Annotated in this window: 210 protein-coding genes, 4 tRNA genes, 3 pseudogenes and 1 riboswitch (2 of these 218 only partly in view); of the genes and pseudogenes, 101 read left to right on the forward strand and 116 right to left on the reverse strand. The window is 71.6% G+C overall.

Going from position 1 to position 224883, the window contains the following annotated elements:
* The 3 genes from ACFVT2_RS00760 to ACFVT2_RS00770 form a co-directional block, all read right to left on the reverse strand.
* Nucleotides 1–1489, reverse strand: the 5' portion of a protein-coding gene (locus ACFVT2_RS00760) for a germacradienol/geosmin synthase (RefSeq protein WP_390011194.1). 767 nt of this gene lie to the left of the window's left edge; only the first 1489 of its 2256 coding nucleotides appear in the window; its start codon is at nt 1487–1489; the stop codon falls past the left edge of the window.
* A gap of 346 nt (nt 1490–1835) precedes the next feature.
* Nucleotides 1836–2675, reverse strand: coding sequence for a RimK family alpha-L-glutamate ligase (locus ACFVT2_RS00765; protein WP_390010553.1), 840 nt, complete (start codon nt 2673–2675; stop codon nt 1836–1838).
* An 8-nt stretch (nt 2676–2683) separates the two neighbouring features.
* Nucleotides 2684–3628: a RimK family alpha-L-glutamate ligase gene (locus tag ACFVT2_RS00770; RefSeq protein ID WP_390010555.1), complete on the reverse strand. Its 945-nt coding sequence runs from the start codon at nt 3626–3628 to the stop codon at nt 2684–2686.
* Nucleotides 3629–4322: 694 nt separating this feature from the next.
* Between ACFVT2_RS00770 and ACFVT2_RS00775 the strand changes: the two genes are divergently transcribed.
* Complete coding sequence (locus tag ACFVT2_RS00775; protein ID WP_390010557.1) at nt 4323–5798, forward strand: amidohydrolase family protein; 1476 nt, start codon at nt 4323–4325, stop codon at nt 5796–5798.
* A gap of 71 nt (nt 5799–5869) precedes the next feature.
* Here ACFVT2_RS00775 and ACFVT2_RS00780 read toward each other — a convergent pair whose 3' ends face one another.
* Complete coding sequence (locus ACFVT2_RS00780; RefSeq protein ID WP_390010559.1) at nt 5870–6388, reverse strand: hypothetical protein; 519 nt, start codon at nt 6386–6388, stop codon at nt 5870–5872.
* A 34-nt stretch (nt 6389–6422) separates the two neighbouring features.
* Between ACFVT2_RS00780 and ACFVT2_RS00785 the strand changes: the two genes are divergently transcribed.
* Complete coding sequence (locus tag ACFVT2_RS00785; protein WP_390010561.1) at nt 6423–6557, forward strand: hypothetical protein; 135 nt, start codon at nt 6423–6425, stop codon at nt 6555–6557.
* Between the two features lies 1 nt (nt 6558).
* Here ACFVT2_RS00785 and ACFVT2_RS00790 read toward each other — a convergent pair whose 3' ends face one another.
* Together ACFVT2_RS00790 and ACFVT2_RS00795 are read right to left on the reverse strand one after the other, a co-directional pair.
* Nucleotides 6559–8058 carry an MFS transporter gene (locus ACFVT2_RS00790; RefSeq protein WP_390010563.1) on the reverse strand — a complete coding sequence of 500 codons (1500 nt, stop codon included), beginning with the start codon at nt 8056–8058 and terminating at the stop codon, nt 6559–6561.
* An 11-nt stretch (nt 8059–8069) separates the two neighbouring features.
* Nucleotides 8070–8921 (reverse strand): GntR family transcriptional regulator, encoded by an 852-nt coding sequence (locus tag ACFVT2_RS00795; RefSeq protein WP_390010566.1) that lies wholly within the window; start codon nt 8919–8921, stop codon nt 8070–8072.
* 246 nt (nt 8922–9167) lie between these two features.
* Here ACFVT2_RS00795 and ACFVT2_RS00800 point away from each other — a divergent pair, with 246 nt between their 5' ends.
* From ACFVT2_RS00800 to rocD, 3 genes are all read left to right on the forward strand, one after another.
* Nucleotides 9168–9698, forward strand: coding sequence for an Lrp/AsnC family transcriptional regulator (locus ACFVT2_RS00800; protein WP_390010568.1), 531 nt, complete (start codon nt 9168–9170; stop codon nt 9696–9698).
* A gap of 160 nt (nt 9699–9858) precedes the next feature.
* Entirely contained in the window at nt 9859–10737 is an 879-nt protein-coding gene (ddaH, locus tag ACFVT2_RS00805) for a dimethylargininase (RefSeq protein ID WP_390010570.1), read from the forward strand.
* On the forward strand, nt 10734–11957 hold the full coding sequence (rocD, locus tag ACFVT2_RS00810; RefSeq protein ID WP_390010572.1) for an ornithine--oxo-acid transaminase: 1224 nt from the start codon (nt 10734–10736) through the stop codon (nt 11955–11957). The genes ddaH and rocD overlap by 4 nt, the downstream gene beginning before the upstream one ends.
* Here the strand turns inward: rocD and ACFVT2_RS00815 are convergent.
* Both ACFVT2_RS00815 and ACFVT2_RS00820 read right to left on the reverse strand, forming a co-directional pair.
* Nucleotides 11954–12178: a DUF397 domain-containing protein gene (locus tag ACFVT2_RS00815; protein WP_390010574.1), complete on the reverse strand. Its 225-nt coding sequence runs from the start codon at nt 12176–12178 to the stop codon at nt 11954–11956. The two genes, rocD and ACFVT2_RS00815, sit on opposite strands and share 4 nt — an antisense overlap.
* Nucleotides 12171–12965, reverse strand: a complete 795-nt coding sequence (locus ACFVT2_RS00820; protein ID WP_390010576.1) for a helix-turn-helix domain-containing protein — start codon at nt 12963–12965, stop codon at nt 12171–12173. The genes ACFVT2_RS00815 and ACFVT2_RS00820 overlap by 8 nt, the downstream gene beginning before the upstream one ends.
* Nucleotides 12966–13098: 133 nt before the next feature.
* Here ACFVT2_RS00820 and ACFVT2_RS00825 point away from each other — a divergent pair, with 133 nt between their 5' ends.
* Nucleotides 13099–13479, forward strand: coding sequence for a hypothetical protein (locus tag ACFVT2_RS00825; RefSeq protein WP_390010578.1), 381 nt, complete (start codon nt 13099–13101; stop codon nt 13477–13479).
* 52 nt (nt 13480–13531) lie between these two features.
* On the opposite strand, the gene ACFVT2_RS00830 is transcribed toward ACFVT2_RS00825, so the two are convergent.
* From ACFVT2_RS00830 to ACFVT2_RS00855, 6 genes are all read right to left on the reverse strand, one after another.
* A complete protein-coding gene (locus tag ACFVT2_RS00830) occupies nt 13532–13876 on the reverse strand; it encodes a hypothetical protein (protein WP_390010580.1) in 345 nt (114 codons plus the stop codon).
* A gap of 148 nt (nt 13877–14024) precedes the next feature.
* On the reverse strand, nt 14025–14477 hold the full coding sequence (locus ACFVT2_RS00835; RefSeq protein ID WP_390010582.1) for a hypothetical protein: 453 nt from the start codon (nt 14475–14477) through the stop codon (nt 14025–14027).
* 15 nt (nt 14478–14492) lie between these two features.
* Nucleotides 14493–19241, reverse strand: a complete 4749-nt coding sequence (locus ACFVT2_RS00840; RefSeq protein ID WP_390010584.1) for a putative T7SS-secreted protein — start codon at nt 19239–19241, stop codon at nt 14493–14495.
* Nucleotides 19238–19852 (reverse strand): hypothetical protein, encoded by a 615-nt coding sequence (locus ACFVT2_RS00845; protein WP_390010586.1) that lies wholly within the window; start codon nt 19850–19852, stop codon nt 19238–19240. Before ACFVT2_RS00845 ends, ACFVT2_RS00840 begins: the two co-directional genes overlap by 4 nt.
* Before the next feature lie 13 nt (nt 19853–19865).
* On the reverse strand, nt 19866–20294 hold the full coding sequence (locus tag ACFVT2_RS00850) for an SseB family protein (protein ID WP_390010588.1): 429 nt from the start codon (nt 20292–20294) through the stop codon (nt 19866–19868).
* 124 nt (nt 20295–20418) lie between these two features.
* Entirely contained in the window at nt 20419–21000 is a 582-nt protein-coding gene (locus tag ACFVT2_RS00855; RefSeq protein WP_390010590.1) for a TetR/AcrR family transcriptional regulator, read from the reverse strand.
* A gap of 123 nt (nt 21001–21123) precedes the next feature.
* Here ACFVT2_RS00855 and ACFVT2_RS00860 point away from each other — a divergent pair, with 123 nt between their 5' ends.
* Nucleotides 21124–21612 carry a nuclear transport factor 2 family protein gene (locus ACFVT2_RS00860; RefSeq protein WP_390010592.1) on the forward strand — a complete coding sequence of 163 codons (489 nt, stop codon included), beginning with the start codon at nt 21124–21126 and terminating at the stop codon, nt 21610–21612.
* 28 nt (nt 21613–21640) lie between these two features.
* Here the strand turns inward: ACFVT2_RS00860 and ACFVT2_RS00865 are convergent, their stop codons facing one another.
* Nucleotides 21641–23248, reverse strand: a complete 1608-nt coding sequence (locus tag ACFVT2_RS00865) for a PLP-dependent aminotransferase family protein (protein WP_390010594.1) — start codon at nt 23246–23248, stop codon at nt 21641–21643.
* On the opposite strand from ACFVT2_RS00865, the gene ACFVT2_RS00870 reads away from it, so the two are divergent.
* Nucleotides 23247–24248: a methyltransferase domain-containing protein gene (locus ACFVT2_RS00870; protein WP_390010596.1), complete on the forward strand. Its 1002-nt coding sequence runs from the start codon at nt 23247–23249 to the stop codon at nt 24246–24248. The genes ACFVT2_RS00865 and ACFVT2_RS00870 overlap by 2 nt on opposite strands.
* Here the strand turns inward: ACFVT2_RS00870 and ACFVT2_RS00875 are convergent.
* Nucleotides 24178–24999, reverse strand: coding sequence for a helix-turn-helix transcriptional regulator (locus ACFVT2_RS00875; protein ID WP_390010598.1), 822 nt, complete (start codon nt 24997–24999; stop codon nt 24178–24180). The genes ACFVT2_RS00870 and ACFVT2_RS00875 overlap by 71 nt on opposite strands.
* A 133-nt stretch (nt 25000–25132) precedes the next feature.
* Here ACFVT2_RS00875 and ACFVT2_RS00880 point away from each other — a divergent pair, with 133 nt between their 5' ends.
* From ACFVT2_RS00880 to ACFVT2_RS00890, 3 genes are all read left to right on the forward strand, one after another.
* Nucleotides 25133–26602, forward strand: coding sequence for an MFS transporter (locus ACFVT2_RS00880; RefSeq protein ID WP_390010600.1), 1470 nt, complete (start codon nt 25133–25135; stop codon nt 26600–26602).
* A gap of 165 nt (nt 26603–26767) precedes the next feature.
* Nucleotides 26768–27031 (forward strand): hypothetical protein, encoded by a 264-nt coding sequence (locus ACFVT2_RS00885; RefSeq protein WP_390010601.1) that lies wholly within the window; start codon nt 26768–26770, stop codon nt 27029–27031.
* Entirely contained in the window at nt 27031–28191 is a 1161-nt protein-coding gene (locus ACFVT2_RS00890) for an SPFH domain-containing protein (protein ID WP_390010603.1), read from the forward strand. The genes ACFVT2_RS00885 and ACFVT2_RS00890 overlap by 1 nt, the downstream gene beginning before the upstream one ends.
* A gap of 125 nt (nt 28192–28316) precedes the next feature.
* Here the strand turns inward: ACFVT2_RS00890 and ACFVT2_RS00895 are convergent, their stop codons facing one another.
* A complete protein-coding gene (locus ACFVT2_RS00895) occupies nt 28317–28814 on the reverse strand; it encodes a MarR family winged helix-turn-helix transcriptional regulator (protein ID WP_390010605.1) in 498 nt (165 codons plus the stop codon).
* Between the two features lie 347 nt (nt 28815–29161).
* Between ACFVT2_RS00895 and ACFVT2_RS00900 the strand changes: the two genes are divergently transcribed.
* The gene (locus ACFVT2_RS00900) at nt 29162–30373 is read left to right on the forward strand and encodes a cytochrome P450 (protein ID WP_390010606.1); all 1212 of its coding nucleotides are present in this window, start codon (nt 29162–29164) and stop codon (nt 30371–30373) included.
* 56 nt (nt 30374–30429) lie between these two features.
* Nucleotides 30430–30624, forward strand: coding sequence for a ferredoxin (locus ACFVT2_RS00905; RefSeq protein WP_390011196.1), 195 nt, complete (start codon nt 30430–30432; stop codon nt 30622–30624).
* A gap of 89 nt (nt 30625–30713) precedes the next feature.
* On the opposite strand, the gene ACFVT2_RS00910 is transcribed toward ACFVT2_RS00905, so the two are convergent.
* Complete coding sequence (locus ACFVT2_RS00910; RefSeq protein WP_390011198.1) at nt 30714–31556, reverse strand: helix-turn-helix transcriptional regulator; 843 nt, start codon at nt 31554–31556, stop codon at nt 30714–30716.
* A 148-nt stretch (nt 31557–31704) separates the two neighbouring features.
* Between ACFVT2_RS00910 and ACFVT2_RS00915 the strand changes: the two genes are divergently transcribed.
* The 9 genes from ACFVT2_RS00915 to ACFVT2_RS00955 all read left to right on the forward strand — a co-directional run bounded on the left by ACFVT2_RS00915 (nt 31705) and on the right by ACFVT2_RS00955 (nt 38422).
* A complete protein-coding gene (locus ACFVT2_RS00915; protein WP_390010607.1) occupies nt 31705–32760 on the forward strand; it encodes an NAD(P)-dependent alcohol dehydrogenase in 1056 nt (351 codons plus the stop codon).
* Between the two features lie 298 nt (nt 32761–33058).
* The gene (gene rpmF, locus ACFVT2_RS00920; protein WP_390010609.1) at nt 33059–33229 is read left to right on the forward strand and encodes a 50S ribosomal protein L32; all 171 of its coding nucleotides are present in this window, start codon (nt 33059–33061) and stop codon (nt 33227–33229) included.
* Nucleotides 33230–33235: 6 nt separating this feature from the next.
* Nucleotides 33236–34477, forward strand: coding sequence for a GTP-binding protein (locus ACFVT2_RS00925; protein ID WP_390010611.1), 1242 nt, complete (start codon nt 33236–33238; stop codon nt 34475–34477).
* A gap of 200 nt (nt 34478–34677) precedes the next feature.
* Nucleotides 34678–35199: an LPXTG cell wall anchor domain-containing protein gene (locus ACFVT2_RS00930; RefSeq protein ID WP_390010612.1), complete on the forward strand. Its 522-nt coding sequence runs from the start codon at nt 34678–34680 to the stop codon at nt 35197–35199.
* A 27-nt stretch (nt 35200–35226) separates the two neighbouring features.
* Nucleotides 35227–35907 carry an RNA polymerase sigma factor gene (locus ACFVT2_RS00935; RefSeq protein WP_390010614.1) on the forward strand — a complete coding sequence of 227 codons (681 nt, stop codon included), beginning with the start codon at nt 35227–35229 and terminating at the stop codon, nt 35905–35907.
* Nucleotides 35904–36479 carry a hypothetical protein gene (locus ACFVT2_RS00940; RefSeq protein WP_390010616.1) on the forward strand — a complete coding sequence of 192 codons (576 nt, stop codon included), beginning with the start codon at nt 35904–35906 and terminating at the stop codon, nt 36477–36479. Before ACFVT2_RS00935 ends, ACFVT2_RS00940 begins: the two co-directional genes overlap by 4 nt.
* 45 nt (nt 36480–36524) lie before the next feature.
* Nucleotides 36525–37172, forward strand: a complete 648-nt coding sequence (locus ACFVT2_RS00945) for a DUF4232 domain-containing protein (RefSeq protein WP_390010618.1) — start codon at nt 36525–36527, stop codon at nt 37170–37172.
* A gap of 178 nt (nt 37173–37350) precedes the next feature.
* On the forward strand, nt 37351–37650 hold the full coding sequence (locus ACFVT2_RS00950) for a type II toxin-antitoxin system VapB family antitoxin (RefSeq protein ID WP_016572550.1): 300 nt from the start codon (nt 37351–37353) through the stop codon (nt 37648–37650).
* 127 nt (nt 37651–37777) lie between these two features.
* Nucleotides 37778–38422: a LytR C-terminal domain-containing protein gene (locus tag ACFVT2_RS00955; RefSeq protein ID WP_390010620.1), complete on the forward strand. Its 645-nt coding sequence runs from the start codon at nt 37778–37780 to the stop codon at nt 38420–38422.
* 87 nt (nt 38423–38509) lie between these two features.
* Here ACFVT2_RS00955 and upp read toward each other — a convergent pair whose 3' ends face one another.
* Nucleotides 38510–39145, reverse strand: coding sequence for a uracil phosphoribosyltransferase (gene upp / locus ACFVT2_RS00960; protein WP_390010622.1), 636 nt, complete (start codon nt 39143–39145; stop codon nt 38510–38512).
* 218 nt (nt 39146–39363) lie between these two features.
* Between upp and ACFVT2_RS00965 the strand changes: the two genes are divergently transcribed.
* The 3 genes from ACFVT2_RS00965 to ACFVT2_RS00975 all read left to right on the forward strand — a co-directional run bounded on the left by ACFVT2_RS00965 (nt 39364) and on the right by ACFVT2_RS00975 (nt 40602).
* A complete protein-coding gene (locus ACFVT2_RS00965; RefSeq protein ID WP_390011200.1) occupies nt 39364–39891 on the forward strand; it encodes a hypothetical protein in 528 nt (175 codons plus the stop codon).
* Between the two features lie 65 nt (nt 39892–39956).
* Nucleotides 39957–40457, forward strand: coding sequence for a tRNA adenosine(34) deaminase TadA (gene tadA / locus ACFVT2_RS00970; protein ID WP_390010624.1), 501 nt, complete (start codon nt 39957–39959; stop codon nt 40455–40457).
* Nucleotides 40458–40517: 60 nt separating this feature from the next.
* Nucleotides 40518–40602, forward strand: a tRNA-Ser gene (locus tag ACFVT2_RS00975).
* A gap of 65 nt (nt 40603–40667) precedes the next feature.
* Here the strand turns inward: ACFVT2_RS00975 and ACFVT2_RS00980 are convergent.
* The 17 genes from ACFVT2_RS00980 to ACFVT2_RS01060 form a co-directional block, all read right to left on the reverse strand.
* A complete protein-coding gene (locus ACFVT2_RS00980) occupies nt 40668–41945 on the reverse strand; it encodes a tyrosine-type recombinase/integrase (RefSeq protein ID WP_390010626.1) in 1278 nt (425 codons plus the stop codon).
* 80 nt (nt 41946–42025) lie between these two features.
* On the reverse strand, nt 42026–42244 hold the full coding sequence (locus ACFVT2_RS00985; protein WP_390010627.1) for a helix-turn-helix domain-containing protein: 219 nt from the start codon (nt 42242–42244) through the stop codon (nt 42026–42028).
* A gap of 199 nt (nt 42245–42443) precedes the next feature.
* Nucleotides 42444–43592 carry a DUF3631 domain-containing protein gene (locus ACFVT2_RS00990; protein WP_390010629.1) on the reverse strand — a complete coding sequence of 383 codons (1149 nt, stop codon included), beginning with the start codon at nt 43590–43592 and terminating at the stop codon, nt 42444–42446.
* 340 nt (nt 43593–43932) lie between these two features.
* Entirely contained in the window at nt 43933–44880 is a 948-nt protein-coding gene (locus tag ACFVT2_RS00995; RefSeq protein WP_390010631.1) for a bifunctional DNA primase/polymerase, read from the reverse strand.
* An 84-nt stretch (nt 44881–44964) separates the two neighbouring features.
* Nucleotides 44965–45219 (reverse strand): hypothetical protein, encoded by a 255-nt coding sequence (locus ACFVT2_RS01000; RefSeq protein ID WP_390011202.1) that lies wholly within the window; start codon nt 45217–45219, stop codon nt 44965–44967.
* Between the two features lie 23 nt (nt 45220–45242).
* Nucleotides 45243–45377 carry a hypothetical protein gene (locus ACFVT2_RS01005; protein WP_390010633.1) on the reverse strand — a complete coding sequence of 45 codons (135 nt, stop codon included), beginning with the start codon at nt 45375–45377 and terminating at the stop codon, nt 45243–45245.
* Nucleotides 45378–45685: 308 nt separating this feature from the next.
* The gene (locus ACFVT2_RS01010) at nt 45686–47929 is read right to left on the reverse strand and encodes an ATP-binding protein (RefSeq protein ID WP_390010635.1); all 2244 of its coding nucleotides are present in this window, start codon (nt 47927–47929) and stop codon (nt 45686–45688) included.
* 87 nt (nt 47930–48016) lie between these two features.
* The gene (locus ACFVT2_RS01015; RefSeq protein ID WP_390010637.1) at nt 48017–48199 is read right to left on the reverse strand and encodes a DUF6257 family protein; all 183 of its coding nucleotides are present in this window, start codon (nt 48197–48199) and stop codon (nt 48017–48019) included.
* A 74-nt stretch (nt 48200–48273) separates the two neighbouring features.
* Complete coding sequence (locus tag ACFVT2_RS01020; protein ID WP_390010639.1) at nt 48274–48678, reverse strand: DUF6251 family protein; 405 nt, start codon at nt 48676–48678, stop codon at nt 48274–48276.
* Complete coding sequence (locus ACFVT2_RS01025) at nt 48678–48875, reverse strand: hypothetical protein (RefSeq protein WP_390010641.1); 198 nt, start codon at nt 48873–48875, stop codon at nt 48678–48680. Before ACFVT2_RS01025 ends, ACFVT2_RS01020 begins: the two co-directional genes overlap by 1 nt.
* Nucleotides 48876–48912: 37 nt before the next feature.
* The gene (locus tag ACFVT2_RS01030) at nt 48913–49134 is read right to left on the reverse strand and encodes a hypothetical protein (RefSeq protein ID WP_390010643.1); all 222 of its coding nucleotides are present in this window, start codon (nt 49132–49134) and stop codon (nt 48913–48915) included.
* Nucleotides 49135–49162: 28 nt separating this feature from the next.
* Nucleotides 49163–49504, reverse strand: a complete 342-nt coding sequence (locus tag ACFVT2_RS01035; protein WP_390011204.1) for an RRQRL motif-containing zinc-binding protein — start codon at nt 49502–49504, stop codon at nt 49163–49165.
* Nucleotides 49504–50364 (reverse strand): protein spdB, encoded by an 861-nt coding sequence (locus ACFVT2_RS01040; protein WP_390010645.1) that lies wholly within the window; start codon nt 50362–50364, stop codon nt 49504–49506. The genes ACFVT2_RS01035 and ACFVT2_RS01040 overlap by 1 nt, the downstream gene beginning before the upstream one ends.
* The gene (locus ACFVT2_RS01045) at nt 50361–50645 is read right to left on the reverse strand and encodes a hypothetical protein (RefSeq protein WP_390010647.1); all 285 of its coding nucleotides are present in this window, start codon (nt 50643–50645) and stop codon (nt 50361–50363) included. Before ACFVT2_RS01045 ends, ACFVT2_RS01040 begins: the two co-directional genes overlap by 4 nt.
* Nucleotides 50642–51100 carry a Pycsar system effector family protein gene (locus ACFVT2_RS01050; RefSeq protein WP_390010649.1) on the reverse strand — a complete coding sequence of 153 codons (459 nt, stop codon included), beginning with the start codon at nt 51098–51100 and terminating at the stop codon, nt 50642–50644. Before ACFVT2_RS01050 ends, ACFVT2_RS01045 begins: the two co-directional genes overlap by 4 nt.
* Nucleotides 51097–51366: a DUF6284 family protein gene (locus ACFVT2_RS01055; protein ID WP_390010651.1), complete on the reverse strand. Its 270-nt coding sequence runs from the start codon at nt 51364–51366 to the stop codon at nt 51097–51099. Before ACFVT2_RS01055 ends, ACFVT2_RS01050 begins: the two co-directional genes overlap by 4 nt.
* A 103-nt stretch (nt 51367–51469) precedes the next feature.
* Nucleotides 51470–51625, reverse strand: a complete 156-nt coding sequence (locus tag ACFVT2_RS01060; protein WP_390010653.1) for a hypothetical protein — start codon at nt 51623–51625, stop codon at nt 51470–51472.
* Between the two features lie 677 nt (nt 51626–52302).
* On the opposite strand from ACFVT2_RS01060, the gene ACFVT2_RS01065 reads away from it, so the two are divergent.
* The 3 genes from ACFVT2_RS01065 to ACFVT2_RS01075 all read left to right on the forward strand — a co-directional run bounded on the left by ACFVT2_RS01065 (nt 52303) and on the right by ACFVT2_RS01075 (nt 55537).
* Complete coding sequence (locus tag ACFVT2_RS01065; protein ID WP_390010655.1) at nt 52303–53148, forward strand: sigma factor-like helix-turn-helix DNA-binding protein; 846 nt, start codon at nt 52303–52305, stop codon at nt 53146–53148.
* Between the two features lie 2 nt (nt 53149–53150).
* Complete coding sequence (locus tag ACFVT2_RS01070) at nt 53151–53957, forward strand: hypothetical protein (RefSeq protein WP_390010657.1); 807 nt, start codon at nt 53151–53153, stop codon at nt 53955–53957.
* Nucleotides 53958–54628: 671 nt separating this feature from the next.
* Nucleotides 54629–55537: a LysR family transcriptional regulator gene (locus ACFVT2_RS01075; protein ID WP_390010659.1), complete on the forward strand. Its 909-nt coding sequence runs from the start codon at nt 54629–54631 to the stop codon at nt 55535–55537.
* 94 nt (nt 55538–55631) lie between these two features.
* Here the strand turns inward: ACFVT2_RS01075 and ACFVT2_RS01080 are convergent, their stop codons facing one another.
* The 4 genes from ACFVT2_RS01080 to ACFVT2_RS01095 all read right to left on the reverse strand — a co-directional run bounded on the left by ACFVT2_RS01080 (nt 55632) and on the right by ACFVT2_RS01095 (nt 59221).
* A complete protein-coding gene (locus ACFVT2_RS01080) occupies nt 55632–56387 on the reverse strand; it encodes an SDR family oxidoreductase (RefSeq protein WP_390010661.1) in 756 nt (251 codons plus the stop codon).
* Between the two features lie 116 nt (nt 56388–56503).
* On the reverse strand, nt 56504–57280 hold the full coding sequence (locus tag ACFVT2_RS01085; RefSeq protein WP_390010663.1) for an SDR family oxidoreductase: 777 nt from the start codon (nt 57278–57280) through the stop codon (nt 56504–56506).
* Between the two features lie 190 nt (nt 57281–57470).
* The gene (locus ACFVT2_RS01090; RefSeq protein WP_390010664.1) at nt 57471–58250 is read right to left on the reverse strand and encodes an SDR family NAD(P)-dependent oxidoreductase; all 780 of its coding nucleotides are present in this window, start codon (nt 58248–58250) and stop codon (nt 57471–57473) included.
* 218 nt (nt 58251–58468) lie between these two features.
* On the reverse strand, nt 58469–59221 hold the full coding sequence (locus ACFVT2_RS01095) for a MarR family transcriptional regulator (protein WP_390010665.1): 753 nt from the start codon (nt 59219–59221) through the stop codon (nt 58469–58471).
* 259 nt (nt 59222–59480) lie between these two features.
* Here ACFVT2_RS01095 and ACFVT2_RS01100 point away from each other — a divergent pair, with 259 nt between their 5' ends.
* Complete coding sequence (locus ACFVT2_RS01100) at nt 59481–60551, forward strand: serine hydrolase domain-containing protein (RefSeq protein ID WP_390010666.1); 1071 nt, start codon at nt 59481–59483, stop codon at nt 60549–60551.
* 162 nt (nt 60552–60713) lie between these two features.
* Here the strand turns inward: ACFVT2_RS01100 and ACFVT2_RS01105 are convergent, their stop codons facing one another.
* Both ACFVT2_RS01105 and ACFVT2_RS01110 read right to left on the reverse strand, forming a co-directional pair.
* On the reverse strand, nt 60714–61205 hold the full coding sequence (locus ACFVT2_RS01105; RefSeq protein ID WP_390010667.1) for a hypothetical protein: 492 nt from the start codon (nt 61203–61205) through the stop codon (nt 60714–60716).
* A gap of 28 nt (nt 61206–61233) precedes the next feature.
* Complete coding sequence (locus ACFVT2_RS01110) at nt 61234–62013, reverse strand: DUF2127 domain-containing protein (protein ID WP_390010668.1); 780 nt, start codon at nt 62011–62013, stop codon at nt 61234–61236.
* A gap of 639 nt (nt 62014–62652) precedes the next feature.
* Here ACFVT2_RS01110 and ACFVT2_RS01115 point away from each other — a divergent pair.
* The 5 genes from ACFVT2_RS01115 (at nt 62653) to ACFVT2_RS01135 (ending at nt 66328) form a co-directional block, all read left to right on the forward strand.
* Nucleotides 62653–62817: a hypothetical protein gene (locus tag ACFVT2_RS01115; protein ID WP_390010669.1), complete on the forward strand. Its 165-nt coding sequence runs from the start codon at nt 62653–62655 to the stop codon at nt 62815–62817.
* 55 nt (nt 62818–62872) lie between these two features.
* The gene (locus ACFVT2_RS01120; RefSeq protein WP_390010670.1) at nt 62873–63166 is read left to right on the forward strand and encodes a Dabb family protein; all 294 of its coding nucleotides are present in this window, start codon (nt 62873–62875) and stop codon (nt 63164–63166) included.
* Nucleotides 63167–63420: 254 nt separating this feature from the next.
* On the forward strand, nt 63421–64230 hold the full coding sequence (locus tag ACFVT2_RS01125; protein ID WP_390010671.1) for an RNA polymerase sigma factor SigF: 810 nt from the start codon (nt 63421–63423) through the stop codon (nt 64228–64230).
* 190 nt (nt 64231–64420) lie between these two features.
* Nucleotides 64421–65260: an RNA polymerase sigma factor SigF gene (locus ACFVT2_RS01130; protein WP_073444286.1), complete on the forward strand. Its 840-nt coding sequence runs from the start codon at nt 64421–64423 to the stop codon at nt 65258–65260.
* Between the two features lie 282 nt (nt 65261–65542).
* The gene (locus ACFVT2_RS01135; RefSeq protein ID WP_390010672.1) at nt 65543–66328 is read left to right on the forward strand and encodes a hypothetical protein; all 786 of its coding nucleotides are present in this window, start codon (nt 65543–65545) and stop codon (nt 66326–66328) included.
* Nucleotides 66329–66370: 42 nt separating this feature from the next.
* On the opposite strand, the pseudogene ACFVT2_RS01140 reads toward ACFVT2_RS01135, so the two are convergent.
* Nucleotides 66371–66792, reverse strand: a pseudogene (locus ACFVT2_RS01140) (UTRA domain-containing protein).
* A gap of 74 nt (nt 66793–66866) precedes the next feature.
* The gene (locus ACFVT2_RS01145) at nt 66867–68003 is read right to left on the reverse strand and encodes a methyltransferase domain-containing protein (RefSeq protein WP_390010673.1); all 1137 of its coding nucleotides are present in this window, start codon (nt 68001–68003) and stop codon (nt 66867–66869) included.
* A gap of 452 nt (nt 68004–68455) precedes the next feature.
* Between ACFVT2_RS01145 and ACFVT2_RS01150 the strand changes: the two genes are divergently transcribed.
* On the forward strand, nt 68456–68932 hold the full coding sequence (locus tag ACFVT2_RS01150; RefSeq protein ID WP_390010674.1) for a VOC family protein: 477 nt from the start codon (nt 68456–68458) through the stop codon (nt 68930–68932).
* 99 nt (nt 68933–69031) lie between these two features.
* On the opposite strand, the gene ACFVT2_RS01155 is transcribed toward ACFVT2_RS01150, so the two are convergent.
* A complete protein-coding gene (locus ACFVT2_RS01155) occupies nt 69032–69226 on the reverse strand; it encodes a DUF397 domain-containing protein (protein ID WP_390011206.1) in 195 nt (64 codons plus the stop codon).
* A gap of 14 nt (nt 69227–69240) precedes the next feature.
* On the reverse strand, nt 69241–70062 hold the full coding sequence (locus tag ACFVT2_RS01160) for a Scr1 family TA system antitoxin-like transcriptional regulator (RefSeq protein ID WP_390010675.1): 822 nt from the start codon (nt 70060–70062) through the stop codon (nt 69241–69243).
* Between the two features lie 441 nt (nt 70063–70503).
* Here ACFVT2_RS01160 and ACFVT2_RS01165 point away from each other — a divergent pair, with 441 nt between their 5' ends.
* The gene (locus ACFVT2_RS01165) at nt 70504–70893 is read left to right on the forward strand and encodes a hypothetical protein (RefSeq protein ID WP_390011208.1); all 390 of its coding nucleotides are present in this window, start codon (nt 70504–70506) and stop codon (nt 70891–70893) included.
* Nucleotides 70894–71001: 108 nt separating this feature from the next.
* Nucleotides 71002–71394, forward strand: a complete 393-nt coding sequence (locus ACFVT2_RS01170; protein ID WP_390010676.1) for a VOC family protein — start codon at nt 71002–71004, stop codon at nt 71392–71394.
* 361 nt (nt 71395–71755) lie between these two features.
* Here the strand turns inward: ACFVT2_RS01170 and ACFVT2_RS01175 are convergent, their stop codons facing one another.
* Entirely contained in the window at nt 71756–71989 is a 234-nt protein-coding gene (locus tag ACFVT2_RS01175) for a hypothetical protein (RefSeq protein ID WP_390010677.1), read from the reverse strand.
* A 444-nt stretch (nt 71990–72433) separates the two neighbouring features.
* On the opposite strand from ACFVT2_RS01175, the gene ACFVT2_RS01180 reads away from it, so the two are divergent.
* The 3 genes from ACFVT2_RS01180 (at nt 72434) to ACFVT2_RS01190 (ending at nt 76726) form a co-directional block, all read left to right on the forward strand.
* The gene (locus tag ACFVT2_RS01180; RefSeq protein WP_390010678.1) at nt 72434–72916 is read left to right on the forward strand and encodes a MarR family winged helix-turn-helix transcriptional regulator; all 483 of its coding nucleotides are present in this window, start codon (nt 72434–72436) and stop codon (nt 72914–72916) included.
* 20 nt (nt 72917–72936) lie between these two features.
* Entirely contained in the window at nt 72937–75558 is a 2622-nt protein-coding gene (locus tag ACFVT2_RS01185; protein WP_390010679.1) for an MFS transporter, read from the forward strand.
* Between the two features lie 325 nt (nt 75559–75883).
* A complete protein-coding gene (locus tag ACFVT2_RS01190; RefSeq protein ID WP_390010680.1) occupies nt 75884–76726 on the forward strand; it encodes a YceI family protein in 843 nt (280 codons plus the stop codon).
* A gap of 82 nt (nt 76727–76808) precedes the next feature.
* On the opposite strand, the gene ACFVT2_RS01195 is transcribed toward ACFVT2_RS01190, so the two are convergent.
* Complete coding sequence (locus ACFVT2_RS01195) at nt 76809–77636, reverse strand: TrmB family transcriptional regulator (RefSeq protein WP_390010681.1); 828 nt, start codon at nt 77634–77636, stop codon at nt 76809–76811.
* Between the two features lie 455 nt (nt 77637–78091).
* Between ACFVT2_RS01195 and ACFVT2_RS01200 the strand changes: the two genes are divergently transcribed.
* The 4 genes from ACFVT2_RS01200 to ACFVT2_RS01215 all read left to right on the forward strand — a co-directional run bounded on the left by ACFVT2_RS01200 (nt 78092) and on the right by ACFVT2_RS01215 (nt 81788).
* On the forward strand, nt 78092–79393 hold the full coding sequence (locus tag ACFVT2_RS01200) for a peptidase S8 (protein ID WP_390010683.1): 1302 nt from the start codon (nt 78092–78094) through the stop codon (nt 79391–79393).
* Nucleotides 79394–79582: 189 nt separating this feature from the next.
* A complete protein-coding gene (locus ACFVT2_RS01205) occupies nt 79583–79741 on the forward strand; it encodes a hypothetical protein (RefSeq protein WP_390010684.1) in 159 nt (52 codons plus the stop codon).
* Nucleotides 79742–80018: 277 nt separating this feature from the next.
* Nucleotides 80019–81092 (forward strand): cytochrome D1 domain-containing protein, encoded by a 1074-nt coding sequence (locus ACFVT2_RS01210; RefSeq protein ID WP_390010686.1) that lies wholly within the window; start codon nt 80019–80021, stop codon nt 81090–81092.
* A 324-nt stretch (nt 81093–81416) separates the two neighbouring features.
* Nucleotides 81417–81788, forward strand: a complete 372-nt coding sequence (locus ACFVT2_RS01215; protein ID WP_390010688.1) for a peptidase inhibitor family I36 protein — start codon at nt 81417–81419, stop codon at nt 81786–81788.
* 49 nt (nt 81789–81837) lie between these two features.
* Here ACFVT2_RS01215 and ACFVT2_RS01220 read toward each other — a convergent pair whose 3' ends face one another.
* From ACFVT2_RS01220 to ACFVT2_RS01245, 6 genes are all read right to left on the reverse strand, one after another.
* Nucleotides 81838–82629, reverse strand: a complete 792-nt coding sequence (locus tag ACFVT2_RS01220; RefSeq protein WP_390010690.1) for a TetR/AcrR family transcriptional regulator — start codon at nt 82627–82629, stop codon at nt 81838–81840.
* Between the two features lie 99 nt (nt 82630–82728).
* The gene (locus tag ACFVT2_RS01225; RefSeq protein ID WP_390010692.1) at nt 82729–84312 is read right to left on the reverse strand and encodes an MFS transporter; all 1584 of its coding nucleotides are present in this window, start codon (nt 84310–84312) and stop codon (nt 82729–82731) included.
* A gap of 97 nt (nt 84313–84409) precedes the next feature.
* On the reverse strand, nt 84410–86755 hold the full coding sequence (locus ACFVT2_RS01230) for an ArnT family glycosyltransferase (protein WP_390010694.1): 2346 nt from the start codon (nt 86753–86755) through the stop codon (nt 84410–84412).
* Nucleotides 86752–88119, reverse strand: a complete 1368-nt coding sequence (locus ACFVT2_RS01235) for a glycosyltransferase (protein WP_390010696.1) — start codon at nt 88117–88119, stop codon at nt 86752–86754. The genes ACFVT2_RS01230 and ACFVT2_RS01235 overlap by 4 nt, the downstream gene beginning before the upstream one ends.
* Before the next feature lie 78 nt (nt 88120–88197).
* Nucleotides 88198–89760 (reverse strand): sensor histidine kinase, encoded by a 1563-nt coding sequence (locus ACFVT2_RS01240; protein WP_390010698.1) that lies wholly within the window; start codon nt 89758–89760, stop codon nt 88198–88200.
* A gap of 207 nt (nt 89761–89967) precedes the next feature.
* Entirely contained in the window at nt 89968–90669 is a 702-nt protein-coding gene (locus tag ACFVT2_RS01245) for a response regulator transcription factor (protein WP_390011209.1), read from the reverse strand.
* A 285-nt stretch (nt 90670–90954) separates the two neighbouring features.
* On the opposite strand from ACFVT2_RS01245, the gene ACFVT2_RS01250 reads away from it, so the two are divergent.
* Nucleotides 90955–91554: an NADPH-dependent FMN reductase gene (locus tag ACFVT2_RS01250; protein WP_390010700.1), complete on the forward strand. Its 600-nt coding sequence runs from the start codon at nt 90955–90957 to the stop codon at nt 91552–91554.
* A gap of 119 nt (nt 91555–91673) precedes the next feature.
* Here the strand turns inward: ACFVT2_RS01250 and ACFVT2_RS01255 are convergent, their stop codons facing one another.
* The 3 genes from ACFVT2_RS01255 to ACFVT2_RS01265 form a co-directional block, all read right to left on the reverse strand.
* Nucleotides 91674–92567, reverse strand: a complete 894-nt coding sequence (locus tag ACFVT2_RS01255) for an amidohydrolase family protein (RefSeq protein ID WP_390010702.1) — start codon at nt 92565–92567, stop codon at nt 91674–91676.
* A 78-nt stretch (nt 92568–92645) separates the two neighbouring features.
* Nucleotides 92646–93506, reverse strand: coding sequence for a DUF2797 domain-containing protein (locus ACFVT2_RS01260; protein WP_390011211.1), 861 nt, complete (start codon nt 93504–93506; stop codon nt 92646–92648).
* A gap of 227 nt (nt 93507–93733) precedes the next feature.
* Nucleotides 93734–94792, reverse strand: a complete 1059-nt coding sequence (locus ACFVT2_RS01265; protein WP_390010704.1) for a GlxA family transcriptional regulator — start codon at nt 94790–94792, stop codon at nt 93734–93736.
* Nucleotides 94793–95031: 239 nt separating this feature from the next.
* Here ACFVT2_RS01265 and ACFVT2_RS01270 point away from each other — a divergent pair, with 239 nt between their 5' ends.
* The gene (locus tag ACFVT2_RS01270) at nt 95032–95433 is read left to right on the forward strand and encodes a hypothetical protein (RefSeq protein ID WP_390011213.1); all 402 of its coding nucleotides are present in this window, start codon (nt 95032–95034) and stop codon (nt 95431–95433) included.
* 167 nt (nt 95434–95600) lie between these two features.
* On the opposite strand, the gene ACFVT2_RS01275 is transcribed toward ACFVT2_RS01270, so the two are convergent.
* From ACFVT2_RS01275 to ACFVT2_RS01305, 7 genes are all read right to left on the reverse strand, one after another.
* Nucleotides 95601–96827 (reverse strand): cytochrome P450, encoded by a 1227-nt coding sequence (locus tag ACFVT2_RS01275; RefSeq protein WP_390010706.1) that lies wholly within the window; start codon nt 96825–96827, stop codon nt 95601–95603.
* Nucleotides 96828–97009: 182 nt separating this feature from the next.
* On the reverse strand, nt 97010–97855 hold the full coding sequence (locus ACFVT2_RS01280; protein ID WP_390010707.1) for a DUF4097 domain-containing protein: 846 nt from the start codon (nt 97853–97855) through the stop codon (nt 97010–97012).
* A gap of 111 nt (nt 97856–97966) precedes the next feature.
* The gene (locus ACFVT2_RS01285; protein ID WP_390010708.1) at nt 97967–98485 is read right to left on the reverse strand and encodes a hypothetical protein; all 519 of its coding nucleotides are present in this window, start codon (nt 98483–98485) and stop codon (nt 97967–97969) included.
* A 1238-nt stretch (nt 98486–99723) separates the two neighbouring features.
* Nucleotides 99724–99796: transfer RNA gene (locus ACFVT2_RS01290), tRNA-Arg, on the reverse strand.
* A gap of 133 nt (nt 99797–99929) precedes the next feature.
* Entirely contained in the window at nt 99930–100607 is a 678-nt protein-coding gene (locus ACFVT2_RS01295; protein WP_390010710.1) for an HD domain-containing protein, read from the reverse strand.
* Nucleotides 100608–100701: 94 nt separating this feature from the next.
* Nucleotides 100702–101718 carry a GlxA family transcriptional regulator gene (locus ACFVT2_RS01300; protein WP_390010712.1) on the reverse strand — a complete coding sequence of 339 codons (1017 nt, stop codon included), beginning with the start codon at nt 101716–101718 and terminating at the stop codon, nt 100702–100704.
* A 120-nt stretch (nt 101719–101838) separates the two neighbouring features.
* A tRNA-Ser gene (locus tag ACFVT2_RS01305) sits at nt 101839–101929 on the reverse strand.
* A 282-nt stretch (nt 101930–102211) separates the two neighbouring features.
* On the opposite strand from ACFVT2_RS01305, the gene ACFVT2_RS01310 reads away from it, so the two are divergent.
* Nucleotides 102212–102751, forward strand: a complete 540-nt coding sequence (locus tag ACFVT2_RS01310) for an SSI family serine proteinase inhibitor (RefSeq protein WP_390010714.1) — start codon at nt 102212–102214, stop codon at nt 102749–102751.
* A gap of 192 nt (nt 102752–102943) precedes the next feature.
* A complete protein-coding gene (locus ACFVT2_RS01315) occupies nt 102944–107026 on the forward strand; it encodes a PAS domain-containing protein (protein WP_390010716.1) in 4083 nt (1360 codons plus the stop codon).
* Between the two features lie 68 nt (nt 107027–107094).
* Here ACFVT2_RS01315 and ACFVT2_RS01320 read toward each other — a convergent pair whose 3' ends face one another.
* The 3 genes from ACFVT2_RS01320 to ACFVT2_RS01330 form a co-directional block, all read right to left on the reverse strand.
* Nucleotides 107095–108747, reverse strand: coding sequence for a long-chain fatty acid--CoA ligase (locus ACFVT2_RS01320; RefSeq protein WP_390010718.1), 1653 nt, complete (start codon nt 108745–108747; stop codon nt 107095–107097).
* Between the two features lie 344 nt (nt 108748–109091).
* Nucleotides 109092–109580, reverse strand: a complete 489-nt coding sequence (locus ACFVT2_RS01325; protein WP_390010719.1) for a carboxymuconolactone decarboxylase family protein — start codon at nt 109578–109580, stop codon at nt 109092–109094.
* Between the two features lie 175 nt (nt 109581–109755).
* Nucleotides 109756–110253 (reverse strand): ATP-binding protein, encoded by a 498-nt coding sequence (locus ACFVT2_RS01330; protein ID WP_390010721.1) that lies wholly within the window; start codon nt 110251–110253, stop codon nt 109756–109758.
* 243 nt (nt 110254–110496) lie between these two features.
* Here ACFVT2_RS01330 and ACFVT2_RS01335 point away from each other — a divergent pair, with 243 nt between their 5' ends.
* The 3 genes and pseudogenes from ACFVT2_RS01335 to ACFVT2_RS01345 all read left to right on the forward strand — a co-directional run.
* Complete coding sequence (locus ACFVT2_RS01335) at nt 110497–111351, forward strand: helix-turn-helix domain-containing protein (RefSeq protein ID WP_390010723.1); 855 nt, start codon at nt 110497–110499, stop codon at nt 111349–111351.
* A gap of 8 nt (nt 111352–111359) precedes the next feature.
* Nucleotides 111360–111557 (forward strand): DUF397 domain-containing protein, encoded by a 198-nt coding sequence (locus tag ACFVT2_RS01340; protein WP_390010725.1) that lies wholly within the window; start codon nt 111360–111362, stop codon nt 111555–111557.
* A 301-nt stretch (nt 111558–111858) separates the two neighbouring features.
* Nucleotides 111859–112128 (forward strand): annotated as a pseudogene (locus ACFVT2_RS01345) (DUF6624 domain-containing protein); the annotation flags it as partial.
* Nucleotides 112129–112281: 153 nt separating this feature from the next.
* On the opposite strand, the gene ACFVT2_RS01350 reads toward ACFVT2_RS01345, so the two are convergent.
* Nucleotides 112282–114201, reverse strand: coding sequence for a SpoIIE family protein phosphatase (locus tag ACFVT2_RS01350; protein WP_390010727.1), 1920 nt, complete (start codon nt 114199–114201; stop codon nt 112282–112284).
* A gap of 224 nt (nt 114202–114425) precedes the next feature.
* Here ACFVT2_RS01350 and ACFVT2_RS01355 point away from each other — a divergent pair, with 224 nt between their 5' ends.
* The 4 genes and pseudogenes from ACFVT2_RS01355 to ACFVT2_RS01370 all read left to right on the forward strand — a co-directional run bounded on the left by ACFVT2_RS01355 (nt 114426) and on the right by ACFVT2_RS01370 (nt 120445).
* Nucleotides 114426–118877 carry a HAMP domain-containing protein gene (locus ACFVT2_RS01355; RefSeq protein WP_390010729.1) on the forward strand — a complete coding sequence of 1484 codons (4452 nt, stop codon included), beginning with the start codon at nt 114426–114428 and terminating at the stop codon, nt 118875–118877.
* Nucleotides 118874–119584, forward strand: a complete 711-nt coding sequence (locus ACFVT2_RS01360) for a two-component system response regulator (RefSeq protein ID WP_390010731.1) — start codon at nt 118874–118876, stop codon at nt 119582–119584. The genes ACFVT2_RS01355 and ACFVT2_RS01360 overlap by 4 nt, the downstream gene beginning before the upstream one ends.
* 397 nt (nt 119585–119981) lie before the next feature.
* A pseudogene (locus tag ACFVT2_RS01365) lies at nt 119982–120242 on the forward strand (Scr1 family TA system antitoxin-like transcriptional regulator); the annotation flags it as partial.
* Nucleotides 120239–120445 (forward strand): DUF397 domain-containing protein, encoded by a 207-nt coding sequence (locus ACFVT2_RS01370; protein WP_390010733.1) that lies wholly within the window; start codon nt 120239–120241, stop codon nt 120443–120445. The pseudogene ACFVT2_RS01365 and the gene ACFVT2_RS01370, both read left to right, overlap by 4 nt.
* Nucleotides 120446–120455: 10 nt before the next feature.
* On the opposite strand, the gene ACFVT2_RS01375 is transcribed toward ACFVT2_RS01370, so the two are convergent.
* From ACFVT2_RS01375 to ACFVT2_RS01405, 7 genes are all read right to left on the reverse strand, one after another.
* Nucleotides 120456–121007, reverse strand: coding sequence for a SigE family RNA polymerase sigma factor (locus tag ACFVT2_RS01375; RefSeq protein WP_390010735.1), 552 nt, complete (start codon nt 121005–121007; stop codon nt 120456–120458).
* 159 nt (nt 121008–121166) lie between these two features.
* On the reverse strand, nt 121167–122333 hold the full coding sequence (locus ACFVT2_RS01380) for a lipid-transfer protein (protein WP_390010737.1): 1167 nt from the start codon (nt 122331–122333) through the stop codon (nt 121167–121169).
* A complete protein-coding gene (locus ACFVT2_RS01385; protein WP_390010739.1) occupies nt 122330–122764 on the reverse strand; it encodes a MaoC family dehydratase in 435 nt (144 codons plus the stop codon). Before ACFVT2_RS01385 ends, ACFVT2_RS01380 begins: the two co-directional genes overlap by 4 nt.
* Complete coding sequence (locus ACFVT2_RS01390) at nt 122761–123864, reverse strand: acyl-CoA dehydrogenase family protein (protein WP_390010741.1); 1104 nt, start codon at nt 123862–123864, stop codon at nt 122761–122763. Before ACFVT2_RS01390 ends, ACFVT2_RS01385 begins: the two co-directional genes overlap by 4 nt.
* Before the next feature lies 1 nt (nt 123865).
* Nucleotides 123866–124909, reverse strand: coding sequence for a bifunctional MaoC family dehydratase N-terminal/OB-fold nucleic acid binding domain-containing protein (locus ACFVT2_RS01395; protein WP_390010742.1), 1044 nt, complete (start codon nt 124907–124909; stop codon nt 123866–123868).
* Nucleotides 124906–126174: an acyl-CoA dehydrogenase family protein gene (locus ACFVT2_RS01400; protein ID WP_390010744.1), complete on the reverse strand. Its 1269-nt coding sequence runs from the start codon at nt 126172–126174 to the stop codon at nt 124906–124908. Before ACFVT2_RS01400 ends, ACFVT2_RS01395 begins: the two co-directional genes overlap by 4 nt.
* Nucleotides 126175–126356: 182 nt before the next feature.
* Entirely contained in the window at nt 126357–126662 is a 306-nt protein-coding gene (locus ACFVT2_RS01405; RefSeq protein ID WP_390010746.1) for a hypothetical protein, read from the reverse strand.
* Nucleotides 126663–127136: 474 nt separating this feature from the next.
* Here ACFVT2_RS01405 and ACFVT2_RS01410 point away from each other — a divergent pair, with 474 nt between their 5' ends.
* A complete protein-coding gene (locus ACFVT2_RS01410) occupies nt 127137–128201 on the forward strand; it encodes a bifunctional DNA primase/polymerase (protein WP_390010748.1) in 1065 nt (354 codons plus the stop codon).
* Nucleotides 128202–128238: 37 nt separating this feature from the next.
* Here ACFVT2_RS01410 and ACFVT2_RS01415 read toward each other — a convergent pair whose 3' ends face one another.
* Both ACFVT2_RS01415 and ACFVT2_RS01420 read right to left on the reverse strand, forming a co-directional pair.
* A complete protein-coding gene (locus ACFVT2_RS01415; protein ID WP_390010750.1) occupies nt 128239–129003 on the reverse strand; it encodes a methyltransferase domain-containing protein in 765 nt (254 codons plus the stop codon).
* Nucleotides 129004–129039: 36 nt separating this feature from the next.
* On the reverse strand, nt 129040–129969 hold the full coding sequence (locus ACFVT2_RS01420; protein ID WP_390010752.1) for a DMT family transporter: 930 nt from the start codon (nt 129967–129969) through the stop codon (nt 129040–129042).
* A gap of 41 nt (nt 129970–130010) precedes the next feature.
* On the opposite strand from ACFVT2_RS01420, the gene ACFVT2_RS01425 reads away from it, so the two are divergent.
* Together ACFVT2_RS01425 and ACFVT2_RS01430 are read left to right on the forward strand one after the other, a co-directional pair.
* Nucleotides 130011–130544 (forward strand): MarR family winged helix-turn-helix transcriptional regulator, encoded by a 534-nt coding sequence (locus tag ACFVT2_RS01425; RefSeq protein ID WP_390010754.1) that lies wholly within the window; start codon nt 130011–130013, stop codon nt 130542–130544.
* Between the two features lie 84 nt (nt 130545–130628).
* Nucleotides 130629–131003, forward strand: coding sequence for a hypothetical protein (locus tag ACFVT2_RS01430; protein WP_390010755.1), 375 nt, complete (start codon nt 130629–130631; stop codon nt 131001–131003).
* A 134-nt stretch (nt 131004–131137) separates the two neighbouring features.
* On the opposite strand, the gene ACFVT2_RS01435 is transcribed toward ACFVT2_RS01430, so the two are convergent.
* Nucleotides 131138–131224: transfer RNA gene (locus ACFVT2_RS01435), tRNA-Ser, on the reverse strand.
* 44 nt (nt 131225–131268) lie between these two features.
* Nucleotides 131269–132756, reverse strand: coding sequence for a S1C family serine protease (locus ACFVT2_RS01440; protein WP_390010757.1), 1488 nt, complete (start codon nt 132754–132756; stop codon nt 131269–131271).
* 492 nt (nt 132757–133248) lie between these two features.
* Here ACFVT2_RS01440 and ACFVT2_RS01445 point away from each other — a divergent pair, with 492 nt between their 5' ends.
* From ACFVT2_RS01445 to ACFVT2_RS01455, 3 genes are all read left to right on the forward strand, one after another.
* Entirely contained in the window at nt 133249–134145 is an 897-nt protein-coding gene (locus tag ACFVT2_RS01445) for a glycerophosphodiester phosphodiesterase family protein (RefSeq protein WP_390010759.1), read from the forward strand.
* Between the two features lie 53 nt (nt 134146–134198).
* Entirely contained in the window at nt 134199–135020 is an 822-nt protein-coding gene (locus ACFVT2_RS01450) for an ATP-binding protein (RefSeq protein WP_390010761.1), read from the forward strand.
* A 180-nt stretch (nt 135021–135200) separates the two neighbouring features.
* Nucleotides 135201–136169 carry a DUF5926 family protein gene (locus tag ACFVT2_RS01455; RefSeq protein WP_390010763.1) on the forward strand — a complete coding sequence of 323 codons (969 nt, stop codon included), beginning with the start codon at nt 135201–135203 and terminating at the stop codon, nt 136167–136169.
* A 237-nt stretch (nt 136170–136406) separates the two neighbouring features.
* Here the strand turns inward: ACFVT2_RS01455 and ACFVT2_RS01460 are convergent, their stop codons facing one another.
* Both ACFVT2_RS01460 and ACFVT2_RS01465 read right to left on the reverse strand, forming a co-directional pair.
* Entirely contained in the window at nt 136407–136967 is a 561-nt protein-coding gene (locus tag ACFVT2_RS01460) for a hypothetical protein (RefSeq protein ID WP_390010765.1), read from the reverse strand.
* 207 nt (nt 136968–137174) lie between these two features.
* Complete coding sequence (locus ACFVT2_RS01465; protein ID WP_390010766.1) at nt 137175–137885, reverse strand: bifunctional DNA primase/polymerase; 711 nt, start codon at nt 137883–137885, stop codon at nt 137175–137177.
* 737 nt (nt 137886–138622) lie between these two features.
* Between ACFVT2_RS01465 and ACFVT2_RS01470 the strand changes: the two genes are divergently transcribed.
* A complete protein-coding gene (locus ACFVT2_RS01470) occupies nt 138623–140182 on the forward strand; it encodes a PP2C family protein-serine/threonine phosphatase (protein WP_390010768.1) in 1560 nt (519 codons plus the stop codon).
* A 154-nt stretch (nt 140183–140336) separates the two neighbouring features.
* A complete protein-coding gene (locus tag ACFVT2_RS01475) occupies nt 140337–141803 on the forward strand; it encodes an aminopeptidase P family protein (RefSeq protein ID WP_390011215.1) in 1467 nt (488 codons plus the stop codon).
* A gap of 39 nt (nt 141804–141842) precedes the next feature.
* On the opposite strand, the gene ACFVT2_RS01480 is transcribed toward ACFVT2_RS01475, so the two are convergent.
* From ACFVT2_RS01480 to ACFVT2_RS01490, 3 genes are all read right to left on the reverse strand, one after another.
* Nucleotides 141843–142568: a TetR/AcrR family transcriptional regulator gene (locus ACFVT2_RS01480; RefSeq protein ID WP_390010770.1), complete on the reverse strand. Its 726-nt coding sequence runs from the start codon at nt 142566–142568 to the stop codon at nt 141843–141845.
* Between the two features lie 295 nt (nt 142569–142863).
* Nucleotides 142864–143661: an SDR family oxidoreductase gene (locus ACFVT2_RS01485; protein WP_390010772.1), complete on the reverse strand. Its 798-nt coding sequence runs from the start codon at nt 143659–143661 to the stop codon at nt 142864–142866.
* Nucleotides 143658–145319 carry an FAD-binding dehydrogenase gene (locus tag ACFVT2_RS01490; RefSeq protein ID WP_390010773.1) on the reverse strand — a complete coding sequence of 554 codons (1662 nt, stop codon included), beginning with the start codon at nt 145317–145319 and terminating at the stop codon, nt 143658–143660. The genes ACFVT2_RS01485 and ACFVT2_RS01490 overlap by 4 nt, the downstream gene beginning before the upstream one ends.
* 417 nt (nt 145320–145736) lie before the next feature.
* Between ACFVT2_RS01490 and ACFVT2_RS01495 the strand changes: the two genes are divergently transcribed.
* Entirely contained in the window at nt 145737–146888 is a 1152-nt protein-coding gene (locus ACFVT2_RS01495) for an SPFH domain-containing protein (RefSeq protein ID WP_390010774.1), read from the forward strand.
* Nucleotides 146889–146913: 25 nt separating this feature from the next.
* Nucleotides 146914–148146: a hypothetical protein gene (locus ACFVT2_RS01500; RefSeq protein ID WP_390010776.1), complete on the forward strand. Its 1233-nt coding sequence runs from the start codon at nt 146914–146916 to the stop codon at nt 148144–148146.
* 52 nt (nt 148147–148198) lie between these two features.
* On the opposite strand, the gene ACFVT2_RS01505 is transcribed toward ACFVT2_RS01500, so the two are convergent.
* Nucleotides 148199–148681, reverse strand: coding sequence for an ATP-binding protein (locus ACFVT2_RS01505; protein ID WP_390010778.1), 483 nt, complete (start codon nt 148679–148681; stop codon nt 148199–148201).
* A 269-nt stretch (nt 148682–148950) separates the two neighbouring features.
* Between ACFVT2_RS01505 and ACFVT2_RS01510 the strand changes: the two genes are divergently transcribed.
* From ACFVT2_RS01510 to ACFVT2_RS01550, 9 genes are all read left to right on the forward strand, one after another.
* Nucleotides 148951–149781, forward strand: a complete 831-nt coding sequence (locus ACFVT2_RS01510; RefSeq protein ID WP_390010780.1) for a hypothetical protein — start codon at nt 148951–148953, stop codon at nt 149779–149781.
* A gap of 150 nt (nt 149782–149931) precedes the next feature.
* Nucleotides 149932–150702, forward strand: a complete 771-nt coding sequence (locus ACFVT2_RS01515) for a YcnI family protein (RefSeq protein WP_390010782.1) — start codon at nt 149932–149934, stop codon at nt 150700–150702.
* Nucleotides 150703–150843: 141 nt separating this feature from the next.
* Nucleotides 150844–151500, forward strand: coding sequence for an SCO family protein (locus ACFVT2_RS01520; RefSeq protein WP_390010784.1), 657 nt, complete (start codon nt 150844–150846; stop codon nt 151498–151500).
* On the forward strand, nt 151497–151985 hold the full coding sequence (locus ACFVT2_RS01525) for a copper chaperone PCu(A)C (RefSeq protein ID WP_390010786.1): 489 nt from the start codon (nt 151497–151499) through the stop codon (nt 151983–151985). Before ACFVT2_RS01520 ends, ACFVT2_RS01525 begins: the two co-directional genes overlap by 4 nt.
* A 100-nt stretch (nt 151986–152085) precedes the next feature.
* Nucleotides 152086–154143 carry a copper resistance protein CopC gene (locus ACFVT2_RS01530; RefSeq protein WP_390011217.1) on the forward strand — a complete coding sequence of 686 codons (2058 nt, stop codon included), beginning with the start codon at nt 152086–152088 and terminating at the stop codon, nt 154141–154143.
* Entirely contained in the window at nt 154143–155459 is a 1317-nt protein-coding gene (efeB, locus tag ACFVT2_RS01535; protein ID WP_390010788.1) for an iron uptake transporter deferrochelatase/peroxidase subunit, read from the forward strand. The genes ACFVT2_RS01530 and efeB overlap by 1 nt, the downstream gene beginning before the upstream one ends.
* A 128-nt stretch (nt 155460–155587) precedes the next feature.
* Nucleotides 155588–156514 (forward strand): prephenate dehydratase, encoded by a 927-nt coding sequence (pheA, locus tag ACFVT2_RS01540; RefSeq protein WP_390010790.1) that lies wholly within the window; start codon nt 155588–155590, stop codon nt 156512–156514.
* 669 nt (nt 156515–157183) lie between these two features.
* On the forward strand, nt 157184–158473 hold the full coding sequence (gene serS / locus ACFVT2_RS01545) for a serine--tRNA ligase (RefSeq protein WP_390010792.1): 1290 nt from the start codon (nt 157184–157186) through the stop codon (nt 158471–158473).
* The gene (locus ACFVT2_RS01550) at nt 158470–159294 is read left to right on the forward strand and encodes an HAD family hydrolase (RefSeq protein ID WP_390010794.1); all 825 of its coding nucleotides are present in this window, start codon (nt 158470–158472) and stop codon (nt 159292–159294) included. Before serS ends, ACFVT2_RS01550 begins: the two co-directional genes overlap by 4 nt.
* Here the strand turns inward: ACFVT2_RS01550 and ACFVT2_RS01555 are convergent.
* Both ACFVT2_RS01555 and ACFVT2_RS01560 read right to left on the reverse strand, forming a co-directional pair.
* The gene (locus ACFVT2_RS01555) at nt 159285–160031 is read right to left on the reverse strand and encodes a rhomboid-like protein (RefSeq protein ID WP_390010795.1); all 747 of its coding nucleotides are present in this window, start codon (nt 160029–160031) and stop codon (nt 159285–159287) included. The genes ACFVT2_RS01550 and ACFVT2_RS01555 overlap by 10 nt on opposite strands.
* Nucleotides 160028–161113, reverse strand: coding sequence for an Lrp/AsnC family transcriptional regulator (locus tag ACFVT2_RS01560; RefSeq protein ID WP_390010797.1), 1086 nt, complete (start codon nt 161111–161113; stop codon nt 160028–160030). The genes ACFVT2_RS01555 and ACFVT2_RS01560 overlap by 4 nt, the downstream gene beginning before the upstream one ends.
* Nucleotides 161114–161256: 143 nt before the next feature.
* Here ACFVT2_RS01560 and ACFVT2_RS01565 point away from each other — a divergent pair, with 143 nt between their 5' ends.
* The 7 genes from ACFVT2_RS01565 (at nt 161257) to mltG (ending at nt 170187) form a co-directional block, all read left to right on the forward strand.
* Nucleotides 161257–162846 carry an MFS transporter gene (locus tag ACFVT2_RS01565; RefSeq protein ID WP_390010799.1) on the forward strand — a complete coding sequence of 530 codons (1590 nt, stop codon included), beginning with the start codon at nt 161257–161259 and terminating at the stop codon, nt 162844–162846.
* A 267-nt stretch (nt 162847–163113) separates the two neighbouring features.
* Nucleotides 163114–164160 (forward strand): LysR family transcriptional regulator, encoded by a 1047-nt coding sequence (locus tag ACFVT2_RS01570; RefSeq protein ID WP_390010800.1) that lies wholly within the window; start codon nt 163114–163116, stop codon nt 164158–164160.
* 297 nt (nt 164161–164457) lie between these two features.
* Complete coding sequence (locus ACFVT2_RS01575; RefSeq protein ID WP_390010802.1) at nt 164458–164910, forward strand: SAV_915 family protein; 453 nt, start codon at nt 164458–164460, stop codon at nt 164908–164910.
* A gap of 17 nt (nt 164911–164927) precedes the next feature.
* Nucleotides 164928–166361: a diaminopimelate decarboxylase gene (lysA, locus tag ACFVT2_RS01580; protein WP_390010804.1), complete on the forward strand. Its 1434-nt coding sequence runs from the start codon at nt 164928–164930 to the stop codon at nt 166359–166361.
* 554 nt (nt 166362–166915) lie between these two features.
* Nucleotides 166916–167626, forward strand: a complete 711-nt coding sequence (locus tag ACFVT2_RS01585; RefSeq protein ID WP_390010806.1) for a FadR/GntR family transcriptional regulator — start codon at nt 166916–166918, stop codon at nt 167624–167626.
* Nucleotides 167627–167721: 95 nt separating this feature from the next.
* Nucleotides 167722–169014, forward strand: a complete 1293-nt coding sequence (locus ACFVT2_RS01590) for a CynX/NimT family MFS transporter (RefSeq protein WP_390010808.1) — start codon at nt 167722–167724, stop codon at nt 169012–169014.
* A gap of 348 nt (nt 169015–169362) precedes the next feature.
* Nucleotides 169363–170187, forward strand: a complete 825-nt coding sequence (mltG, locus tag ACFVT2_RS01595; RefSeq protein ID WP_390010809.1) for an endolytic transglycosylase MltG — start codon at nt 169363–169365, stop codon at nt 170185–170187.
* A gap of 96 nt (nt 170188–170283) precedes the next feature.
* On the opposite strand, the gene ACFVT2_RS01600 is transcribed toward mltG, so the two are convergent.
* The 4 genes from ACFVT2_RS01600 to ACFVT2_RS01615 form a co-directional block, all read right to left on the reverse strand.
* Nucleotides 170284–171060 (reverse strand): ABC transporter permease subunit, encoded by a 777-nt coding sequence (locus ACFVT2_RS01600; RefSeq protein WP_390010811.1) that lies wholly within the window; start codon nt 171058–171060, stop codon nt 170284–170286.
* Nucleotides 171061–171085: 25 nt separating this feature from the next.
* A complete protein-coding gene (locus ACFVT2_RS01605) occupies nt 171086–171997 on the reverse strand; it encodes an ABC transporter ATP-binding protein (RefSeq protein WP_390010813.1) in 912 nt (303 codons plus the stop codon).
* Between the two features lie 79 nt (nt 171998–172076).
* Nucleotides 172077–172970: an ABC transporter permease gene (locus ACFVT2_RS01610; RefSeq protein WP_390010814.1), complete on the reverse strand. Its 894-nt coding sequence runs from the start codon at nt 172968–172970 to the stop codon at nt 172077–172079.
* Nucleotides 172967–174085: an ABC transporter ATP-binding protein gene (locus tag ACFVT2_RS01615; protein ID WP_390010816.1), complete on the reverse strand. Its 1119-nt coding sequence runs from the start codon at nt 174083–174085 to the stop codon at nt 172967–172969. Before ACFVT2_RS01615 ends, ACFVT2_RS01610 begins: the two co-directional genes overlap by 4 nt.
* Nucleotides 174086–174304: 219 nt before the next feature.
* On the opposite strand from ACFVT2_RS01615, the gene ACFVT2_RS01620 reads away from it, so the two are divergent.
* The 4 genes from ACFVT2_RS01620 (at nt 174305) to ACFVT2_RS01635 (ending at nt 179713) form a co-directional block, all read left to right on the forward strand.
* On the forward strand, nt 174305–175171 hold the full coding sequence (locus tag ACFVT2_RS01620; protein ID WP_390010818.1) for a M24 family metallopeptidase: 867 nt from the start codon (nt 174305–174307) through the stop codon (nt 175169–175171).
* A 98-nt stretch (nt 175172–175269) separates the two neighbouring features.
* Entirely contained in the window at nt 175270–177000 is a 1731-nt protein-coding gene (locus tag ACFVT2_RS01625) for an SDR family oxidoreductase (RefSeq protein WP_390011218.1), read from the forward strand.
* Between the two features lie 113 nt (nt 177001–177113).
* Nucleotides 177114–178031: a metal-dependent hydrolase gene (locus tag ACFVT2_RS01630; RefSeq protein WP_390010820.1), complete on the forward strand. Its 918-nt coding sequence runs from the start codon at nt 177114–177116 to the stop codon at nt 178029–178031.
* Between the two features lie 449 nt (nt 178032–178480).
* The gene (locus tag ACFVT2_RS01635; protein WP_390010822.1) at nt 178481–179713 is read left to right on the forward strand and encodes a MerR family transcriptional regulator; all 1233 of its coding nucleotides are present in this window, start codon (nt 178481–178483) and stop codon (nt 179711–179713) included.
* 166 nt (nt 179714–179879) lie between these two features.
* Here ACFVT2_RS01635 and ACFVT2_RS01640 read toward each other — a convergent pair whose 3' ends face one another.
* Complete coding sequence (locus ACFVT2_RS01640; protein WP_390010824.1) at nt 179880–181229, reverse strand: carotenoid oxygenase family protein; 1350 nt, start codon at nt 181227–181229, stop codon at nt 179880–179882.
* Entirely contained in the window at nt 181226–181816 is a 591-nt protein-coding gene (locus ACFVT2_RS01645; protein ID WP_390010826.1) for a hypothetical protein, read from the reverse strand. The genes ACFVT2_RS01640 and ACFVT2_RS01645 overlap by 4 nt, the downstream gene beginning before the upstream one ends.
* A 187-nt stretch (nt 181817–182003) precedes the next feature.
* Here ACFVT2_RS01645 and ACFVT2_RS01650 point away from each other — a divergent pair, with 187 nt between their 5' ends.
* Nucleotides 182004–182618, forward strand: a complete 615-nt coding sequence (locus ACFVT2_RS01650; RefSeq protein ID WP_390010827.1) for a PadR family transcriptional regulator — start codon at nt 182004–182006, stop codon at nt 182616–182618.
* A 106-nt stretch (nt 182619–182724) separates the two neighbouring features.
* The gene (locus tag ACFVT2_RS01655) at nt 182725–183267 is read left to right on the forward strand and encodes an RNA 2'-phosphotransferase (RefSeq protein WP_390010829.1); all 543 of its coding nucleotides are present in this window, start codon (nt 182725–182727) and stop codon (nt 183265–183267) included.
* Nucleotides 183268–183321: 54 nt separating this feature from the next.
* On the opposite strand, the gene ACFVT2_RS01660 is transcribed toward ACFVT2_RS01655, so the two are convergent.
* The 3 genes from ACFVT2_RS01660 to ACFVT2_RS01670 form a co-directional block, all read right to left on the reverse strand.
* Entirely contained in the window at nt 183322–183885 is a 564-nt protein-coding gene (locus ACFVT2_RS01660; RefSeq protein ID WP_390010830.1) for a hypothetical protein, read from the reverse strand.
* Nucleotides 183886–183987: 102 nt separating this feature from the next.
* Nucleotides 183988–184887: a zinc metalloprotease HtpX gene (gene htpX, locus ACFVT2_RS01665; RefSeq protein ID WP_016570627.1), complete on the reverse strand. Its 900-nt coding sequence runs from the start codon at nt 184885–184887 to the stop codon at nt 183988–183990.
* A gap of 190 nt (nt 184888–185077) precedes the next feature.
* The gene (locus ACFVT2_RS01670) at nt 185078–185974 is read right to left on the reverse strand and encodes an LLM class flavin-dependent oxidoreductase (protein ID WP_390010832.1); all 897 of its coding nucleotides are present in this window, start codon (nt 185972–185974) and stop codon (nt 185078–185080) included.
* A gap of 111 nt (nt 185975–186085) precedes the next feature.
* On the opposite strand from ACFVT2_RS01670, the gene ACFVT2_RS01675 reads away from it, so the two are divergent.
* Nucleotides 186086–187045 (forward strand): HAD family hydrolase, encoded by a 960-nt coding sequence (locus ACFVT2_RS01675; RefSeq protein ID WP_390010834.1) that lies wholly within the window; start codon nt 186086–186088, stop codon nt 187043–187045.
* Nucleotides 187046–187318: 273 nt separating this feature from the next.
* Here ACFVT2_RS01675 and ACFVT2_RS01680 read toward each other — a convergent pair whose 3' ends face one another.
* The 4 genes from ACFVT2_RS01680 to ACFVT2_RS01695 all read right to left on the reverse strand — a co-directional run bounded on the left by ACFVT2_RS01680 (nt 187319) and on the right by ACFVT2_RS01695 (nt 195444).
* Nucleotides 187319–188995, reverse strand: a complete 1677-nt coding sequence (locus ACFVT2_RS01680) for a GAF domain-containing protein (RefSeq protein WP_390011220.1) — start codon at nt 188993–188995, stop codon at nt 187319–187321.
* A gap of 213 nt (nt 188996–189208) precedes the next feature.
* Nucleotides 189209–192865 carry a thiol reductant ABC exporter subunit CydD gene (gene cydD, locus ACFVT2_RS01685; protein ID WP_390010836.1) on the reverse strand — a complete coding sequence of 1219 codons (3657 nt, stop codon included), beginning with the start codon at nt 192863–192865 and terminating at the stop codon, nt 189209–189211.
* A 59-nt stretch (nt 192866–192924) separates the two neighbouring features.
* Nucleotides 192925–193926, reverse strand: a complete 1002-nt coding sequence (gene cydB, locus ACFVT2_RS01690; RefSeq protein WP_390010838.1) for a cytochrome d ubiquinol oxidase subunit II — start codon at nt 193924–193926, stop codon at nt 192925–192927.
* 9 nt (nt 193927–193935) lie between these two features.
* A complete protein-coding gene (locus tag ACFVT2_RS01695; RefSeq protein ID WP_390010840.1) occupies nt 193936–195444 on the reverse strand; it encodes a cytochrome ubiquinol oxidase subunit I in 1509 nt (502 codons plus the stop codon).
* Nucleotides 195445–195701: 257 nt separating this feature from the next.
* Here ACFVT2_RS01695 and ACFVT2_RS01700 point away from each other — a divergent pair, with 257 nt between their 5' ends.
* Nucleotides 195702–196070 carry a cyclophilin-like fold protein gene (locus ACFVT2_RS01700; protein WP_390010841.1) on the forward strand — a complete coding sequence of 123 codons (369 nt, stop codon included), beginning with the start codon at nt 195702–195704 and terminating at the stop codon, nt 196068–196070.
* Nucleotides 196071–196168: 98 nt separating this feature from the next.
* Here the strand turns inward: ACFVT2_RS01700 and hisC are convergent, their stop codons facing one another.
* Nucleotides 196169–197248 (reverse strand): histidinol-phosphate transaminase, encoded by a 1080-nt coding sequence (hisC, locus tag ACFVT2_RS01705; protein ID WP_390010843.1) that lies wholly within the window; start codon nt 197246–197248, stop codon nt 196169–196171.
* Between the two features lie 396 nt (nt 197249–197644).
* Here hisC and ACFVT2_RS01710 point away from each other — a divergent pair, with 396 nt between their 5' ends.
* The 3 genes from ACFVT2_RS01710 (at nt 197645) to ACFVT2_RS01720 (ending at nt 201149) form a co-directional block, all read left to right on the forward strand.
* The gene (locus ACFVT2_RS01710) at nt 197645–198745 is read left to right on the forward strand and encodes a LacI family DNA-binding transcriptional regulator (protein WP_390010845.1); all 1101 of its coding nucleotides are present in this window, start codon (nt 197645–197647) and stop codon (nt 198743–198745) included.
* Between the two features lie 269 nt (nt 198746–199014).
* A complete protein-coding gene (locus tag ACFVT2_RS01715; protein WP_390011223.1) occupies nt 199015–200058 on the forward strand; it encodes a metallophosphoesterase in 1044 nt (347 codons plus the stop codon).
* A 209-nt stretch (nt 200059–200267) separates the two neighbouring features.
* Nucleotides 200268–201149, forward strand: a complete 882-nt coding sequence (locus ACFVT2_RS01720; protein ID WP_390010846.1) for a hypothetical protein — start codon at nt 200268–200270, stop codon at nt 201147–201149.
* A 154-nt stretch (nt 201150–201303) separates the two neighbouring features.
* On the opposite strand, the gene thiC is transcribed toward ACFVT2_RS01720, so the two are convergent.
* Nucleotides 201304–203082, reverse strand: coding sequence for a phosphomethylpyrimidine synthase ThiC (gene thiC, locus ACFVT2_RS01725; protein WP_390010848.1), 1779 nt, complete (start codon nt 203080–203082; stop codon nt 201304–201306).
* Nucleotides 203077–203233, reverse strand: a riboswitch (TPP riboswitch). Its footprint overlaps the gene before it by 6 nt.
* Nucleotides 203234–203303: 70 nt before the next feature.
* Here thiC and ACFVT2_RS01730 point away from each other — a divergent pair.
* Nucleotides 203304–204641, forward strand: a complete 1338-nt coding sequence (locus ACFVT2_RS01730; RefSeq protein WP_390010849.1) for a YibE/F family protein — start codon at nt 203304–203306, stop codon at nt 204639–204641.
* Between the two features lie 138 nt (nt 204642–204779).
* Here ACFVT2_RS01730 and ACFVT2_RS01735 read toward each other — a convergent pair whose 3' ends face one another.
* The 4 genes from ACFVT2_RS01735 to ACFVT2_RS01750 all read right to left on the reverse strand — a co-directional run bounded on the left by ACFVT2_RS01735 (nt 204780) and on the right by ACFVT2_RS01750 (nt 207278).
* The gene (locus ACFVT2_RS01735; RefSeq protein ID WP_390010850.1) at nt 204780–205202 is read right to left on the reverse strand and encodes an SsgA family sporulation/cell division regulator; all 423 of its coding nucleotides are present in this window, start codon (nt 205200–205202) and stop codon (nt 204780–204782) included.
* Between the two features lie 104 nt (nt 205203–205306).
* On the reverse strand, nt 205307–206083 hold the full coding sequence (locus ACFVT2_RS01740) for an IclR family transcriptional regulator (RefSeq protein WP_390010851.1): 777 nt from the start codon (nt 206081–206083) through the stop codon (nt 205307–205309).
* A gap of 449 nt (nt 206084–206532) precedes the next feature.
* Nucleotides 206533–206760, reverse strand: a complete 228-nt coding sequence (locus ACFVT2_RS01745; protein ID WP_146022046.1) for a DUF5326 family protein — start codon at nt 206758–206760, stop codon at nt 206533–206535.
* A gap of 200 nt (nt 206761–206960) precedes the next feature.
* Entirely contained in the window at nt 206961–207278 is a 318-nt protein-coding gene (locus ACFVT2_RS01750; RefSeq protein WP_390010853.1) for a cupin domain-containing protein, read from the reverse strand.
* Nucleotides 207279–207326: 48 nt separating this feature from the next.
* On the opposite strand from ACFVT2_RS01750, the gene ACFVT2_RS01755 reads away from it, so the two are divergent.
* The 5 genes from ACFVT2_RS01755 to ACFVT2_RS01775 all read left to right on the forward strand — a co-directional run bounded on the left by ACFVT2_RS01755 (nt 207327) and on the right by ACFVT2_RS01775 (nt 211177).
* Nucleotides 207327–207704: a phage holin family protein gene (locus ACFVT2_RS01755; RefSeq protein ID WP_390010855.1), complete on the forward strand. Its 378-nt coding sequence runs from the start codon at nt 207327–207329 to the stop codon at nt 207702–207704.
* A 3-nt stretch (nt 207705–207707) separates the two neighbouring features.
* Nucleotides 207708–208274 carry a low molecular weight protein-tyrosine-phosphatase gene (locus tag ACFVT2_RS01760; RefSeq protein WP_390010857.1) on the forward strand — a complete coding sequence of 189 codons (567 nt, stop codon included), beginning with the start codon at nt 207708–207710 and terminating at the stop codon, nt 208272–208274.
* Nucleotides 208271–209446 (forward strand): cystathionine gamma-lyase, encoded by a 1176-nt coding sequence (locus tag ACFVT2_RS01765; RefSeq protein WP_390010858.1) that lies wholly within the window; start codon nt 208271–208273, stop codon nt 209444–209446. The genes ACFVT2_RS01760 and ACFVT2_RS01765 overlap by 4 nt, the downstream gene beginning before the upstream one ends.
* 297 nt (nt 209447–209743) lie before the next feature.
* Complete coding sequence (locus ACFVT2_RS01770) at nt 209744–210640, forward strand: LysR family transcriptional regulator (protein WP_390010860.1); 897 nt, start codon at nt 209744–209746, stop codon at nt 210638–210640.
* Between the two features lie 57 nt (nt 210641–210697).
* Nucleotides 210698–211177 (forward strand): NUDIX domain-containing protein, encoded by a 480-nt coding sequence (locus ACFVT2_RS01775; protein WP_390010862.1) that lies wholly within the window; start codon nt 210698–210700, stop codon nt 211175–211177.
* A gap of 74 nt (nt 211178–211251) precedes the next feature.
* On the opposite strand, the gene ACFVT2_RS01780 is transcribed toward ACFVT2_RS01775, so the two are convergent.
* From ACFVT2_RS01780 to ACFVT2_RS01790, 3 genes are all read right to left on the reverse strand, one after another.
* Complete coding sequence (locus ACFVT2_RS01780) at nt 211252–212082, reverse strand: pyridoxamine 5'-phosphate oxidase family protein (protein ID WP_390010864.1); 831 nt, start codon at nt 212080–212082, stop codon at nt 211252–211254.
* Between the two features lie 94 nt (nt 212083–212176).
* A complete protein-coding gene (locus ACFVT2_RS01785) occupies nt 212177–214039 on the reverse strand; it encodes a globin domain-containing protein (protein ID WP_390010865.1) in 1863 nt (620 codons plus the stop codon).
* A gap of 459 nt (nt 214040–214498) precedes the next feature.
* Nucleotides 214499–215134, reverse strand: a complete 636-nt coding sequence (locus ACFVT2_RS01790) for an HAD family hydrolase (RefSeq protein ID WP_390010867.1) — start codon at nt 215132–215134, stop codon at nt 214499–214501.
* Nucleotides 215135–215264: 130 nt separating this feature from the next.
* On the opposite strand from ACFVT2_RS01790, the gene ACFVT2_RS01795 reads away from it, so the two are divergent.
* Nucleotides 215265–215795, forward strand: coding sequence for a DUF2269 domain-containing protein (locus tag ACFVT2_RS01795; protein WP_390010868.1), 531 nt, complete (start codon nt 215265–215267; stop codon nt 215793–215795).
* A gap of 106 nt (nt 215796–215901) precedes the next feature.
* Here the strand turns inward: ACFVT2_RS01795 and ACFVT2_RS01800 are convergent, their stop codons facing one another.
* Nucleotides 215902–217119 (reverse strand): MFS transporter, encoded by a 1218-nt coding sequence (locus ACFVT2_RS01800; RefSeq protein WP_390010870.1) that lies wholly within the window; start codon nt 217117–217119, stop codon nt 215902–215904.
* 136 nt (nt 217120–217255) lie between these two features.
* On the opposite strand from ACFVT2_RS01800, the gene ACFVT2_RS01805 reads away from it, so the two are divergent.
* Together ACFVT2_RS01805 and ACFVT2_RS01810 are read left to right on the forward strand one after the other, a co-directional pair.
* Complete coding sequence (locus tag ACFVT2_RS01805) at nt 217256–217738, forward strand: MarR family winged helix-turn-helix transcriptional regulator (protein WP_390010872.1); 483 nt, start codon at nt 217256–217258, stop codon at nt 217736–217738.
* A 90-nt stretch (nt 217739–217828) separates the two neighbouring features.
* Nucleotides 217829–218281, forward strand: a complete 453-nt coding sequence (locus tag ACFVT2_RS01810; protein WP_390010874.1) for a GNAT family N-acetyltransferase — start codon at nt 217829–217831, stop codon at nt 218279–218281.
* Between the two features lie 15 nt (nt 218282–218296).
* Here ACFVT2_RS01810 and ACFVT2_RS01815 read toward each other — a convergent pair whose 3' ends face one another.
* The 6 genes from ACFVT2_RS01815 to ACFVT2_RS01840 form a co-directional block, all read right to left on the reverse strand.
* A complete protein-coding gene (locus ACFVT2_RS01815) occupies nt 218297–219082 on the reverse strand; it encodes a TetR/AcrR family transcriptional regulator (RefSeq protein WP_390010875.1) in 786 nt (261 codons plus the stop codon).
* 490 nt (nt 219083–219572) lie between these two features.
* Nucleotides 219573–220712, reverse strand: coding sequence for a pyridoxal-phosphate-dependent aminotransferase family protein (locus tag ACFVT2_RS01820; RefSeq protein WP_390010877.1), 1140 nt, complete (start codon nt 220710–220712; stop codon nt 219573–219575).
* 176 nt (nt 220713–220888) lie between these two features.
* Entirely contained in the window at nt 220889–222247 is a 1359-nt protein-coding gene (locus ACFVT2_RS01825; RefSeq protein WP_390011226.1) for a serine hydrolase domain-containing protein, read from the reverse strand.
* Nucleotides 222248–222686: 439 nt separating this feature from the next.
* Complete coding sequence (locus ACFVT2_RS01830; protein ID WP_390010879.1) at nt 222687–223379, reverse strand: hypothetical protein; 693 nt, start codon at nt 223377–223379, stop codon at nt 222687–222689.
* Between the two features lie 108 nt (nt 223380–223487).
* Complete coding sequence (locus ACFVT2_RS01835; RefSeq protein WP_390010880.1) at nt 223488–224633, reverse strand: MerR family transcriptional regulator; 1146 nt, start codon at nt 224631–224633, stop codon at nt 223488–223490.
* A gap of 90 nt (nt 224634–224723) precedes the next feature.
* Nucleotides 224724–224883: the 3' end of an oxidoreductase gene (locus tag ACFVT2_RS01840; RefSeq protein ID WP_390010882.1), read on the reverse strand. 623 nt of this gene lie beyond the right edge of the window; 160 of the gene's 783 nt are visible here — the last part of the coding sequence; the start codon falls outside the window, past its right edge; the stop codon is at nt 224724–224726.

Genomic DNA, 224883 nt, shown 5'->3' on the forward strand with positions numbered 1-224883 from the left:
AGAGGCGTTTGGTGGTGGCCATGGCGCCGGCGACGTCGCGGGTCCGGCCGAAGACCGCGGGGTAGTAGTCGTCGGCGTAGGTGCCCCAGGTCAGCCATTGGGTGCCGAGGTCGAGTTCGTCGAGGGTCGCGTCGGGGTGCAGGCCGGCCGCGCAGAGGGCGAAGTCGAAGCGGACCAGGGCGTCCTCGTCCCAGATGTCGGAGAACGGTACGCCGGGCTGCGGCTGGAGCAGGCCCATCCGGTGTGACCAGGTGACGACGTTGCGCCGGGCCGCCTCCAGGTGGGGGCTGAGGGTGGTGGTGAACGGCATGGAGAAGTCGGGGAGTTTGGAGGGGCCGACCGGCTGGTGGGGGGTGTGGGTGCGGCGGCGGAGCCGCTGGGTGCCGGCGGTGCGGAGGGCGGTCGGCAGGTCCGCGGCGGAGGTGCCCAGGCCGAGCGCGCCGGTGGCCAGGGCGCCCAGCCCCTGGGTGCCCAGACCGCCGAAGACCAGCGGCGACCAGGGGGCCGCGGCGGCACCGGGTTCGCCCGCCCCGCCGCCGTTCATGTAGCGGCTGGACCGCATGTGCCACTCGTGGCCGCCGGACTGCCAGTCCTGGAGGCCCTTGGCGTACGCGAGCACGGCGGCGCAGCCGGCCGGGTCCAGGCCCTGGTCGACGAAGAGCGTCGGCAGTTCGGTGAAGACGGTGTCCTCGAACTGCTGGAGTCGGGAGGTGATCAGGTCGTTGACCGCGTCCGCGGCCTCCTGGGTGGTGCAGTCCAGGAACGTCTCCAGCACCAGGACGCCGTTGCTCAGCTCCCCCTCGTCCTCGATCTCGCGCTGGTACGAGAAGAGGTCGTTGCGGAGGTGGACGGCGTCGGAGAAGGCGTCCTTGAGGACGCGCAGGGGGCGGGATTCGGCCACCACCGCCGGCACCTCGGCGCCGGTCGCGTACTCCACCAGCCCCGCCGACCAGGGGGCGCCGCCCACCTTCCGCCGCATCTCGATGTATTCGACGGGGTTGGAGATCCGGTTGATGTTGATGTTGGAGAGTTCCCAGAGGGATTCGTTCAGCAGGTTCTCCGTGCTTTCGGCGAATCGGCGGCGCCAGTCCAGCGACATCGCGGGCACGGTGCGCCGCCACAGGTCCGCCAGCCCCGCCTCGACCTGGTTGGTCGGCTCCGGCATGGGCGTGTCCAGGTCCATCGGCATGAACGCCGGCAGCCGGTCGAGGTACGCCTTCCCGCCCTCCCGGTCCAGGGTCCGCTTGAACTTCTCCAGGAAGTGGTCGTCGAAGAAGAAGACCCAGACATACCAGTCGGTGACGAGGTTGAGCGCCTCCTCGGAACACTCCGGGTGGGTGTAGGCGCACAGCAACGCGTAATCGTGGGCGTCGAGATCCCGCTCGTCCCAAATGCCGGAACCTTCCAGCATGTTCATCTGTCGCGCCCACTGCTTGGAGTGCGCCCGGGCCGCCTCCAGATGCGGGTTCAGCCGCGCCGGATGCGGCATGTAGAAGTGCGGCAGGACGAATGGCTGCGACGTGGGCTGCGACTGTGACTGCGTCACCGTTGGTGGCCTCTCCCGATACCGATGCCCCTCCGTACGGACGGTGTGTACGGAAGGAGGGCGCACCAAAGCACCCCCTCTGACGGCGCCAGCCCTACCCCGGGTGTCGCCGCCCTAGCCATGACCGGTCACACCCCCGCCGAACTGGCACTCTTTCGGGTTGTGTTGGCGGGGAAGGGGTGTCACTCGTGGGGTGTGTGAGCTATGGGGAGACGCTTGTGGCCGTTTGGGCCGCCCGCGTCGACCGTCCGCGCCGGGCCCTCGCCGGCCCGCGCCGGGCCCGCGCCGGTCACCGCCCGGCGCCGCCCCCGGCCCGGCGCAGCGCCAGTGCCGCCAGCGTCTCCGGGGCGCCCACCTGGCCGCGGATGCCCGGAAAGGCGTTGATGTCCACGAACAGCGGGGCCCCGACACCGAGGTGGAGGATGTCCACGCCGTACACCTCCAGCCCGAACACCTCACCGGCGCGCAGTGCGCCCTCGATCCAGGCGGTGGGGAGGGCGGCGGGCGGCAGCGGCTGGTTCGGGCCGCGGCCGCCGGGGGACAGTTCGGAGCGGCGGCGGGCGGCGAACGGCTGCCCGTCCACGATCCACAGCTTGTGGTCCCAGCCGCTGTTGGCGGTGAACTCCTGGACGACCACCGGTTCGTCGGCCCAGGTGGCGGCCAGCTCCACCAGGGCGGTTGGGGTGTCGACGCGCGTCACGAGGTCGTCGCGGCGGCTGTGCCGGCTCTTGAGGACGAGGGGAAAGTCGAGGTCCGTCCCGGAGGCCGCCAGCTCGCCGACCGTCGCCATCCGCACGGTCTCCGCGAACGGCAGCCCGGCCGCCCGCGCCACCTCCGCCATCGCGACCCGGTCCTGGCACCCGGCGGTGGCCGACGTGGAGTTGATCACGGGCACCCCCCGGTCCTCCAGCCGCGCGGCGCACGCCAGTGCCTCCGGTGTACGCGCCTTGAGCAGATAGACGTCGGCGGGAGTGCCCGGCGCCGCGTCCCCGTCCGACGTCCCGTCCGGGGCGAGCGGTGTGCCATCCAGATCGACGAACTCCACCCGGTGGCCGTCCCGCCGCAACGCCGTCGCGGTCGCCGACAGCAGCGGGTGCCCGGGATCCGCGCTGATCACCCCGACCCTCACCCCGGTCCTCACCACGCGCCCCCGAGCGCCTCCGCCGTGGGCCACGGCTCGCGCCGGTGGCCGATCTCGCGCTGGTGGCCGATGAAGGGCAGGCCGGTCGCCAGTTCGCGCTCGCTGCCGTGGCGGGCCAGTCGCAGCACCGCCGCGGAGACCCGGGCGACCGCGTCCGGCACCTGCCGAAAGCTCGGGAAGTCGTTGATGTCGACCACCACCGGTCCGTCCGGCCCCAGCAGCACGTCCACCCCGTACAGGTCGAGCCCGAAGACCGTGCCGACCTCGGCGGCGATCCGGGCGACCTCGGGCGGCAGCGGAACCTGTTGTTCCGGTACGGCCTGGTCGGGGTGCAGCGGGGAGCAGCGTTCGGTCGCGTAGAGGTCGCCGGCGACGCAGTAGACCTTCAGGTCGGTCCCGGAGTTGGGGACGTAGGGCTGCGCGATCAGCATGCCGTCGCCCGCGCCGGTCCCGTCGGACGTCGCCTCCGCGGTCCCGGCGGTCAGTTGCCCGGGCCGCTCCACCAGCCGCACCGCACGCCCGGAACTGCCGTCCGCCGGCTTCACCACCAGCGGGTACTCCGCCTCCGGTATCTCGGCGAACTCCTCGGCCCGCACCGCCGCGTAGGTCATGGGCACCGGCAGTCCGCCGGCCCGCGCGATCACCGCGGCGAGTGCCTTGTCCCGCACGCCCCTTATGGCCCGGACGTCGTTGACGGTGGTCAGGCCGGTGGTCGCGGCGGCTTCCAGCAGGGTCAGCCCGGGCCCGCCGGAGACGGTCTTGAGGACCCAGGCGTCATGCCGGCCGTCCGCCACGACCTCGGACAACTCCGACATCCGGATCAGCGAGCGGCCCGGCATCAGGACGTCCACCTGGTGCCCCCAGGCCCGGAGTTGGGCGATCACGTCCCGCGGCATGCCGTCGTGGCGGTACTGCTCCTCCACCAGGAAGCAGAGTCTCATCGATGCACCCTTGTATTGCCGCACGTCCACCCGTATCGCCAACCCGTCCGCCACCTCCGGCGCACGTCCACCCCGTGTCGCCGTACGCACACCGTCCGCCCGGCGGAAACATGACGCACCAGGATCCCATGCGGCGATCAAGCGGCCGGTCGTGGACCGGCCGCCGCCCCGGAGGTCGTGTTTCGGCGACGTTACGCCACCGGGTGGGACCTCGGCACACGCCGTGAGCTGGGACGCCGTCCACCCCTCGGGGGGTTGCGCCACCCACCCCCCGACCTCCCCAAATCCCGCATGTCGAAAGCCTTGTTCCGCTTTATGGCTGGTCCTAGGGTCGGGCCACCCAGCGCGGCCGGCCCAGTTCCGGGGCCGGCCGCGCCTACGTACGCGGTGACGGAAGCAGGCGAGCGGGTTGGCGAACGAGCAGCGGGGCCACGAGGCCCGGCAGACCGGGGAGGCCGGGGAGACCGGCGCGGACCACCCCGGCGAGTGTCCGGACGCGGGACGACCGGACGACACAGGACGCGCAGGACGCACAGAACGAGCAGGACGCAAAGGACACATAGCGCCCACGGAAGCCGCAGGAACCACCGGAGCGGCAGGAGCCCACGACGGGCCGCCCGGCGCGACCCCCCAAGCGACACCCGAAGCACCCGCCCCCCACAGCAGTTTCCGCCGCCGCGGATTCCTCGCCGGCGTGGCCGGACTGGCCGGCGTCGGTGCCGGCGGTCTGCTCGGCGGAGCGGGCGCCGGCACCGCATACGCCCAGTCCGCGACCGCAGGGGCCACCCCGCCCCCCGGTTCCGGCTCCGGCGCCCGTACCGAACCCCGCCCGGGCGCCCACCCCGCCCTCCGCCCCGACCAGTTGACCGGCGCCCGCCAACTCCTCGTCCCGGAAGTGGTGCTGCTGCCGGACGGCCCGGTGCGCGACCACGCCGTCCTCGTCGAGCACGGCACCTTCCGCGAGGTCGGCCCGGCCGCCCGCCTCCTCGCCGCGCACCGCGACGGCCCCGCCCCGGTCCGCCTCGACGGCCATCTGCTGATGCCCGGCTTCGTCGACGCGCACCACCACCTCACCCAGAGCTTCGGCAAGGCCCAGTCGTTCGGGCAGCCGTCGGAGATCTTCAAGACCGTCTGGGAGCCGCTGGAACACGCGCTGGACGAGGAGAGCGCCTACCTGTCGGCCAAACTGGCCGCGCTGGAGGCGCTGCGCGGCGGTTTCACCACCGTCGCCGACGCCGGGACCCGGGCCCCGGTCGACGTGGCGGCGCTGGCCAAGGGCACCGAGGAAGCCGGTATCCGCTGCGTCCTGGGCAAGATCGTCTCCGACGGGACCGGCGGCCCGACCCACCTCGCGCGCTGGCACGGCCATCCGCTGGTCCACCCGTCCCTGGCCATCGCCGTCCCCGAGGACGCCACCGGACCGGTCATCAAGCGCACCGCCGACCTCTGCGCCGAGGCCGGGGCGGTGCTCCAAATCCACGTCAACGAGCATCTGGCCTCCGTGGAACGCTCGTTGAAGAGCGTCGGCCGCCGCCCGGTGGACTACCTGCACCACCTCGGCGCCCTCGGCCCGCACACCCTGGGCGCGCACGCCACCCTCCTGACCCCCACGGAGATGCGGCAGCTGGCCGACACCGGCACCGCGGTCAGCTACAACCCGGTGGCCAGCGCCTGGAAGGGCAACGCCGTCGCGCACGCCACCATGTGGGCCGCGCTGGGCGTCCGCTTCGGCACCGGCACGGACGGCACCCGCGGCGACGGCTTCCGGCTGGTCGACGCGGCGGAGTCGGCCCAGCGGCTGACCTACGGGCTGGCCTCGGGCGACTCGGTGTGCGGCGCCGGGGACCTGTGGCTGGAGCACGCCACGGCGGGCGGCGCCGACGCCCTCGGACTGGGCCGCGTCACGGGTCGGATCGCCGTCGGCAAGGCCGCCGACTACCTCCTCGTGGACCTGGCCGTCCCCGAACTCACCCCCTCCTACGATCTGCGCTGGGAGCTCGTCCGGCTGGCCGGCCGCGACCAGATCCGCGCCGTGGTGGTCGCCGGCCGGCTCCGCCTCTGGGAGGGCTGGCCGACCGACTGGGACGCCCGCGCACTGGTCGCCCGCGCGGCGGAGGTGGGCCCGGAGGTCGTCAAGCGGGCCAAGATCCAGCGGGTCGAACCACGGTAGGAGCGCGGACGGGGCGTGGACGGGGTACGGACGGGGCGCGCCCGGACCGACCGGGCGCGCCCCGCCTGGCGTCACTCGCCGACGCGCACGAACTTCCAACGCTGGGAGGGCGATCCGTTCGCCGGTTCCACGTGCAGCTGCTCCCGCCCCGCCTCGTTCAGGGTGGCCACGGCGTCCTCACCGGGGGAGTGGATCCGGTAGGAGCCCGCGCCCGCCGGCTCGATGGCGAACTGGCTCCAGCTCGCCTCGGAGGCGACGATGCCCTCCCCGCGGCGGGACCAACTCGCCCCCGGGTGCGTGGTCGAGTTGATGGTGAACGTGCCGCGCCCGGTGGGCGTCACCGTCCACTGCTCCTTCAGGTCCCTGTCGTGCGAGCCGACGATGAAGAAGATCGGCGGGTGGACCGGGATCGTGAACGGCGCGAAGGCCAGTTTCCCCACCTCGGGGTTCTCACTGACGATCAGATAGCGGCCCTCCTGCATCCGCGTCGCGGCCGTATCGGGCTTGGCGGCCTGCGCCGAACCGGCCATCGGAGCCAGCGTCATGAGCGCGGCGGCGGCCGCGCCGATCAGCCCGTGACGTCGACGCACGGGACGCACGGAACGCGCAGGACGCACGGAACGCATGGAACGCGCAGAACGCATGGAACGCATACGGGATCCCCTCCCTCGTCGCTCCCGGCACGTCCGGGAGACCGCATCCGATCTGTCCCCGGCGCACGCCGACTACGCCCCGCGCACGCCCAGTTACCTCGTGTGAGTTACGCGTGCGCCCTTGGCGCTTCCGCACGCTCCCCCTCCGGCATCCACCGGAAGATCGCCCCCGCCGCGACCGCCACCCCCGCCGCCAACGACAGCGTCGCCACGTGCAGCCCGGACGTGAAGGCCCCGATCACCGCCGTCCGCAGCTCGCCGCCCCGGCCCGGAAGACCCCCGAGCGCGGCCTCGGCCGCCGCGACCGTCGTCGGCCCGCCGGGCCCGGCCAGCGGCGCCGGCAGCCGGGCGGTGAACACCGCGGCGGTGAGCGTCCCGGTCACCGCGATCCCCAACGCGCTCCCCAACTCCCGGGTCAGGCTCTGGAGTCCGGACCCGACCCCGACGGCCTCCGGCGGCAGCGCGGACATCATCGCGTGCGAGAGCAGCGGGGTCGCGGTGCCGCAGCCCAACGCGGTCAGCCCGGCCCCGACGGCGTACAGCGCGTACGGCGTCCCGGCGTCGGCGGCCGACACCGTGGCCAGCCCACCGGCCAGCACGAGCATCCCGGCGGCGACCGCACCGCGCCGCCCGCACCACCGCTCCAACACCAGTCCGCACCGCGGCCCCGCCAACAGCGCCGCCGCCATCGGCAGCAGCCGCACCCCGGCGCCGAACGGCCCGTACCCCTTCGCGTACTGGAGGTACTGGCCGTTGAGGTAGAACAGCCCGAACATCCCCAGGAACAGCACCGCCATCCCGACCGCCCCCGCCCGCACCGCGGGCCGCGCGAACACCCGGGGGTCCAACAGCGGCCGCGGGGACCGCAGTTCACTCCGGGCCCAGCCGGTCAGCAGCAGCCCGGCCACCCCGAACGACCCGAGCACCAGCGGGCTCAGCCACCCCTCCCCCGGCCCGCTCACGATCCCGTTCAGCAAGGCCAGGAACCCACCGGTGAACAGGCCGGCGGCCAGCGGCGCGACCGGCCCCGGATGCCGCTCCGCCACCGGTGCGACCATCGCGACCAGCACCAACGCGGCCAGCGCCACCGGCACCACGCACACGAACAGCGCCCGCCAGCTCCCGTACTGGATCGCCGCGCCCCCGCCCACATTGCCCAGCACCGCGGCCAGCCCCGTCATCGCCGCCCAGACCGCGATCGCCCGGCGCCGCGGCCCGTCCGGCTCCCCGTCCACCAGCAGCGCCAGGGTGTTCGGCAGCACCGCCGCGGCCCCCACCCCGCTGATCATCCGCCCGGCGATCAACACCCCGACGTGCGGCGCCACCGCGCACACCGCCGACCCGACGACGAACACGGCCATCCCGCCCAGCAGCGTGCCCTTGCGCCCCCGCCGGTCGGCCAGCGCCCCGGCCGGCACCAGCAGACAGGCGAAGACCACCACATAGCCGTCCACCACCCACACCACGGCCTGCGCTGACGGGTGCAGCGGCCCGGCGGACAGGTCCGGGATGGCCAGGTTGACCGCCGAGACCATACCGACGACCAACGTCACGCACAGACACATCGCCACGGTCACCAGCCCCCGCGGGCCCGACCGGTCCGGCATCCGACCCACCCTCACCCCTCCCGGACCCGGTCCATCCGCGCCCGCAGCGTCAGCCGGTCCCCGCGCAGGTGGATGAACTCCAGGTCGGCCGGTCGCCCGTCCGCCAGCCGCGTCAGCCGCTCCACGGCCAGCACCGCGCCCCCGCCCGGCATCGCCAGCACCCCGCAGGTCGCCGGATCCCCGACCACCGCCCGCACCGCCACCTCCGCCGACCCCAGCGGCCGCCCGGCCGCGCTCTCGATCAGGTCGAAGACGTCCTGGCTCTCCAGCCGCTCCCGCCCGAGCGCGAGCAGCGGCTCGCCCACTTCGGGAATGAGGTACGTGCAGTCCAAGGACAGCGGCATCCCGTCCACCCGCCGCAGCCGCTCCAGATAGACCACCGGACCACCCGCCGGCAGCTCCAGCCGCCGCGCCACCGCCCCCGGCGCCCGCACGGTGCGCGCCTCCCGCACCTCGTTGACCACCGTCCCGTGCCGCTGCAACACCTCGGCCAGCCCGGACAGCTCCCCGAGCGGATGCTCGTAGGTCCGGCCGACGACGACCGTCCCCACCCCGCGCCGCCGCTCCACCAGCCCCTCGTCGCGCAGCAGCCCCAGCGCCTCCCGGACCGTGTTGCGGGTCGTCCCGAACTCCGCGACCAGCGCCCGCTCATCGGGCAGCACGCCCCCGGGGAACGCGCCCCGCAGCACCTGCCCGCGCAGCACGTGCGCCACCCGCCGCGCCCGGTCCGCCCGGGTCAGCCCGTCACCGACCGCACCACCCCGGCCGTCCCCGACCGCGCCCCCCTGGCCGTCCCGGCCGTCCCCGCCGTCCCGGCCGTCCCCGCCGTCGTCTGCACCGTCCGCGTCGTCCATGTCGTCCATGGCCAACCCTCCTCGCCCCTGCCGCGCCGCCTCCGATGTGCCCCGACGAGCGACCGCCGGGCCCCCGACGCTAAGCCAAGCCCCATTACGGCGGAGTTACGCCACCCACACTGACCTGCACAAACGCCTGACCTGGGGATTTCCCGCCGGGTCCGGGCGCTGCGCCACCACCCGCCGGACCCCGTTACCGTGACGTGCGATCCCGCAACCCGGGGACGGGACGGGAGAGAAAGAAAGGGCCGCCCCTTGAGCACCAAGTCCGCGCCGTTCGACGAGCTGGACCGCAAGATCGTCGCCGCGCTGATCGAGAACGGCCGGGCGAGCTTCGCCGAGATCGGCTCGACCATCGGCCTGTCCCCCACCGCCGTCAAACGCCGGGTGGACCGCCTCCGCGAGAACAACGTCATCACGGGCTTCTCCGCCACCGTCCGCCCGGCCGCCCTGGGCTGGCTCACCGAGGCGTACGTGGAGGTCTACTGCGACAGCGCGGCGCCGCCCCGACGCCTGGCCGAGGTCGTCCGCAACCACCCGGAGATCGCCGCCGCGATGACCGTCACCGGCGGCGCCGACGCCCTGCTGCACGTCCGGGCCACCGACGTCGAGCACTTCGAGGAGGTCCTCGAACGCATCCGGACCGAGCCGTTCATCCGCAAGACGATCAGCTACATGGTGCTCTCGCACCTCCTCCCGGACAGCCCCGAGGCCGGCGCCCGAAGCTCCTCCGACGACGCTCGGGACCGTCCCCACCCGCAAAAGCGCGCAGCAAACCAGCGGTAACCGTCCCGTACAAGCAGCATTCCTGCGTATCTGCGCAGCATTCATTTCTTGTGGCCAGAATCGGCCGCTCCGTACCGTGAATTGCCCCCGGTGACGACCTCTGACGGTCCGTCACCCGGCGGGCAGTGGAAACGGATCCCAGGAAGCGGAGGCCCTTTCTGTGCCCACCACCCAGCCCGGCGGCGCGCTCCTGAACGCGCACCGAACCCCCCGTGCCCGGCGCTATCTCCTCTGCCGGCCGACCCACTTCGCCGTCGAGTACGCCATCAACCCCTGGATGAGCGAGGACGCCGACGTCGACACCGCACTCGCCCTCCACCAGTGGGAGAACCTGGTCCGCGCCTACCGCGACCACGGCCACACCATCGAGACCGTCCAGCCGGCCCCCGGCCTCCCCGACATGGTCTTCGCCGCGAACTCCGCGGTCGTCGTCGGCGGCCGCGCCTTCGGATCCCTCTTCCACGCCCCGCAGCGCCGCCCGGAGTCCCGCGAGTACGAGATCTGGTTCAAGGCCGCCGGCTACGACCTCTACCGACCCGAATCCCCCTGCGAGGGCGAGGGCGACCTCGTCCCCGTCGGCCGCTACCTCCTCGCCGGCACCGGCTTCCGCACCACCCGCGACGCCCACGCCGAGGTCCAGGAGCACTTCGGCCTACCGGCGATCAGCCTCCACCTCACCGACCCGTACTTCTACCACCTGGACACCGCCCTCTTCGTCCTCGACGACGGCCTGACCGCCGACCCCGGGCGCCCCGACGGCGGCGCCGCCGTCGCCTACTACCCCGAAGCCTTCTCGCCCGGCAGCCGCGAGGTGCTCCGCCGCCTCTTCCCCGACGCCGTCCTCGCCACCCGCGACGACGCCCTGGCCTTCGGCCTCAACTCGGTCTCCGACGGCCGCCACGTCTTCATCGCCCCCCAGGCCACCGGACTGATCGACCAACTCACCGCCCGTGGCTACGTCCCCGTCCCCGTCGACCTCTCCGAGTTCCACAAGGCCGGCGGCGGCATCAAGTGCTGCACCCAGGAGCTTCGCCCATGACGAACACGTCCATCGACGCCCGCCGCTCCTCCGCCTCCCTCATCGAGGCCGAGGCCCCGGTCCTGGCCCACAACTACCACCCCCTCCCCGTCGTCATCTCCCGCGCCGAGGGCGTCTGGGTCGAGGACGTCGAGGGCCGCCGCTACCTCGACATGCTGGCCGGCTACTCGGCACTCAACTTCGGCCACCGGCACCCGGCGCTCATCGAGGCCGCCCACCGCCAGCTCGACGCCCTCACCCTGACCTCCCGCGCCTTCCACAACGACCGCCTCGCGCAGTTCGCCGAGAGCCTGGCCGAGCTCACCGGCCTGGACATGGTCCTCCCCATGAACACCGGCGCCGAGGCCGTCGAGAGCGGCATCAAGCTCGCCCGCAAATGGGCCTACGAGGTCAAGGGCGTCCCCGCCGGACAGGCCACCATCGTCGTCGCGGGCGGCAACTTCCACGGCCGCACCACCACCATCATCAGCTTCTCCGACGACGAGGAGGCCCGCGCCGGCTTCGGCCCCTACACCCCCGGCTTCCGCACCGTCCCCTACAACGACCTCGCCGCCCTCGAAGCCGCCCTCGACGACACCACCGCCGCGGTCCTGATCGAACCCATCCAGGGCGAGGCCGGCGTCATCATCCCCGACGACGGCTACCTCGCCGGCGTCCGCGCCGCCACCACCCGCGCCAACTGCCTCTTCATCGCCGACGAGATCCAATCCGGCCTCGGCCGCACCGGCACCACACTGGCCGTCGAGCACGAGCACGTCACCCCGGACATCGTCCTCCTCGGCAAGGCCCTCGGCGGCGGCATCATCCCCGTCTCCGCGGTCGTCGCCCGCCGCGACGTCATGTCCGTCCTCGGCCCCGGCCAACACGGCTCCACCTTCGGCGGCAACCCCCTGGCCGCAGCCGTCGGCACAGCCGTCATCGACCTCCTGTCCACCGGCGAATTCCAAGCCCGCGCCACCGACTTGGGCAAGGTCCTCCACTCCGGCCTCACCGACCTCCTCGGCCACGGCGTCACCGGCTTCCGCACCCGCGGCCTGTGGGCCGGCGTCGACATCGACCCCGCCCTCGGCACCGGCCGCACCATCAGCGAACGCCTCATGACCGAAGGCATCCTGGTCAAGGACACCCACGGCTCCACCATCCGCCTGGCCCCGCCCCTGACCATCACGGAGTCCGAACTGATCTCGGCCATCGCGACATTGGGCCGCGTACTGGCCTAACGGCGGCCGAACGCCCCACCCTTCACGGCATCCACGAACGCCCCCCAAGCCGCATCCCCGACAACAATCGCCGGGCCGTGCGAGACCTTGGAATCGCGGACGGGGGTGCCGTGGGGGTATCCGTCGCGGACCTCAAGGCAGTTGTCCCCCTCGCTGTCGCTGTACGAGGACTTCCGCCAGCCGCTCAGCGAGACGGCGTCATCTATGGTGCGCTCACTCATGGTCTCCGTACTCCTTCGCTGTCGCCCTCATCAGAGCCAGTGACTGCTGCACCGGCAACGCGTCCCCCAGTGTGAGAGCGTATTTGGTCTGCAACGCGTGGACGACAGACAGCGACTCATGGATCTGGCTCGTGGACAGCCCCACGCAATAGGCAGCCGGTGGCTGGTCCTCGAACCACATCAGCTTCAACTGCCCGTCCATGAGTGGTTGGGCACAGGCGCTGAACGGCAGGACGTGCACCCGCACCCGCCCTTCCTCGGCCATGCGGACGATGTGCGTGATCTGCTCCGCCATGACCGCGGGACCACCCACCGGACGACGCAATACCGCCTCGTCCAGCAGTGCGCACATTACTGGCGACGTCGGGCCGTCGAAGATCTTCGCCCGCCCGAGCCGCGTGCGGACGAGCCTGTCACAGTCTTCCTCACTCCACGGAGGAAAGGCCGTGCTCATCACCGCACGCGCGTACCCCTCCGTCTGCAACAAACCAGGCACTAGCGTGCTCGCAAACTCCCAGATCATTTCTGCCTGCTGTTCGAGTTGCAGTGCGTCTGTGAAGCGTTCGGCCACCGTCGGCTCACCCGCCGGTCGAAAGCTGCTCAGCACATTCCCCGTGTTGAGCGCCTGGTCAAGCCGCCTCGCGTCATCCTTCGACGGCACCCGCCGCCCCGCTTCGATATGCGCGATATGCGAACGCGTCATGATCGCCACATCCGCCAACTGCTGCTGCGTCAACCCCGCTTGTTGCCGCTGCTCCCGAAGCCAATCACCGTAGGTGTTGCCCATCGCGTCAACCCTCTCGTGTCACCTACACCGTCACACTCTGCCTATTGCGAACGTACCCATCGTCACTAAACCCTGGTGGGGAGTTCACACAAGACGCCCGACCTCGGTCGGCACCGTGCAGAGATGGACTGAAATGACCTACGACCCCGACAACCCCCAACAGCCGGGCTCCGCCCTCCGGTTGCTGCCCTGGTCTACCTGGGACGGCCGGCCTTGCTACCTGGCCGCCTCCGGCGACGGCAACGGCTACCTCTCCCGCAGGGCCGACCGCATGGAAACCCAACAAATGCGCAACGCGGCCAGCGCCATCACCGACGCCCAAACCGTCCTGCGCAACGAAGCCGCCGGCCCCCTCATGCTCCGCCTGACCCTCATCCGCACGACGGCCGCCCTCAACAACGTCCTCCGCATCGCCGACAGCCGCCTCGGCCGCCTACCGGCGCCCTCAACAGGACACGACGATCAGAGCCAAGAGGAGGAGAAAGAGGAAGAGGAAAACGTGGAACGCCACTAGCAAGGGACAAGGAGGAGGCGAGAACCGGCCCGCCCCTCCCCCGCCTACCGTCTTACGGCCAGTTGACGATGGCCATGGAGACGACGAACAACCCGACGATCGACAGCGGGGCCATCAGGGCGAACATCGCCCGTCGCCCCGCGTTCCGCCGCTCCCAGGGCAGTCCCCAACTGGCGAGGAGCAGCGCAGCCGGCACCAGGAAGCCGACCTGGAGCACCGAGATGGCCGTCGAAATGCTGGCGTCGAAGCCATGCGCCTTCTCGCTACTGCACGCATCACAGGCCATGGCCGAGAACCCGACGAAGACCAGGGCGAAGAACCCCACCACCACCGTGGCCACGGTCGAAACCAACGGCCCCACCCAGGCCCGCGAGTCCCGCTCTCCGTCCAAAGACAACGACGTCTGCTCCATACACGCCAGCCAACCCGCAACCGCTCCCGCCCGCATGAGTCGAGGTACTCAGAAACCCTGGACGCTTCTCAGGGTTTCCGTGACTCACACTCCCTGCCGGCCATCCAACTGCCACTCGCATGGCAGCCGGTAACTACACCGGGCCAGGCATGTATTCGAGAAGGGCAGGCATGTCCGCGTGAGACGTCCCCTCCATCGTCATAATGACCCGCTTCCCTGTCGAATCACCAAGGCCCTTCATGAAGGTTGAGACTCTCGTAAAAGTGCGAGAATTAACAACGTCACCAGGATCGAAGGTGAACTCGATTTCGGCCGCATCGAAGAAGTAACAAGTGAACCAAATACCGCCAACCTGGACAGCAAGGGTGGCCGACTCGTCTGGGTCACTCTCAAGAGCCGCGAATAGCGAAGCCGCATCCGGAAGGCGCGAACCCTCAAGACCCATCAGTTCGCACGAAAACCAGAGAGACCAGCCAGAGGCAGAAAAATGATCAAAAACATTCTGCCAGTCACGCAGCTCCGCATTCAAAATGCAGACATCACGCAATGCCCCATCCGCCTGAAAGTCACCCTCGACATAGATCACGCAACCACACCCACTTTACAAGAAGCCTTCAAAATGGAGGCTACCATTACGCATACTCCAACGGGCGCCCCACCCTTTCGCGCCAATCCTTACATCTCTCGTGACTCCACCATAGTGGGCGATAGCAGATGCATTAATCTTCTCCACCGCTTCCGGGTGCGTCAAAACCTCTTCGATTATCTCATTCCCCACTTCCGTCCTCTCGCTATTCTTCAGCTTGCCGAAATCATATCTCTTCACATGCTCCTCACCTCTTTTCTCGAGGTTACCCGGACTCGGATCCCCGTGCTTTTGCTGCGCCCTTCCGGCAGGCGACAGCTGCCCCTTCTTGATTTCCGTCGCCTCCTTATGCAAGTCGTCCAATCCAGCTCTTTCACACGGCGAGAGGCCGAACGGATCCACCCACCGGCGAGGGTTCTTCACATATGCACATGGGTTTTCAGCAGGCTCCAGTCCCAGCGGATCCGGTGACGCGAATCGAGCGACCTCGGGGTCATAATGACGATGGTAGTTGTAGTGAAGGCCAGACTCTATATCGAAATACTGCCCAGGAAAGCCCAACGGGGTATATGCTACGGCGCCAGCGTCCCAAGCAGTCGTTCCCCATAGAGTGGAACGACTGCGCCAAACCGTTCCACCGACCTCATCAAAAAGCTCGGCGGGGGACCCCACCAAGTCAGTTACGACAGCGAAGAATCTCCTGTCTACCGTTTCCCAACTGAGTCTGCCTTGACCACACAGGCGCACCTTGGATTCGCTCTGCGTGAGCGGAATAAAGCCATCCCTATCCCACACGAGCGCAATCGCAACCTGCTCCCCCGCCTTCCAAGTCGCCTGCTCTTCAAGGCTGGGCCCGTCCCACGAAAACTCCGTCTGCTCAGCGACTCTTTCTCCGTCAAGAGCAAGACGTTGTTTCGCTATTCGGCGAGCAAAAGGATCATAGAGATAGCGCCATTTGAACCCGTCCGGGGTGGTGACGGATGTCAGGCAGTCTTCGGCATTCCAGGTGTAGTGCCAAGTATCCGGTTTACGGGACAGCCGGGTCTTCTGGCGAAGGACAACCCGGCCCAACTCGTCGTGCTCATACCGAACACTTCCCGCCCGAGTGATCCGCGTGCCTTCATAGGCACGTTCACCCCGTGCCGAAGCGTTCGGATGCCGGTCAGGCCAAGCCGCGTACGTCTGGTTGCCCGCCGCGTCGTAGGCGTAGGTCTCCGTCCAGTCAGTGGCGTTGACGGCGGTGACGCGGCCGGCGCGGTCGAGGTCGAAGGTGCGGCGGCCGGTGTGGGAGTCGTCGATCGCGGTGAGGTGGCCGTCCGCGCGGTAGGTGTAGGCGCGTTGGAGGACTTGTTGGACCTCGGCCTGGGCGGTGCCGGCGGGGTCGGTGGCGGCGGTGGTCAGTGACTGGCTGGTCAGGCGGCCGGTGGGGTCCCAGGTGTGGCTGAGATGGAGGGTGCCGCCAATGGTGCGGGAGAGCTCCTGGCCAGCGGCGTCGTACGCGAAGGACAGGGGGTGGCCGGCGATGTCCATGCCGGTGCGGTTGCCGGCAGCGTCGTAGGTGTAGGTGGTGGTGTGGCCGGTGGGGGTGGTGCGGGAGGTGCGGCGGCCCAGGACGTCGTAGGTGAACGTCATGGTGCGGTCGTTGACCGTCTCGGCCAGGACCCGGCCCAGGGTGTCGCGGGTGTAGGTGACGGTGGCGTCGGGGTTGGCGGCCTGTTGGAGGTTGCCGGCGGTGTCATGGACGTAGGTGGTGACCAGGCCCGCGGCGTCCTTGGTGGTGATGCGGCCCAGTGCGTCACGGGTGTAGGTCGTGACCTCGCCCAAGACGTTGGTTCGGGTGGCGAGTTGGCCGGCGGCGTCGTGGAAGTAGACCAGGGGACGGTCGTCGAAGTCGGTCTCGGATATGAGGCGGCCGGCGCCGTCATAGGCGTAGTTCCAGGTCAGGCCCTGAGGGTTGGTGACCTGGGTGAGGCGGAGTTCGGTGTCGTGGGCGAACTCGTAGCGGACGCCGTCGGGGTCGGTGCGGGCGGCGAGCAGGTCGAAGTGGGTGTATTCGAAGCGGGTCGTCTGGCCGACGGCGTCGGTGTGGGTGAGGCGGTTGCCCTCGCCGTCGTAGGTCCACGTCTCGGTGGCGCCGCTGGGGTCGGTACGGGCGGCGAGTTTGCCCTCGACGGTCCACTGCAGGTGGGTGGTTGTGCCCAGAGGGTCCGTTACGGAAGTGGTGCGGCCGAAGGCGTCGCGGCGGTAGTGGGTGGCGTGGCCCAGCGGGTCGATGACCGACGCGGGCAGGCCGGCGGTGTCGCAGGTGATGCGGGTGGTGTTGCCGAGGGCGTCGGTGACGGAGGCGAGGTTGCCGCGGGCGTCGTGGGTGTAGGTGGTGGTGGCGCCTACGGGGTCGGTGGTGGCGACGCGCTGGCCGCGGGCGTCGTAGGTGTGGGTCCAGGTGGCGCCGTCCCGGCCGGTGACGGTGCGGGGGTTGCCGTGGGCGTCGTAGGCCGTGGTGGAGGTGGTGCCGTCGGCAAGGGTGACAGTGGTGGGGCGGCCCGCGTCGTCGTAGGTGAAGCGGGTGGAGCGGCCCAGCGGGTCCGTGATGGAGAGGACGCGGTGCTTGATGTCGCGGGTGGTGCGGGTGGTGGCGCCGGTCGGGTCAGTGGTCGCGACGATCTGATGGTGGTCGTTGACCTGGTACGTGGTGGGCTGATCAAGGGAGTTGAAGAAGCGGTTGATGCGCAGGCCCGTTTCGGGGTCCGGGTCGCCCCAGGCGTAGCGGGCACGGAGGTGGCCCGCGATGCCGCCTTGTGAGGTGCAGCGGTCCGCCTCGTCGTAGGCGTAGGTGTAGCTGCTGCTGTTGGTGTCGGTCCAGGAAGTGATGCGGCCGGCATCGTCGTAGGTGAAGCAGAGGGGGCGGTCGGTGGAGGGCTTGGTGACGGTGGTGAGGTGGCCGAAGGCGTCGTAGCCGTAGGTGACCAGGAGTTGGTCGCTGCCGTCGGGGGCGGCACCGGCCAGGTGGAGGGCGGTGATGCGGTCGCCCTCGGTGGTCAGCAGGAGACGGTAGCCGGCGCTGTGGGTGATGGCGGTGGGAGTGCCGTCTTCGGTGTAGTCGATGGTCTGGTGGTTGCCGTGGCGGTCGGAGATCTCGTCGAGGAGGGCGAGGTTCTCGGTGTAGGTGGTGAAGTAGCGGCGGATTCCGGTGACCGGATCGACGAGGAAGTAGTCGCCGTCCGGGGTGCGGGCGAGCGGCGCACCATCGCCTTCGATGGGGAGGGTCGGGACGCCTACGGCCGGGTGCGGGTAGAGGAGGAAGTTGCCCTCCTCGCCTATGAGGATGACGCCCTCGGCGTCGATCTCCAGGCGCTGGTCGAGGGTGCTCATCCACGTGCGGCCGAACCAGCGGCCGGTGCGGTAGGACGACTCGAAGGTGCGGGTGAAGGCGAGCGGGAGGCTGCCGGGGAGGGAGACGTCGGTCTGCGGCAGGATCATCCGGCCGGTGGCCAGGTCGATCGGGTCACTGCCGAAGGTCTTGCACCAGGCGGTGCGCAGGCGGTCGCGGACTGTCCGCTTGCCGCCCTCCTTGGCGGCGTTACGGGCGGCGCCCTTGAGCGCGTCCTTCGCGCCCGCCTTCACCGCCCCCTTGGCCAGACCGCCGGCCCCTTTGCCCCCGACGAGGTTGCCGAGGAACGTGCCGTACGACTCCATCGGGTCGCTGCCCCAGCCGGAGCCGAGCATGCCCTTGGCCGTTTCGACGGGGTGCATGGGCGCCTGAGCCAGCCCGAGGAGGGTGGTGGAGACGTTCGCGGCGTACTGGAAGGGGTGGGCGATGTTGTAGGGGTCGAAGGGGTTGACCTTGCGGGCGAGGTTCAGGGTCTCGATGCCGGCCTTCGCGACACCTCCGAGCAGGTGCATGTGCTCGATGGCGAACGCCTTGCCGCCGTCCTTCAGGCCGGCGCTCGCCAGATCGGTGAACTGCGGCTTGTCGGGGGCGTGCGCCAGGGCTCCCTGGATGGCGTTGCGAGCCCGCTCGGCGGCCTCGTCGCGCTGACTACGGGCGTTCTTGACCATGTCCTGTGCGGCTTCGCGGCCCTCAGCGCCCGGGTCCACGAAGTCGCCGGGCGGGGTCGGCTGCGGGCCGGCGTCCTCGCCCCGTTGGACGGCGGCTTCGTAGCGCTCGCCCTGCGCCACGTAGGCGTCGACCTTCGACTTCCAGGACTGCAGGGCGTTTTCGCGGTCCTGCTGGGCCTGGCGGTACTTCTCGATCGCCTCGGAAGCCTTGCCCTGCGCCCATGAGACCGTCTCCGCGTACGCCTTCAGCGCCTTGTACGCGTCGTCGCAAGCGTCGGCGGCGTGCATCCACTGCTTGGGATGCATTTCGAACGCCTCGCGGAAGGCGTCGGCGGCCTGGCCACTCCAGTGCTGTCCGGAGCCTAACTTCCGCATTCCGTCGGCGACGCGGTTGAACGCCGCCGCGAAATCCTTCAGGTGGGAGACCGTCTCGTCGAGCTTCTCGGCATCTCCGTGGATGAGCTGTTTGGGGTCCTCGGTCTCGTCCAACTGTCGCTCGCCGACGTGGGTGCCGAGCGCGCCCGCGAGCTTGTCGCCGCCCGAGCGGACCGAATCCGCGGCGCCGTCCGCACCGACCGCCTCCAGGCCGTCGCCCAGTTTGTCGGCGCCGTACTCGACGACCTTGCCGGCGCCGCGCTCCACGGCGTCCGTGAACTCGCCCATTCCCTCGGAGACCTTGTTGAGGCCGTCCCCGAACCAGCTCACTTGTCACTACCCCCGTGTGTCTGATGCGGCTCCTGGAGCTTCGCGGTGGTCTCGGCCGGATCCTCGCCCCCGTTGGCCAGGCGGTCCGGGAGCGAGGTCACCTCGTGCCCGAACTGCCGCGCGGCTTCGCTCGTCCTCCCGTACGACTCCTGTGAGGCCGCCGAATTCGGGTCCCAGTCCCAGCGCGTGTACGCATCGACGGTGTCGTTCTTGAGCTTGCTCCAGGACGTCCCGTGCAGATCTTCCGCCGACTTGTTCGGGTCACCGACGGCGGCGTTCAGACCCTGTTTGAGGAGGTCGGAGGCGTACTGCTCCTGCTCGTAGTAGAGACCGGCCGTGATCCCCAGCTTCTTGGAGAAGTCGTTGGCTTCCTGTATGAGGTTGTAGACGCCCCAGCCCCAGCGGTCGCAGAATGAGGAGAAGACCGACGCCAGCCCGTCATCCCCACACTCCACGGCGTCCAAGGACAACTTGTCGAAGCCTCGGCCGAGTTGGGCCTCGATATCGAAACCCAACTCCTTTAGCTCACTCGTCGCAGCGGTTATGCCCTTGGTGAGCTGTTCAAAAGCCTCCGGATCAGCGCGGTAACCGCTTCCCTCGATAAGCCCCATGGACGTTCTCCCCCTAGGCGTGCGTGGTGCCCGACGTATCGGCAACTGAGGCCGTGGCTATGCCGTTGTCCACGTCCACCGCGACGTGGTCCGGAACGATTCCGGATACCGGCGGGAAAAGCATGCCCTCTGCGCTTCCGGCGTCCAGGGCCACGCCCGCTGGTCCTTCGATGGCGGGGATCAGTACGTCAAGAATCCGGGCGCCGGACACGGTGACGTACTGCCATTCCGTCGCCGACTCGCTCCCCCGGCCCGCGGCAAAACGGGACAAGGCATCCTCGCCACTGAAGGCGTAAAGCCAGCGAATTCCGTCCATATCAGCGGCGAGAATGGCGTCGTTGACCATCGGGAGCATGACGACCGCTCGCCGGAATTCACCGACCAACGCGGCCGGATTCGGCCGCGCTTCATGGAACGCCGCTACCTCGTCCGCCAATGGCATGGCGAGCCCCTCCCCCGTCGCTGTTCAGCTCATCCGCTGGAACCACTTTGGCATACGGCACTGACAACGCCGCTGGGAGATCTCCCCAATTAAACCGGCCGGGAGTTCTTTTTTTGTTCAAGTATTAGGAGGCGTCCACAGATACCCCGACCAGCGCCTCCGCCGCCGTGCGGGCCGTGCGGGCGGGGCCCGGGTCGCCCGATATGGCGGCGCTCGTGATGGCGCCGTCGATCAGGAGCGCCAGTTGGCCGGCCAGGGCGGTGGGGTCGTCGTGTCCCAAGGGTTGGACGAGGCCGGTGAGGTAGGCGAGCAGGGCGCGTTTGTGGTCGCGGGTGACGTGGGCGACGCCGTCCGAGGTGGCGCCCAGTTCGCCGTAGGCGTTGATGAAGGCGCAGCCGCGGAAGTCCGGGGCGGCGAACCAGGCGGCGAGCCAGCCGAAGACGGCGAGGATCCGGGCCGCCGGGGCGTCGGGGGTCGCGCGGGTGTCCACGTAGGCGGCGAGGTCGGCCCGCCAGCGCGTGTCGCGGCGGCGCAGGTACGCCTCGATGAGGTCGTGCTTGGCCGGGAACGTGCCGTAGAGGCGTTTGAGGGACACGCCGGCGGCGGTGCGGAGTTCGTCCATGCCGACGGCCTGGATGCCGCGCTCGTAGAAGAGCTTTTCCGCGGCGTCGAGGATCCGCGTCCGCACCTCGTCGTGGTCCGTCACAAGGTCCCGCCTTCCGCTGAGAACGTTCGTTCTCTACACTAACCGAGGTGAGCGGAGAACGAACGTTCTCCAGTTCTCCAGCTGCGCACGGCCATGCCACACGCCACAGACAGGAGTCGCGCCATGTCCGGTACGTCCACCGCATCCGCCACGCCCTCGCCCCGGCCGCCATTCCCCCCGTTCGACGAAGAGAGCGCGCGGCAGAAGGTCCAGGCCGCCGAGGACGCCTGGAACACCCGCGACCCCGAGCGGGTGGCCCTCGCCTACACCGAGGACTCGGTCTGGCGGAACCGGGACACCTTCCTCACCGGGCGCGCCGAGATCGTCGCGTTCCTGCGCCGGAAGTGGGACCGGGAACTGGACTACGCACTGCGCAAGGAACTCTGGTCGTACGCGGGGGACCGGATCGCGGTGCGGTTCCAGTACGAGAGCCGGAACGCCAGCGGCCAGTGGTGGCGGAGTTACGGCAATGAACTGTGGGAGTTCGACGCGTCGGGGCTGATGCGCCGGCGGGAGGCGGGGATCCACGACGTCCGGATCGAGGAGGCGGATCGGCGAATCTTCGGGCCGCGACCGGAAGGGGAACGGGGGCTGCCGATTCCGTTCCGGTGAGGGGAATCACCGCCTCCCGGACGGGAGTTCATGCTCCGCCTCCGCCGTCCCGTTGGCCCGCGGCGCGTAGCGCCTCCCCCAGGACGGCGACGCCCTCGGTGAGCTCCCCGGGCGTGCGCGCCGCGTAGCCGAGCACCAGGCCCGGCCGTCCGTAGGGCCGCTGGCTGTGCCAGGACAGCGGATGGGCCTTGACGCCGCGGGCGAGCGCGGCGGCCGCCAGCTCGATGTCGGGCGGGGCGGTGGGCGGGAAGGTGATCGTCAGGTGCAGGCCGGCCGCGGCGCCGTGGACGGCCGCGGCCGGGAGGTGGGTACGGACCGCAGCGATCACCGCGTCCCGGCGGGCCCGGTGGCGGCGTCGCACCTGCCGTATCAAACGCTCCAGTTCGCCGGATTCCATCAGGTGGGCCAGGACGAGCTGCGGCAGCGCGGCATTGCCGAGGTCGGCGAAGCGCTTGGCGGCCACCAGCGCCTCCCGGTAGCGGGGCGGGGCGAGCAGCCAGCCGATCCGTAGGGCGGGTGCCAGCAGCTTGGAGGCGCTGCCCGCGTAACAGACGTGGGCAGCGAGGAGGGAGCGCAGGGCGGGGACCGGGGGACGGTCGTAGCGGTGCTCGGCGTCGTAGTCGTCCTCGATGATCAGGCCACCGGTGTCGGACGCCCAGCGGAGCAGGTCGCGGCGGCGTGCCCCGCCGAGCACCACGCCGGTCGGGAACTGGTGGGCCGGGGTGAGGAGGACGGCGCGGGCGCCGGTCGCCCGTAGGGCGTCGACCCGTACGCCGTCCTCGTCCACCGGGACCGGTGGGGTCGCCGCGCCCCAGTGGTGGAGGTGCTGGCGGGCGCCGAGCGAACCGGGGTCCTCCACCGCGATGGCGTCGACGCCGTCACGGTGCAGCACCTGGGCGATCAGCCCGAGCGCCTGTGCCGTACCGGCGACGATCAGGACGTCGGCGGGGTCGGCCCGGATGCCGCGGTTGCGGGCCAGCCAGTGGACGACGGCCCGCCGCAGCTCGGGGGTGCCGCGCGGATCGCCGTAGCCGAAGGCCGCCGACGGGAGCCCGGCGAGCACCGCGCGTTCGGCGCGCAGCCAGGCGGCGCGGGGGAACGAGGCCAGGTCGGGCACACCGGGCGTGAGGTCGATCCGCGCGGGGGCCGAGCGGAGGGCGTCGAAGATGTCGCTGCCGGGCGCGGCGGCGAAGGGCATCGGGGTGGCGGCCGTCGGGGTGGCAGCCGTCGGGCCGGAGGCCGGCGCACCGGGGCCCTCCGTGCCCTCACCCGCCGTGGTTGCCGCGCCGGCCGTCATCGGGGCGGCGACCACCACCGTGCCGCCGCGCCCCCGCCCGGCCACCTGGCCGTCCTCCCGTAGCCGCTGGTACGCCTCGGTGACCAGGCCGCGCGAGACCCGCAGGTCGGCGGCGAGCACCCGGGTCGCGGGCAGCCTGCTCCCGACCGGCAGCCGGCCGTCCGCGATGGCCCGCCGCAGCTCAGCGGCCAGCCGGTCCGCCCGGCCCCCGACGGGCACCTCCCCGATCCGCAACTGGAGGAAATCGGAGCCGGCTACGACCCCGGACCTTATGGCCCCCTGAAATGCACCATCTTTGGACCTGTCCACCGGACCATTCTCCCGCGACGGTGATCCCATGACCGCGCACGCTCCATCCCAACTCCCCTTCCCCGCCCTCGTATCCGAGGTCCACACACCCGAGATCCAGGGAACCGATGCCCACGTCTCCCCTGGCTACGTCCACGGCTACTCCGACGACGAGGCCCGCCGCCTCGGCGACCAGGCCGACACTCTGGCCGCACTGCTCCACGCCGGGACCGCCTACCAGGACGGGAGCCGCGTCCTGGAGGTCGGCTGCGGCGTCGGCGCGCAGACCGTCCACCTGGTGAACGGCAGCCCGGGCGCCCGCATCGCCGCCCTCGACCGTTCCGCGTCCTCCCTCGCCCAGGCCCGCGCCCACCTGGCGGCGCACGCCCCGCACGCGACGGACCGGGTCACCTGGCACCGCGCCGACCTGCACCGACTCCCCTTCCCTGACGCCTCCTTCGACCACCTCTTCCTCTGCTTCGTCCTGGAACACCTCCCCGACCCCGTCCGCGCGCTGACCGAACTGCGCCGCGTACTGCGCCCCGGCGGCTCTCTCACCGCCATCGAGGGCGACCACGGCTCGGTCGTCTTCCACCCGGACAGCCCGGCCGCCCGTCAGGTGATCGGCCACCAGGTCCGCCTCCAGGCGGCGGCCGGCGGAAACGCCCTGATAGGGCGGCAGTTGCAGCCACTCCTCACCGCTGCCGGTTTCGCGGACGTCGCCGTCCGGCCGCGCACCGTCTACGCCGACGCGAGCCGGCCCGGCCTCGTCCACGGCTTCACCCGTCGAACCTTCCTCGCCATGGTCGAATCCGTCCGGGACGAGGCCCTCGCCGCCGGGCTGAGCACACCCGCCGACTGGGACCGCGGCATCGCCGAGCTACGGCGCTCCGCGGAGCCCGGTGGCAGCTTCCACTACACGTTCTTCAAGGCCGTGGCCGTCGCGCCGGCGGACGACCCGCAGGGCCGGGCCGACCCCGTCAGCACCCCCGTAGCGCAGGCAGTTTCTCCCGCGTCTGCTCGTCGTGCGGCAGGCAGGCGAACAACTTGACCCCGGGTGCTTCCAGCGCCGCCAGCTTCACGTAGTCGAAGGTCAGCGATCCGACCGTCGGATGCCGGAAGGTCCGCCGGGTGCTGCCGAATTCCGCGAGATGGTGTGCCTGCCACCACCTGCCGAACTCCGGGCTCCGCGCGCAGAGTTCCTTGGTCAGTCGATCGCATCGCGGATCACCGAAGCGCTCCCCGGCGTCCGCCCGGAACTGGGCGACGAGGTCCCGCGCCTGCCCCTCCCAGTCGACCAGGAGCGTCCGCATCGCCGGGTCGGTGAAGACGATCCAGAGCAAGTTGCGTTCTTCGGGCGCCAGTTGGCCGGGGTCGCCGATCAGTCCGGCCTCGGCGCGGTTCCAGGCCACCAGGTCCCAGTTGGCGTCGAGCAGGTACGCCGGGTGCGGGTCCAGCGCCTCCACCAGCCGCTGGAGGGCGGGCCCTGGGCCGGAGCGGGCCGGCTGTTCGGGGGGCCGTTCGCCGGCCAGCGCGTACAGATGGCGCTGCTCGACCGAGCTGAGCATCAGGGCCCGCGCCAGACTGGCGAGGACCTGCCGGCTGACGCCGATGTCCCGGGCCTGTTCCAGCCAGGTGTACCAGGTGACGCTGACGCCGGACAGCTGGGCGACCTCCTCGCGCCGCAGCCCGGGCGTCCGCCGCCGGGGCCCGGCCAGGATGCCCGCCTCCCGCGGGGTGATCCGCTCCCGGCGCGAGCGCAGGAACTCCGCGAGGGCGCGCCGCCGGTCCTCGTCGGCCATGGGCCCTCCCAGGGCGGCGACGCCCGGCCGCCGACGGGCCGTCGGCCGGCCGTGCGCACGCGGTCGGTGGTGGCGAAAACACCAGCATAAACAGTCTCTGTACGGCCGTTCGAGGCTGCGCGAGCGTGACGCCATGGCTCAGACATCACCTGCGGCCGGGGCTCCGCACACCGCCCCGCCCCCTCTTCCCACACCCCCCGCGACGGCTTCACGGGGCGCCCTCGCGCTCGTTCTCACCGGCGCCTTCATGGCCGTCCTCGACACGTTCATCGTGCTGGTCGCCGCGCCCGCCATCCAGGCCGATCTGCACGCCTCCGACGCCGACGTCCAGCTGATCCTGGCCGGCTACCAACTCACCTACGCCATCGCCCTGATCACCGGTGCCCGGCTCGGTGACCGCTTCGGCCGCAAGCGGCTGTTCCAGTGGGGGATGGCGCTGTTCACCCTCTCCTCCGTGGGTTGCGCGCTGGCGCCCGCCGCGGGCCTGCTGATCGTCGCCCGGCTCGTCCAGGGGCTCTCGGCGGCCGCGATGTTCCCGCAGGTCCTCGCGATGCTCCAGGTGCTGGTACCGGGCGAGCGGCGGGCCCGGGCGTTCGGGGCGCTGGGGGCGGTGATCGGCATCGCGGGCGCCGTCGGGCAGTTGTCGGGCGGCGTCCTGGTCTCCGCCGACCTCTTCGGCTCCTCCTGGCGCCCGGTCTTCTGGGTCAATGTGCCCGTCGGCCTGGCGACGCTGCTGCTCACCGCGCGCTACGTGCCGGAGACGCGGGCCCCGGAGGCGCGGCGCCTCGACCTGTTGGGCGCCGGGGTGTTGACGTTGGCGCTGGGCCTGCTGGTCGTCCCGCTGGTCGAGGGGCGGGCCGCCGGCTGGCCGCGGTGGACGTGGTTCAGCCTGGCCGCCGGTGTGCTGGCGTTCTTGACGTTCGCCCTGGTGGAGCGCCGGGTGGACGCGTCCGGCGGGGCGCCGCTGGTGCGGCTGCGACTCTTCCGGGAACGGCCGTTCGCGGTCGGCATGACCCTCGTCCTCCTCACCTACGCGGGCATCAACTCCTTCTTCCTGGTCTTCTCGCTCACCCTCCAGGACGGCCTGGGGCAGGGCGCGCTCGGCGCCGGGCTGTCCTACCTGCCGTTCGCGGTGGTCTTCTTCGCCGCCGGCCTGCTCGCCGGGCGGCTGGCCCGCTTCGGACGGCGGGTCCTCCAGGCGGGCTCCCTGATCACTCTCCTCGGCTTCGGCAGCACCGTCGCGGTGACCGCCACGACCGGACCCGAACTGACCGCCTGGCGGCTGCTCCCGACCCTGGCCCTGGTCGGTGCCGGCAACGGCCTGCTGGTCACCCCGCTGCTGAGCGCGGTCCTCGCCGGCGTCCGCCCCGAGGAGACCGGCACGGCCTCGGGCGTCCTCTCCACGGGCCAGCAGGTGGGCGGCGCGGTCGGCGTGGCCGTCATCGGCGTCCTCTTCTACGGCGCTCTCGGCCCCGCCGGACACCAGGACGTCGCCGCCTACGGCCACGCGCTGACCTGGGCCCTCACCGCCAACGCAGCCCTCGCCGCGCTGGTCTCGCTGCTGCTCCCGCTGCTCCCCGACCCGGCGGCCCACCGCGGCTGAGGGCCGGCGCCGGCGCACCGCCCGACCGCTCCGGGAGCACCCCGCCCGGCCTCCTCGTCGCACCACCTCAACGGCGCACCAACTCGCCGCCCTCCCGCCATAGGCCGCCGCACGCCGGAGCGCTATGGTCGGAATCCAAGAACGAACGGGGGAGGGCAGCGATCGATGGCCCGGGATGAAGCCGTAATCGGCTGTACCGGAGTGCTGCTGATCGGCACACGTGGAGCTGCCGGACCCGGTGAGGTTCTGGTGCGGATCCGGGGTGGCTCCGAGACGTTCCTCGCCTGGTCCCCCGAGCCCCTGCCTGTGGGGGCGACCGTGCTCGTGATCGAGTCCCGTGGCAATCGCCAGGTCAACGTCATGGAGTGGGCCGATCCGTTGGACGCGTCGGCCGGTGATCCCGGCGACGCTGGTGGAGGAGACAAGTGATGTTCGGTTACCGCGTTCCTGCCCCTGATCAAGCCATGCTGATCTCCGGTGGCAGGCGAGGACAGGGCGGGGCGCCCTTCCGGGTGGTGACCGGCCACGGCAAGTTCGTGCTGCCGGTCTTCCGCAAGTGCCGCTTCCTGACCCTGGCGATGTGCGAGGCCGAGGTCGCCGAGAAGTGCGTGACCCGGCAGGGCATCGGCCTCACGGTGCGCGCCGTGATCGCGTTCAAGGTCGGCAACGACACCGAGAGCATCGTCAATGCCGGCCAGCGCTTCCTGTCCGACCAGGACCAGATGGCGGTCCTGACCGGCCGGATCTTCGCCGGCCATCTGCGTTCCATCATCGGTTCGATGACGGTCGAGGAGATCGTCACCGAACGGCAGAAGCTGGCCACCGAGGTCCTGGAGACGTCCAAGACCGAAATGGCCAAGATCGGCCTGACCGTCGACTCGTTGCAGATCCAGTCGATCGACGACGGCGACACCGGCTACATCGCGGCGATGTCCGCCCCGCACAAGGCCGCCATCCAGCGCCAGGCCCAGATCGCCCAGGCCCAGGCCACCCAGGCGTCGGTCGAGGCGCAGCAGGAGGCGGCACGCAACCAGGCCGAGTACCAACGGCAGACCGCCGTGGTCCAGGCCGAGTACAACGCCGAGGTGGACCGCGCCCAGGCCCGTGCCGCGCAGGCCGGCCCGCTGGCCCAGGCCCACGCCCAACAGGAGGTGATGGCCGCCCAGACCGAACTCGCCGAGCGCGCGGCCAAGCTGCGCCAGCAGGAACTGGTCGCCGAGGTCGTCAAGCCCGCCGAGGCGGAGGCCGAGCGCATCCGGCTGCTGGCTCTGGCCGAGGCCGAGCGGATGAAGATCCAGGCCGAGGCCGCCGCCTCGCACGACCGGGTCGCCCTGGACCGGATGCTCATCGACCAGCTCCCGCAGATCGTCAAGGAAGCCTCCGCGGGCCTGGCCAACGCCAACGTCAACGTCCTCAACGGCACCGACGGCCTGGGCGAGATCGCCGCCGGCCTGGTCGGCCAGGGCCTGACCATCCTCGACTCGGTCCGCCGCAACCTCGGCACCCCCGCTGCGTCCGGCGGCACCACCGCCCAGAACGGGGCCACCGGTACCGGCACCGCCCACGGCGGCCGCGTCGAGATCGAGTAATCAGGACGAGGACGAGGAAGTAGCCCGCACGCCGGGGGTGGCACTACCGGTCACCGCCCGGCACCGGCACTACCGGTCACCGCCCAGGGGCGGGCCGCCACCCGGCTCGCCTCCGGGCGCGGGTGCTACGCCCCGCGCCCCCGGGGCCGCGGCTCCTCTGTGTGCTGGTCGCGGACGTAGTCCACGAGGCGGTCCAGCACCGCCTTCGTGGTGTCCAGATCGGCGTCGTCGAAATCGCCGAGGGCCTGACGCAATCCGGCCAGTCTGGCCGCCTTGAAGCTCTCCAGGACGGCCTTGCCGTGCGGCGTGATCGCGATCCGACGGGCCCGCCGGTCCATCTCGTCCGGGGTGCGCTCGACCAGGTCCTGCGCCTCCAACTGGCTGATCTGCCGGGTGACGTGCGGCGGCTCGACCATCAGCTGCGCCGCCAGGTCACCGACCCGGCTGACGCCTCCGCTGTCCTCCAGCGCCATCAACAGATAGAGGTCGGAGCGGCCGGCCGTGATGCCCGCCTGGCTCGCGTGGCGCTCGTGCGCCCGCGAGCGGGTGAGCAGGTAGGACAGCGTGGCCAGCACGCCTTGCAGTGCGGCGGTGGAGTCCTGGTGGGGCGCGGGGTCCGGCATGGGGGCACTGTAGCGGGCACCGGTTCCCGGATCCGCCGCGTTCCGTACCAGGATCCGGCCGCCACCGGACCCCGCCGCCAGACCCGCCACCGCATCGCCCTACGGACCGCCTACGGATCCGCTTACGGACCGCCCTCGGATCGCTCCACGGACCGTCCCGCACCCGCCCGTTCCTCCGTCCGCCGGTCCGCGCTCCGTCCGCCCGCCCCTCCCTCCGCCATGCAGTTTGAGCCAACCTCGGGCCTGCCGTGATCCGTCCTTCCCTCCCCCACCGGGCCTGCGTTAGCGTGGCCACAACTTAATTACCTAAGTTAGGTAATTAACTCTCACGCGGAAGGACCGGCCGCATGACGACCGCAGAACGCACCGCTCCCCCCGAGCCCCTCACCGTCCCGGCCAGCCGCGCCCCCGGCTGCCCGTTCGACCCCGCCCCCGCCATCACCGACGCGGCGCGCGCCGAACCGGTCACCCGGGCGACCCTCTGGGACGGCTCCCCCTGCTGGCTGGTGACGGGCTATCAGAACGTCCGGGCGGTGCTCGGCGACCCGCGCTTCAGCGCCGACGCCCACCGCCCCGGCTTCCCCTTCCTCACCGCCGGCAACCGCGAGGCCATCGGCGCCAACCGGACCTTCCTCCGCATGGACGACCCGGAGCACGCCCGGCTGCGCCGGATGCTCACCGCCGATTTCGTGGTCAAGAAGGTCGAGGCGATGCGCCCCGAGGTGCAACGCCTCGCCGACGACCTGCTCGACCAGATGACCGCCGGCCGCACCTCCGCCGACCTGGTCACCGACTTCGCGCTGCCGCTGCCGTCCCTGGTGATCTGCCTGCTGCTCGGCGTCCCCTACGAGGACCACGAGTTCTTCCAGGAGCGGAGCCGGATCCTGCTCACCCTGCGTTCCACGCCCGAGGAAACCCGGGCCGCCCAGGACGAGTTGCTGGAGTACCTCGTCCGACTCGCCCGGGCCAAGCGGGAGAAGCCGGACGACGCCATCGTCAGCCGCCTGGCCGCCCGCGGCGAACTCGACGACACCGACATCGCCACCATGGGACGCCTGCTGCTGGTCGCCGGCCACGAGACGACCGCCAACATGACCGCCCTGTCCACCCTCGCCCTGCTCCGCAACCCCGACCAACTCGCCCGGCTGCGTGCCGAACCCGCGCTCATCAAGGGCGCCGTCGAGGAGCTGCTGCGCTACCTGACGATCGTGCACAACGGCACCCCTCGGGTCGCCACCGAGGACGTCGTCGTCGGCGGCCGCACCATCCGCGCCGGCGAGGGCGTCCTGTGCATGCTCAGTTCCGCCAACCGGGACGCCGAGGTCTTCCCCGACGGCGACGCCCTCGACGTGGCCCGGGACGCCCGCCGCCACGTCGCCTTCGGCTTCGGCGTCCACCAGTGCCTGGGACAGCCGCTGGCCAGGGTGGAGCTCCAGATCGCCGTGGAAACCCTGATCCGCCGCCTGCCGACCCTGCGGCTGGCCGTCCCCCACGAGGAGATCCCGTTCCGCGGCGACATGGCGATCTACGGGGTCCACTCCCTGCCGATCGCCTGGTGACCCGGACCCCTCACGCCACCCCGACCACCGCCCACCACCCACCACTTGGGAGCACCATGCGCATCCACGCCGACCAGGAGAAGTGCTGCGGCGCCGGTAGCTGCGTCCTCGCCGCACCGGACGTCTTCGACCAGCGGGAGGAGGACGGCATCGTGGTCGTCCTCGACCCCGAACCGCCCGCCGCGCTGCACGACGCGGTCCGCGAGGCGGCGGCCATCTGCCCCGCCGCCGCCATCATGGTGACCGACTGACCGCCTGGCCCGCTGACCGGCTGGCCGGTTGGCCGGTTGGCCGGTTGGCCGGTTGGCCAACGGGCCAACCGTGGGGCCGCCACCGGCTCCTACGCCACCACGCTCGCCGCCAGCCTCCGCAGCGCCGCCTCGGACGGCGAGCCCGGCGCGGCGTGGTGGGTGACCAGCATCTGCTCCGGGTCGGCCGCCACCACCAGCGACTCGTAGGACAGCGTCAGCGGGCCCACCAGCGGGTGGTGCAACTGCTTCACGCCGAAGCCCTTGTCCTTGACGTCGTGCCGGGCCCACAGCCTCCGGAACTCCTCGCTCTGCCCGGCCAGTTCGGTGATCAGTCCGGTCAGCGCGGGATCGTCCGGCATCCGCCCCAGCTCGCGGCGGAGCAGCCCGACCATCACCTCCGCCTTGCCCTCCCAGTTCACGTAGAGCGCGCGGGCCGCCGGGTCCAGGAACACCTGCCGGGCCATGTTGCGCCGCTCCGGGGGCATCGCCGGGAAGTCCCCGAACAGGGCGCAGCCGAGCCGGTTCCAGCCGATGATGTCCAGCCGCCGCCCCACCACGAACGCCGGGACCAGCTCCAGCGCGTCCAGCAACTGCCGGCACGCCGGCCCGACCCGTTGCGGCCGGCGGGCGGACCGGACCCGCCGGGAGACCGGGCGGACCAGGTGCCGGAGGTGGTCGCGCTCGGCCGGGGTCAGCCGGAGCGCGGAGCCGAGCGCGTCCAGTACGGCATCCGAGACGTTCGGTCCATGCCCCTGCTCCAGCCTGATGTAATACGCCACGCTCACCCCGGCCAGCTGCGCCAGCTCTTCGCGGCGCAGCCCCGGCACCCGGCGGTGACCGCCGCGCTCCGGCAGCCCGACGTCCCCGGGCCGCAGTCGGGCCCGCCGCGAGCGCAGGAACTCGCTCAGCTCGGTGCGCCGGTCGACACCCAGCTCACCGGCGGGCCCCGGCCGGCCCGCCGCACCACCGGGCCCTTCGGGTCCGCCGCCCCCCAAGGTGGTTCCGTCAGTAGTAGGCACACCATTCATATGTTCAAGAGTGCACTGGTTAGGGCATGCGGAAGGACGCATTCTCGGTGGCATGACGCACACCTCTGTCGCCGCGTATGCCGCATCCGCACCGAAGGCACCGCTGGAGCGGACCACCATCCCGCGCCGCGAGCTGGGTGCCCACGACATCCTGATCGACATCAAGTTCGCCGGCATCTGCCACTCCGACATCCACACCGTGCGCGCCGAGTGGGGCGACGGCGGGAACTTCCCGATCGTCCCCGGCCACGAGATAGCCGGCGTGGTCGCCGCGACCGGCCCCGAGGTCACCCGCTACCAGGTGGGCGACCGGGTCGGCGTCGGCTGCTTCGTCGACTCCTGCCGCACCTGCGAGAACTGCCGGGCCGGCCTGGAGCAGTACTGCACCGGCGAGCTCGGCACCGTCAACACGTACAACGACACCGACCGCAACGGCGAGGCCACCTACGGCGGCTACGCCACCCAGCTGGTCGTCGACGAGAACTACGCGCTGCGCATCCCCGACGCGCTCCCGCTGGACGCCGCGGCCCCGCTGCTGTGCGCCGGCATCACCCTCTACTCCCCGCTCGCCCACTGGCAGGCGGGCCCCGGCAAGAAGGTCGCCGTGGTCGGCCTGGGCGGCCTGGGCCACATGGGCGTCAAGATCGCGCACGCGATGGGCGCGGAGGTCACCGTCCTGAGCCAGTCGCTCCGCAAGAAGGACGACGGCCTGCGGCTCGGTGCCGACCACTACTACGCGACCAGTGACCCGGCCACCTTCGAGGCGCTGGCCGGCACCTTCGACCTGATCGTCAACACCGTCTCGGCCAACCTGGACATGGGCGCCTACCTCGGCCTGCTGCGCACCAACGGCACCCTGGTCCAGCTCGGCGTCCCCGAGCAGCCGCTGCCCATCGCGCCGTTCGCGCTGATCGGCGGCCGCCGGTCGATCGCCGGTTCGCTGATCGGCGGCATCGCGGAGACCCAGGAGATGCTCGACTTCTGCGCCGAGCACGGCCTGGCCTCGGACATCGAGGTGATCAGCGCGGACCGGATCAACGAGGCGTACGAGCGGGTGCTGGCGAGCGACGTCCGCTACCGCTTCGTGATCGACACGTCGACGATCTGAGCCGCAGCACCGACCGTCGGAGCCGTCGCGCCGATCCGTCGCGCCGACCGTCTGAGCCGCCGCACCGATCCGCCGCACCGACCGTCTGAGCCGTTGCGCCGACCCGCCGCACCGACGGTCGCGCCGACCCGTCGAATCCGGGCACGTGAGCGCCCGGGGCCGCCCCCACTGGCTGCCCCGGGCGTTTTGCGTGCCGTGACCCCTGGCACTGCACCGACACTCTACTTGGAAATGGTACCCATTTCCATATAGCCTCCTTCCCGACCGGTACCCACCCGCTCCCCGGAGGCCCACCACCATGGCCGTACCCAAGCGCAAGCTCTCCCGCAGCAACACCCGCCACCGCCGCGCCCAGTGGAAGGCCAGCACCCCCCAGCTGGTGCCGATCACCGTCGACGGCTCCGTGTACCAGGTCCCCCAGCGCCTGGTGAAGGCGTACCAGCTCGGCCTGATCGACCCGAAGGGCTGACCGGCCGTGCCGCACCCCCGGCTGCCCGTCACCGTGCTCTCCGGCTTCCTCGGCGCGGGCAAGACCACCCTGCTCAACCACGTCCTGACCAACCGGGAGGGCCTGCGGGTCGCGGTCATCGTCAACGACATGAGCGAGGTCAACATCGACGCCGCCCTGGTCCGCGGCGGCGACGCGGCGCTCTCCCGCACCGAGGAACGCCTGGTCGAGATGACCAATGGCTGCATCTGCTGCACCCTGCGCGACGACCTGCTGGCGGAGGTCGACCGGCTGGCCCGGGCCGGCCGCTTCGACCACCTGCTGATCGAATCCAGCGGAATCTCCGAACCGATGCCGGTTGCCGCGACCTTCGCCTTCCCGCGCGACGACGGCGCCACCCTGGGCGATCTGGCGCGCCTGGACACCATGGTCACGGTCGTCGACGCGGCCAACTTCCTACCCGAACTCGCCCGCGGCGACGCCCTGGTCGAGCGCGACCTGGACCAGTACGAGGACGACGAACGCACCGTCAGCGACCTCCTGATGGACCAGATCGAGTTCGCCGACGTCCTCGTCCTCAACAAGACCGACCTGGTCGATCCGGCCACCGCGGACCGCCTCGGCGCCACCCTCGCCCGGCTCAATCCGGCCGCCCGGATCGTCCCCGCCCGGCACGGCCGGGTCCCGCTCGCCGAGGTCCTGAACACCGGCCGCTTCGACCTCGAACGCGCCCAACAGGCGCCCGGCTGGGTGCGCGAACTCAACGGCGACCACGTCCCCGAGACCGAGGAGTACGGCATCTCCAGCACGGTCTTCCGGGCCGACCGCCCCTTCCACCCGGGCCGCCTCTGGCAGTTCGTCACCACGCGGATGGACAGCGGCGACTACGGCGACGTCCTCCGCTCCAAGGGCTTCTTCCGCCTCGCCACCCGGCCCGGCATCACCGGCCTGTGGTCCCAGGCCGGTGCGATCGCCCGCTTCGAGCCGACCGGGGCGGACGCGACCGGCGACCTGGCCGAACCGCTCGGCCCGTCCGGCCAGGAACTCGTCTTCATCGGCACCGACCTGCGCCCGGAGCCCCTGCACGCCGCACTGGCCGGCTGCCTCCTCGCCCCCGACGAGCCGGTACCCACCACGGACGACGACCCGTTCCCGGCCTGGGCGGTGCACGGCACCGACGACGCCTGCGCACACGAGCCCGGGCCCGAGGACGAGCCCGAGCCCGGGGCCAGGACCGGGCCGGCCCCCTCGCCCGCGGCGGTCGGATAGCCGCGCGGGGCGGCGGCCGCGGCACCCCACACCCCGTGCGGGGCCGCGGCCACCGCACGGGGTCACGGGGTACGGTCACGGAAGCGCTGCCGGCCCGCGAAAAGTTTTTCGGCCCGGGCGGCAACCCCGTCCCCGGCCGCACGTCGTCTCGGGTGAGGGCGCCTTAGGGCGCCACCGTCGACGAACTGGAGCAGCCGACCGTGAACCCGTCCCGTACCGCTCACACCTCTCGTACCGCCGGCCACCGGCTGCGCCGTTCGGCCGGTGCTGGCCTGCTGGCCGCGATAGCGCTCACCGCCGTCTCGACGACCGGCACCGCCTACGCCGCCCCCGCGTCCGCACTCGCCTCGGGCCCGGCCTCCAGCGCCAGCCCCTCACCCGTCCCCACCCGTCCCCCGGGCCACAGCGCCACCCCGTCGCCCGTCCCCACCCAGCCGCCCGGCCACAGCGGCAGCCCCTCGCCGGTCCCCACCTACCCCCCGGGTCACAGCGGCACCCCCTCGCCGGTCCCCACCCAGCCGCCCGGCCACAGCGCCACCCCCTCGCCCGTCCCCAGCCACCCCGGCAGCCGCCCCGCACCGACCCGGGCCGGCGGTGACGACAAGCAGCTCGCCAAGACCGGTGCCTCCTCCGGGACCACCCTCGCGCTGGGCGCCGGCGCGGCCGTCCTGATCGCCGCGGGCGGCGGCGCGCTCTACGCCGTCCGCCGCAACCGCGCCTGACCCCGACCGGGTACGCCCGAGGGAACGATGGCCCACTACGCCCCGCACCCGGCCCCGACAGGGTTCGCCCTGTCGGGGCTCCGGCGCGCCGCCTGGCACCGCCTGCTGCGCGCCATCCGCCGCGAGTCGCCGCCCCACCACTCCACATCCGTCCACCAACTACCGCTCTCCACCCGGCAGTTGGCGTACGAACAGGACGGCGCGCCGCCCCCGGAACCGTCCCGCCCCACCATCACCGAGCTCTACCACGCCCACCGGCTGAAAATGGTCCGGCTGGCCGTCCTCCTCGTCGACGACCGCGCCACCGCCGAGGACGTCGTCCAGGACGCGTTCGCCGCCCTCTACAAACGCCACGGCGAACAGCTCGGCGAGGTCGACAACGCCCTCGCCTACCTCCGCACCGCAGTGGTCAACGCCGCCCGCTCGGTACTGCGCCGCCGCCGTACCGCCCGCGACTACACCCCGCCGCACGAGGCCGACGCGCCCTCCGCCGAGGAGCGGGTGGTCCTCGACGAGGAGCACCGCGAGGTCTTCGCCGCGCTCGGCGGGCTCACCGCCCGCCGCCGCGAGGTGCTGGTCCTGCGCTACTGGGGCGACCTCACCGAAGCGGAGATCGCGGCGACCCTGGGCATCAGCCGCGGCGCGGTGAAGTCCCTGGCCAGCCGCGCCCTGGACGCCCTGGAAAAGATCCTGGAGGAACGGTCTTGAGTACCCGCGACACCGCCCCCCGGGACACCTGCGCGCAACGCCCCGTCGAGGACCGGCTGCGCCGCGCCTTCACGGCCCGCGCCGACGCCATCGGCGTCCACGACCTCCGCCCGGCGGCGCCCCCCGGCCCACACCTGCGCCCCCGCCGCCGCCCCCGCCCGGCCTTCCTCACCCGCCTCTCCCCGCGCCGCCTCGCCCTCCCGCTGGCCGCCGCGGCGACCGCCGCCGTCGTCGCCCTCGCCGCACACCTCGCCACCGCCCCCGACCGGCCCCCGGCCCCGCCGCAACCGGCCGCCCCGCCGAGCCCGGCCCCGCCGAGCCCGCGCGGCACCACGCCGTCCCCGTCCCCGTCCCCGTCCGCCCCGGGCCGGTCCACGGAACCCGGCCGCAGCCCCGTCCCCACCTCTCCGGGCCGCCCCTCCGGCCGCCCGCCGCACAGCCCCACCCCGCCCGTCCCCACCAACCGGCCGTCCGGCACTCCCACCGGCCGCGCGGCGCACAGCGCCACCCCCTCCCCCTCCTCGTCCGCCTCACCCCCGCCCATGGGGAAAGCGACGCCCAGCGTTCGCTGACCGGCCCTTGCCCGTCCCGTACCCCCCTGCCCGAGAATCGTGCCCATGCCCTTCCGGCCCGCACCCCCGACGCCGGCCCCGCCCCGGTGCACCAGCACCGCCCGCCGCGCCCGAACCCTCGCCGCCGTCGCCCTGGCCGCCGCGACCGCCCTCCCGCTCGCCGCCTGCCAGGACGGCACCGGCTACCGGGCCGACGCCGCCACCCGCGCCGTCTCCCACGCCCCGGCCCCCTCGACCGACCGCGGCGACCGGGACGGCTGCACACCCGACATGCTGCGCTTCCACGCCGTCGCGGAGCCGCACCGGGCCCGCCGCATGCTGCTCACCGTCACCAACATCTCCGACCGGACCTGCACCTTCGCCGCCCAGCCCTACCCCCTGCTGCACTTCGGCGACCACCACCCCGGCCCCCTCCCGCCCCTCCCGGACGGCCGACCGCGCACCCCCGTCACGCTGCCGCCCGACGGCACCGCCCACGCCGAGGTGATCACCGCCGCCACGCCCGGCGGATCGGGTGGCCGGAGCGCACCGCGCAGCACGGCCGAAAAGGCGTCCCAATTCGGCGTCGCCCTGGCCGCGCGCACCACCCCCGCCCAGGTCGGCGTGGACGGCCGCGCCCCGGTCCGAGTGGACCCGGACACCGCCGCGGTCACGTACTGGACGCCAGGCCCGGCGCCCACCGGGACGTGGTGATCCGGCCACCCCTCGGGGCACCGTGCGGTCGACGCGGGCGGACGGACGAGCGATAGCCCGTTCGTGCCGTATCAGCCAGCTCATCACCCACCAATGATCCAACTTTGCCGCTATTGATCGCCTTTGCTCCGCCGCTTCCTGGCTGCGCCCGGTGCCCCCGGCCCGGTAGGCTTTCCGTGTGATCTTCAAGCGCATCGGAAATGGGCGGCCGTACCCCGACCACGGCCGGGAGAGCACCCGCCAGTGGGCGGACGTCGCCCCGCGCCCGGTACGCCTCGACCAGTTGGTGACCACCAAGCAGCAGCTCGACCTCGAAACGCTGCTCGCCGAGGACTCCACGTTCTACGGCGACCTCTTCGCCCACGTCGTCAAGTGGGAGGGCGACCTCTATCTGGAGGACGGCCTGCACCGCGCGGTCCGCGCGGCCCTCCAGCAGCGCCAGGTGCTCCACGCCCGCGTGCTCGAACTCGACAACTGACGACCGGACGCCGCCCGAACCACCGACACGGCGCAGGCGCCACCCGAATTGGCCCACTCGGGTTTCCCTCACACAACGCACTGATCATCTAGTAGGCACGGCACACGCCCGGCACTACGCTGCGGCCATGAGCATGCTGACGCCTCCGGGAATGGGCGGTAAGTACCGCATCACAGGCGGCAGGTACCCGCGGATGCGCCGCCCCCGCCACCGTCGCCGCATCATCCTCGGCATCGTGACCGGCGCCTGTGTCCTCGGGCTGGTCGGCTGGGGAACTCTGCAGCTCATCGACGTCTTCGGCGGCCAGGGCAGTACGGCCCAGGCCGCGCAGGACACGAGACATTGCCCGGACAGCGCCGCGGCCGACCACGCCAAGGCCACCCCGCCGGCCGCCAAGCCGCCCGCCCCGGCGTCCCTGACCATCAACGTCTACAACGCCACCCCGCGCTCCGGCCTCGCCAAGCGCACCGCCGACGAACTCCAGAAACGCGGCTTCAAGATCGGGAAGGTCGGCAACGCCCCGGCCGCCTACGACAAGAAGGTGCCCGGCACGGGGATACTGCTCGGCCCCAAGGCCGCCACCGCCGGCCCGCTGAAGGTCCTGGCCACCCAGCTCGCCGGCGCCCAGCTGAAGACCGACGACCGCAAGGGCGCCGACCTCGACCTGGTCATCGGCGGCGCCTTCCAGGAGCTCACCGCCCCGCAGGAAGCCGCCAAGGCCCTGGCCCTGCTGTCCCGCCCGGCCTCGGCGCCGGTCCCCGCGAAGTGCTGAGCGCCGCGGGGCCCGCACCACGTCGTGGTGCGGGCCCCGCGGTCCACCGGTACCAACCGGGGCGCTCCCGCCCCGGGCACCTCTGGCTCAGCCGGCCGTGCCGTACATCCGGTCGCCCGCGTCGCCCAGGCCCGGCACGATGTAGCGGTCCTCGTTCAGCATCTCGTCGACGGCGGCGGTGACCACCGTCACCGGCGTACCGGCCAGTTCGCGCTCCATGACCTCGACGCCCTCGGGCGCGGCCAGCAGGCAGATCGCGGTGACGTCGTCCGCACCGCGCTTGATCAGTTCCTTGATCGCCGCGACCAGCGTGCCGCCGGTGGCCAGCATCGGGTCGACGACGTACACCTGCCGCCCCGACAGGTCGTCGGGCATCCGCGTGGCGTACGTGTGCGCCTCGTACGTCTCCTCGTTGCGCACCATGCCCATGAAGCCGACCTCGGCGGTGGGCAGCAGCCGGACCATGCCGTCCAGCATGCCCAGCCCGGCCCGCAGGATCGGCACGACCAGGGGACGGGGGTGCGACAGCCGCACGCCGGTGGTCGCCGTCACCGGCGTCTCGATGTCGACCTGCTCGGTGCGCACATCACGGGTGGCCTCGTAGGCGAGCAGGGTGACCAGCTCGTCGGCGAGCCGCCGGAAAGTCGGGGAGTCGGTGCGCTTGTCGCGCAGAGTGGTGAGTTTGTGCGCCACCAGCGGGTGGTCGACGACGTGGATCCGCATGACATCGACATTAACCGAGCCGTAAGGCCCCGGCGCCCGCCGTGCGCCGCCCACGCTCCGGCACGTGAGCGACATCTCTCACAACGTCCGCACGACGCAGCGTCGAAGACACCGCGCAGACGCGATGTTTCTGCCACGATTCCGAAGGGGCGGGAAGCAGCGGCGTGCAGCCCCGCCCCGCCCGGCCCGGCACGCCCCTGACCAGTGGGAGAGTCACGGTGTATTTCGCCGCACTGCTCGCGCGCACCGAAGACGGGTGGGAAGCGAGCGATACGGAGCTCGACAATGTGGAAAGGCTGACCGATCTGGCCGACCTGGCCCGAGCGGCAGCGATCGACGACACGGTAGTGATCCTCATCGAGCAGGAGGACGCCTGGTTCGGCGTCGTCCGGGTCGACGGCGAGGACGACCCGAGGGTCTTCGTCTCCAACGCCGCGATGGCCGCCAGGAGCTCGTACGGCGCGATGCTGACCGACGAACTCCTCGGCCGCGACGACAGCGACGAGGACGACCTCGACCTCCTCGACCTGGACGGCACCGAGGACGGCGAACCGGAAAGGGAGGACGAGGACCCCGAGAGCGCGGAGACCGACGAGGCACCGGTGGCCCGCGGCCCGCTCGGCGACCCCAAACTCCTGGAGGACGTCGGCGTCAGCGAGCGGGAACTGCTGGCCCTCGACGGCGACGCCCTCGGCGAGATCGCCGACGCCCTGGGCTGCTCCGAACTCCTGGAAGCCGTCCGCTGACCCCGCCGGGCCCACACACCCCGGGCCCGGCCTCACCTCACCGCCCCGTCCCCGACACTGGGGACATGACCGTCCCCCCGTCCGCCTCCCTCCCCTCCCCCACGCCCGACCCGCTGCGCGACCCCTGGACCGGGCCGATGCGCCGGGCGCTGGCGGAGGCCGCCCGCGCCCCCGGGACCGGTGACGTCCCGGTGGGCGCCGTCGTGCTGTCCGCCGACGGCACGGTCCTGGGCACCGGCCACAACGAACGCGAGGCCACCGGCGACCCCACCGCCCACGCCGAAGTCCTCGCCCTCCGTGCCGCCGCTCGCGCCCTCGGGGAATGGCGGCTCACCGGCTGCACCCTCCTCGTCACCCTCGAACCCTGCACGATGTGCGCCGGCGCGATCGTCCTCTCCCGCGTCGACCGGGTCGTCTACGGCGCCCGCGACGCCAAGGCCGGCGCCGTCGGCTCCCTCTGGGACGTGGTCCGCGACCGCCGCCTCAACCACCGCCCCGAGGTCATCACCGGCGTCCTGGAAACCGACTGCGCCGCCCTGCTCACCGCCTTCTTCCGCGACCGCTGACCCGCACGCGCCCGGCAATCCGATTTCGGCGCACGGGGCCTTTGGGCTAAGCTCTCTCTCGGTAGCGTGTCCGAGCGGCCGAAGGAGCTCGCCTCGAAAGCGAGTGTGGCGCAAGTCACCGAGGGTTCAAATCCCTCCGCTACCGCAGGTAGATGAGGCGCCCGGTCCTATGGATCGGGCGCCTCATCTCTTTCCGTCTCAGTTCCCGTCTCAGTTGGCCGGTACGAGCGCTCCAGCAAGCCCGTCATCATCGTCATCCGGTCCGTCTTCGGCCGGCTTCCAGATGAGCCCATCGACCTGACGGGCAACCTCGCTGCGGACCGAATCGACCATGTGCTGGTATCGCGCGGCCATGGCCGTGGTGGACCATCCCATGAGCCCCATGACGGCCCGTTCAGAGACTCCGAGGATCAGCAGGACCGTCGCGGCGGTGTGCCGGGCGTCGTGCAGCCGGCCGTCCCGCACCTTCGCAGCGCTGAGCAACTCCTTCCAATCGTCGTAGTCCGTGCGGGGTGACGTGCCCCGGCCGGTCAGCGTCGCGAAGAGCCAGCCCTCTTCCGACCAGTCGTCCCCGGCCGCTACGCGTTCGGCCTGCTGCTTGGTCTGGTGCGTCCGGAGCAGGTCCACAAGCTGTGCGGGCAGTCCGACCGCTCGGCGTCCCGCACGGGATTTCGTGTCGGCAGTCTCCGGGTTGGTCCGCTGACGCTGCGGGCAGTACCCGGCCTTCTTGCCGCAGGTGTCGCTGCACCCGTGGGCGTAACGCGGCCGGCGACGGCTCCGACGGACCATCAGCACCCCACGCTCAAGGTTCACGTCCGCCCACTTGAGTCCGAGCGCTTCGCCCTGCCGGAGTCCGAGGGCGAGCGCCACGGCCCAACGCGCAGAGTTCCGGCGGCAGTCCGCCGCACGCAACAGCCGCTGCACCTCCTCGACGGTGTACGGCTCCACCTCCTCTTCGCTCACCCGGGGCGCCTTAGCGAGCTGGACGGGATTCCGTCCGAGGTGACCACGCCGTACCGCCTCGTTGAGCGCGGTACGGAACGTTCGATGGATCTGGTGGATGGTCCCGGCCTTGCGGCCGTCGATCTTCATGCGCCCGTAGAAGTGCTCGATGTGCTCCGGCTTGAGCTTGTCGAGCCGGTGGGCGCCAAGCGCCGGAATCAAGTGCTTCCGCACGGCTACGCCGTAGCCGACCATCGTGTTCTCGTTGACGGCGAGCGGCGCGATGCTCTCGACCCAGTGCGTCAGCCACGTCTTGACCGTCCAGGGTCGACCGGCCTTGCGGATGGTCTTGGCGTCGCGTTCCCGTTCCAGTTCACGGACGGCCTTCACCACCTCGGTTCGGGTCTTGCGCTCGACATGGCGGCGGTCGGGCTTGCCGTCGTCCCGCACTCCGACGGTAACGCGGCCGTGCCACTTCCCGTCCTTGCCCAGGTAGATGGAGGATTCACCGTTCGCTCGCCGGGTGCGCTTCTTGTCGTCCGCCATGGGCGGGGCTCCTTCAGGTTGGGGAGTGGAAACGTCGGAGCGCCGCCCCGCGGCGGGGCGGCGCTCCGGTGATGAGTCGGTCAGGCCGCGTGCTGCTCGGCGCGGCGGCGGGCGAGGTAGGCGGCCGGCGCGTCGGCGGGGACGCGCCGGAGTCCGCCGACCATCAGGGATTCCAGCTCTCCGGAATTGATGAGCCGGTAGCAGACGGTGCGACCGACCTGGAGGCGGCGAGCAGCTTCTTCCACCCTCAGCAACACGAGTGTCGTGTCGACGACTTCAGCGAGTTGAGCCGTATCCATTCGCGCGATGCTCCTTCGTTGCACGGCGAGAGGAAGGGCGGGGCTCCCGCCCCTTCCGGGAAGTCCGCTACTTCCGCTACCTCCGCTACCGCGCAGGTCAGGGGCCTGCGCGAGGTAGCGGGAAGGGGTAGCGGTAGCGGATGGGTAGCGGCGGGGTAGCGGACCGGGAGGCCGGTTGCCGCTACCCCGTTGTTGCTGGTCAGACCGTGTTTTCCGTGTCGGGTAGCGGAGGTAGCGGACTTTCTGGGGGTGGGGGGCAGTAGCGCTGCCACGCGTCGGTTAGATCGGCGGCGTAGTAGCCCTTGAGGACGCTCCCGGCGGTCTTGATGTTGCGGGAAGCGATGGGCTCGTTGTCGGCCGTCATGTACTCCGCGAGCATCCGCGACAGGCGCCGGTTGTCGAGCGGCTTGCCGTGGAGGTCCGCCCAGGGGGCATCGTCCAGGGCGTTGAGCCGGTCGAGGATGGCGACGGTGGGCAGGCGGTCGATGCCGACCATGACGTGGTCCCGCAGGTCGGTCAGCAGCCGGATGCCCAGGCTGCCTTTGTCGTTGGCCTTGGACGCGGTCACCAGCGTCACGCAGGCTTCCCGTGCCCGCTCGGGCCAGTTGCCGCCGGCCGCGTCGGCGATGGCGAGCAGGGGTTCCCACACGTCCGCCGGTCGGTCGGTGACGCCGTCGGGCATGTCCGGCCAGGCGCCCATGACGCGATCGGTGACTTGCTCTGCCCATGCGGCGAGCCGGTCGCGCAGGGCGAACCCTTCCTTCTCGTGGATGCGGGTGCGGTAGGGCTCGACCTTCTCGTTGAGGGCCCTGCGTCGCATGCGGATGTTGACGGAGCGGTCCCGGATGGTGTCGGGCAGGGAGCCGAGCCCGGCCACGGCTACGGCGGTGTAGGACTGGAATGCCTGCACGGTCTGGTTGGCGCCGTCACCCACGCACCGGAACATCGGCCGATTGCGGCGGTGGCCCGCATTGATGAACCCCCGGAGCTGCTCGTTCTCTCCGGCTTTGGGGCCAAAGATGGTGTCGATCTCGTCGAAGAGGATCGTGGGCCGCTTGCCATCGCCCCCGGACACAGCTCGGAAGAGGGCGGCGGCGGACGCGTCGACCGCAGCCATCGGGTTAGGCACGAGCGTTTCCACGATCTCCAGAGCCCGGGACTTTCCGGACCCCGGCTCAGGAGACAGGAAGGCCAGCCGCGGAGTCGACTCGAAGCAGTCGAGCAGGTGCGCGTGCGCGTCCCACAGGACGACCGCGACGTAGGCGGCTTCGTGGGGGAAGGCGTTGAAGCGGCGGTGGAATGCCTCCACCTCGTCCAGCAGCGCGGCCCCGTCGATGGTGGCGGTCATGCGGCTTCGGTCCCTTCCTGGGTGGTGCGCAGCGGGCAGGTGTCGCGGTGGGTGGCGTGTGCTTCGATCAGGGCCAGCACGCGGCGTTGGCCGACGGCGCTGCGGTCCCAGCCGCAGCGGCACTTCGACGTGGCCGTGGGCGTGGCACCGCGCGGCGCCGCGATGTGGAGCCACGCGATGGGGTAACGCCGGTCTGGGCGGCGCGGGTTAGAACCAGTTCGGACGCCTTCGGCGACGTTCTTCGAGCCGCCTACCGCCGTAGCCTGCGGGCGACGTGTGGGCGCCTGCGGGCCGTTGGGGGTTGGGGTGGTGCATTCCAAGGGGGCGGGGCGCTGGGGGCTCACAGGGCCTCCCGCGGTTTGGCGTTGTGCAGGGACCAGTTCAGGGCGGATCGGATGGTGGCCACGCACTCGGCCGCGGGTAGACCGGCTGCCTCTCCCGCCCCTTGGAATGCCTCCTCGAACACGCTCGGCGCGAGGTCGCCCCAGGCCACGAACCGTGCCACCTTCGCCGCGCACTGGTAGAGCGTGCGGTTTCGGGCCCCTTCACCGGTGCCCATGACGGTCGCGCACTCCCGCTCCAGCGCGACGGTGGCAGCGCGGGAGCCGTTGCGCGGGACCGACACCGGCCGCGCTGGCCGCGAGGGCTCGCGCAGCAGCGCGGCGAGCCATGGCGGGAGCGGGGCGACGGGGGCTTCGGGGTCCAGGAGGGTGTAGGTGCCTTCGGGGGTGGTGCTGGAGGGAGCGACGACGTAGCCGCCCCATGCTCGGGTGTCGATGTGCGGTCCGAGCTTGCCGACGGTGCAGCCGTACCGAGCACCGGGCGGTGCGGTGAAGTACCAGTGCTCGCCGCCGGACGGCGTGCGGACCTGGCGGGTCACCGGACGGTCCCCGGCGCGCTCGCAGAGCGCCTGCCAAGAAGTCGCCCCCGAAGGGGCCCCTTCTGTCTTGGTGCCGTCAGGCTTGGGCACGTCGAGGTCCACCACGAGCAATCCGGCGGGGCCGGTAGCGATGCCGACGTTCCAGCGGCCGCGAGCCCAAGTGGTATGGATGAGGGCTTCGTCGGTGGTGGCGCGCTGTTCGGGCTTGAGGTGTCCGTGGGCGCACCGGCCGGACTTCGGGCAGCGCTGTTCGCTGTGGCCAGCGGGAGGCTTGCCTTCGGGCCGCAAAGGGATGACAGGCCAGTTGCGCTCGGCCGCGTCCAGGGCTGATGCCAGCAGGGGCAGGCTGGCCAAATCGACGTCCAGGACCTCTAGGGCAGGTCGCGAAACGTGGGCGGGTTGGGTCATGCTGGATTCCTCCAACAGGTCTGATTGGGCTGGTGGAGCAGGGCGGGCCGGTCATTGGCGTGAGGCGGCCCGCCCTAGCCATGGCTAGAAGGGCGGTTCGTTGCTGTAGCTGCCGGGCGGGGTGCGCAGCAGGGCGCGGGGCAGGGGCAGCAGGCGCCAGCGGCGGGTGTTGTCCCAGCACAGGCAGGGGGCCCAGTGGCTGCCGGTGTATGTGCCGGTCGCGAGGTGGACGGAGTGGCAGGTGTGGCCGCCGTCGCCGTTGCAGGCCCAGCAGTCGGGGCGTGGGGTGTCGGTGAGGATTAGGGCCGGTCGGGGGCGGTAGGTGCGCCGGATACGCATACGCACGGGGTCTCTCCTAGCTGTTACTCGCAGGTGCACTCGGGCAGGTCGGCGTAGCCGGTGTCGCCGCACTGGCAGCAGTGCGGGTAGGGGTAGGGGTCGCTGTCGTCGGTGGGGACGCACAGTTCGCAGTCGGTGAAGTCGTCGTCCTCGTACATGGGTCTCCTTGGTGGTGAGGCGGGCGTGTGCCTGCCGAGTTGGGGCTGTGCTTGATGGCGGCACGATCGGGCGCACCGACCACATGGGTCACCGTGTGTAACCGATGGTGGAGGTCGGAGGGGAGGGGCGCCGGGCCTGAAAACCGGGCTTGTGGGGCCCCGTCGGAGAAGTGTCTCCACCAGGTCCATCAGGTCTATCAAGGCGGCATTTCCGCAGTTCAGGGCCGGTGGAGGCGGGTGGTGGACCGTCTGATGGAGTTCTCCATCAGATTCCGGCGCCTCCACCACGCGCCTCCACCAGTCTGCGACTACCCTGCGTCGCGCTCGGCGGCCTCTTCGCGTCCCTCGATGGCCGCCTCGACCCGGGCACGGGACACGCACACCACGCCGGTTTTGCCGTTGTCAGCCCGTGTCGCCTTCGGCTCAGTGCCTGCCTCGCGCAGCACTCGCGTGAGGTCGTGCAGCTCCCAGCTGCCATACGCCTTCGGGTGCTTGCTGATGAGCCGACGCAGAACCTCCTGGGTCTGGACGCGCTTCCCGTCGCCCAACGCGTCGAGCACGTTGGCCAGGTGGTCGAGGTCCTCAGCGGGTTCTGCGGCGGTCTGCGTTTCGACGCCCGCCCGGCGTGCTTTTGCACGCTCTGCGATCTCCTTCGCGGGGTCGATGTCGATGAAGTGGGTCCGGACCGTCACCGACGGCTGACCAGGGGCGAGTTTGACCCCGTCACCGGCCACCACGAGGGTGCCCTTGTCCAGGCCCTGCCTCAGCTTGTGCGGGGCCGCACCGGCGTCGACCGCCGAGTCGCCCACGGCCATGCGGGCTTGGGACTCGGTGCCCAGCACCAGGGACGCACGGATGTGGTTGCCCTCCCGGGAGCGCTTGGGGAGGTTCTCGTTCGTCGGGTCCTGCGTGCCCTCCCAGATCGTGACGTTGACCGCGCGCCCCTGGTCGTGGACCTTCTTCACGGCCTGGAAGTACCGGCTGTCGGCCTTCGAGCCGCCGTAGGGCGCCCCCTTGCGGACCGCCCCGCTGTCGGAGACGAACGTCTCCACGGCGCCGGACCCGTAGGCGACCTGCGCCTCGTCGACGATGAGGACCAGGGGGTTGAACCGCGGGTCGGCCATGATCTTGTCCTGGCTCCAGCCCTTGGCGGTCAGCTCCCGCATCAGGTCGATGCGGCGCATCATCTCCTCGACGCCCCCCTCGACCATGTGGGTTGCTTCCATGACGTGCTCATCGGTCGGGCCCTGGATGAGCACCGTGGCCAGCCCGTAGAACATCTGCCAGTCCCCGACCCCCTTGAGGTCGGCGAGGTGGAACTCCACCCGCGTGTCGAAGGCGAGCCACAGGGCCAGGGCCCGCAGGCTCGCGGTCTTGCCCTGGTTGGACAGGCCGGTGATGAGCATGTGCCGCTGCCACAGGGAGATCAGGGCCGCGTCGCCACGCAGGTCCTGGCCCCACGGCGCACGGCCCTTGCGCATGTCGGCGGTCAGGTCTTCGTCGATGACGAGCGGGGACGGGCCGATTGGTTGGTCGAGTGCTCCGGAGTCGGCGACCCACATCCGCACGGTGCGGGGCGCTGGAGGGATCGTCATGTGCAGCTCGTGTTCGTGCCGGTTGAGGTTCTCGGCGAGCTTGCGGCGCTTGCCGAGGATCTCCTCCGTGGACACCCCGGACGGCAAGGTGACGTCGACCTCGATGCCGCACCCTGCCAGGCGGATCGGCCCGAGCATCCCGGCCGCCCCGTCTGCCATCTCCTTGATGGCCTTCTTCAACGCGGGGACGCCGAGGTCGGACAGGGCCTTGACCACGATCGACGGGGTGATCGGGACATCGTCCACGGTGTCGGAGGTGGGTCGGGCCCAGGCCGGGGCGGTCTCGTTCTTGTGGCCGGCGCGCCACAGGTGGGAGAGGCAGGCCACCAGCGCCAGCCCGAGAGCCGGGCCCCACGCGATCCCGATGAACCAGCACAGGGCCTGCACCGCGTCGATCGCGGCGAGGGTCGGTGCGACCACGTCGTGCAGCTCGCGGTTCGAGATGGCCATGCAGATACCGACCAGCAGCAGGACGCCTTCGACGGCGGCCGTGCCGATCGCGGCCGACTTCGCCATCGTCGGCACCTTGTGGACCAGCTCGATCCGTCGCTCGTGACGTTCCCGGCGGAATCGGTCGGCCCGGTCCTGCCATTCGGCCGCCGCCAGGTGGTCCCCGGAGGCCAGGGCCATGGCCCGCATCCGGTGATGCACCGCGACGGTGCGGCCCTCCCAGGTCCGCTTGGCAACGACCCCGGCGCCGCCGACGAAGTAGCCCCCGTGCCGCACCACGAACCCGACGGTGCTGCGGGTGCGGTCGTGCGTGGCCAGTGCGTGTGCCCGGCGGACGGCCCTGCGGGCGCGGCTGGAGCTGGAGGAGGGCGGTGCGGCGTCAACGGGCGCCGGGTCGGGGGCGGTGGTGTCTTTGGCCAGGGAGACGGCCGGGGCCGTGGTGCGGGTGGCGCGGTGTTCGTCGAGGTTGTGGACGGTTCCCATCGGCTCGGCCGCGGGTTCGGTCATGATGGAGCTCCTGTCACTGCCTAAGTGGGTGGAGGTAGGCCCGGGGCGGCCGGTCGCTTGGCCGTGGACGGCCGCCCCGGGGCGAAGTCACTGCGCGGAGTCGCGCTCTTGGCGCTTGCGGGCGCCTTCCAGGACGCCTTCGACCTTGCGTTCCAGGTCGCCCTGGTAGACCTGCTCACCGGCCAGGCCACGCTTGGCCATCCGGCCGATCAGCCAGGTGACCTTGGCCTTCTCGCCTGCGGTCAGCTTGGGTTCGTCGGGCGATGCCATCGGATGCTCCCGTCTGGGCCGGGCTGTCCCGGCTCCCCTCACCGCCCGTACGAGACGGGCGGATCGGGCAACCGTCAGCCGCGGCTGCGGCGGGCCTTGGCGACGCTGGCGATGTTCTTCGCGGCCTGTTCACCCTCCGGGCCGCCGAGGGCTTTCACGCCGGTGACCAGGCCCCAGGAGACGGCGACCACGACCAGGGCGACCGCCCCGATCGAGATGGCCATGGAGGAGATCGCGGCGATCAGGAGCGGACCGAGGAAGACACCAGCGGCCACGGCACCGCCGCCGACGCCGGCCCCGAGGGCGACGCGCTGGACGGTGCGGTCGGGCGGGGCGTGGTGGATGTGCTGGACGACGATCGGCCGACCGTCCTCGTAGACGGCCGGGCCGGGCATCGGTTGGGGCTGGTAGACGGGCAGGGGCGGCTCCTGCCGCGGGGCTGGCAGGGGGTTGTCGAACTGGTAGCGGCGGCTGGCCATCAGGCACTCTCCAGCTCGTCGGCACGGAAGCTGGGGAAGCCGCACAGGCCGTCCATGAAGCCGCTGTTGATCCCCTTCAGGGAGATCCATTCGGCGCGGTCGGGGTTGGGGTCCACGATCGTGCCGACCTTGCCGACGGCTGCGGGGTAGTCGCGGCTGGCGATGACGCGGACCTGGTCGCCGTAGCGAAGAGCCATGGTGTTTCCTCCTGGGTTCCTCATGGCGGGGTGCTGGTTAGTCGTCGGTGTCGAACGTGGCGTAGCCGCCACTGGCCTTCGGGGCGTGCAGCAGGGTGTCGGCGGCGACGAACAGCGCGGCGCCCGCAGCGGCGGCCACGGCGAGGCCGGAGTGTCCGCTGTCGGTGGCCACTCGGGCTGCGGCTTGGGCTGCGGAGTTGGCCTTCAGGACGTTGGTCGGGTCGTTGGTGGCGCTCATGATCCGGTCGTACAGGCCCACGTCAGGGTCCTCTCAACAAGCGAGCAGCTCAGGCCGCGCGCTGCTGGTCGTCGGGGTAGGCACAGGCGTTGCAGATGCCGATTGAGCGCGGGATGCAGTACCCGGCGTCCGTACGGCAGGTGGGGCAGATGCGGCGGGCCGCGTTGGCCTTAGCCAGCGCCGCCCACCGGGCGGGCGTCATCGGGCGGACCGGCTTGGCCAGGTCGACCCGGTAGAGGTAGGCGACCAGCGGGGGCCGGCGGCGGCGCGGCCGTTCGAGCTGCGCCACCACCTGCTGCCCACCGGGCCGCAGACCACAGGCACGCAGTTGGCGGCGCGTGGCGTAGCCATCCGGGGCAAGGCGCCACCGGAACACCGGCAGCGTGCCCATCAGGCGGCCACGCGCTTCCACGCGGCCCGCAAGCGAACCTCAGAGGCGGAGTGACCGGCCGCCCGGAAGCGGGCGGACATCTTGTTGTAGGACAGGGCAGGGACCTCGCTGTGACGGATCTGGTCGACCAACGCGTCCAGCTCGTCATCGGTGAGGCCGGGTGCCGCGTCCAGGGCGGGAGCCCTGACCGGCTCGAAGGGGCCCCACACGGGAAGCTCCCAGCGGGGTGTGACGCCCGGCGTGACGGGGGTCGTCACGCTGGTCAGCGCCTTGCCGGTCTCCTCACCCGCCCGCGCCGTCTCCAGCGTCGACCACGCCTTGGAAAGCGTCACAGCGGTCGCGGCCTGGACGCGTGCGACGCGCGCCCCGGCCCCCGTCACGGCCGTCAACCGAGTCTCCTCCGTAGCCGCTTCAGCCCGGAGTCGAGCCCGTGCCACGGCCGCGTCGTCCCGGGCTTCCTGCTGGATACCCCGGATCGACTCCAGCGCCCTCGGAGTCAGGGCCGTGCGCTCCCACAGCCCATGGACCAGCCACAGGGCCTTGGCAGCGAGGGGGAGCCAGGAGACCGCCAGCCACGCGGCCGGCGACGAGCTGGTGAGCGCGTGGGCGACTAGGACGCCGGTTGCCACCGTGCCGAAAGCCCAGCCGACGACCGTGACGGGGGTGGAGTGGTCGCCCTGTGCGGCGAGTCGCCGCTCGTAGGCGAGGGTGGCCAGCCAGCCGCCGTCGATCCCGAGACCGACGACCAGCGCGACCATCCACGGCATCGCCGTGCCCAGCCACATCACCACCACGGCCAAGGTGAGCACCATCGACACCGCCGTCATCGCCACGGCGGGCAGCACCGTCTTGACCTTCATGCCGCACCCCCGTCGGCGGTCCACGGGGTGTAGGTCACCGGCTGATCTGCCGTCCACTCGCGCAGCTGCTCAGCGGCACGCCCCACGTTGTGGTCGTCGTGGAGGACACCCGCGAGGATGACCCGCGCATCGAGCGCACGGTGCTGGAGGAGCCTGGCGTAGGCGCGGCCATCTGCGTCGGCCGTGCCCGACAGGGGGATGTCCAGCGCGTCATGAACCGCGCGAAGCAACGCCACGGCCGCTTCCGGGAGGGAATCGAGGTACACGGTCGGCTCGGTCATGCCGCACCCACCCACGCCAGCACCCCAGCGCCGACCAGCAGCGCACCGCCGGTCAACGTCCAGTTGATCGACCGGCGCAACCGGCCGTACTTGGCGACCGCGATGCGGGACAGTGTCGCGATGTGCTCGGCGCGGTCATCGACCGCCAGCACATCCAGCACCTCGCCGGCGGTCAGCGTCGCCCACAACGGGAACCCCACCGGCCGGGACCCGCCCAAGTTCGGCCGGACCGTGCGCAGCAGCAGGACGACCGCACCCAGCAGTACCGCCACGCCGGCCGCGCCGACGATCCGAGCCGCGGCCGACAGGTGGACGCTGCTGGCGACCGACCAGACGCCTGCGAGCACGGCCCCGTCGAAGGCCAGCAGCAGGGAGGCTTTGGTGTCGGTGCGGGAAATCTCCGCCTTCACGTCCCCGTGCGCGGCGGCCAGGGCGGAATCGGTGCTGTAGCTCATGCCCCCACCTCCGGCAGCTCAGCGCCAGCGGCGGTGCGGTTGGCCAGGTCCCGGCGGGCCGCCAGCACCCGGCGGCGGGCCCGGCGGATGCGGCGCACGTCCAGCTCGGTGGCCGGGCGGTCCATGACGGTGACGTAGGCGTCCAGCAGGTCCGCCTCCGCCGTGATGAGCGGCATCTCGCCCTCGATGGCGGCCAGTTCGGCGGCGGTCGGCTCCAGCCACGGCTCGAAAGCCGTCAAGGCGTCGGCGACGGTAATCTGGTTCATGGGTCGTTGCTTCCTTTCAGCGGGAACGGCTCGTCAGCGCCCCGGAGCGGCTACTCCGGGGCGCGTGCCGTTTGGGGTGAAGCGGGCCAGCTCGGCCCGAGGGTCAGCGGTTCTCGTCGTCCTGGACGACGGTGATCTGGTCGTCGGTGAGGTGGACCACCTCACCGGGGCCGGCGGTGACGGTGTAGCTCTCGTCGGCCTGGTCCGCGATGTCGTTGCGGAACTCGCCATTGCCGCCGAAGCCGATAACCAGGGCCATGAACGCTCCTTCGAGAGAAGGAGCCGGGGTGTCCGGCTCCCCGCGCCCCGCCCGTACGAGCAGCCCGCGAGAGGGCGCCCGGACGGGCGGGGGAGGCAACCGGCCGCGGATAGCCCGCGGTCGCCTGGGATGAATGCGCGCAGTGGGTCTCTGGGTGAAGTGGGAACCCGCTGCGGTCGTGGTCTTCCGGCGACATCGTCCGTTTCGGCTCTCACGCGCAACGTGAGGGAGTGCCTACACCGTCCGTGGCGACACTCGGAAGCTGTGTCGCCGCAGTCCTATCCACCGACCGGTCATCGCGAGGATTCGCCCTCGCTCGGGATTCGGTGTCTCAGTGCCAATGCACTCACCAGCCTGCGGAGTCCGTTCTCCCTGCGCTGGTGGACCGCTGTCCAGGTTGTTCGCACCGGGTCTGACAGCCGACGGGCCATCTGCCGCTCCCCTCCGACCCGATGGCCGGAGGGTGGTGCTGCCGCTCGGGCCGCGTGTAAGCGGGGCCGGCGGGGCCGTTCTGCCGTGCGTTTATGCAGGTCAAACGAGGCGGAAAGGCATCCCCTCTCGCTTGCTTAGGGGGGCTTGCCGTCTTGCTTGTTAGAGACCATAGGCAACCCCGAAGGTTCGCGCAACCCCCTCTCGCGGTAGGGTTGCTAGACCCCCTAAGCGAGGATTGGAGAACTGTGCACAACGACATGAAGCGGGTCTCTGAGATCGCGGCCCCGGTCGAGCGAGCCAAAGCCGCGATCGCTCTGATGGCGACCTATCAGGGCTGGGTGCTGGAGCTGTCTCGCGTCCGCCGCGAAGCCATTGAGGAAGCGCAAGCGTCCGGCATGACCCAGGCCGAGATCGCGGCACAGCTTGGCGTGAGTCGCGGCCGGGTAGGGCAGCTCGCATCCGCCGGCCCGCCCCCAGAGCGGGCGTTCTTCGGCACGGACCTCGTGACCGTGTCACTCGGTGGCAAGTACGAGGGCGGTAAGACCCCTGAGCAGAACCCGAGTGAGGTTGTGACCAGGGAAGATTTCAAGAACTTCGAACACCTGCGGAAGCTGCTGAGCGGGATGAAGCTGGACGCGGAGTACGAGGTGATCCCGCCGTCCGGCATCGTCGATCTCAACCGCGAGAACCACGTGGTCGTCTGCGGGCCCCGACTGTCCCCCGTCGTAGCCATGGTGCTTGCGGGCGACAACAACTTGGCGTTCGAGAAGGATCACGCCTGGCATTTGGTGGACAAGAACGACGGGAACGTCTACCGCTCGCCGATGGATGAGGATGGCTCAGCGAGTGACTTCGGCTACCTGGGAAGGCTCCCTCGGCTGGATGGCCGCGGCACGTTCCTTTACATCGCGGGAATCCACTCCGTTGGCGCCAACGGGGTCGTGCACTACCTCGAAAACAACCTCGCTGAGCTGTACCGAGAGGTTCGCACCCGTCGATTCTCGACACTCATTTCCTGCCGCTACGACCCGAAGACGCTGGACGTGCTGGAGAGCCGTCGCGTCACCCCGCTCTACCGACACGAGGGCTGATCATGCGCGTCGCCATCGACACACGTCCCGGGGGAACCAACCCGAACGAGGATTGGGTGGCCGCCACACCGACGCTTGCCGTAGTGCTGGACGGACTCAGCACGGCAGGACTGGCCACGGGGTGCCAGCACGGCGTCCCCTGGTACGTCGCCCACCTCGGCGGCCACATCGTCGCCGCTCTCGCGGACACGGACCGCCCCCTGCCTGAGGGGCTCGCTGATGCTCTCGAACGCACCGCGGCGCTGCACCCCGAGTGCGACCTCGGCAACCCGGGGACGCCGTCGGCCACGGTCGCGATTCTGCGGCATCGGGAGGACGTCCTCGATCACCTCGTTCTCGCGGATTCACCGATCGTTTTCGATGGACCGCAGGGCTGCTCGGCAATTACTGACCTTCGAGTGGACGAGGTCCTTCCTGAGCTGAAGGCCGAGGTTGAGAGGTACGAGACTCACACCCAAGAACACAGAGAAGCCCTGCAACGCCTCGTCGTTGCGCAACGGCAAGTGCGCAACACTCCGGAGGGGTACTGGGTGGCTATGGCCGGCCCGGAAGCGGCAGAGCACGGCGTGATCGGCTCCACACCGCTCGATCAAGTGCACGCGGCCGCAGTGCTTTCCGATGGCACGTCAAGGCTCGTGTTGGAGTACGAGATGGCGACCTGGTCTGAGGTTTTCGCAACGCTCAGGGCGGGAGGGCCGGGCGAGCTACTCGACACCGTGCGGCGCGTTGAGGCTACGGACCCGACAGGCCGGCGATGGCCGCGCTACAAGTCCGGCGACGATGCCACGGTGGCCTTCTGCCAGTGGTGAGCGGGCTGGCCGCAGCAGCGCGGCCACGCGCTCAGGAATGGCGAACGCGCCCGGTCAGCGATGGCCGGGCGCGTCTCAGTTTCCGTCTCATTCATCGCCGTCCGGCGCCGTTCACGACGGTTCACGCCACGGATGGGAGTACGGGGATGAACGAGCCTGAACGTCCGCGGATTGGGCCCTGACCAGCACGAACAAACCTCGAAAGCGAGTGTGGCGCAAGTCACCGAGGGTTCAAATCCCTCCGCTACCGCCGGTAACACCCCCCTGAACTGCGGAAACGCAGATCAGGGGGGTGTTGTGCGTGTGCGATGCGCATTGAGGCGCGTCGACACCTTAAGCGTCCCGCTTCGTCCCATCTCCCTTGTAATTCAACGGAGTTGGTGGCGCGTAGGGGGATCACCGGTTCGGATCCGCTGGCATGGGCCACGCCTCTTTCCGCGTGGCGTCCCGGCCGGGGCGGACTCGACGTGGAACGGTGCCGGGCCACCTGTACGGGGGCCGTCGCGGCGAAGGGAAGCGACGGCCTCATCGCGTCGTCGCCGCCTGCCACCAAGCGGCAGATCGGTGCTGACCGTGTCCACGGGAATCTTCGCCGGTGGAACTGAGTTGCTTGCTATGACAGCGCTGACAACGGGGGGCCGCGGTCCAGCGCAGGGAGGGGACGGGAGTCGATGAGCCTTCGTCAGTTCGAGTACGCCCTGGCCGTTGCCGAGGAGGGCTCGGTGACGGCGGCGGCGGAGCTGCTGCACGTTGCTCAACCGTCGGTGTCCCAGCAGATCCGCGGCCTGGAGCGGGAGCTCGGCGTGGAACTGTTCGCCCGCACGCCGAGCGGACTGGTGCCCACCGTGGTGGGCCGCGCGTTCCTGCGGGAGGCGGAGGCCGCGGTGAGCGCGGCGCGGCGGGCGAGGGCGACGGCGCGGGCCGGTGCCGAGGAGCTGGTGGGCGAGCTGGTCGTCGCGGTGCAGATGGGCTTTGGCACGCGGCAGCTGCCGGGCGCGCTGGGCGCGTTGCGTCGCCGCTTCCCGCGGCTTGAGGTCACCGTCTTCGAGGAGCCGAGTTCCGCCGAGCTGGATCGGCTGGCGCGCCGGGGCGCGCTGGACCTCTCCTTGATGGCGGCGTGCGAGCGGACCCCCGCCGACGCCCACTGCCTCGGCCATGAGGAGTTCGTCGTGGTGCTGGGCGCCGAGCACCCGCAGCTCGCCGCGGACCGGGTCGAGCTGCGCGAACTGGAGGGGGAGCCGTGGATGAGGTTCGACCGCGACAGCGCGCTCGACGGCGTGCTGCTGGACGTGCTGCTGGACGTGCTGCGGAACAACGACCTGACCCCGGCCACGGCCGCCCGCGTCTCCCAGACGGCGACGGCCGTGCGCTGGGCCGCCCACGGGCTGGGGGTGACGCTCGTCCCGGCCTCCACGGTGCCCCCCGGTTACGAGCACCTCGTGCGCCCGGTGTTCCCGGTCGTGTCCCGGCCCGTCATCGCCGTGGTCCGGCACGGCGCGGGCCCGGCGGAGACGGCCCTGCTCGAACTCCTGCGTCAGGAGACCTGGTCCGAGTCCGCTTTCCTCTCACCGGTGTCCTGACGGCGGGGAGGGGGGCGGGCGCCGCTGAACTCTTCCTGTCGAACGTGGCGTTCCGTGGTGCCGTGCGAGCCCGCGGCAGAACGGCGGGGCACGCTCAGAGCTGGGTGGTGCCGCCGTCCACGACGAGCTCGGCACCGGTGGTGTAAGTGGCTTCGAAGGCAAGGAACGCGGCCGCCCTGGCGATCTCTTCGGGGGTGCCGAAACGCCGCATGGGATTGTCCGCGACCATCTGCGCCTTGAGCTCCTCAGCGGCCTCCACGGTCATCGCCTTCTCCAGAACTCCCGTGTCGATGGGGCCGGGGCTGACCGCGTTGACGCGGATCCCGCGCGGAAGCAGCTCGCGGGAGAAGCTGCGGGCCATCGAGCGCAGCGCCGCTTTCCCGGCCGCGTAGACACTGGTCTCCAGCAGGCCGACGGCGTTCGCGATCGAGGTGGTGAGGACGACCCCGGCGTCCGCGCTCAGCAGCGGGGCGAGCTTCTGCACGGTGAAGTAGGCGCCCTTGACGTTGATCGCGAACAGTTCGTCGTACGCCTCCTCGGTCGTCGACTCGAAGGGCGTGAGGCTGGCGATGCCGGCGTTGACGAACAGGGCGTCGATCGTGCCGAGTTCGTCCTTCACGCGGGCGGCCAGCGCATCCAGGTCGGACAGTGCGGCCACATTGCCCCGGACGGCCACCGCGTTCTTGCCGAGCCGCTCCCGCGCGGCGTCGAGCGCGGTCTCGGAACGGCCGGTGATCACCACCCGGGCCCCGCCGTCCACCAGCAGTTCCGCCATCGCGAGCCCTATGCCGCTGCCGCCACCCGTGATCACTACGTTCTTGTCGCTGTACTTATCGCTGTACTTACCCATGCCAGGATTCCTTCGCTTTTTCTTTCACAACCCAGTGATGCGCCGCGGCGCAGGTCGATGAATTTATTTCAATGAATTCTTTTTGCCGAAAACGGCGTTCCGGAATGTCGTCGGCGTCAGCCCCTGGGGAATTCGCCGCCGTCGACGAAGAGATTGCTCCCGGTCAGCCAGCCCGCCCGGCCGGACACGAGGAACAGCACCGCGTCGGCGATGTCGTCGGGCCGGCCGTCGCGCCCCAGCGGCACGGTGTCGTCGGCGTTGGTCTGGCCCGGCGCCGCGGCCAGGTCCGCCCACTGCTCCCGCGTCGCCTCGCCACCGGGGGTGGCGGTCCGGCCGGGGGACACGGTGTTGACCCGGATTCCGAACGGGGCCAGTTCCAGGGACAGCCCGCGGCTGTAGTTCTCCAGCGCCGCCTTCGCCGTGGTGTAGTGCAGGAACGGTCCTACCGGGGTGCGGACCGCGGCCGAGGAGACGTGCACGATCGCCCCCGAACGCCGTTCCCGCATGCCCGGTACCAGCAGCGAGTCCAGCCGCACCGACGCCAGGAAGTTCAGGTCCAGCGCGTCCTGCCACTCCTCGTCGGGAATGGCCGAAGCGTCCTTGTGCGGCCGCGCCCCGCCCACGTTGTGGACCAGGATGTCCACCCCGCCGAGCCGCTCCTGCACGGCCGCGGCGAGCGCCTCCGCGCCAGCCCGTGTCCGCACGTCGGCCGCCACGAAGGTGGCCCCCTCCGGCACCGTGCTCGTCGCCGACCTGGCGGTCGTGAGCACCTCGGCGCCCGCGTCCAAGAGCTGCCGCACGACGGCCGCTCCGATTCCGCGAGTACCGCCCGTGACCAGGGCCCGCTTTCCCGCTAATTCCCCCGTTCCCGATCCGTCCTCCATCGCGCTCATGCCACCGGTCCTTTCCATCGCGTGTTTGTCCGCTCGACGGAAGAAGAATCAGCGTGCGCAGAGCGCGAATCCTCGGAGAAATCGCGGTGGGCACCTCGTCGAGCTGTTTCACGGTAGATCCGGGAAAGGACGCGGGGCAAAGACGAAATATCAGCAGGGGGCATAGGTGATTCCTATGCCCCCGGGCGGATCACTCGGCCGGGATCGGTCCGAGGTAGGTACCGCCGGAGACGTCGATGGTCTGGCCGGTCACCCAGCGGCCCTGCGGCCCCGCAAGGAAGCCCACTACGTCTGCGACGTCCTCCGGCTGGCCGATCCGTCCGAGCGCGGTGATCGACTCAAGGCCGGCGACCGCCCCGGGAACCGCGGTGTAGGGGGCGATCAGGTCGGTCAGCACCACCCCGGGTTCGACCGTGTTCACGGTGATCCCGCGCCGGCCCAACTCGTTGGCGAGCGACGGGGCGAGCGCCGCCAGCGCCGCCTTGGTGACGGTGTAGCCGATCTGCATGGGGTTCGCGATCCGGGTTGCCGCGGAGCCCATGTTGACGATCCGTCCGCCGTCCCGCAGCAGCGGCAGAGCCCGCTGGACCACGAAGATCGGCGTGCTCACGTTGACCGCCAGCAGCCGCTCGAACTCCTCCTCGGTGAGCTTCCCGATCGACGTGACCGAGTGGATGCCCGCATTGTTGACCAGGATGTCCAGGCCGTCCGCGCCGTGGTCCGCCAGTCCGGCGGTGAGCCCTTCGAACAGCCGGTCCACCGCACCGCTCTCGCCGAAGCGGGCCCGCACCGCGAACGCCCGGCCGCCGGCCTCGGCGATCTTCGCCACGGTCTCCGCGGCGGCCGCGTCGTTGCCACCGTAGTGGACCGCGACCAGCGCCCCCTCGGCGGCGAGCCGCAGGGCGACCGCCCGCCCGATCCCTCGCGAGCCGCCCGTGACCAGTGCGGTCCTGCCGTCCAGTTCGCCCATGATCGCCTCTTCCCTCGTGACGCCTCGGCCGAGTCCGGGGACGATTCAGCCTAACTAGCGGCTGCAACAGCCGAGTTGTAGGCGGTGTCGGAGCAGATGAACCGCAGGTGCGCGGGCCACTGCCACCGCCACTGCCACTGCCACTGCCACCGCGGCGATCCTCGACGACCGGGACCGCCGTCGCGACGAGTACGTGTCTGCCGCGGCCGGCCGAGTCCTCACTCAGGTGCCGCGCCGCCGGGCGTCGACTCCGACCCGGCGGCGAAGACTTCCCGCCAGCGTGTGGCCGAGGTGACCAAGTCGCGGCCGACGTGGGTGAGGAACTGGCTCATGGCCGCGAGGCGTTGCCCGGAGGGGGTGGTGGCGCCGAGCGTGTCGGCTCCTCGGTGGGCGGCGTCGGCGAGCAGCGCGTTCACGTTGGCGCTGGCGAGCATGGCCCGGAACCAGACGTCGTCGTCGATGACGTACCGCTCGTGCCGTTTGCCAGGGGCGCGTTCGCGTCGGATCAGTTCCTGTTCGTCCAGGTAGCGCACGGCGGAGGAGATGGAGGCCGGGCTGACCTGTAGGCGTTGCACCAGTTCCGCGGCGGTGCGGCTGCCGGTGTCGGCGGCGTACAGGCAGGCGAGCACCCGGGAGGCCATCCCCGGCAGCCCTGTCTGGATCAGCAGGGCGGTGAACTCCTTCTCGAAGTCGCGCGCCCCCGTCCGTTCGGGCCCGTCGGTCCCGGTCCCGGTCCCGGTCCCGGCCGATGATCGCGTCGGGGCGGCCTTATGGCGGCGAGCGCGCCGCTCGGTGGCCTGGTGTGCCTGGTCTGCGCGGTAGCCAGTGGGTCCGCCGTTGCGGTTCACCTCCCGGGTGATGGTCGACGTCGGCCGGTCCAGGCGCCGGGCGATCTCGGTATAGGAGAGCCCTTCGGTCAGTCCTGCCGCGACGGTGCGGCGTTCTTGCTGACTGAGCCTGCTTCCCGGCATCGGTGTTCTCCCTGTCTCGCGCTCCAGTGTCCGGCGCCAAGTGTGCATTCAGAGTCATATCATTGCAACAGTGGGGTGAGTGGTGGTGCATTCGGCGACAGGGTCATTGCACCAATGTAAGTCTTTGACCTGCATAAATAGCAGTCAACCCGGGATTCAGCATTGACCATTTACTGAACGCAACATAGCTTTCAGTACGTACTGAACGCTCGCTGCGGCGCGGTCGACACCGCCCCGCGCATCCGAAGAGGAGTACCCCATGAACAAGATCCAGGACGCTCTTGAGCAGGCCGTCGCCGCGGGCCTGCCCGGCATCGTCGCCGAGGTCCGCGACGGCGAGCGCAGCTGGTTCGGCACGGCCGGCGTGGCCGACCTCGCCACCGGGCGCGCACGCACCCAGGAGGAGCAGTTCCACATCGGCAGCCTCACCAAGGCGTTCACCGCCACCGTGGCCTTCAAGCTCGTGGACGAGCACCGGCTGCGCCTGGACGACACCGTGGAGCAGTGGCTGCCCGGCCTGGTCCAGGGCAACGGCAACGACGGCCGCCTGATCACCGTCCGACACCTGCTGCAACAGACCAGCGGCCTGGTCAACTACGCCTTCGACGACCCGGACATGATGAACCGTTACATCAGCACCGACTACCTCAAGCACCGGTTCGACCAGTGGACCCCCGAAGAGCTCGTGCGGATCGGCCTGAAGTACCCGCCCTACTACGCGCCGGGCACCGCCTTCCGCTACTCCAACGCCAACTACATGCTCCTCGGCCTGATCATCGAGCGGGCCAGCGGCAGCACCTACGCCGAGGAGCTCTCCCGCCTGATCTTCCGCCCGCTCGGCCTGACCGGGACCTACCTCCCCGGCACCGAGACCACCATCGCCGGGCCGCACTCGCGCATGTACGCCAAACTGCCCGCCGGTGACCCCGACGCCCAGGTCCACGACGTCACCGAGCTGAACTCGTCCCTGGGCTGGGCCGCGGGCGGCATCGTCTCCACCACCGGCGACCTGGGCCGCTTCTTCGCCGCCCTGCTCGGCGGCGAACTCTTCTCGCCCGCCCTACAGGCGGAGATGTGGGCCACCGTCTCCACCGAGGGCGCGGGCTGGATCCCCGACACGCGCTACGGCATGGGCACCTTCGAGCAGATGCTCCCCAACGGGGTCACCGTCTTCGGCGGCGGCGGCGCCCTCAACGGCTCGTGGACGTACGTGATGGGCACCCGCGACGGCAAGCGCCTGGTCGTCTGCAACGTGAACGGCGACTGGGTCAACCCGCTCGACGCGTTCTTCGCCGTCCTCGAAGCGGAATTCCCCGCCGCCGAGAAGTGACAGGCGCGACGGGTCGAGCGCACCGTACGGGGGCAGCCCCGGTCACCGAGAAATTCCCGAAAACGCCCGAACAGAAAACAAAAAACGGGGGCGACCGGAGCCCGTTGCGGACTCCGGTCGCCCCCGCATGCGCGGTCGGCGCCGAAAGACTGACGCGATCCGTCAGTCCCGGCGGCGGAAAGCCTTCCGGATGAAGTGCACGATCATCCAGATCAGCAGGATCACGATGACGATGACGACCACGATGATCACGATCAGGAAGATGCCGAGCTTCTTGAAGAAGCCCATCTTCTTCTTCGGCTTGCTGTGGGACGTGAAGGACGCCTGGTTCGTGACGTGGTGGTAGCTGCTGTGCGTGCTGTGCCGCCACTTCATGGCGGCCGCGGGGGCCGCCTCGACGCGCTCGGCGGCGTCGGCGGTGGCCGTCCGCGCGCCCGACGCGGCCTGCGGGTGGGCCACGGCGGCCACAGCGGCCGGGTGGGCCGCGGCGGCGTCGGTCAGCCCGGCGGCGGCCGCCGGACCGGCCGCGACGGCCAGCAGGCCGAACAGCAGCGCCAGCACGGCCATCGGGCGACTACGCGCCACGACCCGGCGGGCGGGCGTGCGCGGCGAACCGGACTGCCGGTGCGCGGAGTTGGTGAGCTTCGGTCGCATGGGTTGGTTTCCCCCTCGTACGGTGCGTTCAGCCATTATGGGCGGGTGCGGGCATCCCGGCGGACGTCTCGACCTCCAGCAAGGAGGCGCTCTGCCGCTCCTCCTCGAAGGCCGCGCGGCCGCCCCGCAGGCCGAACAGCCGCTTGCCGAACGCGATGTAGAGCACCGCGAGGATGTTGATGACCAGGGTGGCGATCTTGATCCAGCTGACCTTCTCGGTCAGTTCGTAGATCTCCAACGGCAGGAAGGCGGAGGTGGCCACCACCGCCAGGTACTCCGCCCAGCGCTTGGCCCGCCACAGGCCGACGCCCTCGACGATCTCCACCAGTGCGTAGGCGAGCAGCAGCGCGGCCACCACGACCAGAGTGGAGTGTTTGTAGCCGAAGGTCTTCCGGATGGTGTCGACGACCGGGGAGTGGTCCAGGTCGTAGTGGAAGTGGACGGCGATCGGGCGGACCACGTCCAGGTTCTTGTCGAAGAACTGGCGGACCGCGTCCTGCTTGTTGCTGAACTGCCACACCGCGAGCGCCGCCAGCACGACGAACACCCCGCGCAGCGCCCGTTCCACGGCCAGGAACCGCAGGATGAACAGATCCCGCAGCGCCTTGCCGCGCGGCACCAGGGGGGCGTCGGTGGCCGGCCCGGAGCCGTGCGGCTCACCGAGCACGAAATCGCCGCAGCGCAGACAGCGCCAGGCCGTGCCCAGGGCGGTGCTGGCGTGCAGTCTCGCCTGGAGGTGCTCCTCGTGCGGGAGATAGGTGATGTGCCCGCGCCGCGCGCAGGTGCGCCGGTCCCAGTCGATCTTCATCGTCGGAGCCCCGTTTTCCTCTCGTCGTTCCGCGCGGGCCCATGCCACGGCGGTCGGCCGCCACGGGCCGGCCCGCGCACCGTGCCGACCGATTGTCGCGTACATGGCGGAATCGCCGGCGTACGGGGATGCCTTACGGGGAGAGGGACGAGAAGAACGGCCCCGAGGTTGCCGGAAAACGGTCCGGAACGGTGCGCGCGCCCGGCGCACGGAGCGCGGGGCGGGGGCGAGGGGGGTTGGCCGGGGGAGGCGGGCCAGGGGGTTGGAACCGCCTCCCCCGATGAGGACCGGGCCCCGATGTCCACACCGCGCTGTCAGGGAGCACGCGGCACGGACCCCGCAGTGGGGCACTGGTCCCGGGGCCCCGCGGATTCCTGCCAGATCCGCCGCGGCCCGTACCTCCATACTGCCGCCCGCGGGCCGCCCCAACAGGCGGACAAAGGGCCCTCCTTGGCGGGCCTTTGGTCCATAAGGCCCGCGTGAAGGACGGGGCCGGACGGGCCATGCCGCCTGCCCCGGTCGAACACCTGTGGTTACACTCGCCCGACCGCACCGGCAACCGGGGCGGCCACGGGGGCCAGGGGGTCCGCGGGGGACGCCGTAGGGGCGTAGGGACCTGCCGCAGGGGAGACGGAACTGATGGCGACAGCGAAGAAAGTGGCGTTGTACCTGGTCGTCGTCTTCATACTCTGGACGATCATCGCCACCCCCAAGCGGGCCGCCGGGCTGGTCCAGATAGGCTTCGAGGGCATCTCGACCGCCGCGCAGAGCGTCGGCCAGTTCATGACCCAGCTGGTCAGCTAGGTCCCAGTCGGCCCGCCGGACCGGCTGCGCATCGTCCCGCCGCACGGAGGCCGCCGTGATCCGCCACCTGGTCCTGTTCAAGCTCAACGAGGGCGTCTCGCGCGACGAGGAGCGGGTGCAGAACGGTGTCCGCGCCTTCGCCGCGCTGGAGAAGGAGATCCCGGAGCTGACGTTCTGGGAGTGCGCCTGGAACATCACCGACCGCCCGATCGCCTACGACTTCGCGATCAACTCGGCCGTCGCCGACACCGACGCCCTCAAGCGGTACATCGAGCACCCGGCCCACCAGGCGGCTGCCGCCCAGTGGCGCGAATTCGCCACCTGGGTGATCGCTGACTACGAGTTCTGACCCCCTCCGGCGCCACCCGCGCCGCCGCGCCCGTCCCGGCCCCTCGCCCCCGCAGGCGAGGGGCTTCGCCGTGCGCCCGGGCCGCCCACCGCACCCCCCTCGCGCGCGACCCGCGCGCGACGCCAACTCTCTCTTCAACACGGCATTATGGGGTGCTTGCACACAGTGCACATGTCTTGTGATGCTATGACCGCTTTTGCCGGATACATGCGATACGCGAAACATGCTGCGATATATGCACTGTGAAGGGTGGCGTGACCGTGACGGCCCGTACTGCGCCCAAGGCTCCGGCCCGCGAGAGCCGTAGCGCGGACACCCGGGCGCTGACGCAGGTGCTCTTCGCCGAGCTGGTGGGCCTGGAACCCGGCACCCCCGAGCACTCCCGCGTCCGTGCCGCACTGATCGAAGCCAACCTCCCGCTGGTCCGCTACGCCGCGGCCCGCTTTCGCAGCCGCAACGAACCGATGGAGGACGTGATCCAGGTCGGCACCATCGGCCTGATCAACGCCATCGACCGGTTCGACCCGGACCGCGGCGTACAGTTCCCCACCTTCGCGATGCCGACCGTCGTCGGCGAGATCAAGCGCTACTTCCGGGACAACGTCCGCACCGTCCACGTCCCGCGCCGCCTCCACGAGCTGTGGGTACAGGTCAACGGCGCCACCGAGGACCTCACGGTGCTGCACGGCCGCTCCCCCACCACCGCGGAGATCGCCGAGCGGCTGAAGATCGGCGAGGACGAGGTACTGGCCTGCCTGGAGGCGGGCCGTTCGTATCACGCCACATCTTTGGAGGCCGCGCAGGAGGGCGACGGCCTGCCCGGCCTCCTGGACCGCCTCGGCTACGAGGACCCCGAACTGGCCGGCGTCGAGCATCGGGACCTCGTACGGCACCTCCTCGTGCAGCTCCCGGAGCGCGAGCAGCGCATCCTTCTGCTCCGTTACTACAGCAATCTGACGCAGTCCCAGATCAGTGCTGAGCTCGGGGTTTCGCAGATGCACGTGTCCCGGCTACTGTCGCGGAGCTTCGCTCGACTTCGATCCGCAAACAGGATCGACGCCTAACCAGCACGGGCGACCCGTTCCTGCACAGATATGTCGACAAGACGCTACAGCGTGTTGCCGACATGTGACATTCTGCAGGAACTGCGTTTGCCGTGGTGCTGCCTCCGGTATTCAGGTGGAGGCATAACTCCTCGGTCCGCCCTGGGCCGGGGACGCCGCAGCGACCCGTCCGCGACCTCAAGGGGGTGGCATGTCCGTAGAACTGGGCAGCTCAAAGGTGCTTTCCGCGATTCCCGCGCCTGCACCACACGTGCATGACGACGTCGACGCCATCAACACCCGCTCGCTCTCCCGGTCCCTGTTCCTGCGGCTCGCCACGCTCGACAAGGACTCCGCCGAGCGCGCGTATGTGCGCGACACACTCATCGAGCTGAACCTCCCGCTCGTGCGCTACGCGGCTGCGCGCTTCCGCAGCCGTAACGAGCCGATGGAGGACATCGTCCAGGTCGGCACCATCGGCCTGATCAAGGCGATCGACCGTTTCGACTGCGAACGCGGGGTGGAATTCCCGACGTTCGCGATGCCGACCGTGGTCGGCGAGATCAAGCGCTTCTTCCGTGACACGTCCTGGTCCGTGCGCGTCCCGCGTCGCCTCCAGGAGCTCCGCCTCGCCCTCACCAAGGCCAGCGACGAGCTCTCCCAGAAGCTCGACCGCTCGCCGACCGTTCCCGAACTCGCCGTGTGCCTCGGGGTGTCGGAGGAGGACGTCGTCGACGGCCTGGCGGTGGGCAACGCCTACACCGCCTCCTCGCTCGACTCCCCCTCCCCGGAGGACGACGGCGGCGAGGGCTCCCTCGCGGACCGCCTCGGCTACGAGGACACCGCGCTGGAGGGCGTCGAGTACCGCGAGTCCCTCAAGCCGCTGCTGGCCAAACTCCCGCCCCGGGAGCGCCAGATCATCATGTTGCGGTTCTTCGCCAACATGACGCAGTCGCAGATCGGCGAGGAGGTCGGCATCTCCCAGATGCACGTCTCCCGACTGCTCACCCGCACGCTGGCGCAACTCCGAGAAGGGCTGATCTCGGACTGAGGAACGGTCCGCCGAGGGACAACGGCGACAGCCCGTCCGGGTCGCTCGGCGGACAGTAAGAGGAGACGGCGCCGCACTGTCGCGGCACGGCCGGCTCCGCCCCACCGGTGGCGTGCCATGGCCCCACTTCCGGCCGCCTGCCGTGACCCCACTTCCCGGCCCCGTGCCGGCCCGCGCCCCGCGCACCCCTCTCCACACCCACCCCTCTCCGCACCCACCCCTTCACACCTGACGCTTCGTCAGCGACACTGTCGCCAGCCACCGCTGGGAGGTGTCCGCACGATGCGACGCACCACACCTGTTGCCCACGTTGCCGCCGCTTCGGCGGCCGTGCTCTGTCTGGGCGTTCTCCTCACCGGCTGCGGCAGCGCGGCCGGAACCGGCTATGCCGCGGTGGGCGCGGCAGGCCCCTCCGACGGCACCGCACCGACGAAGCCCGCACCCCCACCGGGCGACGTCGAACTGACGCCCCTGGACGGCGACGGCGCCGGCACCAACCACTCCGGCCCTTCCGGCTCCCCGGCCCCCTCCGGCCGCCCCGCCCCGTCCGCCCCAGACCCCTCGTCGGGCACAGCGGGCCACGCCCCGTCCGGCGCCCCTGGCACCCCCGGCGCCCCACCGACCGCCCCGCCCGGGTCCCCCGCGGGCCCCTCCACGGGCCACGGCGGCGACGACGCCCCCGGCTCCAACGCCCCTTCCCCACCCGGCGGATCCCCCGCGCCCGAGCCGCCCTCCCCCACCATCCCGGCCGGCCCGGACGCCCCGTCCGGCCTGGTCGTCGGCAAGCCCGTCCTCGCGGACACCGACGTCCGCTGGTGCCAGCGGATCACCATCGACTTCCTCAACACCGGCGACCACCCGGTCACCGCCGGCACCGTCACCTTCGGCAGCCACGTCATCGGCGCCCTCGGCATCGACTGGGCCACACTCGACTCCACCCACCCGCTTCCGCTCCCCCTCACCCCCGACACACCGGCGACCGGCACCTGGCGGGTCTGCGTGGACGCCTGGCGAGTGCCACTGGGGATGCACCTGGACACCAAGGACGCGACGTTCAAGTGGAAATGACAGGGCGGTAGTTACCGTCGAATTCCGGTCAGCCTGCCACCGCTACGCCTCGATGTCGTATTCGAGGACGTACGCGGCCGAGTCCAGGATCATCTCGTTGACTTCCACAGGGTGACCGCCGTCCGCAAAGGCGGTGCGGACGATGATGATCACGGGCGTCCCCATGCCGAGACTCAGCCGGTGCGCCTCATCCCGGGATGGCATCCGGCAGCGGACCTCTTCCCGGAAGTGGAGTGGTTTGTGGCCCAGTTCGGCCAGGCGTGCGTAGATGCCGCCGGGGCCGACCAGACGGACCGGCCCTCTCCCCACCACTCCCGCGCGAGCCGCTGCACGCCGCGCCGCCGCAACGGCTGGACGTCACGAACGAAGTCGCCCGCGCACTTGCGCGCCTCGGCGGCACCTTCGTTCTGCAGGACACCGAACGCCTGGTACTTCGGCTGGCCGTCGTCGCCCTTGGCGGTCATGCGTCCTCCTCCTCGCTTTGAACGGCCCGAGCGGGGCGCACGACGGGGCGGGGCCGCCGCGCGGGGCTGACGCGTCAGGTCGACAGACACACCTCGTGCCGCGTCCCCTGGCCTTCGGCGGAGACACGCAGTCGAAGCCGGTCGATTCCGGGGCGATCGGCGGCCACGTACTGGCCGTATGCCCGGACGACCTCGTCCCACAGCTTCCTGGCGCCGTACTGGGCCACCGCGAAGGTCGACGCTTGCCGGCCGTCGTAGTCCACGCTGGCCCAGCTCGTCGCCTGATCATCGGCCAACCACAGCCGGGTATGGGCCCCTTCCGCCTCCGTGTCCCACGAATGCCACGCTCCCGGCACATGCAGGCCCACGTACATCTGCGCATCGAGATCGTTTCCGGCCACTGACCAGGGAGAAAGGCAGGTCGTGGACCGTTCGGGGTGCTGGCCGTCGCGCAGTACGTCACGGCGCAGTTCGACGTCCACCTGCTGGGCCCGGATCAGCATGAACGAACCGTAGGGAGCGAGGGAGCCCCGGGCAGTGCCGTCTGCCTGCTTGGTGGCGACGAGGGTGCCGTAGTTGCACCACGAGGTGTCCCACGGGGTGACGATGCGGCCGCCTGCTACGACCTGCTCCAGCCAGGGGAGCGGCACGGTCCTGACGGAGCAGGTGGAGATGATCGCGTCGTACGGGGCGGCCGGCTGCCAGCCCGCTGCCCCGTCCGCGCAGCGCACCTCCGGCCGCTGACCGCTCGACCTCAGGGCCCGCTCAGCCCGGCGGATCAGCCCTGGATCGATATCGAGCGAGGTCACGTTCTCGGCGTGGAAAAGGTGCGCGAGCAGCGCCGCGTTGAACCCGGTGCCGGTACCGATCTCCAGCACCCGCTGTCCGCGCCGGCCGCCGAGGGCCATCAGCATGCGTACGACCATGCTGGGCATCGAGGCGGAGGAGGAGGGAACGAGGTCCCCGTCGGGCAGCTCGGTGAACTGCGTGACGAGCGGGACATCGCTGTAGGCCGCGCGCCACCAGCGATCGGGCTCCCGCTCGCGGTCGCATGGCTCGTAGCCTCCCTTTCCGTCGCGCAACCACAGTGTGGACGGCAGGAAGAGATGACGGGGTACGGCGCGGAGGGCCGCCCGTAGTTGTGCGGGGACGGGCGCACCCAACCGTTCGGCGATCTGCTCCAGTAGAGCGCCGATGGCGGCGTCGGGCATGGGGCCGGAAACCAACGGACCTATTTCGGCTGCGGCGGCGGAGTCGGCTCCGGCGGCGGGATGGGCCGACCGGGCTGCTGTCCGTCGTCTCCGATCGGTGAGCGGTGCTTACCCACGTACGCCTCCTTCGTCGGGCGTCAGGGTCACCGAGTGTAGGGACCGCGCGAAGGGGGCGGCAGGGCGCGCGTGCTGGATTGCTTCTTCCGCTTGACGAGTCCCGGCACCCGGGCCGCTGCCCTGGCGCGAGCCGCCCCGTGGCCTTCTCGCTCCCTGCGGAGCAGACACCCGGGGCGGACCGGCGTCTTCCCCGTCAGCACGGATTTCCCCACCCGAATGGCGATGAGTCCGGCAGCGCGCGACGGTCGATACAGATGACGGCCCCCGGGCCGCCGATCCACCGACCACGACCGTCCGGCCATCCGGCCATCCGGCCCCACCATCAGGAGCGCGTCATGCCGCAGATCACCCCCAACCTCTGGTTCGACACCCAGAGCGTGGAGGCCGCCGAGTTCTACTGCTCGGTGTTCCCGAACTCGAAGATCACGAACGTCACGCACTACACCGAGGGCAGCCCGCGCCCGCCCGGCACGGTACTGACCGTCGAGTTCGAGCTGGACGGCCAGGAGTTCACCGCGATCAACGGCGGCCCGGAGTTCACGTTCGACGAGGCGATCTCACTGGCCGTCACCTGCGCCGACCAGGAGGAGATCGACTACTACTGGACCAAGCTCTCCGAGGGCGGCGAGCAGGGCCCCTGCGGCTGGCTCAAGGACAAGTACGGGCTGTCCTGGCAGGTCGCGCCGAAGTGGATGATCGACGTCCTGAACGACCCCGACCGGGGCCGTGCGACCCGCGCGATGCAGGCCATGATGGGCATGAAGAAGCTGGACCTCGCGACCCTGAAGGCGGCGGCCGCCGGCGAGGGGTGACGGGAGCGGCCTCGCGGCGATACGGCAACGGCCCCCGACCGGCGGCGAATTCGGCGAATTCTGGGGGCCGTTCGCTTCGGTGGCTGATCGCCGCACGGGTCAGGCTGCGGCGAACTCCTCACGCCTGACTGCGGATACGAACGACGACCAGCTCTCCGCCGAAAAGACCAGTGCGGCGCCGTGCGACTCCTTCGAGTCACGCACCGGGACCGCGCCAGGGATACCGTCTGCAACCTCGACGCAGTTTTCCATTCCATTGCTGTAACTGGACTTGCGCCACCGGACGCTGTCCATACTTCCGGTTCTGGTCACCGGTACTCCTCCAGGTATTTTTTAATAAGCTCTAGTGATTCAGGTTCAGAAAGCGCCAAGCGACGGACCGAATCGAATTGCTGGGTCAATTGGACAACCCGCTTTGTCGACTCCACCAACTCGCCTGAACCAAACGATTCAACATAGGCAATGGTCGCCCCATTAGCCTTGGTGATCAGCGTCAGGCTACCCCCGAGCATCCAGTACTCACCACGATCGAAGGGCATCACTTGAATGGTGACGTTCGGGCCCTCGACAGCTTTGAGGATATGCGTTAATTGGGCAGCCATTACCTGCTGACTCCCCATTGGCCGCTTTAGTGCAGCTTCATCCATAATCCCCCAGTACGGCGGAGGGTCTTGCCTGTCGAAGACGCGCTTGCGCCCCAGTCGAGCCTCCACCGCCTCCGTGATGTCGCCGATCGGAGCCTTGGGGCGCTCAGTCCGAATAAAGGCTCTGGCGTAGTCTTCCGTCTGCATGAGCGCCGGGATGGTGCTGCTTGTGAAAACCTGGATGCGCTCCGCCTTGGATTCCTGCTCAGCGGCCCTCTGTACATACGCTTGAGTCGCCCCAGCCCTGATGACTTCAAGGATATCGGCCAGCGTCCCTCCCGTCTTGAACAACTCATCGAGCGCGCACACCATTTTCTCCGACGGCAGTTGTTCGCCCCGCTCGACCCGCCCCAAATACGCATGGTCGAACGTGGTTTGATCCTTGAGGTCGCGCAGAGACCAGCCCCTACGCTCACGGTTGCGTTTCAGCTCGTTCCCCAAGACCTTCGGCAACGTGAGCCGTTCGTCGTCTTCGCGTTCAGCCATCGATCGAGCCCCTCATCGAACGCACAGGCGTGGACAACCGTCAGTTGACCACGCATCACACCTAGTGAGCGTATGCCTCGGGGGTTCATGGTGATAGCCCGCTCCCCGCCAGTGCTTGAACTGCCGTGCGGAGCTGGTCTTTCCCATACGACAGCCACACGCAAGACCCCCGCGACCGTTGGTGGACGGCCCGGGGGCGTGGCCCTCAACCCGCTGGAGGTTGACGACAGTGCTGCACACTATCCGAACGATCTTCGAAATTCTGCTGTGCCTGTTACTGCCCGCCCACGGCTGCCACCGAGCGGCCGGCCCGCGTCCCACCGCACGGCGGGAACGCCGCGTGCAGCGCGGTCGGCGGCGGGAGTTGTGGCTGGCGGTGCACGGTGTCGACGTCGGCCCGCGCCGGCTTCACGGGGTGGAGGTGGCCGCGCGATGAGTCCGATGAACCCCATGGACGGCGCGCGGCTGCTGCCGTGGAGCAGTTGGGACGGGAAGCCGTGCTATCTCCTCGGCGGTAACGGGTCCGGGACCGGATACGTCTCCCGGCTCGCCGACCGGGTCGAGGCGGAGCAGATGACCTCGGCGGCCGAACTCATCGAGGACGCCTACCGCATCCTCGCCGACCGGGCGTGGACACCCGGCGAAATCCATCTGCTGGCCGTCGAGTTGAACGACCGCCTGGCCAAAGTGCACCGGGTGTCGGAGAGTCGGGGCGCTCGTCTGCTGCTGATGGAGGAAGAGGAGGACGAGGGGGAGGACGAGCTCGACGCGGAGGACAGGGATGACGGAGGCGGAGACGGAGGCGACGACTCGCCGTCGGCCTGCACGTAAGGTGCGGCGATGAGGGTGTCCGGGCCGGTCGTCGCAAAGCGAACTTGGATGCCTCGTCACGCTGTTGGGGCCGAATGCTCGCGCTGTCGCTCTCCGGAGGGGACATCCATGGAACTTGCCCAGGTCCGCCTACTCGTTGCGGACTTCCCCAGCTGCTACCGCTTCTACCGGGATGTACTGGGGCTGAAGCCGCAGTTCGATGCGGAGAACGGCCCGTACGCGAAGTTCACTCCCGACGGCGGCACCGCGGGCATCGCCTTGCAGGACCGCACACAGATGGCCCAGGTGCTGGGCGAACTCGTCGCCGAGCCGACCGGCTACCGGTCCCTTGTCGTCCTGCGGGTCGACGACATGGACCGCTACTGCGAGGAGATCACCGCGCGAGGAGCCGTGCTCGTCCACGGTCCGGCCCCCATGACGGACCGCATGCGCGTCGCCCACCTCATGGATCCGGCGGGAAACCTCGTCGAACTCCAGGAGTGGCTGGTCCTACGCGGGTGACAGGCCACGACCGCAGCGCGCGTGGGACTTGCTCGTCCAGAGCGCGGCGGACGGGGGGGACGATGTGCGCCCGGCTCTCCTACCTGCGGCTTCCCCCGACCGGACACGCCCTGAGCAGGGACAGTGACTGTCCCGTACGAGCCGACGGGCTCGGCTCGCGGCTCCGGTCCGTCCTGCGGGGAGCGTCCCGGGCGCTCCCCTGAAGGGTGCCGCGGCGGGTCCGCCCGCGCGGTGAGGGAAATCGGTCCCGCCCGGTGAGCATGAGCACCGGGCGGGGCTGCTCCCGCAGTGAGCGGGTACGGGGCGAGGCCCGGCGGGCGGACGGTGACCGTCGGCCGAACTCCCGCCGCCCGAGGGCTCGTTAGCCCAGCGCAAGCCAGGCCGCGCCGGCCACCACCACGAGGGCGACGATCACGCCGACGATCAGGCCGACGCGCGGGCCGCCGGACGCCTGCTGGGGCGCGGGGGCGCGACGGCCGCCTTGCGGGGTGCCGCCTTGCGGGGCGCCGTCGTCGTCCACGAAGGCTCGGAACATCTGCGTGCTGCCCGCCGGGTCGTAGTTGCCCTCGGCCTGGTTCTGCGGGTTGGTCGCCATGGGGAAGGACCCTAGCGAACCCCGGGCATGGGGGCACCCTTGGGGCACGTATCCTCCGCGGGCGTGCGCGAGCGCGGGTGGTAAGGGGCGGACGACCCCGCCTACGGAGCGCATATCCGCTGGTCACAGAGCGCAGGTGGGTCACCTACGGGGCGATGCGTGACGCGTACATGGCGTGAAGTTCGGGTGGGCACGAGGTGAGCATGAGGGGCAGGGCGGCACAAATGCCGCGCGCACCTCAACGGGTCGCCCACTTACCGCATTGACCTGCACCTTTACGTACCAAAACAGCTTTCTTGACTTACTCGTGAGCCAGACTTTGCCAGCTCCATACCTCCCCTTCCGTCCAAATCGTTTGCCTTCAGCAACCAACTTTGCCTATGGTTGCCCCAAGCAACAAAACAACCGCGTAGGTTGCGCAGGTGAAGAGGCGTGGAGGAGCCGGTGGCCGCTCACAGTCAGTACGAAGAGCTGGCCCGGCAACTCAGCGCCATCGGGGCCGTCAAGCGGGAGATGGGGCGGCTCCTGCCCCAGGACTGCCCGCCGGCGTCGGCCGGGGTGCTCACGCTCCTCGACCGGCACGGCGAGATGCGGATGAGCCAGCTGGCCGAGCTGCTCGCGATCGACATGTCGGTGACCAGCCGGCACGTCGCGCACGTCGCTGAGCGCGGCTGGATCGAGCGCGAGCCCGATCCGGCGGACAAGCGGTCACGGCTGCTGCGGCTGACCCCGAGTGGCAGGGAGCTCCTGGCGGAGCTTTCCGAGCGCTACACCCAGACGCTCGCCCGGTATTTGGACGACTGGACCGACACCGACGTCGGGCACCTCAACGAGCTGCTCGCCAGGCTCCGCACGAGCTTCGGCGACTGCCGCACCCGGGCGCATCACGACTCCCCCGCCACCACCCGTACCCCCGCAGCAGGATGAAAAGGAAGTAAAGGAACCACATGGCTACGACCTCACCAGCCGGTGTGCGGGGCGGGCATGCCAAGCATGGGGGCGGCCACGGCGCTTCCCATGACGGCCCGATGACGCACCGTCAGATCATGGAGGCGCTGTCCGGGCTGCTGCTCGGCATGTTCGTCGCCATCCTGTCCTCGACGATCGTTTCCAACGCGCTGCCGCACATCATCCACGACCTGGGCGGCGGCCAGAGCTCGTACACCTGGGTCGTCACCGCGGCGCTGCTGTCGATGACCGCGACCACACCGCTGTGGGGCAAGCTCTCCGACCTGTTCAGCAAGAAGGCGCTCGTCCAGGTCGCCCTGATCATCTACGTCGGCGGTTCGGTCGTCGCCGGTCTGTCGCAGAACACCGGCATGCTGATCGCCTGCCGTGTGGTGCAGGGCATCGGCGTGGGCGGTCTGTCCGCGCTGGCCCAGATCGTGATGGCCGCGATGATCTCCCCGCGGGAGCGCGGGCGTTACAGCGGCTACCTGGGTGCGACCTTCGCGGTCGCGACCGTCGGCGGACCGCTGCTCGGCGGCGTCATCACCGACACCAGCTGGCTCGGCTGGCGCTGGTGCTTCTACGTCGGCGTGCCGTTCGCCATCCTCGCGCTGATCGTGCTCCAGAAGACCCTGAAGCTCCCGGTCGTCAAGCGCGAGGGCGTCAAGGTCGACTGGGCCGGCTCGTTCTTCATCGCCGGCGCGGTCACCCTGCTGCTGGTGTGGGTCACCCTGGCCGGCAAGAACTACGACTGGATCTCCTGGCAGACCTTCGCCATGGTCGGCGGCGCGATCGTGCTCGCGCTGATCTTCGTGATCATCGAGTCCAAGGCCAAGGAGCCGCTGATCCCGCTGCGGCTGTTCCGGAACAAGACGATCACGCTGGCCACCATCGCCTCGCTGTTCGTCGGCATCGGGATGTACAGCGGCACGGTCTTCTTCTCGCAGTACTTCCAGCTGGCCGAGGGCAAGACCCCGACGATGTCCGGCGTCATGACCATTCCGATGGTCATGGGCCTGTTCCTCTCCTCGATGATCTCCGGCCAGATCATCACCCGTACCGGGCGCTGGAAGATCTTCCTCGTCAGCGGCGGTGTGCTGCTCACCGCGGGCCTCGGCCTGCTGGGCACGCTGCGCGTGGACACCCCGTACTGGCACGCCGCCATCTACATGGCGCTGATGGGCCTCGGCGTCGGCATGATGATGCAGAACCTGGTCCTGGCGACCCAGAACCAGGTGGCGCCGCAGGACATCGGATCCGCCAGTTCGTTGGTGACCTTCTTCCGTACCCTCGGTGGTGCGGTGGGCGTCTCGGCGCTCGGCGCGGCGCTCGCCAACCGCGTCACGCACTACGTGACCGACGGCCTCACGGCACTCGGCCCCAAGGCCGCCGCGGCGGCGAGCCACGGCGGCGGTGGCAGCGACGGGATTCCCGACCTGTCGACGCTGCCCGCCCCGATCCGGTCGATCATGGAGGACGCGTACGGGCACGGCGTCGGTGATGTCTTCCTCTACGCGGCTCCGTTCGCCCTTCTCGCCCTGATCATCACCCTGTTCATCAAGGAGGTCGCCTTGCGCAGCAAGTCCGGTTCGGAGCGCGCCCTCGCCGGAGACGGCGACGGCGACGCGTCCCAGGCCCCCGTGGCCGCCGCGGCACCGGCCCCGCTGGCCGCGTCCGCCCCGGCGTCCGCCGCCGGGGTCGAGGAGCGGGAGCCCGCCCTGGTGGGTGCCGCCCCCTCCCCGTCCGGCTCCATATCCGACGACGGCCTGCACACCCCCTCCTGGGCCAAGCCGGCCCCGGCGGCCCAGCCCCTGGCGGCGTACGCGTCCGTCGGCGGCGGTGACGCCACCCCGACCGGTTCCTCGGTCCACGGCTTCGTCCGCAACGCCGAGGGCAACCCGGTGCCCCGCTCCGCCGTCACGCTGATCTCGCTCAGCGGCCGGCAGTTGGGCCGCTCGGTCGCCCAGGCCAACGGCTCGTACGTGCTCCAGGCGCCCGGCGCCGGCTCGTACGTCCTGATCGCGGCGGCCGACGGCCACCAGCCGCAGGCGTCCACGGTCGTCATCGGCGAGGCGCCGCACGGCTACGACATCCTGCTCAGCGGCACCAGCGGCCTGACCGGCCAGGTCCGCAGCGCGATCACCGGCGAACCGGTGGGCGACGCGATGGTCGTCGTCACCGACGTCCGCGGCGAGGTGCTCGCCACCGGCCGGACCTCCGCCGAGGGCGCCTTCTCCTTCGGCGAACTGGCCCCCGGCACCTACACCGTGGCGGTCAACGCGGCGAGCTTCAGGCCCACCGCCCAGCCCGTCGAGATCGGCGGCCAGGGCACCACCCGGACCGAGATCGAGCTGCTGTCCGGCGCCCGGGTGCAGGGTGTCGTCCGGGCCGGGGCGGACCGCGCCCCGCTGGCCGACGCCCGGGTCACCCTGGTCGACGCGGCCGGCAACGTCGTGGCCACCTCCACCACCGGTGCGGACGGCGCCTACGCCTTCACCGACCTGGACGCCGGCGACTACACGGTCATCGCGAGCGGCTACCCGCCGGTCGCCTCCGGCCTGGCCATCAACGCCGGTGGGCTGGACGGCCACGACGTCCAGCTCGCCCACCCCGGGGACTGACCCCGGCCCCGGGCCGCGCGACCGCGACGGCCCGGGCGACACACCCCGGACCGGGGCGCGCGTTGAGCGGAGACGCGCCCCGGCCCGGACCCAGGACTCCGGCGGCGGCGCTGCGCACAGGCAGGGGACGGCCTGCAACGCCGCCGCCGGGGTCCACCCCTCCGCCGACCGGCCGGGGAACGGTACGCACCGGGGGCCGGACCGGGACCACCCGGGCCCGCAGGGCCCGACGGACCACACGCTCACACGGACACACGCACGGACAGGCACGGCACGTACCGGCACCACACGGCACGTACCGGCACTGAACGGGAGAGGCACGTAAATGACTTCGACGGGCGCGGGAGCTGCGGGAGTACGGGCGCAGGTCCGCACGCGGGACGGCTGGGCGGTACAGCACGCCGTGCTGACCGTCACCGACATGACGGGCGCGCAGGTGTTGCGCGCGTCCGCCGACGAGGACGGCGCGGTGCGCAGCGCGGAGCCGCTGCCCGCCGGCCCCTACACGGTCATCGTGACCGCCGTCGGCTACGCACCGGTCGCCTCCAGCGCGATCGTCACGGCCAGCGGCCGGATGGACGTCGGCAACGTCGTCCTGGCCCGCCAGGGCGGCGTGGAACTCCCGCCGCCGGGCCCCTGGACCATCGACCCCATGCACTCCACGGTGGCCGCGGTCGCCCAGCACCTGGGCATCTCCAGCGTGCACGGCCGCTTCACCGAGTTCAGCGGCCGGATCGACATCGCCGAGGACATCGAGAAGTCCCGGGTGGAGGCGGTCATCAAGGCCGGGTCGATCGACACCGGCAACGGGATGCGCGACGGCCACCTGCGCAACGAGGACTTCCTCAACGTCGAGGTCTACCCGCAGATCACCTACCGCAGCGCCGGTCTCGAACCGGCCGGCCCGGACCGCTGGACGGTGCACGGCGACCTCTCGCTGCACGGCGTGGTCCGCCCCGTCGACCTCGACCTCAGCTACCTCGGCACCGGCCCGGACCCGTGGGGCGGCGTCCGTGCCGCCTTCCGCGCCACCGCGGAACTGCGCCGCGAGGACTTCAAGATGAACTACAACCAGGTCGTGGCCGCCGGTATCGCGGCGATCGGCACCACCCTCAAGGTCGAACTGGACATCCAGGCCGTCCAGGGCGAGAGCCTGCCCATGGGCTGAGCGGCGGACCGACGCGGGTCCGTGCGCGTCCACGCGAAGGGGCGGGCCCCGGCGATTCTTTCGCCGGGGCCCGCCCCTTCGGCTACGTCCTGAGCGCCCCGACGGGCTCCGGGGCGGTGGCCGCGGTCTCCCACACCGTCAGGAAGGCCAGCCGCAGACAGGCCGCGAGCGCCGGGTGCTCGATGACCAGGGCGGTGGTGGAGTCCACGCCGGCCACCGGGTCGGGCATGTCGCACAGCACCACCGAGGCGTCGGCGATGACGAGTTTGAGCGGCAGGTCCGCGGTGAAGCGGGCCTCCTCGCCGGCGGCCGCGAAGCTGCGGACGTTGGCGAGCATGCCGGCGTCCTCCAGGGCTCCGGAGGAGTAGATGGCGCGGATGGTGCCGCCGGCCCGGTGCAGCCGGCGGGCGGCCGCCATGCCCTCGGTGTTCTCCGCCGGAGCGACGAACGGCGGTTTGCAGAAGCTCAACAGCTCGCGGCGGGCCTGCCGTTGGATGTCGGCGAACCGTTCGGAGATCGCCGTCGGGTCGCGCAGGATCTCCACGTAGTCGAGCGGGTCGCTGTGGTCGCGGCCGTCCGTCCACAGCGGCTGGAGGGACGCGGCCAGGGTGTCGGAGGCGCGCTCCAGCCGCTCCAGGGACTCGCGTTGCAGGGCCACCAACCGGGCGACGGCCAATTCGGGGGCGACGGCCGAATAGGTCGCCACCCGTCCGGGGTGCGTATTGGCCAACCGCCGCCTGACCAGCGCGTCCAGCACGTCGTACACCCGCTGTCGCGGTACGTCCGCCTCGCGGGCGACCTCGGCCGCCGTGTACGACTCTCGCCTGATCAGGGCGAGATAGACCCGTGCTTCGTAGCGGGCCAGGCCCAGCGCGACGAGGTTGCCCACCGCGTCCTCTTCCAACTCCATGACGCACCAAGGTATAGGGCCGCGCCACCGGGCGGGTGGGTGGCCGGGAGGCTTCCAAAAGCGGACCAGGAGAAGGCTTTGCCGTAACCCGGTGTCCCTTTGACGATGTGTTCACTACTTTCCTAACAAGCCACCACTGACCGGGGTGGCACCCATCGAGTGCACGTGCGCGACGCACCACCGGAGCTGTACGGAGTCCACGGGGGGCCGGACGTCATGCCCGTGACGTGACGGGGCACCGTGCGGAGGTCTGCGCGTCATACCTCCGCATTGCCGACTGTCATGTCCGTGACATGCCGCCCGGACCACGCGACTCCGCGGTTCCGCCCCCTCAGCACCACGGCACCACCGCACCACCGGCACCACTGCGTTTCGCACCGCACCCGCACCCCCCACCCGGCGTCCGCGGACCGTCGGCCGCCGGTTCCCCCTCTCCCCCCACGGAGGTCACTCCCTTGCCTTCCCTGCGACAGAGCACGGCAGACAACGGCAAAACGGACCGCACCGGAGGGCTGGCGCGCCGCGGCGCCCCGGCCCTGCTGTCGGCGGCCACCCTCGTCATCGGCGGCCTGATCGCCGCCGCCCCGGCGGGCGCCGCCCCGGCCCCGACCGCCCCGCACGCGTCCCCCACCGCGTCGACGTCCACCGCCGTCCACACCCACCGCCTGTGCTCGGAGCCGGCCAAGCCCGGCTACATGGCCTGCAACGCGGTGGCCCGCACGGACGTGAAGCAGAGCCTCGCGCTCGGGCGTCACCTCACCCCGTCCGGCTTCGGCCCCAGCGACCTACAGGGCGCGTACAAGCTGCCGAAGACCGGCGGTTCGGGTCAGACGGTGGCGATCATCGACGCCAACGACGACCCCAACGCCGAGAAGGACCTGGCGACTTACCGCAAGCAGTACGGCCTGCCGGAATGCACCACCGCCAACGGCTGCTTCAAGAAGGTCGACCAGAACGGCGGCACCAAGTACCCGGCGCCGGACGCCGGTTGGGCCGGCGAGATATCCCTCGACGTCGACATGGTCAGCGCCGCCTGCCCCTCCTGCAAGATCCTGCTGGTCGAGGCGAACAGCGCCAACATGGACGACCTGGGCGCGGCGGTGAACCGCGCGGTCACCATGGGCGCCAAGTTCGTCTCCAACAGCTACGGCGGCCCCGAGGACTCGACCGACACCACCTCGGACGACAAGTACTTCAAGCACCCGGGCGTGGCGATCACCGTCAGCTCCGGTGACAGCGGCTACGGCGTCGAGTACCCGGCGGCCTCGCAGTACGTCACCGCGGTCGGCGGCACCTCGCTCAAGAAGGACAGCAGCACGCGCGGTTGGACCGAGTCGGTCTGGGGTTCCAGCGCGGGCGGCGAGGGCGCCGGCTCCGGCTGCTCCCAGTACGACGCGAAGCCGTCCTGGCAGAAGGACACCGGCTGCGCCAAGCGCACCGTCGCGGACGTCGCCTCGGTCGCCGACCCGGCCACCGGTCTCGCGGTCTACGACAGCTACCAGGCCAGCGGCTGGAACGTGTACGGCGGCACCAGCGCCTCCGCCCCGTTCATCGCCGGCGTCTACGCCCTCGCGGGTGCCCCGGCCGCTTCCGACACCCCGGCCTCCTACCCGTACACCCACGCCTCGGCGCTGAACGACGTCAGCAGCGGCGCCAACGGCTCCTGCTCGCCGTCGTACCTCTGCACCGCGGGCAAGGGCTACGACGGCCCGACCGGCCTCGGCACCCCGAACGGCACCGCGGCCTTCACGAAGTGACCCACCCACCGGCGGCCTGACCCGGCCCCGCGCGGTCCCCGGACCGTGCGGGGCCGGTCGGGCCGCCCCACCGACCGTCGCAGTCCGGCGCCCGCCCGACGAACCGGACTGCGACACCCCAACCAGTGGGCCCGGACCGTTCCCGACCGGTCCGGGCCCGCGCCCGTACCGACCTGGTGGCGGTGTGACATGACCCAGTCGTGCCCGGTCCGCAAGCCCCGGCTCTGCGGGGCGACCCGGCCGAAGGCCAGCAACAACCCCCGGCCCTGCGCGCGGACCGAACACCCCGAGGGGCAGCACATCGACCGGCAGGGCGTCGCGTGGCCGGAGCGGGTGGACGCCTCGTAGCGGGCGGTGCGGCACGCCGTACGGGCGGTGCGGGACGCCCGGAGTGCCGGCGCCGCGCGCCCGGCCGGCGCGGTGCGGGCCCGCGCCTGCGCCGTGCCTCCATGTGGCCGCTCGGGTTACGGAGCCGCTGCACAAGTGGCCGACGCCCGCTGCCGGATTTCGCCGCGGTTCACTCCCTAGGGGCACGGACAGGGGCCGGCTGGCCGGTAGTGGGCCGCGGGACCCCGAGATGCCTGCTCGGGTGGGGCGCAGTGATCACTACTGCCCCAGGAGAGCCATGCCCCGTTTTCCCCTGGCCAGCGAGTTGCCCGGCACGGCATCGGGACGGCTCCGTCCGAGCACACGTCCGCCGTCCCGACGAAGACGTCGCCTCAGCTGGAGCCTGACCGCCGCCCTGCTGGTGGCCGGCGCCCTGGTCGCGGCCGGCGCGCCGCCGCGCACCGCGACCCGGCGCCTGGCCCGTTATCCCATCCGCGTCAGCGTCTACGTGGCCAACAGCGGTTCGGAGACCGTCTCGGCCTATGACACCCGTCTGGAAAGCAGGTTCGGCGCCGTCCAAGTGGGCTTCGGACCGATCGGAGTGGGAGCGGCTCCGGACGGCGACGCGGTCTACGTCGCCAACGGCCGTTCCGACACCGTCTCCTTCATCAACACCGGCCCCCGGCTGGTCACCGCCACCGTGCGGGTGGGGCGTCGGCCCTTCGCGGCGATGCCGACCCGGGACGGCCGCACGGTGCTGGTGGCCAACTTCGGCTCGGACACGGTCTCGGCCATCAGCGTCCGGGAACGCCACGTGATCGCCACGGTGCCGGTGGGACCGCTGCCGCACAGCATCACCACGATTCCGGACGGACGCGCCTACGTGACCGACAACGGCGGCGGCGCGGTGACCGTGCTCGACCCGCACTGGCATCCGATCCGGCGGATCCGGGTGGGCGACTTCCCCAGCGGCATCAGTTCGCCGCCCTCCGGCCGCCTGGTGTACGTCTCCAACACCGGCTCCGGCACGGTGTCGGTCATCGACCCCCGCAGCGACACCGTGGTGGCCACCCTGCCCGCCGGCCGGGCGCCGCTGGGCAACGCCGTCAGCCCCGACGGAAGGCTGCTCTTCGTCGCCGATTCGGGCCGCGGCTGCCTGCTCATCATCGACATCGCCGCCCGCCGTGTCATCTCCCACATCCACGTCGGCGCCCAGCCGCAGGGGGTCGCCGTCACCCCTGACGGCCGGCGGGTCTGGGTGACCAACGAACAGTCCGACACCGTCTCGGTCATCGACCCCTTCGCCCAACGGGTCCGCGCCACCCTGCCGACCGGACACGAGCCCGAAGGCATCGCCATCACACCGCGCTGAGCCCGCGTCCTCCCCTGCGCCACGGCATGGTCCCCCGGTAGTCCGCCGCAGACCACGTAAGAGGCGGGGATCTCCGCCCCTCCTCCCGTCCGCTCCTCCTCCCGCGCACTCGTACAACGCTGCCCGCAAGCGTGACAGTGACTCGAACGCCGGGCCCGGCTCCACTTGCCTGCCACACACTGGTCCGTACGGCCTCGGTCTGGTCAGGGAGCCCTGGCTCGGTGCACGTGATCAGGCCAGGCCGCCGCCCACACCTCCGGCGAACGCCCGGCAGGCACCCCAGTTCACGTCACCTTCGACCGTCACGGGAGATCCGGAGAACCCATGCGCACCCAGCACCTCGGCACGGCACTCGGCCCCCTGACCGCCGCGGCCGCCCTCATCCTGGCCACCGTCCTCACCAGCCCCGCGCACGCGGGGACCAGCGCGGCGTCAGCCCCACGGGCCCGTGCCACGGCCGCCTGCCCGGAAGGTTCCCTCTGCTTCTGGTCGGAGCCCGACTTCGGCGGCACGATGAGGACCGCACAGGACCCCCGGCACGACTGCGAAAGCGCGCCGTTCCAACCCGCGCGGTCGGTCTACAACCACGCCTACGAGACGCGGACGTTCTACTCGGGCCCCCGCTGCTCGGTACGCGTCGGCGCACTGGAACCGGGCGGCTCGGCCCGGTCGGTCTCCGTGTCCAGCTGGCGGTGAGACCCGGCGTTCCCGACGTCCCGTCGTCGCCTCGGCGCGGGCCCGTTCGTCAGCGGCCCCCGGCTCGTCCCCCGCGCTCCTTCTCCCGCATCGCGTCGATGCCCGCGATCTGGAGGTCCAGGGCGAAGGCGAAATCGCGGTCGAGCATGTCGCCGGCGTTGCCGTCGCCCATGGCGTAGCCGGCGCGGCTGGAGAGCTCCCGCATCTCGGCGAACTCGGGGCGGTCCGAGATCGCGGCGACGACCTGGGTGAAGTAGTCGTCGAGGCTGATGCCGGCGGCGCGGCAGCGCGCCTCGTGGAGGGACCGGATGGTCGCGAAGCCGTAGACGAACTGGAAGACCGAGGCGAGCGCGCCGGAGGTGTGGTCCGGGCCCAGACCGCTGCGGGCCATCACGCGCAGGGTGGCGTTGGAGAAGGCCGTGGAGTGCGGCCCGATGTTGATGACCTCGCCGAGCAGTCGGGGCGCCCAGGGGTGGCGCAGCAGGAGGTCGCGGTAGGAGCGGGCCAGGCCGCGGAGTTGGTCGCGCCAGTCGGCGGTGTCGTCGGACGCGTCGGGGAGTGCCATCTCGCCGGCCACCGCGTCCACGGCCAGCTCCAGGAGGTCGTCCTTGGTGTCGACGTACCAGTAGAGGGACATCGCGGTGACGCCGAGTTCGGCGGCGAGGCGCCGCATGGAGAACTTGGCCAGCCCCTCGGCGTCGAGCAGCCGGACCGTCGCCCCGACGATCTTCTCCAGGTCGAGTCCGGCCGGCTGCTCCGCCTTTCTCCTCAGCGGAGGGCGTTCGGTCAGCCAGACGCTGTGCGGTCGCTGCTCGGCGCGCCCGTTCGTCGCTGCTGCCATGGCGCCCCTCCTCGGGTCGTGCGGGTCGTGCAGGTCGTGCGGGTGGTGCGGGCCGCCGGACCGGACGGGACGGGTGTGACGTCCCGTCCGGTGTCGATGCTATTCCGCCGGGGCCGGGGCGGGGCCGGGGCCGGCGCCCTGGCCTGCGGTCTCCGCGCCGCCCTGGGCCTCGGGGCCGCCCGCGCCGCTCCCGGCGCGTTCCGCGCGGCGCAGCAGGACCGCGGCGAGCATCCCGCCGAGGAAGACGGCCACCGCACCGACCAGCTGGCTGGTGCCGATACCGGACGCGAAGGCGTCGTGGACGGCGGTGCGCTCGTCGGCCGTGTGCGTCCGGGCGAGGGCCGCGGGGAGCGAACCGGCGCCCGCGGCGACCAGCGGAATCAGTGCGGCGAAGCGGGAGTTGAGGACCGCGCCGAGCACCGCGACGCCCAGGCCCTGACCGAACTCCATCAGGGTGCCGTTGACCCCGGCGCCGACGCCGGCCTTGGCGGGCGGGATCGCGGACATGACGGCATTGGCCATCGTCGGCATCGCGATCGCCACGCCGATGCCCATGACGACCAGGCCCAGCAGCATGCCGCCGTAGCTGTGGCCGCCGAGCAGCGAGATCGCGGCGAGGCCGACGGACAGCAGGGTCATACCGGAGACGATCATGCCCGGGGTGCCGAGGCGGGGCGCCAGCCGGGCACCCAGACCGGTGAAGTTGATCAGTACGACGGTGAGGGCGAGCGGCGCCATCCGCAGACCGGCGTCCAGCGGGCCGTAGCCGAGCACCAGTTGGAGGTGCTGGGTGAGCAGGAAGATCGAGCCGCCCATCCCGAAGGCCACCAGGATGCCGCCGGAGACCGCGCCGATGAACCGGCGGTTGCGGAAGAAGTGCATGTCCAGCATGGGGTGCGGGATGCGCAGCTCCCAGAAGGCGAAGAGGGCCAGGCCCGCGATGCCGATCGCGGCCGAGACCAGCACCCGGCCCGAGGTCCAGCCGGTCACCGGACCGGAGATGATCGCGAAGACCACGCCGACCATGCCGATCATCGACAGCAGGGCGCCCAGCACGTCCGGGCGCTCACCACCGTGGCTCTTGGACTCCGGGACGAGGGCGAGGACGGCCACCATCGCTATCGCCGTGACCGGGAGGTTGACCAGGAACAGCGAGCCCCACCAGAAGTGGTCCAGGAGCGCGCCGCCGATCAGCGGCCCGGCGGCGAAGCTCAGGGAGTTCACCGAGCTCCAGATGCCGATGGCCTTCGGGCGCTCGGTGTCGTCGAAGATCTGCATGGTGACGGCGAGGGTGGTGGTGACCAGCAGCGCGCCGCCGATCCCCATCACGGCGCGGGCGCCGATCAGTTGGCCGGGCGATTGGGCGAGGGTGGCGCCGAGCGATGCCAGGCCGAACAGCGCCAGGCCGACGACGAGCATCTTCTTCCGGCCGTAGCGGTCGGCGGAGTTGCCGGCGATCAGCAACAGGCCGGACTGGACCAGCGAGTAGGCGTTGAGCATCCACTGGACGTCGGCGGTGGTGGCGCCCAGCTCTTCGGTGAGGGACGGGACCGCGACGTTCAGCACGGTGTTGTCGAGGACGACCGTGAGCTGCGCGAGGCAGATGACGGCCAGGATCAGCCAGCGGGTGGCGGGCCGGCCCGGCGGCTGGAGTGTGGTGGCGTCGGGGGCCACGGCGGACATACGAGCTCCCTGTACGGTGCGAGCGGATGACTTACACCGTACAGGGACTCTTATACGCCGTACATCTGTTTTCGACCGGGGGCGGTGACCCCCGCTGCTACGCCTTCCGCTGGGTCAGGTCGTAGAAGGTGGCGCCACCGGCGGTGACCTTCTTGAAGGTCTTCTCGATCCAGGCGCTGATCTGCGTCGACGGGCCCTTCTCGGCGCGGCCGCCGCCGGGCATCGCCTGGCCGCCGGCCTGCTTGCCCTCACCACCGCCCGGGGCGCCGCGGAACATGCCCCGCTCCCCCACGATGAAGTAGTGGATCTTCCCCTCCGCCACGTAGCGCTGGAACTGGGCGAGGGTCGGCGACGGGTCACTCCCGTTGAAGCCGCCGATCGCCATCACGGGCTTCTGGGTGGCGAGTTGGTAGCTCGCGGCACTCTGGGAGCCGACGGTCGCGGCGGCCCAGGTGTACCGGTCGGCGTTCCGCTCCACCAGGCGCTTGGCCTGGTCGCTCACCGAGGCACCGTCGAGCAGACCGCCCATACCGGCCGTCCCGCGCATCCGGCCACCGTGCCCCTTGGCGCCACCCGGCTGGCCGGGGCCGCCGCCCATCTGGCCGGCGCCGGGGAAGCCCTGGCCCCCGGGGAAGCCCTGGCCGCCCTTGCTCCGCCCGCCGGCGCCGCCCGGCAGAACGATCTTGTTGCCGCCCTTCCAGAGCATCCGCCCCCGACCGCCGCCGGGGAAGTTCCCGCCGCCCTGGACCGCGGGGCCGGCGGTGATGATCGAGCCGCCCTTGGGGGTGTTGATGGTGTCCAGGCTGTACGCGAGGGGGCCGGCCAGCGCCGTCGCCACCCCGAGCCCGGCCGCCACACCGGCCACGACCCCGGCCCGCCGCCGCGCCCGCCCCGGCACCTGGCCGTCCGCCGCAGCACCGTCGGCCGGCTCGTCGCCGACCGACTCGCCGTCCGCAGCCGACCGTGCGTCGCCCCGCGCGCCCGTCCATGCCGCCACCAACAGCCCCAGCGCCGCCAGCAGACCGAGCACCAGCACTGCCCACCGCAGCCACGGCAGCCACTGCGGCGACCGGTCCAGCAGGACGTACGACCAGACCGCCGTCACCCCGACGACCAGCGCCAGCACGCTCCGCGCCAGCCGTCCGTCGCGCCGCCACAGCAGCACCGACCCCATGCCGACCAACGCCGCGATGTACGGGGCCAGTGCGATGTTGTAGTACTGGTGGAAGATCCCGGACATGAAGCTGAAGATGGTGAACGTCATCAGCAGCGCGCCGCCCCACACCAGGAACTCCGTCCGCTGCGCCGCCTGTTCGGCGGCGACCGCGCGCCGCGCCCGCCACAGCACGCCGACCGCGACGATCAGCAGGATCAGTGCGGCGGGCAGCAGCCAGGAGATCTGACCGCCCATGTCGGAGGAGAACAGCCGGGTGATCCCGGTCTGACCCCAACCGCCGCCCATACCGCCGCCGCGGTGACCGCCCCCGACGCTGCCCCGCTCGTTACCGTCGATCCGCCCGAAACCGTTGTAGCCGAACGTCAGCTCCAGGAAGCTGTTGGTCTGCGAACCGCCCACGTAGGGACGGGCCGATGCCGGCAGCAGCTCGACGATCGCCACCCACCAGCCGCCGGACAGTACGAGCGCCAGCCCGGCCAGCAGCAGTTGCCCCAGCCGCTTGCGCACCCGGACCGGCGCGCAGCACGCATAGACCACGGCCAGCGCCGGCAGGATCAGCCACGCCTGAAGGGTCTTGGTCAGGAAGCCCAGCCCGAAGCAGACCCCGGCCAGCACCAGCCACTTCGTCCGGCCCGCCTCAAGGGCGCGCAGCACACAGGCGACCGCGCACACCATCAACAGGCACAGCATCGCGTCCGGGTTGTTGAAGCGGAACATCAGCGCGGCGACCGGGGTGAGCGCCAGCGACCCGGCCGACAGCAGCCCCGCCGCCGCCCCGAAGCGGCGCCGCACGGCCGCGTAGAGCACGCCGACCGCGGCGACGCCCATCAGCGCCTCCGGCACCAGGACCGCCCAGGAGCTCAGCCCGAAGAGCCGCACGGAGAGCTCCATCGGCCAGAGCGAGGCCGGCGGCTTGTCCACGGTGATGGCATTGGCCGCGTCCGAGGAGCCGAAGAAGAACGCCTTCCAACTGACGCTGCCGGCCTGTACGGCGGCCGAGTAGAACTGGTTGGCGTACTTGGACGCCGACAGGTCCCAGAGGTAGAGCGCCGCGGTGACCACCAACAGCGCCAGCAGCGCCGGCCGGGCCCAGCGCGGGTCCTCCGGCCGCCCCCGCACGACCCGCTGGGCGAAGCCGCGCACCGCGGCCGTCCCGGGGGCGGACCGCGGGCCGTTCTCCGACCCTTCCTCCGACACGTGGTCCGCTGCTGCCCGCTCCGGGGACATCGTTCCGTCCTGCTCCGAATGGGGTGGGTGGGGGCTCATCGCGCGCTCCTGCTGAAGTCGTTCCGGTCGTGCGCGTCCTGCGCGCCGAGCTTGTTGTCGTGCGCCTCGGGCCGGCCCGGCCCCTCCCCGGCCGCGCGGCCCGCCGCCTCCCGCCGCTCGCGCTCCGGGAACACCCAGGCGCGGAAGAGCAGGAAGCGCAGCACCGTGGCCGCGAGGTTGGCGGCCACCAGCACGGTCAGCTCACTGCCGTGCGAGGGGTTGACGGTGGCGGAGTCGAGGGCCGCGAGCGACCCGCTGGTCAGCGCCAGTCCGATGGCGAAGACCACCAGGCCCTGCGCCTGATGACGGACCGCGCGTTCCCGGCCCCGCACCCCGAAGGTCAGCCGCCGGTTGGCGGCCGTATTGCCCAGGGTCGACACCAACAGGGCGGCGGCGTTGGCCACTTGGGGGCCCACGCCGAGCCGGAAGAGGGTGTAGAGGCCGAGGTAGAGCAGTGTGCTCAGCGCCCCGACCACGGTGAACCCGACGACCTGCCGGGCCAGCCCGCCCGGCACCCCGGCCAGTTCCCGGTCCCGGGGGTCGTCGCCGAACGGCCGGGCCAACCGGTCCAACGGCAGCGCACCGGTCGCCAGCGCCCGCCCCACCCGCCACACGCCCTTGAGGTCGTCGGTCGCGGTCCGCACCAGGTGCACGGTGCTGTCCGGATCGTCCACCCAGTCCACCGGCACCTCGTGGATCCGCAGCCCGGCCCGCTCGGCCAACACCAGCATCTCGGTGTCGAAGAACCAGCCGGTGTCCTCGATCATCGGCAGCAGCCGCCCCGCGACATCGCCGCGGATCGCCTTGAAGCCGCACTGCGCGTCGGAGAACCGCGCGGCGAGCGAGCCCCGCAGGATCAGGTTGTAGGTGCGCGAGATGAACTCCCGCTTCGGCCCGCGCACCACCCGCGCGCTCCGGCTGAGCCGGGACCCGATCGCCAGGTCCGAATGCCCGGAGATCAGCGGCGCCACCAGCGGCAGCAGCGCGTTGAGGTCGGTGGACAGATCGACGTCCATGTAGGCCAGCACCGGCGCCTCGGACAGCGACCACACCGTGCGGAGCGCCCGCCCGCGGCCCTTCTGCTCCAGCCGTACGGCGGTGACGTGGTCCATCTCGTCGTCCAGCCGGGCGGCGATCCGGGGCGTGTCGTCGGTGCTCGCGTTGTCCGCGATGGTGATCCGGAACCCGTAGGGGAAGGTGCGGACCAGGTGGTCGTGGAGCCGACGCACACAGGGTTCGAGGTCCTTCTCCTCGTTGTAGACGGGGACCACGACATCGAGGACGGTCTCGATCTGGCCCGGGCGCAGATGCTCACGTGGCGGCAGGGAGCCCAACGGCGTCGGGCTCGGCGGAGGCGTCGTCATGCCCACGACGGTCGCCAAGGGGCCTGTCATGGCCGTGTGGTGAAGCTGTGCGCGGGCTGTGAGATCGGCGGCCGTGCCCTACGCGGGCGCCCGCCCGGCCCCCGGCAGCGTCACCGTGAACACCGTCCGCCCCGGGACGCTCGCCACCGCCACCGTCCCGCCGTGCGCGGCCACCACCGCCTGCACGATGGCCAGCCCCAGCCCCGTACTGCCCCCGCTCCGACCGCTCCCCGCGGTCCGCGAACGGGACGCGTCGCCCCGCGCGAACCGCTCGAAGACGTGCGGCAACAACGCGGCCGGAATCCCGGGCCCGTCGTCCTGGACCTCCAACTGCACCGCGTCCCGCACCGCGCCCAAAGGACCCGACGCCACCGGCACTGACCCCACGGGCGCCGACCCCACCGGCCCCGCCCCCGCACCACCCGAGCGCTCCGCCCCCGGCCCCACCCCACTCGGCCATGGCCGCCGGACGGTCCGCACCCGGGCGGTCACCGTCGTCCCCTCCGGCGTGTGCGTCCGCGCGTTGGCCAGCAGATTGACCAGGATCTGGTGCAGCCGGTCGGCATCCCCGCGCACCAGCGCGGGCGCGTCGGTTCCGGCGGCCGGCAGTTCCAGACGCCAGCGGTGGTCGGGGCCGGCCGCCCGCGCATCGCTCACCGCATCCACCACCAGCGGCGAGAGATCGACCGTCTCGTACGAGAGCGGACGCCCGGAATCGAGCCGGGCGAGCAGCAGCAGGTCCTCCACCAGGCCGGTCATCCGCTCCGCCTCGGACTCGATCCGCCCCAGCGCATGCCGGGTCTCCGGACCGGGCCGCTCCTGCCCGCGCCGGGTCAGCTCGGCATAGCCCCGGATCGACGCCAGCGGCGTCCGCAGCTCATGACTGGCATCGGCGACGAACCGCCGCACCCGCGTCTCGCTCTCCTGACGCGCCGAGAGCGCCGATCCCACATGCCCCAGCATGCGGTTGAGCGCCGCCCCGACCTGCCCCACCTCCGTACGGGCATCCGCCTCGGCCGCCGGCACCCGCACGTGCAGCGCCACCTCGCCCTGATGGAGCGGGAGTTCGGACACCCGGGTCGCGGTCGAGGCGACCCGCCGCAACGGCCGCAGCGCGATCCCGACCATGGCCGAGCCCGCGATCCCGGCCGCGACCAGCCCGGCGAGCGTCACACAGCACTCGATGAGCACCAGCCGCCCGACCGTGTCGTTCACGTCGTTGAGCGGCATCCCCAGCACCAGCATGCCGTCCCCGGCGTACTGCATCCGGTACGAGCCGAGCCCGGGCAGATCCATACTGTGCGGCTTGCCGTCCCGGGGCACCCCGTCCAGCACGGTGAGCTGGTCCGTACTCAGCAAGGTCAGCCGCTCGGACGGCAGCCGGCTCGTCGAACGGTTCATCCGCGCACCACCGTCGAGCCGCCCACTGGGCCCGACCCGCGCCCCCACCGACCCGAAGGGCTGGCCGGGCATCGCCACGAACTCCAGCCCCTGGTCCCGCAACGGATCGTGCGGCCGCGGCGCCTCCGCCCGCGTGATGCCTTCGATCAGCTGACGGTCCAACTGCCCCTGCAAATACGAATGCAGCGCGATCGCGGTAACCGTGCTGATCACCGCCCCCACGACGGCGATCAGCGCCACCGCCGACACCACCAACCGCGTCCGCAGCGTCCAGCGCCGCCGCCCACCCGACCCGAAAACACCAAAACCGAAACGGGACCGGGCAGGGGTACCAGTACGGGAACGGGAACCGGAAGGGGAATCAGCCGGGGAATCGGAAGAGGAATCGGAACCGGGGCGGGAATCGAACCCGGGGGTCGCCGCGACCACGGAGGAGCCCACGGCCCGCTACCCGGCCGGCTTGATCAGATAGCCCGCGCCCCGCCGGGTGTGGATCATCGGCTCCCGCCCGGCGTCGATCTTCCGCCTCAGATACGAGATGTACAGCTCGACGACATTGGCCTGCCCGCCGAAGTCATAGCTCCACACCCGGTCCAGAATCTGCGTCTTGCTGAGCACCCGCCGCGGATTCCGCATCAGATAGCGCAGCAACTCGAATTCCGTCGCGGTCAGATGGATGTCCTGGCCGTCCCGCCACACCTCATGGCTGTCCTCGTCCAGCACCAGACCGCCCACGGTCAGCAGCGACTCACTACGCAGGGCGGCCGCACCCGCCCGCCGCAGCAGCCCGCGCAGCCGGGCCACCACCTCCTCCAGACTGAACGGCTTGGTGACGTAGTCGTCGCCGCCCGCCGTCAGCCCGGCGATCCGGTCCTCGACCGCGTCCTTGGCGGTCAGGAACAGCACCGGCACGTCCGGCACCTCGTTCCGCAGCCGGCCGAGGACGGTCAGCCCGTCCATGTCCGGCAGCATCACATCGAGCACCACCGCGTCCGGCCGCCAGCTCCTGGCGCACCGCAGCGCGCCCGCGCCGTCGCCCTCCGCCCGGATGTCCCAGCCCTCGTAACGCAGTGCCAGCGACAGCAGATCCGCGAGCGAGGACTCGTCGTCCACGACCAGAACCCGCACCGGACTGCCGTCCGCCCGCAACAACTCCGGCTGCCGGCCAGTCCCCTGCCCGGGCGTCTTACCGGCCGCCCTCCTGGAGGACGAGCCCGCGGCCGGCGCACGGTACGAAGCTGAGGACGTCGACGAAGTCAGGGTCATGCCAGGCAGCCTGACCTGGGCCTCTGAAAGCTCCCTTGCCGGTTCCTGTGAATCTCCTGAGAATCTTCCCTCCCTTCGGTCAAGGCCGCGGCCACCCGACGGGGCGCGCCCGCCGCTCCCCCTCGCCCCATCGCTCCCGCCCCACCACGCCCCCGTAACGTCACCCCCATGACCCGACTCCTGGCCGTTTCCGGCAGTCTCCGCGCCCGCTCCACCAACGGCGCCGTCCTGCGCTCCGCCCTGGAACTCTTCGACGGCCCCACCGCCACCGCGGACATCGGCGCGCTCCCGCACTTCAACCCGGACCTGGACGGCGAGGGCGCCACCCCGCCCGCCCCCGTCGGCGCCCTGCGCACCGCCGTCGCCGGCGCCGACGTCCTGCTCATCGTCAGCCCCGAGTACGCCCACGGCGTCCCCGGCGTCCTCAAGAACGCCCTCGACTGGCTGGTCAGCAGCGGCGAATGCGTCGACAAGCCGGTCGCCGTGATCACCGCCTCCCCGTTCCCCACCGGCGGCGACCACGCCAACGCCCAACTCCGCGAAACCCTGCGCATGATGACCGGCCAGGTCGTCGCGGACGCCTGCCGGGAAATCCCCGCCATCGGCCCGAAGATCGACCCCGCCACCGAACGCGTCACCGACGGGCCCACCCTCGCCGACCTCCGCACCGCCATGACCCACCTGGCCACCGCGACCACCAAATCCACCGAAGCCACGGAACCCGCCGAAGCCACCGAAGCCACCGCGGACGCCCCCACCGCCCCATAACGGGAACCGGAACGCGAACCGAAGCCGAAGCCGGAACGGAAGCCGGAGCCGGAGCCGGAACCCCCGCCCGCCCAGTCCCCTCAGCCCCGCCCGCCCCACCCGCCGGCTTCTCCCGCCGCCTACTCCAGCCCGAACAACCGCGCCCCGTTCCCGTAACAGACGCCCCGCAGCCACTCCTCCCCCAACTCCAGCCGCGCCAGCACCTCCAGTGCGTGCGCGTACCCGTACGGCATGTTGGGGAAGTCGCTCCCGAACAGCACCCGGTCGCCCACGTCCAGCAGACGCCCCCGCTCCGCCCTCGGGAACGGCGCGGCCTGCTCGACGAAATCCGTGAAGACCATCGTGGTGTCCAGGCACACCCGGGGATAGCGCGCCGCCAGCTCCAGGAAGTCGACGTACTCCGGCATCCCCATGTGCGCGACGACCAGCCGCAACCGGGGGTGCCGGGCCAGCACCCGGGCGATCGGATCCGGCCCGGTGTGCTTGGCCGCGACCGGCCCCGATCCGCAGTGCGCGACCACCGGAACCCCGGCCTCCGCCAGGAGGCCCCACACCGGGTCCAGCACCGCGTCCGCCGGGTCGTACCCGCCCACCTGCACGTGCGCCTTGAAGACCCGTGCCCCGCCGGCCAGTTCGTCCGCCACGTACTCCGCGACCCCGTCCTCCGGGAAGAACGTCGCGGTCCGCAGGCAGTCCGGCGTACGGGCCGCGAAGTCCGCCGCCCAGCCGTTCAGCCAACGCGCCATACCGGGCTTGTGCGGATAGATCATCGACGTGAACGCCCGCACCCCGAAGCCCCGCAGCACCGCCAACCGCTCGTCCTCCTCGTAGCGGTACGCGATCGGCCAGCGGCGCCCCACCAGCGGCCCGGCGGCGTCGAAATACGCCCAGACCTTCGCCATCACCCGCTCGGGCATGAAGTGCGTGTGCACATCGATCAGCCCCGGCAGCCCCAGCTCCCGCCAGAACTCCCCGACCCGCCCGTCCCCGTCCACCACAACACGCCCTGCCATACGCCCTCCCACACACCCACTCGCACGCCCACTCAGGCGCCCGCCCCATCAGCGCCCCACACAACCCCCACCCGCCCCTCAAAACAACCCTTCCTGCTCCCCTCCCCGCTGCCCTCCCCGCTGCCGGTCCGCCTCCGCGGCCCTCCGCACCGGTACCGTCGTCACCCGCCCCCGGGCTACCTCCAGCACCCACCCGGACAACACCCGCGCATCCATGACGGCGATCACCCCGCCCTCGCCGCCCCCGTCAGCCGCCCCTTCACCGGCCAACCGCAGATACACATCCGCCCCCGCCCCGGCCACGACCTCGCCCACGACCTCCGCCCCGGCGATCAGCCCGCCCAGCTCCGCGACCCCGCCCGCCGGAACCCGCGCCAGCCCGAACAGCTCCGTGTGATCCGCGCACGCGAAATCCACCGGCGCCAGCGATTCCGGCCATCCTTCCAACTCCCGTGCCGCACCGTGCAGTTCGGCCAACTCGGCGGCCCGCTCCGACACCGGAGGCAACGCCCCGCGCGCCGCCCGCTTCGCCTCCTTCGCGAACCGGTCCGGAACCCCCAGCGCGCTCCCCAACAGCGCCTCCGCCCGCCGCGCCGCCATCAGCGGCCCGCGCCCCAGCCAGGCGTACGCCACCGCCCCCTGCTCCACCAGCCGCGCCGCGCCGCGCTCCGCGGCCGTGATCCCCACCTTGACCAGACCGGGCCCGAAGTACGCCAGATAGACGCCGTACGGACGCGGATCATCGGCCATGGTGTCCGCCGCCACCGACCGCGACCGGTCCAGCTGCGCACACCGCGGGCACTGGTCCTTCACTCCCTCGCCGTCCAGCACCGCGCCGTACGGGCAGACGAGCCACCGCCCGGCCCGCCGCACCCCCAGGCACCGCCGCTCCCCGACCGCCGCGAACGCCAGCGCCTTCCCCGGCGGCAGCAGGCTCACCCGCTCGGCGCCCCGCTCCGCGCAGTACCAACCGAGCCGCTGGCCGAACCGCCCCGCCGGCCTGGCCCCCGGCCCGCCGCCCGACCACCGCGGTCCCGTACAACGCCACACACCGTCAGCGTACGACCGCCCACTGACAACGCCCCGGCCCCGCACCCGCCACCCGGACCACACCATCGGGCCCACCGAGCCCACCAGCACCGATACCGGCACCGGCACCGGCACCGCTACCCCACAGCCTCCAGAGCCTCCGCCGCCGTCATCGCCCCCACCCCCCGGAACGTGCTCCGATAGGCCCGCGGCGACACCCCCAGCGCCACCTGGAAGTGCTGCCGCAGCGACGCCGCCGTCCCGAACCCCGCGTCCGCCGCGACCCGATCCACCGTCAGCGCCGTCTCCTCCAGCAACTGCCGGGCCCGCTCGATCCGTTGCTGCGTCAGCCACTGCACCGGCGACAGCCCCACCTCCTCCCGGAACCGCCGGGTGAAGGTCCGTACGCTCATCGACTCCCGGGCCGCCAGTTCCCGCAGGCTCAGCGGCCGGTCCAGGTGCTCCAGCGCCCAGGCCCGCGCCGCCCCCGTCGACGACACCTGCGGCTCCGGTACCGGCCGCCGCACGTACTGCGCCTGCCCACCCTCCCGGTGCGGCGGCACCACCGTCCGCCGCGCCACGTCGTTGGCCACCGCCGCCCCGTGATCGCACCGCACCATGTGCAGGCAGAGATCGACCCCGGAGGCGACCCCGGCCGCCGTCAGCACGTCCCCCTCGTCGGTGTACAGCACATCGGCGTCCAGCTCGACCTGCGGGAACAGCCGCCGGAAGTCCTCCACCGACCGCCAGTGCGTGGTGGCCCGCCGCCCGTCCAGCAGCCCGGCCGCGGCCAGGACGAACGCCCCCGTGCAGATCGACGCGATCCGGGTCCCCGGCCGGATCCGGGCCAGGGCGTCGGCCATCGGCGGGCTCAGCCGCCCCTCCCGCTGCCCGGTCCCCGGGTCGTAGTCCATCCCGGACGCCGGCAGCACGACCGTGTCCGCGGTCTCCAACGCCTCCGGACCGTGCGGCACGTTGACCGTGAAATCGGCGTCGGTGCGCACCTCCCCCGGCTCCAGCGCGCACGTCACCACCTCGTACAGCTCCTCGCCGGACGCCGTCCTGGCCTCCCCGAAGATCCGGTGCACGATCCCCACTTCGATGGGCAGCATCCCCGGCCGCACCAACACCGCCACCCGGTGCCGCCGCCGTTCGTCCCGGTCCGCCTCCCGCTCGCCCACTCCCACCCGCTCCATGGCCCGATCCTTGCACGCCATGACCATCAGGCCACTCGTCCGCCGTCCGCCCCACCCCGTACCCACAGCAGACGTACCCCCAGGCCCTACCGCCCCAGTCCCCGTACGGGCAGCAGCAGTACCAGCAACGGCCCGGCGCCCACCAGCAGCAGCCGGCCGCACCCGCGGGGCCGGGCCCAGGCATCCCCGCCCCCGCCGACTGGGTACGCCGCTACGGGGCGTCGGCGATCGACGGACTGCTGTTCGCCGGCGCCGCGGCCCTGGTCGCCCTCGCCGCCCGCAACAACGTCCGGCAGGTCCTCGCGCTCATCCCCTGCGCGGCCTTCGGGCTCTCCTTCATCAACCACGTCCTGCTGACCCGCATCGTCGGCGCCAGCATCGGCAAGCTCCTCACGCACTCCCGCGTGATCCGGGTGACGGACGACAGCCGCCCCCATTTGCCCCGGTTGTTCCGGTTGTTCCGCCGCTGGCTGGTCGGATTCCTCCATCTGGCGATCTCGTGGATCGTCGAGTGGTGGCGCAACATGTACCGCGGCAACCGGGCCGTGTACCGGCACGCCGAGCTCTCCGCCGACTCCTGCGGCATCCGCCTCGTGCGCTACATCGACCTCCACGCGGCCGGCTCGCCGCAGACCCGATAGGGGACCGCCCAGGGACCGACACCGGTCCGACGACCCGGCCCCGGACCCGACCCCGATCCGGCCCCAACGCCCCAGGCACCGACCGGCCCCCACCGCCCGCACACCTCAGAGGCCCCGCCGATTCCTCGACGGGGCCTCTGACCTGCTGTGACGCTCGACCGACGGTTCTACCGGGCCGTTTCCGTCCAGGTGACCGGCAGCGCGTGCACGCCGTAGATGTTCATGTCGGTCTTGAGCTTCACCTCGCCGACGGGGACAGCGAGCTCAAGGGTCGGGAAGCGACGCAGCAGTCCGTCGAACCCGACGCGCATCTCGATGCGGGCCAGTTGCTGGCCGAGGCACTGGTGGACGCCGTGGCCGAAGGAGAGGTGACCGCGGGCCTTGCGGTGGACGTCGAGGGTGTCGGGGTTGTCGAAGCGCCGGGGGTCGTGGTTGGCGGCCAGCAACGACACGATGACGGTCGACCCCTTGGTGATGGTTTCACCGCCGAGTTCGATGTCCTCCGCGGCGTAGCGGTAGAAGGTGTCGCCAACGGCCAGGTAGCGCAGGAGTTCCTCGACGGCATCGGGCAGCAGGTCCGGGTCGGCGCGCAGTTCGGCCAGCTGCTCGGGGTGCTCCAGGAGCGCGAAGGCGCCCAGCGCCAGCATGTTGGCGGTGGTCTCGTGGCCCGCGAGCAGCAGCAGGAAGGCGATGCCGGTCAGTTCCTCGGTGCTGAGGTCGTCCTGGCGGGCCAGGTCGGACAGGATGTCCTCGCCGGGTTCGGCCCGCTTGCCCATGATCAGTTCGGCCAGGTACGCGGTTATCGCGCCGTACGCGGCCATCTTGTCGTCGAGGTTCACCTCCTTCTCCATGAACTTGGCGGAGTTGGCCTGGAAGTTCTCCCGGTCCGCGTAGGGGACACCGAGCAGTTCGCAGATCACCAGCGAGGGCGCCGGCAGCGCGAACTCCTTGACCAGGTCGACCGGCGGGGTCAGCCGCGCCATCTTGTCGAGTTGCTGCTCGGTGATCTCGCTGATGCGCTCTTCGAGCTGCTTCATGCGTTTGACGGTGAAGGCGCCGGTGAGCTTGCGCCGCAGCCGGGAGTGGTCCGGCGGGTCCATGCTGATGAACAGGCCCGGCACCTGCGGAGACGGCTCGGTGGCTTCGGGCATGCCGGGGGTCTCGAACGGCACGTGGAGGATGCCGATGTCCTGGCGGGAGCTGAACCGGGTGTCGGCCATCAGCTGGCGGACCGCGTCGTAGCCGGTGACCAGCCAGCCCTCGTGACCATCGGGGAAGACCAGGGGGCTGACCGGGCGCGCCTCGCGCAGCCGGGTGATGCGGCGGGGCGGGTCGAAGGGGCTCGCGTCGCGCTCCATCGGGAGGCCGTGCGGGATGGGATCGGTGTCACTCATCGGTTTTCCTCTCGTGGCGGTTGGTGCGGCCGGACGACGGCGGATGGCTGCGGACGCCGCGCCCGACTTAGCGTGGACTTAGCGTGGGCATGACAGAAGAACCCATGGGGCCCTCCCGCTCAATGGCCGAAGTAGCAAGAGAATGGGGCGAGTTGAGAAGAATACGAGAGGCGCGGGGGCGCTCAGGGCTTGGCGCGCCGGACGTCGATGTTGCCGTGCCGGGTACGGGCGCGGACCTCGACGGTGTCCTCGGCCTCCTCCGGGGACTCGGACGCGGTGAGCGTGTTGCGCACCTGGCCGGAGCCCGAGCTGACGTCGAGCCAGGCGGCCGTACCCTCGCGGATACCGACCTCGATGGCCCCGTAGGAGGTCTCCAACTGGACGGTGCCACGGACCACTTCGGCCACCCGCAGGGTGCCGTGCGCGGTGGTCGCGGTGACCGAGTCCTCTGCGCGCAGGATGTCGATGTCGCCGTTGGCGCCGCTCACCCGCAGCTTCCCGGTCGCGGCGCCGACGGTCGTGGTGCCGTGCGAGTTCTTCAGGGTCGCGGGTCCGTCGACGAGGCCGACCCGCAGACTGCCGGAGCTGGTGCTGATCTCGGCCATGCCCTCGACGCGGTCCACACTGATCGAGCCGTGCGACGCGGTCAGCTGCAACGGCCCGGTCGCGTCCAGGCGCACATCACCCGAAGAGGTCTTCACCCGGACCTCGCCGAGCCGGCCCTCGCCGAGCACCTGGGCCCAGGCACCGGTCATGTCGATGCGTGAGCCCGCGGGCAGGTCGACCGTCACATCGACGGTGCCGGTGCGCCCGAGCAGATACCGCTGCTTGGGCGTCCGGACGGTCAGAACACCGCTCGCGTACGTCACCTGGGTCTGCTCGGCATCCCGTACGTCCGCATCCCGCTGCGGATCGCGGGGCCGCGCCTCGACGACCGTGTCGAGACGGTCGCCCGCGGTGAACTGGATGGAACCGGCGTCCACGTGCGCCGTGACCGAGATCGGTTCGGGAGTGTCGAAAGAAGGCATGGCTGTCCCGTCCTCTTGGGTCTCATGATCGCCCCCGCTGGTGGGGACGTGGTGCGGGTGAAGTGGCGTGAGTGAACTGGCGTGGCTGAACTGGCGCGAGTTCGGGCGCGGCTAGCGCACCCAGCCCTTGAAGTTCTGTCCGACGGTGCGGGCCTTCTCCGTCGTACGCGGCCGCGTACCGTCGTCGACCGCGGCTGACACGGCGCGCACCAGCCACGCATTGACCGACAGGCCCTCGCGGTTCGCGGCCTCCTCGGCACGCGCCTTGAGGCGGGCCGGCAGCCGCAGATTGACGCGGGCGGTGCCACCGTCGTCGCCGTCCGCGGGGGGCGGCGTCGCAAGCGGTTCAACGGGCGCGGCCGCCGCTTCCGACTGGCCACTGTCACCGGGCGGCAGCGTCACCACGAAGTCGGGGTCCAGCCCACGCAGCCGTACGTCGACCGAACCGGGGGCGAGCTCGCGGGTGATCTCGTCCATCGCGGCGGAGAGCACCCTGAGCATGGTCAGACGGGTCGCCGACTCCAGAGGAGCAGTGAGCCGCTCGGCCAGCTCACGGGCATCTTCCCCGCCGGCTTCGGCAGCCACCGCGAGTTCGCGCCGCAGAGTGTCAACATACGGAGTGAGGTCCATGACGCCATAGTGGCACCACCATGACGCCACACGCAACCACGAATGGCACCCAGCCTGGCGCAAACTTCAGAACACCACCCCTGACCTGCCAAAAGACAAAGAAACCAACCCGCCCCATCGCAGCACCACCCCCACTCACCCCCACTCACGCCCTCCCGAAAGCCCGAATGAACACCACCCGACACCACATGGCACCACCCGCCACCACGCGCCGCCACACGACGCCACTCGCCACCACAAGAGACCAACCCACCCCCACCCAAGCCCAATTACTGACGGCCCTCGGGAACCCGACCCCCTGGACACCCCACGCCTGACGGGAACCACCCACGAGCCTCACAAAGAAGCCTGAGCCACCAGAGCAGACCGCCCGCACTCCACGTTCCACCGCGTCCACGACGCACCAAGGACCAACGGCAACGCACCGAACACCAACACCGACACCGACGACACCGCGGCCGGCACCACAGCCGCCACCCCGGTCAATCTCCCCTGCCCCCAGGCTCGTTGCTCGCGGGCACCGGCAGACCACGGGCCGAGTGCTGCTCGCCCACAAACCTCCCGCTCACCCCGAGGTGTTGCCCGCATGCCCTCGCGGACCTCATAGAGCACCACATTGGCGCTGATCGTGGCACGGACCTTGCTGATGCAATCCGCGTACGCATCGAACTTCTTCTCATCCCACCGAACGCGCCGAGTCTCTTACCGTTTGCTCCGCTCCGCCAAGTAATTCGTGACATACGTCGCCAATGCCCCAAGCAGCACGGCAGCGATCGTCACCAACTGCGTGAGTGCATCCGCCCTGTCCGCCCCTGGCCCGTTCCAACGTCGGTCAAGCCCTTGAACCTATGCCCGGCTTCAGCACTGAACACGACACCGGCACAACGCCCCGCCCTCACCAACCTCACCCACCCCGGCACCCCTCCCACCACTGCCCTGCCCTGCCCTGCCCGACAGCACTACCGCTTGGCCCCAGCCAGGCACCCTCGCCCCACATCAGCCGCTCAGAGATGCTGCGCCCTGCCGCGTCCCCGGCCTCCACGACTGGCGGCGACCACCCCTGCCCGCCCGCCGCACCCAGCACGACACCAGGCACAGCCATCCGCCCGGCACCATGAACCGCACCAGCCCCCACACCGACCGACCGACCCGGTTGCCGTACTCCACTGCCGCACTTCACCGCCCCACGACACGACAAAGCCCCCGCCCGGATTACCCGGCGGGGGCTTTGACTGCTGTGCGCTCGGCAGGATTCGAACCTGCAACCTTCTGATCCGTAGTCAGATGCTCTATCCGTTAAGCTACGAGCGCTTGGCTTTCCGGCGGTTTTTCTTGCCGGTCGGCGTTGCGGGAACAACATTACATGACCTGCGCCGTTAGGCGAAATCTGATTGCCGCACCCCTACTGACCTGCGGAAATGACCGTGAGCTCGCGAGTGAGGGGTCAGGCCGGCCAGGGCGACTCCTCGATGATCCGGACGAAGTTCGGGCGGGTGTAGTCCGCTTCGAAGCGCTCCAGGACGTCCGCCTTCACGTTGCCGAAGGTGGCCTGGGGGCGGTGGGCCAGTCCGGCGTGGAAAGCGCGCAGGATGCGGGGCTTGAAGTCGGGGCGGGGGTGGGCGGCGACGACGGCCTCGCGGGTCTCCGGGGGCAGGGTGTCGTAGCCGATGCCGAGGACGTCGAGTTCGACGCCGGCCGTGACGAGGGCGACCTCCGGGGCCATGTGATGCGGGATCTCCGGGGTGGTGTGCAGGGCGATGCCCTCCCAGACGAGGCGGGCGCGGTCCTCGGGGATGCCGCGGGCGGTCAGGAAGGCGCGGGCCTCGTCGGCGCCGTCGATCTCGAAGCGCTGCTGGGAGGTGCGGAACTTCTCGGTGAGGCCGAGGTCGTGGAAGAGGGCGCCTACGTAGAGCAGCTCGGGGTCGAAGGTCAGATGGTGCCGGTGGCCGTGGTGGGCGCCGAAGAGGTAGACGCGGTGCGAGTGGTGGTAGATCAGGTCGTCGGTGACGTCGCGGACCAGTTCGGTGGCCTCGCGGGCCAGCCGGCTGTCCGGGACGGGGATCCCGGCGAGGGAGCGGGAGGAAGAGGAGGAGGGGGAGGAAGGGGTGTTGTTGGGGGTCATGGGGGAAGGGTGGCGCGGCGGGGGTGGTCGGCGCCCGGTGTGTGCGGGCCAGGTGGCCCACAGATGGGGACATGCGGGGGCGCGCCGGCGGCGGTCAGCGGGTGGTGGTGTGGAAGCGGGAGCGGTAGGCGGAGGGGGTCACGCCCAGGCGGCGGAGGAAGAGGCGGCGGAGGGATTCGTCGCTGCCGATGCCGGTGCGGCGGGCGGCGGCGGTGACCGTCTCGCCGTTCGCGAGGAGGGTCTGGGCGGCCTCCAGGCGTACCGCCTCGACGTGGCCGGCCGGGGTGGTGCCGGTGTGTTCGCGGAAGAGCCGGGTGAGGTGGCGGGGGCTGACGCCGGCCCGGGCGGCGAGCGCGGTGTTGGAGTGGTCGGCGGCCGGGTCGGCGGCGATCCCGTCCAGGAGGGCGCGCAGCGCGTCGTGGCGGGGTCGCGGCGTGCGGGCGGGTACCGAGAACTGTGACTGGCCGCCCGGCCGCTGCATGAAGACGACCAGGTCGCGGGCGACCTCGCGGGCCAGGTCGGGGCCCTCGTCGGCCTCCACCAGGGCCAGTGCGAGGTCGATGCCGGCCGAGACCCCGGCGGAGGTGAAGAACTCGCCGTCCCGGACGTAGAGCGCGTCCGGGTCGACGGTGAGGGTGGGGTGGCGGGCGGCGAGGGTGGCGGTGTGGCGCCAGTGGGTGGTGGCCCGCCGCCCGTCGAGCAGTCCGGCCCCGGCCAGCGCGAACGCCCCGGCGCAGACCGAGGCGACCCGGCGGGAGCGCCCGGCGAGGGTGCGTACGGAGTCCAGCAGGCCGGGAGGAAACCGGCCCCGGGTGAGTTCCTCGGCTCCGGGGACGAGGACGGTGTCCACCGGGCGGCCGGCGACATCCGAGACCGCCGCGTCGACGACCAGGCGGGTGCCCGAGGCGGTGGTGACGGTCCGGCCGTCGGGGGAGCAGATGTGGATCGTGTAGTGGCCGCCGAGGCGGGCGGCGGCGCTGAAGACCTCCAACGGGCCGGTGATGTCGAGCAGTCGGGCGCCTTCGAAGGCCAGCATCACGAGGGTGCGGGAAGCGGGGCCGGGCCGCTCGGGCGCGGACCGGGGCGGGGGCGACGGCCTCGGCAGGGACATGACGGGCAGCGTAGGCGGCGCGGGCGGCGGGCGGCCGGAGCCGGCCCCGGCCCGGTGGCGGTCGCGGGGCAAAAAAATCGAGCCCGGTCGTGATCGACCGGGCCCGGGGTGATGCAAGAGCGGAGGCGGAGGGATTTGAACCCTCGATGGGTGTTAAAACCCAAACCGCATTAGCAGTGCGGCGCCATAGACCGGACTAGGCGACGCCTCCACACACCTGACGCGCGTGAGCGCGATGTGGCGTGACCAGATGATGACACAGCTCGGTGGCCTGTCACCAATCGCCCCCTACGGTACTCGGCCCGCGGGCCACCCGGCAAAGACGTTCCTGCGGCGCAACGTCGCGGGCGGCGGGGCGTTAACGAGTCGGGGCGGCACGGACGCACGCGTGTCGTGCGCCCCCGGCGTGTACGGACCGCGTGCCGCCGAGCCGTCCCGCGCGGGCCGGTGCCGCGCCTCGCGGACCGCCCGCCCTCGCCCTCAGGAGCCCGTGATGTCCCGTCGCCGGATCCCGTCCCCGTTCCGCTCCCGGTCGCTGCCCCGGTTCGCCGCGGTCCTCGCGGCCGCCGCCGTGTGTGCGGGGCCCGCGCTCGCCGTGGCGCCGGCCGCCTCCGCCGCCCCGATCCCGTTGCCGTACCACCACGACGTCCTGCCGTTCCTGGGCCACTGGACGCCCGACGCCGAGGCGCCCCGTGGGCGGCGTGGGGACCACCTCACGGTCACCGTCACCCGCTCCGGTTCGGACCGCACGGACGGCAGGTTCGAGCTGTACTGCCATCCGCGGGGCGGGAACCACTTCGACGCGCGGCGCGCCTGCGACCGGCTGGACCGGATGACGCGGTGGGGCAAGGACCAGTTCGCCCCCGTGCCGCAGGGTGCGCAGTGCACGATGATGTACGGCGGTCCGGCGCGGGCGCACGTCAGCGGGACGTGGGCGGGGCGCCCGGTGAACGCCGACTTCCGGCGCACCAACGGGTGTGAGATCGAACGCTGGAGCCGCTTCGAACCGATGCTCCCGTCGACCGTTTCCTGACCCGGTTCGTGCCGGAGTAGCGCGCCAGGTCAGGACGAGGGGCACATGTCGGGCGTGCGGCGAGTCGCGTCGGAGCGCGGCATTACGTGGGTCGTCATCCGCCTCCGCGTCTCCGGCATGTGCCCGTAGACTCCATCCCAGCGATCCGCCATGGTGGGTCGGCAAGGTGCGGTAACAGGGAGGAAGCGTCGCGTGAGCAGCAGGCCATCCCGAGGCGCTGCTCGCCTCGCAGCCATACTGGACGCCCTCCCCGACGCGTTGTTGCTGGTCAACTGCAACGGCACGGTCGTCAACGCCAACGCCATCGCCCTGGAGATGTTCGAGACGCCGGGCACGGCCCTGGTCGGCCGTGGCCTCCTCGACCTGCTGCCGTCCTTCGACTCCAAGCGGATCCCCGGTTCCATGCGGCGCCGGGACGAGGACGTGGAGGAGCGGACCCGGCCGACGCGGATGGTCGCGCGGCGCACCGACGGCACCGAGTTGCTGGTCGAGGTGACCAGCGCCAACTTGGAGGACGGCCGCACCCCGTACGAGTCCGCCTTCGAGGCCGCCTACGCCGACCACCGCAACGGCTACACGGGCGACGAGTTGCTGATGCTCGTGGTGCGCGATCTGACGGGGACGTTGGACACCGAGGCCGAGCTGGCGCGTCAGCAGCGGCAGACCGAGATGATCCTGCGGGCCGCGGCCGAGGGTGTGGTCGGTGTCGACTCCGAGGGCCGGGTGGTCCTCGTCAATCCGTCCGCGGCGCAGATCCTCGGCTATCGGGCGAGCGAGCTGGGCGGCAAGGAACTGCACCCGCTGGTCCACCACTCGCGGGCGGACGGTTCGTCGCTGCCCTGGGAGGACACCCCGCTCGCCGACACCCTCAAGTCCGGTCGCAAGCACCGGGTGCGCGGGCAGGTGTTGTGGTCCAAGGACGGCCGGGCGGTCGCCGTCGATCTGACCACGGCGCCGGTGCGGGACGGCGACCAGTTGGTGGGCGCGGTGATGACGTTCACCGACCGGCGGCCGTACGACTCGCTGGTGGCGCGGCACGCGCAGCTGCTGGCCGTGGTGGGGCAGTCGCTGCGCGGGCCGCTCGCGGAGCTGGGCGGCGAGCTGAGCACCCTCGCCTCCGATCCGGCCGGCCAGCTGTGGCCCGAGGCGAACCAGATCCTGCACCACCTCGTGGCCGGGCACGCCCGGATGACGACGCTGGTCGACAACGTCCTCAGCTACCAACGGCTGGACTCCGGCAAGGACAAGCTCCACCGCACCAAGGTGTCGCTGGACCAGGTGGTCGCGGCCGGTGTGGAGGGCGCGGTCGAGCTGATCGGGCCGGGCCGGGCGCAGTTCGCGGTGCACGCGCCGCCGATAGCGGCGCTGGTCGACGCGGAGCGGCTGGCGCAGGCGCTGTCGCATCTGATCGCGGACGTCGCCGGGGTGGACTCCACGGGCCGGCACCCGGCCGGTGCCGGTACCGCCGGGTCGGGCGGTCGTCCGGTGCCCGGCGACTCGACGATCGTGGTGGCGGCGGCCAAGCGCGGCGAGGTCGTCCGCATCGAGGTGCGCGGGCCGTTCGGCGGTGGCGATCCGGTGCACGGGCCGATCGTCCGCGGGATCGTGCGGATGCACGACGGGTTGATCCAGACGCACAAGGTGCCCGGTGGTTCCGGCGCGCGCGGCAGCGCGTACGTGCTGGAGCTGCCGGTGTTGATCGACGAACCGGAGCCGGCGGCCGACGAGGCGGCGGACGAGGGTGCCGAGGCACCGGACGGCGACGCCGCCCGGGCCGACGGGGGCACCGCCGCCCCGGGCGGTCCGGGGACGGACGGCCGCGGGCAGCCCGGCGCCGGGGAGCCGGCCGCGGGTGCGGAGGCGAAGAACGGTACGGACGGCGGGCAGCCGACCGGACGGCGGCGGGCCCGGCGGACGGGCGCGGAGCCGGGTGCCGCGGCCGACGGTACGCAGGGTGCGGGGCTGCCGGCGGGTGCCGAGGTGGGGCCGCCGAGCGGTCGTCGCCGGGCGCGGCCGGCACCGGAGGGTTCGGCGCTGCCCGCGCTGCCGTCCGGGGCCGCTGACGGTGCCCGGGCCGGCCGGCCGGCACCCGGTCTGACGCCCGCGGTGAGCCCGGCACTGGGACCGGTGCCGCCGCAGGGACAGCCCCAGGCAGCAAAGCCTCAAGCAGCACAGCCTCAAGCACCGTCCCAGGCACAGGCCCAGGCACAGCTCCAGGGTCAGTCTCAAGGGCAGCAGCGGACGCGGCAGCAGGGACCGCAGGCGGGACAGCCCCAGGGGGCGGCTCCGGGGCACCTTCCGGCGCTCGCGCAGGGACCCGTTGCGGCCGCCGGCCGACGGACCCGACGGACGCTGGCCGAGGCACCCGAGCGGCCCGGCGAGTCGGACCCGGCCGGCGCCGCCGCGCACGGCGTGGGCGCGCCGCAGCAGTCCGGCGGGCGGGCCGCCCAGGCCCCGGCCGCACCGCGGTCGCCGTTCGCGCTGCCGCCGGCCGCGGCGGACCGGGCACCGCAGCCGCCGGCCGCGCAGTCGGCGCTGCCCGCGATCGCCGGCGGGGTGCCGGTTCCCGCGCAGGCCCCGGGCCAGCCGGAGGCCGGACCGCAGGAGGCCGGCGGTACGGGGCGGCGCCGGGCGCGTCGTCCGGTGTCCGGTGGGCCGGAGGCGACCGCCGGCACCCCGGCCGAGCAACCGGCCGGCGCGGCCGACTCCCCCGACGGACCGGGAACGTGGGACGCCGAGCCGACCGGCCGGCGGCGCGCACGGCGGGCCGCCGCCGAGGAGCGCGCGGCCGCGGCGATGGCCGACGCCGAGGCGTCCGGCACGTTCGTGGCGGGCCCCGAGGGCCTGGTCGCGCAGCCGTCCGAGCCCGCGGACCCGGAAGCGCCGGCCGAGGCGACCGGTACGGGCACCGGCACCGCACCCGGCATCGGCGGTGCCCCCGCACTTTCCCCCGCCACGCCCACCGGCCGCCGCCGGGGTCGCCCCAGCCCCGCCGAGGAGGCCCCGGCCGCCCCCGCGCCCGCTCCGGTCCCCGCGGGCGGGCCGGTGCCGCCGTCGGGCGCCGCCGTGCCCCCGCAGACCCGGCAGCCGTTGCCGCCCGCGGAGGACGACTCCGGGCACACCTCCGGGCGGGCGTTCAGCGTGCGCACGCTCGGCCAGGGCGTGCCGTTCGCCCAGCAGTTGGCCGATCCGCAGCGTCCGGGTCCGCAGCCCGGCGCGGTCCCCCCGGCGAGTACGAGCACGCCGCCGGGCGGCACGTCCACCGGCTCCGGTCGCCGGCGCAAGCTGGCGGCGCCCCCGCCGGAGGACGAGCGCGGTTCGGCAGCCGAGGCCGCGACGCCCGGTGCCGCGCCGCGCCAGGCCGCAGGGCAGCAGCCGACCGCCCGGCCCAAGCAGCCGGGGCCGCAGCCGCATCTCATGGACGCCAGTGAGGGTCGGGCGTTCGCCATCTCCGCGCCCGACGAGGGCAGCGAGGGACCCGAGCCGTTGGACGGGCCGAACGGCGCCATCGAGGTGACGGACCGTCAGCAGCCGCCGATGGACGACGAGTTGCCGCCGGAGCCGCTGGACAACCCGCGTCGGCTGCTGGTCTGGCCGGCGCCCGACGTCGCCACCCAGCAGGCACTCAGCGACCGCGGCTACCGCCCGGTGATCGTCAACTCCCGCGAGGAGGTGGACGCGCAGATCGCCGCGTACCCGGCGGCGCTCTTCGTGGACCCGCTGACCGGGCCGATCACCCGTACCGCGCTCCAGTCGCTGCGGCAGGCAGCCGGTGCCGCGGAGGTGCCCGTGCTGGTCACCGCCGGGCTGGGGCAGGCGACCCGGGAGGCCGCGTACGGCGCCGATCCGGCCGTGCTGCTCAAGGCGCTCGCCCCGCGGGACAGCGAGAACCAGCCGGCGCGGGTGCTGCTCATCGAGCAGAACGACGCCATCGCGGGCGCGCTGACCGCGTCGCTGGAGCGGCGCGGCATGCAGGTCGCCCGGGCCGGCGCGGACACCGACGCGGTCGCCCTGGCGACGCAGCTGCGGCCCAACCTCGTGGTGATGGACCTGATGCAGGTGCGCCGCCGCCGGGCCGGCATCGTGGACTGGCTGCGCGCGAACGGGCTGCTCGACCGCACTCCGCTGGTCGTCTACACCGCCGCCGACCTGGATCCGACCCAGCTGCCGGGGCTCGCCTCGGGGGAGACCGTGCTGTTCCTGTCGGAGCGGTCCACCAGCGCCGAGGTGCAGAGCCGCATCGTGGACCTGCTCGCGAAGATCGGCACGAACTAGCCGGCCCACCGGCCCGCCGGACAGGCGTCGGGGCCCGCCGGAATCGCCCGGCGGGCCCGGTCGGCCGGTCAGCCCAGCAGCGTGACGTCCAGTTCGCCGGCCGCGTACTGGCGGCGCAGCACCTTCTTGTCGAACTTGCCGACGCTCGTCTTCGGCACCGACGGGATCACCGCCCACCGCTCCGGCAGCTGCCAGCGCGCGATCCGCTCGCCGAGGAACGCCCGCAGCTCCTCGTAGGTGAGCGCCGAACCGTCCGTCAGCACCACGGTCGCCAGCGGCCGCTCGCCCCACTTGTCGTCCGGTACGGCCACCACCGCGGCCTCGGCGACCCCTGGGTGCGCCATCAGGTGGTTCTCCAGCTCGACCGACGAGATCCATTCGCCGCCCGACTTGATGACGTCCTTGGCCCGGTCGGTCAGGGTCAGGTAGCCGTCCGGTGTGATGGTGCCGACGTCGCCGGTGCGCAGCCAGCCGTCGGGGCTGAACTTGTCGTCCGGGCGCAGCGGTTCGCCCTGCGCGCCGCCGTAGTACGCGCCCGCGATCCACGGGCCGCGTACCTCCAGTTCGCCCGCGGCGGTGCCGTCCCAGGGCAGTTCCTCGCCGTCCGGGCCGATCAGCCGGGCCTCGACGGAGGCCGGGAAGCGGCCCTGGGTGGCGCGGTAGGCCCACTCCTCCTCGTCGCTCACCCCGGCCGGCGGGTGGGAGACGCAGCCCAGCGGCGAGGTCTCGGTCATCCCCCAGGCGTGCACCACGCGGATCCCGTGCCGCTCCTCGAAGCCCCGCATCAGGGCGGGCGGGCAGGCCGAACCGCCGATGACGACGGTGTGCAGACAGGCCACGTCCCGCTTGTGGGCGTCGAGTTCGGCCAGCAGGCCCTGCCAGATGGTCGGGACCGCGGCACCGATGGTGGGCCGGATCGTCTCGATCATCTCGGCGAGCGGCGCGGGCTGGAGGAAGCGGTCCGGCATCAGCAGCGAGGCGCCGGCCATGAACGCGGCGTGCGGCAGCCCCCAGGCGTTGACGTGGAACATCGGCACCACCGGCAGCGCGATGTCCCGCGAGGCGAGGGCGAACGCCTCCGCGGTGTTGACCTGGAGGGAGTGGAGGTAGAGCGAACGGTGGCTGTAGACCACGCCCTTGGGCTCGCCGGTGGTGCCGGAGGTGTAGCAGAGCGCGGCGGCCGCCCGCTCCTCGATCTCCGGCCAGTCGTAGCTCTCCGGCCGTCCGGCGAGCAGTTCCTCGTACTCGTGGATCCGGGCGTGGCCGCCGGCCAGCGGGGCGCGGTCGCCGGGGCCGACGACGATCACGTGCGCCACCTGGGGCAGCTGCGGCAGCAGGGGCGCGAGCAGCGGGATCAGGGTGCCGTTGACGAGGATGACCCGGTCCTCGGCGTGGTTGACGATCCAGGCCAGCTGTTCGGCCGGGAGCCGCAGGTTCAGCGTGTGCAGCACCGCCCCCATGGACGGGATGCCGAGGTACGCCTCCATGTGCTCGCTGTTGTTCCACATGAGGGTCCCGATCCGCTCCGCGGCGGTCACCCCCAGGGCGTCGTGGAGCGCGTGCGCGAGCTGCGCGGCCCGGCGGCCGATTTCGGCGAAGGTGCGGCGGTGCGGCTCTGCCTCGCCGGTCCAGGTGATGACCTGGGCCTTTCCGTGGACCGTGGATCCATGGGTCAGGATTCGCGAGACCGTGAGCGGTACGTCCTGCATCGTGCTGAGCACCGGGTGCCTCCGCTTTGTTACGGGCGGGTAGTGGTGCTGCGATTGTCGATGCATACCAGGTGGTATGTCACGTGTTCATGGCGTGTTCTTTTCCCTATCGGCCGGAAACGGCCGGGAACGCGTCGACAGGACGCGTTCCCCACCAGCCGGACGCCCTTCCGGCGGCCCGTACGCGGTCATCGACGACCACGCCGTCCCGCGCCGCCGGATCGGGCGACCCCGCTCACGGAAGAGGTCGGCCTCCCAGCCGGATCAGTCCCTTGCCAGGCAGGCCAAGTCCCCTACCAGGCCGGTCCCCTGCCCGATCAGTCCCACTGCCAGGTCAGTCCCCGTGCGCGTCCAGGTCAGTCCCACTGCGTGTCGGCGAGGGAGTCGACCGGCTGCGGCTTGCCGATGACGGCCACGGCGATGAAGAAGTTTATCTGGCCGATCGCGATGGTCAGGGTGGCCAGCGCCTTCTCGTCGTAGTGCTTCGCCACCTCGGCGTACAGCTCGTCGGAGACCCGCTCCTTGCCGTGCGGGGCGGGCTGGAGGGTGGCCTCCACCAGGGCGAGGGCGGCGCGCTCGGCGTCGGTGAAGTACGGGGCGTCCTGCCAGGAGGAGACGGCGGTGATGCGCTCCTCGGACTCCCCCGCCTTGCGCAGGAAGCCGGTGTTCAGGATCGTCAGGTACGTGTTGCGGACGATCTGCCCGGCGCGCAGGTGGATGAGGTTCATCGTGATGCGCGGCACCGAGCGGTTGCCCGTGGCCCGGAAGAGGGCGGAGCTGACGTCGGCCATCTCGGGCACGAACTCGGCCGGGTTGGGCATCCGGGAGATGGAGGTGTTCGTCATGGCTGCTCTCCTTCGTTTCGGCCTGGTTGGCGTCTTCACAGCCCTGACGGATCGGCGCACGCAGATGTGACGGGAATCCGGAAAAGTTTTCTGGTGCGCCCCTGACCTGGGGACTCTTCGGTCCCGCCGGGGCCGCGCCTGGCTGGCGGGCGCCGGCGGACGGGGTGGGCGGCAATCATTCGGCTGCCTCCGTGGGCCGCTCGGAATCGTGGGCGCGGCCGGTCGGGCCGGCCGCCGCGCGGCCTTCGTCCAGCGCGAACCACACGCGCTTCCAGCCGTCGGAGCCGATGGGCCACGCGACGCCCCACCCGGACGCCAACGCGTCGACGAGGCACAGCCCCCGCCCCGACTCATCGCCGTCGCGGCCGCCGCGGAACGCGGGGCGCAGTTCGGGGCCGGCGTCCCACACGCTGACGTTCACTCGGGCCGGGCCGAGTAAGACGTCGAGGTGGATCGTGCGGGTGTGGGTGTGCAGGTGGATGTTGGTGACCAACTCCGAGACGAGCAGGCGCGCCGTCTCGGATGCGGGGGCGTGTCCGGTGAGAACCAGCAACTTCGCGACCATCTCCCGCGCAACCTTGGGGGCGGCGGAGCTGCTCGGCACGCTGAAGCGGTACGACTCTCGGATGGGGTGGTGCGGCTGGGGAACGGGCTTTTCGTCAACCGTGCTCATGGTCGGGTCTCCTCACGAGAACGTGAGCGCCGCCGCTGCCGTCCGTGGCCTGGTCCATCCCCCGGGAGCCCAATGGGCTTGCAGATGGCTGCACTTCGGGTCTTCCTGGCATGCGGTGCGCCGTTGCGAGGACCGTAGGGGGTATACATGCTCCGGAGCAAGGTTGTTCCCTGAGGTTCGCGAGACCGGGTGGACCCGTGGCACCGTTACGCGGGAGACTGAGCGCGAACAGGGGAAGGTGACATGCCGCCGAGGGACAATCCAACGGCCCGACAAGCGAGGCTGGGCGCGGAGTTGCGCAAGCTGCGCGAACGCGCGGGTAAGACTGCCCGCGAGGCGGCCGGGATGGTTTCGACCGACCAAGCCAAGATTTCGCACATCGAAGCGGGCCGGGTCGGCATCAGCGAAGACCGCATCCGCCGACTGGCTACCTTCTACGCCTGCGACGACGATGCGTTCGTCGATGCCCTGTGCGCGATAGCGCGCGAGCGCCGGGGCCAGAACTGGTGGGACAGATACCGAGGAATCCTCGCGCCCGGGTTCCTCGACATCGCGGAATTGGAACACCATGCGACACGGTTGTGCTGCCTCCAGCCGGTGACGTTTCCAGGAATCCTCCAGACCGAGGAGTACGCGCACGCCTTGTTCGCCGGAGTCATTCCGCAGCTCCCCGAAGACGAAATACATGCCCGCGTCGAGCACCGGATGGAACGACGGGCGATCCTCGAACGTGACAGCGCCCCACAGTTCGAAGCGATCGTTCACGAGGCTGCGCTACGCATGCGCGTCGGCGGGCGGAAGGTGGCACGAGCGCAACTCGAATACCTCTTGTCAACGTCCGAACGCCCCGGCCTGACCCTGCGCGTCATCCCCTTCACCAGCGAGGACTTTGTGGAGGTAACGCAGACGGTGATGTACGCGAGCGGTGTCGCGCCGCAGCTCGACACCGTCCACATCGACACCCCGTTCGGCGGCCGATTCCTGGACGCGGCAGCTGACCTCGACCGCTACCGAACGCTGCTCGGTTTTGCCGAGCAAACGGCACTCTCACCCGAAGAGTCGCAGAGTTTCATCCACCACATCGCAAGAGAACTGTGAGTCAGGGAATGAGCGAAATAATGTGGCAAAAGTCGAGTTTCTCCGGCGGCGGTGGCGAGCAGTGCATCGAAACAGCCGTGGTCGACGGTGAAATCCTGATGCGCGAAAGCGACGACCCCGACATCGTCGTGCGGACCACGCCGGCGAAGCTCAAGGCGTTCATCGCCGGCGTGAAGGCCGGGGAGTTCGACCACTTCGCCACCTGACCCCCACCGCCGGCACAACCATGCCCCCCGTCCAGGCCGGACGGGGGGCATTTTGCGTATACCGCGCGACATGTATGCCCCGGAGCATACTTGCCACCTCATCCGTCGTAGCGCTACGGTCACCATGCGTTGCCACCGCGGCGCGATCCCACGGCGGATCGCGCTCAAGGTGCACACAACTCTCCCTGGGCGCACGCCAGTTGGGGGAGTGCTCATAGTTGCCCCTACCCGCCTTCCCTGACCGGGTGGGGGCAACCATGGCGCTACGACAGCAGGACGGCCACGGAAGCCAGCGGGCGTCGGTGCGGCGGCCGCCAACGCCGCCTGGCTCATCGTCCAACACGCCGGACTCGACCTCCAGTTGCGCGCTCTCGGCCTGCTCGCCTCCGCGGTCGAGCAGGGGGAGGCCACGCATCAACAACTCGCCCTGCTCACCGACCGGGTCCTCCTACGAGAGGGAAAGCCCCAGCTGTACGGCACGCAGTACCGGGACCTGCGCGACGGCCGCGGATACCAACTGTGGGACGTGACCGACCCCGACGGCCTCGACGCCCGCCGCGCCGCCGTCGGTCTGGGCCCCATGCCGCGTACGACGTCGTCATGCGCGAACTCCCGCACCACTCCGGCTACTCCGTTCCGTCGGCCCCGCCACGTCCACGGCACCCGCGCACTGAGCAACGCCGGACGGACGGCCCGCGCCCGTAAGCAACGGCCGCGGTCGCGGTCACCGCATCAAATCCGGCTTAGGTGGCACCGCCTGGAGGACGAGGACCGAGAGGTCGTCCTCCACCGGGCCGGTGCCGAAGTCGTGGGCGGCTCGGCGGATGTGCTCCGCCAGGGCCTTGGCGCCCAGGCCGAGGCCGTCCCGCAACACCTCGACCAGTCCGTCGTTGTCGTCCAACTGCCAGTTGCCGCAACGGCGTTCGGTGACCCCGTCGGTGACGCAGAGCAGCGTCTCGCCGGACGCGAGGACGAAGGTGCTGGCGTGGTACTCGGTGCCCTCGTCGATGCCCAGCAGCATCTGCGGGTCGGAGGCCGGCTCCACGACGCCGTCGGTGAACATGTGCAGCGGCGGCGGGTGCCCGGCGCTGGCGACCGTGCACCGGACCCCGGGGACACCGGGTTCGACGGTCAGTTCCCCGTAGAGCAGGCTCAGGAAGCGGGAGCTGGCCTGTTCGCCGCTGAGTTCCACCGCCTCCGCGCTCTCCTCGGCCATGGCCAGATTCAGCCGTCCGAGGACCGATTCGACGCCGTGGCCCTCACGGGCCAGCAGGCGCACCAGATGGCGGGCCAGTCCGGTCACCGACATCGCCTCGGGGTCCTTGCCCTGCACGTCCCCCAGGAGGAAGCACCAGCGGCGGTCGCCCATGGGGAAGACGTCGTAGAAGTCACCGCCGACGGTCTGCCCCTCACCGTGCGGCTCGTAGACGATCGCGGTGTCCACGCTGGGGATGCTGGCCAGTGAGGCGGGCAGCTGGCGGCGCTGGAGGGCCAGGCTGATGGTGGTCTGCCGGGTGTACTGGCGGGCGGTGTGGACGGCCTGGGCGACCCGGCGGGCGACGTCCTCCACTATCCGGACGACGGTGTCGGTCATCTTCAGCCGGCCCGCCCGGCCCAACAGCAGGACGCCCTGGAGTTCGCCGCGGGCCACCAGGGGGAAGGCCAGCGCCGAGCCGCCCGACGGGGACGCACCGGCGTGTTCCGGCCAGGGCCAGGGGGTGGCGCCGGGCCCGGTGACGTCGGTGGGCGGGTCGCGTTCCAGGTCGGTGCGGAGTGGCACGATCCGCCGCTCGTCGACGTGCCAGACCCGGGAGAGCGCCATCCCGCCGCCCTCGACGCTCAGCCAGATCGCGCACCAGTCGGCGAGGCGGGGCACCAGCAGCTGGGCGGCGAGCGCGGTGACCATGTCCTGGTCGAGCTGGCCGGCCAGCAGTTCACTGGTCTCGGCGAGGAACGAGGGGCCGCCGCGGTCGACCCACTCGGCGACGTCGCCGTGCGGCGGGCGGCCGTGCCCGAGCGGCACCCGGACCGGGGTCGCGGCGCCGTGCGGATGGCGGCCCGGACCGGCCGGCACGGCCTCCTTTTCGCCCTCGGTGGCCTCCAGGCGGAACCAGACCGTCTTGGTGGACCTGCGGTAGGTCACCCCCCAGGACTCGGCGAGCGCGCTGACCAGCTGGAGGCCGTAGCCGGGCTCGCCACTACGGGCGTCCACCCCGCCGCGCACCACCCGCGAGGGATGGCGGTCGGAGACCTCCAGGACGACGGCGACGGTGGCCGGGCCGGGCGGCCCGGTATCGCCGCCCGGGCCGTCACCGCGGGCCGCGGCCGGGCCGTGACCGCGTCCCGCCGCCGACTTGCGCCCGTACTCCAGCCGGCAGGTGACGTCGATGTCGGTCCCGGCGTACATCACGGCGTTGGTGACCAGTTCGCTGACCAGGAGGACGGCCTGGTCGATGAGCTCCTGGCTGATCGCCGCCGCGCCGGGGGCTGTGCCCGGGGCGGCCCGGGCGGCGGCCCGTTCGGTCAGCAGGGTGCGCACGAATCTGCGGGCCCCGGCGGCGGCCAGCTGGTTCGCCGGCAGCCCGGTGCGGGACACCGTTTCGGTCTCTTGCGGGGCCGTCGTCCGCGGGGACAGCGAGGTCACTGCGCCCCCTGATGAATCTGGAAAAGCAACTCATTACGGGCGCTTTATACTATGACATATCTGCCCAATTCGATCAGTTCCGGACCGTCTCCGAGACCCCGTCGGGACGGCTCCGGAACGCCTCCGGACCGCCCCGGGACGAGGCGGACGGCTCTGCACCAGCCGGCCGGCCCGGCCCCCGTTCGGTTCACGTTCGGTCTCGATCACTGGGGGGATGGTGTGCCATGGCGCCCGACCCGACCCGGCCAGAGTCCGCGGCGTCACCCCCGGACGCCCGCCCGGACGGCCAGTGGGTGCGCACCAGCGAGCTGCGCCCCCTCCTGGCCGCCATGAACGCCCTACGGGACGGCGACTTCACCGCCCGCACCGAGCTCGGCCCGGGCGACCCGCCGGCCGACGGCGTGCTGGCCGACATGACCGACGTCTTCGCCCAGATCGTCGCCCGCAACGCCCACCTGGCCACCGAACTCCAGCGACTGCGCCGCGAGGTCATCCGCCAGGGCCGGCTGGACGAGCGGATCAGCGCCAGCCCCGGACAGGGCGGCTGGACCACCAACGTCGAGGCCGCCAACGCGGTCCTGGAAGCGGTGGTCACCCCGGTCGCCAAGGCCACCCGGGTGCTGGACTCGGTCGCCGACGGCGACCTGACCCGCCACGTCGACCTGCACGACGGCAGCCGCCAGCTCCGCGGCGACCTGCGCCGCCTGGCCAGCTGCGTCAACCGCGTGGTCGACCAGCTCTCGCTGTTCACCGGCGAGGTCACCCGGGTCGCCCGCGAGGTCGGCACCGAGGGCCGGCTCGGCGGCCGGGCCAAGGTGCAGGGCCTCTCCGGCGACTGGCTGAACGTGACCGAGGCGGTCAACACCATGGCGGCCCGGCTGACCGCGCAGGTCCGGGACATCGCGGTGGTGACCACGGCGGTGGCCGGCGGCGACCTCACCCAGCAGGTGACGGTCGAGGCCACCGGCGAGCTGCTGGAGCTCAAGCTCACCGTCAACACCATGGTCGACCAGCTGCGGGCGTTCGCCGACGAGGTCACCCGGGTCGCCCGCGAGGTCGGCACCGAAGGCCAGCTCGGCGGCCGGGCCCAGGTCCGCGGCGTCTCCGGCGTCTGGAAGGACCTCACCGACAACGTCAACCTCATGGCGTCCAACCTGACCTGGCAGGTCCGCAACATCGCCCAGGTGACCACCGCCGTCGCCAACGGCGACCTCAGCCAGAAGATCACCGTGGACGCCCGCGGCGAGATCCTGGAACTCAAGTCGACGATCAACACCATGGTCGACCAGCTCTCCGCCTTCGCCGACGAGGTCACCCGCGTCGCCCGGGAAGTCGGCACCGAGGGCCAACTCGGCGGCCGCGCCCAGGTCCGCGGCGTCTCCGGCGTCTGGAAGGACCTCACCGAGAGCGTCAACTTCATGGCGGACAACCTCACCACGCAGGTCCGCAACATCGCCCTGGTCGCCACCGCGGTCGCCGAGGGCAACCTCGGCAAGAAGATCACCGTCGAGGCGAAGGGCGAGATCCTGGAGCTCAAGTCGACGATCAACACCATGGTCGACCAGCTCTCCGCCTTCGCCGACGAGGTCACCCGCGTCGCCCGCGAGGTCGGCACCGAGGGCAACCTCGGCGGTCAGGCGCAGGTCCGCGGCGTCTCCGGCGTCTGGAAGGAGCTCACCGACAACGTCAACTTCATGGCCCTGAACCTCACCTCGCAGGTCCGCAACATCGCCCAGGTGACCACCGCCGTCGCCAACGGCGACCTCACCAAGAAGATCGACGTGGACGCCCGCGGCGAGATCCTGGAGCTCAAGGACACCGTGAACACCATGGTCAAGCAGCTCCGGGCGTTCGCCGACGAGGTCACCCGGGTGGCCCGCGAGGTCGGCACCGAGGGCCGGCTCGGCGGCCGCGCCCAGGTGCACGGCGTCTCCGGCGTCTGGAAGAACCTCACCGACAACGTCAACTCCATGGCGGACAACCTGACCTCCCAGGTCCGCAACATCGCCGAGGTGGCGACGTCGGTGGCCCGCGGCGACCTCTCCAAGAAGATCGACGTGGACGCCCGCGGCGAGATCCTGGAGCTCAAGACGACGATCAACACCATGGTCGACACCCTCTCCTCGTTCGCCTCCGAGGTGACCCGGGTGGCCCGCGAGGTCGGCAGCGAGGGCCAACTCGGCGGCCAGGCCCGGGTCGAGGGCGTCTACGGCACCTGGAAGCAGCTCACCACCAGCGTCAACGAGCTCGCACTCAACCTCACCACCCAGGTGCGGGCGATCGCCGCGGTGACCAGCGCGGTCACCCAGGGCGACATGACCCCCTCGATCACCGTGGACGCCCAGGGCGAGGTCGCCGCCCTGAAGAACAACATCAACCTCATGGTCGCCAACCTCCGCGAGACCACCCGCGCCAAGGACTGGCTGGAGTCCAACCTGACCCGCATCGCCGGCCTGATGCAGGGCCACCGCGACCTGGTCGAGGTCGCCGACCTGATCCTGCGCGAGCTGACCCCGCTGGTGAACGCCCAGTTCGGCGCGTTCTTCCTGGCCGAGGCGGGCGCCGCGCCCGGCGAGGGCCTGGAACTGATCGCCGGCTACGGCACCGGCCGCACCGAAGGCCGCAGCGGCCTGCCCCGGCTGCGGATGGGCAGTCCCGGCTGGGGCCTGATCACCCAGGCCGCGTCGGAGAAGAAACGCATCCTCGTCGAGGCCGTCCCCACCGACTACCTCACCATCAGCTCCGGACTCGGCGCCGCCGCCCCCGCCAGCGTCGTCATCCTGCCGATCCTCTTCGAGGACCACGTCCTCGGCGTGATCGAACTGGCCTCGTTCAGCCGCTTCAGCGACGTCCACCTCGCCTTCATCGACCAGTTCGTGAACACCATCGGCGTCTCCATCAACACCATCATCGCCAACTCCCGTACGGAATCCCTGCTCTCGGAATCCCAGCGGCTGACCGCCGAACTCCGCCAACGCTCCGACGAGCTGCAACTCACCAACGCCGAACTGGAGGAAAAAGCCGCACTGCTCGCCACCTCCTCCCAGTACAAATCCGAATTCCTGGCGAACATGTCGCACGAGCTGCGCACCCCGCTCAACTCGCTGCTGGTCCTCTCCCGCCTGCTCGCCGACAACCCCGAAAGCCATCTCAGCCCCCAGGAAGTGGAATTCGCGGTCACCATCCACCGCGCCGGATCCGACCTGCTGCAACTCATCAACGACATCCTCGACCTGTCGAAGATCGAGGCCGGCCGGATGGACGTCCACCCCAAGGCCCTGCCGCTGAAGAAACTCCTCGACTACGTACGGGCCACCTTCCGCCCGCTCACCGTCGACCGCGGCCTGAGCTTCGACGTCCGGGTCGGCGACGACGTCCCCGCGGAACTCTTCTCCGACGAACAACGCCTCCAGCAGATCCTCCGCAACCTCCTCTCCAACGCGGTGAAATTCACCTCCACCGGCGGCGTGGAACTCATCGTGGAAAGGGTCCCCGGCCACCAGTGCGGCCAGTTCGAGGAGGTGTCCCTCCGCACCGCGGACGCCGTCATCGCGATGTCCGTCAAAGACACCGGTATCGGCATTCCGCCGGAGAAACTCGACGGGATCTTCGAGGCGTTCCAGCAGTCCGACGGCACCACCAACCGCAAATACGGCGGCACCGGCCTCGGCCTCTCCATCAGCCGCGACATGGCCGCGCTGCTCGGCGGCCGCATCAAGGCCGAGAGCCAGGTCGACGTCGGCTCCACCTTCACCCTCTACGTCCCCGCCCGTTACACCGGGCCGTCCACGACACCGGCCACCAGCACGACCTCGGGCGCCGGCGGCCGGGCCCCCGCCCTCTTCCCCTCAGACGTCGACGGGCCCGCCGCCGCCATCGGTCCGCTGGCCCCCGCGTCCCCGGCCCGGCCCGGCCACACCGCCGGCCCGGTCCTGGCCGAACAGCTCGCCGCCCCACCGGTCACCGCCACCCGCGCCCCGGGCGACCTCTTCCCCGGTCAGGAGGGCCTCGCCTCCCGCGCGGCCATCCGCCCCGGGGAGAGCGGCGACGTGACCTGGCCCGAGGCCACCCGCCTCAAGGACTGGCTCAGCGGCCGCCCCGGACAGGTCCTCGCCAAGCGCCAGATCCTCATCGTCGACGACGACATCCGCAACGTCTTCGCGCTCACCCACGTCCTCGGCCGGGTGGGCATCAACGTCAAATACGCCGAGAACGGCCGCGAGGGCCTGGAGGTCCTCGACCAGGCCCCGGACGTCTCCCTCGTCCTGATGGACATCATGATGCCGGAGATGGACGGCTACGAGATGATCCGGGCCATCCGCCGCACCCCCCGCTTCACCGACCTCCCGATCGTCGCCCTGACCGCCAAAGCCATGCCCGGCGACCGCGAGAAGGCCATCGAGAGCGGCGCCGACGACTACATCCCCAAACCGGTCGACGTGGACCGCCTGCTGTCGGTCATCTGCGGACTGCTGGACCCGACGACCAAGACGCCGGCCGGCGCCCCGACGACCGACCCCGCCCCGATCGACCCGCCGATCGATCTGCCGATCGACCTCCCGGCTGACACAGCGGCCGGCCCGCCGGCTGACACAGCGGCTGACCCGCCGGCTGACCCGCCGGCCGACACACCGAACGACACCTCCGACGAGGGAACGGAAGGGCCGCAGCCATGACCCCGCCCCCACCCGACACCGCGCCCATCCTCATCGTCGACGACATGGAAGAGAACCTGGTCGCCCTCGAAGCGGTGCTCAGCTCACTGACCCCGAAGGTCGTCCGCGCCCGCTCCGGCGAGGAGGCCCTGAAGGCCATGCTCCGCGAGGAGTTCGCGGTCGTCCTCATCGACGTCCTGATGCCCGGCATGAACGGCTTCGAGACGGCCGCCAACATCAAGGGCCTGGACCAGACGAAGGACGTCCCGATCATCCTCCTGACCGGCGCCTCCGTAGACCCCAACTACGCCTACCGCGGCTACACGGTCGGCGCCGCCGACTTCCTCATCAAACCCTTCGACCCCTGGCTGCTGCGCACCAAGGTCAACGTCTTCCTCGACCTGTACCGCAAGAACCACCAACTCGCCTCCCAGGCCGACCAGTTGAAACGCCTGCTGACCGGGAGCGGCGAGGGGCCGACGCCCGCCGAGCCCCACCGCCCCGAAGTCCGCGAGGCCGAGCCCCGCCGGCCCGGGCCCCCCAAACCGGAGACCAGCGCGGCGCCCACGGTCGGCGACGAGGCCCGCCTGTCGGACATCGCCAGCCGCCTCGCCCAGATCGAACTGCTCCTCCGCGACGCCCGGGACGCCGAGTCCACCGGCCTCGCCGACCGCATCGCCGCCCTGGAAGAGTCGGTGGAGCGACTGATGGCCGGCCGGGAGGTGTAGGGCGCGCCTGGCGGGCCATAGGGCGTGCCTGGCGGGCGTAGGGGCCCTCGGGGCCCTAAGGGGTGCTTCAGGGGTGCCTCGGGGACCACTCAGGGTTGCCCCCTGATGGCGACTGGCCGCAGACCAGGGAGAGTTAACGGTGATCCGCCCCTTCCTGGCTCTGTGGTCACCGTCCTCGGGAGCAGCCCCATGCACCGCCGCCCTTCCACCCTCCGCCGCCTGACCGTGACCGGCGTCGCCCTCGCCGCGATCACCGCGGGTGCGTACGTTCCGGCGGTGATGGCGACTCCCGCGGCTTCCCCACGGGCGGCTGCCGCCGACTCGTTCGATCCGGCACCGGTGCGAGACCTCCTCGCCCGCCTGCCCGACCCCGTTGTCGCCGGTGCACTGATCAGGGTTAGCGCAGTTGCGGAACGTCGAAGTTCAGGTCATGCCGACGAACCGTGAGGACCACGCCGGGATGGGCGGTGACATCGAGGGCATGAAATTCGCGGACGGTTCAGCGGTAGTGCGTCCTGATGACCAGTTCACCAGCACAGTCATCTCCGACCCGAAACAGATCAGGATCCTCGAACTGCGCTACGGGATCATCCGAGCCCAGGCTCTCACGCCCCGGGAGTCACTCGCCTTTATCGAGAAAGTGCTGGGAGAGAGATGAGCCTCAAGCCCGCCGTCGGGCACGCCACCGCACTGGCGTGGGTCAAGAGCAGCTACAGCGACAGCAACGAAGACCACGACTGCGTAGAGGTAGCCCCCACCCCCACCACCATCCACATCCGCGACTCAAAGAACGCCACGGGCCCCCACCTGCACATCCCCCCGGCCGCCTGGGCCGACTTCGTCGCGTTCGCCAGGCGTTAGGCGTTAGGCGCTAGGCGGCGACTCGGCTCAGGCCCAGGTCCGCCAGTTCCTGGTCCTCGCGGAGTTTGGCCAGGGCGCGCGAGACCGCGCTCTTGACCGTGCCGACCGAGACCTCCATGATCTCGGCGGTCTGGGCCTCGCTGAGGTCCTCGTAATACCTGAGGACGACCATCGCGCGCTGCCGCGCCGGCAGCCGCATGATCGCGCGCCACATCGCGTCGCGCAGACCCTGGAGCTCGGCCGGGTCCGGCGCCGGGACCGGGTCCGGCTCGGGCAGCTCGTCGCAGGCGAACTCCTCGACCTTGCGCTTGCGCCACTGGGAGGTGCGGGTGTTGATCAGCGCCCGCCGGACGTAGCCGTCCAGCGCACGGTGGTCCTCGATCCGCTCCCAGGCCACGTACGTCTTGGTGAGCGCGGTCTGGAGGAGGTCCTCGGCGTCGTTCGGGTTCGAGGACAGGGACCGCGCGGCACGCAGCAGGACCGGCCCCCGGGCCCGTACGTAGGACGCGAACGACGGGAACGTCGCGGGCGTCGAGGCGCTTGTGCACACTGACGTGGTCATGTGTTCCACGCTAGAAGCGGGAGCGGGGCCCGGGCGTCGCCCCAAGGTGCCGAAGCTGCGTCCGTCTCAAGTTGTAGGGGTGGGGCCTGCCGCACCTCCTCAGGGGGGAGCGCGCCGGTCGCTCCCCTAGGGGCGTGGCGGTCGCCGACGCCCGCTGGGCTACCCCGCCCGCCCCAGTACCAGTCCTGACGTGGGCACGCCGGTGCCCGCGCTGACCAGGACGTGGTCGGGGGTGCCGGCCTGATTGACGCTGCTGCCGCGGAGCTGGCGCACGCCCTCGGCGATGCCGTTCATACCGTGCAGGTACGCCTCGCCGAGCTGGCCGCCGTGGGTGTTCAGGGGGAGGGCGTCGGCGGCCACGAAGTCGGCGGCCTCGCCGCGGCCGCAGAAGCCGAACTCCTCCAGCTGCATGAGGACGAAGGGCGTGAAGTGGTCGTAGAGGATGGCGACGTCGATGTCGGCCGGGGTGAGGCCGGCGGTGCGCCACAGCTGGCGGGCGACGACGTTCATCTCGGGGAGGCCGGTGAGGTCGTCGCGGTAGAAGCTGGTCATCTGCTCCTGGGCGCGGCCGGCGCCCTGGGCCGCGGCGGTGATCAGCGCGGGCGGGTGCGGCAGGTCCCGGGCCCGCTCGACGGAGGTCACCACCAGCGCCTGCGCGCCGTCGGTCTCCTGGCAGCAGTCCAGCAGCCGCAGCGGTTCGACGATCCAGCGGGACGCGGCGTGGTCGGCCAGCGTGATCGGCCGGTCGTAGAAGTACGCGGCCGGGTTGCGGGCGGCGTGCCGGCGGTCGGTGACCGCGACGTGGCCGAAGGCGTCCGGGGTCAGACCGTAGGTGTGCAGGTAGCGCTGGGCGGCCATGGCGACCCAGGAGGCCGGGGTGAGCAGGCCGAAGGGGAGGTTCCAGCCGAGTGCGGTGCCCTCGGCGGACGGTTCGCGCTGCTGTACGCCGGCGCCGAAGCGACGGCCGGACCGCTCGTTGAACGCGCGGTAGCAGACCACGACGTCGGCGAGCCCGGTGGCGACCGCGAGGGCCGCCTGCTGGACGGTCGCGCAGGCCGCGCCGCCCCCGTAGTGGACGCGGGAGAAGAACGTCAGCTCGCCGATGCCGGCCGCCTGGGCGACGGTGATCTCCGGGTTGGTGTCCATGGTGAAGGTGACCAGGCCGTCCACGTCGTCCGGGGTGAGTCCGGCGTCGGCCAGGGCGGCGTGCACGGCCTCGACGGCGAGTTTGAGTTCGCTGCGCCCGGAGTCCTTGGAGAACTCGGTGGCGCCGATGCCGACGACGGCGGCCCGGCCGCCGAGGGTGTCGGCGCGGTGACGGGTCATCGGGCGACCGCCTCCAACTGGACGGTGACGGTGCCGGTGACGTGGTTGCCGAGGCCGTTCGCCCCCACGACGTGCACCTGGACCGTCTCCCCGTCGACGGCGGTGACGGTGCCCCGCAACACCATGGTGTCTCCCGGGTAGTTGGGCGCGCCGAGGCGGATGGCGACCTTGCGCAGGACGCACCGCGGGCCGAAGTGGTCGGTGAGGTAGCGGCCGACGAGGCCGTTGGTGGTGAGGATGTTCATGAAGATGTCGGGGGAGCCCTTCTCCCGGGCCGCCTCGGCGTCGTGGTGCACGTCCTGGTAGTCGCGCGAGGCCAGCGCCCCGGAGACGATCAGGGTGCGGGTGACGGGGAGTGTGAGGGGCGGGAGTTCCAGGCCCGGGTGGGGCGCGGTGGCCCGGTCCGCGTCCCGGGCGGCGTCGGTGGTCATGCCTGCGACTCCTTGGTCAGCAACGCGCCCAGTTCTTCGAGGAGTTCGGCGCCCGCGCCCAGATAGGCGTCGAGCTGCCGGCCCCAGAGGAAGTGCCGGTGCACGGGGTGGTCGAGGTCGGCGCCGATGCCGCCGTGCAGGTGCTGGCCGGTGTGCACCACCCGTTTACCGGCCTCGGCGGCCCACCAGGCGGCGGTCAGCGCATGCGTCACGGCGTCCAGGCCGGCGTCCCGGCGCCAGGCCGCCTCGTAGGCGGTGACCCGGATCGCCTCGGTGTCCATGTACGCCTCGGCGGCCCGCAGTTGGACCCCCTGGTTCGTGGCGAGCGGGCGGCCGAACTGCTCACGGGTGGTGGTGTGCGCCACCGCCCGGGCCAGTGCGCCCGCGCATACGCCCGCCTGGAGCCCGGCGAAGGCGGTCCGGGCGACGGCGAGGACGTCGTCGTAGGCGCCGTGGGGGTGGTGCGCGCCCGGACCGCCGAGCGGCTCGGCCGCGGCCCCGTCCAGCGTCAACCGGCCCGCGGACCAGGGCGCGGTCGTCGCCACCGGCTCGACGCCGACGCCGGGCTCGTCGGCCCGGACCAGCCACAGTCGGCGTTCCGCGTCCGGGACCAGCAGCAATGTGGCCTCGCACAGCCAGGGGACGACGGGCACGGTCCCGGTCAGCCGGGCCCGCCCGGAGTCCGCCGGCGGTCCGGAGTCCGCCGGCGGTCCGGCGGCGACCGGCCGCGGCCCGCCGGCCCCCGCCGCCCGCGCGAACGCCCCGGTCGCCACCTGCGTCCCGTCCCGCAGCCCCGGCAGCAGCCGCGCCCGCTGCGCCGCGCTCCCGTGCGCGCCGACGGCCAGCAGCCCGTACGCGCAACTGGCCGCGAACGGCACCTGGGCGGTCGTCCGCCCCTGCTCCTCCGCCATCAGCACCAGGCCCAGCAGCCCGGCCTCCTCCACCGCGCCCGGCAGTCCGGCCGCGCACAGGGCCTTCCACAGGTCGGCGTCGGCGGACGTGCCCAGGGCGGCCAGCCGCTCCGGTGTGGACAGGTCGCCGAAGATCTCCGCCGCCAGGTGGCCCGCGGCCCGTTGCTCGTCCGTAGGCGTGAAGTCCACGTCAGCCCTCGCCTCCCGCGCCCGCCGCCCCGGCCGCCGGATCCGCCCCGGCCGCCGCGTCCGCCCCGGCCCGGAAGACCGGAAGCACCAACTCCGCGTCCACCCGCAGGAATTCCAGCCGTACCGGCATCCCGATCCGCACCCGGTCGTACGGCACCCCGACGACGTTGCTGACCATCCGCACCCCCTCCGCCAGCTCGATCAGCCCGACCGCGTACGGCCCCGCCGCGCCGGCCGGCCCCTCGGGCCCGGTGAAGGCCGGGAAGGGCGGGTGGTGCATCACCACGTACGAAAAGACCGTCCCCGCGCCACTCGCCTCGACGGTGTCCCATTCCGCCGAACCGCAGCCGTTGCATCCGGGCAGCCAGGGGAAGCGCAGCGTGCCGCAGCCGCCGCAGCGCTGGATCAGCAGCCTGTGATCGGCCACCCCGTCCCAGAACCCGGCGTTGTCCCGGTTGATGACCGGCCGGGGCCGCTTCCCCCGGGACGGCCCGTCGGGGCCCCGCCCCTTGGGGCCGCGGCGCGCCGCCGGCGCGTACTTGAGGATCCGGAAGCGGTGCGTCCCGGCGGCCTCCCCGTTCGCCCGGATGTCCATCCGCGTGGTCACGAAGTGCCCGGTGCCCAGCTTGGTGGTCTTGCGCGCCGACACCGACTCGATCACCGCGTCGAAGGTGATCACGTCCCCGGGGCGCAGCGGCCGCAGGTACTCCTGCTCGCAGTCGGTGGCGACGACCGCGGTGTAGCCCGCGCCGTCGAGCAGGGCGAACAGCTCGTCGTGGGCGCCGCTGCGGCCCTGGTGACCGGAGAGCCCGCCCATCGTCCACGCCTGGAGCATGGTCGGCGGGGCGACGCCGCCGGGCCCCCGGTAGGCGGGGTGGGCATCGCCCATCGCCTCGCACCAGTGCCGGATCATCGCCTCGTTGACCGGGTCCTTCCCCACCCCCGCGGTCGCCGCCGACCGCCCCTCGTACGCCTTGAGCGCCCGCTCGTACGAGGCGTCCGCCCCCGCACCGTCCCGCCCCGGGGTCTCCTCGTCCGCACTCACCGCCGCCGCCCCTTCCGCATGCCCAGTCGCATCGTGGCCACGATCTCCCTCTGCACCTCGCCGACCCCGCCCCCGAAGGTGTTGATCTGCGCGGCGCGGTTCATCCGCTCCAACTCGCCGTCCCCGTAGGCGCCCGGCGAACCGGCCCGGATGAGCGCGGTGTCACCGACCACCTCCTGGCACATCCGGTAGACCTCGACCGTGCTCTCGGTCCCGGCGAACTTGACCCCGCTGGCGTCCCCGGGGCTCAGCGTCCCGGCGCCGACGTCGCCGACCAGTCGCCAGTTGAGCAGCCGGGTGGCGGCCAGCCGGGCGTGCGCCTCGGCGAGCCGGGACCGCACCCAGGCCCGGTCGGCGGGCCGCTCCCGGGTCTCCGGGTCCGGCCTGCGGGCGTGGGCCAGCGCGGCCTCGTAGGCGTCCTCGGCCTGCATGCCGATGGCCGCCAACGCGACCCGTTCGTGGTTGAGTTGATTGGTGATCAGCCCCCAGCCGGCGTTCTCCTCCCCGACGAGGTTCCCGTACGGGACGCGCACCCCTTCGTAGTAGGTGGCGGTGGTCATCAGCCCGCCGACCGTCTCGATGGGGGTCCAGGAGAAGCCGGGTGCGTCGGTCGGCACGAGGATGATCGAGATGCCCCGGTGCCGGGGGGCGTCCGGGTCGGTGCGGCAGGCGAGCCAGATCCAGTCGGCCTGGTGGGCGTTGCTGGTGAAGCTCTTGCTGCCGTGGATCAACCAGTCGGGACCCTCGGGGCCACCGACCGACCCCTCGGGTCCGGCGACCGCCCCCTCGGGGCCATCGCCGGCCCCCTCACCACCCTGGGCACCGGCGCCCGCCCCGTCCCCCGCTCCCGCCGCCCGCACCGCTCGCGTCCGTAGCGACGCCAGATCCGTGCCGGCCTCGGGCTCCGTGTAGCCGATCGCGAAGACCAGCTCGCCCTTGAGGATGCGCGGCAGGAAGAAGTCCTTCTGGCGCGGCGTCCCGTACTTCATCAGCGTCGGGCCGACGGTGTTCAGCGTGACCATCGAGACCGGGGCGCCCGCGCGGTACGCCTCGTCGAAGAAGACGAACTGTTCGCCGGGGCCGCGCCCCCGCCCTCCGTACGCGGTCGGCCAGCCCAGGCCCAGGAGGCCGTCGGCGCCGATCCGGCGGAGCACCGTGCGCTGGGCCACCGGGTCCGTGACCGGCCCGTCCGGCAGCAGGTCACGGAAGTAGGCGCGGAGTTCGGCGCGCAGTCGCTGCTGGCGCGCGGTGGGGGCGAGGTGCACGTCGGCGGGCCTTCCTTCGGGTGACGGCCGTACGAACGAGCGAGCGGGTTTCTGACTGTCCGTCAGAAACCCGCTCGCTGTCAAGGTCCGCGCGGTGAACCCCAGAGCGGCCCATTGGCCCGCCGCGCGGCACCTCGAATCACCCGCCGGTCAGCCGCCGCACCCAGGTGCGGCGGGCCGACTCACCAGATCTGGTCGAAGTCGACGTTGGCGTTGTCCTGGTCGACCACCGTGAAGCCGTTGCCGTTCACGCTGGCGGTGTTGTTCTGGTTCGACGCGCCGGCACCATTGGCCACCTGCTGGCCGGTCGTGGAGTTGCCGTGGTTGTCGTGACCGACGCCGGTGCCCAGCTGGCTCGTGGCGGCCGAGCTCGACCCGTTGTTCGCAAAGCCGCCGTTGTCGGCCTGCGCCACACCGGTGCAGAGCGCCGCCGCGAAGGGCAGTGCGAGAGCGACAGCGATGACACGGGCGGTACGGGTGCTTGCCATGTCTTCCTCCTACGGAAGGCAAACTTCCAGCTTCTGACCTGATGGATCCGATAAAGGACCGGCCCTGCGGGACCCTCCCCCGGACGGGGTCCCAGTCCTCTTGGTCCCCGCTCCGGATGGCCGGTCCCGGCCGGTCCGTAAAGCGCTAACTCCATGTGTCCACCGGGTAGTTGGCCGACCACCACGGTATCTGCCTCGACGTCGCGACCTCAGGATTGCCCACCCGATCCCCAGCGAACCCGCAGCGAACGACCGATTCCCCCGCAAGCATGAGGAACCCCGGGTAAACCCCGACGCCCCCACTCGCGCCCCCGCGCCGCCCCCCGCACTCCACAGTGATCCACTACGGGCCGGTCGCCCCTAGGGGAGCGCCCGCCACCCGGCGTCCCGACCGACCCGGCGCATACGTGATCTTCGCCGCACGCCCACCCCGACCCCCTTCCCTTCATCGAACATTCGTACGAAAATAGAGCCATGGCCACGCCCCGACGCCATACCGCACCGCCCACCGCACACCCGGCGGCGACCGCTTTCCCAGCGTTCCCAGCGTTCCCAGCGTTCCCGCCCGCAGCCCCCGCCGGCCTCCGGCCCGACCCCCGCCCGGCCCTCCGGACGGCACCCGACACCTCCCCGACCCCGACCCCGGCCCCCGTCCCGGCCCCGGCGGACGCCCACCACACCGCCCTCGCCCACGCCCTCCTCGCCGCCGAGCGCGGCTACCCCGTCATCCCGCTGACCCGCGGCAAACTCCCCGCCCTGCGGTCCCCGCACCACGACCACGGCGCCCCCCACGACCTCGCCGCCCCGCCCTGCCACGGCGCCTGCGGCCGCCTCGGCCACGGTGTCCACGACGCCGCCACCGACCCGCTCACGATCCGCCGGATGTTCGCCGCCGCCCCGTGGGCCACCGGCTACGGCATCGCCTGCGGCCGGGCCCCGCACCACCTCATCGGCCTCGACCTCGACACCAAGCACGGCGCCGACGGCCACACCGCCCTCCGCCTCATCGCCGAGGCGCACGGCTTCCCGCTCCCCCCGACGGTCACCGTCCTGACCCCCAGCGGCGGCCGCCACCTCTGGTTCACCGGCCCGCCGGCGCCGCCCGTCCCCAACTCCGCCGGCCGGCTCGCCCCGGGCGTCGACGTCCGCGGCGCGGGCGGCTATCTGGTCGGCCCCGGCTCCCTCACCACCCACGGCCGGTACGTCCTCGCACCGGACGCGCCCCGCCGCCCCGCCCCGGCCCCGCACGCCCTGCTGGCGCTCCTGCGCCCCCCGCTCGGCACCCCGCCCGGCCGCCCGCACCCGTCCCCGTACGCGGACCCGTACGCCCGCCCCCAACAGCCCGCCGCCGCCCTCCTCCGCTTCGTCCGCGCCTCCCCCCGGGGCCAGCGCAACACCCGCCTCTTCTGGGCCGCCTGCCGCGCCTACGAATCCGGACTCGGGGCGGAACTCACCGAACGCCTGGTCGCCGCGGCCCGCCACACCGGCCTCCCGGAGACCGAGGCCCGCGCCACCCTCGCCTCGGCGGCCCGCCACTGAGCGCCCGGGGCGGACGGCCCCGGGGCCACCCCGCGCGCTATCCGACCGGCTTCCGCGCCTCGATCAGGAACCGCGTCGTATGCGCCACGAACGCCCCCTCGCGGCGGATCAGCCGGTCCAACTCCCGCAACTGCTCCCGGTATTGCGGGACGGTGAATCCCGGCACCATCCACACCACTTTCCGCAGGAAGTAGACGACGGCCCCGATGTCGAAGAATTCGGTCCGCAGCGTTTCGTGCCGCAGATCGACGACTTCCCAGCCCACCGCTTCCGCCGCCCGCCGCGCGTCCTCGGGATGCCGGGCCCGCCGCACTTCCGCCGGCTGCGGCCCCAGGAAATACTCCACCAACTCGAACACACTGGCCGGACCGACCTGTTGGGAGAGATACGTGCCGCCCGGCTGCAATACCCGGTCGATTTCCTCCCACCACACCGTCACCGGATGCCGGCTGGTCACCAGGTCGAACGCCGCGTCCCCGAACGGCAGGGGCGGTTCGTCCTCGTCCGCCACCACCACCGCACCCCGCGGATGCAGCAGCGCGGTCGCCTTGGCGACGTTCGGCGGCCAGGACTCCGTAGCCGCCATGACCGGCGGAAACGCCCCCGCACCGGCGAGCACCTCGCCACCCCCGGTCTGGATGTCCAGCGCCGCCGACGCCCGCGCCAGCCGCTCCCCCATCAACCGCTGGTACCCCCACGAAGGCCGCTGCTCGGTGGCCCGCCCGGCCAACCAGGAAAAGTCCCAGCCCGCCACCGATACCTCGGCGGCCTCCGCCACCAATTCCTCAAAAGAACGCTCCATACCCCCACCCTCACCGCCCCCCACCCTCCCCGCCAGCTATTTCTCCCCGCCGACCCCCACACGCCCCCGCGCCCCGCTCCCGCTCGCCGCCTTCCCGCCCTTTCCGGCTCCGCCTCCCGGCCGCCCCAGAAACACCCCACCCAGCACCAGCGCCAATCCGCACCATTCCCGCCCACCGAGCGCCTCCCCGGAAAGCGCCGTCCCCAGCAATACCCCCGTCACCGGATTGAGCAGCCCGATCAGCCCCACCGTCGCGGCCGGCAGCCGCCGCAACCCGGCGAACCACGCGGCGAACGCCACCGCCGTCGCCACCACCGTCACATAGCCAAACCCCAGCAACGCCCGCCCGTCGAGCACCGGCGGCGCCCCCTCCACCACCACCGCGCACGGCACCAGCAGCAGCCCACCCGCCACCAACTGCCACGCCGTGGACGCCAGTACGTCCACCCCGGCGCCGTCCCCCGAACTCCACCGCTTGGCCAGCACATAGCCCAGCGACGACATCCCCATGGCCCCCACGGACGCCAGCACCCCGACCGGGTCCACCGACGCCGACGCCGTCAGCAGCATCAGCCCGACCCCGCCGGCGCCCACCGCCGCCCCGGCCAGATGCGCCACCCGCGGCCGCTCACCCACCAGCCCCCACGCGATCAACGCCATGACCAGCGGCGACAACGCCATCACCACCGAGGCCAGACTCGTCGGCAACCGCTGCGCCGCCACGTAGACCAGCGCGAAGAACCCGCCCATGTTGAGCACGCCGAGCACCACCGACCGCCACCACCACGCGCCCCGCGGCAGCCGCCGGCCCACCGCCAGCAGCAGCGCACCGGCGGGCAGGGCCCGGATCGCCGCCCCGTAGAGGGGATGACCGTCCGGCAGGAACTCATGCGTCACGAAGTAGTTGGTGCCCCACGCCACCGGCGCGACGGCCGTCAGCAATCCCCACCGCAAAATACCTTCCATGGAAGCTAAACTACCTTCCAAGGAAGCCATAAGCTCCCCCCATGCCCGAAATCCCGCCACCCCCACCCCCACTCCCCGACCACATCTCCCGCATCCAGGCCGAATGGGCCCGCGAACGCCCCGACCTCGACGTCGGCCCGCAGGGCGTCATCGGCCGCCTGCACCGCCTCGGCGCCCTCCTCACCGACCGCCTCTGCCTCGTCTACCGCCGATACGGCCTGAGCGAGGGCGAGTTCGACGTCCTGGCCGCCCTGCGCCGCGCCGGCGAACCCTACGAGCGGGCACCCGGCGAACTGGCCGCGCACACGATGGTCACCACCGGCGCGATGACCAAGCGGATCGACCGACTCGAACGCGACGGCCTGGTCACCCGCCGCCGCTCGGCCACCGACGGCCGCGGCCGCGTGGTCGCCCTGACCGAAGCCGGCCGCGACCTGTTCGACCGGGCCTTCACCGACCACATGCACAATGAGCGCACCCTCCTCGACGACCTGGACCCCGAAGAGGCCGCCCGACTGGAAGCCCTCCTCACCACCTGGCTGGCCCGCGTCGAACCCCCACGAGCAACGCCCTGACACCCACCCACCAACCGGGTGAAACCCCCCACAGCCCCCGCGCCACCCCCGCAGAATCGAACGGGTGAGCGGTATCCTTCCGTTGTGGCTGACAAGCAGAAGACCTACGACTTCCCCCAGGACCTGCGGGAAGCACAGCTGGAGCTGCACCAGGTCCAGTCCGCCCTCGCGGACCTCTACCAGCGCCTGCCGTGGTCGATCGAACCGCTCCCCGGCTGGACGCACACCAAGGAAAACGGTCACTTCCACGAGACCGAACGCCCCGAGTCCCCCGGCTGGACCGACGAGGAGCAGGCCCAGGTCTCCGAGCTGCGCACCCGCCAACTCGCCCTCGCCGAACGCGTCGTCACCCACGCCTTCTGGGCCACCTGCGACGACGGCCCCGCCGCCCGCTCCGCCCTCAAACACCTCCACGCCCAGGAGGAAGAGTCCGAAGAGCGCCAGGCCCTCGGCGAATAACGCCCACCGGACCGCCCACCCACGGACACCCGGCACCCGGCACCCGGCACCCGGCACCCGGCACCCGGCACCCGGCACCCGAGAACGCCGAAGGCCCCCGACCGGGATTTCCCTGGTCAGGGGCCTTCTGCCTGCGGAGGCTGTGGGATTTGAACCCACGGTGACGTTGCCGCCACGACAGTTTTCAAGACTGTTCCCTTAGGCCGCTCGGGCAAGCCTCCCCGCGACACCGCAAGTGCGGTGTCGCGGGGATCAGACTAGCGCGTCACTTGTCGCCCGTGCGCTGTCCCAGAGTGACCTGAGTGGTGTGCTCCTTGCCGCCGCGCTTGTAGGTGAGGGTGACGCGGTCGCCGGGCCGGTGCTGCCAGATCTCGCTGATGAGGGTCGGGCCGCTGTCGACGATGGTGCTGTCGAGTTTGGTGATGGTGTCGCCGGGCTTCAGGCCCGCCTTGTCGGCCGGGCCGCCCGGAGTGACCGCCTCGCTGCCGTTGTTGCCGGACTGGGCGATGGTCGCGCCGTCGCCGGACTCCCGCATGCCGACCTGGACGCCTATCTGCGGATAGACCGGCTGGCCCGTCTTGATCAGGTCCTGCGCCACCCGCTTCGCCTGGTCGATGGGGATCGCGAAGCCCAGGCCGATGCTGCCGGACTGGCCGGATTCGCCGCCGACCCCGCCGCCGTTGCCGGCCGACTGGATCGCGGAGTTGATGCCGATGACGTTGCCGCCGGCGTCCAGCAGCGGGCCACCGGAGTTACCGGGGTTTATCGACGCGTCGGTCTGGAGGGCGCTCATGTACGAGGCGCTGCTGCCGCCGCCGTCGCTGGAGGCCACCGGGCGGTCCTTGGCGCTGATGATGCCGGTGGTGACCGTGCCGGACAGGCCGAAGGGCGCGCCGATGGCGATCGTGGCGTCGCCGACCTGGACGTCGGCGGACTTGCCGAGCGGGAGCGGGTTCAACGTGGCGCCGGCGGCGTTCTTGAGCTTGATGACGGCGACGTCGTAGCCCTGGGCGTGGCCGATGACCTCGGCGTCGTACTTCTTGCCGTTGGAGAACGTCGCGGTGAGCCGGCCGCCGTCGGCCGCGCTGGCGACCACGTGGTTGTTGGTGAGGATGTGGCCCTGCTTGTCGTAGACGAAGCCGGTGCCGGTGCCGCCGTCGCCGCTCGCGCCCTGCGCCTCGATCGTGACGACGCTGGGCAGCGCGCGCTGCGCTATCCCGGAGACGGAGGTGGGCTTGCGGTTCAGCGCCTCGGGGTCGCCGGAGGCGGCGACCGTCGTCGAACCGCTGTCGTTGCGGCCCGCGGCCCAGTAGCCGATGCCGCCGCCGACGCCGCCCGCGACCAGCGCGGCGACCAGCACCGCGGCGATCAGGCCGCCGCTGCGCTTCTGCGGGGCCGGCTGGTGACCGGGCACGGCCCAGGGGTCACCGCCACCACCGTGCGGGGGCGCACCCCAGCCGCCGGCCGGACCGTGCCCGGCCGCGGCATACGGGGCGGCGGGCGCGGCGGGCTGCTCCTGCTGGGCGGCCGGGGTCGGGGGGAGCGACTGCGTACGGTCGTGGTCGGCCGGGCCGGCGGCGCCGGGCTCGGCGGCGCGCGGGGCGTATTCCGGCGGCGGGGGCGCCGCGGGGGGCGTGGCCGGCGCGGCCTGAGTCGGGTCACCGGAGGCGGGCGCGGGGGCGCTGTCCGGCTGCGGCCCGGTCGGCGGCTTGGCCTCCGACGGGACGCCGGCTCCCTCGTTCTCGGTGCTCACAGCTCTCTCCTCAGTCAGCTCGCTTCACGGCGGTACCGGCCCGACACCGGACCCCGGTATTCCAGCATCCGGGATCCCGCGGTATTCCAGCATCCGCGATCCCGCCGCTCCGGGCGAGTCCCGGCCGTCCCGGCGGTGGTCCGGCCGTCCGTCCACCGGCCCGTCCCGGCCGTCTCCCGGCCACCACCGCCCAGCCGTCCCCAGCCTTCCCCATGGCCCGTCAGAGCACCGTAAGCCGAACCTGTGACTTATTCCCCTCGTTGTGGGGCAAGCGACAGCCGATGCGTCATATGCGCCGTTCCCCGACATGAAACACATGACGGATGCACCGGCCCCGGCAGACGCAGGCACAGGCGACACAGGCGACACGGGAGACACAGCAGTCGCAACGGACACGGCAACGTGCGCCCGGCGGTCCAGCGGCCCCGCGATCTCGCGATCCCGCGATCTTCTCCGGGGCGACCCAGGGGCGACGGATGGCACGATAACGCGGTGACCTACCCACGCCCCGCCGAGGACGCCCGTCCGGGCCGTCCCGCCATCGCCGTCGTGGCCCACCGCGGCGCGTCCGAGGACGCACCGGAGCACACCCTGGCCGCCTACCGGAAGGCGATCGAGGACGGCGCGGACGCCCTGGAGTGCGACGTCCGACTGACCGCCGACGGCCACCTGGTCTGCGTCCACGACCGGCGGATCAACCGCACCTCCAACGGGCGCGGGGCGGTCTCGGCGCTGGAGCTGGCCGACCTCGCCGCGCTGGACTTCGGGTCCTGGAAGGACGTCCTGGAGGGCCAGGGCGGCATCCTGGAGGACATGCAGCGGGCCGACGGCCGGCCGGTGACCGCGGACGAGGAGCCGGACTGGCAGCAGGAGAACGCCGAGCGGACGTCCGTACTGACCCTGGAGCGACTGCTGGAGCTGGTCGCGGACGCGGACCGGCGGGTCGAGCTGGCCATCGAGACGAAGCATCCGACGCGCTGGGCCGGACAGGTGGAGGAGCGACTGGTCGAGCTGCTCGCCCGCTTCGGCCATACGAAACCGGCCACCCGCGACTGGACGCCCCCGGTCCGCGTCATGAGCTTCTCCGCACGCTCCCTGCACCGCGTACGGGCCGCGGCACCCGAGATCCCCGGCGTCTATCTGATGCAGTTCCTCACTCCCCGTCACCGTGACGGCCGGCTGCCGCCCGGCGTGGGCATCGCCGGCCCCGGTGTACGGATCCTCCGCGCGCACCCGGAGTACGTCGCCAAGGCGCACCGGGCGGGCCACCAGGTCCACGTCTGGACGGTCAACGACCCGGCGGATGTGGAGTTGTGCCGCGAGTTGGGCGTGGACGCAATCATTACGAACCGCCCCAAGCAGGTACGAAGGCAACTCGGCCTTAGGTAAGGCTCATCACAGGGTGTGCACCGGCGCATTCGGCCCGTATGTGTCGGTGTCGAGTGCGTCACTGTGTGCCGGTTGGCCGGTTTCCGGTCCAGTCCATTGGGGCATCCATCCCGTGGCGTGGGGCAAAGGAGGTCTCGGGGGTGGCGTTGGTGGTGGCACAAGAGGTGCCGACGTCGTCGATCATGGCCGTACCCCATGGACCAGCGGGTGTGGGCATGGCCAGGCGGCGCATGCGAGAAGAGCTGTTGGCAAGTGGAGTTCAGGACACAGTCGTCGATGACGCGGTCCTGGTCCTGTCGGAACTCCTGAGCAATTCGTGTCGCCATGCGCGTCCGATATACGAGGACCGAACGTCGGATTCCGCGGCGGGGAGCGCCTCCGACGGCGCGTCAGGGACGGGCCGGGGCACTCCTCGGGGCTCCGTCCACGACGGTTCCCCGGCGACCGGACCCGCCGCCTCCGTGCGCGCAGCCTGGCGCATCGACGGGCAGGGGCGCCTGATCATCGCGGTCACCGACGGCGGCGGTCCGACCCGTCCGGTTCCGGCCACTCCGTCCGTCACCGCCCGCGGCGGGCGCGGGCTGGCGATCATCCGCTCGCTCGCCAAGGACTGGGGCGTCCGCGACACCGCGCCCGGCGAGGTGACGGTCTGGGCCGCACTCTCCCTTCAGGGCGCTTTCGCTACGCGCGTGGATCTGACGGTCGATCTGCCCGCCGGCCTCGGGCCCGAGCTGCCGTCCGACCTGACGGCCGGGCTTCCGCTCTCACTGCGGAAGGTCCCGCGCGACCGAACGCCCCGCGCGGCCCGGAACGGTCGCCGCCCGGCCCGCGGCACGGCCGGCGTGGCCTTCGCGGACCTCGACGAACTCCCGTAACGGGGCGGCGCCGGGCCCTCCCCGGCGACGCGACGGAGCAGCGTGCGCCCGCCGCCGCACCCACGCTGACGTACCCACCGCCCTTACGGCGATGTTGGTGGCGCCGCGGGCACCGGTCTCCTTTAGGCTCGCGCCGGAACGCGTCCGAACCACCAGGAACCACCAGGAGACACCGTCACCATGGCCAAGAAGCGCCGCCCCCAGCCCCGGGCCGCAGCAGTACAGATCAAGGACGCCGAGGTGCCGGTGGTCGGCGCCCGCGAGCCCTGTCCGTGTGGTTCCGGCCGCCGCTACAAGGCCTGCCACGGCCGGCAGGCGGCGCACGCCGCCACCGAGTTGGTCCGCCGCCCGTTCGAGGGGCTGCCCGGCGAGTGCGACTGGGTGGCGCTGCGCGAGCTGGTGCCCGCCGCCACGGCCGAGTTGCCCCTCAAGGGCGGCCTGCCCGAGGGCGTGCCGTCGGTGACGCTGGCCACCGTGCTCCCGATGGCCTGGCCCGCGCTGCGCCGGGACAACGGCGCGGTGCTGCTCGGCCTGCAGAACGACACCTCGTCCGGCGACATCAGCCGGGACCTCGCCGACACCCTCCAGCGGGCGCTGGTCACCGAGCCCGGCCACCCGGTCGCCGCCGGGCGGGCCCCCGCCGACGGGCCGCGGCTACAGGACCTGCTGGACCCGGACGCGCCTTTTGAGCCGACCGTCCACACCGGCTTCGAGTTCTGGGTGGAGAACGCCGAGAACGCCTCCGGCGAGGTCGCCGCCTCCCTGGAGCGGGCCAACGCCGCGGCCATCCCGACCGCCCGGATCCCCGGCCTGGAGGGGGCGTACTGGTGCGAGGCCCCGGAGAAGAACCACCTGCGCTGGGTCACCCCGCACCCCGAGGAGCAGCTGCTCGACGCGCTCGCCCGGCTGCACGCCGCCGGCACCTCCTCGCTGGGCGAGGGCACCCGGCTGGTCGGCTCGTTCCGGGCGCACGGCCTGGTCGTCCCGGTGTGGGACCTGCCGTCCTCGATGAGCGCCGACGACGTCGCCGGCCCGGCCGCCGCCTTCGGGGAGCGGCTGGCCAAGGCGCTCGCCACGGACACCCCGCTGACCGCCGAGGAGCGCCGGGCCCGCGGCGGGCTCACCAACCGTCAGGTCACCCTGAGCTGATCGCGCGCCCGAATCGATCACGGACGTGACGCCCGTCACAGGACCCGCGGCAACTCCTGGTACTTGCCGGTAAATACGCGTCCGGAAATCCACGATCGAATTTGCGAACCGCCGATCTCTTGTTACGGTTCTAGGAGCCCGGTCGCTGGTGCATCCCCCGTCGCCAGCGACCGGGCCTTTCCATGTCCGGGTCACGGCCGTCCGCCGCCGGACCGCCGCCGCCTCGCGGCCGGGCCCTCAGCGCCCCGAACTCCCGCCGTCCGGCAGCCAGTTGCCGCCGGAGCGCAACAGCAGCCGCTCCCCCGCCGGATCCGAGAACTCCGCCACCGCGCCGTACGGCAGCCGCGTCCCGCGCACCGTAGGGCCGTCCGGCGTCCCGCACTCGCCCGGTGCCCCGTCCGCCGGCACCACGCAGTCCGCCTGGACGCTCCGGCCGTCCGGACGCAGCAGCGTCAACGCGGCGCGCAGCGGTTCACCCGTGGCATTGCGGAAGAAGGTCCGCGCCCAGGTCCGGCCGGCCTCGGTGAGGACGCAGGTCTGGGCCGTGATCCCCGGCCGGGCGGTGAGTTCGGGGCCGCAGTGGGTGGTGCGGCCGCCGCCGGCCAGGAGGGGGCGGGCCAGGTCGGCGAGCGGATCGCCGGCCGCGGCCGGCGCGCCCGGGGCTCGGGAGGCGTCCGGGGCCGCCGGCGGGAGAAGGGTGTCCGCCGGGCCGGCCGTTGCGGCGGCCAGAGGGACGGCGAGGGCGAGCACGGCGGTGCCGGCGAGCCCGATCAGGCGGAGAATCCGCGCACGCTGCATGGGACCCACTTGCGAAGGTGACGAGGTATGCCGGGGAGGTGCCGCCCGCGGCGTGGCGGGCGGTGCGCCGAACCTATCGGGCGAAACGGGTGGCATCGGGTGCCCGCGGACGCGATTCCGGTAAGTACCGGGGCAGCTCATACCCTTACGGGTGAACCGGATATGCGCGTTTTCCGGCCACCCGTGGACGTAAAGCGGGGCAGCGGCTCAGTACGCGAGCCGGCTGCCGCCGTCGGGGGTATTGGTGCTCGCCTTCACCAGTGCGTCGACGATCGTGGCCACCTTCGGCAGCCAGGGTGCGGCCTGGGTGGTCGCCGGCGGGCGCTCCCAGCGGACCTTGCCCGCGCCGGTCGGGGACGGCGGCAGCACGAGGTAGCCGCCCTCACCGTGGAACCGCAGCGAACTGGGCACCCAGTCCTGGGAACTCAGCAGCTCGCCCAACTCCGGCAGGTCGTACGGCGACACGAGCAGCGACCAGCGGGTCGGGGTGGCCACCACGGGGCCGGTGCGGACGCCGAAGTGGTCCAGCGCGGCCAGCGCGCGGGCCCCCGCGACGGCCGGCAGGCTCACCGCGCAGGGCGCCCGGCCACCGGTCGCCAGGACGACCGGCGCGTCCGGGCGGTTGCTCCACCACCAACGCACCATCCGGGCGTCGGTGGTGGCCGCCAGCAGTCCGGGGTCGAAGGGGTGCGCACCCGGCACCACGCAGTCGGGGTCGGGGCAGTTGCAGCGGCGGGGAGCCCGCTCGCCGAGGCCGAGCCGCCCGCCCGCCTGTTGTCGACCGGCGGGCCGCAGTCCGACGCCCGGGAGGACGGGCCACTGCCATGCGGTGGCGCAGTGGAGCGCCGCGCCGAGCAGCGCCGACCTCCCGCTGCGCCGGAACAGGGGCTTGCGTCGCCTTCCGAGGATCTCGCGCATGAGCGCTCGTTCCTTTCCGTTACGCCGAGGATTTGGTCCTTCGCACTGCATGCCGATGAGCTTGAACACCGTTGGTGCATGCCGTTCGCAACTGCCGTCGTGCTGCTCCGGGCCGGTACGGGATGGTGCTTCGGCCCGGTCGTGCGGTTCGGCCGGCCGGCCTGATTGTGCGACCCGGAGGCCGTTCGCGCTCGATCACCACACGTGGCGATCCAGTCACCGCGTGTACGAGGCAGCGCATCACGCCGTACACCGGGCGTGGAACGTGGCGGAGGGTGGCGCGCGCATGGCGCTTGCGCTTCCGGTGGTGCCATCCCGCCACTGGGGAGTGCGTCGCGGTGGTCGCCGTATAGGACGCCGGCGCCGGCCGGAGAGTTCCGGTGCGGCCCCAACTCCCCCCGCACCTATCCGAGTACGTACCCGCCACGGTGGATATGACGCGCTGCTGATCGCCGCCAGCAGACCTCAAATTGACGCTCATGGGGCCGTTTTCAGGCCAATCTACAGACCTCGTTGACACCACAAACCCCAAGGGGACAGTGCTGGACATCACATCGCTGGTGCGTGTACATGTGGAGGCATTGATAGCGGAGCAGCATGACATGGGGGTTTGCGATGCTATTGAGGACATTGAGCGGACAGCAGTACCGCACAACATCACTCAACAAAAAGCCGCACTCCCTGTCACATAGCGGCCTGAACTGGGGTTTTTTCGGGCGCGACGTGGGTTGTCGGCCATGAGCGCCCCGCACGTCCCGAAAGTGGCTGGAATCGAACCAGCCCTTCCCGCTCCCGCGCACACTACCGACCCTCCTGTGACGGCCGCTTCCGCCGATCCCTCCTCCGGCACCTGCGTTGACGGCCCGTCCGGCGCCGCCGACGCCGATCAGGACGACGCCCGCCCCACCGCACCGGACGCCGCCGCCGGCCTCTCCACCGTGGACCGGATCGCCGCCGTCCAGGACCGGCTGGCGGGCTGGATCTCCGACCTCAGCACCCTGCACGACCTCACCGAACGGCTCGCCCGCACCCGCACCTTGGACGACGCGCTCCGCGAACTGCTGCGGGCCGGCGCCTTCCTCGTCGGCGCCCGTCGCGGACTGGTCGTGCTGGCACCGCAGGACGGGCTCGGCCCGGAGACCACCGTCGGCCTGGGCCTGGGCCACGCCGAGATCGGCCACATCGAGACCGTGCCGCGCCGCGCCCTGTCGTACGCGCGGATACTGGACGGCCTCCCCGAGCCCGGCGACGACGTCGGGGCCGAGGCCCGTACCGAGATCGCCGAACCGGACATCCCCGGGGAGAAGGACCTCGACCCCCGGCTGCGCGAGGTCGCCGCCCGCCTCGGCTACGCCGCCAGTTACGCCGTACCGCTCACCGCCGACCCCGTAGGCCGGCTCGGCGTCGCGGTCTGGCTCTACGACGAACCCGCCGAGCCCGGTGACCGGCGGCGCCACCTCGTCGGCCTCTACCGCGCGCACGCCGCCGAGCACCTCGCCCGGCTCCTCGAACTCCACCGCAGCCAGCAGGCCGCCCGGACCCTCCGCGACGAACTGCTGCCCCGCCGGCTGCCGCGGATCCCCGGCGTCCGGCTCGCGGTGCGGCACGCCACCGGGCCGCGCGGCGGCGGCGACTGGTACGACGCGCTCCCGCTGCCGGACGGCGCGCTGGGCCTGGCCGTGGGCTCGGTCACCGGGTCCGGGCCGAGTGCGGTGGCCGCCATGGGGCGGCTGCGGGCCTCGTTGCGCGCCTACGCGGTCATGGAGGGCGAGGACCCGGTCGCGGTCCTCTCCGACCTCGAACTGCTGATGCGGCTGACCGAGCCGGCCCGGAGCGCCACCGCGCTGTTCGCCTTCACCGAGCCGCCGCCCGGTGCGCCGGGCGGGCCCCCGGTACCGGCCGGGATCGGCGGCTCGGCGCCGCGCAAGATGGTGCTGGCCGGGGCCGGCCACTGCCCGCCGCTGGTCCTCGGCGACCTGCGGGCGGAGTTCGTGGAGACCTCGCTCTCCGCTCCGCTGGGCATGCTGGCCTGCTGGGAGGCGCCGAGCGTGGAGATCGAGCCGTCCCCCGGCGAGACCGTGCTCCTCTACAGCGACGGGCTGCTGCACCGCACCGGCGAGCCGATGGACCGGGCGTTCGCCCGTCTGCACTCCGCGGCCGCCGGCGTCCCCCGGGCCAGCCGGCACGACCCGGAGGCGGTGGTGGACCACGTCGTGCGGGTCATGCTGCCGCAGGGTCTGGACGACCCGTCCTCGGAGGAGGACGTGGTTCTGCTCGCGGCGTACTTCGAGGAGTAGCGGCGTCACCGCAGGTCACGGGGGTGGGCGCGGCGGCGTCCACCCCCGTGACCTGCCGTACCGGGCAGCTCACCGCGTCCGGCCCCTGGACCGGATTCCGCTCGCACTTACGATGGAATCCGGTTCAGTCTGAAAAGCCTTAAAAGGAGGCATGGTGACCGACGAGCTCACTCCGGAGACCCCGGACGAGGAAGAGCAGCCGATCAAGCAGCGTAAGAACGGCCTGTACCCGGGCGTATCGGATGAGCTCACCGAGAACATGAAGAGCGGCTGGGCCGATACCGAGCTGCGCGACCTGGAGCCGATCGAGCAGGCGGCGCACGCCGCCCGCCGCCGCGCCGCGCTCTCCGCGCGCTTCCCCGGCGAGCGCCTGGTGATCCCCGCGGGCGTCCTGAAGACCCGCTCCAACGACACCGAGTACCCCTTCCGGGCCTCGACCGAGTACGTCTACCTCACCGGCGACCAGACCGACGGCAGCGTGCTCGTCCTGGAACCGCGCCACAACGGGGCCGACGGCCACGACGAGACGCTCTACCGCCTGCCCCGCTCCAACCGCGAGAACGGCGAGTTCTGGCTGAACGGGATGGGCGAGCTGTGGGTCGGCCGCCGCCACAGCCTCGACGAGTCCGCCGCGCTGCTCGGCATCGTCTGCAAGGACATCCGCGAACTGGCCGCCCTGCTCAAGGAGGCCACCGGTCCGGTCCGGGTCGTCCGCGCCCACGACACCTCCATCGAGGAGGCGCTGCACGACAAGGTCACCGCGGAGCGGGACGAAGAGCTGCGGGTGTACCTCTCCGAGGCGCGCCTGGTGAAGGACGAATTCGAGATCGGCGAGCTGCAGAAGGCCGTCGACTCGACGGCGCGCGGCTTCGCGGACGTGGTCAAGGTCCTGCACAAGGCCGAGGCCACCAGCGAGCGCTACATCGAGGGCACCTTCTTCCTGCGCGCCCGGGTCGAGGGGAACGACGTCGGCTACGGCTCCATCTGCGCCGCCGGGCCGCACGCCACCACCCTGCACTGGGTCCGCAACGACGGCGCGGTCCGCTCCGGCGACCTGCTGCTGCTGGACGCCGGCGTGGAGACCACCACCCTCTACACCGCGGACGTCACCCGCACCCTTCCGATCAACGGCCGCTACACCGACCTCCAGCGCAAGATCTACGACGCGGTCCACGAGGCCCAGGAGGCCGGTATCGCGGCGGTCAAGCCGGGCGCCGCCTTCCGGGACTTCCACGACGCCGCCCAGCGGGTGCTCGCCGAGAAGCTGGTGGAGTGGGGCCTGGTCGAGGGCCCGGTGGAGCGCGTCCTGGAGCTGGGCCTCCAGCGCCGCTGGACCCTGCACGGCACCGGCCACATGCTCGGCCTGGACGTCCACGACTGCGCCGCGGCCCGCACCGAGGGCTACGTCAACGGCACGCTGGAGCCCGGCATGGTGCTGACCGTCGAGCCCGGCCTGTACTTCCAGGCGGACGACCTGACGGTGCCCGAGGAGTACCGCGGCATCGGCATCCGGATCGAGGACGACATCCTGGTGACGGAGGACGGCAACCGCAATCTGTCGGCGGCGCTGCCGCGCCGGTCCGACGAGGTCGAGGCGTGGATGGCGGGCCTGCTCCGCTAGGCCCCGCGCGCACGTGAACGGCGCGCCGGGGCGGGAGGCTCAGTCCCCCCGCCCCGGCGCGCCGTTGTGTTCCGCGCCGTTGCGATTCCCGCCGTCGTGCTCCGCGCCGTCGTGTTCCGCGCCGTCGTGCTTCCCGCCGTCGTCCGGCCGGCCGTCCCCGGTGGCGTACGCGCCCGCGCGGGCCGCGGCCCAGACGGCGGTGGCGGCGGACTCGGCGAGGCTGGGCTCCACGGGGCGGCGGGCGATCAGGATCTGGTAGTAGAAGGGCGCGCCGAGCGCCGCCATCACCGCCTTGGGGTCGGTGTCCGCCGGAAGCTCGCCGCGCTCGATGCCGCGCCGCACCATCGCCCCGGCCAGTATCAGCCGCTCGTCGAAGAAGTCCCGCAGTGCGGTGGCCGCCTGGGGGTCGCGGGCCGCGACGGCGACCACCGCCTCGATCAGGCCGCGGGTCCGGGCGGCCGCGTAGAACCGTCCTATCCCTCGGGCCAGCGCCCGCAGGTCGCCGGGCAGGGTGCCGGTGTCCGGCAGCGGCACCCCGCTGCTCATGTCGGTGAGCAGCTCGCAGACCAGCTTGTCCACGCTGCGCCAGCGGCGGTAGAGGGTCGCCAGGTGCACCCCGGAGCGCTGGGCCACCCGTTCCATGGTGAGCGCGGCGAAGCCGCCGTCGCCCAACTCCTCGAAGACGGCGGTCAGTACGGCGCGGCGGGTACGCGCCGTACGTCCTCCGGGTCGGGTCTCGCCCGGGGCCTGATGCGCGGTCGTCACAGCGGCTCCGTTACGGGGGTCGTGGTACGGATCGCAGCGCGGATTGCAGTGCGGGTTCTGGCCAAGTATTGTCCAGGACAGATTAACGCGAGCAACTTCGCTTTAGTCGTGGTGCCGCGCTGGTCTCGCTGGGAAAGGGGACGCCGCGGGGGAGGTCCTCCTCCCGCGAGACCGCGCCGCTCACCCTCATTCACCCGTGATTTCCAGCCATTTTCGAGGCTTTTCCGGGTTTCCCGGGTTGCCCGATCCGGCCCGTTCCGTCAGGCCCGTCCCGTCCCGCTGGGGCCCGCCCCGCTCAGCGCAGTCCGTGCCGCCGGGCCACCATCCGCTCCACCACCGCATCGGGCAGCAGCCGCCGCAGCAGGAAGACCGCGGGGGCGTTGCTGCCGACCGCGTAGTGCGGCCGGGGGCGGGCCGCCTCGACCGCCTTGAGGACGGTGGCGGCGACCTTCTCCGGCGGGATCCCGCGCGCCTCGTTGGCGTTGAGGGCGGCCAGCATCGTCCGGTACTCGTCCGCGAACGGCGAGTCGTCCGCCACGTACTGGGTGCGCCGGGCGCTGATGCCGGTGGCGATCGAGCCCGGTTCGACGGTGGTGAGCGCCACGCCGTAGGGCGCGACCTCCCGCCGGGCGGCGTCCGTGAAGCCCTTGAGCGCGGCCTTGGAGGCTACGTAGGAGGAGCGGTAGGCGAGCGGGAAGCTGGCGAGCATGGAGCCGATCATCACCACCCGGCCGTGACCGCGCTCCCGCATCCCGGGCAGGACGAGCTGGGTGAGCCGCACGGCGCCGAAGACGTTCAGCTGGAAGAGCCGGCGGACCGCCGCCATCGGGAGCTCCTCGAACGGTCCGTTCTGGCTCTCGCCGGCGTTGTTGACCAGCACGTCGACCGGGCCCGCCGCGGCGGCGCACGCCTCGATGCCCGCCTCGTCCGCCAGGTCGAGCGGGAGGTAGCCGACGCCGGGCAGCGGCGCCGCGACCGTCGCGGGGTCTCGGCTGGTGCCCAGGACGCGGTAGCCGCGGGCGACGAGCGCCGCGGCCACCGCGGCGCCGATGCCGGAGGAGGCCCCGGTCACCAGCGCGGTGCGCCCGCTCACGCCAGGCTGCGGGCCAGCGCCCGCCCCGCCGCGCGGCCGGAGAAGATGCAGCCGCCCAGGAAGGTGCCCTCCAGCGCGTTGTAGCCGTGCACCCCGCCACCGCCGAATCCGGCGACCTCCCCTGCCGCGTACAGGCCGTCGAAGGGCGTGCCGTCCGGGCGGACCACCTGCGAGTCCAAGGTGGTCTCCAGGCCGCCCAGCGTCTTACGGGTCAGCAGGTGCAACCGGACCGCGATCAACGGGCCGTGCGTCGGGTCGAGCAGCCGGTGCGGCTTGGCGACCCGGGTGAGCTTGTCGGGCCAGTACTCCCGCGCGTTGCGCACGGCCATCAGCTGGAGGTCCTTGGAGTAGGGGTGCGCCACCGCCCGGTCCCGGGCCACCACTTCCCGCTCGACCGTCGCGTAGTCGAGGGGCGTCGCCGGCTCGATGGCGTTCATCCCGGCGACCAGCTCGCGCAGGGTGCGGCGGACGACGAAGTCCTCCCCGCGGTCCAGGAACGCCTGGACCGGGCCGGGCGCGCCCTTCTTCACCCGCGCCAGCGCGAGCTTGAGGTCCTTCCCGGTGATGTCCGGGTTCTGCTCGGAGCCGGAGAGCGCGAACTCCTTCTCCACGATGGAGCGGGTCAGGATGAACCAGGTGTGGTCGTGGCCGGTGTGCGCGATGTGGCGCAGGGTGCCCAGGGTGTCGTGGCCGGGGAAGAGCGGCGCGGGCAACCGCCGGCCGGTGGCGTCCAGCCAGAGCGACGACGGGCCGGGGATGATCCGGATCGCGTGGTCGGGCCAGATCGGGTCCCAGTTCTTGATGCCCTCGGTGTAGTGCCACATCCGGTCGCGGTTGACCAGGGAGCCGCCGGCCCGCTCGGTGATCTCCAGCATCCGCCCGTCCACGTAGGCGGGCACCCCGGTGATCATCGACTTGGGGGCCGGGCCGAGCCGGTCCACCGGCCAGTTCTCGCGGACCAGTTCGTGGTTGCTGCCGATGCCGCCGGAGGTCACCACCACCGCCTGTGCCCGGAACGCGAACTCGCCCGCCGCCTCGCGCGCCGAGGCCACCCCACGCGGCAGGTCCGACGGCTCCAACGTGGTGCCGCGCACCCCGACCGCCGCGCCGTCCTCCACGATCAGCTCGTCGACCCGGTGCCGGTGCCGGAAGACCACCAGCCCGCGCTCGGCCGCGGCCCGCACCGGCTCGGCGAAGACCCGGACCACCTCGGGGCCGGTGCCCCAGGTGAGGTGGAAGCGGGGGACGGAGTTGCCGTGGCCGGTCGCCAGACCGGCGCCGCGCTCGGCCCAGCCGACGGTGGGGGTCAGCCGCAGCCCGAGGTCGTGCAGGTAGCGCCGCTTCTCGCCCGCGGCGAAGTCCACGTACGCCTGCGCCCACTGCCGCGGCCAGTGGTCCTCGCGGTCCCGGTCGAAGGCCGCCGAGTCCAGCCAGTCGGACAGCGCCAGTTCGGGCGAGTCCTTGATGCCGGCCCGCCGCTGCTCGGGGCTGTCCACCAGGAACAGCCCGCCCAGTGACCAGAACGCCTGGCCGCCGAGGTTGGCCTCGCTCTCCTGGTCGACGACGAGCACCCGGCGCCCCGCCCGGGTGAGTTCGTAGGTGGCGACCAGACCGGCCAGACCGGCTCCTACGACGATGACATCGGCGTCGTCGCTCATGCCGAGACCCCCCAGCCTCCGGCCGGGGAGACCCCCATGCTTCGCTCGCCCGCGCATGCGCGAGGCGGGCACCTTCTGATGATTCGCTCGCTGCGCTCGCTCATACCGGCACCTCGTTGCGCTCGCTCATGGGGAGCTCCTCTACGGTTCCGCGGCGGCCGCCGACGCCCGGCCGACAACCTTGTCGCGTCCATGTCCGTAACAACCGATACAGGAACGTATCCGATGCGTCGGTGCCGCAACAAGGACCACCGGGGCAGCACCACGGTGGACAACGGCCGAACCACTACCCCACCGCCTCAGGTCCGGCTTCTACTATGACCTGGACATCTGAGCGGACGTACTCCGTCGTCGTCACCACCGGCAGCGGCCCGGTCGGGGCGGCCGGAGCGAACTGGGGGACCTGTCGTGGGCTTCATGGACCGCGTACGCGGCGAATTCATCGACATCATCGAGTGGACCGACGACAGCCGGGACACGATCGTCTGGCGCTTCCCGCGCTACGAGAACGAAATCAAGATGGGCGCCAAGCTCATCGTGCGCGAGTCGCAGGCCGCCGTCTTCGTCAACCAGGGCCGGATCGCGGACGTCTTCGCGCCGGGCATGTACGAGTTGCAGACGGGCAACCTGCCGATCCTGGCGACCTTGCAGGGTTGGAAGTACGGCTTCCACTCGCCGTTCAAGGCCGAGGTCTACTTCGTCACCACCCGGCAGTTCACGGACCTGAAGTGGGGCACGCAGAACCCGGTCACGGTGCGGGACCCCGAGTTCGGCATGGTGCGGCTGCGGGCGTTCGGCGGCTACGCGACGCGGGTCTCCGACCCCGCCAAGCTGATCACCGAACTCTCCGGCACCGACCCGCAGTTCCGCACCGAAGAGGTCGAGGAGTACCTGCGGCAGCTGATCGTGGGGCGACTCGGCACGCTGCTGGCCAGCTCGGGCATCCCCATGCTCGACCTCGCCGCGCGCCAGGCCGAACTCGGCGACCGGCTGGCCAAGGCGCTGACCGACGAACTGGCGGCGACGCACGGCCTCTCGATCCCGAAGTTCATCATCGAGAACATCTCGCTGCCGCCCGAGGTCGAGCAGGCCATCGACGCCCGTAGCCGCATGGGCATCATCGGGAACGTCGACAACTACGCCCGCCTCCAGGCGGCGGACGCGATCCGGGACGCGGCGAACAACCCCGGAGGCGCCGGGGAGGGCGTGGGCCTGGGGCTCGGCATGGCCGCCGGCCAGCAACTGGCGCAGGCGTTCGCGCCGCAGCAGGGCCAGCAGAGCCAGCAGCAGCCCTACGCGCCCGCCGCCCCGGCCCCGGCTCCCGGCGGCGGTGCCGTCCCGCCGCCGCTGCCCGGCCAGCAGCAGTACCAGTGGTACGTGGCCGTGGACGGGCAGCAGCAGGGCCCCTACGACCACGCGACGTTCACCGGGCACATCGGCTCGGGAGCGGTCCGGCCCGGGATGCTCGCCTGGCGCGAGGGCATGGCGGCGTGGCAGCCGGTGGAGAGCGTGCCGGAGCTCGCCCAGCACTTCCGCGCCACTCCGCCGCCGCTGCCGCCGCAGGTCTGACCTACCGCCAGGAGTCCGTGCCCCCATGAGCTACCAGCCGTATCAGCCGCAGCAGCCCTACCAGCCGCAACAACCCCAACAGCCCCAACAGCCCTACCAGCAGCAGCCTCAGCAGCCGTACCCACAGCAGGCGCCCCAGCAGCCGTACCAGCAGCAGCCGCAACAGCCGTACCCACAGCAGGCACCGCAGCAGCAACAGCCGCCACAGCAGGAGCAGCAACCGCAACAGCCGCAGTCCTACGCGTGCCCGAGCTGCGGTTCCACCGCCGAGTACGCCCCCGGAACCAACGCGCTGCGCTGCCCTAACTGCCGCTTCGAGCAGCCCATCGCCCCCCTCAACCGCGAGGTGCGGGAGCACGCCTGGGAAGAGCTGGCGACCCTGCCGACCAAGCCGACGGTGGCCGGTGGGCAGGTGCTCCGGTGCCCCGGCTGCGGTGCGACCAACGAGACCAACGCCCTCTCCGGCCGCTGCCAGTTCTGCGCCACGCCCATGGTCGCCTCGGCCGCCGCGGACCGGATCGTGCCCGAGGGCCTGGTGCCGTTCCGGGTGGACAAGCGCAATGTCCACGACAACCTGGGCAAATGGGCCAAGTCCCGCTGGTTCGCGCCGAACAGCCTGAAGAAGGTGAACTCGGCGGAGACCCTGCACGGGACGTACGTGCCGCACTGGACGTACGACGCCGCGACCGCGACCGCCTACAGCGGCGAACGCGGCGAGGAGTACACCGTCGGAACCGGCGACAACAAGGAGACCAAGGTCCGCTGGTACCACGTCAACGGCACGGTCCAGCGCTTCTTCGACGACGTCCTCGTCCCCGGCGTCGGGCACGTCCCGCCGGACCGGCTCCAGGCCCTGGAGCCCTGGCCGCTGAAACAGGCGGTGGCCTACCAGGAGGCGTACCTGGCGGGCTTCCGGACCCTGCGGTACGACGTGGAGCCGGAGTCCGGCTTCCAGAACGCCCAGCAGAAGATGGCCAAGGTCATCGAGGCGGACTGCAAGCGGGACATCGGCGGTGACCGGCAGCGGCTGCACTCGGTCAACACCAACTACGGGTCGGTGACCTTCAAGCTCCTGCTGCTCCCCGTGTGGTTCGCCTCCTACGTCTACAACGGCAAGCAGTGGCAGGTCATGGTCAACGCCGAGACCGGCGAGGTGAGCGGGGACCGCCCCTACAGCCCTTGGAAGATCGCCTTCGCGGTCCTCATCGCGGCGGTGGTGGCGACAACGCTCGCGCTCGTCTTCAACCGGCACCACTGACGGCCTGTCCGGCCCTAACTGCCGGCAACGGGAATCGAGGCCCGCGCGCCGCTCACGACGCCATCGGGAGCGCCGCGCCCTCGCGCCACTTGAGGATCTTGTCGAAGCTGATCACCGCGCCGGGGCTGCCGGCGCGGTTGCGGTACGTGACGTGGTCGGTGAGCGCCTCGATCAAAAAGAGCCCCCGGCCGTCCTCGGCGTATCCGGGGGCCTGCGCGGGGGCGGGGACGGGGACCGGCGGCAGTGCGCGGTCCCCGGCGGTATGCGGCGGAGCGGGACGGTCGAAGCCGGGGCCGGAGTCGGTGACCTCGATGCGGCAGGTGTCGCCGTCGATGTAGGCGGTGACGCGGTAGTCGTCGGTGGCGTCGCCGCCGTGCTCGACGGCGTTGGCGCATGCCTCGGAGAGGGCGACCGAGAGGTCGTAACAGATGTCCGGGTCGACGCCGGCGGTCTCCATCGCGCCCAGCAACAGCCGCCGGGCGAGCGGCACACTCGCGGCCTCCCGCCGCAGGTGGAGGGACCACCAGATGCTCATCGCTCCTGCCTCCTGGACGCGGCTCGACATACCGATACCTATTGCCGGGCCGCAAGGTCGGTAAGCATCCCCGGGACGTGATACCGCTCATTCGGCGGATGCGAAAAGTGAGCGCACAGGTGTAGGCGTGGTGCCGGGTGCGCGCCTCCGCGCGCCCGTTGCGGGACTCCGGACGCCCCTGGCAGGCGCCCCTGTGAGCCGGCCGTGCCGTAGTCGCTGAAACCCTGCCGTACGCGGCGAACAGGGGCAGTGGGATGATGGCGGCCGCCATGACTGCCCCCTCCGTCCCCTCAGCGCGGGCGGCCGCCGATCTGCGGCTGCTACGGGCCGCGGTGTTCACCGCGGCCTGCGTCACGCTGTCCGCGGCCGGGCACATGGCCGCTTCGATGGCCACGGTGCCGTTGTGGACGCTGGGGCTCGCCGCGGTCGCGGTGTTCGCGGTGGCGGCCCCGCTGGCCGGCCGGGAGCGCTCGTTGCCCGGTATCGCGGCCGGACTGGCGGTCGGACAGCTGGCGCTGCACGCACTGTTCGCGATGGGGCAGCACCCGATGCCGGCACTGTCCGGGCGGGCGTCCGGCCTCTCCGACCAGGCGGCGGTGGCGCTGGCCCGGCACCTGACGTGCGGGTTGGAGGGCGTCCGCCTCGACGGCGGCACGGCGCGGCAGTTGCTCGGCCCCGGCGGGATGGACCTGGCCGGCACCGCCGGGCTGGTCGACACCGGCGGGCACCCGATGGGCGGCGCCGACGTCCCGATGATGGCGCACTGCCTGGCGCCGTCGCTGCCCATGCTGCTCGGGCACCTGCTCGCCGCGCTCGGCCTCGGCCTGCTGCTGCGGCGCGGTGAGGCCGCCCTGTGGCGGCTGGTGCGGCTGTCCGCCCCGGCGGCGCGCGAGGTCGCGGCACGGGCGCTAGTCGGCGCGGTGCGCCGGTCGCTCGCGCTGGTCCGGGCGCTGCTCGCGGCCCTCGGTACGGCGCAGGAGGAGGGCCTGCGCGCCCCCTCGGCGTACGGGGACGAACCCGGTCCGCAGGATCCGGCGCTCCAGCACAGCGTCATACGGCGCGGCCCACCGGTGGCCGGTCGCTTGGCCCTCGCGGCCTGACGCCACGCGCAGCACGCTCCCGGGGAACCGCGGGGACGGACGGCGGCGCGCGGCGGCAGTGCGCGCCGAGGTCGAGCGCCGCACCACGTCACCCCGTAGTCGTTTCCTCCCTTCTCCTCGTGGAGTGTCCACATGGTCAAGAAGTCCGGTATGTCAGAGATTTCGGGCGGCGCGCAGTCGTCCTCGGCACCCTCGTCGCCCTCGGCGCGGCGGTTGGTCCGCCGGCTCCCCGTCGTCGGCGGGATCGCGGCCGGCAGTGTCCTGCTGCTGGCCGGCCCGGCCTTCGCGCACGTCACCGTGCAGCCCGGCACCGCCCCCAAGGGCGGCTTCGCCACCATCAACATCAAGGTGCCCAACGAGCGCGACAACGCCTCGACGGTGAAGGTCGAGGTCTCCCTGCCGACCGACCACCCGCTGGCGTCCGTCATGCCGCAGCCGGTGCCCGGCTGGAAGGTGGACGTCACCAAGTCCAAGCTCGCCAAGCCCATCGAGATGGAGGGCGAGAAGATCAACGAGGCCCCCTCGAAGATCACCTGGACCGCGGACGGCAAGGGCATCGAGCCCGGCCAGTTCCAGCAGTTCCCGCTCTCCGTCGGCCAGCTGCCCAGCGACACCGACCAGCTCGCCTTCAAGGCCCTCCAGACGTACGACAACAAGGAGGTCGTGCGCTGGATCGAGCCGGCCAAGCCCGGCGGCCAGGAACCGGAGAACCCGGCGCCGGTGCTCAAGCTCACCGCCGCCGACGCCCAGGGCACCGACCAGGGCCCGGCCGACGGCAAGAACGGCGCCAAGGGCGACACCACGGCCGCCCAGGCGTCCACCGGTGACACCACGGCACGGGTGCTGGCCGTCGGCGGGATCGTCGTCGGCATCGTCGGCATCGCCTTCGGCGTGCTCGCCGGCCGGCGCCGCAACGCCTGATCCGAACCCCGCCGCCGGACGCGGCCGGACCGCCGCACCCCACGCGCCGGTCCGGCACCCTGCGGTACCGACCACCCCGACCCGAGAACACCCCTGACACCCACCGGCTCAGCGCCATGGAAATACCGGGACACAAACGTCATGCGTAGAAGAAAACTGCTGGTGTCCGCCCTGGGGGCGGCCGCCGCCCTCGGCCTCACCCTGACCGCCTGCGGCTCCGGCGACGGCTCCGACCAGCCCGTCGCCCAGGTCTCCGGGGGGACGGCGGCCAAGCCGATCGTCACCCTCGACACCCCGATGGAGAAGCCGGACCTCGCCCTCACCGACTCCGACGGCAAGCCCTACGACCTGCTGGAGAAGACCAAGGGCCATCCGACCCTGATCTACTTCGGCTACACCAACTGCCCGGACGTCTGCCCGACGACGATGGCCAACATCGCGGTGGCGGTGAAGCAGCTGCCGCAGGCCGAACGCAGCGACCTACGGGTGGTCTTCGTGACCTCCGACCCGGAGCGCGACACCCCGGCCCAGCTCAAGAAGTGGCTCGGCGGCATCAACAAGGACTTCATCGGGCTCACCGGCCCGTTCAACAAGATCCAGCAGGCCGCCCGCAGCGTGAACATCGGCATCGAGGCGCCGGTCAAGAAGAAGAACGGCGACGTGGTCTCCACCCACGGCGCCCAGGTCCTGCTGAGCTCCCCCAAGGACGACAAGATCCATTGGATGGGGATGCAGGAGGCCACCTCCGACAACTACACCGCCGCACTTCCGAAGATCACCAAGGGACAGAACCCGTGACCCGCCGCACCTCTCCGCTCGCCCCCCTGGCCCCCGTCAGCCGCCGGATAGCCATCGGCTCCGCGTTCGCCCTCACCGCCGGTCTCGCCCTGGCGGGCTGCGGCGGCGGGGACAGCAAGCCCCAGCTCTCGGTCAGCGGCGCCTACATGCCGCAGCCGGTCACCCAGGACATGGCCGGCGCCTACTTCGTGGTCAAGAACAGCGGCTCCACCGCCGACAAGCTGACCTCGGTCACCAGCGACCTGTCCAAGGACATCACCCTCCACAAGACCACCGGCAACAAGATGGAGCAGGTCGACTCCCTGCCGGTGCCCGCCAACGGGGAGCTCACGCTCAGCGCCGGCGGCAACCACACGATGTTCATGGGCCTGACCCGGAAGCCCACCGCGGGCCAGAAGGTCACCGTCGAACTGCACTTCGCCACCGCCGACCCGGTCAAGGTCGAGGTCGAGGTGAAGCCCGCCGCCTACCGGCCGGGGAAGTGACGGCCTCCGCACCGCCGCGGACGCCGTGAGGAAAGGGGCCCGGCAACGGGCCCGGTGAAGGAAACGGACACTCATGCCAACGGGAAGGGGAGCGCGCACCATGGCCCTCACCGGCTTCCGGCCGCGACGGCTGCGACGGCTGCTGGTCCTCGTGGCGGTGCTCTTCGGCGCACTGGTCGCGGGCATCGCGCCGGCCGCCGCGCACGCCGCGCTGACCGGCAGCGACCCCGCGCAGGGCTCGGTGGTGGCACACGCCCCCGAGCAGGTCGCGCTCACCTTCTCCGAGGGCGTGGCGATGGGCGACGACTCCCTGCGCGTCCTGGACCCGCAAGGCAAGCGGGTGGACCGTGGCAAGCTGCGCAATCTGTGCAGCGGGAGCACCGTCAAATACGGGGCGGGGCTGCCGCCGGGGCTCCCCAACGGGACGTACACCGTCGCCTGGCAGGCGATCTCGGCGGACAGCCACCCGGTGTCCGGTGCCTTCACCTTCTCCATCGGGGCGCCGTCGAAGACCACCGCCGCCGTTCCCCAACAGCAGGTCGGCGGCGGCCTGGTGGGCGCGCTCTACGAGATCGCCCGCTACCTCGCCTACGCCGGGTTCGTGCTGCTGGCCGGCGGCGCGGCGTTCGTGGTGGCGTGCCGGCCGGCCGCCGCCCGGGTGCGGTCCGTGCAGCGGCTAGTGGTCCGCGGCTGGGCGGTGCTGACCGGCGCCACGCTGGCGATGCTGCTGCTGCGCACCCCGTACACCGGCTCCGGGAAGCTCGCCGACGTCTTCGACCTCGGCGGGCTCCAGCAGGTGGTGCTGTCCAAGCCGGGGGCCGCGTTGCTCTCCCGGCTGCTGCTGCTCGCCGCGGCGGCGCTGTTCGTGTCGGTGCTCTTCGGGGCGTACGCCCGGGTCCACGGCCCGAACGGCCCGAACGGCACGGATGCCGCGGACGCCACGGACGCCACGGACGCCCAGCACGCCGAGGACGCTGAGGATGCTGAGGACGCCGCCAAGCGGCGCACGGACCTCACGTTCGGCCTCGCGATCGGCGGGGTGGTGGTCGCCGCCGGGCTCGCCACCACCTGGGCGATCGCCGAGCACGCCTCGACCGGGCTCCAGCCCGCCGTCGCCATGCCCGTCGACGTCCTGCACCTGCTCGCGGTGGCCGCCTGGCTCGGCGGGCTGGCGGCCCTGCTGGTCTCCCTCTACTGGGGCCCGCCGGTCGAGCGGACCGCCGTCCGCCGCTTCTCCCGGATGGCCTTCGGCTCCGTCCTGGTGCTGGTCGCCACCGGCACGTACCAGTCCTGGCGGCAGGTCGGCTCCTGGCGCGCGCTGACCGACACCTCCTACGGGCAGTTGCTGCTGGTCAAGGTGGGCCTGGTCGCGGTCATGGTGGCCGTCGCCGGACTGTCCCGGCGCTGGACGGGCCGACTGACGGCCGCCGGGGAGTCGACGGCCGGTACGGAACGGGGGACGGGCCCGCACGATGCGGCCGCGACACCCGAGCCCGTCGGCGTCCCCGCCTCCTCCTCCGTAGAAGCCGACGCGGACGCGGCCAAGGATCCGGGCCCGGCGGCGGCCGCCGGGCCCTCCGACCCGGCCCGGGCCGCCCAACTGGCCCGCCAACAGGCCGCGTTGACCACCGCACGGAAGAAGCGGATCCGGGACGCCGACCCGGTGCGGCGCGGGCTGCGGCGGTCCGTCCTGACCGAGGCCGCCGTCGCGATGGTGCTGCTCGCGGTGACCACCGTCCTGACCACCACCGAACCGGCCCGCACCGCGGAGGCCGTCAAGGCCGCCTCGGCCGGGCAGTCCCCCGACGCCAACCAGCCGCGCGTGCTGACCGTCCCGTTCGACACCGGCGGCGCGAACGGCAAGGGCACCGCCCGTCTCGACCTCGACCCCGGGCGCAGCGGCGGCGGCAACGAGCTCCGGCTGCGGATCGCCGACCCGTCGGGCAAGGCCCGGGACGTCCCCGAGGTGAAGGTCGCCTTCACACTCGACGCCAAGAAGCTGGGGCCGCTCCCGGTCACGCTCCGGCACAGCGGGACCGGCCACTGGACCGCGAGCGGCGTGCAACTCCCGGTGCCGGGGCGGTGGCAGCTCTCGCTGCTCGTCCGGACCTCCGACTTCGACCAGGTGACCGAGACCAGGAACGTGACAATCAACTGATGAGCAAGCAGCAGGACGCCACGGACACCATGCAGGACGACGGCACCCGCCCACGGAACGGGTCGGCCGCCGCGGACGGCACCACCCTGGCGCTGTCCCGCCGCCGCCTCCTGGGGACCGTCGGTGCGGCCGGCGCGGCCGGGCTGGTCGTCGGCGGGGCCAGCGGCGCCCTCGGCGCCTCGGCCGCGCAGGGCGACGCCGCGGAGGCGCTGAGCACGATCGGGGCGACCGAGGTCCCGTTCCGCACGACGGGCGCCAAGCACCAGGCGGGCATCACCACCCCGTTGCAGGCCAGCGGCCACCTCGTCGCCTTCGACCTGGCGGCCGGTGCCGGTCGCAAGGAGGCTGCCGCGCTGCTGCGCCGCTGGTCGCGGACGGCCGAGGAGCTGATGGCCGGGCGTACCCCGCAGGCCGACACCGGCGTGGCGCTGGACGCCGGCCCGTCCTCGCTGACCGTCACCTTCGGGCTGGGCCGCAGCTTCTTCGACCGGACCGGTCTGACCGGACGCCGCCCGGTCCAGCTCGATCCGCTGCCCGCCTTCTCCGCCGACGCCCTCGACCCCCGGCGCAGCGAGGGCGATCTGTGGATCCAGATCGGCGCCGACGACGCGCTGGTCGCCTTCCACGCGCTGCGCGCGCTCCAGAAGGAGGCGGCGGGGGCCGCCCGGCTGCGCTGGCAGATGAACGGTTTCAACCGCACGCCGGGCGCCACCGCGCACCCGATGACCGCCCGCAACCTGATGGGCCAGGTCGACGGCACCAACAACCCCAAACCGTCCGAGTCGGACTTCGACCGGCGGATCTTCGTCGGCGCGGACACCGCGCAGGAGTGGATGCGCGGCGGTTCGTACGCGGTGGTGCGCCGGATCCGGATGCTGCTCGACGACTGGGAGAAGCGTTCCCGCACCGAGCAGGAGCGGGTCATAGGGCGGCGCAAGGACAACGGTGCCCCGCTGACCGGCGGCACCGAGACCACCCCGATGAATCTGGACGCCAACGGCCCCGACGGGCTCCCGGTCATCCCCGCCAACGCGCACGCCCGGATCGCCGCACCGGAGGCCAACCAGGGCGCGGCGCTGCTGCGCCGCCCGTTCTCGTACCACGACGGCTTCCTGGACGACGGCGCCCCGGACGCCGGGCTGCTCTTCGTCTGCTGGCAGGCCGACCCGCTGCGCGCCTTCACCCAGATCCAGCGGAAGCTGGACCGCGGCGACGCGCTGTCACCGTTCCTGCGGCACGAGGCCAGCGGCCTGTACGCGGTGCCGCCGGCGCCGTCGGACGGCGATTACGTGGCCCAGCCGCTGCTGGAGGGCTGATCGGACCCGGGGCCGGCCGGGACCACTCTTCGGAACGCGTCCGCCGGGCACCGGACCGCTCGGTATCGTGGCAAGGGCAGGGCGAAAGACGGCGGGGTCTCCCGCAAGCACGTGAGGGAGTCCACGGCATGTCGGCCAGTCGCTATACCTATCTCGGTCCCGCGGGCACCTTCACCGAGGCCGCGCTGCGCACCCTCCCCGAGGCGGCGACCAGGGAGCTGGCGCCGATGGTGTCGGTGCCGGCCGCGCTGGACGCGGTCCGGGCCGGGGAGGCCGCGGCGGCGCTGGTGCCGATCGAGAACTCCGTCGAGGGCGGCGTGACCACCACCCTCGACGAACTGGCCTCCGGCGAACCCCTGATGATCTACCGCGAGGTGCTGCTGCCGATCGCCTTCGCGCTCCTGGTGCGCCCGGGGACGACGCTGACCGACGTGAAGACGGTGACCGGGCACCCGGTCGCCCAGCCCCAGGTCCGCAAGTGGCTGGCGGCCCAACTCCCGGACGCCGTCTGGGAGTCGGCGGCCTCCAATGCGGACGGTGCGCGCCTGGTCCAGGAGGGCCGCTACGACGGCGCGTTCGCCGGTGAGTTCGCGGCCGCTACGTACGGCCTCACGCCGCTGGTCGCCGACATCCACGACGCGCAGAACGCCGCCACCCGCTTCGTCCTGGTCGGCCGCCCGGCCCGGCCCTCGGCGCCCACCGGCGCGGACAAGACCTCGGTGGTGCTGTGGCTGGCCTCCGACCACCCCGGCGCGCTGCTGGAGTTGCTCCAGGAGTACGCGGTCCGCGGGGTCAACATGATGCGGATCGAGTCCCGACCGACCGGCGAGGGCATCGGCCGGTACTGCTTCTCGGTGGACTGCGAGGGCCATGTCACCGATCGACGGGTGGGCGAGGTCCTGATGGGCCTCAAGCGGGTCTGCCGCGACGTGCGGTTCCTCGGCTCGTATCCGCGCGCGGACGAGGTGGCCGCGAGCGTCCGGCCGCAGGTGACCGACTCGGCGTTCACCGAGGCGTCGGACTGGCTGGGGCGCTGCCTGGACGGACGGGGCTGAGTCGGCCCGTTCCCCCGCCCGTCGGGTTACGGGCTGTGACCTGTGCCTTCGGCGGGACCGAAAGTGCCGTTCCGGAGCGCCGTCCGACGGGTGCGGTAACTGTCCACAAAGTTATCCACAGGCTCGCTTCTCGACCTGTGGGTAAGTCGACATCCGAGGCGGACAGAGTCGACATATCCCTCTAGTGACCCCACACCCGTGCACAGTCGCCCACAGTGGATCACCCCGGACCTCGTCAGCACAATTCTCACGACCAATCCTTTAGGGCGAGGTAATCCCACACGAAAGAGTGCGTGAACAGGGTTTGGACTAAGAATCCATAGCTGAGCATTTCGGGCGCAGAATGATCAATTCCGGCTTCCACAGATCTCACACACAGGCTGTGGATAAAAATCGCCGCACCCCTCCCCCCTGTGGACAACCCGGTGGGCAACTGGGCACAACCCCGGGGAGCGGCCACCGGAAGCCTGGAATCCGCCGCCGCGAATGCCCCTTTTCACGGCATGAGCCAGGAATTCCGCAGGACCTTACGATGCGTTACGACGACCGCCCCGGAAGGCCCTCGGGCCCGATTCCCCGCCATGGAATAAATAACCTCAAAACGGGCAAATGGTCGCACCCGCGAATATCACGTCGAGTGCCGGCTGGCGGCCCCGGTAGCCTGGTGGGGTGATTGACCTTCGCCTGCTTCGTGAGGACCCCGACCGTGTGCGCGCCTCCCAGCGCGCCCGTGGAGAGGATGTCGCGCTCGTCGACGCACTCCTCTCTGCCGACGAGCGGCGCAGGTCGTCCGGCGTCCGCTTCGACGAGCTGCGTTCCGAGCAGAAGGCGCTCGGCAAGCTCATCCCCAAGGCCAGCGGCGACGAGAAGGCCGAGCTGCTGAAGAAGGCCGGTGAGCTGGCCGCCGCCGTCAAGGCCGCCGACGCCGCGCAGGACGAGGCCAAGGACGAGACCCAGGCGCTGCTGCGGAAGCTCGGCAACATCGTCCACCCCGACGTCCCGGTGGGCGGCGAGGAGGACTTCACGGTCCTGGAGACGCACGGCACCGCCCGCGACTTCGCCGCCGAGGGCTTCACGCCCAAGGACCACCTGGAGATCGGCGAACTGCTCGGCGCCATCGACGTCGAGCGCGGCGCCAAGGTCTCCGGCTCGCGCTTCTACTACCTCACCGGCGTCGGCGCCCTGCTGGAGCTGGCGCTGGTCAACGCCGCCATCGCGCAGGCCACCGAGGCCGGCTTCACGCCGATGCTGACCCCCGCCCTGGTGCGCCCGCGCGCCATGGAGGGCACCGGCTTCCTCGGCCAGGCCGCCGAGAACGTCTACCACCTGGAGCGCGACGACTTCTATCTGGTCGGCACCTCCGAGGTCCCGCTCGCCGCGTACCACATGGACGAGATCGTCGACGCCGAGCAGCTGCCGCTGCGCTACGCCGGCTTCTCGCCGTGCTTCCGCCGCGAGGCCGGCACCTACGGCAAGGACACCCGCGGCATCTTCCGGGTCCACCAGTTCGACAAGGTGGAGATGTTCTCCTACGTCGCGCCGGAGGACGCCGAGGCCGAGCACCGGCGGCTGCTGGAGTGGGAGAAGCAGTGGCTGACCGGCCTGGAGCTGCCGTTCCAGGTGATCGACGTCGCCACCGGCGACCTGGGTGCCTCCGCCTCCCGCAAGTTCGACTGTGAGGCGTGGATCCCGACCCAGGGCAAGTTCCGCGAGCTGACCTCGGCGTCCAACTGCAACGAGTTCCAGGCCCGCCGGCTCTCGGTCCGGATGCGGGAGACCACCGAGGGCAAGCCGAAGGTCCGCCCGCTGGCGACGCTCAACGGCACGCTCTGCGCCGTCCCGCGGACCATCGTGGCGATCTTCGAGAACCACCAGCAGCCGGACGGCTCGGTCCGCGTTCCCGAGGTGCTCCGCCCCTACCTGGGCGGCCGCGAGGTGCTGGAGCCCGTCGCCAAGTGAGCCCCTCGACCCCGGCGGGTTCGCCGCTGCCGTACAAGCTCATCGCGACGGACCTCGACGGGACGCTGCTGCGCCACGACGAGACCGTCTCCGAACGCACCCGCCGGGCGCTCGCCACCGCCACCGCGGCGGGTGCGGCGCACATCGTCGTCACCGGCCGGGCGGTGCCCTGGACCCGGCACATCCTCGACGCCCTCGACTACCAGGGCCTCGCGGTGTGCGGACAGGGCGCGCAGGTCTACCACGCCGGCGAACAGCGGCTGTTGACGTCGGTGACCCTGGACCGCCAGCTGGCCGGCCTCGCGCTGTCCAAGATCGAGGCCGAGGTCGGCCCACTCCACCTGGCGGCGAGCCGGGACGGCCTGGCCGGCGAGGTGCTGGTCGGCCCGGGCTACCAGGTCCAGGACGGCCCGCTGCCCAACGTCCTGATCGACGACCCGGGCGAGCTGTGGACCGCCCCGCTCAACAAGGTCTACATACAGCACCCGACGCTGGACGACGACGCGCTGGCCCGCGCCGCCCGCCAGGTCGCCGGGGACCTGGTCGGCGTCATGGTCGCCGGGCCGCACATCGTCGAGCTGCTGCCGCTGGGCCTGACCAAGGCCACCGGGCTCTCGCTGGCCGCCCGCCGTCTGGGCATCACCGCCAAGGAGACCGTGGCGTTCGGCGACATGCCCAACGACGTCCCGATGTTCGCCTGGGCCGCGCACGGCGTGGCGATGGCGGACGCCCACGACGAACTCAAGGCCGTCGCCGACGAGATCACCGCCTCCAACGAGGACGACGGGGTCGCGGTGGTGCTGGAGCGGCTCTACTCCTGACGGCCCCCGGGTGGCGGCTCCGGCCCGTCCGCGCCGCCACCCGCGCCCGTCGCGTCCCCGTCCGTCGCGTGCGCATCCGGCACGTGCTCCACCGCCGCGTCGACGCGCGCCGCCGGGGTCAGCGGCCAGCTCGCGAACCCCAGGGCCAGCGCTATGGCGTGCCCGAAGTCGGTGAAGGTCGCCCCGGTCACCAGCGGCACCCCGAAGAACCCCAGCAGGCCGACGAGGTAGACGTAGCGCCAGGGCGACGGCAGCCGGTACGTCAGTGCCCCGGCCGCGGCGGCCAGCCCGTAGGAGACGCCGATGTCCACGACGTGGGTCATCGAGCGCGGTAGCTGGTGGCCCTCGATGGCGAGCAGCACCAGCTCCTGGCTGGCCAGAGTGGCCGCGACGTGCGCCGCGCCGACGGTCAGCAGCCAGCGCCAACTCCCCATCCACCGCTCGACGTTGGCGTGCACCAGCTCGAACATCACCGCGTAGAGCAGGAACGAACCCGGCTGCTCGATCCAGAACCCGCTGATCAGCAGCGAGGGCAGCGGATGCTCGTTCAGCTCGTGGATGTTGCTGCTGTTGCGGTGGAGGAGGAACTGCTCCAGTCCCTCGGAGGCCGAGGCGATCACCAGACTGGTGATGCCGATGATCAGCAGCCAGATGTGGGTGCCGGGCGTCGACCGCACCCAGTCCAGCACCCCGTCGCGGGCCCGGCGCACCAGGACGCGGGTCGATGGTGGTGTCATCGGCGGCTCCTCGGAGCGGCGGGGCCGAGCGCGGCGTACGGGCCGGGCCCCTTGAGGTGCCGGATCCGCGGCGCGCTCTCCATGGTCCGTACGCCCGGCAGTGCCGCGATCCGGGTCGTCAGGTAGGTGTAGAGCGCGCTGGTGTCCCGGCACAGGACGGACGCGAAGAGGTTGTGCGCACCGGTGGTGGCGCCGGCGAAGGCGACCTCCGGGTGTTCCGCCAACGCCGCGCCGGCGGCGGCGAGTTCGGCGGGTGCGACGGACAGCCACAGGGCGACCATCACCCCGTACCCGAACAGCCGCAGATCGTAGTCGACGTCGTAGTACAGCACGCCGTCCGCGCGCAGCGCCTCCAGGCGGCGGCGGACGGTGGTGGGCGACCAGCCGGTGGCCGCGGCGAGTTCGGCGATCGGGGCCCGGCCGTCCCGGCCGAGCGCCTCGAACAGCCGCCGGTCGGCGTCGGAGAGCACCACCGGCCCCTGCTCATAGGGGTCCCCCCGCTCGAACGACGTGGAGGGTGGGGGAGGGGTGGCGGGCTCGGGGGACGGCGGCCGGGGCGCCGGCGGGCTCAGTCGGGCGGCCTCCTCGGCGGTCAGCGCACCGGACTTGCTGATCATGCTCTGCGGGCCGCCGTAGAACTCGTGCAGCAGGCAGTGCGCGGCCACCCCGACCACGCTCGGGGTGCGCGGCAGCTTCTGGAGCACCAGCGCGTCGCTGTGCTCGCTGCTCGCCGACCGGCAGACCACGGCGATCTCGGTGCCGCCGGACATCAGGCTCACCCAGGAGGTGTCCGGGCGGCGTGCCAGCGCCTCGGCGATCGGCAGCGCGGCGTCCGGCGCGCACTCCACCCGCACCAGCCACTCCACCTCGCCCAGCGCCCGGGGCTCGGCCAGCCCCAGCACCCGGAAGGCACCGGAGCCGCGGTGCCGGGTGTAGCGCCGGGCGACCGTCTGGTCGGAGACCCCGAGGACCTCGGCGATCCGGCTGAAGGGGGCCCGGCCGTCGATCTGGAGGGCGTGGATCAGACGGCGGTCGAGGTCGTCGAAGGGCGCGGGCCGGCCGGCGCTTCCGTCGGTTTTCACCGTTGGAGGCTAACCCGTGTCGAATTGCGTCGCCGGGAGCGCCGTGGCTGGGGGAACGAGCGGTGCGCCACGGAGAGTGGGGCCTCGTCCGGGCGCCCTGCCCGGGAACACACCAAGCGCACCACCCAACGGAGGACATGATCATGCGGTACGCACCCGGGAACGCTCCCGACGGGGGCGGCGGCGGCCGTAGCGGCACCGGGCCAGGCGGCAGCCGCCCCGGTGGAGCCGGTGCCCGCACCGGGAAGTGGTGGCCCCTGGTCGCCATCACCCTCGGCAATTTCATGCTGCTCGTCGATGTGACGATCGTGAACACCGCGCTGCCCCGGATAGCCGACGGCCTGGGCGCCTCCTTCTCCTCGCTCCAGTGGGTGATGGACAGCTACGCGCTGGCCCTGGCCGCGCTCCTGATGGTGGCCGGCTCGGCCGCCGACCTCTATGGCCGGCGCCGCCTCTACGTAGGCGGGCTGGCGCTCTTCGCGCTCGCCTCGTTGGCCTGCGGGCTGGCCCCCGGCGCGGAGCTGCTGGTCGCCGCCCGGGTCGTCCAGGGCATCGGCGCGGCGGCGATGTTCGCCACCAACACCCCGCTGCTGATGGCCGCCTACCAGGGCCGGGACCGCGGGGTGGCGTTCGGCGTCTGGGGCGGCACCAGCGGCGCGGCCGCCGCCGTCGGCCCGGTCCTGGGCGGGCTGCTCACCGAGTGGACCGACTGGCGGGCGATCTTCCTGGTCAACCTGCCGCTGACCGCCCTCGCCATCTGGCTGACCCTGCGGCACCTGGGCGAGTCCTACGGCGACCGCAGTGCACGCATCGACTGGCCGGGCGCCGCGTCCTTCACGGTGTGCGCGGGCACGCTGACCTACGGGCTGATGCGCGGCGGCGAGCACGGCTGGACCGAGACCGGGACGCTGGCCGCCGTAGGGGTCGCCGTCCTCGCCCTGGTGGTGTTCGTGGTCGCCGAGCGGCGGACCGCCGGCCCGCTGCTGGACCTCCGGCTGCTGCGCCGCCCGTCGTTCGCGGTGCTGATGGTGGCGGCGCTGCTGATGCAGGCGGCGGCCTTCCCGTACCTGACGTTCGTGGGGCTGTGGACGCAGAAAGTCCTCGGGCTGAGCCCGATCGGGGCCGGCCTCGCGGTGACCCCGATGGCGCTGATGTCCCTGCTGGTCGGCGTGTTGGGCGGCCGGGCGCTTCAGCGGTTGGCGCCCCAACTCCCGCTCGGCATCGGCCTGTTGCTGATCGGCACGGGCGGGCTGCTGCACGTCGCGCTGCTCGGCACCGGCGCGAGCTGGCCCGCGCTGGTGCCCGGCCTGGCGGTGAGCGGACTCGGCGTCGGGGCGGCCATGCCGGTGCTGGTGTCGGCGGCGCTCGGCGCGGCCCCGCCGCAGCGGGCCGGGATGGCGAGCGGGGCGGTGAACACCTTCCGACAGCTGGGGTTCGCGTTCGGGATCGCGGTCCTGGGGACGGTGTTCGGCACCGCGCTGCGGGACGCCGGGGTCCCTGCCGGCGGCCGGGACGCGCTCGCCGCCGGCTACCTCTCCGGACTGCGGGACATCACGCTGGTCTCCGGGCTGGTGGCGCTCGCCACCGGTCTGCTGGTCCTCGCGGTGGTCCGGCGCGGCCCGCGGACGGACGACGGACGGCCGGGCGGCCCGCCCGCGGACACGGCGGCGACCACGCCCGGTGCGGGGCACGACGACACCCGACCGCGCTCGGGGGCGCCGGCGGGGGCGTGACACCTGCGGCCTGTACGGGTCGGTCTGCACGGGCCGGTCCGTACGGGCCAGTCCGTACGGGTGGGACCGTACAGGCGGGTCCGTACCGGCCGGTCCATACAGGCGGGTCGGCACCCGAACCGTACGGCCGTCCACGGTTCCGGGTTGCCGCCCTGGGCCCTGTGACGATCTTCCCGGGGGGGCATACCCAAGTCAATCCTCGGGTTTCCTTCCAAACTCCTTAGCTTCAGCTTGGGTTGGTGGAGGGTCGCGCACTAGCGTGGCCGGGTGACACTCGATGATCTGCGTGCCTTCGTGGCCGTCTGCGAGGCCGGCAGCCTCAGTGCCGTCGCCCGCGACCTCGGCTGTACCCAGTCCGCCGTCAGCCAGCGCGTCAAACGCCTCGAACGGGAAGCCGGCATCGACCTGTTGGAGCGCCGGCCGCGCGGGGTGGCACCGACCGCCGCGGGCCGCATCCTGCACCGCGCCGCCGCCGACGGCCTGGGCGGACTGGACCTGGCACTGCGCCGGCTGGCCGACATGCGGCGGGGCGACGGCGGGACGGTCCGGGTCACCACCGGCGCCACCACCGTCCGGCACTTCATGTCCGACGCGGTGGTCGCCTTCCGGGAGCGGCACCCGCACGTCAACCTGGAGTTCCACACCGAGAGTTCCAGCCGCCGCTGCTTCGAGGCGGTCGCGGACGGCGACTCCGAACTGGCCTGGATCACCATCGGCCCGCCCGTACGGGGCATCGAGCAGCATCCGGTGATGGGCCTGCCGTGGGTGCTCGCGGTCCGCGCCGGCGATCCGCTCGCCGCCCGCGACCACCTCACACCCGACGAGCTGGCCGCCCTCCGCCTCATCCGGCTACCGGAGAACTCCACGTCCCGGATGCGCCTCGACGGACACCTCGGCCACCAGGACGGCGCCCCGGCACCGGATCCCGCGGTCCCCGGGCCCAGCACCACCAGCGTCGCCGACTGGGACACCGCGCTGCTGCTCGCCGAGCTCGGCGTCGGCCCCGCCGTCGTCCCCCGCCTCCCCGGCCACCGCGCCACCGCCGGCCATCCGGGCCTGCGGCTGGTGCCGATCCCGGCGCTGCCGCCGCTGACGACCGGGTGGGCGGTACGACAGTGGGCGGCGCTCAGCCCGGCGGCGGTGGAGTTCGCCGAAACGGTGAACCGGTGCCTGGTGGACGGGACTTCATCCGCCGGGCACCGGTCTCCGGCCGCCACCACGGCCACTGCTACCGCTACCGCCACGGCCGTCGGCACCGTCCCCGGGCCCCGCGCCGGCCTCAGGCCCGACCTCAGCCCCGGACTCAGGCCCTGACTCAGGCCCTGATGACCGGTTCCTGAATCTCGGTGACCCACTCCTCCTCGTCGTCCGGGCACTCCGGGTACAGCTCGCGGGCGTACCCGGCCGGGACCGCTCAGCGACCGGATCGCGCCACTGTGCGACGTGCCTCGGCCAGCAGCGGCAGCATCGCGTCAAGTCCGGTCCGTAAACCGTCAACGAAGCGTCATGGAGCGGCAAGGTGCCCCCCGCACCGGGCATAGCGTCTGTGCCGAGCCCCGGCGCACGCGTATCCACCGGTCCGGGGCCGCCGTCCCGTCGAGGAGCAACGCCGTGTCCCACCATCTCCACGCGGAAGACCCCGAGCCTGCTGATCGTGTCCCGGCCGGGCCTCTCTTCGTTCCCGTCCGGCCGGGACCCGCGGGCTGTACCGCCCGCCTGTTCCGCACCCCGCTCGGCGGCCGCACCGCCGTCGGCTTCACCTCACCGCAGCGGCTGGCCGAGGTTCTGGGCAGCGGCCAGCCCTGGGTACGGCTCTCCGAGCCCGCGCTGCGCGCCATGGCCGAACCCGTCGGCGCCACCACCGTGACCGTCGACCCGCGCTTCAGCCCTGGCGCCGCCCGTGCGCCCCGGCTCACCCCGGACGTCGCGCGGGACACCCGCGACCCGCGGTTCGCCCGCGATGTTCCCCGGGACCCGCGCTTCACCCCCGACGTCCTCCGCGAACCACGCTTCGCCCCGGGAATCCCCCGTGTTTCCCGGAGCAGCCAGCTACGGGCCGTTTGAGAAGGGGCACCCCCACCATGAGCCACACGACCCTGCCCCGGACCACCCGGACCCCGCAGACCGCGACGCCGCCCGCACCGCTCCCGACGGCCACCCACCCGTCCCCGTCGCCCACCCTGGACCACGGCCCGCACCACGGCCCGGACCACGACCCGGACCAGTTCGCCATCTGGCCCGCGTCCACCGTGCCGCTCCCCGCGGACGACCTCGCCATCGGCGGCGTCCCGCTGACCGAACTCGCCGACCACTTCGGCACCCCCGCCTACGTACTGGACGAGGACGAGGTACGCCGCCGCTGCCGCGCCTACCTCCGCGCCTTCCCCGACACCGACGTCTACTACGCGGCCAAGGCGTTCCTGTGCCGCGCCATGGCGCACTGGGTCGCCGAAGAGGGCCTGGGCCTGGACGTCTGCTCCGCCGGCGAGCTGGAACTCGCCGTCACCACCGGCTTCCCGCCGGAGCGGATCGTGCTGCACGGCAACGCCAAGAGCCCGACCGACCTGCGGACCGCGCTACGGCTCGGCGTCGGCCGGATCGTCATCGACAGCACCTCCGAGATCGCCCGGCTGGCCGCCGCGGTCCCGGTGGGCAGCCGGCAGAAGGTGCTGATCCGGGTCGTCCCGGGGATCGCCGCCGGCGGTCACGCCAAGATCCGCACCGGCACCGACGACCAGAAGTTCGGACTGTCCCTCGCCGATGGTTCCGCCCAGCACGCGATCACCCGAGTCCTGGGCCAACCGCGCCTCGAACTCGTCGGTCTGCACTGCCACTTGGGCTCCCAGATCACCGCCGTCAAGCCGTACCTCTCGGCCGTGCGGCGCCTGGTCGGCCTGCTGGCCCGCGTCCACGAGCAGCACGGCATCACCCTCCCCGAACTGGACCTGGGCGGCGGCCACGGTGTCGCGTACCGGCCCGGCGAGCCCGCTCTGGACGTGGCCGGACTCGCCACCAAGATCCGCGCCGAACTGGCCGGCAGCTGTGCGGCGGCCGGCCTCCCGGTGCCGCGACTGGCCGTCGAACCGGGCCGCGCCATCGCCGGCCCGGCGGGCGTCGTGCTCTACCGGGTGCTCTCCGTCAAGCGCACCGGCGCCCACACCTTCGTCGCGGTGGACGGCGGGATGAGCGACAACCCGCGGCCCGCGCTGTACGGGGTGCGCTACGCGCCCCGGCTGGTCGGGCGCCGCTCGGCGGTCGCCACCGAGCCGGTCACCGTCGTCGGCCGGCACTGCGAGGCGGGCGACATCCTCGCCTCCGACGTCCACCTGCCCGGCGACATCCGCCCCGGTGACCTGCTCGCCGTCCCCGTGGCCGGCGCGTACCACCTGTCCATGGCCTCCGGCTACAACCTCGTCGGCCGCCCGCCGGTCGTCGCGGTCACCTCGGGCCACGCCCGGCTCCTGGTCCGCCGGGAGTCCCTGGCGGACATCCAGGAACGCGACATCGGCCTCTGAGGGGGTCGGCCGTCGGCTCCCGGCTCCCGGAACCGTTGCGGATCCCTCTGGCCCCGTAGGCCCCCGGGCTCGGTTTCGCCCCGGGCCGCCCTCGTGCTCGGGGTCGGCCGGGCCCGGGAACGCCCCCGGTGGTGGTGCTCACTCAGGACTCCACCACCGGGGGCTCCAGCATTGGGCGCCGGGTCCACCGGGAGCACTCCGACCGCCCGGCGCTCCGGGCACCCCCGGTGCAGATCGCCACCCACCAGAGATCGCCCCCACCACAGATCAATTCCCTGTACCGCCCATTAGCCGCCCCCATTAGCTGCACAGTGAAACAATCAGTTGTAGGATGACCGGGCAAACGTGCGAGACGTAACCGTCACCAGGCTGAACCGCCACCAGGCGGACAGACAGACAGGGCGCACGTTCGCAACGGATGCGGCAGACGCAGCCGACGCGGCGTACGCGGCAGGCACCGCGTACGCGGCAGACGCCACGACGCGATGACTCCACTACTCCACGACTCCACGACTCCACGAAGAACGCACAGGAACGGGCACGGGATCAGGGCGATGGCACTCAAGGCAGCAGGACGGCAATCCCTCGTCGACACCGTCGTCGAGGCCCTCCGCTCCCAACTCGCCGCCGGTGAGTGGCAGGTCGGCACCCGTATCCCCACCGAGCACGCCCTCGCCGAACAGCTCCAGGTCGGCCGCAACACCGTCCGCGAGGCGGTACGCGTCCTCGTACACGCTGGGATGCTGCGCTCGCGCCAGGGCGAAGGCACCTTCGTCGTCTCCACCGCGGACCCGGCCGAGGTCATGCGCGGCATCCAGCGGGCCGGCATCCGGGACGTCCTGGAGCTGCGCATCGCCCTGGAGGCGGAGGCCGCCCGGCTGGCCGCGCTCCGCCACGAACCCGCCGACCTGGAACGGATGCGGGCGGCCCTGGACGCCCAGGCCGAACTGGAGGACACCGAGGGCCGGCCGCACTCCGGCAGCCTGGAGCTCTACGCCGACCACGACATCGCCTTCCACAAAGCCGTCGTCGAAGCCGCGCACAACACCGCGCTGACGGCGACCTACGGCTGGTTCAGCAGTTCCGTACGGGAGGCGCTGGTCAGCGCCCTCGACGACCAGGCGATGCCGAAGGTCGTGCACGGCGACCACCGCGCCGTCCTGGACGCGATCGCGCACGGCGACCCGGACGCCGCCGAACGCGCCACCCGCGCGCTCCTGGAGAAGCCCAAACGGGCCGTGGAGGCCCTCCTCGCCGGCGAATGACGCCCGGCCCTCGCCTCCTCCGCCTCTCCCTTCCCCCTTCCCCGCCCTCCCTCTCCTTTCCCAGTACGAGTGCACGATTGGCTAGGTACGCACGCATGTCAGGGACCGACTCGACTGCCCCGGTCGACCTCATCGACGCCGAGGAAGACCTGATCCCGGCCCCACCGGTGGCCACCGCCCGACGCCGACTGCGGACCCACCCCGCCCTCCTCCTCACCGGCATCGTGCTCGCCGCGGTGAACATGCGCGCGGCGCTCGCCGGGGTCTCGCCGCTGCTCAACGAGATGGCGCAGCACTTCCACCTGGCCGCCACCACCAGCAGCCTGGTGACCACCATCCCGCTGGTCTTCATGGGCCTGGGGTCGGTCATCGCGCCGCGGCTGGCGCGCCGTTGGGGCACCGAGGCGGCGCTGTGCGGTGCGCTGGTCGCACTGTGCGGCGGCATCGTGCTGCGCATCGCGCCGCCGGTCGCCGCGCTGTTCGCCGGCTGCGCGGTGGTGGGCGGGTCCATAGCCCTGCTCAACGTGCTGATGCCGGGCCTGATCAAGCGGGACTTCCCGGAGCGGGCGGCGAGCATGACGGCGCTCTATTCGACCGCGATGATCCTCGGCGCGACCGTCTCGGCCGCCTCGGCCGTCCCCCTGGAGAACGCGCTCGGCAGTTGGCAGGGATCCCTGGTCTCCTGGGCGCTGCTCGCCGCCGTCGCCGCCCTCGTCTGGCTCCCGCAGGCCGTGATCGCCCGGCGGGGCACGCACCACGGCGAGGCCGCGGCGACACCCGCCCACCCCACCGAAAACGGCCCGAAGCTGACCCGCTCGCCGCTCGCGTGGCAGGTGACGCTCTTCATGGGTTCGCAGTCGCTGATCGCGTACGTGATCATCGCCTGGATGCCGACGATCTTCACCGACCACGGCATGGGCAAGAGCGAGGCGGGGCTGGTCTTCGCCTTCAGCACGCTGCTGCAGATGGCCGGTTCGTTCGTGGTCCCGACGCTCGCCGGCCGGATGCGCCGCCAGCGGCTGCTGGGCGTGGTGGTCTCCACCCTGATGGCCTGCGGCGTCACGGGGCTGCTGATCGCGCCGGTGGCCGGCGCGTGGCTGTGGGCGGCAGTGCTCGGCGTCGGCCAGGGCGGCGCCCTCGGTCTGGCCCTGACGATGATGGTGCTGCGGTCCGGCGACGCGCACACCGCCGCCCGGCTCTCCGGCATGTCCCAGACCGGCGGCTACCTCCTCGCCGCCGTCGGCCCCTTGGCCCTGGGCGCCGTCCACCAGGCCACCGCCGGCTGGACCGTCCCGCTCCTCCTGCTGCTCGCCGTCTGCGCCGGCCTCGCCCTGCTGGGCCTGGGCGCAGGCCGCGACCGCCGCATCGGGGAGAGCGCCGCGGGGTGACCCGGGGGGCAAGGCGGGGTGAGGCGGGGCGAGGCGGGGTGAGGAGAGCGCCGCAGGGTGAGCCTGGGGCTGGGGGCGGTGCCGGGTCGGCGCCGGGCGGGGCCGGGCGGGGCCGCCCCCGCCGTACCTCCCCCATTCCGCCCGCACCGCCCGCACCGCCCGCACCGCCCGCACCGCCCGCACCAACGGTCTAGCGGTCTAGCGGAAGGCGGCGGCCCCCGGCCGCCCCGCGCGGGCGCCGGCGCCCGGCCCGGCGCCCGGCTGACGCCAGGTCCTGCCCCGCCATCAGACACGATCCGGCGTGACGAGACGGCACCACATCACAGCCGGCTGCCCTACCGTGCCCCCATGAGCGATGTGCAGCACACCGGTCGCCGGCCCGGACCGCGCCCCTCCCGCACCGGCTGGCTCATTCTTGTCGCCGTTCTGTGCGTCGTGGTCGTCCTCGCCGTCCTGATCGTGCCGCGGCTGCTGCGCGAGCGGCAGTACGGGCAGCTCACGGTTCCGGAGGGGCAGCGGGCCTCCCAGATCTACGCGGCCGCCGACCGCGCCCTGAACGTTCCCGAGGGCACCACCGCGCAGGCCGCCAAGACTGCGCACCTGGACCTGCCCGCCGAAGCGAAGGGCAACCCGGAGGGCTACCTCTTCCCGGCGACCTATCCGCTCCGCAAGGACACCACCCCGGCGTCGCTGCTCTCGTACATGGTCAAAACCGCCGACCAGCGGCTCGCCGCCGACCGCATCACCGCGTACCGCACCGTGGTGATCGCCAGCATCGTGCAGGCCGAGGCGGACCGGCCGGCCGATATGGGGAAGGTCGCCCGGGTCATCGACAACCGGCTCGCCAAGAAGATGCCGCTCCAGATGGACTCGACGATCAACTACGCACTCGGCCGCAGCACGCTCCACACCAGCCACGCCGACACCCGCACCAACAGCCCTTACAACACCTACAAGTTCGAGGGCCTGCCGCCCACCCCGATCGACAATCCGGGTGCCGACGCGCTGAAGGCTGCGGCCGCGCCGCCCGCGGGTGACTGGCTCTACTTCGTCACCGTCACACCGGGCGACACCCGCTTCACCGCCAACTACCGGGAGCACCTGCGGAACGTGCAAGAGTTCAACAACGCGCAGAAGGGCACCGCCGCCGGCAACGCCGCCACCGGCGGGTAGCCCTTCCGCCACCGGCCCTCCCCGGCCGGCCGGGCCGCACCGGGACACCTGCCCGTGCCCACCGGACAGGCCCTGAGGTCCTGTCCGGTGGGTCGCTCACTCCTCCCCGGCCAGCGTCAGCGCCTTCAGCCGGCGCGCCGCGTACCAGGTCGCACCGACGGTGACGGCCACCAGCAGGCAGACCGCGAGCGGGAGTTGGACCGCGGAGCTGAGGGCCCCCTCGGCGCCGACCTTCTGCCCGATCGCGAGCGCCCACTGCTGGACGCTGAGGGTCCGCGCCCCGGGGACGACGTTCCCCACGAACGCCTCCCAGACCAGGGCGTAGACCAGCCCGAAGACCACGGCGTGCCGGGTGATGGTGCCGAACAGCAGGAACAGGGCGCTGTAGGCGACCGAGGCGATGGCCGCCGCCACCGCGTACGCCACGGCTATCTGCTGGCTGTTGCCGTTGAGAACGAATCCGGCCACCAGGACCGGTACCGCCGAGAACACGGCGGTCACACCGATCGCGACCAGCAGTTTGGTGATGATGATCGTCGAACGGCGGACCGGCTTGGCCAGGAGGTAGACCACCGAGCCGTCGTCGATCTCCGGCCCGATCGCGCCCGTCCCGGCGATCACGCCGATCAGCGGAACCATCGTGCCCAGCGCGAAACCCCCCAGGATGCCGCCGGCCGTGGCGTCATCGGCGCCGGTCAGCGCCCGGACGACCACGGCGATCACCACCAGGAGGGCGGGCAGTGCGAAGAGGATCAGGGCGCGGCGCCGGCCGAGCAGCGCCCGGTAGGTGAGCCGGGCGACGGTCGGGTGGAAGAGCGCGGCCTTGGGCGCGGCGGCGGGCGCCGGCGGGGCCACGGGAGAGGTCGTGGACATACTGCCTCAGGGCTCCTTTCTGGCCTCAGGCCGCTACGAGATACGAGAAGACGGATTCCAGCGACTCGTCGGAAGGTGAGACGGTCAGCAGGCGGATGCCGTGGTCGCGGGCGACCCGTGGCAGGAGTTCGGTGAACCGGCCGAAGTCGACGGCCTGGATGCGCAGCGCGCCCTCGACGACGTCCACCTCGATACCGGCCGTCGAGGGGTCGGTGATCAGTGCCCCGGCCAGCGCCCGGTCGTTGTCGGAGCGGACGAGGTAGCGGTGCGGGCGGTCGGTCATCAGCCGGCGGATCTTGCGGAAGTCACCGGAGGCGGCATGCCGGCCGGCCACCACCACCTCGATGTGCGAGGCCAGCTGCTCGACCTCTTCGAGGATGTGCGAGGAGAACAGGACCGTACGGCCCTCGTCGCCCATCTGTCGCAGCAGCTCCATCAGCTGCATCCGCTGCCGCGGGTCCATGCCGTTGAACGGCTCGTCGAGCAGCAGCACCGACGGGTCGTGGACCAGCGCAGAGGCCATCTTCACCCGCTGCCGCATGCCCTTGCTGTACGTCGAGATCTTGCGGTCCTGGGCGTACTCCATCTCGACCGTGGCCAGCGCCCGGGCCGCCGCGGCCCGGCCGAGGCCGTGCAACTCGGCGTTGGCTAGCACGAATTCACGGCCGGTGAGGAAGTCGTACATCGCCTCCCGCTCCGGGACGAGGCCGATGTGGCGGTAGCTTGCCGCGTTGCGCCAGATCTTCGTCCCGTCGAGGGTGACAGTGCCGTTGGAGGGGGCGAGGAAGCCGCCCATCATGTTGATGAGGGTGGACTTCCCGGCGCCGTTGGGACCGAGCAGGCCGGTGACGCCGGGAGCGATGGTCATGGTGATGTCGTTGACGGCGACGACGTTCCCGAACCAGCGCGAGACGTGGTCGATACGAAGAGTACTCATGGGCGCAGCCCATTCCTTGAGGGGTGGCGGTCGGGCGACGGACGCTCGGGCGACAGGTGGTCGGGCGACGGGTGGGAGGTCACAGTCCGGCCTTCCGGTAGCGGCGCATCAGCAGGCCGTAGCAGCCGGCTATGACGAGCAGCGTGACGAGGAGGTAGACGACTCCGGCGCCGGTGGACGGCGTCAGCCCGTTGGGGAAGGAACTGGTGCCACCGAGGAACGTGGACTGCACCCCGTCGATGAGGGTGATGGGCGAGAACAGCCCCAGCCAGCCGACGGCGGCTTCGCTCCCCTGCAGGGTGGCGATGCCTTGGATGGCGCTGACCGCGCCGTACGGAATGGTGAGCACGGCGATCACCGCGGCGACCCCGAAGCCGCGGCGCGGGGTGAGCGCCGAGACGAGCAGCCCTATCCCGGCGAACAGCAGCGAGAGCAGCGCAACGCAGACCAGCCCCTGCCCGAACCCCTTGGTCTGGTCGAGGAAGTCCAACTTCCCCAGCAGCGCCCCGACGTAGAGGATCACCAGGGGGGCGGCGGTGAGGATGAACAGCGCGCTCGCCATCGCCGCGAACTTCGCCACGACGTAGTCGGCTCGCTCGATCGGCCGGGAGAAATACAGCGGGGTGGTCTTGAACCGCAGGTCGCGGGAGACGGACTGCGGGGCCTGGGCCGCGAGATAGAGGCCGATGACGGCCTGGAGGAAGATGGCGTATCGGGTGTAGCCGACCGGGAGGTTGCCGGCCTTGGTGAACATCGTCACCGCGACCATGATCCCGGCGGGCAGGCACATCACTCCGAAGAGCAGCATCGGCAGCACCTTGCTCTTCGCCGACCGCCCGAGACCGTACGCACCGCGCAGGCTCTGCGAGAACAGCGACCTTCGAGCATAGGCACGGCCCAACCGGGGGCCGTCGTAGTGCCGGTAGCCGATGTTGTGGATGTAAGCGCCGCCCGGCGTGGTTTCCGTACTCATGCTGCGTCTCCTCCGCCCACGGTGGTGGGCCGACCGGTGCCCTGCCCCGCCGTCGCGTTCCTCTCCGGCGCGTTCCTCTCGGTCGCGTTCCTCTCCGTCGGTGCGGCGCCGGCCTGCGCCGGTGCACCGGCCGCCGCCTGTGCGTCCGCGTCGCGGAACACCTCGGCGATCTGGTGCCGTCGCTGCTCCATCCGCACCAGGCCGAGCCCCAACCCGGCGACGGTGTCGCGCACCAGGTCGTACATCTCGTCCCCGGACGCCTCGACGAGGAGGACGTGCCCGGGGGAGGCCAACCCCTCGGCTCCGGGTGCGCCGGTGGTCACCACGGCGCCGGCCGCGGCCAGGGCCGCGCGCAGCGCTCCGGTGCCGTCCGGGTGGACGTCGGTGTCCGTGACCTCCACCGCCAGCGAGGTGGTGACCTTGGTGAACTCCGTGGTGGAGGACGAGCGCAGCAGTTTGCCGCCGTCGATGACGACGACGTGGTCACAGGTGCGCTCCAGCTCCCCCAGGAGGTGGGAGGTGACCAGGACCGAGATCCCGAAGTCGGTGTGGACGCGCCGGATCAGGCCGAGCATCTCGTCCCGACCGACCGGGTCGAGGCCGTTGGTGGGCTCGTCCAGGAACACCAGCTGCGGGTCGTGCACCAGCGCCTGGGCCAGCTTCACGCGCTGCTTCATGCCCGTGGAGTAGCCGCCGATGGGGCGGTACCGCTCCTCATAGAGCCCGACGTGGCGCAGGGTGTCGGCGGTGCGCTCCCTGGCTGCGGTCGGCGGCAGGCCGGACATCCGGGCCATATGCACCACGAACTCGGTGGCGGAGACGTCCGGTGGCAGGCAGTCGTGCTCGGGCATGTAGCCGACCCGTTCACGAATGGTGCTGCCGTCCTTGGTCACGTCCAGTCCGAGGACGTGGGCGGTCCCTTCGGTGGCCGGAGCCAGCCCGAGCAGGATCTTGATCAGGGTCGACTTGCCGGCACCGTTGGCACCCACCAGGCCCGTTACCCCGGGGGCGATGTCAACGGAGAGCCGGTCCAGCGCGGTCACCCTCGGGTACCGCTTGGTAAGGCTTTCGGTCACGATCACAGTCACATGTTCGACGGTAGTGGTGCCCGCCACATCCGTCGTCAACCCCAGCGGTGGTCTTCGTGTACCCCTCGGGTACGACATGCCCGTAGGGGTTCTCCTGCTTCAGCGGCACAGGAGTCAGGGTCGTGCCGTGTCGTTGGCCTCGCCGGCCGCACACCCCTTGACGCAGCCGCCGGTCATTGTCACATTCATCAGTGGCAAGTTACGGGCACGTACCGCGATGAAGCGCTTACGGACGGACGGTTGGCGATGGCCTCAGTCACCTCAGCGACCTCAGCAGCAACGGGAGAACTCACCGCCGAGCTCAGGGGATTCCGGGAGGTACAGCGGCTCGCCTACGCCTGCGCGGAAGCGGTGGCCGCCCAGCTCAAGCCCGGGATCACCGAGCGCGCGGCGGCGCGGATGCAGCGCGAGTGGCTGCGCGAGCGCGGCGTACGGGACTGGTTCCACCTGCCGTTCGCGTGGTTCGGCGACCGCACCGCGTTCGTCAACTTCCGGGTGCCGCTGCAGTTCTTCCCCACCCACCGCGAACTGGAACCGGGGATGCCGTTCATCCTCGACATGGCACCGGTCCACAACGGCTTCACCGCCGACATCGGCTACTCCGGCTGCCTGGGCCTCAACCCCGTGCACGACCGGCTCCTGGCCGACCTCGAAGCCCACCGCGAGCTGATCCTGCGCGAGGTCCGCGAACGCCGCCCGCTGCGCGAGATCTACCAGGACGTCGAACGGTTGATGGTGCGGCAGGGGTACACCAACCGCCACCGCGCCTATCCCTTCGGCGTCATCGCGCACAAGATCGACCGGGTACGGAAGGGGCGCTGGTCCCCCACCCTCTTCGGGTTCGGCGCCCAGTCCCTCAAGGGCCTCGCCTCCGACGCGCTGCACGGCCACCGGGAGGGCTGGTCCCCGCTGTGGAGTCCGTACACCTTCTCCGACCACCCGCCGCAGCCCGGGCTGTGGGCGGTCGAACCCCACCTCGGCTTCCGTGGCACGGGGGCGAAGTTCGAGGAGATCCTGGTCGTCACGGACTCCAAGGACCCGCAGGAAAGCGCCTTTTGGCTGGACGACGATCTGCCGCACGTGCGGCGCTGGCAGGAGGAGAAGGCCGCGTGAAGACGGGACGTGGACGGGACGAGCACCAGGCCCGGGGACGGGACACCGGACGGCCGACAGCGGCCGGAACCGGGCTCCCGGAGGCCCGGGAGCGCTGGGTGCGCACCGGCGGGATCGAGCTGTGCGTCGCCGAGCTCGGCGATCCGGACCGGCCCACAGTGATGCTGGTGCACGGCTATCCGGACAGCAAGGAGGTCTGGTCCGAGGTCGCCCGCGGCCTCGCCGAACACTTCCACGTGGTGCTCTACGACGTCCGGGGCTGCGGCCGCTCCACCGCACCGCGGCCGCTGCGCGGCGGCTTCACCCTGGAGAAGCTGACCGACGACTTCCTGGCCGTCGCGGACGCGGTCAGCCCCGACCGGCCGGTCCACCTCGTGGGCCACGACTGGGGCTCCGTCCAAGCCTGGGAGTTCGCCACCGTGCGGCGCACGGAGGGCCGGATCGCCTCCTTCACCTCCATGTCCGGACCGTCCCTCGACCACTTCGGCCACTGGATCAAGAAGCGGCTGGCGCGCCCCACCCCCGGACGGGCCGCCCAACTGCTCAGCCAGGGCGCCAAGTCCTGGTACGTCTACCTGCTGCACACCCCCGCGCTGCCCGAACTCGCCTGGAAGGGCCCGCTCGGCAAACGGTGGCCGGGAATCCTCCAGCGGGTGGAGAAGGTACCCGGCGGCGACTATCCCACCGCCTCGCTGCCCACCGACGCGGCCCACGGCGCCTGGCTCTACCGCGACAACGTCCGCGCCCGGCTGCGCCGCCCCCGCCCGGACGCCTACGCACACTGCCCGGTCCAACTCATCACCCCGACCGGCGACGCGTTCCTCTCCCAGCGGCTCTACGACGACCTCGACCAGTGGGCGCCCCAGCTGGTGCGCCGCACGCTCCCGGCCAAGCACTGGGTGCCGCGCACCCGCCCCGATCAACTCACCGCCTGGATCGGCGAGTTCATCACCACCAAGGAGGAGGGCGACCCGGCGAAGGACGTCGTGGCCTCCGGGCCGTACGCCGACCGCTTCGGCGGCCAGCTGGTGCTGGTGACCGGCGCGGCCAGCGGGATCGGCCGGGCCACCGCGTTCGCGTTCGCGGAGGCCGGCGCGCGGATCATCGCCGTCGACCGGGACGCCGAGGGCGCCGCCCGCACCGCCGACCTGGCCCGGCTGATCGGCGCACCGGAGGCGTGGGGCGAGGCCGTCGACGTCTCGGACGAGGCCGCGATGGAGAAGCTCGCCGACAAGGTCGACGCCGAGTACGGCACCGTCGACGTGCTGGTCAACAACGCCGGCATCGGTCTGTCCGGCTCCTTCATGGACACCACCACCGAGGACTGGAAGAAGGTCCTGGACGTCAACCTGTGGGGCGTCATCCACGGCTGCCGGATCTTCGGCAAGCGGATGGCGGACCGCGGCCAGGGCGGCCACATCGTCAACACCGCCTCCGCCGCCGCCTTCCAGCCGTCCCGGATCCTGCCCGCCTACAGCGCCTCCAAGGCGGCCGTCCTCATGCTCAGTGAGTGTCTGCGCGCCGAGCTGGCCGGACAGGGCATCGGCGTCACCGCCATCTGCCCCGGGCTCGTCAACACCGGCATCACCGGCACCGCCCGCTTCACCGGCGTCTCCGCCGAGGAGGAGAAGCGCCGCCAGGCCAAGGCCGCGCGGATGTACGGGATGCGCAACTACCCGCCGGAGAAGGTCGCCGACGCCCTCTTGCGCGCGGTGGTCCGCAACCAGGCGGTGGTCCCGGTCACCCCCGAGGCGCGCGGCGCCCATCTGCTGTCCCGCTTCACCCCGCGGGCACTGCGCGCCCTCGCTCGTATCGAGCCACCCGTGTAACCGGCCCGCGCCCTCGCCCCACGGACCGCACCCGGCGGGCGGCCGGGCCGGACACCTCCGGCCCGGCCGCCGCCCCCCAAGATCAGGAGAACCACGCGCGTCAGGAGCAGCCGATGAGCGCACCACGCCCCCAGGAACACCGCCCCATCGCGCCCCGCCGGGTCGCCTTCGACTGGCGCGGGACCCCGCTGCACTGGATACCGGACGAACCCACCGCCACCCATGTGATCAATGTGCTCCACCTGCTGCTGCCCGCCGGTGAGCGGTGGTTCGTCAAGGTCTTCAAGGAGGCCCTCCCCCTGGTCCGGGACGAACAGCTCCTCAAGGACGTCAAGGGCTTCATGGGCCAGGAGGCCACCCACAGCGTCCAGCACTCCTACGTCCTGGACCACTTGGCCCACCAGGGCCTCGACACCGGCCCCTACACCCGGCACGTCGACTTCCTCTTCGAGTACCTGCTGGGGGACCGGCCCCCCTTCAGCGTCCCGATCCCCGAGCGGGAGTGGCTGCGCTTCCGGCTGGCCCTGATCGCCGCCATCGAGCAGTTCACCGCGGTGCTCGGCAACTGGGTCCTGGCCGCCGACGATCTGGACCGTGCCGGCCCCGACCCGGTGATGCTCGACCTGCTCCGCTGGCACGGCGCCGAAGAGGTCGAGCACCGCGCGGTCGCCTTCGACATGTACCAGCACACCGGCGGTGAGGAACCCGCCCGCTATGCCCGCCGTGTCCTGGCCATGGGGGTGACGGCGCCCGTCCTGCTCTACCTCTGGTCCTGGGGCGCGGCCTACCTCCTCCGCCACGACCCCCAACTGACCGCCCCCGCCCGCTACTCGCTGCGCGAGCACAACCGCGCCGTCCGCAAGGGGTTGCTGCCCACCTGGCGGGAACTGGGCACGGCGATACCCCGCTATGTGCGGCGCTCCTACCACCCCTCCCAGGAAGGCTCGCTCCGTGCCGCCCTCGCCTATCTGGCCGCGTCTCCGGCCGCCCGCGCCGCAGCCGGCGCGTTGGGCCGCGCAGCACTCCAGTAGCGGCCGTCCGTACGGGATGCCGCAGGGGCCGGGCCGTCGTACGAACGTCGGGTGTCACGGGAACACCGGCGCCGTGGGCGCGTTCCGCCTGCCGGGGCCCGCCTCCCCCCCCCCAACGGAAGCAGCCGGCCCGCCCGTGCCCCGACTGACGTGCGGGCGTGCCCGCCTCCCGCTCGGCGCACCGAGCCGTCCCGGCGCGTCGAGCCATCCCGCACCGACCGTCCCATGAGGCGGCCGCCCCACCCAGGCGCCCCGCAGGGCGGCCGTATCGTGGCACCGCCGCACCCGGCCCATGGCAAGGCCAACGGTGGCGCGGTCGAGGTCCACGGCACACCCGGCCCTCGGCACGGCCACCCCACAGGCAACCGCCGTGAAGGCAACCATCCAGTAGTGGCTGACCGGCAGAACGGCCTCCTCGATGAGGCGGCCGCCCCGTAAGGAGCACCGCAGTGACGACCGAGCAGCCGCCGACGGCCGAGTACCGCATCGAGGACCTGGCCCATCTCAGTGGCGCCACGGTCCGCACCATCCGCGCCTACCAGGACCGGGGACTGCTCCCCCGCCCCGAGCGCCGCGGCCGCGCCAATGTGTACGGCGACACCCACCTGGCGCGGCTGCGCCAGATCGCCGACCTGCTGGACCGCGGCTACACCCTCGCCAGCATCAAGGAACTCCTCGATGCCTGGGACGCCGGACGCGGTCTGGGTGGCGTCCTGGGCCTGGTCGCCGAGATCGACGGGCCGTGGACGGACGAGCAGCCAACCCGTATCAGCCGCGCCGACCTCGACTCCGCCTTCGGCGGCACCCCCAACGAACAGGCGGTGACCGAAGCCGTCGAGCTCGGTGTCCTGGTACGCGTCCCCGGCCGGGACGGCGAGTTCCTGGTCCCCAGTCCCCAGGAACTCGCCGTCGCCGCCGAACTGCACTCGGCGGGTGTCCCGCTCCTGGCGATCTCCGGACATCTGCGAGAGGTGCGCGGCCAGGTCGAGCACATCGCCTCCCGTTTCCTGGACTTCACCACCGAGCACGTCTTCCAGGCGTTCCTCAACCATCCCCCCACCGAGGCCGGGACGGCGGAAGCCACCGCATTGGTACGCCGGCTCCGGCCGCTGGCCCAACAGACCATCGACGCCGAACTCGCCCGCGCCATGCGGACACTGGCCACCCGGTACATCCGTCACCACCTCACCGAGGCCCTGTCGTCGGGCCGGCCGGAGCCCGACTGCCGTGTGGCAGGTGGACCGGGCACCGACGCATCCGCGCCGGACGGGCGGGGCGACGGGGGGTGGCCCGTCAGGTGGGTCGAGGCCGGGCCGATGCCCCAGCCGCTCGCCGCCACCGGACCGGAGGCCCACTCGGCGTCAGCGGTCGCTCCGGAGCCGGAAGCCACCGCCGAGCCAGTAGCCGTACCGGAACCGGTGGCCGTCCCGGAACCGGAGCCCCGCCCGGGGGCGGCGGTGGCCTCCGGACCCGCCGCGGACCCCCGTCCCGCGAGCGGCGCGGAGGCCGTGCTGTTGCCGGCCGAGGCCGTTCAGGCCGTACGCGACCTGGTGGGCCCGGAGCACACGGCCGCCTTCATCGCCGCCGCCGCACAACGCGAGGTACAAGCCCGCACCATGGACGCCCTGACCGTGGCCGTCCATGCGCCCAGGCCCGCCGAGGAAGGCACCCCTCAGCTCTGAAACGGCCCGCAGGCGCCTCCGGGCAGCCTCCCTCTGCCCGGCCACTTGCCTTCCCCCGTGCCTGCCCTTCTCCGGCTCTTCTCCGGGCCCGCCTCAGCTTGCTGACCTCTCCAGTTGTCAAAGATCGAGCGGGACGTGCTCCGCCCCGCCACCCCTTCGGGTTGTGTCATACGTCCGGATCCGGGAGCCAGTTGCCGTGGAATCCGTAAGGGACCCGGCGTGGCAGGGAGACCGTCGCGACCGGGCCGGCGGCGATGTCCTCCGCATCGAGGATCACCAGATCGCTGGTGTCGGTGGTCGCGTCATAGACGTAGGTGATCAGCCAGCCCGGCCCGCCCGGACGGTCGTCAGCCGGGGCGAACGCCGCCTCGCCCGGGGTGCGTCCCGGACCGAAGCCGTACCGCACCACCGCACCGGTCTGCAGGTCGTAGCGGAGCAGGGCGCCGGGTATCGCACCGGTGCCCGGTCCCTCAGCGGCTGTGACGTGGCCGAAGCGGGCGGGCTGCCCTGCGAGCCGGTCGTCCAGCCGGGGGAACTCGCCCATGTGGTCGTCTATTTGCTCCTCGGCCACGGAGCCGGAGGCGAGATCTATCGTCCAGCGCCACAGGCAGGGCGCCGCGCGGCCGTCCAATGCGGCGTAGCGGGACACGTAGAGGACGATCCGGTGCTCGCCGTCGTCATGGGCGTTCAGCGAGTGGAAGACATAGCAGGGGTCGATGGCCAGCCAGCGGACCTCGCCATGGGGATCGTCGCGGCGCAGCACACCCAGGCGGGCCCCGTACTCCGGATCCCAGCTGTACGGCATCCCGGCGCGGTGGCGATCGTGGACCATCGGCAGGTCCATGAAGATGACGTGGCGGGCCGTCAGGTGGAAGTCGTGCATCATCGTGGCGGCGGGAACGTCGATGGGGCGGCTGACCACCAACTCCCCTTCTGCGTCGGCTCGGTGATAGGTCAGATAGGGCGGCTTGGAGCCGCTGTAGCCGAAGAAGTGCAGCTCACCGGTGGTGGGGCAGGTTTTGGGGTGGGCGGTCATGGCGGTGGTGAGCCGGCCGCCGAAGTCATGGGGACCGACGGTCTCCAGCTCGTGCCCGGGTCGGCAATCGATCTCGTAGGGGAAGGACGACTCGACGAGCGCCAGCGTGCGACCGGCGTGCCGGACGATATGGGTGTTGGCGACGCCGGCGGCCAGATTGCGGCGGCCCTGCGCGTCAACGACGCGGATGCCATCGGCGAAGGTCGAGGTGCGGACCCAGCGGTTGCGGTAGGAGAGGGCCGGGCCGCCCTCCAGGCGCACGCCGTGGACCATGCCGTCCCCGAAGAACCAGTGGGGACTGTCGGCGTCCTGCGGGTTGGGGCCGTTGCGCAGGTACCAGCCTGTGAGCTCCGGCGGAATGGTGCCGGTGACCGGGAGGTCGTAGGCGGTCAGTTCATCGGTGACCGGGGCGAAGTTGCCGGCCAAGTGCGGTGGCGGAGCGGAGGATTCGGATACCGCGGTGGACGGGGTGGTGGTCATGAGGTCAGACCTTCCTGAACGTCGAGCCGCGAGCCGGACTCCCGCAGGAAGCGGGCACGAACCCGGTCCGGGTAGGCGGCGGTGAACCGGACGGGAAGAACGAATCCGGCGACCTGGACGAGGATCGAGAAGACGTCACCGAGGCCGTAGGCGGCTACGACGGCCTGGGCGATCGCGGTCAGGGTGAAGGACAGGGCCCAGGCCGCGGTGATGACGACATTGATGCGCCGGAACAGCGGGGTGTCCCAGACCTCGGGCGGGGCCATCCGCCGGGCGATCGTCATGGTGAAAGGTCGCTGGACGGCGATCGACACCCAGGCGATGAGGGCCAGCCAGCCCACCGACAGCGCGCTGCCGTATGCCTTGAGGCCACTATCGGGGTGGATGAAGGCCACGACGGAGAGGCCGGCGAAGTAGACGATGGTGCCGTACTCCAACAGCCGGGATTCCAGTGAGAGCCCCGCGGCACGGTCCGCTATCAGCAGTGCCACCGAGACCACCAGTCCGGCGAGCGCCCCCCACTGCCAGCCGGCCGCGGACACTCCCGCGAAGACCAGCCATGGAATGAAGCTCCGCAGGTAATTCATGATCCCCCCATTTCGGTCGCGTCCGATGACCACGGACGACTGCTCGACGATGCGCCGGGCCGACGAGCCCGGCAGCAGCGTGTGACCTGGGCTCAGACCTTCCCGCCCAGCGACATTCCAACTGTGACATGTCGAAATTGGAAAGTCCAGCTTTGACATGTCAGTTGTGGAAGGTAATGTGCGAGTCATGAGCCTGAGACATGCGGTACTGGGCCTGCTCTCCGAATCCCCGGCGAGCGGCTACGACCTGATGAAGCTGTTCAACGCCTCGCTCGCCAGCGTCTGGCCGGCGACCCAGAGCCAGGTGTACGGCGAACTCAACAAGCTCACGACCGCCGGCCTGGTCGAGGTCTCCGCCCACGGCCCGCGCGGCCGCAAGGAATACGCCATCACCGACGGCGGCCTGGCCGAGCTGCGCCACTGGCTCACCGAGGTCGCACCCAGCGGCCCGCAGCGCCACGACGGCCTGCTGCGGGTGTTCTTCCTCGGCATACTCACGCCGCTGGAGGCACGCACCTACCTCCTCACGCAGGCCGCGTCAGCCGCCCGCGCGCACGCCGCCTACGAGCAGATCGACGAAACCAGCCAGTGGGACGACGAAATGATCTCTGTCTACGGGCGGATCGCGCTGGAGTACGGCCTGCGGCTGTCCGCGACGATGGAGGAGTGGGCTCGCTGGGCCGCCGATGAGGTGACCAGCGCCAAGGCCAGGAAGGCCAGTGAGCTGGCCCGCGCACAGCACGGTACGGGGCAGGCGGAGCAGGACGAGCACCCGACCCCGGAGCAGCCCGGCAAGGTGTGAGGTCCGCGCCGGACACCCACCGCTGACGGCGGCCGCGCACCGGGCCCCGCGCGTCCGCCCCCGAATCTCAGCTGCCGCGACCACCGCACCGCGGCATGCTGAAGGCATGAACCACCAGCGCTCCGTGCGCATTTCGAAGTACCTGGCGAAACACCTCCGCCATGAACCGGAACGGATCGGCATCCCCCTCGACGCTCAGGGCTGGGTGCCGGTGACGGAACTGATCGAAGCCGCCGGGCGGCACGGTTTCCCCTTCTCCCGAGCGGAGTTGGAGGCCGTGGTCGCCGACAACGACAAGCAGCGCTACACCCTGGACAACGGCCGCATCCGCGCCAATCAGGGCCACTCCGTGCGCATCGAGCTCGGGCTGCCACCGGCCGTACCTCCCGGTTTCCTCTTCCACGGCACGGTGGCTCGGAGCGTTGCCGCCATACGGGAGGAGGGGCTGCGGCCGATGTCGCGGCATGCCGTGCACCTCTCACCGGACCGCGAGACCGCGGTCCGAGTGGGCGCCCGGCGCGGCAAACCGGTCGTGCTGACGGTCGACGCGGGCGCGATGCACCGAGCCGGCCATGTCTTCCACGTCAGCGCCAACGGGGTCTGGCTGACCGGCCGTGTGCCGCCGGAATTCCTCCGCTTCCCCGGCTGACCTTCCCCCTCGGAAAACACCCAGGGCTGGCCTCCACCTCGGAAAACACACAGGTCAGAGCCCGGGCGCTCCCCACACCGGGAACCACCGGGAAAGATCCTTCTCGACCGTCAGATCGTCCCCGAGCATCGCCCGTACCTGGAGTTCGAGCGGGTTGTCGCGCTTCTCGTCATCGTCGGGCCGCGGCGCGAAGGGATAGAACGTGCCGCGCTTGTAGAGGTAGACCAGCGCCAACGACCGCTGTCGCTCATCGCGGAACCCGAGCAGTGAGCAGAGCAGCTGCGGACCGAACCCCGCCTCTTCCAGGGACGTGTTGACCGCGTGCAGATCGTTGACCAGGCCCGCCACGTCCTCCGGAGCGTGCCGGACCAGCAGCCACGTATAGCCGTACGCGTCCTGTGTGAACTCCACCGAACCGTCCAGCAGCGCTCGCGCCTCCTCCTGGATGCGCGAGAAGGTGCCGCCCTCGACGCTCGCGAAACACACCGACCCCAGCCCGGTGGGGGTGAATCCGGCCGCGGCCTGCAAGGTGACCGCGGCGGACGGCAGCGCGAAGAGCTGGTCCAGATCGGGGCGTACCGGCTTGCTGCGGCCGAGGATGGCGTCCAGAAATCCCATGCGCGGCTTACTCCTTGATCCCTTGCTCCGGTGGCGCGGTGGCATGTTTCACGGGAAACGTCGCCACGCGTCGGTCACTGCATTCCGGCCGGTCGCCGCCGTTCACGGCCGCCCCAGCTGCGCCGCTATGCGTCCCAGCTGGTCGAGCCGCTGCTCCAACGTGGGATGCGAGGACAGCAGCTGGCTGAAGCTCTCCTTGTTGAACGCCGGGGCGAAGTAGAACGCGTTGAACGGCTGGGCCTTGCGGAGGTCCTCGGTCGGGATCCGCGCGATCTGGCCGGTGACCTTCGTCAGGGCGGACGCCAGCGCCGAGGGACGGCCGGTCAGTATCGCGGCGGCCCGGTCCGCTGACAGTTCGCGGTAACGCGAGAGCAGCCGGGTGAGCAGGAAGCTGATGGCGTAGACGACGACGCTGACGGCGGTGACGATCAGCACGGCGATGGCGGCGTTCTGGTCCCGGTTGTTGCGCCCGACACCACTCCACAGGGCGGCGCGGGTGATGATGCCGGCCAGGACGCCGAGGAACGAAGCGATGGTCATCACCGCGACATCCCGATGGGCAACGTGGGAGAGCTCGTGGGCCAGCACGCCCTCCAGCTCCTCCGGCTCCAGCCGCCTGAGCAGCCCCGTCGTGGCGCAGACCATGGAGTTCTTCTGGTTGCGGCCGGTGGCGAAGGCGTTCGGCACATCCGACTCGGCGATCGCGACCCTCGGCTTGGGCATGTCGGCCAGGGCGCAGAGCCGGTCCACAGCACCGTGCAGCTCGGGCGCCTGCTCCGGCGTGACCTCGTGCGCCCCCATGCTGAAGGCCGCGATCCGGTCACTGAACCAGAACTGCGCGACGAACATGGCCCCCGCGATCAGCAGCACCACCACCCAGGCGCCCTTGAGCAGCACCACCAGCGCACTGACGACCACGACGTACAGCAGCCCGATGAAGAACATCGTCATGACCATGCGCGAGGTCAGCCCACGGTCCGGGGCGAATCGGGTCTGTGCCATGGCTCCTCCACAACGCACCGCACTTCGCGCAGTGCCCCGGCCCGGTCGCGCGCCGACTTCGTCCGCACGCCGGGCCCCGCACACTGCGCCGCTGCCCTAATTCTCCCTCTTGATGGCTATATACCGGGTAAAGCCCCGGCCGGATGCTGAGGTAAACCAGGACGTACGGCCCGACGTCGCGGATGCGCCGCTATGCGCCGAGCTGCGCCAGCCCCTCGGTGGCGATCCGCTCGAAGACCGCCGGGTCGGCCGCGAAGACTGAATCGGCGATCGGCCAGTGGATGACCAGCTCGTCGATGCCCAGCTCGGCGTGGCGGCCGGCGAAGTCCACGAAGGCGTCCAGGGAATCCAGCGGCTGGTCCGGGGTGAAGCCGGTCAGCATGATCTTCTGGAGTTCGCCGAGGTCCCGGCCCTGGTCGGCGCACGCCTTGGCCAGCCCCTCGATCTGCCTGCGGATGGCCTCCCGCGATTCGGCCGGGGTACCGCCCGCGTTCGACACCCTGGGGTCACCGGTGGTCACCCACGCCTGGCCGTAGCGGGCCGCCAGCTTCAGCCCGCGCGGACCGGTGGCCGCCACCGCGAACGGCAGCCGCGGCCGCTGCACACAGCCGGGGATGTTGCGCGCCTCGTCCGCGGAGTAGTGGGTGCCTACGTGCGAGACCGCGTCCTGGGTCAGCAGTTGGTGCAGCAGCGCCGTGAACTCGGCGAAGCGGTCGGCCCGTTCGCGCGGCGACCAGGGCTCCTGGCCGAGCGCAGTGGCGTCGAAGCCGTTGCCTCCGGCGCCGATGCCCAGCGTGACGCGGCCCTCACTGATGTCGTCGAGCGAGATCAGTTCCTTGGCGAGGGTGACCGGGTGCCGGAAGTTCGGCGAGGTGACGAGGGTGCCCAGGCGTATCCGGGACGTCGCGGCGGCGGCCGCGGTCAGCGTCGGGAGGGCGCCGAACCAGGTCTGGTCGCGGAAACTCCGCCACGACAGGTGGTCGTAGGTGTACGCAGCGTGGAAGCCCAGCTCCTCGGCGCGCTGCCACGCCTCCTTCCCGCCTTCGGACCAGCGGCGGACGGGAAGGATCACAGTGCTCAGTCGCATACCCCCGAGCGTACGGCGATGCCGCGGAAACCCCGTCCGGCCGCTTCCGCACCGGGCGCCTGTGCGCCACCCACCGCACGTCTGTACGCGTCGGTACGCGAAGATGGCCCCGTGACTGATGCCTCCGCCACGCCGCCCCGGCCCACCCGGCTGATCGCCACCGACCTCGACGGCACCCTGCTGCACGACGACAAGACGGTCTCCGACCGGACGATCGCCGCGCTCGCCGCCGCGGAGGAGGCGGGCATCGAGGTGTTCTTCGTCACCGGGCGCCCGGCCCGCTGGATGGACGTGGCCAGCGACCACGTGCACGGCCACGGCCTGGCGATCTGCGCGAACGGCGCGGCCGTCGTCGATCTGCACCGGGGGAACCGGTTCGTCGAGGTCAGCCCCCTGGACCACACGGTGGCGCTCGGCGTCGTCCACGCCCTGCGCGATGCGGCCCCCGGCACCACCTTCGCCGTCGAGCGCACCAGTGGCATCAACTACGAGCCGCAGTACCCACCCCTCCTCCTCGACCCGGACGCGGTGATCGCACCGGCCGAGAAGCTCCTCGCCGAGGGCTTCGCCGCACCGTCGAACCCCGGTCCGGCCGGCGTTGCCGGCACCGACGGCCCGTATGCGGCCGACGCCGAGGCGACCGGACCGGGCACCGCGAGCGCCACCCCCGCGGGCGGCGGCAGCATCGCCTCCGAACAGCCCGTGCTCAAGCTGCTCGCGCACCACCCCGAGCTGGACCCCGACGCCTTTCTCACGCTCGCCCGGGCCACCGCGGGCCACCTGGCGTCCTTCACCCGGTCCAGTCCCACGGCCCTCCTGGAAATCAGCGGCCTGGGCGTCAGCAAGGCCGGCACCCTCGCCCGCTGCTGCACGGAACGCGGGATCTCACCGGACGAGGTCGTCGCCTTCGGGGACATGCCGAACGACATCGAGATGCTCACCTGGGCCGGCACCTCGTACGCCATGGCCAACGCACACCCGGACGTGCTGGCGGCCACCACTCACCGGACGGAATCCAACAACGACGACGGCGTGGCCGCCGTGATCGAACAGATCCTTCAGGAGCGTTGAGAACTGCCAGACGCCTGGGGATTGCCAGGAGCGTGGAGTTGTCACACACGGTGAAACTGCTCCAGGAACGGCAGGAGAGCGCCGGGTGACACGGCCCCGTGGTTTCACGTGAAACCACGGACGCTGTCCGGCCCGGGCTGTTTCACGTGAAACGGCGAGCGCTGCTCGGACGCACGTGTTTCACGTGAAACGGTCAACTCCCGGAAAAGGGAGGCTGTTTCACGTGAAACAACACGACCTGCGGAGAGCGGCCACCCGCCGGACCCGCTCCCCCTACAGCGGCGCCTCCCACGACACCATCGTCCCCCCGTCGCCCTCGCCCAGCCCAGGACCGTAGGTGCTGGAGCCGCCCAGCGATTCCGCCCGCTTGGCGAGGTTCTTGAGGCCACTGCGGCGGCCACCCCGCGCGATGCCCACCCCATCGTCGGCGACGGTCAACCGGACGCCGGGGGCACCGTCCGGCAGGCTGATCGTCGCGTCGACCACCACCTCGATCCGGGATGCCTCGGCGTGCCGGAAGGCGTTCGACAGCGCCTCGCGCAGCGCGGCGATGAGGTTCTTGCCGGCCAGTTCCCCGACCCGGGAGTCCACCGGACCGACGAACCGCGCCGACGGTTGGAAACCGAGCGGCACGGCGGCGGTGCCGACCTCCCGCAGCACCCGGGTCCGGAGCCCCGACGGCGCCTCGGCCGGACTCTGCTGAAGAGCGAAGATCGCGGTTCTGATCTCCTGGATGGTGACGTCGAGTTCATCGATGGCTTTGCCGACGCGCCGGGCCACCTCCGGCACCACGGTTCTGCGCTGTGCGCTCTCCAGCATCATCCCCGTCGCGAACAGCCGCTGGATCACGAGATCGTGCAGATCACGGGCGATCCGGTCACGGTCTTCGTAGACCGCCAGCCGCTCCCGGTCGCGCTGCGCATCGGCCAGCACCAGCGCCAGCGCGGCCTGTGCGGCGAACTGGGTGGCCAGGGTCCGCTCGGCGGCGGAGAACGCGCGGGCGCCACGGCCCCGCGGCGTGGCGAGGGTGCCGAGCACCCGGCCGCCACTCTTGAGCGGCAGCATCATGCTAGGTCCGAACCGCGGCGCGAGGTCGGTGACCATCCGCGGATCACTGGCCGAGTCGTCGACGAACACCGGCTCACCAGCCAGGAGTTGCTCGGTCACCGGACTGTCGCGCGGGATCTGGGTCCCCATGATCCCGGTCGGGTCGTCGGCGGACACCGCGACGATCTCCAGTCCGCCGTCCTCGTCCGGCAGCAGCACGATGCCGGCCGCCGAATCCGCCAGCTTCCGAGCCTGCTCGGCGACCACCGCGAGCGCGTCATCGACATCGCTGCCGGCGAGGAGCTCGGTGGTCACCGCCACCGAACCGTCGATCCACCGCTCCCGCTGCCGGGTCGCCGCGTACAGCCGGGCGTTGCCGATCGCGATACCGGCCTCGGTGGCCAGTACCCGCACCATGTGCAGGTCCTCTTCGCTGAACTCCCCGCCGCGTTTCTCGGTCAGATAGAGGTTGCCGAAGATCTCGCCCTGGACACGGATCGGTACCCCCAGGAACGACCGCATCGGCGGGTGCCCCGGCGGGAAGCCGGCCGAGCGGGGGTCCTTGGTGAGGTCGGCCAGCCGCACCGGCTTCGGATCGTGGATCAGCGCGCCGAGCAGGCCCTTGTGACCGTCGGGCAGCGCGCCGATGCGCTCGTGCTGCGCCCCGGTCACGCCGTAGGTCACGAAGTCCGACAACCCCTCCCGGGCGTCGTCGATGATCCCGATCGCGGCATAGCGCGCATCGGCGAGTTCGGCGGCGGTCTCCACGATCCGGTCCAGGGTGATGTGCAGGTCCAGCCCGGCGCCGACCGTCCGCATCGCCTCCAGCAGCTGCGGCACCCGCGCGGTCAGCTCGGACGACAGTCCCTGGAGGCTGCGGGTGGCCTCGGTGGCGGCGTCCATGGGGTCCGGGCGTCCGCCGGCGCGTGCGGTGTCCGCGGGGTCTGAGGGCGATCCTGCCGTGGCTGCCATGTCCCGAGCCTAATAAGGGCCCATTTCCGGGGAAAGTTCAGCTATCCGGCGAAGCCCGGCCCCGCCGGGGACGGCCGGGCCGCACTCACCTGTGCCGCGTGCCGAGAGGCCGACCCGCCCGCCGTGAAGAGCCGACCCGGCCCGTCATGCCGGCAACGCCGGCGCTCCGGCAGGCACCACCGCGGGCTCCCGGCCGATGTCCTCCGCCGCGCTCCCACCCCCGGCGGTCACCATCCGCGGATACGCCGCATCCACCGCCCGCTCGCGCTCCAGCATCCGCCGGAACGGCCCGTCGGCCGCGGCCAACTCCGTGTAACCGCCGCGCTGCACCACCCGGCCGCGGTCCAGGACCAGCACCTCGTCGACCGCGTCCAACCCGGCGAGCCGGTGCGTGATCAGCAGTGTCGTCCGGCCCTCGGTGGCGGCCAGCAGATCGGCGGTCAGCGCGTCGGCGGTGGCCAGGTCGAGGTGCTCGGCGGGCTCGTCCAGCACCAGCACCGGGAAATCCGCGAGCAGCGCACGCGCCAGGGCCAGCCGCTGCCGCTGGCCACCGGACAGCCGGGCGCCGTGCTCCCCGACCATGGTGTCCAGGCCGTCGGGCAGCCCACGCACCCAGTCCGCCAGCCGCGCCCGGCCGAGCGCATCCCAGAGGTCCTGGTCATCGGTGCTGCCCGGGCCGCCACTGCGGTCCCGCCGGGCGAGCCGGAGGTTCTCCCGCAACGAGCTGTCGAAGAGGTGCGCGTCCTGCGCACACAGCCCGACCAGCCGCCGGACCGCGTCGCCGGCCATCTCCTGGGCGTCCGTCCCGGCCAGCGTGTACGCCCCCGACTCCCGGTCCAGGAAGCGCAGCAACACCTGCGCGAGCGTGGTCTTACCGGATCCGGACGGGCCGACGACGGCAAGCCGGCGGCCCGGTTCCAGGGTGAAGCCGACACCGTCCAGCGCCGGGCGGTCCTGCCCGGCGTATCGCGCGCTCAGGTCGCGTACCGCCAGTGGGAACGGTCCGTCGGGCGCGGGCGCGGGGGCATCCGGCTCACGGACCGGCGCCGGGGCGTCCAGCACCTCGAAGACCCGCTCGGCGGCGTGCCGGGTGCGGCGGCGGTACTGCGCGGCCAGCGGCAGTCCGGCCACCGCCTCGAACGCGGCGAGCGGGGTGAGCACGATGACGGCCAGTTCCACACCGGCCAGCCGACCCGTGTGCACCGCCTGGATGCCCACCACCGCGGCGGCGGCCACCGTCAGCCCGCACAGCAGCGCCGAGAGACCGGCCCCGGCCCCGGCCGCGGTGGCCGAGCGCGACGCGATCCGGGTCAGCTCCCGGTCCGCGCGACGCACCCCTTCCGTACGAGCCCTGAGGGCCCCGGCGACCGTCAACTCGGCGGTACCGGTGAGGAGATCGACGACGCGGGTGGAGAGCACCCCGCGGGCCGGCGCAAGCCGGCGCTCCGCACGCCAGGCCAGCGCGCTCGACAGCAACGGCACCCCGGCACCGGCGAGCAGCAGCCCGACCCCGAGGACCACCCCGGCCTCCGGCAGCAGCCAGCCGGTGAAGGCGACGGTGCCCACGCCGACCAGCAGTGCCGCCCCGACGGGCAGCAACCAGCGCAGGAAGTAGTCCTGCACCGCGTCGACGTCCGCGACCAGCCGCGACAGCAGATCGCCGCGGCGACGCTCCTTGAGCCCGGCCGGGGCCAACCGCTCCAGCCGCCGGAAGACGGCCACCCGGACATCGGCGAGCATCCGGAACACCGCATCGTGCGCGACCAGCCGCTCGGCGTACCGGAAGGCCGCCCGCCCGATGCCGAACGCCCTGGTCGCGGTCACCGCCACCATCAGATACAGCACCGGCGGCTCCTGCGAGGCCCGCGAGATCAGCCAGCCGGAGGTCGCCATCAGGCCCACCGCGCTGCCCAACGCGAGGCTGCCGAGCAGCAGCGCGAGCCCCAAACGCGCCCGCCGGGCACGGGCCAGCCCGCGCAGCCGCCCCAGCGCGGAGCGCGCGGCGCCGGGAACGGCGTCGCCGCTCTGGTCCGGCCCGGCAACCACCGCCGGGGTCGGCCCGGCAGCGGAGCCCGCACCGGCGTCCGGGCCCGGCACGGCGGCCGCCCCGTCCACCGGCTCGGCGGCCACCTCGGGCGCCGCCAGCCGCACCGTCCGGTCGGCCACCGCCAGCAGCGCCGGCCGGTGGACGACCATCAGGACCGTGCGCCCGGCCACGAGCCGGCCCACGGCCTCGACCAGGGCCTGCTCGGTCTCGCCGTCCAGATTGGCGGTGGGCTCGTCCAGCAGCACGATCGGGCGGTCGGCGAGGAAGGCACGGGCGAGCGCGATGCGCTGCCGCTGGCCGGCGGAGAGCCCGGCACCGGATTCCCCGAGTCGGGTCGCCGGGCCGTCGGGCAGCGCGTCGACGAAGTCCAGCGCCCCCGCCTCGCCCAGGGCCGCGCGGACCGCCGCGTCATCGGCGTCCGGCCGCACCAACCGGACGTTCTCGGCGATGGAGCCGGCGAAGAGGTGCGGATGCTGCGGCACCCAGGCGATCCGGCTGTGCCAGTCGTCGGGGGAGAGGCCGGCGATGTCCTCGCCGGCGACGAGGACCCGCCCCTCGGACGGCTCGGTGAAGCCGAGCACCACACTCAGCAGCGTCGACTTGCCGGCACCGGAGGGGCCGACCAGCGCAACGGTCTCCCCGGACCGGACCTCGAACGAGGTCGCCGGCAACGAAGCGGCGGTGCGTCCGGGGTGGCGGACCACCAGCCCCTCGACGGTGAGCCCGGTGCCGTCCGGCGCGGGCGCGGTACCGGGCGTCCGCGGCCGGGTCTCCAGCACGGCGAAGATCTCCTCCGCCGCCGAGAGTCCCTCGGCGGCGGCGTGGTACTGCGCCCCCACCTGCCGCAGCGGCAGATACGCCTCGGGTGCCAGCACGAGCACCATCAGCCCCGTAGAGAGGTCGAGTTCGCCGTGCACCAGGCGCATGCCGATGCCGACCGCGACCAGCGCCACCGAGATGGTGGCGAGGAGTTCGAGCGCGAACGACGAGAGGAAGGCGATCCGCAGAGTGCGCAGGGTGGCCTGGCGGTATTCGCTGGTGATCGCACGGATGGAGGCGGCCTGGGCCTTGGCCCGGCCGAAGACCTTGAGGGTCGGCAGCCCCTCGACGACGTCGAGGAAGTGCCCGGACAGCCGGGAGAGCAGCCGCCACTGGCGGTCCATCCGCGACTGGGTGGCCCAGCCGATCAGGACCATGAAGAGCGGGATCAACGGCAGGGTGACGACGATCGTCAGCGCGGAGATCCAGTCCCCGATGACGATCCGGGCCAGCACCGCGACCGGCACCACGACCGCCAGCCCCAACTGCGGCAGGTAGCGGGCGAAGTAGTCGTCGAGGGCGTCGATGCCGCGGGTGGCCAGGGTCGTCAGCTCCCCGGTCCGCAGCTCCAACGTGCCGGCGCCCGCGACCCCCTCCGCGCGGTCCACCGCCGCCCCGGGCCCGAGAACCGCCGCCCACTCGATCAGTCGCATCCGCAGTTCGGACTTGACCGACGCGCTGGCGCGGTGCGCGGCCAGTTCGGTGAGCCAGGAGACCAGCCCCCGACCGACGGAGACCGCGGCGAGCAGCGCCACCGGTGTCACCAGCGCACCGAGGGGGCGGCCGTGTTGGAAGGCTCCGACCACGATCTCCGCGATCAGCATGGCCTGACCGATGACCAGGCCCGCCCCGGCAAGACCGAGCACCACCACCGCGACGAGGAATCCGCGGGTGGCGCGGGCGTATCGGAGCAGGCGCAGGTCGACCGGTTTCACGTGAAACCTTCCGTTCTCCCGAGCCCCGCCCTGGCAGGGCGGGGCGGGGCGGGACTCAGCTAGTGGGCTTCGGCGAGGTGCTGGGTGCCGATCCGCTTGCGGAACACCCAATAGGTCCACCCTTGGTAGAGCATCACCATCGGTGCGGCGATCCCGGCGCACCACGTCATGATCTTCAGGGTGTAGGGGCTGGACGAGGCGTTGGTGACCGTGAGGCTCCAGCTCTCGTTCAGCGTGGACGGCATGACGTTCGGGAAGAGCGTCAGGAACAGCATGGCGACCGCCGCCGCGATGGTGATCCCGGAGAAGGCGAACGCCCAGCCCTCGCGCCCGAGTTTGTTGGCCCCGAGCGCGGCGACCAGCGCCACCACCGCCACGATCATGGCGACCAGGCTGCTGGCGTCCCCCTTGTCGGCCTGGGTCCACCCCAGGAAGCCGACCGCGAGCACGGCCGTGATCAGCCCGAGGACGCCCGCCATCCTGCGCGCCCGCCCCCGGATGTCACCCACGGTCTTCAGCGAGGCGAACACCGCACCGTGGAAGGTGAACAGCGTCAGCGTGACCAGACCGCCGAGGATCGCATACGGGTTGAACAGGTCGAGCAGACCGCCGACGTACTCCTTGTGGGCGTCGATCTTCACGCCGTGGACGATGTTGCCGAAGGCCACCCCCCACAGCAGCGCGGGCAGCAGCGAGGTCCAGAAGATCGCGTGTTCCCAGTTGCGCTGCCAGCGATCCTCGGGCCGCTTGACGCGGTACTCGAACGCGACACCGCGCACGATCAGGCAGACCAGGATCAGCAGCAGCGGCAGGTAGAACCCGGAGAAGAGGGTCGCGTACCAGTCCGGGAAGGCCGCGAACGTCGCGCCGCCCGCGCTGAGCAGCCAGACCTCGTTGCCGTCCCAGACCGGTCCGATGGTGTTGATCAGTACCCGCTTCTCGCTCCGGTCCCGGGCGAGCAGCTTGGTGAGCACGCCGATCCCAAAGTCGAAGCCTTCCAGGAAGAAATACCCGGTCCAGAGGAAGGCGATGATGACGAACCAAACGTCGTGGAGTTGCATGGTCGCCTCCTAGTACGAGAAGGCCATCGGCCGGTCGGCATCGGTGGGGTCGCCACCGATCTTGGTGGGTGGGTTGAGGTCGGAGTCGGTGAGCTCCTGGGGTCCGGCCTTGATGTACTTGGCCAGCAGCCTGACCTCGACCACGGCGAGGATCGCGTAGAGCGTGGTGAAGACGACCAGGGACGTGATCACCTCGCCCTGCGTGACACCCGGCGAAACCGCGTCGCGGGTACGCAGCACGCCGTAGACGACCCAGGGCTGGCGGCCCATCTCGGTGAAGATCCAGCCCCACGAGTTGGCGATCAGCGGGAAGCCGAGGGTGACGAAGGCCAGTCGCCAGTACCACTTGGCCAGACGGTCACCCAGCAACGTGTTCTTGGTGAGCGCGAGGTGCGGTGCTTCGTCGTCGCTGGTTCGTAGCCCGGGCGCGAGCCAGAACTTCTTGCGGGTGAGCCACAGCCCGGCCAGACCGATGACGAAGGACGTCATCCCGAAGCCGATCATCCAGCGGAAGCCCCAGTAGGTGACCGGGATGTTGGGCCGGTAGTCGCCGGGCCCGAACTTCTGCTGCTCGGACTTGTTGACGTCGTTGATGCCGGGCACCGGCGAGGAGAAGTCGCTGTGCGCAAGGAAGGAGAGCAGACCCGGTATTTCGATGGCGACCTTGTTGTGGCCCTTGGCGACGTCGCCGTACGAGAAGACCGAGAACGGCGCGGGCGCGGCCTTGTCCCACAGCGCCTCGGCCGAGGCCATCTTCATCGGCTGCTGCTTGAACATGACCTTGCCGAGCGAGTCGCCACTGACCGCGGTGAGCAGTCCCGCGATGACCAGCGTGACCAGCCCGAGCCGCAGCGACGTCCGCATGACCTTGACGTGCTTCTTCCGCATCAGGTGGTACGCGGAGACGCCGACCATGAAAGCGGCACCGGTCAGGAAGGCCGCGGTCAGGGTGTGGAAGACGACAACGAGGGTGGTGTCCTGCGTCAGCACCTTCCAGAAATCGGTCAGCTCGGCCCGCCCGGTGACGTGGTTGTACTTGTAACCGACCGGGTGCTGCATCCAGGAGTTGGCGGCGAGGATGAAGTACGCCGAGAGCACGGTGCCGATCGACACCATCCACATGCAGAAGCAGTGGATCTTCTTCGGCAGCTTGTCCCAGCCGAAGATCCACAGGCCGATGAAGGTGGACTCGAAGAAGAACGCGATCAGGGCTTCGAAGGCGAGCGGCGCACCGAAGATGTCCCCGACGAACCGCGAGTAGTCCGACCAGTTCATACCGAACTGGAATTCCTGGACGATGCCGGTGACGACGCCCATCGCGATATTGATCAGGAACAGTTTGCCCCAGAACTTGGTGGCCTTGAGGTACTTCTGCTTACCGGTTCGCACCCATGCGGTCTCAAGTCCGGCCACCAAAGCGGCGAGGGAGATCGTCAGCGGGACGAACAAGAAGTGGTAGACGGTCGTGATGCCGAATTGCCATCGCGCCATAGTCTCTGGCGCCAACGCCAGTTCCACGTCGCGGCCTCCTTACGTCCTTGCGTCGCCGTTTCACGACGGCTATGTCCTTTTTGTGCAGCACAAAGCAGCACATACCAGACGCGAGCTTGTGAACGCGTTCACATTCACAAGCATTATCTCCCATGGCATTCACACCTTGGGGAAGGGGGGTACGTGACTGCGGTCACGCTCGAATCCATGGCCCGTGAACGCTTATGCCGAGGTTATGTGCGCACCCTTCCGCACAGCTTCAACATATTGTTGAATGCGTCGCCATGAAGATCCGCATCTCCTGGCCCGCCGGGCACGTGACCGCCACGCTCGACGACACCCCGACCGCCACCACGCTCCTCGCCGCCCTGCCGATCCAGGCCACCGCACACACCTGGGGCGAGGAGGTCTACTTCGACACCGGGCTCGCCCCCGCCCTGGAGACCGACGCCCGCCAGGTCGTCGAACCCGGCACGGTCGCCTTCTGGACCGAGGGCAACGCCCTCGCGCTCCCCTACGGCCCGACCCCGATATCCCGCGGCGGAGAGTCCCGACTCGCCTCCCCCTGCAACGTCCTGGGCCGCATCGACGGCGACCCGCGCGCACTGGCCACCGTCCGCGGCGGCGACGCCATCCACGTCCAGAAGGTCTGAGGCCACAGACGCCTGAGGCCGCGGGTCCGGCGGGACCCACGGCCTCAGAGAACTCCGCCGCTGGAAGGCACATCGCCTACCAGCGGACCGGAAACCGACTACAGCGCCTTGCGGAACTCCTCCGCCGCCTGCAGGAACAGATCCATCGCCGGCTTCTCCCCGATCGTCACGCGCACGCCCTCCCCCGCGAACGGCCGCACGACCACCCCGGCCCGCTCGCACGCCTCGGCGAACTCGGTGGTCCGGTCCCCCAGCCGCAGCCAGACGAAGTTCGCCTCCGACACCGGGACGGTCCAGCCCTGCGTCACCAGCGCGTCGTAGACCCGGGCCCGCTCGGCGACCAGCGCGTCGACCCGCTCCAGCAGCGCCGCCTCACTGCGCAGCGACGCCACCGCGGCCTCCTGCGCGAGCTGGCTGACGCCGAACGGCACCGCCGTCTTGCGCAGCGCGGCGGCCACCTCCGGGTGCGCCACCGCGAAGCCCAACCGCAGCCCCGCCAGGCCGTACGCCTTGGAGAAGGTGCGCAGCACGCACACATTGGGACGGTCGCGGTAGAGCTCGATCCCGTCCGGCACGTCCGCGTCGCGGACGAACTCCCGGTACGCCTCGTCCAGCACCACCAGCACATCGTCCGGCACCCGGTCCAGGAAGGACTCCAGCTCCGCACGGCGCACGACGGTGCCGGTGGGGTTGTTGGGGTTGCAGACGAAGATCAGCCGGGTCCGTTCGGTGATCGCCGCCAGCATCGCCTCCAGATCGTGCACCTCACCGGAGGTGAGCGGCACCCGCACCGACGTCGCACCGGAGACCTGGGTGATGATCGGGTACGCCTCGAACGACCGCCAGGCGTAGATCACTTCGTCCCCGGGACCGGACGTCGACTGGATCAGCTGCTGGGCCACGCCGACCGACCCGGTGCCGGTCGCCAGGTGGTCCACCGGCACCGAGAACCGGTCGGCAAGCTCCGCCATCAGGCCCGTGCACGCCATGTCGGGGTAGCGGTTGAACGATCCGGCGGCCGCCACCGCGCTCTCCAGGACGCCCGGCAGCGGCGGGTAGGGGTTCTCGTTGGAGGACAGCTTGTAGGTGACCGGACCGCCGGTCGCCGCCGGCCGCCCCGGCTTGTAGGTGGGAATACCGTCCAGCGCAGCACGCAGCCTCGGGGTCTTCTCGCTCACCGCAGGTCCTCCTCAACCGTCCCTCTCGACTCCAATACTGCACACCTTATGAGGATTGCCCCGTCCGGCGTCAGGCCCTGAAGGGACAGTCCTTCCGCGGGCTCCACCGTGGCGAGCGCCGGGCGCGCATCCCTGGGGGCGCGCTATGCAGAACCCCGCGCGCCGGTGGCTCGCTCCGTGGCGCGCATCCCTCGTCAAGGTGACTTGAGACCTCTTCGAGACCTGGGCGGATCGCCAGGCGGGGCACTCATCCCTCCCATAAAATGATCACTAAAATAAGCAACACCCTTGCATTGCAAGGTAATTGATGGCACGTCACCATGCAGAAACGTGCCTTCTCTCCGTCGTCGTCGGTCACCCGCGAATGGCCGTACCGAGCCCTACTATCGGCTCGCCATGACAGCAGCAGGGAAGCACCAGGTGGGCCGGTCGACCGGTCGCCGACTGGGACGCGCGGGCATCCGGGACGTGGCCGCCGCAGCCGGTGTATCGATCACGACTGTCTCCGACGCGCTCAACGGCAAGGGCCGGCTTCCGGATGCCACCCGTAGCCATGTCCGCGAGGTGGCCGATCGGCTGGGCTACCGCCCGTCCGCCGCCGCCCGCACGCTCCGTACCGGCAAGTCGGGCCTCATCGGCCTGACCGTGACCACCTACGGGGATGAACCTTTCACCTTCACCGAGTTCGCGTACTTCGCCGAGATGGCCAGAGCCGCCACCTCCGCCGCGCTGGCCCGCGGCTACGCACTGGTCATCCTGCCCGCGACCTCCCGGCACGACGTCTGGTCCAACGTCGCCCTCGACGGCACAGTCGTCATCGACCCGGCCGACGGCGACCCCGTCGTCACCGAGCTCGTCCGACACGGCGTCCCCGTGGTCTCCGACGGCCGCCCCGGCGGCTCCCTCCCGGTAACCGGCTGGGTCGACAACGACCACGAGGCGGCCGTCCTCGGCCTGCTCGACCACCTCGCCGAGGCCGGCGCCCGCCGCATCGGCCTGCTCACGGGCACCACCACCGACACCTACACCCGACTGTCGACCACCGCCTACCTGAGCTGGTGCGAGCGGATCGGCCAGGACCCGGTCTACGAGTCCTATCCCGCGTACGACCCGCGGGCGGGCGCCGTGGCCGCGGACCGACTGCTGGCCCGCCCGGACCGGCCGGACGCGGTCTACGGGCTCTTCGACCCCAACGGCACCGATCTGCTCGCCGCGGCCCGGCGCTACGGTTTGCGGGTACCGGACGACCTACTGCTGGTCTGCTGCAGCGAGTCGACCGTCTACGCCACCACCGAGCCGCCGATCACCACGCTCTCGCTGAAGCCGCGGCGCATCGGCACCGCCGTGGTCCAGATCCTGATCGACGCCATCGAAGGGCTCGACGGCAGCTGCCCGGTCGAACAGGTGATACCGACCGACCTGATCGTGCGGACCTCCTCACAGCGCCGCTCCCCACGGACGACGGTCAGCCCGCCGCGAGGCCCGGCCGGCGACTGAGTGCGCCCCGGCACGGCGGGCCGGGGCGCACCGACGAACTCCGGGCGCCCGCTCCGCCGAGGAAAAAACAGGGTGATCCCGGGAGAAATCCATCGCGAACGCCGGGCTTCGCAGGATTGATCACCCCCGGGTGCGTCACAACCCGCGAGCGGCGTTCCTATGATGGGCGCACGACACCGCGGACCGCCGTCGACCAGGCAAAGGTCCGAGAGGTGCACGGCGGCGCAACGGTGGAGGGGTCGATGACTCAGGGGGCCAGTCAGGGACCCATGGTGTGGACCATGGGGGCACAACCTCCGGCATCCGTTCCGCCACCCGCGGCGCCCTCCGGAGCGCCGGCCGGACCGCCGCTCCAGGCACCCGTCGCACCCCCGGTGCAGATGCCCGAGGAGTACACCCCGACCGCCCGCGACCTGCCGGTCATCGGTCGTACGGACACCCTCATCGACCACCCCTCCGTGCTGCCGGCGCAGGAAGGGGCCCCCGCGGCCGACGGCCTGGGCCCGCTGTACGTCGTCGGCGACGTGCACGGCTACTACGACGAGCTGCGCGCCGCGCTGGCGGCCGAAGGGCTGATCGACGCCGACGGCACATGGGCGGCCGGCAACGCCCGGCTCTGGTTCCTCGGCGACTTCACCGACCGCGGCCCGGACGGCATCGGCGTCATCGACCTGGTCATGCAGCTCTCCGCCGAGGCCGCGGCGGCCGGCGGCTACTGCAAGGCCCTGATGGGCAACCACGAGCTGCTGCTGCTGGGCGCCAAGCGGTTCGGCGACACCCCCGTCCAGTCCGGCGCCGGCACCGCCTCATTCCAGGCGGCCTGGCTCCTCAACGGCGGCCAGAAGACCGACATGGACCGGCTGGAGGACCACCACCTCCAGTGGATGGCCCGCCTGGACGCCGTGATGGAGGAGGACGGGCATCTGCTCGTGCACTCCGACACCACCGCCTACCTCGAATACGGCGACTCGATCGAGGCGGTCAACGACACCGTCCACGACGTACTGACGCGCAGCGACGCCGACGAAGTCTGGGACCTCTTCCGCAAGTTCACCAAGCGGTTCGCCTTCCGCGACGAGGCCGGCGCACAGGCCGTCCGCGAACTGCTCGACGCCTACGGCGGCAACCGCGTCGTGCACGGCCACAGCCCGATCCCGTACCTGCTGGGCGAGGTCGGCGCGGAGGACGGCGAGGGCGAGGGGACCGCGGTGGCCGGTCCGCACGTCTACGCGGACGGTCTGGCCATCGCCATGGACGGCGGTGTCACGATGGCCGGAAAGCTGCTGGTATGCCAACTCCCGCTGGCCGGCTGACGCTCCGGTCAACGGTCAGGCACCACTCCGGCGGGTGACCGAGCAGGACGGAATCCGGTCGCGGCAGTACGCAAATTCCGCAAACTCTCTGTCACCCCGCGCCGGAGGCGCTCTACCATCGGTCTATCCGTAGCAGGCTCTCCTCCGTTTCCGCCCGGCGCCCGGCCCAGGCCGGCCCGTACGGCCCTACGGAGCTTCGGGGGATCCACATGAACAGCGCTCCGCACCTGCTGAACGAGGACCGCGCGGAATTCGCGCGGATCCTTGATGAGGCGCTGCGTACCGCCGAAACCCGCCCGGACGAGCTCACCGCCGTCACCGGAAACCGGCTCAGCACCGAGCAGTTGCGCATGATGGCGCTCAGCGCGACCAGCGCGATCGCCGCCTGCGCGACGGCCGAATACGAACGCTACATACAGCTGCGTACCGCGCTGCGCGCACCGACGTCCGCCGTTTCCGGCGCCGGTGGGGGCGGCCCGTCAGCGGACCAGACCTCTGACGAGCGCACCGGACCGGCCACCGAGGACGACGAGGCGGCCGCCGAAACGGCCGGCTTCGGGGTTGCCGCGATGGCCACCGTCCTCGTGCCGGTGCTCGCCGGGATCGCGGCCGTGCTCTTCCTCGTCATCGGCTATGTGCTGCGCGCCGTCGACCCGGACCCGGCCGTCTCCCGACCGCTGGTCAGCGTCGGCTGGGTCTTCGCGGGGCTGGCCGCCGCCGGCGCGCTGGTCGCCATGGGCTGCGTGGTCGTCACCGCGCTGCGCAACGGCACGACGCGGGACGCCGCGGCCGAGGAGCGGGCCGCCGCGCTGGACAGCGCCCACGACGCCTGGCAACAGGCCCTCCTGGACCGCGGGCTGCTGCCCTTCCTCCGCGAGGCCCTGGCCGATCCCGCGGCCGACCCCGCGGACGATCCGGTCCGGTACGTCCCCCGTGCCGTGCCGGCGCCCGAGCGCCGTACCCCCACGCTCGGCTACACCCGCCCGCGGTTCACCAGTCCCGACGCCGGCACGTCCTGGTCCCGGCCCCGCTACTCAAGCCCGGACTTCACCAGCCCGGACTACGGCGGTCCCGAGAACCGGCCGGAGTAGGCACCGGCGCAGCGGTGCGTCGTGGTGCCCGGCAACGGACGGACGGCCCGAAGGCGCACGCGACGCGCGTCTTCGGGCCGGTCCCGTTCCGTACCGCTGAGCGCTCCGCCCGGTCGGACCGGTCCGCTCAGTTCGTTACGCCCGCCCTGTCCGTTCAGTCCGCGATCGGCAGGTAGACGCGGTTGCCGGCCGCCGCGAACTCCCGTGACTTCTCGGCCATTCCGGCGTCGGCGTCGATCGCCAGGGCACCGCCGTGCTCGCGACGGATGTCTTGGGAGATTTTCATCGAGCAGAACTTCGGCCCGCACATCGAGCAGAAGTGGGCCGTCTTGGCCGGTTCCGCGGGCAGCGTCGCGTCGTGGAAGGCGCGGGCGGTGTCCGGGTCGAGGGCCAGATTGAACTGGTCCTCCCAGCGGAACTCGAAGCGGGCGTCGGAGAGCGCGTCGTCCCAATCCTGGGCGCCCGGGTGGCCCTTGGCGAGGTCCGCCGCATGGGCCGCGATCTTGTACGTGATGACGCCGGTCTTGACGTCGTCGCGGTCCGGGAGGCCCAGGTGCTCCTTGGGCGTGACGTAGCAGAGCATCGCGGTGCCCCACCAGGCGATCATCGCGGCGCCGATACCGGAGGTGATGTGGTCGTAGGCGGGCGCGATGTCGGTGGTGAGCGGGCCGAGCGTGTAGAACGGGGCCTCCTCGCAGATCTCCTGCTGGAGGTCGATGTTCTCCTTGATCTTGTGCATCGGGACGTGGCCCGGGCCCTCGATCATGGTCTGCACGCCGTGCCGCTTGGCGATGGTGTTCAGCTCGCCGAGGGTCCGCAGCTCGGCGAACTGCGCCTCGTCGTTGGCGTCCGCGATGGAGCCGGGACGCAGGCCGTCACCGAGGGAGAAGGTGACGTCGTAGGCGGCGAGGATGTCGCAGAGCTCTTCGAAGTTCGTGTAGAGGAAGGACTCCTGGTGATGCGCCAGGCACCAGGCCGCCATGATCGAGCCGCCGCGGGAGACGATGCCGGTCTTCCGGTTGGCGGTGAGCGGGACGTAGCGGAGCAGCACACCGGCGTGCACCGTCATGTAGTCGACGCCCTGTTCGGCCTGCTCGATGACGGTGTCCTTGTAGATCTCCCAGGTCAGCTCCTCGGCCTTGCCGTCGACCTTCTCCAGCGCCTGGTAGAGGGGGACGGTGCCGATGGGCACGGGGGAGTTGCGGAGCACCCACTCGCGCGTGGTGTGGATGTTGCGGCCGGTGGAGAGGTCCATGACCGTGTCGGCGCCCCAACGGGTCGCCCAGGTCATCTTCTCCACCTCCTCCTCGATGGAGGAAGTGACCGCGGAATTGCCGATGTTGGCGTTCACCTTCACCAGGAAGTTCTTGCCGATGATCATCGGCTCGATCTCCGGGTGGTTGACGTTGGCCGGCAGCACCGCCCGGCCGGCGGCGATCTCGTCCCGTACGAACTCGGGGGAGACGTTCTCGCGGAGGGCGACGTACTCCATCTCCGCGGTGATCTCGCCACGCTGGGCGTACGCGAGCTGGGTGGCCGGGGTGCCGGCCCGGCCACGGCGCGGCTGACGCGGCCGGCCGGGGAAGACCGCGTCGAGGTTCCGCAGGCCACCGCGCGGTGAGGTGTGCTTGACCCCGTCGTCCTCGGGACGCATCGGGCGGCCCGCGTACTCCTCGGTGTCGCCGCGCGCGATGATCCAGTTCTCCCGCAGCGGCGCCAGCCCGCGGCGGACGTCGGTTTCGATATTGGGGTCGGTGTACGGCCCTGACGTGTCGTAGAGCGTCACGTCCTTGCCGTTGGTGAGGTGCACCCGCCGGACCGGGACCCGGAGGTCCGGACGCGATCCGGAGACATAGCCCTTGTGCCAGCCGATCTGCGGCTTTTCGCCGTCGGTCGAGCCGTTTTCAGGCGTGCGTGCATCCTGCAGAGTCATGTAGACCCAACTCCCTACGCCGGCATTACCCGGTAACAGGTTCGGCGGTCGACGCAGCGGCTTCCGTCATCCGGTGTTTCACGTGAAACACCGCTGGGACGGAGGTCAGCGCCCTCTCAGCCCGGTGCTCCGAGCTCCCGCGATTGCAAAGGTGCCACCACGGTAGCGGCCGATGCCGCGGTGTGAACAGGGGGCCCACGGGTTCTTGCGATGATCGGGCGGTGAGCCCTCCCGAAGCCCAGCACCTCGCCGCCGGCCCTGCGCACACGCACAGCCACGGGCCGGCCGCCCCCGTCTCCCGGCATCTGCGCAAGGTCATCGCCGCCGTCCTGATCCCGTTCGCGGCCGCGGTCGCGGTCGGTCTGATCGTCCTCTGGCCCGGTGGCGCGCCGTCCCACAAGCCGTCGGGGGTGGGTTTCGACCAACCCACCGAGAAGGCCCGGATCACCAAGGTCGAGGAGGTGAACTGCGCGGCGGTACATGCCGAGCAGCAGCCGCAGCCCACCGCGCCCGGGGGCCAACCGCCGGCCGCCGGCGCGTCCCGCGACAAGCCCTGCGAGCAGGCGACGGTCAAGGTCACCACGGGGGAGAACGCCGGCCGGACCTTCCAGACGGTGGTGACGCCGGACGCCCCGCGGCACTACACGACCGGGCAGGACGTGGTCGTCTCCTACTCCCCCAAGGCGCCGAGGGATCTGCAGTATGCGGTGACCGACGTCGACCGCACCGTTCCGATGTGGGTGCTGGCCGCGATCTTTGCCGTTGCGGTGGTGATCGTCGGGCGGCTGCGCGGGGTGCTGGCGCTGGTGGCGCTGACCACCAGCTTCGGCCTGCTGACGCTGTTCATCCTCCCGGCGATCCTCCAGGGCTCCGATCCGCTGGTGGTGGCGATGGTCGGCGGCAGCGCGATCATGCTGATCGCGCTCTACATGTGCCACGGGCTGACGGCCCGTACCTCCGTGGCGGTGCTCGGCACCCTCGCCTCCCTGCTGCTCATCGGGCTGCTGGGCTCGATCTTCACCCGCTGGGCGCTGCTGACCGGCAACACGGACGACACCACCGGTCTGGTGCACGGGCTGTACCCGAACATCGAGATCCGCGGTCTGCTGCTGGCGGGGATCATCATCGGCTCACTGGGGGTGCTCGACGATGTGACGGTGACCCAGACCGCGGCGGTCTGGGAGCTGAAGGAGGCCGATCCGTCGGCGGGTTGGCGCAAGCTGTACGGCGCGGCGATGCGGATCGGGCGGGACCACATCGCGTCGGTGGTGAACACCCTCGTCATGGCCTACGCGGGCGCCGCACTGCCCCTGCTCCTGCTGTTCTCGATCGCACAGAGCAGCGTCGGTACGGTCGCCAGCAGCGAGGTGGTCGCGGAGGAGATCGTCCGCACCCTCGTGGGCAGCATCGGGCTGGTCGCGTCGGTGCCGGTGACCACGCTGCTGGCAGCCCTGGTGGTCTCGGCGGATCGTCCGGTGCCGGGCGGGACGGGGCGGGTGCCGGCCATCGGGGGACGCGGCGGGCGGCGCGCGGCGCACGGGCGACGCCGTAAGCACTGAGCGCGCAGCGCGGAAGCGAGACGGGCCGAGGGGGGAAGGGTCGGGCGGGCGAAGGGCGTTGGGGCGACAGGGCAGGGACGATCGGCAGCTGGCCGGGCGGCGGCGACAGGGGGAGTGAACGGGCTGTGGTCGGCGGTATCAGCCGGCCGGAGCCTCCGTAAGGATCCGGTCCAGCGCGGCCTCCAGGGTGTCGCAGACCTCCTCCTTGCCGAGCGGAACGATGCGGTCCGTGCGATCCAGGAAGGCGATCAGCGGCGGTGCGCTGGCCCGGAAGAGAGCCCGCTCGGCGCCGACCTGAAGGCTGATGTAGACATCGCTGAGGTGCTCGGGGGAGGACGGCTCGACCCGGACGTCCCCCTCGCCGGCCGGCCGGCTCAGCCCGTCCAGCAGCAGTTCACGGCCGAACACCCAGGTCACGGGCGCATCCCCGGGGAGATCGAAGGTGAGCCGGACGGCGTAGGGATCGGCGCTGTCGAATTCCAGCTCCACCGGGATCCGGAAGGCGAGCTCCTCCGAGACCAGGAAGCTCATGATCACTTCTGCCTGAACCGTGTCGTTCATCAACCACTGCCCCGCGCTTGATCGGAGATGGCCGGGAATCATCCCTGGAAGCCCTATTGACGCCATCGTCGGTCACATGCAGGCAGATCACAAGGAGTGAGTTTTCAGATACTGATAGAGAAGGCGAGTGTCGTTAGTACCGTCTCCGCCATTTTCCGTAGTCGTTCCGTAACTGCATGCAATCGGTGCGCTTCCGTCGCAGGAAGAGAAACCGCCAGTGTCGCGGCGGCGGAGCCGACCCGGATGGGAATCGCCGAGCACACCGTGCCCAAGGCATATTCCTGGCGATCATAGGCAACTTGGCCGCGACGCACCGTAGCCAGCCGATTCAGCAGATCACCCTCGGAACGCACCGAAAAGGGCGTCATCGACTGCACCGGATAGCGGGCCAAGTGCTCTTTCCGGGTCGCTTCGTCGAGCTGCGCCAGGAGGCACTGCCCGATCGCATGGGTGTGGGCGGTGGAGCGGAAGTCGGCCCATTCCTCGACGGGCGGCCGCGCCGGATCGTCGGTTATCGCCACCACCTCCACCTCGCCCTCGCGGTAGACGGCGAAGTAGACGGCGGCGCCGAGTTCGCGGCCCGCCACGGCCAGCGCATCGGCCAGCCGCCGGCGCTGCCGCCGTCGGGCCCCCGCCCGACCGATGGACTCGGCGCCCTCGCCGATGACGAAGACGCCGTTCTCCCGGCGCAGATAGCCCTCGTGGGTCAGCGTTCGCAGCAGGTGATAGGTGGTGGGAAGCGGAAGTTGGGCCTCCCTGGCCAGTTGCTTGGCGGGCGCACCGTCGGTGTGCGTGGCCACCGCTTCCAGGAGCCGCAGCGCCCGCTGCACCGACCCGATCAGGGTGGGGTGCGAGCCGGATTCGTCGTTGCCGATCACCAACGCAACCCCCAGGTCCGAGCGCCATGGTCCCGCGGCCCCGGCCACGGGATCCGCTCCCGCGACCGTGCGTCTCCCCTGACGTCCGACGCGATGCCCGGCCCGATCGCTCGGTATTTTCCGGAACGTCAACGTCCGGAAGACGCCTGCGTCCGCACTGTAACCCGGGCGATCCGGCACAGGAGCCGAAAGTCCTGGAGTTAACCCGGCCTTGAGCGCCTCCCCGGACCCGATGACGCTACGGAGCAAGCTACACACTCTTGGTGAACAGGTGGAACGCTGTGGACGCCGACCGTACGAGAATGACCGGCGGACCGGATTCCGATCCCCGTTCGGCCTCGCCGCGGGAGTGTCGAGCAGCGGCCCCGAACGCCGGACGCCCTGCTCCCGGGCGGGGGCAGGGCGTCTTCGGACGGTGCGGGTCGGAGTACCGGTCGCGCTCGGGGCTCGGCCTACCAGTCGCTCTTCGACGAGGACGAGGACGAGGACCCGGTGAACCTGCGCACGAGGTAGATGACACCGGCGATCAGGGCCGCCGCGATCAGCACCTTGAAGAGCAGGCCGATCAGGAAGCCGAGCGCGGCGGTGATCAGTCCGCCGAAAACGACGATCAGGATGACGGGCACCACGACCCAGGTGACCCACCACGGAAGCCCTGCGAGTATCCCCTTACCAGCCACTGCTCTGCCCTTCTTTCTGTCTTGCGCGCTGTTGTCGGCCTGTGCCGCTCCGGTGGCACCGTCCGCGTGCTCCGCGTCCGTCGCGCCGCGTCTCCGGTCCCCTGTACACCAACGATGCTAGGGCGCCGGAGGCCGCCGCGGGGGCCTGGCAGCCCCGGCTCTCCCCTGAGCTGACCCCTACGGGTTCCGGGGTCCGGCCCTCAGCTTTCGGGCGGAGAAAACACCACCACGACCCGTAGGTCCTCGCTGATGTGGTGGAACTTGTGGGGCACCCCGGCGGGTACGTAGACCACGCTGCCGCGGGCCACCGACTCCGTCTCCGTCCCCACGGTGATCGCCCCGTGGCCGCTCACCACCAGGTACACCTCGTCCTGGGCGTGCGGCTGTTGCGGGTCGACGGCGCCGGCGTCCAGCGCGTACAGCCCCACCGACATGGTGCGTTCCCGGAGGAACTGCAGATACGCGCCGTCATTCGCGACCCGTTCCGCTTCGAGTTCATCCAGTCGGAAAGCCTTCATCCCGTTCGCACCTCTCACCTGTCGGCAGTCGTCTGCGACGATCTCACCATGAAGCATTTTCTGGTCAAGACGCTCGCCAACGCCGCGGCCCTGGCCGTGGCCATCTGGCTCCTCAAAGGCATCACACTCACCGGTGAGAACACCGGCCGCAAGGTGCTCACGCTGGTCCTAGTGGCGCTGATCTTCGGGCTGGTCAACTTCCTGGTCAAGCCCGTGGTCAAGCTGCTCTCCTTCCCCCTGTTCATCCTCACGCTCGGCCTGATCACGCTGGTCGTGAACGCGCTGATGCTGATGCTGACCTCCTGGGTCGCCGGCAAGGCCGACCTCGCCTTCCATGTGGACGGCTTCTGGACGGCGCTGCTCGGCGGCGTGATCGTCTCCATCGTCTCCTGGGCGATGCACGTGCTCCTTCCCGACAAGGACTGACGCTTGACCACCTGCTACCGCGTCTGCTTCGTCTGCACCGGCAACATATGTCGCTCGCCGATGGCCGAGTCCGTCTTCCGTGCCCGGATCACGGAGGATGGACTCGACGCGCTCGTCGAGGTCGACAGCGCCGGCACCGGTGGCTGGCACGAAGGCGACGGAGCCGACCCCCGCACCATCGCCGTCCTGCGCGCCGGCGGCTATCCGACCGCGCACGCCGCCCGGCAGTTCCGCGCCTCCTGGTTCGCCCGCCGCGACCTGGTCATCGCGCTCGACTCGGGTCATCTGCGCGAGCTGCGCCGGCTGGCCCCGACCGCCGAGGACGCCGCCAAGGTCCGGCTGCTGCGCGCGTACAGCTGCCGGACCGGCCCGGCCACGGACCCCGCTGACCTCGACGTGCCGGACCCCTACTACGGCGGCTTCGCCGGCTTCGAGGGGTGCCTGGAGATGATCGAGACGGCCTGCGACGGCCTCTTGGAGGCGGTTCGCGCCGAGGTCACCTCCGGCTCGCCCGGCCCCGCCGAGCCGCGGCCGGGCCTGCACCACCCCCACCACAAGGAGAGCGCATGACCGGCGACGGCACCCGTGCGGTGCGGGCCGGGCTCCCGGAGCCCAAGGCCCATGAACCAGCACTTCCCGGCCCGGTGTTCGCCGCCCACTTCCACCTCCCGGGCGAGGCCACCGGCCCGTATACGTACGGCCGCGACACCAACCCCACCTGGACCCGGCTGGAAGCCGCCATCGGCGAGCTGGAGTCGCCGGACGAGCCCGCCCACACCGTCGCCTTCGCCTCCGGGATGGCGGCGATCACCGCTGTGCTCTTCTCCCAGCTGCGCACCGGCGACGCGGTGGTGCTCCCCGGTGACGGCTACCAGCTCCTGCCCGCCGTCCGCGCCCGCCTGGAGAGCTACGGGATCGAGGTCCGCGTCCCCCGCCCGCCTGCCGACCACCGCCTATCAACCCGTGCTTCGCAGACCCCCGTTGATGCCGCCCTCGACGCTCAGCCCGGCATCCTCGAAGGCGCCCGGCTGTTGTGGATCGAGACGCCTTCCAACCCCGGTCTGGACGTCTACGACATCCGGCGGCTGGCGGCCGCGGCGCACGCCCGCGGTGCGCTGGTCGCCGTGGACAACACCCTCGCCACCCCGCTCGGCCAGCGCCCGCTGGACCTGGGCGCGGACCTCTCGGTCGCCAGCGGCACCAAGGCGTTGACCGGTCACGGCGATGTCCTGCTGGGCTACGTCACCACCCGGGACGCGGCGCTGGCCGACGACGTCCGGCTGTGGCGCAAGACGGTCGGCGCGATCCCCGGCCCCATGGAGAGCTGGCTCGCGCACCGCTCGCTGGCCACTCTGGCGCTGCGCGTCCGCCAACAGGCAGAAGGGGCACTGGCGCTGGCCACCGCGCTGACCGGCCGCCCCGAGGTCACCGGGCTGCGCCATCCCGGCCTGCCGTCGGACCCGTCGCATGCGCTCGCCGCCCGTCAGATGCGGCCCGGCCGCTTCGGCTGCGTGGTGTCCTTCGTCCTCCCGGACAAGGCGTACGCGGAGCGGTTTCTGGCCGCGCTGACGCTGGTGGACGATGCGACCAGCTTCGGCGGCGTGCGGTCCACCGCCGAGCGGCGGGCCCGCTGGGGCGGCGACGACGTACCCGAGGGCTTCGTCCGCTTCTCGGTCGGTGTCGAGGAACCGGAGGATCTGGTCGCCGATGTCCTGCGAGCGCTGGACGCGGCGAAGGCGTAGCGCCGTGGTGCCGTGCCGCGGGGCGGCCCTTGGGCCCGTAGCGCACCGCGGTCGCTCGTCGCGGGTACCTCGGCACGGGAACGGCCGGCAGGGTATCCCCCCTCGTCACCCTGCCGACCGGCGGTTCCCGTGAATCCGGTCCGGACGTTTCACAGACCGATGTTTCACGTGAAACGAACCGCTTCAACAAGGCTAGTTGACTGAGCGTCAGTGTCCAATCACGCTAGCGACACAGCCCTATCGACAAATTTATAGTTGGCCCGCGACCAGGCTTCCGAGGGGCACAGGAGGTACGCGATGGATCTGGCACTGCTGCGCACCTTCGTCACGGTCCACCGCGCCGGCTCGTTCACCCGGGCCGCCGCGCTGCTCGGGCTCTCCCAACCCGCGGTGACCAGCCAAATCCGCACCCTGGAACGCCAATTGGGCCGCCCGCTCTTCGTCCGCTGCGCCCGCGGCGTCACCGCCACCACCTTCGGCGACGAACTCGCCCACAAGATCGCGCCCCACCTCGACGCCCTCACCGAGATCACCGAGGCCGGACTGGACCAGGACTCCACCACCCGCACGCTCCACCTCGGCGGCCCACCGGAGTTCACCGCCGAGCGCGCGTTACCCGCCCTGAGCCCGCTCATCACCCAGGGCCTGTCCATACGCACCGCCTTCGGCGCCGCCGACGAGCTACTGAACGGCCTGGCCGCCGGGCACCACGATCTGACCGTCACCACCACCCGACCACGCGGCGGACTGCTCACCGCCACCCCGCTGTGCGACGAGGAGCACGTGCTGGTCGCCGCGCCCCGCTGGGCGGCCCGGCTGGGCGGCCCCGGCGTCCTCCAGGCCCGCGGCGTCCGCGTACTGGACCCGGTCCCGTTCGTCGAGGTCCACGAGAGCCTGCCGTTGATCGCCCGCTACTGGGCAGCCGTCTTCGACGCCAAACCCACCGCCGCCGCCACGGTCGTCGCCAGTGATCTGCGGGCGGTGCTGTCCTGCGTCGCGGCGGGCGCCGGGCTGGCCGTCCTGCCGCGCTACCTGTGCACCGAAGCGTTGAACAGCGGCACGGTGGTCGCCCTCCTCGACCCGCCGGTGCCCCCGCTGCGCACCTATTTCCTGGCCGTACGGACCGGGACGCTGGGGCTGCCGCACATCGCGCGGGCGCACGAGTGGCTGTTGCGCACCGCGGCGGGCTGGTGACGTGGGCAGTGGGACGAGGGGGGTTTCACCAGGCCGTGACTGCGGGATCTGTCCCCTATGACCGTACGGCCAGTCGTCAAACGCACCGCCCGCGCGATTCTGCTCGACGGAGCGGAGCTCGTACTGATCAAGCGCACCAAGCCGGGGCGGTCCCCGTACTGGATCACACCGGGCGGCGGCGTCGAGCCGGCGGACGCCACGGTCGTCGACGCCCTCCACCGCGAACTGGACGAGGAGCTGGGAGCCAAGGTCACCGACGTGGTGCCGGTCTTCGTCGACACCGTCGAGCACCTCACCGACGGCGGTGTGGACGGCGTCAAGGTGCAGCACTTCTTCGTCTGCCGGCTGGACTCGATGGATCCGTCCCGCCGGCACGGCCCCGAGGTCGAGGAACCGTGCGGCGAGTACGAGATCGTGCGGGTGCCCTTCACCCGGGTCGGGATCGCCTCGGTCGAGGTCGTCCCGCTGTCCCTGCGGCACTACCTGGACGGCAACATCGAGGGCGTGCGCGCGATGCACGCCCCCGATCTGGGGTAGGGCCGGTCCGACCCCAGATCCAGGGGACGGGCCTCAGGGCGCCCAGGGCCGATGGTCCCGGGGCGCCGTCGCGGTCAGCCGTCGCGGCGGTCGAACCAGCCGCGGAACTCCGGCGCGTCCTCGGCGGCCCGGCGCGGCTGGGCGCGGGCCAGCACCTTCTCGACCCGTTCGAGGAACTCCCCGTTCAGCTCCGCGGCCACGTCGTCCCGCGGCGGGCGCGGACCGGGCACGGGCGCCGGGCCGGCACCGTACCCGGGCTCCGGGACGTCCTCGTGCAGCCCGCCGCGCAGGTGCTCGTTGGCGTGCTGCGGCCGCCGGAAGGGCGTGCGCAGGTCCGCCTCGACGGCGGACCCGAAGAAGTCGCCGCCCTTGCGCTTGACGTCGTCGGTGCCCCAGGCCCGGGCGCCGCGCTCCTTCGCCGGGACCTTCTGCAGGTGCGGGATGTGCTTGGCGCAGTGGATGTACGCCTCCTCGACCTCGGCCATCACCCACAGCTGCGCCCGGCGGCCGGGGATCGGGTCCACCGGGAGGTCCGGGTAGTGGACCCGCATGTCCTCGTCCAGCACCACACGGGCCCGGCCGTTGATGTGCAGACCTATCCGGTCGCGGGTGAAGTCGATCATGAGGATGCCCAGCCGCGGGTTCTCGGAGAGGTTGCCGATGGACGCCATGACGCCGTTGCCGCGGTACTCCGGGTACGCCAGCAGCCGGTCGCCCAGCACCCGCACGAATCCGGGCGGCCCGGCCCGGAAGGTGGAGTCGCACTCGCCGTGCCGGTCCGCCGTGGCCAGGAAGAACATCTCCTGGCGGGCGACGAACTCCTGCATCCGCACGTTGAGATGGTCCAGGACCTGGTCCGTGTAGAAGCGGTCGGCGCGCCCGGACGTCCCGAGTCTCTGCTGCACCAGGTGCTCACCGTCGCTCCCGGGGCGCTCCGCCGGTAGGCGCAGCCCCCGTCCCTCCGTCGGCCGACCGTATTCACCTTCGCCTGCCAAGACTTCAGTCTCCCGTCGATACCAGCTCTTCGATGGAGTCGTGCCGTATCCGCTCGGCCGGAATACCGACCCCCACCAATGCCTCCACGCCGCTACGGATCAGTCCCGGCGGTCCGGAAAGATATGCGTTGTACTCCCGGTACGGGCCGTATTGCCGCACTGCGTCGGGGAGTTGACCGCTGATGGTGGCGGGCCCGCCCCGGGTGCCCGGCCCGATGGCGACGACGGGGCGGACGGAGAGCCAGGGGTGGGTCTGCTCCAGGCGCAGCATGGTGTCGATGTCGTACAGGTCGTGTTCGCTGCGGGCGCCGTAGAAGACCTCCACCGGGCGCCGGGCGCCGTGGTGCGCGACGTCCTCGATCAGCGCCTTGATGGGTGCGATACCGGTGCCGCCGCCGACGCACAGCAGGCCGTTGCCGGTGGAGTGGTCGACGGTCATCGAGCCGGCCGGCGCACCGAGCCGCAGGACGTCACCGGGTCGGGCGCGGTGCACCAGTGCGTTGGAGACCCAACCGGCCGGCACCGCCTTCACGTGGAGCGAGAGCAGTCCGTCCGAACGCGGCGCCGAGGCGAAGGAGTAGTGCCGCCAGACCCGCGGCCACCACGGGGTCTCCAGGCTGGTGTACTGCCCGGCGCGGAACGGGTACGGCTGGTCCGGTCGGACCGTCACCACCGCGGTGTCGGGGGTGCGCAGCTCGTGCGCGACGACCTCGGCCTGCCACCAGGCGGGGGCGACCGCCTCGTCCTCGGCCGCCGCGTCGATCATGATCTGCGAGATCGCGATGTACGCGCGCACCCACGCGGCCTCGGCCTCCTGGCTCCAACTGGAGGTGGCGTAGCGGGAGAGCGCGCTCAGCAGGCACTCGCCGACCGCCGGGTAGTGGTCGGGCTGGGTGCCGTACTTGCGGTGCCCGCGGCCGAGCTGGGAGAGGTACTGGGTGAGCACCTCGGCGTTGTCCACGTGCTGGGCGGCGGTGAGCAGCGCCTTGAAGAGCCGGTCGCGCTGGGCGTCCATCGAGGCGGGGAACAGTGCCCGCAGATCGGGGTGCTGGACGAACAACAGCGCGTAGAAGTACGAGGTGACCTTGTCGGCCACGGGCTCGATCTCGGCCATGGTGCGACGGATGAGGACCGCGTCGGGAGAGGCCGCCGCGTCGGACGAGCCGGTGGCTTCCAGTGTGGCGAGGGTGGGCGCCGGGGCGGGCGGTGCCGAGGACACCGGCGGTGCGGGGGAGACCGGCGGTGCGGGGGAGACCGGCGGTGCGGGGGACACCGGCGGTGCGGGAGAGGCCGAGGGAGCGGAGGTGCTGGCGGGGGCCGTGGGTGCCACACGTGCTGGGGATGCCGCGGGAGCCGGGGGTGCCACAGGGGCCGGGGATGCCACAGGTGCCGAGGGGGCAGACAGGGCCGAGGGGGCAGGCGGGGCGGGAGCCGCCGTGGCGGGTGCGACGGATATGCCGAAAGCCTCGAACGGGTTCCGTGCGGCCGGCTCGTGGACCGGCTCCGGCTCGACCTCGGGGCGCGGGGCGGCGGGTGCGGGCTGCTGGGCGTAGGCGTGGGCATCGGGCTGACGGGCCGTCTCCCACTGCGGCTGCGGGCTCTGTCGCGGCACCCGCTGCGGCTCCCGCTCGGCGGCGGTACCCACCGGGCGTATCGGATTCACGGGACGGCTGGGCATCTGTTCCGTTTCGACGTGTTCGCCCGGGTCGTTACGGCCGTCCTGCGGCGATTGCTGCCCGTCCTGGCTGTTTTGCCGGGGCTGTCGATCTCCGGAAGATTTTTTCGACGGCGGAGAGAACCAACCCCAATCGCCGCTGCTGCCGCCAGAAGAGCCGTTATCGGCCGACGTGGTGGTTGGAGCGTCCATGGTCTGCCTCGCCTCGAACGTCTTTCGGTTGTCTTTGCCGTTCCGCTGACCGGAACCGCCCGGAATTCCCCCGCCCTGTCCGGAATTCTTAATCGACTCAAGCGATTCCGGCAACATCCCCTAAAGCGGACATCTCCTACTTCCCTACGGCAAGCGGCACAGATGCCGTACCGTCAGCATGCCACTCCACCTCATCGCACCGGACAAATAGCCGGAAGTCCGGGTGACGCGGGCCGCTTCCCCGCTAGGCTGACGAGCTTTGCCCTGCCGTCCACGCGCCCACGGAGACCCTCACCCCCGCCAAGCCGGACTCGACCATACCGGCAGTAGTTGAAACCACAAGCCCCGATCTGGGAACACTCAGCGCGCCCCCACCAATATCAGTGATCCTCCCCACAGACGGCAATTTCCTTGTGCACAGCGGACGAATCCACCGCAGAAAGCGCCCGGCCTGACGAATTACTCGCCGGTACGCACTAGTTCGTATGCCTCGCGCAGATCACGCCCCGTGTACGCATACGTGGCCAGGTCGCTGACATGGTGATCCGCATTCACCGCCACCGACTTCGGTACCACCGCGAAGAGTTCGGCGTCCGACATCGAGTCGCCGTACGCCACGCAGTCTCCGCGGGTCAGCCCGTACCGCGCACAGAGGTCGTCCGCGATGCGTACCTTCGCTGACGACGAGAGAATGCCGGCCGGTTCCAGCGGTTCCCGGATCGGCACCGCGGGCCACCGGGAGCCGTGCGCGGTGTCGACACCCCATGCCAGCAGCCGTTCGACGAAGAAGCCCGGCGAGAGGGAAATCACGGCGCACCGCTCGCCGCGGGCCCGGATATCGGCCCAGACGTCCCGGATGCCGGCCAGCCACGGCGCGCCCTCGAAGGCCGCCGCCACCTGAACTTCGGTCAGGTCCGCGGCCCACAGCGCACACGCCCGCTGCGCAAAGCCCGCCGGGGTCAGCTCACCGGCCGCGAACGCCCGCTCCAACGCGGCGATCTCCCCGTCCAGCCCCAGCTGCCGGGAGATCTCAACGGCGGCCGCGGACCCGTGGAGCAGGGTGCCGTCCATGTCGAACAGATGCAGCTTGCTCATGGGCGGAGCCTAGAACCTGCCCAAGAGGCCGGTGCGGGCGGGCGGAGGCCGGGCCGTACTCGCCACCGCGTACCCGCGGATACTCCCGCCGTCAGATGTACCGTCACCCGCCGCCCGCCACCGTGGAGGCATGCAGCTGCGCCGACCCGCCCGCCGGGCCCTCCTCGTCGTCCATGTCGCCGTGTCCGTCAGCTGGCTGGGACTCACCGCCGGACTCCTCACCCTGGGCGTCACCGGTTTCACGGCCGGCGCCACGGAGACCGCCGCGGCCGCCTACCGGGCGATGCGGGTCCTCACGGACGACCTGGTGCTCCCGGTCGCCGTGGCCTCGCTGGCCAGCGGGGTGGTGCTGTCCCTCGGCACGCACTGGGGGCTGGCCCGGCACCGATGGGTCCTCACCAAGTTCTGGCTGACCCTCCTGGCCGTCGGGCTGACGGTGCTCGCGCTCCGCCCCGGCATCGCCCGCCTCGCCGCGACGGCCGCCGCCGGCCACCCGGCACCCGATCCCGGCCTCCTCGTCGCGCCGGCGGTCGCCTCCGCCCTGTACCTCTTCCTCACCGCGGTCTCCGTGCTCAAGCCGTGGGGACGCACCAAACGCGGCGGCCGACCGCGCGGGGCACGGTCGGCCGGGGGCCGGGAGCGGGTGGGCGTCCCGTCCTGAGGGGGTCTGCCTGAGGGGTCCTGCTTGAGGGGTCCTGGTGGCGGGCCCACGGTCGTACGGCCCTTCGGGGCGAGCGGCTGCCCTCCAGGACGGGCGACCGGAACGCTCAGCTCCGCGCCGCCGGGACCGCCTCGTCGGCCACTGCCGGACCGCCCGCGGCCACCACGCGGCCTCGGCCCGACTGCCGGCGCTCCAGGAAGGACGCCAGCACGGCCACCCCGAGTGCCGCGACGGTCATCAGCGCACCCACCCAGTTGGGCGCGGTGAGGCCCAGCCCGCCCGAGATCACCAGACCGCCGAGCCAGGAGGCCAGCGCGTTGCCGAAGTTGAAGGCCGCGATGTTGCCGGCCGAGGCCAGGGTGGGGGCGGCGGCCGCCTGGTCCAGCACCCGCTTCTGCAGCGGCGGAACGGTCGCGAAGCCGAAGAAGCCGATGAGCGCGATGGTGACGATCGCGGCGACCTTGTGGTGCGCGGTGAAGGTGAAGGCGGCCAGCACCACCGCCAGCCCGGTCAGGGACGCGTACAGCATCGGCATCATGGCGCGGTCGGTGAACCGGCCGGATACCAGGTTCCCGCCGACCAGGCCGAGGCCGAAGACCGCGGTCAGCCAGACGACGGAGGACGGGGCGAAGCCGGCGACCTCGGTCATCATCGAGGCGAGGTAGGTGACGGCCGCGAAGACCCCGCCGAAGCCGAGGATGGTCATCAGCATCGCCAGCCCGACCTGCGGATTGCGGAAGACCGCCAGCTCACGGCCGATCCGGGCGGCCGCCTTGGCCCGCTGCGCGGGGACCAGCCTGACGATGCCGAGCAGCCCCAGCACGCCGAACACGGCGATCGCGTAGAAGGTGGTGCGCCAGCCGAACTGCTGGCTGAGCAGGGTGCCGACCGGTACGCCCACGACGTTGGCCACGGTCAGTCCGCTGAACATCAGCGAGATCGCGGCGGCCCGCTTCTCCGGGGCGACGAGGTCGGCGGCCACCAGCGAGCCGATGCCGAAGAACGCGCCGTGGGTGAACGCCGAGACCACCCGTCCGGCGAGCACCAGCCCGAAGGTGGGCGCAACGGCGGTGAGCAGGTTGCCCACCACGAACAGGCCCATCAGCAGCATCAGCATCTGCTTCCGGGTGAAGCGGGTGCCGAGCAGGGTCATCAGCGGTGCGCCGACCACCACCCCGAGGGCGTAGACGGTGGTCGCGTAGCCGGCGAGCGGAATGGAGACACCGAAGTCGGCCGCCATGTCGGGCAGCAGGCCCATGACCGCGAACTCGGTCGTTCCGATCCCGAAGGCTCCGATGGCGAGCGCCAGGAGAGCGAGAGGCATGGCGGTTCCTTCCCTTTGATCTATTGCATCCATCCTCAACCGGCGTTCACAATAATTGCAGACGCGCTTTATTTGCAAGCGCTGGATATTTCAGATGTGCCCTATCCTGGGCGTACGACGGATGAGGAGGTCTGCGATGACGCAGCGGAAGCGGGACACGGCCACCACGCAGGAAGCGGCCGCCGGGGGCCTCGCCCAGGGCTGGTGCGCACTCTCCTCCCTGCACGGCCGCATCGAGTCACACATCGAGCGCGCCCTCCACGCCCGGCACGACCTCAGCGTCCGGGAGTTCTCGGTCCTCAACGTGCTCAGCCAGCAGCACGACGGGCCCGGCGGGCACCTCCGGATGCACCAGGTCGCCGACTCGGTCGTGCTCAGCCAGAGCGCCACCACCCGCCTGGTCACCCGGCTTGAGGAGCGCGGGCTGCTCTCGCGCTACCTGTGCCCCGACGACCGGCGCGGCATCTACACCAACGTCACGCCCGACGGTCTGCGCCTCCTCGAAGAGGCTCGGCCCGCTCATGACACCGCCCTGCGCGAGGCACTCCAGGACGCCGCCAAGCGGCCCGAGCTGGCGCCGCTGGTAACGGCGGTCGAGACGCTGCGCACCTCCGCGTAACGGGCCGGACCGCCACTTTCCGCTCGGGGCACCGGGCGGACCATCCGGTGCCCCTGGGCCGCCCGGGGCCCGCGGCATAAGGTCGCGTCCATGAGCGATCTTGAGATACGCCGCGCCACCGAGGCCGACCTGCCCGCCATCGTCGCGATGCTCGCCGACGACCCCCTGGGCGCCACCCGCGAATCCCCCGACGACCTGACGCCCTACCGCGCCGCGTTCGCCGCCCTGGACGCCGACCCGAACCAGCACCTGGTCGTCGCCGACCGGGGCGGCCGCGTGGTCGGCACGCTCCAGCTCACGCTGATCCCCGGCCTCTCCCGGCGCGGCGCCACCCGCACGATCGTCGAAGCGGTACGGATCCACGCCGACGAGCGCGGGGCCGGCCTGGGCACCGTGCTCATCGAATGGGCGATCGCGGAATCCCGGAAACTCGGCTGCCAGCTCGTCCAGCTCACCTCCGACGCCACGCGCGTCGACGCGCACCGCTTCTACGAGCGCCTCGGCTTCGATGCCTCTCACCTGGGCTTCAAGCGCCAGCTCTGACGGGTCGGGAAGCGGTCAGCGGCGGTCCGGGGGAGCGGTCCGGCGCGCCCGGTGGGCCTTCTGCCGGCAGGCCCCGCCGCAGTACCGCGCGGGCCGCCCGGTGCGCGCCACCGCGAGCACCGCACCACACACCGCACATCCGGTTTCGTTACGGATCTGCCCCGTGACCGGCAGTTCCGTTACGGTCCGGTCGGCGCGGAGCCCATCGAGCATCAGCGTCGTCATCCGGCCCGCCGGCGCCGCGCCGGGCTCCGCTTCCGCCCCCACCGGGCCCGGGCCGACCGACCGTCGGCGCTCCATCGCCAGACACCCGGTCAGCAGCGTGCGCAGATCCGCCAGATCGACGTCCGCCCTTACTGCGCCCGCCTGTTGGGCCCGGGCCAGCAGGACGCCGAGCGCCACAAGGAACTCCAGCTCCGGCCCCTCTGCCGCCGGCCCCGGACCGAGCTCTCCGACCGCCTCCAGCGCCTCGCACAGCGCCCTGTTGGGGGCGGACAGCCGCACCACCGACGCCAGGAAGCGGAAGAACACCCCGCCCGGGTCGTCCGCCTCGGCCAAGTCCCCTGCGGTATCGGCGAACAGCCACATCGGGTCCTTGACCGCCGCCCTGAACAGGGCTTCCTTGGACGGGAAATGGCGGTACACGGTCCCCGCGCCGACCCCGGCACGCCGGGCGATCTCGTCGAGCGGGGCCTCCAACCCCCGTTCCGCAAAGGCGGATCGGGCCGCCTGGAGCACCAGCGCACGATTCCGCCGGGCATCCGCGCGGGTGGCCGCCGGCACGCCGTCCGCCCTCCGCACCCCTCCTGAGACCACCGAGCTCCTCCGCGTTCCACACCCGGAAGAACAACCGGGCCGATCGTTCCGATTCTACGAGGGGTTTAAAACATGCGTGCGGATCGCCACACGGGGCCGGCTGGCCGGGCCGAGAGCCGCGGGGGGTGCGGGGATGGCACGGGGATGGCACGGGGCAGGGACCGAGACCGGGGACGAAGAGGTGAGGGGGAGGTGAGGGAGGGGCGAAGAGGTGAGGCTGAGGGGTGGGGCACCCGGGCGGGAGGCACCGAACACGCCGCTCTCCGCAGTCCGCAGTCCCGCGGCCCCGCGGCCCGCAGTCCGTCCCCAGCCGCCATCTCGGCCCTCGGCACCCGGCACCCGGCACCCGGCACCCGGCAGCAAAAAGGGTGTGGTCTGTTTCACGTGAAACAGACCACACCCCTGGCACTCCTGTCGAGGGCGCGTCCAACGACCGAGGACGCCTCCGACGGGTCAGCGCACCCGCCCGCACGGCTCAGACCGCGGCGAGGGCCTCATCCCATGCCGCACCGGCCGCCGCAGCCGCCGCGTCCTCGTCGACCGCCACCCCCAGCGCCCGCAGGCCGGCCGCCAGCGCCGCCAGTGAGGCCAGCACCACCGCACGGTCCGCGGCCCGCCCGTAGTGGTTCACCCTGATCATCTCCGCTGACAGGGCACCGGCGGCGGCCTGTACCGGAACCGCACCGTCGGCGGAGAGCGCGGCGGACACCACCTCACGGGCGTCCACCCCCGCCGGCGCGCGGAGCGTGGTGGCGGCCGGCGCCGCGTGCTCGTCCCGGATCACATACGGCACCGGGCCGCCGAGCACCGCGACACCCGCCCGAACCGCCGCGGCGGCCGCCCGGTGGCGGGCGATGACCACCTCCAGCCCTTCCACCTCGATCCGGTCCACGGCCTGCTCCAGCGCCAGCATCTCCAGCTGTGCCGGGGCGTGCGGAAGAGCGGTGCGCCCGGCGTCGATCCAGCGCTCCTTCCAGTCCAGCAGCGAGAGGTACGAGCGACGCGGCGCCTGCTCGTTGGCAGCGATGCGCTCCCAGGCGCGGGCGCTGACGGACACCGCGGAGACCCCGGCCGGACCGGCCAGCGCCTTCTGACCGCCGATGACGCACAGGTCCACTCCCCACGCGTCGGTGAGCAGCGGCTCGGCCCCCACCGAGGCGACCGCGTCGAGCATCAGCAGCGCCCCGTGCTCACGCACCACCGCGCCGATCTCGGCAACGGGGTTGGTGTTGCCGGTCGCCGCCTCGGCATGCACCAGGCTCACGAAGTCGATCTCGGGGTGCTCCCGCAGCGCGTCCGCCACCTGCTCGGGGGTGACCGCACCGGTGAACGGCGCGCTGATGGTGACCACCTCGGCGCCGCAGGAACGCAGCCAGCCACCGAACGTCTCGCCGTAGGGGCCGGTGATGATGTTGAGGGCGGTGCTGCCGGGCCGGACCGCCGAGCGGATGCACGCCTCCAGGGGCAGCAGCGCCTCGCCCTGCGTCGTGACGACATCGCAGCGGGTGCGCATCAGCGCCGCGACCTTGTCCTCGATCCGCGCGAAACGGGCGGCGTCGAGCGGAGGCAGGTCGAGCAGAACCGGGGCGTCGGCGTTCGCAGTCACGGCAGTCACAGTGGCCTTCCAGCGGTAGCGAGCCGCGCACTGCGGCGGCTCCTGACATCTCGCTCGACTGTACGTCCGCCCGCAACACCCCTGCCGGACGGGCCCGAGCGATCACCCTGGCCTCGGCCCGCCCGCCACGGGGGACCGACCCACGCGGGCCCCCGCTTCCGTACGTCACACCCCGGTCAGACTCCCCGCCAGCCCTCGGGGTCCACTCCGCCGGGCACCGGACCGGCGGGCTCGTAGGGCCCCCGGGTGAAGACGAAGGTCCCCAGGTCGAGGTGGGTGACCGTACCGTCCGGTGCCCGAACCACCCGCAGTGTCTCGCCCGCGTAGTAGCCGTCGAGCCCGGTCCAGGTGCCATCGGCCTCGGCCAGGAAGCGCGAGGTGCGGCCGTTGCCGGACAGCGAGACCAGTTCCAGTCCCCGCGCGCACGTCAGCCGCAACGCGAACGGGCTCGCCCCCCAGTACCAGGGCCCGGTCAGGGCCAGCAGGTCCTCGTCCACCGCGCCCGGCAACGGTCGCCACGGCTCCGGGATCCGCGGCTCGTGGTAGGCCACGATCTCCAGGAAGTCGGCAGCCACCGAGCCGATCGGGACTCCGGAGGTGCAGTTCGCCAGCGCGAGCGCGGCCGTGTCCTCCGCCGGATCGGCCCACAGCGCCGCCAGGAATCCCGGCATCGACCCGGTGTGGCCGACCAGCAGGCGCCCACTCCGCCAGACCAGCTGCGTCCCCAGCCCGTAGCCCGCGTCCCAGCCATCGCCCTCCGGCGGCACCGCGGGGGTCTGCATCTCGGTCAGGCTCGCCCCGCTCAACACCCGCTCATCGCCCCGCAGCAGGAACACCGCCCACCGGCACAGGTCCTCCGTCGTGGACCACAGCTGCCCCGCCGGCCCCATCAGCCCGGTGTCGTGCGCGGGTTCCGGCAGCATCACATCAGCCCAGGGATGGACCGCCCAGCCGCCCGCATGCGGCATCTCCGGCCGCACCGTCGTCCGGGCCATGCCCAGCGGCTCCAGCACCTCGCGCCGCAGTACCTCGCCCCACGGCACCCCGTCCCGCAGCCGCTCGACCAGCGCCCCGAGCACCGCAAAGCCGGGGTTGGAGTAGTGGTGCCGCCGCCCCGCCGGGTGCAGCCGCGGACGCTCACCGAACAGATCGGCCGGCTCGGGCCGCAGCTCGCCGGCGGTCCGCTCCCACCACGGCCCACGGGACTCGGCCGCCAACCCCGCACTGTGCGACAGCAGTTGGGCGATCGTCACCTCGGGTGCCGGGACGTCTTTGAGGTGGGTCCCGATGGGATCGTCCAGCTTCAGCAGCCCCTCGTCCCGCAGCCGAAGCACCAGCACGGCCACGAAGTTCTTGGTCAGCGAGCCGATCCGGTACTGCACATCGCCGTGCGGCACCTCCCCGTCCACCGAACTCCGGGCCCCCGTCCAGACCACCTCGCCACCGCGGACGACCGCGCCCATCATCGACGGCGCCCGCCCTTCGGCCTGCGCGATCGCCAGCCGCCGCAGCAACGCCCGCCGCGTCTGGGGCATCAACTCCGCATATTCCTCGGCGGAATCGACGGCGACGCCACCACGCGGGACCACCTCACGCGCCCCGCCCTCACTCGACTCGGGCTCTTGCGACTGCGACTGCGACTGCGACTGCGACTGCGACTGCGCATACTCCACGACCGTCATGACGCTCCTCAACGCGACTTCCCACCCGGCAGAACCAGCTCAGCCGGCCCATGCCACCGGCGAGCGACCGCCCACCGCGCCGCCATCCTGCCCCGGCCGCTACCACCAGCGCCTCCAAGTTTCACGTGAAACGGCCACCGAGCGCTTCACCCGGTATGCCACGACTCGCCATCACCGCCAGGCAAGGTTTCACGTGAAACAACGGCACCCTCCTCAGCCCGTCGATTCCCGTGAAACAACTCCCTTTGCCAGCCCGTCGTTTCACGTGAAACATCCGCACGCTCAAGCCCCGTCACGACATGGCCACTGCCCCCATCACCCGCTCCACCGCGACCTGCTCATCCTCAGGGAGCCAGCGCGCCGCATGCACCATGTGCAGCGCACTCCGCAGGCGCACCCGGTCCTCGTCCGTCCCGAGGTACCCCAGATACGCCGGAAGCGTCAGCCCCAGCGCCTTGAGGTCGCCCCGCTCGCACCACCCCGCGAGCAGCTCCCGCACCGGCCCCTCGACGCCTTCGTCGACGTGCCCTCGCACCGCGGCTCCCGCATCCCCTTCGGCGGCCGCCGCGGCCGCGGTGTCCCGCAGCCCCTCCGCGATCGCGAACCGGTTCCAGTCGCCGTACTGCCCCTCGGGCGCATCGGCCACCCGCTCCGCCGCCAACACGAAGTACCGGTGGGCGCAGGCGAGTCGGCCGAGTTCCCGGTGCGCGTTCCCCATGTTCACGTACAGCGACGGATAGAAGCCCTGCACCCGTTCGTCCCCGACCAGGTCGGCCCGGTCCAGGCACTCCTGATTCCAGCGCAGCGTCTCCGCGGGCGAGCTCTGGTGCCGCGCGAGATAGTGCGCCGCGATGCACGCCTCGTAGTCGTCGCGGGCCCCCTCCCACGCCTGCTGGAAGAGTTCCCGCGCCGTCTCGGCACGTCCCTCCGCCTCGGCCTGCATGCCGGCCACGCACAGCCGCACCACCGGCAGTTCCGGATCCATTCGCCCGCTTCCTCCCTCAGTCATCGGTCGCGCCCGCCCTCCGGGCCTCCGTACCGTTTCCGCTTCCGCGCCGTGCCGCTCCGGCCGCCGGCTCTCTGCCGCCAGCCCTCAGCGGCCCCGCACCGGCATCACCACCGTCGTGAAACTCCCCTGGTCCGCGGAGCGGACGACGACCGGCTGGTCCGCCCCCGCGATCTCCAGCAGCACATCGGGCCCCACCCCGGCCTCCAGCACCGGCATCAGGACCGCCGGGTCAAAGGCGATCCGCAGCCCGGGCCCGGTACGTACCGCCCGCAACCGCACGGGTCCGGCTTCCCCGCCCGATACCTCCAGCCTCCCTTCCGCGGTGCCGTCCGTTTCCGTCCCGACCGCCAGCGACACCACCGCGCCGCCCCGGTCCGCCACCGCGTCCCGCAGCCCGATCCGATCCACGATCACCCGGTGCCGCACGACCGCCAGCCCCGCCAGCATCAGCCGGTAGTCCGGGAACTCCCCCGGCTCGCCCACTCCGGCGATCCCGTCGCCCGGAGCCCCCGCGCCCCCGCACCTCTCTCCGCTCCGCAGCCGCACCCGCGCGACACCCGAGGCGTCCGCCGCGGCCGGGAATTCCACCTCGACCGCCAGCTGTCGCACCGCCCACTCCGCCATCCGGCGTGCGGTGTCCGCCGCGAGCAGTACCCGCCCCGGACCGCCCTCGCAGACCTCCGGCCGCAGCACCCGCACCGCAAGGCGGTAGCGATCGGCGGCCACCAACCGCACTTCCCCGTCGACGAGTTCGAGCAGTACGCACCCCAGCACCGGGTGTTCCCCGACCGTCGCACCGACCGCCGCCGCGGGCCCCACCTGCCGCACCGCACTGGCGAGTTCCGGCCCGTCCACCCGCGCCCACGCGGTACCGCCGCGGTCCGCCGGCTCCCCGGACGCCCCCCGCAGAAAGCCCTCCACCACGGCCCGCGCCTCGTCCGCGGCCCGCAGGGTCCGCTCCAAGTGGGCCCGCAGCACGTTCCGGGCCACGTCCTCGGGGCCGTCGAGTACGGTCTCGACGTCCACCAACGGCAGCCCCGCGGCCCGCAGGTGGCGCAGCCGTACCGCCCGCGCCAGCTGGCCGGCCCCATAGCGCCGGTATCCCGTGGCGGCGTCCACCCGGTCCGGCCGCAGCACCCCGCAGTCGTCGTAGAAGCGCAGCGCGCTCGGCGTCAGGCCCGCCCGCCGGGCGAACGCGCCGATGCTCAAGAGTTCCCCGTCGTCGTCCATGGCCGCGATTCTCGGACTTCGACCAACCTGAAGGTCAAACCGTCCGCCGGGGTGGGCGGCCGCCCCGGCGCCGCCCACCGGACCACCACGTCAGAGCGTCTTGACCGTGCCACCGTCGATGACGTAGTCCGCACCCGTGATGTTCCCGGCCACGTCGGAGAGCAGGAAGGTGATCAGGGCCGCCACCTCCCGCGGTTCGGTGATCCGCCCGCTGGTGATGCCGAACGCCTCCGGGATCTGCTGGAGGAAC

Origin of the sequence: Streptomyces sp. NPDC058000, assembly GCF_042886435.1 — a bacterium.
Taxonomy (GTDB): domain Bacteria; phylum Actinomycetota; class Actinomycetes; order Streptomycetales; family Streptomycetaceae; genus Streptomyces.

What these genes read in the sequence shown, in the direction of transcription:
- ACFVT2_RS01165 (WP_390011208.1), top strand. Translation starts at nt 70,504, where the DNA reads ATGAACCCCATGGACGGCGCGCGGCTGCTGCCGTGGAGCAGTTGGGAC.
- ACFVT2_RS01265 (WP_390010704.1), bottom strand. Translation starts at nt 94,792, where the DNA reads ATGGAGCGGGTGGGAGTGGGCGAGCGGGAGGCGGACCGGGACGAACGG.
- ACFVT2_RS01190 (WP_390010680.1), top strand. Translation starts at nt 75,884, where the DNA reads ATGACTTCGACGGGCGCGGGAGCTGCGGGAGTACGGGCGCAGGTCCGC.
- ACFVT2_RS00795 (WP_390010566.1), bottom strand. Translation starts at nt 8,921, where the DNA reads ATGGACGACATGGACGACGCGGACGGTGCAGACGACGGCGGGGACGGC.
- ACFVT2_RS01590 (WP_390010808.1), top strand. Translation starts at nt 167,722, where the DNA reads ATGTCAGGGACCGACTCGACTGCCCCGGTCGACCTCATCGACGCCGAG.
- ACFVT2_RS00815 (WP_390010574.1), bottom strand. Translation starts at nt 12,178, where the DNA reads ATGAGTGAGCGCACCATAGATGACGCCGTCTCGCTGAGCGGCTGGCGG.
- ACFVT2_RS00980 (WP_390010626.1), bottom strand. Translation starts at nt 41,945, where the DNA reads ATGGCGGACGACAAGAAGCGCACCCGGCGAGCGAACGGTGAATCCTCC.
- ACFVT2_RS01160 (WP_390010675.1), bottom strand. Translation starts at nt 70,062, where the DNA reads ATGGCTGAACGCGAAGACGACGAACGGCTCACGTTGCCGAAGGTCTTG.
- ACFVT2_RS01765 (WP_390010858.1), top strand. Translation starts at nt 208,271, where the DNA reads ATGACCGGCGACGGCACCCGTGCGGTGCGGGCCGGGCTCCCGGAGCCC.
- ACFVT2_RS01175 (WP_390010677.1), bottom strand. Translation starts at nt 71,989, where the DNA reads ATGGCGACCAACCCGCAGAACCAGGCCGAGGGCAACTACGACCCGGCG.
- ACFVT2_RS01530 (WP_390011217.1), top strand. Translation starts at nt 152,086, where the DNA reads ATGGCCCTCACCGGCTTCCGGCCGCGACGGCTGCGACGGCTGCTGGTC.
- rpmF (WP_390010609.1), top strand. Translation starts at nt 33,059, where the DNA reads ATGGCCGTACCCAAGCGCAAGCTCTCCCGCAGCAACACCCGCCACCGC.
- ACFVT2_RS01105 (WP_390010667.1), bottom strand. Translation starts at nt 61,205, where the DNA reads ATGCGACCGAAGCTCACCAACTCCGCGCACCGGCAGTCCGGTTCGCCG.
- ACFVT2_RS01750 (WP_390010853.1), bottom strand. Translation starts at nt 207,278, where the DNA reads ATGAAGGCTTTCCGACTGGATGAACTCGAAGCGGAACGGGTCGCGAAT.
- ACFVT2_RS01335 (WP_390010723.1), top strand. Translation starts at nt 110,497, where the DNA reads ATGCCGCCGAGGGACAATCCAACGGCCCGACAAGCGAGGCTGGGCGCG.
- ACFVT2_RS01490 (WP_390010773.1), bottom strand. Translation starts at nt 145,319, where the DNA reads ATGAGCGACGACGCCGATGTCATCGTCGTAGGAGCCGGTCTGGCCGGT.
- ACFVT2_RS01325 (WP_390010719.1), bottom strand. Translation starts at nt 109,580, where the DNA reads ATGACGAACACCTCCATCTCCCGGATGCCCAACCCGGCCGAGTTCGTG.
- ACFVT2_RS01275 (WP_390010706.1), bottom strand. Translation starts at nt 96,827, where the DNA reads ATGAGTGACACCGATCCCATCCCGCACGGCCTCCCGATGGAGCGCGAC.
- ACFVT2_RS01035 (WP_390011204.1), bottom strand. Translation starts at nt 49,504, where the DNA reads ATGGGCACGCTGCCGGTGTTCCGGTGGCGCCTTGCCCCGGATGGCTAC.
- ACFVT2_RS01700 (WP_390010841.1), top strand. Translation starts at nt 195,702, where the DNA reads ATGAAGATCCGCATCTCCTGGCCCGCCGGGCACGTGACCGCCACGCTC.
- ACFVT2_RS01405 (WP_390010746.1), bottom strand. Translation starts at nt 126,662, where the DNA reads ATGGCAAGCACCCGTACCGCCCGTGTCATCGCTGTCGCTCTCGCACTG.
- ACFVT2_RS00825 (WP_390010578.1), top strand. Translation starts at nt 13,099, where the DNA reads ATGACCTACGACCCCGACAACCCCCAACAGCCGGGCTCCGCCCTCCGG.
- ACFVT2_RS01285 (WP_390010708.1), bottom strand. Translation starts at nt 98,485, where the DNA reads ATGGACCTCACTCCGTATGTTGACACTCTGCGGCGCGAACTCGCGGTG.
- ACFVT2_RS01045 (WP_390010647.1), bottom strand. Translation starts at nt 50,645, where the DNA reads ATGACCGAGCCGACCGTGTACCTCGATTCCCTCCCGGAAGCGGCCGTG.
- ACFVT2_RS00865 (WP_390010594.1), bottom strand. Translation starts at nt 23,248, where the DNA reads ATGGGATCACCGTCGCGGGAGAATGGTCCGGTGGACAGGTCCAAAGAT.
- ACFVT2_RS01025 (WP_390010641.1), bottom strand. Translation starts at nt 48,875, where the DNA reads ATGGCTCTTCGCTACGGCGACCAGGTCCGCGTCATCGCCAGCCGCGAC.
- ACFVT2_RS01835 (WP_390010880.1), bottom strand. Translation starts at nt 224,633, where the DNA reads ATGGACGACGACGGGGAACTCTTGAGCATCGGCGCGTTCGCCCGGCGG.
- ACFVT2_RS01785 (WP_390010865.1), bottom strand. Translation starts at nt 214,039, where the DNA reads ATGGACGCTCCAACCACCACGTCGGCCGATAACGGCTCTTCTGGCGGC.
- ACFVT2_RS01330 (WP_390010721.1), bottom strand. Translation starts at nt 110,253, where the DNA reads ATGAGCACGGTTGACGAAAAGCCCGTTCCCCAGCCGCACCACCCCATC.
- ACFVT2_RS00945 (WP_390010618.1), top strand. Translation starts at nt 36,525, where the DNA reads ATGCCCTTCCGGCCCGCACCCCCGACGCCGGCCCCGCCCCGGTGCACC.
- ACFVT2_RS01050 (WP_390010649.1), bottom strand. Translation starts at nt 51,100, where the DNA reads ATGAGCTACAGCACCGATTCCGCCCTGGCCGCCGCGCACGGGGACGTG.
- ACFVT2_RS01620 (WP_390010818.1), top strand. Translation starts at nt 174,305, where the DNA reads ATGGCCTCAGTCACCTCAGCGACCTCAGCAGCAACGGGAGAACTCACC.
- ACFVT2_RS01100 (WP_390010666.1), top strand. Translation starts at nt 59,481, where the DNA reads ATGAACAAGATCCAGGACGCTCTTGAGCAGGCCGTCGCCGCGGGCCTG.
- ACFVT2_RS01225 (WP_390010692.1), bottom strand. Translation starts at nt 84,312, where the DNA reads ATGTCCGCCGTGGCCCCCGACGCCACCACACTCCAGCCGCCGGGCCGG.
- ACFVT2_RS01790 (WP_390010867.1), bottom strand. Translation starts at nt 215,134, where the DNA reads ATGAGCAAGCTGCATCTGTTCGACATGGACGGCACCCTGCTCCACGGG.
- ACFVT2_RS01515 (WP_390010782.1), top strand. Translation starts at nt 149,932, where the DNA reads ATGTCAGAGATTTCGGGCGGCGCGCAGTCGTCCTCGGCACCCTCGTCG.
- ACFVT2_RS01090 (WP_390010664.1), bottom strand. Translation starts at nt 58,250, where the DNA reads ATGGGCGAACTGGACGGCAGGACCGCACTGGTCACGGGCGGCTCGCGA.
- ACFVT2_RS01805 (WP_390010872.1), top strand. Translation starts at nt 217,256, where the DNA reads ATGACGCAGCGGAAGCGGGACACGGCCACCACGCAGGAAGCGGCCGCC.
- ACFVT2_RS01710 (WP_390010845.1), top strand. Translation starts at nt 197,645, where the DNA reads ATGACAGCAGCAGGGAAGCACCAGGTGGGCCGGTCGACCGGTCGCCGA.
- ACFVT2_RS01155 (WP_390011206.1), bottom strand. Translation starts at nt 69,226, where the DNA reads ATGGACAGCGTCCGGTGGCGCAAGTCCAGTTACAGCAATGGAATGGAA.
- ACFVT2_RS01605 (WP_390010813.1), bottom strand. Translation starts at nt 171,997, where the DNA reads ATGAGTACTCTTCGTATCGACCACGTCTCGCGCTGGTTCGGGAACGTC.
- lysA (WP_390010804.1), top strand. Translation starts at nt 164,928, where the DNA reads ATGAGCCACACGACCCTGCCCCGGACCACCCGGACCCCGCAGACCGCG.
- ACFVT2_RS00900 (WP_390010606.1), top strand. Translation starts at nt 29,162, where the DNA reads ATGACGACCGCAGAACGCACCGCTCCCCCCGAGCCCCTCACCGTCCCG.
- ACFVT2_RS01145 (WP_390010673.1), bottom strand. Translation starts at nt 68,003, where the DNA reads ATGCCCGACGCCGCCATCGGCGCTCTACTGGAGCAGATCGCCGAACGG.
- ACFVT2_RS01360 (WP_390010731.1), top strand. Translation starts at nt 118,874, where the DNA reads ATGACCCCGCCCCCACCCGACACCGCGCCCATCCTCATCGTCGACGAC.
- ACFVT2_RS01375 (WP_390010735.1), bottom strand. Translation starts at nt 121,007, where the DNA reads ATGACCACGTCAGTGTGCACAAGCGCCTCGACGCCCGCGACGTTCCCG.
- ACFVT2_RS01715 (WP_390011223.1), top strand. Translation starts at nt 199,015, where the DNA reads ATGGTGTGGACCATGGGGGCACAACCTCCGGCATCCGTTCCGCCACCC.
- ACFVT2_RS00870 (WP_390010596.1), top strand. Translation starts at nt 23,247, where the DNA reads ATGACCGCGCACGCTCCATCCCAACTCCCCTTCCCCGCCCTCGTATCC.
- ACFVT2_RS01280 (WP_390010707.1), bottom strand. Translation starts at nt 97,855, where the DNA reads ATGCCTTCTTTCGACACTCCCGAACCGATCTCGGTCACGGCGCACGTG.
- ACFVT2_RS01385 (WP_390010739.1), bottom strand. Translation starts at nt 122,764, where the DNA reads ATGACCACCGACGCCGCCCGGGACGCGGACCGGGCCACCGCGCCCCAC.
- ACFVT2_RS00770 (WP_390010555.1), bottom strand. Translation starts at nt 3,628, where the DNA reads ATGAGACTCTGCTTCCTGGTGGAGGAGCAGTACCGCCACGACGGCATG.
- ACFVT2_RS01060 (WP_390010653.1), bottom strand. Translation starts at nt 51,625, where the DNA reads ATGGCCCTGGTTATCGGCTTCGGCGGCAATGGCGAGTTCCGCAACGAC.
- ACFVT2_RS01095 (WP_390010665.1), bottom strand. Translation starts at nt 59,221, where the DNA reads ATGCCGGGAAGCAGGCTCAGTCAGCAAGAACGCCGCACCGTCGCGGCA.
- upp (WP_390010622.1), bottom strand. Translation starts at nt 39,145, where the DNA reads ATGCGGATCCACGTCGTCGACCACCCGCTGGTGGCGCACAAACTCACC.
- ACFVT2_RS01110 (WP_390010668.1), bottom strand. Translation starts at nt 62,013, where the DNA reads ATGAAGATCGACTGGGACCGGCGCACCTGCGCGCGGCGCGGGCACATC.
- ACFVT2_RS01465 (WP_390010766.1), bottom strand. Translation starts at nt 137,885, where the DNA reads ATGCGCGAGATCCTCGGAAGGCGACGCAAGCCCCTGTTCCGGCGCAGC.
- ACFVT2_RS00895 (WP_390010605.1), bottom strand. Translation starts at nt 28,814, where the DNA reads ATGCCGGACCCCGCGCCCCACCAGGACTCCACCGCCGCACTGCAAGGC.
- ACFVT2_RS01300 (WP_390010712.1), bottom strand. Translation starts at nt 101,718, where the DNA reads ATGTCCCTGCCGAGGCCGTCGCCCCCGCCCCGGTCCGCGCCCGAGCGG.
- ACFVT2_RS01650 (WP_390010827.1), top strand. Translation starts at nt 182,004, where the DNA reads ATGAGCCTGAGACATGCGGTACTGGGCCTGCTCTCCGAATCCCCGGCG.
- ACFVT2_RS01800 (WP_390010870.1), bottom strand. Translation starts at nt 217,119, where the DNA reads ATGCCTCTCGCTCTCCTGGCGCTCGCCATCGGAGCCTTCGGGATCGGA.
- ACFVT2_RS01810 (WP_390010874.1), top strand. Translation starts at nt 217,829, where the DNA reads ATGAGCGATCTTGAGATACGCCGCGCCACCGAGGCCGACCTGCCCGCC.
- ACFVT2_RS01510 (WP_390010780.1), top strand. Translation starts at nt 148,951, where the DNA reads ATGACTGCCCCCTCCGTCCCCTCAGCGCGGGCGGCCGCCGATCTGCGG.
- ACFVT2_RS01210 (WP_390010686.1), top strand. Translation starts at nt 80,019, where the DNA reads ATGCCCCGTTTTCCCCTGGCCAGCGAGTTGCCCGGCACGGCATCGGGA.
- ACFVT2_RS01460 (WP_390010765.1), bottom strand. Translation starts at nt 136,967, where the DNA reads ATGCAGCGTGCGCGGATTCTCCGCCTGATCGGGCTCGCCGGCACCGCC.
- ACFVT2_RS01295 (WP_390010710.1), bottom strand. Translation starts at nt 100,607, where the DNA reads ATGACCCCCAACAACACCCCTTCCTCCCCCTCCTCCTCTTCCTCCCGC.
- ACFVT2_RS01000 (WP_390011202.1), bottom strand. Translation starts at nt 45,219, where the DNA reads ATGCGTATCCGGCGCACCTACCGCCCCCGACCGGCCCTAATCCTCACC.
- ACFVT2_RS01720 (WP_390010846.1), top strand. Translation starts at nt 200,268, where the DNA reads ATGAACAGCGCTCCGCACCTGCTGAACGAGGACCGCGCGGAATTCGCG.
- ACFVT2_RS01505 (WP_390010778.1), bottom strand. Translation starts at nt 148,681, where the DNA reads ATGAGCATCTGGTGGTCCCTCCACCTGCGGCGGGAGGCCGCGAGTGTG.
- ACFVT2_RS01520 (WP_390010784.1), top strand. Translation starts at nt 150,844, where the DNA reads ATGCGTAGAAGAAAACTGCTGGTGTCCGCCCTGGGGGCGGCCGCCGCC.
- ACFVT2_RS00875 (WP_390010598.1), bottom strand. Translation starts at nt 24,999, where the DNA reads ATGGCCGACGAGGACCGGCGGCGCGCCCTCGCGGAGTTCCTGCGCTCG.
- ACFVT2_RS01340 (WP_390010725.1), top strand. Translation starts at nt 111,360, where the DNA reads ATGAGCGAAATAATGTGGCAAAAGTCGAGTTTCTCCGGCGGCGGTGGC.
- ACFVT2_RS01075 (WP_390010659.1), top strand. Translation starts at nt 54,629, where the DNA reads ATGAGCCTTCGTCAGTTCGAGTACGCCCTGGCCGTTGCCGAGGAGGGC.
- ACFVT2_RS01585 (WP_390010806.1), top strand. Translation starts at nt 166,916, where the DNA reads ATGGCACTCAAGGCAGCAGGACGGCAATCCCTCGTCGACACCGTCGTC.
- ACFVT2_RS01415 (WP_390010750.1), bottom strand. Translation starts at nt 129,003, where the DNA reads ATGGAGCGTTCTTTTGAGGAATTGGTGGCGGAGGCCGCCGAGGTATCG.
- ACFVT2_RS01795 (WP_390010868.1), top strand. Translation starts at nt 215,265, where the DNA reads ATGCAGCTGCGCCGACCCGCCCGCCGGGCCCTCCTCGTCGTCCATGTC.
- ACFVT2_RS00915 (WP_390010607.1), top strand. Translation starts at nt 31,705, where the DNA reads ATGACGCACACCTCTGTCGCCGCGTATGCCGCATCCGCACCGAAGGCA.
- ACFVT2_RS01230 (WP_390010694.1), bottom strand. Translation starts at nt 86,755, where the DNA reads ATGAGCCCCCACCCACCCCATTCGGAGCAGGACGGAACGATGTCCCCG.
- ACFVT2_RS01070 (WP_390010657.1), top strand. Translation starts at nt 53,151, where the DNA reads ATGCGCGTCGCCATCGACACACGTCCCGGGGGAACCAACCCGAACGAG.
- ACFVT2_RS01150 (WP_390010674.1), top strand. Translation starts at nt 68,456, where the DNA reads ATGCCGCAGATCACCCCCAACCTCTGGTTCGACACCCAGAGCGTGGAG.
- ACFVT2_RS00990 (WP_390010629.1), bottom strand. Translation starts at nt 43,592, where the DNA reads ATGACCGCCACCATCGACGGGGCCGCGCTGCTGGACGAGGTGGAGGCA.
- ACFVT2_RS00820 (WP_390010576.1), bottom strand. Translation starts at nt 12,965, where the DNA reads ATGGGCAACACCTACGGTGATTGGCTTCGGGAGCAGCGGCAACAAGCG.
- ACFVT2_RS00885 (WP_390010601.1), top strand. Translation starts at nt 26,768, where the DNA reads ATGGCCCGGGATGAAGCCGTAATCGGCTGTACCGGAGTGCTGCTGATC.
- ACFVT2_RS01355 (WP_390010729.1), top strand. Translation starts at nt 114,426, where the DNA reads ATGGCGCCCGACCCGACCCGGCCAGAGTCCGCGGCGTCACCCCCGGAC.
- cydB (WP_390010838.1), bottom strand. Translation starts at nt 193,926, where the DNA reads ATGCAACTCCACGACGTTTGGTTCGTCATCATCGCCTTCCTCTGGACC.
- ACFVT2_RS01195 (WP_390010681.1), bottom strand. Translation starts at nt 77,636, where the DNA reads ATGGAGTTGGAAGAGGACGCGGTGGGCAACCTCGTCGCGCTGGGCCTG.
- ACFVT2_RS01645 (WP_390010826.1), bottom strand. Translation starts at nt 181,816, where the DNA reads ATGAATTACCTGCGGAGCTTCATTCCATGGCTGGTCTTCGCGGGAGTG.
- ACFVT2_RS01380 (WP_390010737.1), bottom strand. Translation starts at nt 122,333, where the DNA reads ATGACCCGTCACCGCGCCGACACCCTCGGCGGCCGGGCCGCCGTCGTC.
- ACFVT2_RS01455 (WP_390010763.1), top strand. Translation starts at nt 135,201, where the DNA reads ATGGCCAAGAAGCGCCGCCCCCAGCCCCGGGCCGCAGCAGTACAGATC.
- ACFVT2_RS01310 (WP_390010714.1), top strand. Translation starts at nt 102,212, where the DNA reads ATGTCCCGTCGCCGGATCCCGTCCCCGTTCCGCTCCCGGTCGCTGCCC.
- ACFVT2_RS01135 (WP_390010672.1), top strand. Translation starts at nt 65,543, where the DNA reads ATGCGACGCACCACACCTGTTGCCCACGTTGCCGCCGCTTCGGCGGCC.
- ACFVT2_RS01020 (WP_390010639.1), bottom strand. Translation starts at nt 48,678, where the DNA reads ATGGCCAGCCGCCGCTACCAGTTCGACAACCCCCTGCCAGCCCCGCGG.
- ACFVT2_RS01755 (WP_390010855.1), top strand. Translation starts at nt 207,327, where the DNA reads ATGAAGCATTTTCTGGTCAAGACGCTCGCCAACGCCGCGGCCCTGGCC.
- ACFVT2_RS01495 (WP_390010774.1), top strand. Translation starts at nt 145,737, where the DNA reads ATGGACCGCGTACGCGGCGAATTCATCGACATCATCGAGTGGACCGAC.
- ACFVT2_RS01080 (WP_390010661.1), bottom strand. Translation starts at nt 56,387, where the DNA reads ATGGGTAAGTACAGCGATAAGTACAGCGACAAGAACGTAGTGATCACG.
- ACFVT2_RS00955 (WP_390010620.1), top strand. Translation starts at nt 37,778, where the DNA reads ATGAGCATGCTGACGCCTCCGGGAATGGGCGGTAAGTACCGCATCACA.
- ACFVT2_RS01370 (WP_390010733.1), top strand. Translation starts at nt 120,239, where the DNA reads ATGAGCCTCAAGCCCGCCGTCGGGCACGCCACCGCACTGGCGTGGGTC.
- ACFVT2_RS01735 (WP_390010850.1), bottom strand. Translation starts at nt 205,202, where the DNA reads ATGAACGACACGGTTCAGGCAGAAGTGATCATGAGCTTCCTGGTCTCG.
- ACFVT2_RS01655 (WP_390010829.1), top strand. Translation starts at nt 182,725, where the DNA reads ATGAACCACCAGCGCTCCGTGCGCATTTCGAAGTACCTGGCGAAACAC.
- ACFVT2_RS01680 (WP_390011220.1), bottom strand. Translation starts at nt 188,995, where the DNA reads ATGGACGCCGCCACCGAGGCCACCCGCAGCCTCCAGGGACTGTCGTCC.
- ACFVT2_RS01670 (WP_390010832.1), bottom strand. Translation starts at nt 185,974, where the DNA reads ATGCGACTGAGCACTGTGATCCTTCCCGTCCGCCGCTGGTCCGAAGGC.
- ACFVT2_RS00935 (WP_390010614.1), top strand. Translation starts at nt 35,227, where the DNA reads ATGGCCCACTACGCCCCGCACCCGGCCCCGACAGGGTTCGCCCTGTCG.
- ACFVT2_RS01825 (WP_390011226.1), bottom strand. Translation starts at nt 222,247, where the DNA reads ATGCCCCAGACGCGGCGGGCGTTGCTGCGGCGGCTGGCGATCGCGCAG.
- ACFVT2_RS01170 (WP_390010676.1), top strand. Translation starts at nt 71,002, where the DNA reads ATGGAACTTGCCCAGGTCCGCCTACTCGTTGCGGACTTCCCCAGCTGC.
- ACFVT2_RS01215 (WP_390010688.1), top strand. Translation starts at nt 81,417, where the DNA reads ATGCGCACCCAGCACCTCGGCACGGCACTCGGCCCCCTGACCGCCGCG.
- ACFVT2_RS01610 (WP_390010814.1), bottom strand. Translation starts at nt 172,970, where the DNA reads ATGAGTACGGAAACCACGCCGGGCGGCGCTTACATCCACAACATCGGC.
- ACFVT2_RS01250 (WP_390010700.1), top strand. Translation starts at nt 90,955, where the DNA reads ATGACCCGACTCCTGGCCGTTTCCGGCAGTCTCCGCGCCCGCTCCACC.
- ACFVT2_RS01220 (WP_390010690.1), bottom strand. Translation starts at nt 82,629, where the DNA reads ATGGCAGCAGCGACGAACGGGCGCGCCGAGCAGCGACCGCACAGCGTC.
- ACFVT2_RS01185 (WP_390010679.1), top strand. Translation starts at nt 72,937, where the DNA reads ATGGCTACGACCTCACCAGCCGGTGTGCGGGGCGGGCATGCCAAGCAT.
- ACFVT2_RS00880 (WP_390010600.1), top strand. Translation starts at nt 25,133, where the DNA reads ATGGCTCAGACATCACCTGCGGCCGGGGCTCCGCACACCGCCCCGCCC.
- ACFVT2_RS00905 (WP_390011196.1), top strand. Translation starts at nt 30,430, where the DNA reads ATGCGCATCCACGCCGACCAGGAGAAGTGCTGCGGCGCCGGTAGCTGC.
- ACFVT2_RS01470 (WP_390010768.1), top strand. Translation starts at nt 138,623, where the DNA reads ATGAGCGCCCCGCACGTCCCGAAAGTGGCTGGAATCGAACCAGCCCTT.
- ACFVT2_RS01015 (WP_390010637.1), bottom strand. Translation starts at nt 48,199, where the DNA reads ATGGCATCGCCCGACGAACCCAAGCTGACCGCAGGCGAGAAGGCCAAG.
- ACFVT2_RS01555 (WP_390010795.1), bottom strand. Translation starts at nt 160,031, where the DNA reads ATGACACCACCATCGACCCGCGTCCTGGTGCGCCGGGCCCGCGACGGG.
- ACFVT2_RS00790 (WP_390010563.1), bottom strand. Translation starts at nt 8,058, where the DNA reads ATGCCGGACCGGTCGGGCCCGCGGGGGCTGGTGACCGTGGCGATGTGT.
- ACFVT2_RS01420 (WP_390010752.1), bottom strand. Translation starts at nt 129,969, where the DNA reads ATGGAAGGTATTTTGCGGTGGGGATTGCTGACGGCCGTCGCGCCGGTG.
- ACFVT2_RS00785 (WP_390010561.1), top strand. Translation starts at nt 6,423, where the DNA reads ATGGAACGCGCAGAACGCATGGAACGCATACGGGATCCCCTCCCTCGT.
- ACFVT2_RS01010 (WP_390010635.1), bottom strand. Translation starts at nt 47,929, where the DNA reads ATGACCGAACCCGCGGCCGAGCCGATGGGAACCGTCCACAACCTCGAC.
- ACFVT2_RS01130 (WP_073444286.1), top strand. Translation starts at nt 64,421, where the DNA reads ATGTCCGTAGAACTGGGCAGCTCAAAGGTGCTTTCCGCGATTCCCGCG.
- ACFVT2_RS01600 (WP_390010811.1), bottom strand. Translation starts at nt 171,060, where the DNA reads ATGTCCACGACCTCTCCCGTGGCCCCGCCGGCGCCCGCCGCCGCGCCC.
- ACFVT2_RS01235 (WP_390010696.1), bottom strand. Translation starts at nt 88,119, where the DNA reads ATGACGACGCCTCCGCCGAGCCCGACGCCGTTGGGCTCCCTGCCGCCA.
- ACFVT2_RS01425 (WP_390010754.1), top strand. Translation starts at nt 130,011, where the DNA reads ATGCCCGAAATCCCGCCACCCCCACCCCCACTCCCCGACCACATCTCC.
- ACFVT2_RS01775 (WP_390010862.1), top strand. Translation starts at nt 210,698, where the DNA reads ATGACCGTACGGCCAGTCGTCAAACGCACCGCCCGCGCGATTCTGCTC.
- htpX (WP_016570627.1), bottom strand. Translation starts at nt 184,887, where the DNA reads ATGGCACAGACCCGATTCGCCCCGGACCGTGGGCTGACCTCGCGCATG.
- ACFVT2_RS01630 (WP_390010820.1), top strand. Translation starts at nt 177,114, where the DNA reads ATGAGCGCACCACGCCCCCAGGAACACCGCCCCATCGCGCCCCGCCGG.
- thiC (WP_390010848.1), bottom strand. Translation starts at nt 203,082, where the DNA reads ATGACTCTGCAGGATGCACGCACGCCTGAAAACGGCTCGACCGACGGC.
- ACFVT2_RS00995 (WP_390010631.1), bottom strand. Translation starts at nt 44,880, where the DNA reads ATGACCCAACCCGCCCACGTTTCGCGACCTGCCCTAGAGGTCCTGGAC.
- ACFVT2_RS01770 (WP_390010860.1), top strand. Translation starts at nt 209,744, where the DNA reads ATGGATCTGGCACTGCTGCGCACCTTCGTCACGGTCCACCGCGCCGGC.
- efeB (WP_390010788.1), top strand. Translation starts at nt 154,143, where the DNA reads ATGAGCAAGCAGCAGGACGCCACGGACACCATGCAGGACGACGGCACC.
- ACFVT2_RS01040 (WP_390010645.1), bottom strand. Translation starts at nt 50,364, where the DNA reads ATGAAGGTCAAGACGGTGCTGCCCGCCGTGGCGATGACGGCGGTGTCG.
- ACFVT2_RS01410 (WP_390010748.1), top strand. Translation starts at nt 127,137, where the DNA reads ATGGCCACGCCCCGACGCCATACCGCACCGCCCACCGCACACCCGGCG.
- ACFVT2_RS01830 (WP_390010879.1), bottom strand. Translation starts at nt 223,379, where the DNA reads ATGGATCCGGAACTGCCGGTGGTGCGGCTGTGCGTGGCCGGCATGCAG.
- ACFVT2_RS01660 (WP_390010830.1), bottom strand. Translation starts at nt 183,885, where the DNA reads ATGGGATTTCTGGACGCCATCCTCGGCCGCAGCAAGCCGGTACGCCCC.
- ACFVT2_RS00850 (WP_390010588.1), bottom strand. Translation starts at nt 20,294, where the DNA reads ATGCCATTGGCGGACGAGGTAGCGGCGTTCCATGAAGCGCGGCCGAAT.
- ACFVT2_RS01205 (WP_390010684.1), top strand. Translation starts at nt 79,583, where the DNA reads ATGACCCAGTCGTGCCCGGTCCGCAAGCCCCGGCTCTGCGGGGCGACC.
- tadA (WP_390010624.1), top strand. Translation starts at nt 39,957, where the DNA reads ATGACCGTCCCCCCGTCCGCCTCCCTCCCCTCCCCCACGCCCGACCCG.
- ACFVT2_RS01500 (WP_390010776.1), top strand. Translation starts at nt 146,914, where the DNA reads ATGAGCTACCAGCCGTATCAGCCGCAGCAGCCCTACCAGCCGCAACAA.
- rocD (WP_390010572.1), top strand. Translation starts at nt 10,734, where the DNA reads ATGACGAACACGTCCATCGACGCCCGCCGCTCCTCCGCCTCCCTCATC.
- mltG (WP_390010809.1), top strand. Translation starts at nt 169,363, where the DNA reads ATGAGCGATGTGCAGCACACCGGTCGCCGGCCCGGACCGCGCCCCTCC.
- pheA (WP_390010790.1), top strand. Translation starts at nt 155,588, where the DNA reads ATGTCGGCCAGTCGCTATACCTATCTCGGTCCCGCGGGCACCTTCACC.
- ACFVT2_RS01115 (WP_390010669.1), top strand. Translation starts at nt 62,653, where the DNA reads ATGGCGACAGCGAAGAAAGTGGCGTTGTACCTGGTCGTCGTCTTCATA.
- ACFVT2_RS00845 (WP_390010586.1), bottom strand. Translation starts at nt 19,852, where the DNA reads ATGGGGCTTATCGAGGGAAGCGGTTACCGCGCTGATCCGGAGGCTTTT.
- ACFVT2_RS01640 (WP_390010824.1), bottom strand. Translation starts at nt 181,229, where the DNA reads ATGACCACCACCCCGTCCACCGCGGTATCCGAATCCTCCGCTCCGCCA.
- ACFVT2_RS00890 (WP_390010603.1), top strand. Translation starts at nt 27,031, where the DNA reads ATGTTCGGTTACCGCGTTCCTGCCCCTGATCAAGCCATGCTGATCTCC.
- ACFVT2_RS01055 (WP_390010651.1), bottom strand. Translation starts at nt 51,366, where the DNA reads ATGAACCAGATTACCGTCGCCGACGCCTTGACGGCTTTCGAGCCGTGG.
- ACFVT2_RS00860 (WP_390010592.1), top strand. Translation starts at nt 21,124, where the DNA reads ATGTCCGGTACGTCCACCGCATCCGCCACGCCCTCGCCCCGGCCGCCA.
- ACFVT2_RS01005 (WP_390010633.1), bottom strand. Translation starts at nt 45,377, where the DNA reads ATGTACGAGGACGACGACTTCACCGACTGCGAACTGTGCGTCCCCACC.
- ACFVT2_RS01255 (WP_390010702.1), bottom strand. Translation starts at nt 92,567, where the DNA reads ATGGCAGGGCGTGTTGTGGTGGACGGGGACGGGCGGGTCGGGGAGTTC.
- ACFVT2_RS00985 (WP_390010627.1), bottom strand. Translation starts at nt 42,244, where the DNA reads ATGGATACGGCTCAACTCGCTGAAGTCGTCGACACGACACTCGTGTTG.
- ACFVT2_RS01085 (WP_390010663.1), bottom strand. Translation starts at nt 57,280, where the DNA reads ATGAGCGCGATGGAGGACGGATCGGGAACGGGGGAATTAGCGGGAAAG.
- ACFVT2_RS01565 (WP_390010799.1), top strand. Translation starts at nt 161,257, where the DNA reads ATGCGGTACGCACCCGGGAACGCTCCCGACGGGGGCGGCGGCGGCCGT.